The sequence below is a fragment of the Lentzea alba genome (assembly GCF_047445655.1).
GTDB lineage: Bacteria > Actinomycetota > Actinomycetes > Mycobacteriales > Pseudonocardiaceae > Lentzea > Lentzea alba_A.
The window spans coordinates 56068-225862 of record NZ_JAJAEG010000017.1 but is presented as its reverse complement, the minus strand read 5'-3'; the positions used below and the strand labels follow the sequence as shown (position 1 = coordinate 225862).

Below are 169795 nucleotides of genomic sequence, written 5' to 3'. Positions count from 1 at the left end.
GCTCACCTACGGCCCAGGCCGCTTGACACGGTCATTGAAACTCCTCGGGTTGCGAGTTCGGGCGGCGGGTTGGGCAGCGGTCACAACGCGACTTCCAGACGGCCGGTGTGGCAACGGGTCGGACAGCAGTCGCGGCGGTGGGTTCGGCGGCGGTCACGGCACGACCTCCGAGTGGCCGGGCGGAGCGGCGGGACGGACAGCAATCACGACACAGCTCCGGCATCGGGAACATCAGCGGCGACAACGGATCGCATGGCGGTCATGGCACGACCGCCGAGCGGCCGGACGGACAGCCCTCTTCAAGCAGTTGATCGAAGTGACGGGTGGGGGTGGCGGCCGCAGCGCACCCCATGGACGACAGGAATGCCAGCTGCGGCAACGGTTGGCTGAAGATCACGACGCGACCGCCGAGCGGCTGGTGGGGCGGGCGGCGGTCATCTCGCGACCGCAAGACACCCGGAATGCCAGTCGCGGCAACGGGTTTGGCGGCACGCCACAACCTCCACACGGCCGGGTGGGGCCTCTGGGCTGGGCGGCCGTCACGGGCGCAGCCTCCAGGCGGAGGGTGGAGCCTGCGGGTCGGCAGGTCGCCAGGGGCGCAACCTCGTGCCAACCGGCCCGCCAGCGGATGTGCCAGCTGCGGCAACGGGTCGGGCAGCAGCAGGCCCGTCGCGGCCTCCAGGTCCCGCCCGAGGCGGCGGGTCGCGACCGTCACGACGCAGCCTCCGGACGCCGGACATGCCCGCCGCGGCAACAGGTCTGGCGGCGGCCGTCATGTTGCGGTATCTGGGCGGCGGGCGTGGCGGCCGTAGGTGATGTCGCGGCCCATGAGGCGGAGCCAGGACTCGTAGCACCAGGCGAAGAAGCGGCTCATTTCGGCGGCTCCCGGAAGATGTAGCGGGGCGGGATGGGACGGCCGTAGCGCAGCAGGTTGAGCAACACCCGCCACACGATTCGGAGAAGCGTCACGGGTGCCGCCCCTCGATCACGAAGTGCTCTGGCACAACGGCGCGGCTGCGACTAGGCACGCGCAACGGAAACCCGTTGCGCGCCACAGACACCCCTAGGGAGGCGTGGCCTGACGAGCGACAGTTCTGGGGGTCGGTCGCGCTGGGCTGTCCTGGCGTTGAGCAGCAGCTGCGGCAGGGTGCTGGATCTGGGACGTGCGCGGCTCGGGCCACGCCTTCGCGGAGCTTGGGGTTGGCGTGCATGACCTGACGCAGGATCACCGACAGGCGAAGGCAATCGAGACAGGTCACGGGCGTAGCTCCTTCAGGATGCGGCGGGCGACGGTGGCCAGCGGGCCCTTGGCGTCGCGGGGGAAGTGGCCCCGCTCCAGCGTTTCGGCCAGGCCCGGTTCCGGGCGCATTTGAGTCAGCAGGGGGATGCCGATCACCTCGGCCATGTCGGCTGCGGCGAGGTTGCCCGGGGACGGACCGCGGACCACCAGGCGGAGGTTGCGGCCTTGGGTCAGCAGGCGGGAGGCGACTCGGGTGGCTGCTGCGGTGGCTCGGACTTCGGCTGGCACGACCAGGACTGTCAGGTCGGTGCGGTCCAGGGCTGCGGAGGCGGCGGCTGTTGGGTGGCGGGGCAGGTCGCAGACGACGGTGTTGCCCGCTCGGCGGCCCGCGTCCAGGACTGCGGCCACTGCTGCCGGTTCTGGGTCTGGGCCGGCGCGGTCGCAGGCCAGGATGCTCAGGCTGCCTGAGGTTGGCAGGGCTGCTCGTAGGGCGGACATCGGGACTCGGCCGCCTGAGCAGTGGACGCCTGGCCAGCGGGCGCCTTCCTCGGACTCGGTGCCCAGGGCCAGGTCTATGCCGCCGCCCAGCGGGTCGCAGTCCACGAGCATCGCCTCGCCTCCTGCTGCCACGGCTTCGCGGCCGCAGGCGATGGCGAGGACTGAGGCGCCGGCGCCTCCGCGGCCGCCCACGAACGAGACCACTCGGCCTCGGTCGGAGGGTGGGCCCTCGCCCACGTCGGTGAGAGCGCTCACCAGGGCGCGGCCGTCCAGCGGGAGTTCCAGGACCCCGTCGGCTCCTAGTGCGACCGCCGGGGCCCAGGGCGGGTCGCCGCCGTGGACCACCAGTACGCCGGAGCGGCGTGGGAGGTCGGCGTCCACGCAGGCGGAGACGGCGGTCGGGTCCAGGAGCACCAGCGGGGCGGAATGCCATTGCGAGCGCAAGGAAGTGAGGTCCGGCGCGCAGGAGAGCGGGCAGTCCGCGGCGGCGGCCAGGCGGAGGACCTCGTCCAGGAGGTCCTGGTCCGTCAGCAGGGCGGTGGGGTGGGTCATGGGGTCCACCGTGCTGGGTCGTGATGAACGACACAACGGGTGAAGATCCAGATGTGGACAAATCGGGGGGTGTGGACAAGTCGCGATCTTGAGACCGCTCGACTACCGGGAGTGTCCGGGGTGTGTGCGACGCTGGAGGGCTGGGCTCAGCACACGCCTAAAACGGCGTCAAGAGCGGCATAGGTCCAGTCGCGGCCACGAGGAAACGGGGTCCGGATATGGGACGACCCCCGCCAGGGGGGAGGGACGGGGGTCGTCAATGGTTCAGTCCCGGGGGGTCGGACTGAACCCGTCCGTCGAACCGGACTCTCCTACTGTATCCCCATGCGCCAGTGCTGCGCGCAACTTCGGCAACAGCTGCGGGCCAAGTTTCGGTAACCGTGTCCCACAACGATTTCGTACACGAACGAAATGCCGCCCGAACGGCCTACTGACGAGTACACCTAAGCTGAGCTACATGAGTCGGATCGCCGCCTTCTTCGACCTCGACAAGACCGTGATCGCGAAGTCGAGCACGCTGGCGTTCAGCCGTCCCTTCTTCCAGGAGGGGCTGATCAACCGCCGCGCGGTTCTGAAGAGCGCTTATGCCCAGTTCGTGTTCATGCTCGCCGGCGCGGACGCGGACCAGATGGACCGCATGCGCGCGCACATCACCGCATTGGCCGCGGGCTGGGACGTCGAGCAGATCCGCAGCATCGTGAACGAGACGCTGCACGACATCGTCGATCCGCTGGTTTACAAAGAAGCGACACAGTTGATCGCCGACCACAAGGCGGAGGGTCACGACGTAGTCATCGTGAGTGCGTCGGGTGAGGAACTGGTCGCGCCGATTGCCCACATGATCGGTGCGGACTACAGCGTCGGAACGAAGATGGTCGTCCTGGAAGGCCGCTACACCGGCGACGTCGACTTCTACTGCGCCGCGGACAACAAGGCCGTCGCGATCAAGCAGCTCGCCGCCGAGCACGGCTACGACCTCTCCAAGAGCTACGCCTACTCGGACAGCGTCACGGACCTGCCGATGCTCGACGTCGTCGGCCACCCGACGGTCGTCAACCCGGACCGGGGCCTGCGCCGCACCGCCGCGCAGAAGGGCTGGCCGGTGCTGCAGTTCTCGGACCCGGTGAGCCTGCGCTCCCGCATCCCCACCCCGTCCGGCAAGGCGGTGGCGGTCACGGCCATCAGCCTCGGCGCGGTCGCCGCGGCCGGCGCCGCCTGGTACGGCCTCCGCCGCAAGCGCAACCGCGACTGAAGTCAAGTCCAAGAAGGACATCCGCACCGATGGAGACCCGTACCGGCCAGTAGTGGCAACACGGTGCACACGTGGTGTCCGCGTGAGTGCACGTGCCCGCCCTGTCAGCGGTACCCGAACACGAACAAACGCTCACAAATCCTGAAACGGCAGTACTTTCACTACTGAACGTGGCTTGAACGGTGCACCCGTCCGAGCCCTTGCTGTGACCGGCGGCACGCACTTAAATGGGTGGTGCGGAACTCGGGTCGGCCAGGGACCTGGCGAAGAGAAGCCAGACTCCACCCCGGCAGGGCTCCGTGCGCGGACTTCGAGTACCCACGCGCAGCACGCCGCGGGAGGCTTGTCGTCTAGGGCCTGCGTACCGGGACGCCGGACGCCGAGGCCAGGGTTGTACGACTAGAGTTGCACGCTTGGTAACTCGCAAGCCCGCGCTGAAGACGGGGCACCCTTTCGAGGGTGCCCCGTCTGCTTGTTCGGTCAAAAAGTGACTCCGAACGGCAGAATGGCCACCCGTTGACCCGCCCCACAGCCGTGAGTAACTTGCGAAATACGCCAGTTACCTGTGGGAACATCACCGGGAGGCACGGTCAAGTGCGGAAAATCGCCGCGTTCACGCTGGTCACAGCCATGGTCGCCCTCACGCCGGTGGCGAGAGCGGACGCCACGGTGACCACGCTGCGCGGGATGTCGCTGGAAGAGAAGGTCGGCCAACTCTTCGTCACGTACGTCAACGGCCAGGCCGCCGACGTCCCGCACCCCAAGAACCAGACCGACTTCGGCGTCGCCACCGCCGCGGAGATGGTGCGCAAGTACAAGCCCGGCGGCGTCATCTACTTCAACAACTCCACGCGCGACAACATCGACACCCCGAAGCAGATCGCGCAGCTCTCCAACGGCCTGCAGAGGGCCAGCCGCATCCCGTTGCTCATCTCGACCGACCAGGAGATGGGCCTCGTCACGCGCATCGGCCCGCCGGCCACGCAACTGCCGGGCAACATGGCCCTCGGCGCCGGCCGCTCCACGAAAGACGCCGAAGAGGCCGCGCGCATCACCGCGCAGGAGCTCCGCGCGATGGGCATCAACCAGAACTTCGCGCCGGACGCGGACGTCAACTCCAACCCGGCGAACCCGATCATCGGCGTGCGCAGCTTCAGCAGCGACCCGACGCTCGCGGCCGACATGCTGAAGGCCCAGGTCACGGGCTACGAGGGCCGCCGCTGGTTCGACCCGGACTCGGTCACCGCGACCGCCAAGCACTTCCCCGGCCACGGCGACACGTCCGAGGACAGCCACACCAGCCTGCCGGTCTCGAACCGCACCCTCGACCAGTGGCGCCAGATCGACGCGCCGCCGTTCAAGGCCGCCATCGCCGCCAAGATCGACTCGATCATGACCGCGCACATCCAGGTGCCGAAGATCGACCCGTCCGGCGAACCGGCCACGCTCAGCCCGAAGATCATCACCGGTCTGCTGCGCGAGGAGCTGAAGTACGACGGCGTGATCGTCACCGACTCGCTGGAGATGGCCGGCGTCCGCAAGCTGCACCCCAACGACGCGGAGATCCCGATCCTCGCCATCAAGGCGGGCGTGGACCAGCTGCTGATGCCGCCGAACCTCGGCCTGGCGATCGACAGCGTCGTCAAGGCCGTCCGCAGCGGTGAGATCTCCGAGCAGCGCATCGACCAGAGCGTCCTGCGCATCCTCAAGATGAAGCTCATGCGCGGCGTCATGCTCACCGCCGAGGTCGACGAGAACAAGGTCGACCAGATCGTCGGCTCCAACACGCAAAAAGCGCAGGCCATCGCCGACCGCACCGTCACCGCGATCCGCAACGACGCGCAGGCGATCCCGCTCAACGCCACCACTCCCCTGGTCGTCGGCACCAGCGACGCCCCGGCCACGGCACTGGCCACCAGGATCAAGGGCACCAAGGTCGTCACCGCGACGAGCCCCACGCCCGCACAGATCCAACAGGCCCTCGCAGCGGCGGCCAACGCCGACAAGATCGTCGTGCTGACCAACAACCTGAGCACCCGGCCCGCCCAGCTCGACCTGCTCAACCAGCTGATCGCGACGGGCAAACCGGTCATCGCGGCCGCCACCAGCAACCCGTACGACGTGGCGTACAGCGCCGCGAAGACGTGGCTCGCCACCTACTCGACCACCACCGTCTCGATGGAGGCACTGGCCAGGATCCTGCTCGGCGAGACCAAGCCGCAGGGCAAGCTCCCGGTCGACGTGCCCGGCCCGCTCTCCTACAAGTTCGGACACGGGGTGACCTGGTGAGAAGGCGGCAGTTCCTCGCAGCGAGCGCACTGTCCGTCCCACTCGTCACCGCCGGCACCGCCAACGCGGCCCCGAGACTCGCCACCGGCGCTGAGCAGCTCGCGCACGACGGTTGGCGAAAGCTCAAGGGCCGCAAGGTAGGCGTGCTCACGAACCCGACGGGCGTGCTCAAGGACCAGACCCACGTCGTCGACTCGATGGTCGCCAACGACGCCAAGCCACATGCGGTCTTCGGCCCGGAACACGGCTTCCGCGGCACAGCGCAAGCGGGTGGTTCTGAGGGCGACTATCAAGATCCACGCACCGGTATCCCGGTGTACGACGCGTACGGCGCCAACGCCACGAAGCTCGCAGCGATGTTCACGAAGGCCGGCATCGACACGGTCGTGTTCGACATCGCGGACGTAGGAGCGCGCTTCTACACCTACATCTGGTCGATGTACACGGCGATGCAGGCCGCCCCGAACCTCGACTTCATCGTCCTCGACCGCCCGAATCCCATTGGTGGCACGGCGAACGGCCCACAGCTCGACCCCGCCTACGCCACCGGCGTCGGCCTGAAACCGATCGTCCAGCAACACGGCATGACCGTCGGCGAGCTGGCCCGTTTCTACGTCGGCGAGTTCGACGTCAAGACCAACCTCGAAGTCGTCAACGTCAAGGGCTGGCGCAGGAACCAGCTCGACACCGGCCTGCCGTGGGTCCCGCCGAGCCCCAACATGCCCACCCAGGACACCGCGCTGGTCTACCCCGGCACGTGCCTGTTCGAGGGCACCGTGCTGTCAGAAGGCCGCGGCACCACCCGCCCGTTCGAAACCGTTGGCGCGCCTGGCATCGACTGGCGCTGGGCCGAATCTCTCAACGCTTTGAACCTCAAGGGCGCGAGGTTCCGCGAAACCTACTTCGCGCCGACGTTCAACAAGTTCCAGGGCAAGACCTGCGGCGGCGTCACCCTGCACGTCACCGACCCGCACGAGTTCGACGCGATCAAGGCGGCCGTCGCCATGCTCAAGACCGCGAAGTCCTTGTACCCCACCGTGTTCGCCTGGCGTCCGGACAACTGGATCGACAAGCTCAGCGGCTCCGACCGGCTGCGCAAGATGATCGACGCGAACGCAGGACTCGACGAGATCGTCGGCGCCTGGCAACAGGAGCTGCAGAAGTTCCGCCGCACCCGCCTGCCCTACCTGCGCTACCGGTGAGGACGCCATGCTCATCCCTGCACTGGCCGTCGCACTCGTGACGGCCGCGATCCCCGGCCACTTCGACCAGCCCCAGGACGGTTTCGCGCCGCAGTGGACCACGCTGCGCCCGTCCAACCCCTACTGGGCGCACCTCGACCCCGAGCCGATCAACGCCGCCCTGCGCCAGCTCCGCGAGTTCCAGAAACCCCAGGCCAACGGCAAACCGCTGTTCGCCGGCGCCGTCACGATGTACGTGCACGACGGCAAGATCGTCACGCACGACCGCACCGGTTACGCCGTTCTCTACAAAGACCAGCAGACCAAGTTGCCAGAAGAAGAACGCGTCCCCATGCAGAAGGACACGATCTTCGACTTCGCCTCGATCTCGAAGCTCTTCACGTCCATCGCCGTGATCCAGCAGGTCGAACAGGGCCGCATCGACATCGATGAACGCGTCGCCACCTACCTGCCCGAGTTCGGCGTCAACGGCAAAGAGAACATCACCGTCAAGCAGCTCCTCACACACACGAGCGGCCTCGAACCGTTCATCCCGTTGTGGAAGCTGTACCCGGACATCCCGAGCCGCATCAAAGCCGTGATGGACGTGAAGCCGAAGTCCACGCCCGGCACCACGTACGTCTACTCCGACCTGAACCTGATCACGCTCGGCGAGCTCGTCCACGAGGTCAGCGGCAAACGCCTCGACGAAGCCGTCAAAGATGGCATCACCAAGCCGCTCGGCATGAATGACACCGGCTACAACCCGAAGGCCAAGAGCCGAACGGCCGCAACGGAGTTCCAGGCCGCACCGCCACGCGGGATCGTCCGCGGCGAGGTGCACGACGAGAACGCGTGGTCGCTCGGCGGAGTAGCCGGTCACGCGGGCGTCTTCGGCACGGCCAAGGACCTCGCCGTCCTCGGCCAGACGATCCTCAACGGCGGCACGTACAACGGCCGCCGGATCCTGAACGAGCACTCCGTCGAGCTGATGCTGACGAACTTCAACCAGCAGTTCCCGGACAACTCCCACGGCCTGGGCTTCGAGCTCGACCAGCGCTGGTACATGGGCGCGTTGAGCGCTCCAGGAACCGCGGGCCACACCGGCTACACCGGCACGTCGTTCGTGATCGACAAGGCCTCCCGGTCGATCGCGATCCTGCTGAGCAACCGCGTGCACCCCAGCCGTGACTGGGGCAGTGTGAACCCCGCCCGCCGGGTCGTCGCCGACGGACTGGCCAACGCACTCGCGGTCAAGTCGCATGGAAAGCAGTGGCGTGCAACGACTTCCGGCGGCACCCTCACCGCGGAGCGCCCGGTCGAGGTCTTCGTCGACGTCGACAAGGGCGACAAGCTGACCGTCCAGCACTGGGACGGCACTCAGTGGCAGGACGTCCGCACGATCACCACCACACAGCGCCGTTGGGTTGCCACAGAACAGCAGAAGACCCGCTTCGTCTACACCAAGGCGGGCCAGTACAACGGACGTGGCGTCTACGTCCACGCCCGTGGTGACGTCACGGCGGAGGGCTGGTCAGCAGCACGCCGCTAGCACCTCGGCAAAGCTGGAAAGCGCCCGTGGAAACGCGGGCGCTCCAAAGCTGACCACGATCCCGCTGCGGTCGTCGTCGCTCTTCTCATGCCTGAACCACGAGAGAGGACTGATCTCGATCCCACGTTCGCGCGCGGTCTGCACGATGGCTGCTTCATGCGGTGTGTCGAGCACGGCGTGCATGCCGGCCGCGATACCGGACACCGACACGTACGGCGAGACGGCCTCCACGAGCCGGTCACGCCGCCGTTGGTACTTCAACCGCATCCGCCGCACATGGCTGTCATAGGCGCCCGACGACAAGAAATCCGCCAGCGTCAGCTGATCGAGCATGCTGATGTACTGCTCGCGATCGGTCTTCAACGCCAGGATCGGATCCACGTACCGGTCCGGCAGCACCATCCACCCGATCCGCAACGCCGGCGACAACGCCTTGCTGGACGTGCCCAGGTAGACCACGTGCTCCGGATCGAGCCCCTGCACCGCACCGACGGGCTGACGGTCGTAGCGGAACTCACCGTCGTAGTCGTCCTCAAGCACAAGACCGCCCACGCGCCGTGCCCACGCCACGGCTGACGCACGTCGTATGGGGTGCAGCGGCCCACCCAACGGGAACTGGTGCGCCGGCGTCAGCACGACAGCACACCGGTCGTCCGGCAGCTGCTCGGTGTTCGCGCCGTGGTCGTCGACCGCCAACGGCACCGTCGACCGCCACAACGTCCGGTGCGGCTCCAGCCCGTACTCCTCGACCACGACCGGTGGCTTCAGCAGCCGGTTGAACATCCGGATGCCGTCCGCGAACCCCGAACACACCACGATCCGTTCGGGATCGGCCCGCACGCCGCGGGTCCGCGCGAGGTACTCGGCCAGCGCCGTCCGCAGCTCGATCCGCCCCTGCGGGTCCCCCGGCCCGAACGCCTCCGAGGGCGCCGCCGTCAACGCCCGCCGCGTCGAGCGGATCCACTCCGTGCGCGGGAACTCGGTGATGTCCGGCGTGGAGACCGTGAGGTCGAACCGCACGTCCGGCTCTGCAACCCTGCGTGTGACCGGCGGAGGCGGCGAAACCCGTTGCGCAACCACGGTTCCAGAACCCTGACGCGCGGTCAGCCACCCCTCCGCCACGAGCTCCGCGTACGCCTCGGCGACCGTGTTCCGTGCGATCCCGAGGTCAGCGGCCAGCGATCGTGAGGCGGGCAGCCTGGTCCCCGGCGGCAGACGCGCCGAACGGACCGCGTCCCGCAGCGACGCCGTCAACCGGTGCCGCAGTCCGCCCGAACCGGACAGGTCCAGGTGGAAGTCAAGATTGGCCCACGATTCCACGCTTGAATTGCACCATGCCAAGGGCCAATCGGCGGCCTAACTTCGATGACATGACGAACCGCATCGACTTCCCGAAGAAGGCCGCCAAGGTCTACCGCGCCATGATCGCCCTCGACGCCGCCGCGCGCGAGGGCCTCGACGAGACCCTCGCCGAGCTGGTCCGCATCCGTGCGTCGCAGCTGAACCACTGCGCGTACTGCATCAACATGCACACCACCGACGCCCGCAAGCAGGGCGAGTCCGAGGCCCGCATCTACCTCCTCAACGCGTGGCAGGAGGCGGGCGACATCTACACCGAGAAGGAACAGGCCGCGCTGCTGCTGACCGAGGCCATCACGGTGATGAGCAGCCACGAGTACGTCAGCGACGAGGTCTACGAGCAGGCCGCGAAGCACTTCGAGGAGGAAGAACTGGCGCAGCTCATCGCGCTGATCTTCACCATCAACTCGTGGAACCGGATCGCGGTTTCCACCCGGATGGCCCCTGACGTCCACTGAGCCTCCGCCTGGAGAGTGACTTTCGGACACACTCCGTTGACCCTTCGGGTGGCGGTTAGTAAGTTTCCCACGTGTCCACTGAGAGCAGTGCCGAGTCCAGTCCGCTGGTGAAGATCCGGTCGTTGCTGCCGGGTCTCGCGCGCGCCGAGCAGCGCGTCGCGAAGGTGGTCCTGGAGAACCCGGCGACGGTCGCGCACCGCAGCATCACCGAGGTCGCCGAGCAGGCGGGCACGAGTGAGACGACGGTGACGCGGTTCTGCAAGGCCATCGGCGTGGGCGGGTACCCGGAGCTGCGCATCGCGCTCGCGGCCGACACCGCTCGCAGCCAGGCCAGGGCCAACCACGACATGGGCGGCGACATCGGGCCGGGAGACGACCTCAAGCAGGTCGTCGGCAAGGTCGCGTTCGCTGACGCCCGCGCCGTCGAGGAGACCGCCGAGCAGCTCGACATCGAGTCGCTCGACAAGGTCGTCCAGGCGGTCGCGGGCGCCCGTCGCGTGGACGTCTACGGCTTCGGCGCCAGCGCTTTCGTGGCATTCGACCTGCAGCAGAAGCTGCACCGCATCGGGCTGACCTGCTTCGCGTGGAACGACACGCACATCGCGCTGACGTCGGCCGCCGTGCTGACCGGCGCGGACGTCGCCGTCGGCATCTCGCACACCGGCTCGACCGTCGAGACCGTCGAAGCCCTGCGCGTGGCTCGCGAGACCGGCGCCACCACCGTCGCGCTGACGAACTTCCCGCGCTCGCCCATCACCGAGGTCGCCGACCACGTGCTGACCACGGCCGCGCGCGAGACGACGTTCCGCTCCGGTGCCATGGCGAGCCGCATCGCACAGCTCACCGTCATCGACTGCCTGTTCATCGGCGTCGCCCAGCACCACGTCGACACGGCGAAGACCGCCCTGGAGGCGACCTACGAAGCGGTGTCCGGCCACCGGCTAGGCGCGAGACCAGATGGCCGTCGACGGCCACGGGAGACGACTAAATGATCTCCCCCCGGAACGGTGTGGTGGTGCGCGTGGAATCTCCGACGGAGCAACGGAACCCCCGCACGGCCGACATCGACCGGGTCCCCACGATCGAAGTGCTGAGGATGATCAACGACGAGGACCGCACGGTCCCGTCCGCCGTCGCCGCGGCACTGCCGGAGCTGGCCCGCGCGGTCGACCTCGGCGTCACCGCGATCATGTCCGGCGGCCGCGTGCACTACGTCGGCGCCGGCACCTCCGGCCGCCTGGCGACGCTGGACGCCGCCGAGCTCGTGCCCACGTTCAACGTCCCGCCCGACTGGTTCGTGGCCCACCACGCCGGCGGCTCCGAGGCCCTCGTCCGCGCGGTCGAGGAGGTCGAGGACCACTCCGGCGCCGCCCAGATCCGCCGGCACGCCACGCAGAAAGACCTGGTCGTGGGCGTGACGGCGTCCGGGCGCACGCCGTTCGTGATCGGCGCGCTGGAGGAGGCGCAAGCGCTTGGCGCCCACACGGTGCTGGTGTCGAACAACGCCTCGGTGCCGATCACCCCGGACGTGCTCGTGGCCCTGGACACCGGTCCGGAGGCCATCGCCGGCTCGACCAGGATGAAGGCGGGATCGGCCCAGAAGCTGGTGCTGACGTCGTTCTCGACCGCGGTGATGATCAAGCTCGGCCGCACCTACTCGAACCTGATGGTCAGCATGCGGGCGACGAACGCGAAGCTGCGCGGCCGGACGATCCGGATCCTGCACGAGGCCACCGGGCTGCCCGAGACCGACTGCGCGCAAGCGTTGGCGGACGCGGCGGGTGACCTCAAGGTAGCGCTGGTGCACCTGCTGTCGGGCGAACCGACCGAACGTGCGGCCGCCGCCCTGGAGGACACGAAGGGCCACGTCCGCAACGCCCTGGACCGGCTAGCCGGGTAGCACTGGACGCCACGGGATGGGCGTCGAGAGCACCATCGCGCTCGACGTCTCCCCGTGCGCCGCCAGCCGGACCAGCAGCCGTTCCAACTCGACGATCGACGTCGTGACGACCTTCACCACCGAGCAGATCTCCCCCGTCAGCCGCACGACCTCGACGACCTCCGGGACGTCGTCGAGCAGCTCCGGGTGGACCGTGATGCACCGCGGGCCGTAGCACTTCATGCGCACCAACGCGACGACAGGTCGTCCGACGACGGTGGGGTCGACCACGGCGCGATAGCCGGTGATCGCGCCGATGTTCTCCAGCCGGCGCACGCGTTGGGCGACCGTTGGCGGTGAGACGTGCACGCGGCGTGCGAGCTCGTTGTACGAGAGGCGTGCGTCCTCTTGGAGGGCCTCCAACAGGGCCTTGTCGACCTCATCCAACATGAACGCAAAGCTACCCGCCGATCTGTTTTGCGTTCGGAAGAAGTTCGGGCCGAACGCCTTTCGTCGCCCATTCAGGTGATGGGGCCCAGCCAGGAGGATTGAGGCATGAGCTGCCCCGTGTCCCCCAAGCTGGATTTCGGCGGCACCACGCCGTACGAGGACTACGTGCACGCGTCGGTGTTGCACACCCTTCAACAGCAGTGGTCCAAAGACCCGCGCGAGATGTCGTTCCTGGTCATCACGCAGGTGATGGAGCTGTACTTCGGCCTGCTCTGCTTCGAGTGGCGGCAGGCCCAGGCCGAACTACGCGCAGACGACCTCAAGGCTGCTGTCCGCACGCTCAGGCGTTCTGACCTGCACCTGCAGGCACTCTCGGCGGCGTGGCGACCGATCGCGCGCATGACGCCGACCGAGTTCAACTCGTTCCGCGACGCGCTCGGCGAGGGCTCCGGCTTCCAGTCGGGCATGTACCGCGAGATGGAGTTCCTGCTCGGCGAGAAGTCCGCGTCGATGCTCGTACCGCACCGGGCGGTGCCGTCGATGTACGCGCAGCTGGAGGAGTCGCTGAGCAAGCCGTCGCTCTACGACGACGTGCTGGCGGCTCTCAAGCGCAGGGGTTTCGACATCCCGCAGAGCATCCTCGACCGCGACCTCACCAAGGCGTACGAGGCCTCGCCCGAGGTCGAGCAGGTGTGGGCGGAGATCTACCGCGGCGACGACCGCGACCTGCTGGAACTCGGTGAGGCGCTCACGGACATCGCCGAGGAGTTCGCGCGCTGGCGTTACGACCACCTGCTGGCCACTCGACGGTCGATGGGCGCAAAAGTCGGTACCGGCGGCTCGGCTGGTGTTGCATGGCTGGAGAAGCGCACCCAACGCGCGGTGTTCCCCGAGCTGTGGACTGCCAGGAGTTACGTGTGAAGCGCGAGCTGTTCGACATCCCCGAAGGCGTCATCTACCTCGACGGCAACTCGCTCGGCGCACCGCCGGCGCACGTGGCCGAGCGCGTGCACCAGGTCATCACGCACCAGTGGGGCACGCGGCTGATCCGGTCGTGGTCCGAGGGCTGGTGGGAGGCGCCGCAACGGATCGGTGACCGCATCGGCCGGCTGATCGGGGCCGCCGCAGGGCAGGTCGTGGTCGGCGACTCGACGTCGGTCAACGTCTTCAAGGCGTTGATGGGCGCGGTCAAGGGCACCGACCGCACCGAGATCGTGTGCGACGAGTCGACGTTCCCGACCGACGGGTACATCGCGCAGTCGGTGGCCTCGTTGACAGGGCTGAAGATTCGCGCCGCACATCCGTCCTCTTTGGACCTCACCAGTGACACCGCCGTGGTGCTGATCAACCACGTCGACTACCGCACGGGCGCGCTGAACGACATGAAGGCGCTGACCGAGCAGGCGCACGATGTCGGCGCACAAGTGGTCTGGGACCTCTGCCACAGCGCGGGCGTCCTGCCGATCGAGCTGGACGCGCTGAACGTCGACTTCGCGATCGGGTGCACCTACAAGTTCCTCAACGGTGGACCGGGCTCGCCGGCGTTCATCTACGTGCCGAAGCACAGGCAGGCGACGTTCGAGAACCCGTTGTCGGGCTGGAACGGGCACCGCGAGCCGTTCGCGATGGAGCAGAGCTACGAACCGGACCCCGGCATCGTCAGGGCACGGGTCGGCACGCCGGACATCCTGTCGATGCTGGCGCTCGACGCGGCGCTGGACGTGTGGGACGACATCGACCTCGCCGAGCTCCAACGGCGCGGTCTCAAGCTCACCGCGTTGTTCCGCGAGCACGTCGAGAAGCTGACCGGCCTGGAAGTCATCACGCCGGAGGCCCGCGGCAACCAGATCTCGGTCCGCTGCCCCGACGCCAAAGCCGTGATGGACAGGCTCATCGAGAAGGGTGTCATCGGCGACCACCGGCCGCCAGACATCCTCCGGTTCGGGTTCGCGCCGCTCTACGTGACCGACGAGGACGCGATCAGGGCCGCCGAGGTTCTGGCCGAGGTCACCCGCTGAGTGCGGCGTCCGCGATGCTCTTGGCCTCGCGGGCGCCCGCCTCCAACGCGGAGCAGACGAACAGGATCCACTGAGCGAGGCCTTCCAACGAGCCCGACGCGAACGCCACGGACGCGGCCTCGTACTCGGACGAACGACGAAGGCAGGCCACCTCGGGCACGCCGAGACCCTTGGGGTCGAGGCCGGTCGAGATCGACGTCATCCGAGCAGCGGCACGGGCGACCACGCCGTTGGCGACGTCGAACGGTGCGAGCCCGAGCAGTTCGCCGTGCACCACCGCGACCAGAACCGGTGCCGGCACGGACGTTCCGCCGGTGACCAACGACCCGAGCATGTCGAGCCGCTGCGACACGTCCTCGGACACCCGCGGACGACCGACGTCGGAAGTCAGGTCCGCGGCGGCGAGCACGTGCAGCCGCGCGAGAGCCTGCAACGGCGCACGCTGCCAGGTGCTGACGAGGCCGCCCAAGGCCTCGGCGATCCGCAAAGACCCTGCCAGCACGGGATCCGAGACCTCGCCGGACTCCGGAATTTCGGTCGGTCCGCCCTCCAGAGCAGCCGACGCGCGGGCCGCGCGGACGGACGCTTCGGCCGCGGTCGTGGCCCAGCCGCGCAGATTCACCCGATGGCGGTGCACCTGGAAGACGGCGTCCTTGGCCGCGTTGGCGGCGTCAGCCACACCAGGCAAGGAAAGCAGCGGAGCAAGCGGATCGGTCACGGTCGCGCAGAGTACCTGACCAGGTGAAACGCGTGATCCAGCTCACTGGCCGGACCGTTGAGCGCGCAACATCGCCCGTTCAACGCGCCGCACGTGCTTCAACCAGACAAAACGGGTTACACAATGACAGCCGTGTTTCCATCCACCCCAGATTGGTCTGAACCTTTCGGGGGAGGAGCCTGTTGGAAGTGAACTGGCTCGCACTACGGTCAGTACCCGCATCCCCAACCGGTCTGGATTTTCCAGGAGGTCTCGCACCATGACCCAGTCGCCAGGCCAGGGCCAAGCCCTGGACAACCTGCTCACGGAGAGCAGGACGTTCCCGCCTTCCGACGAGTTCGCGGCGCAGGCGAACGCACAGCCCGAGCTGTACGAGGAGGCGAAGGCCGACCGCGAGGCGTTCTGGGCGAAGCAGGCGGAACGGCTGCACTGGGACACCAAGTGGACGCAGGTCCTGGACTGGTCGGACGCACCGTTCGCGAAGTGGTTCGTCGGCGGCAAGCTCAACGTCGCGTACAACTGCGTCGACCGGCACGTCGAGTCCGGCCACGGTGACCAGGTCGCCATCCACTGGGAGGGCGAGCCCGGCGACTCCCGCGCCATCACCTACGGCGAGCTGCAGCGCGAGGTCTCCAAGGCCGCGAACGCGTTGACGTCGCTGGGGATCGGCGCCGAGGACCGCGTCGCGATCTACATGCCGATGATCCCCGAGGCGATCTTCGCGATGCTCGCGTGCGCCCGCGTCGGCGCCATGCACAGCGTCGTGTTCGGCGGCTTCTCCGCCGAGGCGCTGCGCACCCGCATCGAGGACTCCTCGTGCAAGCTCGTGATCACCACCGACGGCCAGTACCGCCGCGGCAACCCGGCGCCGCTCAAGCCCGCCGTGGACGAGGCCGTCGCCGGCGCGCCGTCCGTGGAGAAGGTCATCGTCGTCAAGCGCACCGACACCGAGGTCGCGTGGACCGACAAGGACGTGTGGTGGCACGAGCTGGTGGACTCGCAGTCCGACCAGCACACCCCCGAGGCGTTCGACGCCGAGCACCCGCTCTTCATCCTCTACACCTCGGGCACCACGGGTAAGCCGAAGGGCATCCTGCACACGTCCGGCGGCTACCTCACGCAGGCTTCGTACACGCACCACAACGTGTTCGACCTCAAGCCGGACACCGACGTGTACTGGTGCACCGCGGACATCGGCTGGGTCACCGGCCACAGCTACATCGTCTACGGCCCGCTGTCGAACCGCGTGACGCAGGTCGTCTACGAAGGCACGCCGAACACCCCGAACGAGGGCCGGCACTGGGACATCGTGCAGAAGTACGGCGTCTCGATCTACTACACGGCGCCGACGCTGATCCGCACCTTCATGAAGTGGGGCGCGGACATCCCGGCCAAGTACGACCTGAGCTCCCTGCGCGTGCTGGGTTCGGTCGGCGAGCCGATCAACCCCGAGGCGTGGATCTGGTACCGCGAGAACATCGGCGGCGGCAAGGCTCCGATCGTCGACACGTGGTGGCAGACCGAGACCGGCGCGATCATGATCTCGCCGCTGCCCGGCGTGGTGTCGACCAAGCCCGGTTCGGCGCAGCGCCCGCTGCCCGGCATCGGCGCGAAGGTCGTCAACGACGAGGGCGTCGAGGTTCCGCACGGTGGCGGTGGCTACCTGGTGCTCGACGAGCCGTGGCCGTCGATGCTGCGCGGCATCTGGGGCGACGAGGAGCGCTACCGCGACACCTACTGGTCGCGGTTCGCCGACCAGGGCTTCTACTTCGCCGGTGACGGCGCCAAGTACGACGACGACGGCGACATCTGGCTGCTCGGCCGCGTCGACGACGTGATGAACGTGTCCGGCCACCGGATCTCCACGACCGAGGTCGAGTCCGCGCTGGTCTCGCACCCGACCGTGGCCGAGGCGGCCGTCGTCGGCGCGTCCGACGCGACCACCGGCCAGGGCATCGTGGCGTTCGTGATCCTGCGCGGTGGCGCGGGTTCCGACGCCGGTGGTGCCGACGCGATCAAGGCGCTGCGCGACCACGTGGCGAAGGAGATCGGCCCGATCGCGAAGCCGCGGCAGATCATGGTCGTGCCGGAGCTGCCGAAGACGCGGTCCGGCAAGATCATGCGCCGCCTGCTGCGCGACGTGGCGGAGAACCGCGCCGTCGGTGACGTGACGACGCTGGCCGACTCGTCGGTCATGGACCTGATCTCGGCGGGTCTGCAGTCGGGCAAGTCCGAAGACTGATCTGCGCAAACGTGACGGGCGTCCTCACTTGAGGGCGCCCGTTCGCGTTAAGATCGCATCAGGGTGAGCCGGGAAGTCTGGTCGGCACGAGGATTTGTCGTATCCGCTGACCGCCCTGGGAGCCCCGTGTCGCGCAAGAAGGCCGTAGTCGCCGAGTTCGCCCGCTACCTCCGCACGGAAACCGTGGGTGGCACCGTGCTGCTCGGAGCAACGGCGATTGCGTTGATCTGGGCCAATTCTCCGCTGTCCCCCACCTATTTCGGACTGCGCGACCTGCACCTCGGGCCGCTGTCCGTCGGTGACTGGGCCAAGGACGGATTGCTCGCCATCTTCTTCTTCGTCGCCGGACTGGAGCTCAAGCGCGAACTCGTCGTCGGAGAGCTGTCGCAGCTGAAGGCGGCGATCTTGCCGGTGGTCGCGGCGATCGGCGGCATGATCGTGCCGGCGCTGATCGCGTTGGCGATCGGCTGGGGCCAGCCGGGGATCGAGAAGGCCTGGGCGATTCCGGTCGCGACGGACATCGCGTTCGCGCTCGGGGTGCTGGCGCTGACGGCGTCGGGGCTGCCGTCGAGTCTGCGGGTGTTCCTGCTGTCGTTGGCCGTGGTGGACGACCTGGGCGCGATCGTGGTGATCGCGATCCTGTTCACGGCGAAGTTCAACCTGCTGGCGACCGGGGCGGTCGTCGCTCTGCTGGCGCTGTACTGGTTCCTGCAGCACAAGAGGATCACCACGCCGTTCCTCTACGTGCCGATCGCGCTGGCGACCTGGTGGTTCATGCACGAGTCGGGCATCCACGCGACGATCGCCGGCGTCGCCCTGGCGTTGCTGACGCGGGTGAGGCGCGACCCGTACGAGCAGGAGGCGCCGGCGGTCCGGCTCGAACACCGGCTGCAGCCGTTCTCTGCCGGGGTGGCGGTGCCGGTGTTCGCGCTGTTCGCGGCGGGTGTGCCGGTGGGCGCGGAGGCGTTCGGGAAGCTCTTCGCGGACAAGATCGCCATCGGTGTGATGGTCGGGCTGGTCGTCGGCAAGGTGATCGGGATCGTGGGGGCGTCGGCGCTCGCCGTGTGGTTCAAGGCGGCGGTCTGGCCTGCCGGTGCCGGGCCGCGGGACATCATCGCGGTGGCCGTGCTGGGCGGGGTCGGGTTCACGGTCAGCCTGTTGATCGCCGACCTCTCACTCGATCAACCCGAGACCGCGAAGGCGGCCGTTCTGCTCGCTTCGATGATCGCGTCGCTGCTCGCCGCGGTGTTGCTCATTCGTCGCAGCCGGGCGCATGGCACCATGTCCGAGTGACCACCAGGGAGCACATCGCGTCGATTCCGCTGACCGCAGACGACCCGACGGCCGAGGCGTCGATCGGCGGCCTCGTCCGTGACGCGACCGCGCACATGTCGACTCTGGTCAGAGCGGAGTTCGAGCTCGCCAAGGGCGAGGTCACCGCCGAGGTCAAGAAGGGCCTGCGGGGCGGCGTCTACTTCATCGTGGCGCTGACAGTGCTGTGCTTCAGCCTGTTCTTCCTGTTCATGGCGCTCGGCTACGGGTTCTCCGAGTGGTTCGGCTGGCCCACGTCGGGCGGCTTCTTCCTCGTGTTCGGTGTCATGATCGTGACCACGGTCGTCTGCGTGATCCTCGGCGTGCGCAAGCTGAAGAAGATCAGGGCGCCGCAGAAGTCGATCGCGGCCGCGAAGGACACCGTCGCGGCCCTCACGCGCAGGGGCGACGACAACTGAGCCGCAAACCCGACCCGTCGGTGGTGCGGGTCGCGGGTCCGTGGACGCACCGCGACGTTTCGGCCAACGGCATCCGCCTGCACGTCGCCGAGCTCGGCGAGGGACCGCTCGTGCTGCTCCTGCACGGGTTCCCCGAGTTCTGGTGGTCGTGGCGGCACCAGCTGACCGCGCTCGCCGAGGCCGGGTACCGCGCGGTGGCGGTCGACCTGCGCGGCTACGGCGACTCGGACAAACCACCGCGCGGCTACGACGGCTTCACGCTCGCCGGTGACATCGCCGGACTGGTCAAGGCGCTCGGCGCCCAACGCGCACACCTGGTGGGTCATGCGTGGGGCGGCGCCACGGCGTGGACGGTCGGCGCGATCCACCCTCGCCTGGTCTCGTCGATCTCGGTGCTGGCCGCGCCGCACCCGCTGGCGATGCGCCGGGCGTTCCGCAGGCATCCCAGGGTCAACTCGCACGTGCTGCGCTTCCAGCTCCCGATCTACCCCGAACGCTGGCTGACCGGCGAGAACGCGATGCAGGTCGCCCGGCTGCTGTCGGCCTGGTCCGGCCCGAAGTGGCGGTCGGCGCCCGAGTTCGACGAGGTGATCCGCCGCTGCCGGCAGGCGATGACGATCCCCGGCGTCGCCCACAGCGCGATGGAGTACTACCGCTGGGCGGTGCGCTCGCAGATCCGCAGCGACGGCCGCCGGTTCACCGAGGCCGTGGACAAGCCGATGCAGGTCCCGGTGCTGCAGATCCACGGCGCGCTGGACCCGATCACGCTGGAGTCGTCGGCGCGGGAGTCGCGGCCGTGGCTCGGGCCGGGGTCGGAGTTCCGGTCGCTGCCCGAGGTGGGGCACTTCCCGAACCAGGAGGCGTCCCACACCACGAGCAGGCTGATCACCGAGTTCCTGCAGAAGACTTCCTGAACGCTTCTACGAGCGCTCCAGCCGGATCGTCCGGCAGGTCCGTTGAGCGCCAGGCGATGTAGCCGTCCGGCCGCACCAGCGAAGCGCCCTTTTCGGACAGTCCGAACGCGTCCAGCTGCTCGATCCGCTCGTACCGCACCCCTGCTCGCTGCGCCGCCTCCTCCCACTGCGGGTGGTCGGCGACCAGCACCCAACCGCGTTGGAACAGGTCCAAAGTGGATTTCCCCGGCTCGATCCACACGTGCGGGGCCCGTGTGCCTGGCTGGCCGTTCCACAGCTCGGGCAGCTGTGCGGGCGGCAGTTCCGGGCCCGCTCCGAGCACCGCGTCCGACCGGTAGAGGACGCCGTAGTGCATCGCGTTGTTGTCGATCAGCGGCGCGTCCTCCCGCTCGCCGTCGCGGTTGTGGCCGTCGTTGCGCGCGAAGATCTGCTGGTGGCAGAGGGTCGCGACCGGGCGCCGTTCCGCGTCGTAGGTGTCCAACAGGGACGGTCGTGACTCGCCGTTCAGCACGGCGGCGAGCTTCCAGGCGAGGTTGTGCGCGTCCTCGATGCCGACGTTCGCCCCGAACCCGCCACGGCTCGGCGGCAACGTGTGCGCGGCGTCGCCGGCCAGGAAGATCCGGCGTTCGGAGAACCTGTCCGCGACCGCGGCCGAGATCGTCCAGCGGCCGGTGGTGATGATCTCGACGTCCAGGTCGTCGCGGCCGATCGCCCGGAAGATGCTCTCGAGCAGCTCGGACTCGGTGTACTCGCGGTCTTCCAGCATCAACACCCAGCGGCCGTCGCCGTAGGTGGTCAGGAAGCCGACGCCGTCGACGATGAACTGACCGATCCCGTCCTTCAGGTACTCCTCCAACGGCGCGCGGAACAGCACGCTGCGCGAGGTGTGCATGAAGCCGCGTCCGCTACGGGTGATGCCGAGGCCTTCCCGGATCGGACTGCGGTGCCCGTCGGCCGCGACCAGGTAGTCGGCCCTGATCTCGTACGGCTCGCCGTCGCCCTGCACGACCGCCGTGACGCCCTCGTCGTCCTGGCTGAACTCCAGCATCCGGGTGCTCATGCGGATGTCCGCGCCGAACTCGCGAGCCTTCTCGCGCAGCAGCGGCTCCATCCGGTCCTGGGCCACCGCGACACCCGTGCTCGGCGAGTACTCGATCTGGGACTGCTCGGCCGGCGGCGACCAGAACGTCTCCTCGAACCGCTTCCCGACCAGGCTCTCGACCCGGACCCGCCGAACGCCGAAGCCCTTCGCCACCTTGCTCGGCGGCAGGCCTTCCTCCAGCCCCACCGCGCGCAGCAACTCACCCGTCCGCGCCGTGAAGCCGACCGCTCGCGGGTGCGGTGAGCTGCCCGGATGCTTCTCCACCAACGTCACGTCCACCTCGCGCCACGCCAGGAACAGCGCGGCCGACGTGCCGGCCAGTCCCCCACCCACGACCAACACCGAAGTCTTCATCGCATCCTCCCGATACGCTGTATCACTCGATACACTGTATCGCAGATAGACGGTGTATCGTCCAGCTCGATGTCGAACGAACTCGTGTGGGACCGCCCAGAGCCGCCCAGCAAGCCGTCGCCGACCCCGTTGAGCAGGGATTTGATCGTGACAGCCGCGATCAGGCTCGCCGACGGGGGCGGGCTCGACGAGGTGTCGCTGCGCAAGGTCGCGGCCGCACTGGGCGCCGGCCCGATGCGGCTCTACGGCTACATCGAGACCAAGGACGAACTGCTCGACCTCATGGTCGACGAGGTCTACGGCGAGATCACGCTGCCCGAGCCGGGGATCGAGTGGCGCGCTGCCCTGACGCAGATCGCACACGGCGTCCACGCGGCGGCGAAGCGGCACCCGTGGCTCGTCGACCTGCTCGGCGGCCGCCCGCACCGGGGCCCGAACTCGCTGGCGCACATCGAGGCGTCACTGGCCACCCTCGACGGCAGGCCGGAGTTCCCGACCATCGACCACGTGCTCGGCGCGGTCGGCACCGTGATGGCGTTCGTCCACGGCGCGGTCCGCAACGAGATCGCCGAGGCCCGCCAGGAGCAGACCAGCGGCATGACCGAGGAGCAGTGGCAGGCGGCTTCCGGTCCCTACATGGAGCGGATGCTGGCCACCGGGAAGTTCCCGACGCTCGCCAAGGTCATGTACGAGGCAGAGCACACGAACGCTGCGCCGTTGTTCGACACCGGTCTGAGCTACGTGCTCGACGGCATCGCTACGAGGCACACCCTTGCGTCGAGGCCCGGCGGGTCAGCGTCGGCGCCTTCTGCACCAGCGACTGCACCTGCTGAGCGGTGAGCACGAAGCCGGTCTCCGGGTCGTCGACCGCGGCGCCGAACACCACGCCCATCACCTTGCCGGTCGGGTCGACCAGCGGGCCGCCGGAGTTGCCGGAGCGGACCTCGGCGCGCACGGTGTAGACGTCGCGGGTCACTGTCTGCGCGTCGTAGATGTCGGGGCCGCGCAGCAGCGGGATGCGCTCGCGGACGCGGGCTGGCGACGCCTTGTACGGGCCGTCCAGCGGGTAGCCGAGCACGATGCCGTTCTCGCCCGGCTGCACCTCGTCCGAGCGGAACTGCAGCGGCGTGGCCTCCAGGTCCGGCACGGCGAGCACGGCGAGGTCGGTGCGCGGGTCGTAGGCCACGACCGTCGCGTCGAACTGGCCGCGGCCCACCTCGACGGTGACCTCGTTGGTGCCGGCGACGACGTGCGCGTTGGTCATGACCCGCTCGGGGGCGATCACGAAGCCGGTGCCCTCCAGCGCTCGCGAGCACGACGGCGCGCGGCCGCGGACCTTCAGCACCGAGGACTTCAGCCGTTGCGCCACTGGCGAGTTCGCGAGCGCGCCGTCCGGCGGCTCCACGTCCTTGAGCGGCGTGCGGTTGAACGGGTCCATCGCCTGCGGGAAGCCCGAGACGTCGAAGAGGTTCTGCAGGTCCTCCGACAGCACGCGGGCGGCCTGCGGCATGGTCTCGTTGACCTTGCCGAGGATCACCGACTGCTTGAGCGACGAGGTCAGGTCCGGCAGGCCGGCGACCGAGGTCAGCGGGAGCGCGATCATCCACGCCACGACGAAGACGACCAGGCCCTGCACGACCGCGCCCAGCGCGTTGTCCGCGCCCTTCAACGGCGAGGCGTTCACCCGTGCCTTGATCGTCCGGCCGATGTAGACGCCGATGGTCTCGCCCAGTGCCACGAGCAACACCACGATGCCCACGGCGAACACGACTTTTGTGACGACGTTCTCGAACTGGGACACCAGCAGCGGTGCGATCTGCGTGCCGAGGATGAGGCCGACGAGCACACCGACGAACGCGGGCAGCGCGACGACCATGCCCTGCCTGGCCCCGGACACCGCGGCGATCGCGGCAAGGCCCAGCACGAGCAGGTCAACCCAGTTCAACCGACAACCTCCGCCTCACTGTGTAGCGCGCAACGCTAGTTCAAGGTCACGCACATCGGTCGCATCCCACGGCTGTTCCCAGCCGCCGAGTGCGATCAGGCCGTTGATCAACCCCGCGGTGAAGCCCCACACCAACATGCCCGGCGCGGAGAAGGCCGCTCCGACGTAGCCCGAAGGGTGACGCACCCGGAACCTGTTCGCAGGATCGGCGAGATGCGCGACGGGCACCCGAGCGACGGCGGCGGTCTCCGCCGCGTCGACGGGTGCAACGGGGCTCGGCTGTTCCCAGTAGGCGAGCACGGGCGTGACCACGAACCCGGACACCGGAACGTAAAGCTCCGGCAGCAGCGCCAGTGGTCTCACTCCTGACGCAAGTACACCTGTCTCCTCGTAAGCCTCGCGTAATGCCGTGGCGACGGGCCCGTCGTCGTCCGGGTCGGAAGCCCCGCCGGGGAACGCGACCTGGCCCGGATGCGAGCCCAGCGTGTCCGCGCGGCGCAGCAACAACACGTCCGGCCCCTGGTCGCCCTCGCCGAACAGCATCAGCACCGACGCCTCGCGCACCCCGTCCGACGGCGCTCGCGGGACCCGCATGAACGTTCGTGCGTCGATCGTCTCGGTGGCCTTCGCCAGGCGCTGCATCCAGTCGGGTGGCTCAACTGCCTCCGTCATCGCACCGCCTTCTCCACCTGCTCGGCCGCCGTGAAGTACGGCGGGTCCGTGATCTGCCGGACCGAGCCGTCCGCACCGACGAAGTACGTCGCCGGCAGCCCGATCGGGGCCTTCACGCGCTTGCGCAGCTCGTCCGGCCCGTCGTAGACCGACGGCAACCGCACGCCGAGCCGGGCGAGCAGCTCGAGGCCGTCCGCCTCCCTGCTCTCCACAAGAACTGGGACGACCGGGACGGCACCTGGTTGCTTCGCGTAGTTGTCGAGCACGGGCAGCTCCGCCTGGCACGGCTGGCACCACGTCGCCCAGAAGTTGATCAGCATGGGCCCCTTCAGCGCGAGGGCCGTCCGGGTGCCGTCACCGAGGCACGTCACGTCGACACCGCCCTCGCTGCCGGGAACGCACGGTCGTAGCTGAGCTTGCGCGCGCAACGCGTTGACGTCCTGCGCCGGACGGGACGACGTGGGCTGTGGCTCGGGCGTTCGGTCACGCGGCCACAGCGCCACCACGCCCGCTACGCCCAGGACGAGCACGAGGACGAGCCAGCGGGTGCGGTTGTTCACCCGACCAGTTTCTCACCGGCCCGGACCCGCTCGGCGAGTTCGATCAGGTGTGGTTTCTCGTCGCCCTTCACGAGCTTCGCGGCCTTGACCGGATCCTCGGGGCCCAGGCCGTACGACGGGCAGTCCTTCATCAGCAGACAGGCACCGCACGCAGGCGTTTTGGCATGGCAGACGCGGCGGCCGTGGAAGATGATCCAGTGCGAGGCCATCGTCCAGTCGCGCTTCTCGATGAGCTCACCGATCGCGTGCTCGACCTTGACCGCGTCCTCCAGGTCGGTCCACCCCCAGCGGCGGACGAGCCGCCCGAAGTGGGTGTCGACTGTGATGCCGGGCACATCGAACGCGTTGCCGAGAACCACGTTGGCCGTCTTGCGTCCTACACCTGGGAGCTTCACCAGCTCCTCCAGCGTGCCCGGAACCACCCCGTCGTACTGCTCCACAAGAGCAGCACCGAGACCTAGCAGAGACGTTGCCTTGTTCCGGTAGAAACCGGTCGGGCGGATCATCTCTTCGAGTTCGACCCTGTCGGCGCCGGCGTAGTCGGCGGCCGTCGGGTACTTCGCGAAGAGCGCGGGAGTGACCTCGTTGACCTTCTTGTCGGTGCACTGCGCGGACAGCACCACCGCCACGATCAGCTCGAGCGGCGTGGTGAAGTCCAGCTCGCAGTGCGCGTCGGGGTATCCCTCGGCAAGCACGCGCACCATCCGGCGGGCCCTGCGGGTCAGGCCGAGCTTGGTTTCCGGTTTCTTGGTTGCGGGCACTGATTCAGCGTAGTCAACACGCCGGAACCACCCCCTAGACGCGTACTCGAATCCCACTTGCGCCACACTGCGGAGCATCATGACTGCCTGGTTTGTGATCGTCGTACCGATCGTGATCATGTTCTTCGCGCTCTTCATGGAGCGGGTTGAAGCGAAGCTCCGGCACGTCGCCGTGCAGGAGAACGAGGTCGAGGAGTTCCTGGAGTCCGCCAGGCCTGATGAGGTCAAGGCGCTCTACGGACACGGCATCGGTCGCGCCCTCGAGCTCTTCCGCCTGCGCCGCCGTGGTCGCGGAAGCGTGCGCAAGCGCGTCCGCTAGATGGCGTAAGCTGGCTCGTTGGGCTTCTGGATCGAACCAGCCTGGTTCTTCCTAGTAAGACGGCGAGCCGAGCGGCGATCCACAACACAGCCCTTAGACTGCAACGCAGTGATCGGCGGCACGGCGCTGACTCCACCAAAGATGGTGGTAGGCGTGCCGTCGCGTCGATTAGGAGGGACGAGGTGGACGAGACCCTGGCGCGAGCGGGCATCTTCCAGGGAGTTGACCCGGCAGCCGCAGAGGCGCTGGCGCAGACCCTGGAGACGGTGGAGTTCCCGCGTGGCCACGTGATCTTCGCGGAGGGTGAGCCGGGCGATCGCCTGTACATCATCCAGTCCGGCAAGGTGAAGATCGGCCGCAAGTCGCCGGACGGCCGCGAGAACCTGTTGGGGATCTTCGGACCCTCCGACATGTTCGGCGAACTGTCCATTTTCGATCCCGGCCCCCGCACGTCCACTGCGACGACGGTGACCGAGGTGCGCGCGGTGTCCATGGACCGCCCCGCGCTCCGTCAGTGGATCACGAACCGGCCGGAGATCGCCGAGCAGCTGCTGCGCGCACTTGCCCGCAGGCTGCGCCGGACGAACTCGATGCTGGCCGACCTGATCTTCACGGACGTGCCCGGCCGTGTTGCCAAGGCGTTGCTGCAGCTCGCGCAGCGCTTCGGTTCGCAGGAGGCCGGCCTGCTCCGCGTCACGCACGACCTGACGCAGGAGGAGATCGCCCAGTTCGTCGGCGCGTCCCGCGAGACCGTGAACAAGGCTCTCGCCGACTTCGCGCACCGCGGCTGGCTGCGGCTCGAAGGCAAGAGCGTGCTGATCCTGGACCCCGAGCGGTTGGCTCGCCGGGCTCGCTAAGGCTCAAACACAAAGGACCGGGCGCCACCCCCGACGTGGCGCACCGGTCCTTTGTGTTGCACGGCCCATCCCCCGACGAACCGTGCCTTCCATCCCTCTGGCGCGTAGGCCCCGACCCTCAAGCCAGAGGTTGGTCTCGGTGGATGAGTCAACTTTCGCATGTCTCCACCCCGACCGCTCAAGTCCTTTCACCCTCAAGGACCCCCTGTGTGGCCGATTCGTTGCATGTTTCACCCGGTCATCCCATTCCCGTGACCCAATCGCAACCATGGTGACCCTGCGCACCTGATCTGGTACATCCGTACCAGGTTTGGCATACTGGTACACATGTCCCACTCCGCCCGTCTATCCGACTACCGCGCTGCTCTGACCACCCCCGGCATGCGCGGCCCCGTGGTCGCGTCGCTGCTCGCCCGCCTGCCCATCGCGATGGTCGGGCTCTCGCTGCTGCTCTACGTCGAGCGCGCGACGGGCTCCTTCGCGGTCGCCGGCATGGTCTCGGCGGCGGCGCTGGTCGGTGTGGCGATGGGCTCGGTCGTCCAGGGACGGCTGATGGACCGCTTCGGCCCCACCCGCCCGTTGATGGTCGTGACGGCTTTGTTCGCACTGTTCGTCACCGTCTCGGTGATCGCCGTCGAGGCCGGTGCGACGGTGTTCGTGCTGGTCCCGCTGGCCCTCGGCGTCGGCGCGACCGAACCGATGGTGGGCTCGGCGTCGCGTGCGCTCTGGGAGCGGATGCTGCCTTCCGGCCCGACTCGAATGGCGGCCTACGCCTACGAGTCGATCAGCATGGAGGTCTTCTTCATCCTCGGACCAGGTCTCGCGGGTCTGCTGCTGGCGGCGCCGTGGGCGGGCACCGGTGTGGTCGTCGGCTCCGTGATGATGGTCTTCGGTGCGCTGTGGTTCGCGTTCAACCCCGTCGTGCGCGCCTGGGGTCCGGTCGAGCAGGCTCCGCGTCCGTTGCTCGGGGCGTTCGCCTACCCCGGCATGCGGACCGTGGCGCTGGCCGCGCTCGGCTTCGGTGTGACCATCGGGTTCGTCGAGGTCGCGGTGCCGGCGTTCGCCAAGGCCGCCGGTCACGCCTCGATGGGTGGCCTGATGCTGTCGCTGTGGTCGATCAGCTCCGTGATCTTCGGCGTGCTCTACGGCATGCGCCCGTGGCCGCGCCCGATGCACCTGCGCCTGCCGGTGCTGCTGGGCGGGTTCGGCCTGCTGTCGCTGCTGCTGGCGATCCCCGCCTCACTGGTGGGTCTCGGCATCGCGCTGTTCGTGGTCGGCACGCTGATCACGCCGCAGTCGACCGCGCACTCCGCCGCGATCGAGCAGGTCACGCCCAACGGCATGGCCGCGGAGGCGTTCGGCTGGGTGATCACCTCGGTGACCGTCGGCCTCGCCATCGGGCAGGGCCTGTCCGGGCAGTTGATCGAGCACTTCGGCACGCAGCCGGCGTTCATCGCGTCCGGTGTGGCCGGACTGCTGATCGCTCTGGCGGTCTGGCTGCTGCGCGGCACGGTCAGCCGGGGCGTTCCGGCTTCGGAGCCGCTGCCGGCGCGTTCCGAGATGGAGCTTGCCGCCCGCTAGTGCCGTGACCGCCTGCCTTCGCCTCGTATTTCGACGGTCAGACGGGTGCACCGTGGTGCCGCGAGGCGCCCTGCTGAGTGTCGGAAGACGCGGCGATGGTTGGCGGTCACGGCACTACGCGACTGACCGCAAGGGCACCACCAGGTACGTCAGCTCGACGCCGTCTTCGCCCGGAGTCGAGGTGAGCACTGTGGACCGCAGGCCGTCCTGGATCTTCAACTCGATCCGGCGGCCTGCGAACGCCTTCAGCGCATCCGCCAGGTAGCGGGCCTGGAACGTCTTGGTCACCCGGTCGCCCTCGACCGTGGCCTTCACGAACTCCTCGGACTCGCCCTGCTGCGGGTCGCTGCCCTTGACGCGCAGCTCGGAGTCCTCGACCTGGATGGTCACCGCCTGGTGCGGACCGCCGTAGGGCGTGGCCCTGCGGACGGCGCGAGCGAGAGCGTCCGCGTCCACGAGCACCGTGCTGTCGATGACTGCCTCCAGGAGTCGGCGCGCCCGGTCGTCCGGGAACGGAGCGGCCAAGAGTGTGGTGGAGATCGAGTTGTGGTCCCACGCGAGGCCGATGCGGTCCTCGTTCGCGTGCAGGGCGACCGGCCCTGTGGCCTGCCGGGCTGCTTCGACGATGGGCTTAGTCGGTACCAACAGGTCGAGTTGACCTTCTTGTTCCCACGGCAGCGTCGCGTGGGCCATCTTGTAGCGGTCGGTCGCGATCACGTGCAGCTTGTGCGCGTCCGAGAGGATCCGGACGCCGGTGAAGATCGGCAGCGCGTCGTCCTTCGAGGCCGCGCTCGCCACCGCCGCGATGATCTTCAGCCTGTCCGCGTCGATGTGGCCCTGCAGCGGCGGCAGGTCCGGGATGCCGGGGTGGTTGTTCAGGTCCAGCAACGGGATCGCGAACCTGCTGCTCGGCGTGCGGATCGCCAGCCGTTGACCTTCGACGACCAGCCTCACCTGCGGCTCGTCCAGCGCCTGGAGGGTCGCCGCCAGCGGCTTCGCGGGCACGAGCACCTCGCCTTCGGTGTGGACGGTCGCGTTCACGGTCAGGCGCACGCCGTGCTCCTGGTCGCTGCCCGCGATCTCGACGGCTGTGTCAGCGCGGAGGCGAAGTCCGGCGAGCACGGGGTCGAGCACGCGGGTGGGAAGCAGCCGCGCCACCTCGGCGGCGGCCCCTGCCAGCTCGGAAGTCGTGGCGGTGAGGTCCATGCCTGGGACGCTAGCGAGCACCCCTGACAATTTCGGACGTCGGAACGGAGCGCAAGCATGTCGTCTCAGCGGGTGACGGATGGATGCCTGATCTGCGCCAAGCACCGCGGTGACGGACCGCTGGTCGGCCCAGTGGTGTTCACCGACGACCTGGTCGTGGTCTCACATCGGCCCGCAGGAGCGCTGGGGTATCTGTTCGTGGAGACGCGGCGGCATGTAGCGACTTTGGATGCGCTGACGGTCGCCGAGGCGGAGGCGGTGGGGCGGGCAGCTCGATCAGCCGCCGTGGGGTTGCGGGCCGAGCTGGACCCGCTGTTCGTCTTCTCCGCGATCGCGGGACGCGCCGTGGCCCACTTCCACCAGCACGTGTTCGCGCGGCATCAGGGGACGCCGGACGAGCTCCCGTGGCACGAGGAATGGGCCGACGCACCGACCGGCGACGCGGCCGAGCTGACCGAACGGTTGCGGGCGTACTTCTAGCCCTCGGTGCGCAAGTACTCCAGCTGAGCCCGCACCGACCACTCGGCAGCCGGCCACAACACCCGGTCCACGTCCGCGTAGACGACCTCCACGACCTGCCGCGGGGTGGGCGAACCACCCAGCGCAGAAACCGCCCGACGGACCTGATCCAGCCGCTGGGTCCGATGGGCCAGATAGGCACGCGCAGCCTCACCCGCATCCGCGAGCTCCGGCCCGTGCCCTGGCAGGACAGCAGTGTCGGCAGGCAGCTCGGCCAGCAACCGAAGCGACTCGAAGTAGTCGCCGAGCTTGCCGTCCGGATGGGCGACGATCGTGGTCCCTCGACCCAGCACGGTGTCGCCGGTCAGCACGGCCTCGCCAGGAATCACGAAGCACAGCGAGTCGCTGGTGTGACCGGGCGTGCCGAGCACGCGGAGCTCCAGCCCGGCACTGGTGATCACGTCCCCGTCGACCAGGCCCTCGGAGCCGAACGTGAACGTCGGGTCCAAAGCCCGAACCGGAGCGCCCACCAGCTCGGCGAACGAGCGCGCGCCGTCGGAGTGGTCCGGGTGGCCGTGGGTCAGCAGGATCTCGGAGACCGGGCCAAAGGACGCGATCCGCTTCAGGTGCACGGGATCCAGCGGACCGGGATCCACCACCACGTAGGACGACGCGTCCGGAGCCTTCAGAAGCCACGTGTTGGTGCCGTCCAACGTCATCGGCGAGGGGTTGTCCGCGAGCAGCACGGCGGCGTGCGGGGTGACCTGGCGCAGCTCGCCGTAAAGCGGGTGCTCGGCGCGGGCGCCGATCAGTGGGGAGCCGCTCACTGCAACACCACCCGGATGACGTCGCCGTCGCGGATCAGCTTCGGGATGATCTTCGAGACGCTGCGTTCCTCGGCCATCACCGCCGCGACCGTGCCGAGGGCGCCGATCTCGTCGAGGGTGCGCCAGGTGGGCGGCATGAGCATGCGGCGGCCTTCCTGGGCGTCCTGGACGGCCTCGAAGGGCGTTTGCCAGGACGCGTCGGAGGCTTCCGTGGTCTCGCCGTCGGCACGTTGACCGGAAGGCAGGGCGGCCACGAAGAAGCGGGTGTCGTAGCGGCGGGGTTCTTCGAAAGGCGTCACCCAGTTCGCCCACGGCCGCAGCAGATCGGCCCGCAGGACCAGCCCCTCGACAGCCAGGAACTGGGCCAGCGACAGTTCGCGGTCGACGAGTTGCTGGCGGGCCTTGGCGAACACCGAGGTGTCCTCGACGACCGACGACGAGTCGGGCCCGGCCAGCAGAACGCCGGACTCCTCGAACGTCTCGCGGACCGCGGCGCACACGAAGGCGCGGGCCAGAGCAGGATCGACGCCGAAGACGGAACCCCACCACTCGGGCGGCGGACCGGCCCACGCGACGGACGTGTCGGCGTCTCGTGGATCGACGCCACCACCGGGGAACACGGTCATGCCGCCCGCGAACGCCATGCCCTTGACGCGTCGCAGCAGGAAGGCCTCAAGACCGGCGGAACCATCGCGGATCAGCACCACGGTGACGGCGTCCCGGGCGGAAGCGGGTTGAGCCGGCGCCGTGTTGGGTACCAGGTTTCCCGGCAAGGTCATGTCCTCGGGCATTCTCCGAGCGTACGACCGCGCTTACCCGAGGATGGTGTGATGGCGACGAAGGTCTCCGGTTGTCTGGTGCAGATCCTGCTGTTCCTGCTCGGGGCGGTGCTGGGCACCGGCCTGACCGCGGTGGCGGGGGTCGTGATGTTCGTGCCGGACCGCACGACCGTGATCAGCGTCGATCCGACGTCCACCGCACCCGGCGTGTACGTGAAGAAGGTCGAACGGCTGGTCGGCGGCGTCTACTACGAGATCTGGCTCGGTCCGGCAGAGGACCGCGGGCACATCGTCACCGTTCCCAACGGCTGGGAGCACGACCCGGACCGGGAGACGACGGACGACGGCGTGCGCCTGAAGTTCGACAACGGCGGCGAGATCTTCGTCCCCAAGGCCAGTTACTCCTGAGGCAGGATGTGCGAGTGGACGAACAGCTGCGCGTAGGACTTGTCGGTGCGGGCCCGTGGGCGAACATGATCCACGCCCCCGGCATCGCGAACCACCCCGGAACCCAGCTCGCGGGAGTGTGGGCGCGACGGCCGGAAGCGGCGCAGGAACTCGCCTACGCGCACGGCGCGGAGCCGTTCGAGAGCTACGCGGACCTGCTGTCCACTGTGGACGCGGTGGCGTTCTGCGTGCCACCGGGAGTGCAGGCGCCGATGGCGATCGAGGCGGCCAACGCCGGCAAGCACGTCATCCTGGAGAAGCCGATCGCGGAGTCGGTCGAAGTGGCCGAGCAGCTCGCAACAGCGGTCGAAAGCGCCAACGTGGCGTCGCTGGTCGTGCTGACCCGCCGCTATGCCCCCGAGACCAAGGAACTGCTGGCCCAGCTGCACCGCACCGGCGGCTGGACGGGTGCGGACGGGCGCTGGCTCACCGGTGCCCTGCTGGACGGCCCCTTCTCGGACTCGCCGTGGCGGCACGAGAAGGGCGCGCTGGACGACATCGGCCCGCACGCGTTCGACCTGCTGGACGCGGCACTCGGCGAGATCACCGACGTGATCGCGGCGAACGTGTCGGAAACCGGGCTGTGGCAGTTGATCCTGCAGCACAAGAGCGGCGCCACGAGCACGCTGACGTTGACCCTGTCGTTGCCGCTGCAGCCGCCGTTCGCGGACTTCACCGTGTTCGGCACGAACGGCCACCGCACGCTGAACAGCCGCGACACGCCCGCGTCGGAGTGCTTCACGAACCTGCTCGACGACTTCGTGGCCATGGTGCAGAGCGACACCACGACGCACGAGTGCGACGTGCGCCGCGGTCTGCACCTGCAGCGGATCATCGACCTCGCGCGCAGCAAGGCCGGTGCCTGACTACTGGGGCTGGTGCCCGTTGTTCGTAGCGCCGAACGCCGACTGACGCGCCGAAGAGCGGTCGATCTGCCAACGGCCGGAGTCGGTCGACTTCGCCCCGGTCTGCTCCCGCTGCGCCAGCTCCTCGTGCAGCTGCTGCAGCAGGGCCCGCTCCCGTTCGCTCAGGTTCGCGTCCACGGAGGACGGTTCCGGCGACTCGGCGAGCGCGGCCTGCAGTGCGGCCAGCTCGTCCGGCTTCAGCTCGGTGGTCACCTCGGCCCGGTTGATCGGCATGGGCTCGGGAAGAGCCTCGATCTCCGGCTCCGCGGGCACCATCGGGATGCGCTTGACGGGCTTGGGCGGGAAGGGCTGCGAGCCCTCGAGTGTCGACGACGATGAACGTGCGCGACGTGAGCCGATCTCCTCCACGGGCTCCGGCGCCGGTGTCGGCTCGGCCACCGGCGCCGGAGCGGGAGGTTCTTCGGCGGACTGGTCGAACCAGGCGGCGGCCGGCTCGTGCGCCATGGCCGGTGACTGCGGCGGCGGGGGCGCCATCGGAGCCCCGGAGATCGGCACCGGACGCGACGACGTCACCGCGGAGGCGTGGTAGTCGCTGAGCTGGGTGCCGACGGTCAGCACCTCGACCGCGGCGCGGACGCCGGCCTTGCGCAGCACCGAGTCGACCCGGTAGGCGGTCGCGGGCGCGAAGCCCTGCGGACCGATGTCCACGAGCACCACGCGCTGCGGCAACGGGGCCGGCGTGGAGCCCGCAGGTGAGGAACGCCAGACGCAACGCACCGAGCGCACGTCCGGCAGCACCGACACCGCACGGGTCAGCGCCGTCGCGATGTCCGAGGCCGGGTCGGTCTCGGAGGTGAAGCGGTGACGCACGAACGGCAGCACCTCGACGACCGGCAGGCGGTCGGTCAAGGACGCGTCGGAACGCACCTCGTGCAGCGCCCACGTGATGGCTGCTCTCTCGTCCGGCAGCACCGGGATGCTGCCCGCGAGAAGCGTGCCGACGAGCATCTCGACCGCTCGGTCGAGCTCCCCCACCGCGAGAAACTCTCGTGCCTGCGACAGGGCGTCGTCGTCGACCCGCCCAGCCATCGACAACAGGAGATCGTGGAGACGGACCGGCAGGCCGACACCGTCGTTCGTCACGTCAACTCTCCTTAGCTGAGCACCAGGTGCTCCTCGGACTCGGCGCCGGCACAAACCAGCTCCGATGCCGCCAACGCCGCCCGGTGGTAGGGCGGAAGGTCCAGACCGGACGGCACGACCTCGACGCACGGGTCGTGTTCGCCCAACGCCCGCAGAACGCGCTGCAACTCACCGGTCAGCCGGGCGTGGCCGGTGGTCGCCGCGACCAGCAGGACGCGGTTGACCCCGGAGGGACCGATGCGCCAGCAGGAGCGAACTTCACCGACCCCGTGGCGGCCTCGAAGCGTGGCACCGAGCACGACGGTCGCGGAATCCCCCATCGGCACCCGATCGGGTGATTCCGGGGAAAAGGTGTAGTCGGTGGGTGGCAGTTCGTCCAGCCCTTTGACCGAACTGACAGCACCGGGTTCCGCCCCGTAGGGCACCAGCGCGTCCTGCAAAAGGCGCATCTCATGATCAGTCAGAGGGACGCGTCCGTGCAGCAGGGTGCGCGGCAGCGACCGCGCTAGCACCGCATACGCGTCAGAAGCCGCCCAGTCCCGATACCGCCACAGCAGGTCGTCCGGGAGGCGTCCGGCGAGCCTCAGCAGCAGTTCGTGGCACGTGTCCGACATGTCACACCTCGACGATCAGTTCGATCTCCACAGGAGCGCCGATCGGCAGCTCTGCGACCCCCACGGCCGACCGGGCGTGCTTGCCCGCGTCTCCGAAGATCTCGCCCAGGAGCTCGGAGGCACCGTTGATGACACCCGGCTGCCCCGTGAAGCCCTCGGCGGAGGCCACGAACCCGACAACTTTCACGACGCGCTTGATCGAGTCAATCCCCACGAGCGCGTGGACCGCGGCCAGCGCGTTGAGGATGCAGGTCGCGGCGTACTGCTTGGCCTCCTCCGGGGAGACCTCGGCGCCGACCTTGCCGGTGGCGGGGAGCTTGCCCTCGACGAACGGCAGCTGGCCGGAGGTGAACACCCACGACCCGCTCTGCGTCGCGGGCACGTAGGCGGCGAGCGGGGCGGCGACGCCGGGCAGCTCGACGCCGAGCTCCTTCAGGCGGGTGCTCCAGGTCATCCCTTCACCCGCTTCAAGTACGCGACGTGCTGCTCACCCGTCGGGTTCGTCAGCACGGTGACCAGCTCCCAGCCGTCCTCGCCCCACTGGTCGAGGATCTGCTTCGTGGCGTGGATCAACAGCGGAACGGTCGCGTACTCCCACTTCGTCATGCGCGGAAGCGTAACGCGCCACCCGATCGACGCCTTCGCGGTTCTCGCCGTTCGGGCTACCTTGATCACATGGAGACCTGGCGGATCATCGCCACCAGCCTGTTCGGAGTGGGCGGGCTGGTGATGGTTCTCGTCGCCATGGCGCAGGTGCGTGATCGCAAGCACAGTCAGCACGCGGACGTCGTCAAGGCGGGGCTGATCGGGCTCGTGGTCGTGGCCGTGATCACGGTCAGCATCGCGCTGTGGCTGCCGTCGGTCGTCGCGTGGGCGCTCGTCGCCGCAACCGCGATGGCCGTCTTCTTCCTCACGATGATGGATTGACCGACCAGTCCACCTTCGACCGATTTCACACCTAGTCTGGACGTGTGACGTCGTGGACCGAGGAGCTGACCCGAGCCCGCCTGCACGTGGTCTCCGGCAAGGGCGGCACCGGGAAGACCACGATCGCGGCCGCGCTGGCGCTCGCGCTGGCCACCGGAGGCCGCCGGGTCCTGTTGATCGAGGTCGAGGGACGCCAGGGCATCGCCCAGCTCTTCGACCGCGCCCCGCTGCCCTACGCCGAGGAACGGATCGCGTCCGCGCCGGGCGGCGGTGAGGTGCACGCGCTGGCGATCGACGCCGAGGCGGCGCTGCTCGAGTACCTGGCGATGTTCTACAACCTGGGCTTCGCGGGCCGCACGCTGCGCAAGATGGGCGCCATCGAGTTCGCCACCACGCTGGCGCCGGGCCTGCGGGACGTGCTGCTGACCGGCAAGGTCAAGGAGTGCGTCAACCGCACCGGCAAGGACGGCCGCCACCTCTACGACGCGGTCGTGCTGGACGCGCCGCCGACCGGGCGCGTGGTCAAGTTCCTGGACGTCACCAAGGCCATGGCCGACCTGGCGAAGGTCGGGCCGATCAAGGGGCAGAGCGACGGCGTGGTGCGGCTGCTGCACTCCGGTGACACGGCGGTGCACCTGGTGGCGCTGCTGGAGGAGATGCCGGTGCGGGAGACGCTGGACGCGGTCGCGGAGCTCGACGGCGCCGACCTGCGACCGGGCGCGGTGCTGGTCAACCGGGTGCATCCGGCCCGGCTGCCCGCGCGTTCCGTTCCGGTCGCCGCTGAAGGCAGGGTCGACTCGTCGCGCGTGCTCTCCGGCCTCCGGTCCACCGGGCTGGAGCTCGACGAGCTCACGCTCGAAGGTTTGGTCGACGAGACGGTGGAGCACGCCATCCGCGTGCAGTCACAGCAGGAAGCGATGGAGCTGCTCAGTCATTCGGACCTGCCGACGGTGGAGCTGCCGGAACTGACGGACGGGGTGGACGTGGCCGCGCTGTACGAGCTGGCCGAGGTGCTGGTCGCGGCGGGTGTGCGGTGACCACCAGGCTCGACTTCGACCCGTTGCTCGACGATCCGGCGACCCGCGTGCTCGTCTGCTGCGGCTCGGGCGGCGTCGGCAAGACCACGACCGCGGCCGCGCTGGCGTTGCGGGCGGCGGAACGCGGCCGGCGCGTCGTCGTGCTGACGATCGACCCGGCCAGGCGGCTCGCGCAGTCGCTGGGCCTGCGGGAACTGGACAACCACCCGCGCGAGGTCGTGGTCGAGGGCTTCGAGCCCAAGGGCGAGCTGTTCGCGATGATGCTCGACATGCGTCGCACGTTCGACGACATGGTGCTGACCCACGCGGGCCGCGACCGGGCCGACCAGATCCTGTCGAACCCCTTCTACCAGACCATTTCCTCGTCGTTCTCCGGCACGCAGGAGTACATGGCGATGGAGAAGCTGGGCCAGCTGGTGGCGCAGGACGAGTGGGACCTGATCATCGTCGACACCCCGCCGTCGCGGTCGGCGCTGGACTTCCTGGACGCGCCGCAGCGGCTGTCGACGGTGCTCGACGGCAAGTTCATCCGGATGCTCTCGGCGCCGGCGCGTGCGAGCGGCCGCGGTCTGCTCAAGATCGTCGGAACCGGTTTCAGCCTTTTCACACGTGCGGTGTCGACGATCGTCGGCGGTCAGCTGTTGCAGGACGCGTCGACGTTCGTTCAGGCGTTCGACAGCATGTTCGGCGGATTCCGCGAACGCGCCCAGCGCACGTACGAGCTGCTCCGCTCACCGGGCACCGGATTCGTGGTGGTGGCGGCGGCGGAACCGGACGCATTGCGCGAGGCGAGCTATTTCGTAGAGCGGCTCAGCGCCGAGAACATGCCGTTGTGCGGGCTTGTCGCGAACAGGACTCATCCCGTCATCGCGACGGATCTGCCCGCGGCGAAGGCCCTCGCCGCAGCGGAAGATCTGGACCGCTCCGGTGAGGCGCCGCTCGCCGCGGCAGTGCTCAGGCTGCACGCGGACCGGGTGGCAGTCGCCGATCGGGAACGACGACTGCTGGCCCGGTTCACGCGTGCTCACCCCGGTGTGGCGCTGGTCGGCGTGCCCGCGTTGCCCGCGGACGTGCACGACCTGGACGGCCTCCGAGAGATAGGTCGGCGCCTGGCCGGGGAGTGAGCCCTGGGCCCTACCCCACCCGTGTGTCTTCGAGGTGCTCTTGACGTGCGTTGTCGAGCAGCTCGAACCACGATTCGACGTCCGGACGGCGGCGCAGCAGAGCACGGCGTTCGCGCTCGGTCATGCCTCCCCAGACCCCGAACTCGATCTTGTTGTCCAGCGCTTCGGCCAGGCATTCCATGCGAACTGGGCAACCCAGGCACACGAGCTTCGCCTTGCGCTGCTCCGCACCACGAACGAAGAGCTGATCCGGCTCCTCATCACGGCACGAAGCGTTGATACGCCAATCCCCCTGGTTCATATCCCCCACTCCTCAGTGCTGTCCAAATGTGGAAATCCGCCACACCCCTGCCACGGATGCCGTAGCGTTCGAGCTACGGCTGCATTCCTTGGACGTTGACGGACTGTAGTGCCGTTCGGTTCCACGTCCAACCCTGGGCCACCGAGTTGTTACCTGTCTTGCGTATCTCTACTCATGCTGAGTAACGGCCCTTACTGATCACTGTCACCCGTTCGTGTACGGCGTACGCTGACCCGCGTGCGAGTCAGGAATGGCGTGCTCAAGATGCTCGGCCTGTGCCTGCTGGCTGGGGTTCTCCTCGCCGGCATGCTGTTCCCAGTCGTGGGCGCGACGGGCCTCGTGTCCAACCGCGCCAGCGACACCGTGGACAGCATCTCCGCCGACCTCGTGACCACAGATCCCCCGTTGATCACCACGGTCACCGACAAGGACGGGCTGCCGATCGCCTACATGTACGACCAGTACAGAGTCCTGACACCTCCCGAGAAGATCTCGCCGACCATGAAGGCGGCGCTGATCTCGGTCGAGGACCGCCGGTTCTACGAGCACCAGGGCGTGGACTGGAAGGGCACCATCCGCGCGGGCCTGACGAACCAGGTCAGCGGCGCCGTGACGCAGGGCGCGTCCACGCTGACCCAGCAGTACGTCAAGAACTACCTGGTCCACGTCGTGGCGCGGAACAACAAGCTGGAGCAGGCCAAGGCCCAGGAGCAGACCATCGCGCGCAAGATGCGCGAGGCCCGGATCTCCTTGCAGCTGGAGCGAAAGCTCGGCAAGGAGGAGATCCTCGCCCGGTACCTGAACGTCGTTCCTTTTGGTTCGACCATTTACGGGATCGCGGCGGCGTCGCAGGCTTACTTCAACACGACGCCCGACAAGTTGACGGTTCCTCAAGCCGCGATGCTCGCCGGAATGGTCAACAGTCCGTCAGCGCTCGACCCCGAAGCGTATCCGGACAAAGCGCTGGAGCGGCGCAACAAAGTGATCGACAGGATGGTCGAGAACGACAAGCTGTCGCGCGACGCGGGTGAGGCGGCGAAGAAGGAAGGCCTCGGACTCGCGACTCCGGTGCGCACCCCGCCGAACGGTTGTGTGGGTGCCGGACCGGAAAACGGTTTCTTCTGCTCGTACGTCGTGAACTACTTGCAGCGCGCGGGTTTCAGCGAAGAACAGCTGCGCACCGGCGGTTACACCATTCAGACCACTTTGGACAGAACGGTCACCGCGCAGGCGAAGGCGTCGGCCGAGGCGGGCGTCGGCAAGAACGTCGACGGCATCGCGAACACGATGGCGGTCGTGAAGCCCGGCAAGGAGCGCCACGACGTGCTGGCGCTGGTCGCGAACCGCGACTACGGCCTGAAGGCGGACCAGCGCCAGACGACGTACGACCTGCCCAGCGGCGTGGAGAACAAGTTCGGCGCCGGCTCGGTCTACAAGATCTTCACGGCCGCGGCGGCGTTGGAGAAGGGCCTCGGCATCGAGAACGTCATCCCGACGCCGACGCACCACGTCTCGCGCGTGTTCAAGGGTGGCGCCCAGCGCTGCCCGAGCACCGGCGAGCCGGGCACCCGCTGGTACTGCCTGTCGAACTTCGACGGCAGCTACCCGTCGTCGATGACGCTGCAGCAGGCCCTTGCGACCTCGCCGAACACCGGCTTCGTGATCCTGGAGGAGCAGACCGGCATGGACGCGGTGGTCGACATGGCCTCGCGGCTGGGCATGCGCGAGACGATGGCGACGAACCTGCAGGGCACCCGGCCGGACCCGAAGGCCAAGGACAAGCAGAACCGCATCTCGCAGACCGAGTTCTACAAGCAGAACGGCGGCAACGCGTCGTTCACGCTGTCGCCCGCGCCGGTGTCCACTTTGGAGCTGGCGAACGTCGTCGCGACCATCGTGAGCGGCGGCAAGTGGTGCCCGCCGACCCCGATCAACAAGGTGCTGGACCGCAACGGCAAGCCCGTGCCGATGAACGAGGCGCCGTGCGAGCAGGTCGTCGCCGAAGGCCTCGCGAACGGCCTGGCCGCCGGCATGAGCAAGGACGACCAGGGCAGCGGTACCGCCGCAGGGGCCGCCCGCGCGGCCAAGTGGACCCGCCCGATGATCGGCAAGACGGGCACCACCGAGGAGTACAAGTCGGCGGCGTTCATCGGCGCGACCCCGGACTTCGCGGGCGCCGTGCAGACGTTCAACGACGGCACCTCACCGCGCCCGATCTGCGTGAACGGCCCGCCCCGGCTGTGCGGCAACGGCACCATCTTCGGCGGCACGATCCCGGCTCGGACGTGGTTCGACACGATGACGAAGCTGCACGCTTCGTTGCCGGTCAAGCAGTTGCAGCCGGTCGAGCCGCGCTACCTGAAGGGCGGCCGGGAGATCCAGATCCCGGACGTCGTGGGCAAGCAGATCAACGACGCCACGCGGATCCTGGAGCAGGCCGGCTACAAGGTCTCCCAGCAGACGATCAACTCCGACCAGCCGAAGGGGACGGTCGTCTCGCAGTCGCCGCGCGGCAACGCGTTGCGCGGCACGATCATCACGCTGTCGGTGAGCTCTGGCTACGTGCCGCCGCCGGTGCCGACCGAGCCGACGAACGGCAATCCGAACGACCCCGGCAACTCCGGCAACCCGAACGAACCACCACCGATCACACTGCCCACCGAACCCGTGCCACGGCGTTAGAACAGGTCTTTCAGGCGCTGGACGCTCGCGTCGATGTGGGCGCGGATCTCGGCGACCGCCTTGTCGCGGTCGCCGGAGCGGATGGCGTCGAGGATGACCTGGTGCTCGCGGACCACCTCGTCCGGTGTCTCCTCCTTCGAGAGCACCGTCAGGTAGAAGCGCAGCTCCTTGGTCATCGCGGCGTAGAACTCGTCGAGCCTCGTGCTGTCGAGGAGCTTGACGACGGCCTGGTGGAAGGCCAGGTCGCGGTCGACGATCTTGTTCAGGTCGCCGGTCTCCGCGGCGTGCTTGAGTTGATTGAAGGCTTCAGTGATCGCTTCGAGCTGCTCTGGACGCGGCGTGCGCGCGACCGCTGCCGTTTCGAGGCGTTCGCGGGCGGTGTAGAGCGCCTCGACGATCTCCGGCGTGGGCGCGATGACGACGGCGCCGCGGTTGACCTCGTAGCGGACCAGGCCGGTCAGCTCCAGGATGCGGACGGCTTCGCGGATGGTGTTGCGCGCGACGCCCAGCTCGGCGGCGATCGCGCTTTCCCTGAGCCGGTCACCTGGCCCGAAAGCCCCGGCCAGGATGCGTTCGGACAGACCGTCGGCCAGCTGCTGGGCGGTGGTGGTGCGGCGCACTTCGAGGCCGTCGAGAGCTGACATGTGGCCAGTTTAACCGGTTGCCCTACAGTTGAACTGTACTACAGTTTGACCTCATGGACCTCACCAAGTTCCAGGCACTCAGCTTCGACTGCTACGGCACGCTCATCGACTGGGAGACCGGTATCGCCGCGGTGCTCGCGCCGTGGGCACGTGAGCAGGGGCTCGACCTCACGGATGAGGAGCTGCTGGTCGCCTACGGCTCTCACGAGGGCGCCGTGCAGGCGGAAACGCCTTCCGCGCTCTATCCGGACGTGCTGGCTTCCGCGTTCCGCCGGACCGGTGAGGCGCTGGGTCGCCCGGTGAGTTCGGAGTGGGCTCAGCGACTGGGCGCTTCGGTGCCGGACTGGCCGGCTTTTCCCGATTCCGCGGAAGCCTTGTCCCGGTTGGCTTCCCGGTACAAGTTGATCATTCTGTCCAATGTGCACCGCGCCGGGTTCGCGGGCAGCAACCGACAGCTGCACGGGGACTTCGCGGCGATCATCACGGCGGAGGACGTCGGCGCCTACAAGCCCGCCGCGAACCACTTCCGCGCGTTGGACTCGAAGCTCGTCGAGCTGGGAGTGGACCGTTCCGGCCTGCTGCACGTGGCGCAAAGCCTGTTCCACGACCACGTTCCGGCACGGCGCGAGGGACTGCCGTCCGTGTGGATCAACCGGCGGCACGACCGGCCGGGCTGGGGAGCGACGCCGGAGCCGTCCGGCGAGTTCAGCTACGACCTGGAGTTCGGGTCGATGGGCGAGTTCGCGGACGNGCGAGGGACTGCCGTCCGTGTGGATCAACCGGCGGCACGACCGGCCGGGCTGGGGAGCGACGCCGGAGCCGTCCGGCGAGTTCAGCTACGACCTGGAGTTCGGGTCGATGGGCGAGTTCGCGGACGCGGTCGACAAGGCGTTCTAGACGGGAGTGCCGCAGCGGATCAGCCGCTGCGCCACTTCGTTCACGACGTCAGCTTGGCCTTCACCGCGGCGGCGACGCGACCACCCTCGGCCCGCCCGGCGACCTCGGCGTTGACGGCCTTCATGACCTGGCCCATCTGCTTCTGTCCCGGCGCCTCACCCAGCTGCGCGGCGACGGCGTCGTACGCCTTGTCCACAATGGATGCGAGTTCGGCGTCGTCGAGCTGCTTGGGGAGGTAGATCTCCAGCACGGCGAGCTCCTGGCGCTCCAGCTCGGCCTTCTCCGCCCGGCCGGCACCGTCGAACGCCTCGGCAGCCTCCTTGCGCTTCTTGGCCTCACGCGCGAGGACCTTCACGACCTCGTCGTCACTGAGCTCACGGGCCTGCTTGCCCGAGACCTCCTCGTTGGTGACAGCCGTGAGCGCCATCCGCAGCGCGCCGGCCGTGACCGTCTCCCTGGCCTTCATCGCCACAGTCAGGTCGTTCTGCAACCGCGTCTTCAACTCCGCCATGGCGCAGAACGGTACCGCCCGCAGGATGCCGCGCCGATCGAGTTAACCGCCTTCCGTACCCTTGACACGTGAACACGCTCGGTCGCGCACTCCTCGCCACCGCCGCAGTCGGCACCGCCACCATCGCCTACGCGGCAGGAATCGAACGCAGGCACTGGACCCTGCGCACCGCGACAGTGCCCGTCTTGTCCCCCGGCGCCCGACCGATCCGTGTGCTGCACATCTCAGACCTGCACATGACGCCGAACCAGGTCTCCAAGCAGCGCTGGGTGGCCTCCCTGGCCGACCTGAACCCGGACTTCGTCGTGAACACGGGCGACAACCTCGCGCACAAGGACGCCGTCCCCGGCGTGCTGCGCGCGCTCGGCCCGTTGCTCGACAAGCCGGGCGTGTTCGTGTTCGGCAGCAACGACTACTACGCGCCCAGGTTGAAGAACCCGGTCCGCTACCTGCTGCCGTCGTCCAAGACCAAGCGCATCCACGGCGTGACCCTCCCGTGGCGCGACCTCCGCGCCGGCATGATCGAGCGCGGCTGGGAAGACCTGACCCACGTGCGCAAGACGCTGACGGTGAACGGCCAGGACATCTTCTGCGCGGGCCTCGACGACCCGCACCTGAAGCGCGACCGCTACGCCGACATCGCCGGCACCCCAGACCCCTCCGCAGTGCTGCGCCTCGGCGTCACGCATTCGCCGGAGCCGCGCGTGCTGGACCCGTTCGCCGCCGACGGCTACGACTTCGTGATGGCCGGCCACACCCACGGCGGCCAGCTGCGCGTGCCGTTCTACGGCGCCCTTGTGACGAACTGCGAACTGGACCGTTCGCGCGCCCGCGGCGTTTCCCGCTGGGGCTCGCACATGTGGATGAACGTTTCCGCAGGGATGGGCACTTCGCCGTACGCGCCGGTGCGGTTCTGCTGCCCGCCGGAGGCTTCCCTGCTGACCTTGGTTCCGCGGCCCGTCACGCCTGGTCAGGGGCGGAATGAGGGGGTCCGATTCGGAGCTGGCGCGGACATGATGTAGAGTTCTACTCGTTCCCAGCCGGGGTGTGGCGCAGCTTGGTAGCGCGCTTCGTTCGGGACGAAGAGGTCGCAGGTTCAAATCCTGTCACCCCGATTAAAAATCGGGCCGATTCCATTCTGTTTTGGAATCGGCCCGATTTTTGTTTTCGGCGCCCGATAGCAGCGGATGAATCCCTCTTGGAACCCGCTCAGCTTGCCAGAGACCGCGATCACGCTGCGACACCTTCTGAGTGAATTCGGTAACGCACCGCGACCGAAGTCGATGTGGACGGGTACACCACACAGCCTCGCCTTGAGGGGTCGCCCATGTTCCGTCCCGCCGCCATCCCAGCCTGCGCCTTGGTCGTGCTCGCAGCCTCGTGCACCGGACCAACCGCAGAGACCAGCAGTCCCGCCCCAAGCCCCACGCCGAGCAGTTCCTCCGCACCGCAGACGTCCGCCGCACCGAAGCGCCAGTACACCGCTCAGGGCTTCCTGCCGAAGAAGATCGGCGAACTCTCCGGGTACGACTGCAAGACCGACATCGAGTCATGCTCGATCAAGTTCACCGTGGACAAGATCGACATCAACCCGAAGTGCTACCAGTACGGCACTCCGGCAGCCGGCGGGCGCAAGACCTTGCTACTCCACGTCTCGCTGACCACCGGCACGATGAGTTCCGAAGCGGCGTTCGTCGCCCCAACGATCTTCAACCCGTTCTCTCTCAAGGGTCTTGGAAACGACGGCTTCGTCCACGACGCGAAGCCGGGCCTGTGCACCGAGTCTTCCGCCGGCCTGTCGAACACGATCCTGCCCAACTCGCGCTACACGGGGACCGTCGAAGTCGAGGTACCCGACTCCGCGACTTCGGTGGCCTCTGCCTGGCCACAGCCCGCCTCGGACGGCAGCCGGGGTTGGGTTTGGCCGGTTGGATGAATTCGACCAGGGTCGAATGGCAGTGGCCTGCTCGCGAAAGGTCACTGCCGTTCCCGTTTACCACCCGATCGTGTGACCTAGCTCGACACGAGCGGCGGCAGGGGTCACCGTGGTGTTGGGTACACAGCGCCACCGTTCTGGATCAAACTATACGGAACGTGCACGTAACGTTAACCCTTACGGGTGAAGGTTGACGATTCAACTCACGGTAAGTAACGGGTGTCGAGATCAACGCGAAAGACGGGACGTGCGTTCGGCAGTCGTTTGAACCAGTCGGGAGATGCTCTGATGGACACCGTCACCGCCGCCAAACCTGTCCATAGGTCGTGGGTCGTCGTTGCGGCTAAAGCCATTGTGGTGTTGCAGTCGTTGGCGATCGTTTACATGCTCACGTCGGCCTGGGTCACGGTCGCGGTGGCGGCCGGGTTCGCCGCGGTCGTGGTCGCGGTCAAGGCACTTTCGCGGGCCTCGAAGCAGGTCGATCAGATCTTCGAGGACGAGCTCAACGCATAGCATCGGGCGCATGATCACTCGTGTGTCCGAAGCGCTCGCCAAGCCGGGGCGGGAGCAGGAGTTCGTCGAACGGGTGCGGGACCTCGTCAAGACGTTCCCCGAGACCTACGACGGCCTCATCAGTCACGAAGTGCTCGTCGACCTCCAGGACCCGCTCAAGGTGCAGTACGTGAGCCGGTGGCGGGACGAGCAGGCGCTCGAGAACTACGCGGGCAAGAACTGGCGGACCGACCCGGTGACGTTCCCGGACGAGGACGAGTACCTGCAGCGGCCGCTCGCCCTCAGGCACTTCAGTTGAAGAAGCCCCGCGCGGGCAGGCCCTCCGGGAAGCGTTCCAGTGCCTCGCCGGCTGCCAACGCCAACGACTCCAGCACCGAGGTCTCCTCGACGGTCGCCGTGTGCGGGACTGCCCAATAGCAGCCGATCGCGCCGAGTGGTTCTGGGCGCAGGATCGGGACCATCAGCAGGCTTCGCACGAACGTCGGCCGATACGCTTCTTGAGGAATCCTCGAATCGAAGCGGATGTCCCTGATCGTCACGGTCTGGCGATTCAACATCGCCCAGCCGCTGATGCAGTTCGCCACGGGGAAACGCTGGCCCTTCCACAGCGGGCTCATCGAGTCCTCGTCCGCGTAGTAGCAGAGATCGCCGTCTAGCAGCACCAACGTGGCGCCGTGGGCGCTCAGCGACGAACGGGCCGTGGTGCGGACGATCCGTTGCACTTCCTCCAACGTGGCCGCTTCGGCCAGCAGCTCCGTCGTTTCGGACATGCATCAACGTTAACTCTGAAGAGGCCGGCAACCTAGATATTCCGGTGCCGGGTGAACACTGGCGCGATCAATTGATCGTCGATACCGTGCGAATCACGCCGCAGACATCCGATCTATGCCTTCGCCGCGGGCGTTGCACAGAAGGAGATCTGATGCGCGCACATTGGGCGCTGACCGCAACGATCATTGCCGCGCTGATCACACCGACCCAGGCCCACGCCCAGAACGTGCTGTGGGAGGCGGATCCCGCGAAGGGGCCGGCTGCCGTTTTCGACGGGTTGGAGCGCGATCCGGGCAGCATCACCGTCGCCAACGACCCGAAGTACGGGGCGTCGATCAAGTACGAGACGTGGGACTGGTCCAACGGCAAGGAGCGGTGCGAGAGCCGCGGCATGCGCAAGAACGGCTCGCCGTACCGGATCGGGAGCGCCGACACGGGCAAGGTCTTCTACTTCGGGTGGCGGGCGAAGTGGGACGTCAACCCGAACGGCGGCCACTGGATCTCGGTCTACCAGCTGCACATCTCGGGGGCGAGCGGGTCGCAGCCCAAGTCAGGGCCGTTCGTCCTGCGCACGCTCGGTGAGGGCAAGCTGCACTTCCAGCTCACCGCGCCGACCGGTGGGAGCAAGCACATCTGGACCGTGCCGTTCCCGGCCGGGCAGTGGAACGACTGGGTGATCGGCTTCAAGCTCAGCCGCGGCAACGACGGGTGGGTCGAGCTGTATCGCAACGGCGTGCAGCAGACGTTCAACAACGGGCAGAAGCGGTACAACGGCGCGACGCTGTGGGGCACGCACGTCAACACCAAGTGGGGTGTCTACCGGTCCGGCCCCAACAGCGGGCGCGCCGCAGCTTGGCTTAACAACGCCAAGCTCGGCACGAGCTACGCGGACGTCGCGCCGTAGACCTGCTTCAACGTGAACGCGAAAGCTGAAGGGCCGTGCGCACGCAGGTGAACCAGGCGTTCTTCGGCCTCCGAGACAGACGGGCGGTGACCGACAGGCACCCACCACAGCGCGGTCATCGCCTCGACGGGGTGCTCGAACCACTTGCGCCGGCCGCGCAGGATTGCCCTGTGGGCGTCGCCGTAGACGTAGTCCAGCAACGTCTCCGGTGACTCCCACACGGACATGTTCACGATCAGCCAGTCGTCGTCGAAGACGCGGATCGCGGTCGCGTCGCCCGCCTCGCTCTGCAGCCGCCAGCGGAAGCCGGGGGCGGCGTCCGCGACCGCGTTCACCGGGTCGAGGGCGTCGACGAACTCCTTGAGCAGCGGGCTGTCCAGCGGTGCCAGCAGCCGCGAGATGTTGACCTGGGCGAGTTCGAACGTCATCGGCGCGGCCGCAGTCCCTGACTCAGGGACAGCTGATGCCTGGCCGCTCGCCACTGCTTCACCTGCGGGCCGAACGTGAGGAACAGGTTGAGGACGCACAACACCATGATCGCAGCGACCACGAGCGTCGGAGCGATCTTGACGTCTTCCCGGTCCCATGAGCGGACCAGCGCGCCCGCCAACATGATGAAACAGGCGACGCTGGAGAGCCGCGACGTGATCATCTGGGGGAAGTGCGGGTCGTAGATCCCCCAGATCGCGCCCACGTTGAGCACGGCGAACCCGGCCGGGCTGGCGCCGTAGACGAAGCTCCAGAACAGGGTCTCGCCGTCCATCGAGCGGGCCACGAACAGGAAGGCGCCGAGAACGCACAGCGTGACGGTGAACAACCCGTGCAGCAGGCACGCCATGATCAGCCGCGGCGGCATCTGCGGCAGTCGGTGATACATCGGAGGTGCGGGCGTCGGCGCACCCCACTGTGGTGGTTGTGTCATCTCAAATCCCCCTAGAACAGCTGCTCACTCTAGTGTTGAGACGTGACAACGCACCCTGCTCCGAACGTTCCAGACCAGCTTTTCGACGATCCGGCCGCCGAGACCCGGTGGCGCGAGCGGTTCACCGCTCCCCGGATGAGCCTGCCTGGCTGGGCCGACGACGCACCGGACCGCACGCTGTACGTCTCCAACGCGAGCGGCGTGTGGGAGATCTACGCCTGGGACCGCGCGACGAACGAGCACCGCAAGGTCACGGACCGCCCGAACGGCACGTCGCACGGCACGCTGAACCCGGACGGCACCGAGATCTGGTGGTTCGACGACCACGACGGCGACGAGTTCGGCGTGTGGGTGCGCGAACCGTTCCACGCCGACGGCAGCAAGGCCGAGCCTGCGGTCCCCGGCGTCACGGCGGGCTACCCGGCGGGCCTGGAGATCGGCCGGGACGTGACCGCGGTGGCCGCGTCCACCGACGACGGGACGACGGTGTGGTTGTCCCGCAACGGCTCGACCGAGGTGCTCTACCAGCACGTCAACGACGCCGGCGTGACCGCGATGTCCAAGGACGAGTCGCTGGTCGTGATCGCGCACTCCGAGCACGGCGACAACCGGCACATGGCGTTGCGCGCCTTGAACGCCTCCGACGGCGCGACGGTCGCCGAGAAGTGGGACGGCAAGGGCCTCGGACTGGACGCCGTGTCGTTCAGCCCGGTGCGCGGTGACCAGCGGCTGCTGGTGCTGCACGAGCGCCGCGGCCGCGAGGAGCTGCTGATCTGGGACGTCGCCGCGGACACCGAGCAGGAGATCGTGCTCGACCTGCCGGGCGAGGTCGCCGCCGACTGGTACCCGGACGCCTCCGCGCTGCTGATCGTGCACACCCACCACGCCCGCAACACCGTGCACCGCTACGACCTCGCGACCGGTGCGCTGTCCACTCTGGACACCGCGCCGGGCGTGATCGGCTCCGCGGGCGTGCGGCCGGACGGCACGATCGAGTACTCGTGGTCGTCCGCCGAGAGGTCCACGGTGATCCGCGCACTGGCCACCGACGGCACCGAACGCGTGCTGGTCGAACCTGCCGGCGCCGTCCCCGCGACTTCTGAGGCTCTGCAGGACGTGTTCGTCGGCGAGGTGCACGCGCTGGTCTCGAAGCCGGCGGGCGAGGGCCCGTTCCCGACGGTCTTCCTGATCCACGGCGGCCCGCACTCCTCCGACGAGGACCGCTTCTCGGCCTACCGCGCGGTGTGGCTGGACGCCGGGTTCGCCACCGTGCACGTGAACTACCGCGGCTCGAGCGGCTACGGCTCGAAGTGGCGCGACGCCATCGAGGGCAGGCCGGGCTTGACCGAGCTGGAGGACATCGCCGCCGTCCACGACTGGGCGGTCGAGTCCGGGCTCACCGACCCGTCGCGCTCGGTGCTGAGCGGCGCGTCGTGGGGCGGCTACCTGACGTTGCTCGGCATCGGCGTGCAGCCGGAACGCTGGGCCGTCGGCGTCGCGGGCGTGCCGGTCGCGGACTACTTCGCCGCGTACGAGGACGAGATGGAACCGCTGCGGGCGTTCGACCGGGCGCTGTTCGGGGGCTCGCCGGAGGAGCTGCCGGAGCTCTACAAGGAGTGCTCGCCGTTGACCTACGTCGACAAGGTCACCGCGCCGGTGCTGATCCTCGCCGGGGAGAACGACCCGCGCTGCCCGATCCGGCAGATCGACAACTACCTCGACGCGCTCGCCGCTCGTGGGCACGCCTACGAGATGTACCGCTACGACGCGGGGCACGGCTCGTTGGTGGTCGCCGAGACGATGCGGCAGACGGCGGCCGAGGTGGACTTCGCGCGGAGGCACCTCGCGAAGTAGTCGCCGAAGTATGCTGGTGACGGCGCTGCCGGAGCGCCTCACCTCCTGATCGGTCACCCACGCTGACCGGCGTCGCGGAGGCAAAGGGGATTCCTGTCGTCCCGGCGCCGGTCAGTCGTGTGCGCACAACTCCCGGACGGGCAGAGCAAGGCGTGGGGAACGGCTCCAGCGCGTCCGCGAGAGGCACGTCATGACCGAGCAGAAGTCGTTCAAGCGCCTGGTGAGAGCCCGGATGGAGCGCACCGGCGAGTCGTACACCACCGCGCGCCGGCACGTGCTCGAAAAGGCACGGCCCACTGGGCAGATGCACGATTCGTGGCTGCTGCGGGAGATCCTCGACGACGAGTGGTCCGAGGCGATGCTGGCCGGGCTCGCCGGCGGCATCGGGTTCATGTACTTCGTGTTCGAGTACAAGGGCCACACGCCGACGATGACCATCGTCGCGCGGCACCACCCGGCGCCGTTCATCCCTACCGCGCTCATGCACGCGAAGATCCAGCACGACGTCACGACCACCACGTCCGCGCGCAAGGCCGAGACCCAGCTCCGCAACGCACAGGGTCCGGTGATCTGCCTGCTGGGCAAGGAAAAGCACCCGGTCGGCGTGCTCGGGGTCGACGGCGACACGGTCACGGTCCACAACCACGGCACGAGCACTCAGAAACTCACCGAGTTCATGACCAGCTGGGGCCAGGGCAAGCACGAGATGATCAGCATCGGTGAGCGCACGGGCGAGCCGGACGTCCAAGCAGCCATAGAGATGACCTGCGAGCACCTCACCGGACCGGTGCTGGGCAACAACTTCGACGTGAACTTCGGCTTCTCCGGCATGCGCAAGCTCGCGGAACAGCTGCGCGACAAGGGGAAGAAGGGCTGGGCGCAGCGCTGGCCCGGCGACACCAGGAACGAAGTAATGCAACGGCTGCACGACTGCCTGGAGGTCGAGTACACGGCACCGGGAGCGACCCGGCCGCTCTACGCCGACTTCCTCGACGAAGCCGGACTCCCTGGCGCACAGGAATTCCGCCAGTCAGGCGAGCTCTGGTCGGAGATCGCCAGAGGTGGCGACCACGACGAACTGGCCCGGAAAGTCGACGAGGCCCGTTCCATCGAGGAACGGGCCGTCCGTCGGCTGATGAGCTAGGCCGCCTGGGCCTGCCACATCCAGTGCGCCTGCTCCAGTTCCTGCGTGATGCCGATCAGCAGGTCCTGGGTGACGAGGTCGGGTTTGTCGGTCTCGTCGATGCGGGATCGCATGCGGGAGATCAGCGACGCAAGCGTTTCCGTGATCGAGGAAACGACCTGCTCCTCCTTCAGCCAGCCGGACGCGATCTCGGGCACGCCGGACGACGCGGCGATGGTCTTCGCCGTGCCGTTCGGCGTGATACCGAGAGCGGCCGCGCGTTCGGCGACCTGGTCGGCGGCGTTGCGTGCCAGGACGACCAGTTCGTCGAGCTGAAGGTGGACGCTGCGGAAGTTCTTGCCGATCACGTTCCAATGCGCCTGCTTCCCGATCAGGGACAGGTCGACGAGGTCGACCAGAGTCGCCTGCAGGACAGACCCGACCGCGTCGCGGTCGGAGTCGGACAACGGGCTGGTGATCGGGTTCTTGGCCATGGTCGAACGCGCCTCCTAGACGGTGACGGTGAGCGCCACCTCGATGTTGCCGCGCGTCGCGTTGGAGTACGGGCAGACCTGGTGGGCCTGCTCGACGAGCTTCTCCGCGACCGCCTGGTCGAAACCGGGGATGGTCACCGCGAGCTCGACGGACAGCTGGAAGCCGCCGGCGCCGTTCGGGCCGATCCCCACCTTGGCGGTTACCTCAGAAGAAGCGAGCTGAATCTTGCCGGCGCGCGCGACTGCCGCGAGGGCGGAGTTGAAGCAGGCCGCGTAACCGGCCGCGAACAGCTGCTCGGGGTTGGTCGCGTCGCCGCCGGGGCCGCCCATCTCCTTCGGGACCGACAGCACCTCGTCGATCACACCGTCGGAGGAGCGCACCTCGCCGTTGCGGCCTTCGCCGTATGCAGTCGCCTCGGCCGTGTACAGCGTGCTCATTCCGCTCTCCCTTGAGTCAGTGGTTTTGTTACCCACCGGTTAGAACGGATCGCACACGACTTATCTGCCCGATCGTGAGTCAGTTCACGTCCAGATGAGACGCCTGGCGGAGCGCGAACTCGGCGACCTGGCGGCCGATCACCCTCAGGTTCCGGTCGACGTCGGCATCCGAGCAGGCCCCGTCGCCGTCGAACTTGACCTGCGCGGAGTTGATCGCGGCACCCAGCGGCGTCGGCCAGCCGCGCAGGGCGTGCACGATCGAGCGAACCGCGGACAACGTGTTCACCGCGGCCTGCCAGCCGTACGCGGCGGTGATGGTGCCGACCGCGCGGCCGTCGAGGTACGGGCGCTCGTCGTCACGGAGGTCCTCGATGTAGTCGAGGGCGTTCTTGACCAGACCGGACACGGTGCCGTGGTAGCCGGGCGACACGAGGATCACACCGTCGGCACGGCGCAGGTCCTCGACCATCTTCAACGCGACGTCCGTGCGCTCCGGCACCGACGGGTCGTAGAACGGGAGGACCAGCTCAGGGCCGCTGTATTGGATCGTTTCCGCTCCGAGCTCGCGAGCACCCTCAAGAGCGACCCGCAGCGCCCGTTCGGACTGCGAGTCGGACCTGATCGAGCCACCGATGCCCACCACCGTCACCGTCATGCCAACGATCCTTCCACCTCCAGATACCTGGAGATCCAGCAATACTCGCTAGTAACCTGAAACACATGTCGAACTTCCAGGCCGGCGTACTGGCCGGTGCACTGCGCTTCGCGTTCGGTCTGCCGGGCCCGTTGCGCCGGCTCATCGCCGGTACCCCGATCCGCCTGGACGGCCAGGACCTGCACCCGGAAGCCCAGCTGTTGCTGCGGCTCCAGCAGCTGTCCGGCACTGACTGGCGCACGAAGACAGCATCCGAGAGCCGCCTCGACCTGGAGTTGAGTTCGAAGCTCGTGGCCGGTCCGAAGATCACCGGAGTCGGCACGAGAGAGCTGACGATCGGCGAGTTCGCCGGCCGGCTCTACACGCCGGACGGCCTCGCCACCGGCTCGCCTCTGTTGATCTTCTACCACGGTGGCGGCTGGGTGACCGGCAGCTTGGAGAGCCACGACCAGCTGTGCCGCTTCCTCGCCAGGGAGGCCGGTGTCCGGGTGCTGGCGGCCGACTACCGGCTCGCCCCGGAGTACCCGTTCCCGGCGGCGGCCGACGACGCGGCCGAGGTGCTGCGCTACGCCGTGGCCAAGGCCGAGGACCTGGGGATCGACGCGAAGCGGATCGCGGTCGGCGGTGACAGCGCGGGCGGCAACCTGGCCGCGGTGACCGCGCACAGCGCCGAGATCGACCTGGCGTTCCTGCTGCTCTTCTACCCCGGCGTCGACGCCTCGGTGCGCCGCCGCTCGCGCGAGATCTTCGGCAACGGGTTCTTCCTGACCGACGAGAAGATGGACTGGTTCCTCGACAAGTACACCGAGGGCGGCAAGGACCGGCACGACCCGCGTCTGTCGATCATGCTCGCCGACGATCTCTCGAACCTGCCGCCCACCTACATCGCGACCGCGGGCTACGACCCGTTGCGCGACGAGGGCGAGGCCTTCGCGGAACGCCTGGCCGCCGAGGGCGTTCCGGTCGTGCTGCGCCGGCACGAAGGTCTGTTCCACGGCTTCGCGAACGTGCTCGGCGTCGGCGGGATCTTCCGCGAGGCCGTGTCCGAAGCCGTGGGCGCACTCCGGACCGGCCTCGCGCTGGCCAACTCCGCTCAGGACGTGACCGAGACCGCCTGACGCTGACGCGACAGGACCCACCCAAGACCGGCGATCACCAGTCCGGCCAGACCTGCGACGACGAAGCCGAGCGGGGGTCCGCTGTGGTCAACGGCGACCCCCGTGAGCGGCTGACCTGCCGCTACGCCGAACGTGAACGCCGAGCCCTGCAGGCCGAGCGCGACTCCGCGGGCCGTGGCGGGCGCGAGCTTGCTGATCTGCTCGGTCGAGGCCGCGATCGTCGGCGCGCACACGAGGTTCATCGGGATGAGCGCGATCGCCAGCAGCGCCACGTTGCCGTCACCGATGCCGACCGGGATCGACAGGGCCGCCAGGCACGCCAGCAGCACCACACCGCCCGGCACCCGTTTGAGGCTGCCGTAGACGAGCCCGCCGAGAGCCGACGCGGCGCACATCACCACGAAGATCAGGCCGAGCCAGCCCTGCTTGCCCTCGTGCTCGAGTGACGCGATCGCCGCGATCTCCATGCCGGACAACACCATCGTGGCGCCGAACGGGATGATCAACGCCGCGATCATCGGCCCGCGCAACCACTCCTTGAGCTGCGGCTGCGGTCCGTCGACGACCTCGTCCTCGTGCACCAGCGGTGGGTTCACGACGAAGAGCGCCGCGCTGGCCAGCAGGATCGCGACGCCGATCGCCACGAGGGCCGTGCCGGTCGAGAACCTCGTCGCGATCAGCACGCCCGCCGCGGGTCCGACCATGAACGACAACTCGACCGAGATCGAGTCCAGCGAGAACGCCGGCCGCCGTTGCGGTTCGGGCACGAGCGCGGTGAGCGCCTGCCGCCCGATGGACATCATCGGCACCGCCACCAGGCCGTTCGCGAACGCCAGCACGAGCAGCAGGTAGTAGTCCATCAACGGCGCGGTGACCCAGAAGACGCCTTCGAGCACGCTGAGCGCCAGCGTGATCCGCAACCCCCTGCTGTCGATCAGCTTGCCCATGAGCGGCGACCCGAGACCGAGGCCGACCATGGTCGCGAACCCCACCGTGCCGGCCGCCGCGTACCCCTTGTCCAGCGAGGTCACGACGTGCAGCGTCACCGTGACGCCCGCCGCCGTCGGGGGGATCCTGGCCAGCAGCATGAGCAGCATCAGGGAACGAACCCCGGGCAGCGCGAGGACGTGTTTGAAGGGGGCGAGGTTCACCCCCTCATCGTCACCCGACTGGCAACGGGTTTTGCTCCCGGTCATGCTGCCGGGCGAGCACCCACGCGACGGCCGCCACCAGCAGTCCGACGACCCCGACGACGGCGAACCCCAGCGGTGCGCCGCCGTGGTCGATCGCCACGCCGGCGAGCGGAGCACCGATCGCGTTGCCCATGGTGAAGGCCGAACCCTGCAGGCCGATCACGAGCCCGCGGGCCGTGGGCGGCGCGAGTCTGCTGATGTGCTCTCCGGACGCGGCGATCAATGGCGCACAAGTGAGGTTCATCGGCACGAGGAGCAGACACAGCCAGAGCACGCTGCCGTCGCCCAGCCCCACCGGGATCTCCAACGCCGCCATCACCACGAGCAGCAGCAGAACGCTCGGTGCCTTCTTCACACCGCCGTAGACCAGGCCACCCGCGATCGACGCCGCGCACATCGCGAAGAACACGACGCCGAGCCAGCTCTCCTTGCCGATGCGTTCCAGCGACGCGATCGCCGAGACCTCCATGCCCGCGAGGCACACGGTCGCACCGACGCACACGATCAGCACGCCGACGATCCGCCCGCGCAGCCACTCGAACACCCGCGGCTTCGGCCCGTCCACGACCTCGTCCTCGTGGATCATCGGCGGATTCGCCCAGTACAGCAGCACTCCGGCGACCAGCGTCGAGACGCCGATGAACATCAACGCCGCGTTGGTGGAGAACTTGGTCGCGACGAACACGCCGAGCGCGGGCCCGCCCATGAACGACAGCTCGACCGAGATCGAGTCGACCGACAACGCGACCCGGCGCTGGTGTTCCGGCACGAGTGCGGTGATCACCTGCCTGCCGATCGACATCATCGGCACGCCGAGCAGGCCGACGCCGAACGACGTGATCAGCAACGTCCAGTAGCCCATCAGCGGCGCGGTGAGCCAGAACGCCGCGGAGGCCGTGACGCTGACCGCGAGCATCGCCCGCAGACCGCGTTCGTCGATCAACCTGCCCATCAGCGGAGCCCCGAGCCCCATGCCGATGGTGCCCACCGCCCCCACGAGCCCGGCCGCGCCGTAGCCCTTGTCCAGGGTGACGGCGACGTGCAGCGTCAGGATCACACCGGTCGCGGCAGGAGGCATCCTCGCGAAGAACATCAACAGTGCTAAGGGGCGAACCCCGGGCAGCATGAGGACGTGCTTGAAGGGCGCGAGGTTCACAGCCTCATCCTCACGCGGCCCGCAAAATGTTTAACCCTTCGTTTTCTTGATGTGTTCAAGATCTCAGGGCTAGGGTGATGACCGTGCCAGCACTGGACCACCTCGTGTGTCGCGAATGCGGCCGGGTCGAGGACGTCGACTGCGTCTTCGAACCGGCGGTCGAGCTCGCCGGCTTCCGCGTCGAGCGAGCCGAGATCACGTTCTGGGGGCGTTGCCCTCGCTGTACAGCTCTTCCAGCGCCCGGTACGCCTTCGCCACGAACGGGCGTGCCTTCGCATACCTCGTGACGGCGTCCTCGTCGGGCGTGATCGTCTGCGTCGGCTCCACCAGGTCGACGGTCAGCGAGTCGATCTCGCCCAGCGCCCGCCACGCGAGCAGCGCCGCGCCGACGGCCGAGCCGCCGGTGTCCTCGGTCAGGTGCAGCGGCATGCCCAGTGCGTTCGCCAGGGTCTGGGCCCAGACCGGAGCTCGGAACGCCCCTCCGGTGATCCGCAGCGACTCCACGTGCGGAACCGCGTCCAGCACCAACGCGAGTTGCTGACAGACGCCTTCTACCAGGGCTTTCGTGATCTGCTGCGGGGTGTGTTCGCGGCGCAGGCCCAGCAACGCGGCGTGCGCGGTCGGGTCCCACCACGGCGCTCGTTCGCCCAACAGGTACGGCAGGGCTACCAGGCCGTCGGAATCCGCGTCGGCAGCCTGGGAGAGCAGGTCGCCGACCGGGATGCCGAAAGTCTCGGCGGCCCACTGGGCCACCACGCCGCCGTTGCTGATCGCACCACCGCGGACCCAGAGGCCCTCGGCGATGGCGTAGCTGAACGTGCGGCCCTCGTCGTCGATGCCCGGTCCCTGCTGGGCCACGCGCAGGGCGCCCGACGTACCGAGCGAGACCGCGCCGGCTCCTGGCGTGGCGGCGCCGACACCGAGGTTGCCCAGGGGGCCGTCCCCGCCGCCGACGATGACCGGGATGCCGGGACGCAGGCCGGGGATCGCGACTTTCAACGGCGTCGAGTGGGTCGGTTCGACGAGCGGCGGGAGCTGGTCGGCGGTGACGCCGGCGAACGCCAGGGACGGCTCGTGCCACTGCAGCGTGTGGATGTTCATCAAGCCCGTGCCGGAGCCGGACGAGTGCTCGTTGATCAGCTCGCCGGTCAGGTGCAGGTGCACGAAGTCCTTGATCTCGCACCACTTCGCGGCGCGCACGCCGTTCTCGTGGAACCAGGCGAGCTTCATCAGCGGCGTGAAGGAGTGGATCGGGGCGCCGGTCGCCCGGTGCAGCTCGCGGCCTTCCGCCGTGCCCCGCAGGCGTTCGGTCTGCTCGATCGCACGGTTGTCGGCCCAGCTCAGCGACTCGGTGACCGGGTTCAGCGACGCGTCCAGGCCCATGATCGAGTGCATGGCGCCGGTCAGCGCGATGGCCTGGACGTCGTCGGAGGCCAGCTCTTGGAGGGCGTCCAAGGCTGCGGCGAGCACCTGCTGCGGGTCGTGCGTGGCTTCGACGCCGCTGGTGCGCATCGGGTAACCACGTTCAGTCGACGCGACCACTCGGGCCTGGGCGTCGACCGCGACGACCTTGGTGGCCGTGGTGCCGAGGTCTACCGCCAGAACGATCGCCATGACCCCCACCCTAGGTCGGTGGATACCGGACGAACCACTCCTGGGTCACGGGTGGGAGCGGGTGCGTCTCGGCCGCCCAGTCCGCGGCCATCCGCTCGATCACGTCCCGGAACTGCACGCGTTCGACCCAGTCCGGGCGGATCTTGTCGATGCCGTGCAGCGCGCCGACGAGGTTGCCGCACATGGACGCCGTCGAGTCGCTGTCGCCGCCGTGGTTGACCGAGATCAGCAACGCCTCGTTCGGGTCGTCCGTCACCAACGCCGCGTACAACGCGATCGCCAGCGCTGTGTCGCCGACGCCGCCCCTGCCGAGCTCCTCGACGCGCGCCACGCTCGGGTCGCCCAGCGCGGCGAGTTCGATCGCGTGCTCGATGGCCTGGGCGACCTCCTCGTGGCCTTCGCGGCGGGCGAGCGAGCTCATCGCGGTCTCGACGGCTTCGAGCAAACCCTTGCCACGCAACAGTTGGTGCACCAGCACGGCGAACACGCCCGCGGACAGGTAGCCGCTCGGGTGCCCGTGCGTCAGTGCCGCGTTCGCCGCCGCCAACGCGAACACGCGGCCCGGGTCGTCGCTGACGAACGCGACCGGTGCGACCCGCATGGCCCCGCCGCAGCCCTTGGAGTTGTTGACGGGCTTGGTGATCGTGGCCTGTTCGCCGGTGCGGGCGTACTCCTGCAACGCGCTCGTGCACGTGAGGCCGGGTGCCCGCATCCGGAACAGGTCGCGGTGGCCGACGAGCCAGCCGTCCGGTTCCTCCAAAGTGGACGCAACGCCGCGTGCCTTGTCCCACGGCGTTTTCTGGGTGTGCAGCCAGCGTTGGTACGCGTGCTGCGTGACGCCGGTGAGGTCGAACGTGCCGGTGGTGCGCTCCTGCACGTGCGCGCGGATGACCGCCTCGAACGTGAAGAGCGTCATCTGCGTGTCGTCGGTGATGTGCGCTTCGTCGGGCAGATCGGTGATGCCGTCGGGTCCGTGGCGCTCGTGGACGACCTCCATCGGCAGGTTCTCGGTGTTCGCGCCGAGCGCGTCCCCGATCGCGCCCGCGATGAGACAGCCGCGCAGCCTGCCGTCGTCCGGCGGCCGCTCCACGAAGAACCGGCGTCCTTGCCCGTCGAGCCACGCACAGCCCTCGTGCTGGACGAACGGCCGCTCCCAGCACCCGCAGATCCGCATGTGCTGCGCGGTGGCATCGGCCAGCTCGACCAGGTCGAACTCCGTGTCGAACGGCCGGCCCGGGTTGACGTGCAGCCGCTGCGGCTTGGTGCCGACGAACTTCGACGTGCTGACGAGCTTGCTGATGATGGTGTGCAGCGGCACCCGCATCCACTGGGCGACACCGGCAGGCAGCCGCGACTCGTCGGTGTAGACCTCCAGCACCTCGGGGAAGTCGTGCTGCTCCAACGAAACCTGACCGGGGATCAGGAGGTCGTTGTGGGCGTTCTTGTGCCCGAAGTCGGCCTGCAACGCACCCAGCGCGTGCTCCATCGGCGTCAACGGCGTGGTCACCACGACCTCCGGTACAGCTCTTCCGCGACGAGCCGGATGTCGTGTTCGGGCCCGCCCTGCAGGGCACCCGCGATGGCCCGCGCGACACCGCGCCCCTCACCCTTGAGTGCCTGCGCCAACGCACCCGCCGCGGTCGACGGGTCGGCGTCCGGAGGTTCGAGCTCGCCGGACGTGCAGAGATGATCGGCCAGCAGGATCACGGCATCGGCGGCCGGTGAGTCCGGGCCGTGGGTGAGCGCGACGAGCTCGCGGATCCGTTCGGCGTCCAGCCGCTGCACGGCGGCGGGCAACGCCCAGATCAACGCGCCGGGTCCCTGCGACTTCACGTCGCCGCGGTAGTCGTTCTTCGCCAGCAGACGTGCGCCCTGGCGTGACACCAGATCCGGCTGAACGGCAGGCTGCGCGGCCCACTCGGCCAATGCCTCGCGCGGATCTTCCGCCGAGCACGCGACCAACTGGTCAACGAGTCCTGTTCGGACACCCGCGCCCTGTGCAAACCCCTGATAGACGGCCACGACCTCACTGAGCCGAGGCGGCCTCAACCACTTGATCTCCCCCATCGCCGCCCGACCATACCGGCCGGGCGGCGGGGAGATTGCCACATCAGAGTCGCTTGGCGAGCTCTTCCGCGACCTCGTAGGTGTTCAGGGCGGCACCCTTGCGCAGGTTGTCACCGCACACGAAGAAGTCCAGCGTGTTCGGGAAGTCCAGCGCCTGACGCACGCGGCCCACGTACGTCGGGTCCTCGCCCACCATGTCGGCGGGCGTCGGGAACTTCTTCGCGGCCGGGTCGTCGACGAGCACGATCGTCGGCTGCTCCTCGAAGATCTTGTGCGCCGCCTCGACCGTGACCTCGCGGGCGAACGTCGCGTGGACGGCCAGCGAGTGGGTCGTGACGACCGGGACGCGCACGCACGTCGCCGAGACCTTCAGGTCCGGGATGCCGAGGATCTTGCGGGCCTCGTTGCGGACCTTCAGCTCCTCGGACGTCCAGCCGTCGTCCTTCAGCGAACCGGCCCACGGCACCACGTTCAGCGCCAGCGGTGCGGGGAACGGCGACTCGGACACCGGCAGACCGGCGGCCGACAGCACCTCGCGCACGTCGCCCGCGACCACGCCGACCTCCTTGCCGGCGATCGCGGAGATCTCGGCGTAGAGGCGGTCGATGGCGGCCTGGCCACCGCCGGACGCGGCCTGGTACGAGGCCACGACCAGTTCCTTGAGCTCGAACTCGCGGTGCAGGGCACCGAGCGACGCCATCATCGACAGCGTCGTGCAGTTCGGGTTCGCGATGATGCCGCGCGGGCGGTTGTCGATCTGGTCCGCGTTGACCTCGGGCACGACCAGCGGCACGTCGGCGTCCATCCGGAACGCGCCGGAGTTGTCGATCGCGATCGCACCGCGCTCGGCGGCGATCGGGGCCCACTCGGCCGAGACCTCGTCCGGCACGTCGAACATCGCGATGTCGACGCCGTCGAACGCCTCGGGCGAGAGCGCGATGACCGTCAGGTCCTGGCCGCGGACGTTGATCGTCTTGCCCGCCGAGCGCGGGGACGCGATCAGCCTGATCTCGCCCCACGGCACGGTGGACCGGGTGTTCATGATGTCGATCATCACGGTGCCCACGGCACCGGTAGCGCCAACCAGCGCGAGTACGGGCGCGGTCATCGTCCAGTCCCTGCGTAAACGACGGCCTCTTCGTCGCCACCGAGCTCGAACGCGTCGTGCAGGGCACGGACGGCGTCGTCGAGCTGGGTGTCGCGGCAGATGACCGAGATGCGGATCTCCGAGGTGGAGATGATGTCGATGTTGACGCCGGCCGTGGCCAGCGCCTCGCAGAACGTCGCCGTGACGCCGGGGTGCGAACGCATGCCCGCGCCGATCAGCGACACCTTGCCGACGTGCTCGTCGTAGAGGACCTGGTCGAACCCGATCTCGCCGCGAGCCTTCTCCAGCGCCGCCACCGCGCGCGGGCCGTCGACCTTGGCCAGCGTGAACGTGATGTCGGTGCGGCCGGACGCCGCCTGCGAGACGTTCTGCACGACCATGTCGATGTCGAGCTCGGCCTGCGCCACGACCCGGAAGATCTTGGCCGCGATGCCGGGGTGGTCGGGGACAGCCGTCACGGTGATTTTGGCCTCGGACCGGTCGTGCGCGACGCCGGTGATCATCGCCTGTTCCACGGGAAGGTCCTCCACTGAACCGGACACGATGGTTCCGGTCTTGTTGCTGAACGAAGAACGGACATGCACGGGCACGTTGTAGCGGCGGGCGTACTCCACACAGCGGAGCATCAGCACCTTGGCGCCACACGCGGCCATCTCGAGCATTTCCTCGTAGCTGATCGTGTCGAGCTTCTTCGCGTTCGGCACGATGCGCGGGTCGGCGGTGTAGACGCCGTCCACGTCGGTGTAGATCTCGCACACGTCGGCTTTGGTCGCGGCCGCGAGCGCCACCGCGGTGGTGTCGCTGCCGCCACGGCCGAGCGTGGTGATCTCCTTCGAGTCCTGGGAGACGCCCTGGAAGCCCGCGACGATCGCGATGGCCCCCTCGGACGTCGCGTCCTGGATCCGGCTCGGTGTCACGTCGATGATGCGGGCTTTGCCGTGCACCGACGTCGTGATCACGCCTGCCTGCGAGCCCGTGTAGGACCGCGCCTCGGCACCGAGCGAGTGGATCGCCATCGCGAGCAGCGACATCGAGATCCGCTCACCCGAGGTGAGCAGCATGTCGAGCTCACGTGCGGGCGGCACCGGGGACACCTGGCGGGCGAGGTCGAGCAGCTCGTCGGTCGTGTCACCCATGGCGGACACAACGACCACGACGTCGTTGCCCGCTTTCTTGGTCGCGACGATGCGCTCGGCCACGCGTTTGATCCGCTCGGCACTCTCAACCGATGAACCGCCGTACTTCTGGACGACGAGCGCCACCGACCCAACCTCCTTCGCGAGCTAAAACCCCACGTCGTAGGCAGCCTACCCGGACCACCTGGTGAGACTCTTGAGCCGTGACGCGCGTGACTACTCTGTCCGGGTGTCGTCGAGCACCGATGTCGTGGAGGCCCCAGCAGCCGTGCATGAGAGCAGTGCGCGCTCACGGTTGGCCGAGGCGCTCAGACACCCAGCGGCCCTCTGGACCGCCCCCGCGCTGATCTACCTGGTCGTGCGCCAGATCGGCCTGTTCGTGCTGCAGCTGGTCGTCGACTACCAGAACAAGATCCGCGGCGGCACCAGCACAGCGGCGGGCGAGCTGAAGTCGTGGGACGGCGAGTGGTTCCTCGGCATCGCCGAGCACGGCTACAACGACGTACCCCTCCGCCTGACCGACGCGGCCGGCCGCCGCTCGGCCGAGACACCGCTGGCCTTCTTCCCCGGCTACCCGGCCCTGATCAGGTGGGTCGACGGCCTGCCTGGCGTGGACGTGGCCGGCGCCGCCTTCGCGGTGAGCCTGATCAGCGGACTGTTCTGCACCTACGGTCTCTTCGTCCTGGGCCGCGCGGTCCGGGGCGGCTCGACCCGCAGCGGCCTGATCCTGGTCACGCTCTTCGCCGCCTCCCCCATGGCCGTGGTCCTGTCCATGACCTACGCCGAGGCCACGTTCTGCGCCTTCGCCGTGTGGGCTCTGGTGGGCGTGGTCAAGAAACACTGGATCCTCGCCGGCGTGTGCTGCGCGGCCGCGGGCCTGGTCCGCCCCACGGCAGCCGCCCTGATCGCGGCCGTGGGCCTGGCCGCGATCGTCGCCGTGATCGCCGACAGGCGCGACTGGCGAGCCTGGATCGGAGCCCTGATCGCCCCGCTGGGCATGCTCGGCTACCTGGCCTGGGTGTCCGTCCGCACCGGCGACCTGGATGGTTGGTTCGGCGTCCAGCAACGCGGCTGGGGCTCGAAGTTCGACGGCGGCGCCGCCACCCTTCAATTCACCTTCGACCACCTGGGCAACCCGCGCTCGGTCCTCGAAACCGGCACCGTCTGGCTCCTGGTCCTGGCCATCATCCTGGTGGTCCACGCGTTCCGCCGACGCCTCGAATGGCCGCTGATCGTCTACGGCCTGGGCGTCCTGGTCATGGACATCGGCTCGAACGGCCTGATGAACTCCAAGGCAAGGCTCCTGCTCCCAGCCTTCACCCTGCTGATCCCCCTGGCCTTGATGCTGGCCCGCCGCCGAACGTCAACACTGCTGACCGCACTGGGCCTGGCAACGGTCATGAGCGCCTGGTTCGGCGCCTACTCCCTGGCCGTTTGGCAGTATGCGATCTGATGAACGAGCTGATCTCCAAGCGCTGGAGCCCACGCGCCTTCTCCCCGGACGCAACAGTTTCCGACGACGAACTGCGCGTCCTGCTCGAAGCAGCCCGCTGGGCCCCGTCCCACGGCAACAGCCAACCCGCCCGCTTCATCGTGGGCCACCGCGGCACGCCGACGTTCGACGCGATCTTCGAAACCCTCCGCCCCGGCAACAAGACCTGGGCCTTCCGCGCCTCCGTGCTGCTCATCGGCTGCGTGATCACTGTCGATGCCCGTGGCGACCTGCCCAACATCGAGTTCGGTCTGGGCCTGGCCATGGAGAACATCGCCCTCCAAGCAGTCGACCTGGGCCTGATCGCACACATGATGGGCGGCTTCGACAAACCAGCCGCCCACAAGGCGTTCAACATGCCCGACGACGTCCGCCCGCTGGTGGTGATGGCAATCGGCCACCCCGGCCGCCTGGAAGACCTCCCCGAGGACCTTCAGGCCCGCGAACAGCGCGAACGCCTACGCCACCCGCTGTCCGAAACCGCCTTCACCGGCACCTGGGGCCAGTCACTGTTCGGTTGAGAAGTACTTGGTCGCAACCTCGTTGTGCAGCGGAAACGCCAACGGCTCGCACTCGAAGATGACCTTGCGCTCGGACGCCTCGTCGTTCGGCACGAACGGCGGCATGTCCTCAGCGTTGATCGCAGGCGCCGTGGCGAACAACAACACCGTCCCCCCGTCCGGCGTCGACACGAAGTGCAACGGCCGCAGATCATCCGGGTCGACGGTGACACCTGCTTCTTCATGCAGCTCCCGCGCCGCACTCTGCTCCCACGACTCACCGCGATCGATGAACCCGCTGACGAACGCAAGCTGCCCCACCGGCGGAATCGACCGCCGCACGGTGAGGAGACCCGTGCGCGGGCCGTCCTTCACCGGGACGAGCAGCACAACGACAGGGGACGGGTTCGCCCACACCATGTGCGCGCAGCTCGGACACGTGCGCGGGTAGGAGGCGGTGTCCGCATACGCGGTGCCGCAGTTGTTGCAGAAGTCGTCGCGCGCCATACGCCTGAACCTAGTTCAGACGCCTGACGAGCTTAAGGACGATCGCTCGAACGGCCAGCCAGAACAACGCCGCCAGCCCGAAGTTGACGATGGTGCGCAACTTCGCGTCCGACGGCGAGAACAGATCCCTGAACGCGAGCGCCAACGGCTCGGCCAGGCCTTTGACCGTACTGGTGATGGGGTTGTCGGGGTTGGCCCCGCCGACGGTCAGCACCACGTGAACCACGAGCACGACCGCCAGCGCGAGGCCGACCCAACTGATGATTCCGGCGGCGACAGAGACCACGCGAGTCCGCATGGCCCCGGAATCTACTCCTCAGTAGCGAGACACCGCACGGGCAAGCAGACCCGTCACGACCAGCCAGAACACCGCAGCCAGTCCGTAGTTGAGGAGCACATCGACGTTGTAGTTACCGGTCTGGAACAGGCCGGGGAAGAACAGGGCGAGGGGCTCGGCGAGAGATGCGACGAACCTGAAGAACGCGTTCCCCGTGTTCGCACCGAGGACGATCATCAGGATGTAGAGGACTTCGATGAGTGCGAAGACCGCGCCGATGCCGCTGATCACGCGTGACGCTGTGCCGCGGCCACTGGTGGTACGTAATCTGGACATACATGAGCTTTTCCCGGATTCACGCCTGGCGAAACTTGCACACCTGCAGGTACGCGACGGAAGGCGAGCGGTCCCGGCAGTGGGGTCCCGTCACGAGTCGCATGGATGCTGTTGCCCGCAAGGTGACCACCTGCGGACCAGGCGCCGCCCCCAGATATCCCACGATCCGGTCTACAAGTTCCATCCCAGCCCAATCTGTGACTACTCTGTCCGACGTGTGGCGTTCCCTCCTGCTTCGCTGCCGTGACGGGGTCTGATCAGACCGGCCCCCCGTCGCGGGACTCAGCGTTGCCGCCGGTCGTTCCAAACGACCCGCATCGGAGCTAGAGAACCATGACCACCCAAGACGCCTACACCTCCGGCAACAGCCGAATCCGCCAACCAGCGCGCCCGGCCCCGGCAACCCAACCCACCTGGAACACCCAGCTGGGAAGCAGCATGCCCTTCCACCGCTACCGCCCGTTCCACGAGGTAGTAGAGGTGATCGACGTCCCAGACCGCACTTGGCCCACCAAACGCATCGACCGAGCTCCACAGTGGTGCGCGGTGGACCTGCGAGACGGCAACCAGGCCCTGATCGACCCGATGTCCCCCGCCCGCAAGCGCAAGATGTTCGACCTCCTGGTCCGAATGGGCTTCAAGGAGATCGAGGTCGGCTTCCCGGCGGCATCCCAAACCGACTTCGACTTCGTCCGGGAGATCATCGAAGACGGCGCCATCCCGGACGACGTGACGATCCAGGTCCTCACCCAGTGCCGCGAAGAGCTGATCGCCAGGACCTTCGAGTCCCTGCGCGGAGCCAACAAGGCCATCGTCCACTTCTACAACTCGACGTCGATCCTGCAGCGCCGAGTCGTCTTCCGCTCCGACCGCGACGGCATCAAGAAGATCGCCGTGGACGCCGCCGAGTTCGCGAAGACCCAAGAGCAGCACTACCCCGAGACCGACTTCAGGTACGAGTACAGCCCGGAGTCCTACACCGGCACCGAGCTCAGCTACGCCCTGGAAGTCTGCAACGCCGTAACCGCAGTCATCCAGCCCACGCCCGAAAAGCCGCTGATCATCAACCTGCCGGCCACGGTCGAGATGGCCACCCCGAACGTCTACGCCGACAGCATCGAGTGGATGTCCAGGAACCTGGCCAACCGCGACAGCATCATCCTCAGCCTGCACCCCCACAACGACCGCGGCACCGGCGTGGCGGCAGCAGAGCTGGGCTACCTGGCCGGCGCGGACCGCATCGAGGGCTGCCTGTTCGGCAACGGTGAGCGCACCGGCAACGTCTGCCTGGTCACGCTGGCCATGAACATGTTCAGCCAGGGCATCGACCCGCAGATCGACTTCAGCGACATCGACGAGATCCGCCGCACGGTCGAGTACTGCAACCAGCTGCCGGTGCCCGAGCGCCACCCGTACGGCGGTGACCTGGTCTTCACCGCGTTCTCCGGCTCCCACCAGGACGCGATCAAGAAGGGCTTCGAGTCGCTGGAGGCCGACGCCAAGGACGCGGGCCAGCACGTCGACGACTTCCCGTGGGAGGTCCCCTACCTGCCGATCGACCCGAAGGACGTCGGCCGCAACTACGAGGCCGTCATCCGGGTCAACTCGCAGTCCGGCAAGGGTGGTGTCGCCTACCTGATGAAGCAGGAGCACCACCTCGACCTGCCGCGGCGCCTGCAGATCGAGTTCTCGCGGGTGATCCAGGAGGTCACCGACACGCAGGGCGGCGAGATCAACCCGAAGGAGATGTGGGACGCGTTCGCGGAGGAGTACCTCCACGGCAAGGTTCCTCTGCACCTGCTGCGGCACCGCGCGTCGTCGGACGGCAGCGGCCACGAGGAGATCACCGCGGTGCTGCTGATCGACGGCGAGCAGCAGGAGATCACGGGGTCCGGCAACGGCCCGATCGCCGCGTTCGTCGACGCGCTCGCGTCCGTGGGCTACGACGTCCGCGTGCTGGACTACGCCGAGCACGCGCTGTCCGCCGGTGACGACGCCCGCGCCGCCGCCTACCTCGAATGCGCCGTGGGCGACCGCGTCCTGTGGGGTGTCGGCATCGACAGCAGCACCGTCGCCGCCTCGTTCCGCGCGATCGTCTCGGCCGTCAACCGCGCTAACCGATAACGAGCGACGGGGAGGACGCGTGCGGCACCAGTTGCCGCGGCGCGCCCTCCCCGTTCGCTTGCACGGCCCAGATGCCCTCGCCCGGCAGGCCGTAGGCGATGGTGTCGTTGTCGAGCCACACGACCTGGTCGTCGATCCCACGCGTCTCGGCCAGGGGTGTCTCCACCATCGTGGTCAGGTCCAGCACGTGCTGCCGCCACGGCCGCACGCCGTCGCCCGGCACGCGCTTCTTGAACGCCACGCGCTTGCCGTCCGGTGACAGCGACGGGCATTCGACGTTCTCCCGCAACGGTTTCGCAGAAATATCAGTCGAGTCGCCGTTGATCAGGTAGGTCTTGCCCCCGGTTGACAGCGTCGCGTAGTAGGAGCGGTCGTCCTCGGTGAACGTCACGCCCCAGAAGTTCATGTCCTCCGCCCGCTTCATGCCGGCGATCCGCGTGCCCTCCATGTTGCTCTGGTACAGCAGCGTCTCCCGGTCGTAGATGCCCGTGCGGGTGGAGAACGCACCGGTCTGCGCGTACGAGTCACCGGTGACGAAGGTCGTCCAGGACGCCATCCGCCCGTCCGCCGAGAGCTTCGCGCGGTTCGGCACGCCCGCGACGTCCATGCGGTGCGTCTCGGAAAGCGACTGGTCGACGAAGATCGAGACGGCCCCTGGGAACGGGCCGGACCGGTCCGCGAGACACAGCCCCTGCCGAGCCGCGGTGTAGAACCGCTTGCAGGACAACGAGCTCACCCGACGCGGCCCGCCAGGCGAGGACAACGGCACCGACGCCACCTTGCCGCTCGCGTCGTCCACGAACAGCAAACGGCCGGCGGTCAGCTCCACCGGGCCGGGTTCGACCGCGACGGAAACCTCCTCCGGCGCGCGCAAGGCGTAGGCGGTAGCGCCTACGCCCAACGCGATAACAGCAGCAACGACAACAAGAATCCTCACCAAGCGAACCACGTCCACAGAGCGCCGAACAGGACAGAAGAAGTCGCCCGGGCAAGCACCTGCCCGGTCTGCAGCAGGGCCAGACCGGACGTGCGCAGCTCGTCCGGAACCAGCGGACCAGCGACGGCCATCAGCACGCCGTCCGTGCACGCGTAGAACAGCCCGTGCAGCAGCAGAACGCCCACGAGCAGTGAAATCCCGGACGTGCCCACGAACATCAGGTACGCCCCGAGCAACGCGAGGTGGCCGACGAGGAACATCCGCCACCGCCCGACCTTGTCGGCCAGCGCGCCCATCGGCACGGCGGCGAGCAGGTACACACCCGCCGTGCCGAGGGGCAGCAACGCGATGTAGGCGACGTCGACGTCGAGCTTCTTCTGCAGCAACAGGTAGATGAACCCGTCGCCCAGCGTCAGGAACCCGAGCCCACAAGCGACCAGGCAGACCCGCCGGAACGGCCTGGACCGCAGCAAACCGAAAGCGCTCCGCAACGACACCGCGACACGTGGCAGCACGTCGCGGTGATCACGCACGAAGAGCACCAGAACGAGAACACCGAGCGCGGCGAAGCAGAAGCTCACCACGAACACCACGTCGTAGCGAGCCGGCAGCGTCCACAAGAGACAGAACGCGACCAGTGGGCCGAGGAACGCGCCAACGGTGTCCATGGCACGGTGAACACCGAAGGCGCGTCCCAGCGCCGAGGGCTCGCTGCTCAACGTGATCAGCGCGTCCCTCGGCGCGGTGCGCAAGCCCTTGCCGGTCCGGTCCCCGGCCAGCACCAGCCCCATGGCGGTGGCCGAGGTACCGGCAGCGAGCAGTCCGAGTTTGCCCACCGCGGAGATCCCGTATCCGAGTCCCGCCACGAGCTTGCGCCGTTGCCAGCGGTCAGCCGCATGACCGCCCACAACACGAACCAATGCCGTCACACCGGTGTAGATGCCGTCGAGCACACCGAACTGCAGCGGGGAGAACCCCAGCCCCAGCACCAGGTACAGCGGCAGGATCGCGGTCACCATCTCGGAGGAGACGTCCGTGAGCAGTGAAACCGCGCCCAGGGCGAGCACGTTCCCCGCGATCCTGCCGGTGCCACCCGCGGCGGGAGCTTGTCGAGCGGTTGCGATGTACACGACGGCCTCCGATCAACGGCTGGAACCGGTCACTTGCAGGTGTAGGGACCGGCCTTGTCGCGCACCGTTCCGGCCGTGTCGATGACCTCCCACGAGTAGGAGCGGCCGGAGATGGTGAGCTTCATGACGCCGTGGCTGTCGCTGAAGTACTTCTCCGTGCCCACGCGCGGGATGCGCTCCTTGTAGAGGTAGTCACCGCCGATGCCGACGATCGCCGACCGCACGCCGTTGGTCGGGTCGACCGCACCACTCTTGTTCAACGGGGACAGCCGCTCGTAGTGGTGGTTGTGGCCACCGAGCATCAGGTCCGCCTTGGCGTCCGCGAACGCGTTCCAGTACGGCGCGATCTTCGCGTTGTCGCCGTACTTGCCGGAGCCGAACCGCGGGTGGTGCATGTAGCCGACGACGCAGGGCTTGGTGTTGTTAGCCAGGTCGGTCTTGAGCCAGTTGAGCTGCGTCGAGTCCGAACCGTCGTTGTCCATCGGGTCGGAGTCGATCGAGACGAAGTGGAACTCGCCTGCATCCCAGCTGTAGTACGGCTTGCCGGCGGGGAAGGCCTGAGTACCGAAGTACGCCTTGTACCCGTTGAGGTTGTCGTACCACTCGTGGTTGCCGGTCGCGGGGCGGGTGATGCTCTTGTACTTGCCCCACGACTTGTCGTAGTGGTTGCGGAATTCCGTCAGCGTTCCGCTGTCGTACTGGTTGTCACCGACCGTCAGGATGTGGTTCGGCTTGATCTGGTCGATCAGCCTCGCGGTCTCGTAGTGCTCGCCGTTCGTAAGCGACGCGATGTCGCCGGCGACGACGATCGTGATGCTGTCTCCTGGTCCGGCCGGCAGGGTCGTCACCTGCACCGCGTTGCTCGACGGCCCGAGGTTGCCCGCCGCGTCACGAGCGCGGACGGTGTAGGTGAACGCCGTGCCGCTCGCCAGACCTGTGTCGGTGAACGTCGTGCCGGTGGGCGTGCCGACGACACTGCCGTTGCGCAGCACGTCGTAGCCGGTCACACCGTTCTCGTCGCTCGCGGCCGTCCACTGCAGACTGACCGTGCTCGACGTGGTGCCGGTGCTCGCCAGGTTCGTGGGCGCGGTCGGCGGCGTGATGTCACCACCCGTACGGGTGCCCCATACCTCCATCTCCCAGAGGGAGTAGCCGTAGGGCGTGCCGCGCTTGGTGCCGTAGATCCGCACATACCGGCCGGAGGTCGAGAGGGTGGAATCGTCGATGCCACCGTTCTGACCGGTGAGGGTCTTCTTGGTGCTCCACGTCGAACCGTCGCTCGACGTCTGGATCTTGTACTCCGAGGCGTACGCGACCTCCCAGTTGAGCTTGACCCTCGTGATCGTGGACGTGCCGCCGAGGTCGACGGCGATCCACTGCGGGTCGACGCCCTCGAGGCTCGCCCACCGAGTGGTCGGACTTCCGTCCACGGCGTTGGCGCCGCCGAAGGTCGCGGCCTCCACGGACGAGACGGTGGTGGGTTTGTTGGCCGACAGCAGGGAATCAGCCGCGTGAGCCGTGCCTGACGCTGCGATCTGAGGTATCACCAGCGCAAACAGGGCTAACGCGACACCCGTGCGGGTGTGTTTTCTGATCACTTCGTCCTCCTGGGCAAGGGCGGCGTCGAAGTATTGGTAAAGAAGCTTTCCTATTGGAGCTCGGAGGTTAATGACGGGTGAACAGGCCGGTCAACGGCAGTTCGGGCGCTTGAACGCATGACAACAGGCGGCGCTACCGGCCGTGACGGGCGGTCATCACCTGTCATGTCGTGACTGTTTGAAGCCCCACAGAACGGCGTGCACGGCCAGTCCTGCTGCTGTGCCCTGGATCACTCCAAGCAGCAGGCTGCGCACCCAGTCATAGAGGCTTGTCTGACTGATCGGATCGGACAGCGACCAGGCAGCGCCTACGACGGCGGCGATCACGACGAAGATCCGGAAAAAGTACCGGGAAGTTCCGGTGTGTGACGGCCAGTCATTGCCCCTGGGGGCAACGAGACCGATCCAGGTGAGCACGGCGACGCCACCGAGAGATGACACGTACCCGATCACGTTGTAGAGCCGGTGGGGGCCGACGACCGCGATGTCCATCCAGTCCCACCGTTGGACGAACCATCCGTCGGTCTGCGTGAAGGCGTCCCACAGCAGATGCGTGAGCACTCCCACCACAATGGACATCGCGCGCACAGCCGGCTGACGGAAGTCTCCCGGGCGCGACACCCTCGAACGCACGAACTCCGGCGCCAACGCCATCAGCGAGGGCAGCAGCAGCCGTCCGACCAGCAGCAACACCACCGCAGCAAGGAACCCTCCGAGCACGTCGTGGGTCGGCAGGACCGGGAGGTAGTAGCCGACGTCCGGCGCGACGGCACCCGCGACGAGTCCCGGGAACCAGAGGAGCCGGCGCAGGGGCAACACCGCGGCCGGGTGCGCGAGAGTGAACGGCACACACCAGCGTAGATCGACTTCATTCCTGTGGGCACGCTGAAGAAACACCCAGGTCGGGATTGTTCATCTAGGTCACGTACGTTCACGGATCATGAGCACCACAGCCGCCAGCCTCGTAGTGCTGTTCCTGGTCGCCGTCGTGCCCCTGGCACCCACGGAGGCCGTGCTCATCGGTGCCGGCGTGCTGGCCGCCTCCGGTGAGGTTCCGCTCTACCTGGTGATCGCTGTGGCCGCGGCCGGTTGCCTGGCCAGCGACATGATCAACTTTACTGTGGGCCGGCGGATGGGCATGAGGGCCCTCGACCGGGTCAACAAGAACGCCAAGGCGCGGGCCATGGTCGTGTGGACTGCCGACCAGCTCGGGTCCAAGGGCGAGACGATCCTCATCGCGGCCCGGTTCCTGCCGGCCGGTGGCATCGTGGGCGCGTTGCTGGCAGGTGCGTTGAAGTGGCCGTTGCGCCGGTTCGTGCCCATTGCGGCGATCGGGTCGGCGCTGTGGAGCCTCTACCCCGCCACCGTGGGGTTCATCGGCGGTCAGATCGTCGACGAGGCCTGGCTGGCGATGTTGTTGTCGTTCGGTGTGGCCACGCTCATCTCCATCCCGGTCGGGATGGTCATCCGTGCGCGCAGGGACGAGCGCACTCTCTCGTACGCCGAGGCGTCGTCGTAGAGCACGGCGAAGCGGTCGGCCGCGGTTAGCAGCGCGTCCACTTCGAACGCCATCTGCGCGTCGCCGCACAGGCGCTCCAGCAGTGAGATCCAGCGCAGGTTGAAGAGCATCAACGCGTCGCGCACGCGGCCGGGACGGGCGGCGAACTCCGAGCGCGTGACGACGAAGAAGCAGCCGCCGGGGAACACGCGGCGCTTCGAGTAGTCGAGCCAGCGCGAACACAGGTCCAGGAGCGTTCCTCCGGCGATCACGACCTCGTGCGAGAAGATCTCCGCGGCCGTGTGCACCGTCGCGAGCTGCAGCTCTTCCTTGGCGCCGAAGTGCGAGAACACACCGCTCTTGCTCATGCCGAGCTCGACCGCGAGCCGCCCGATCGTGACTCCTTCGAGCCCGTCGACGGACGCGATCTCGGCAGCCCTCAACAGAATCGAGCCACGACTGTCCATTCACCCAGGACAGCGGCAAGCCCTGGAGAAACGAACGGGGCCACCTCGAAGTGAGGTGGCCCCGTTCGTGCATCAGGGATACATCAGGGATTCAGCGCTTCGGTGACCGAAGCCGGTCCCACGAGCGGGACGTCGGGTGTGAGGCCGTCGCCCTCCTCGATCAGGATCGGCTTCACCTCGTGCGGCTGGATCTCGCCGGACCGGATCTGCTCGGCGTAGTGGCACGCCACCTTGTGCCCCGGCTTGAGCTCCCGCAGCACCGGACGTTCGGTGTCGCAGCGAGAAGCCTGCTTCCACGGGCACCGGGTGTGGAACCGGCAGCCGGTGGGCGGGTTCGCCGGCGACGGGAGGTCGCCCGCGAGCAGGATCCGTTCGCGCCGGTCCTCGACCACGGGGTCGGGCACCGGGATCGCCGACAGCAGCGCCCGCGTGTACGGGTGCAGCGGCTCCTCGTAGAGGTCCTCGGAGGCGGCCTCCTCGACCAGACCGCCGAGGTACATCACGCCGACCCGGTCGGAGATGTGCTTCACGACGGCGAGGTCGTGCGCGATCACCAGGTAGGTCAGGCCGAACTGCTGCTGCAGTTCCTCCATCAGGTTCACGACCTGGGCCTGCACCGACACGTCCAGCGCGGACACCGGCTCGTCGGCGACGATCAGGTCCGGCTCGAGTGCCAGCGCCCGCGCGATGCCGATGCGCTGCCGCTGACCGCCCGAGAACTCGTGCGGGTACTTGCGCAGCGAGGTGTGCGGCAGGCCGACGGCGGAGAGCAACTCGCGCAAGCGCTTGTTGGTCTCCTCCTTGCTCTTGTCCATGCCGTGGGCCCGCAGGCCCTCGATGAGGATCGACTCCACGGACTGGCGCGGGTCCAGCGACGAGAGCGGGTCCTGGAACACCATCTGGATCCGGCGCCGCATCTTGCGCAGGTCTTCACCCTTCAAGGCGGAGAAGTCCTGCCCGTCGAAGACCATCTTGCCCGCGGTCGGCTCGTTCAGCCGCAGCATCGCCCGCCCGAGGGTGGACTTGCCGCAGCCGGACTCACCGACCAGGCCGTAGGTCTCGCCACGCTTGATCTCGAGGTCGACGCCGTCGACCGCGTAGACGTAGCCGACGGTCTTGTCGAAGAAGACGCCGCGCTTGATCGGGAAGTGGACCTTCATGTCCTGCACGGACACCAGAGTCTCGCTCATACCGACACCTCCTCGGCGGCGGGAGTTCCCGGGACCACCGGGTTGTGGCAGCGGAGCAGGCGACCCAGCTGATCTTCTTCGGCCGGCGTTTCCGTGCGGCAGATGTCCAGCGCGTTGGGGCACCGCGGTGCGAACGCGCAGGCGCTCGTCCACGGGATGTTGTCCGCGACGGAACCCTTGATCGGCGTCAGCTTGTCGTGGCGTGCCGCGTCCAGGCGCGGGATCGAGGCCAGCAGGCCGTGCGTGTACGGGTGGCGCGGCTCCGCGAAGAGCGGGTGCCGCATGGCCTTCTCGACCACCTTGCCGCCGTACAGCACGTTCACCTCGTCGCACAGGCCGGCGACGACACCCAGGTCGTGGGTGATCATCACCAGCGCGGTGCCGAGGTCCTGCACCAGTTCCTTCATCAGCGACAGGATCTGGGCCTGGATGGTCACGTCCAGCGCCGTCGTCGGCTCGTCCGCGATCAGCAGCTTCGGCCGGCACGCCAGCGCGATCGCGATGAGCGCGCGCTGCCGCATACCGCCGGAGAGCTGGTGCGGATACTCCTTGAGCCGCCGGTTCGGGTCCGGGATGCCGACCTTGTCGAGCAGGTCCTTCGCCTCGATCATGGCTTCCTTGCGGGCCAGCCCGCGGTGCCGTTCGAGCACCTCGGTGACCTGCAGGCCGATCGGGACGACGGGGTTGAGCGAGGACAGCGGGTCCTGGAAGACCATGCCGAGATCACGACCGCGGCGGTCGCGCATCTCCTTGTCCGACAGCTTCAGCAGATCCGTGCCGTCGTAGGACACGGTGCCGGTGATCTTGGCGCCGCGCTTGGGCAGCAGACCCATGATCGCCAACGATGTCACGGACTTGCCGCAGCCCGACTCGCCGACCAGACCGACGGTCTGACCGGGTTCGACGTCGAAGCTGACGCCGTCGACCGCGCGGAACGGTTCCTCGCCCTTGCGCTGGAACACGACGGTGAGGTCACGAACTTCGAGCAGTGCCACGACGACTCACCGCCTGTTCTTCGGGTCGAGGGCTTCGCGCAGGGTCTCGCCCATGAGCGTGAAGCCGAGCGCGACGATGATGATGCAGACCGCGGGCCACGCGGCGAGGTGCGGATGCGTGTCGAAGACGTTCTGCACGTCACCGAGCATCTGCCCCCACTCCGGCAGCCGGTCGTCCGGGTTGCCGAGGCCGAGGAACGACAGCGCGGCCGCCTCGATGATCGCGGTGGCCAGCACGAGCGTGGACTGCACGATCACCGGGCTGAGCGAGTTCGGCAGCATGTGCCGGAACACGATCGCGCCCTTCTTCACACCGAGCGCCGTCGCCGCCAGCACGTGGTCGCTGTGCCGTTGCGCGAGCATCGAGCCTCTCAGCAACCGCGCGAACACCGGGATCTGCACGATCGCGACCGCGAGGATCACGGTGAACTGGCTGGGCCTGGCGAACATCGCCGCGATCGAGAACGCGAGCAGCAGGCTGGGCAGCGACAGCATGACGTCGACCAGGCGCATGACGGCCGAGTCGACCCAGCCGCCGATCGCACCGGCGAGCGTGCCCAGGATCAGGCCGCCCGTCAGGCCGATCAGCGTCGCACCGACACCGACGATCAGCGTCTGCTGCGAGCCGACGAGCAGGCGCGAGAAGAAGTCGCGGCCCTGCAGGTCGCCACCGAGCGGGTGACCGGGCTGGGCGGGCGGGATCTCGTTGCGCGCCTTGACGACCTGGTCGATCAGCATCGGTTCGGACGGACTGTGCGGCGCGAGCCACGGCGACAGCAGCGAGATCACGATGAAGATGCCGATGATCACCGCGCCGGTGATGAACACCGGGCTGCGCCGCAGCCGCTTCCACGCGCTCGCGGCGAGCGAGACGCCGGCGCTGTCGGCCAGGCCGTCGATCTTTTCCTTCTTGGAGACTCCGAGTGCCACTGCGCTCACCTCGTCCTGATGCGCGGGTCGATGAGCGCGTACGAGAGGTCGACCAACAGGTTGACCACGACGTAGACGATCGTGGCCATGATGATCAACAACAGCAGCACCGGGTAGTCACGCCGTTCGAACCCGATGGCGAGCGCCTGGCCGACACCGGGGATCGAGAACACCTTCTCGGTGAGCACCGCTCCGGAGAGCAGCGCACCGGTCTGCAGACCGATCGTCGTGACGACCGGCAACATCGCGTTGCGCAGCACGTGCCGGCGGCGGATCACCGATGCGGTGAGGCCCTTGGACTCGGCGGTGCGCACGAAGTCCTCGTCGAGCACGTCGAGCACGGCGGCCCTGGTGATCCGGAAGATCACCGCGAACGGGATCGTGGCGAGCGCGATGGACGGCAGGATCAGGTGTTCCAGCGCGTCGAGCGTCGCGTCGAACTCGCCGGTGAGGATGCCGTCGAGGGTGAAGAAGCCCGTGACACGGGTGGCGTTGATGTCGCCCTGCCTGCCCTGCGACGGCAGGCCGAGCCCGACCGATGCCGCGTCCTTGAGCACGTAGGCGAGGAAGAACACCGGCACGGCGACACCGATCAGCGAACCGATGACGCTGAAGTTGTCGAACCAGCCGCCGCGGCGCTTGGCGGCGAGGTAACCGAGCGGGACGCCGACCGCGATCGCGATGATGATCGCGAAGAAGCTGAGCTCGATCGTCGCCGGGAACCGCTGGAGGAAGATGTCGAGCGCCGAGTCACCGGGCTGAACACCGGTGGAGACGCCGAAGTCGCCGGTCGCGGCGCGACCGAGGAACTTGAAGTACTGGATGAAAATCGGCTGATCGAGGCCGAGCTGCTTGGTGAGCTCCGCTGCCTTCTCCGGGGTAGAGCGATCTCCCAGGAGGGCCGAAACCGGCCCTCCTGGGAGGAGTCGCATCCACGAGAAGAGCAGCAGCGAGAGCACCAGCACCACGCCGACCAGCTGAATCAGCCGTCGAATCGTGTAGCGGAGCACTTGAGCTACCCCGTTGTTCTCTTGTGGTGGGAGCTAGTCAGGCTCAGCCCTTGGAGGCCGGGCCGAACTTCTCGTCGGTCAACGGGCTCGGGACGACACCCTTGATGTCCGACTTCAACACCAGAGCGGGCGGGGAGTGCGAGATCGGGATCGCGGGCAGGTACTGGTCCATGATCTTCTTGTTGATCTCTTCGTACAGCGCCGTGCGCTTGGCCTCGTCCGGCTCGGAGTTGGCCTTCGCCAGGTCGTCCTTCAGCGAGTTGCCCCACGCCGACACACCGGTGTTGAAGCGGTTGTCGGTGCGGCCGAAGAACGTGCCGACCCAGTTGTGCGCGGTGCCGTTGTCACCCGTCCAGCCGAGGAGGAACAGGTCCGGGATGCCCTGGTCGACGTCGGTCAGGTAGCCACCGTTCCACGGCTTGGTGACGACGTCGATCTTGATGCCGGCCTTCTGCAGGTCACCGGAGATCGCACCGAAGAGGTCCTTCGGCGACGGCATGTACGGACGCGTGACCTCGGACGGCCAGTAGAACTTCAGCGTCAGGTCGGAGGCACCGGCCTCGGCCAGCAGCGACTTGGCCTTGTCGAGGTCGTACTTCACCTCGGTGATCGACTTGTTGTAGCCGTTCACGGTGTCCGGCATGAACTGCGTCGCGACCTTCGCGCCCTCGGGCAGCTGCGACTTGACCAGCTGCTCGCGGTTGATCGCGTACATCAGGGCCTGACGGACCTTGAGGTCGGCGAGCTTCGGGTTGTTCTTCTGGTTGATGCCCACGTAGAAGACGTTGAACGCCGGGCGGATCGCGACGTTGAAGCCGTCGGACTTCAAGCCGGCCCAGTCGGCCGCGTTCGGCAGGTCGTAACCGTCGATGTCGCCGGCCTTGAGCGCCTGCTTGCGAGCGGTCTCGTCCGGGATGATCTTGAAGACGATCTTGTCCAGCTTGGCCTTCGAGCCGTGGTAGTCGTCGTTGCGGACGAGCTCAACGGTGTTGTTGGCCTTGTCGTACTTGCCGAACTTGAACGGGCCCGTGCCGGTCGGGTGCTCGTTCGCGTAGGCCGGGAAGGTGAACGCGTCACCAGCCGCCTGGACGTTGTCCGCGTCGTACTTCTTCAGCGCCTCGGGGCTGGAGATCGAGAACGACGTGAAGCCGAGGACCGACGGGAACTGCGAGGTGACCTCGTTCAGCTCGATGACCGCGGTCTTGGCGTCCTTGGCCGTGCACGACTTGTACAGCGAGGGCTTGTCCGGCGTGCCCTTGAACCCGCCGAAGTTGTCCAGCCAGTACTGCGACACGGCGTCGCTCTGGCCAGCACCCTTCTGGTTGTACCAACGCTCGAAGTTGAAGCACACGGCCTCGGCGTTGAAAGCGGTGCCGTCGTGGAACTTCACGTTCTCCTTGAGGGTGAAGGTCCACGTCTTGCCGTCGGCGCTGGGCTCGTACTTGTCGGCAAGCGCGGGCTCGACCTCGGCGGTACCGGGCTTGAAGCCGACCAGGCCCTCGTACATCTGGCGAGCGACCCGGAAGGTCTCACCATCCGTCGCGTAGAACGGGTCGAAGAGCTTCGGTGCGCCCGCAGCGCCGAAAGTCAGCGTGCCGCCCTGCTGGCCGCCGCCGCCGGAGTCACGCTGGGATTGTGCGCAACCGGACAGGGCCAGCGCGCTGACGCTGAGGAAGCCGATCGCGGCAACCCAACGGCGGCGAGCCGTTACTGAGTGGACCATCAAACACCCCTTGGACAATCCGCACATCTCACGGTGTGGTCGCCGACCATAACCGTTGTTCATACCCCTCCCGAGGTAACTCAGGTCACGATCCGGCCACTAGACCAGGCATTCTGATACGTCCGGCGCACGCCCGCTGACCCAACGTGAGCACGGCGTATGCGTCGAACGCTCTCCTAGGCTGTAGAAACAACAACGACACGCGGAGGAGGTCGCATGAGCAAGCAGGTCGAGTTCCGCGTGCTCGGCCCTCTGCAGGTCCTTCTCGACTCCGAACCACTGCTGGTGCGCGCCGGCCGCCAGCGGGCGCTTCTGGTGTCGTTGTTGCTGCGTGCGGGCACGTCCGTGTCCGTCGACGAGCTCGCGGGGAACGTGTGGGGCGACGAACCTCCCGCCCGCGCCAGAGCCACTCTGCAGACGTACGTGATGCGTCTCAGACAGCTTCTCGGACCGTCTGTGCCGATCAGGACCGTTCCGGACGGGTACTTGATCGATGTCGACGAGAAGACCATCGACCTGATGCGCTTCGAGCCGTTGATCGACCAGGGCGAACAGGAGCGCGCCGCCGGCAACCTGCAGGCCGCCTCGGCCGCGTTCGCCGCCGCCCTGGGCCTCTGGCGGGGTCCGGCGCTGGTCGACGTGCCGTCGGAGATCCTGCACCGCGACGAGGTGCCCCGCCTCAACGAACGCCGCCTGCACGTGCTGGAACGCCGGGTCGAGGTCGATCTCGAACTGGGCCGCCACGGCGAGCTCGTGGCCGAGTTGTCGCGGCTGACCAGCGAACATCCGTTGCGCGAACGCTTCTGGGCGCAGCTGATGGTGGCGCTGTACCGCTCGGGCCGGCAGAGCGAGGCCCTGGCCGCCTACCAGCGCGTTTCGCGGCTGCTGGGCGATGAGCTGGGCATCGATCCCGGCGACGAGCTGCGGCGCGTGCACAGCCAGGTGCTGTCCGGGTCGATCGACGCGGTTGCTGCTGCCTCGGGTGGCGCACCGGTCGTGGCCGCGAAGCCCGAGCGGGTCGTGCCGTCGCAGCTGCCAGCGGACATCCCGGACTTCGTCGGCCGTGACGAAGCCGTGTCGTTGATCATCGCCCTGCTCCGGACGGCCCAGGGTGTGCCGGTCGTCACGCTGGCCGGGCCGCCGGGCGTGGGCAAGACGGCGCTGGCCGTGCACGCGGCGCACCGGATGCGCGCCGATTTTCCGGACGGCCAGCTGTACGTCAACCTGCGCGGATACGCCCCCGGCCCGCCGTTGAGCGCCGTCGACGTGCTGCCGCGGTTCCTGCGCGCTCTGGGTACCGAGCCTGATCAGGTGCCGCTCGACCAGGACGAGCAGGAGGCGATGTTCCGGTCCACGTTGACCGGTCAGCGCGTGCTGTTGTTGCTGGACAACGCGTCTTCCGCCGAGCAGATCCGGCCTCTTCTGCCGGGGTCGCCGGGGTGCGCGGTGCTGGTGACCTCGCGCGACACGTTGCGCGGTCTGGCCGTGTCCCACGCCGCCTCGAACGTGCGGCTCGACGTGCTGGACTGGAACGAGACCAAGGCGCTGCTGGCCGGGATCTTGGGCGCGGAGGAGGTGGCCTCCCAGGAGGAGGCCGCGCTGGAGCTGGCCTCGCTGTGCGCGCATCTGCCATTGGCTTTGCGTATCGCGGCGGCCAATCTGGTGTCACGTCCGGAACTGTCCATCGCGGACTACGTGGAGGAGCTGCGGGCGGGCAACCGGCTCGCGGCTTTGGCCGTCGAGGGCGACGAACGGGTCGCGGTGCACGCGGCGTTCGATCTGTCCTACACGGCCTTGAAGCCCGAGCTGGCGCAGATGTTCCGGCTGCTCTCCCTGGTTCCCGGCACGGACTTCACACCCGAGATGGCGGCGGCTCTTTCGGGTCTGACCACTCAGGACGCTCGCCGCAGGCTGGACCGCCTGGCCACCGCGAACCTGATCGCGAACCACGCGCCGTCCCGCTACCAGTTCCACGACCTGCTGCGCGACTACGCGGCCGAGCGCCTGGCGTTCGAGGAGGGCCGCGCGGACTCCCGGCTGGCCCTGCGCCGACTGCTGGACTGGGCGGTGCGCTCGGTCGACAACGCCACGTCGGCGATGAAGTCGACCCTGTTCCGCTTCCCGCGCCCCGCCCCGTTGGACGGCGTTGTTCCGCGGACCTTCAGCACCTCAACGGAGGCATTGACGTGGCTGGACGTCGAGCGCGCCAACCTGGTGGCGCTCGTCGCGCACGCCGTGGAACGCGACCCCGAAAACTCGCCGTGGCAGCTGGCCGACGCCCTGCGCGGCTACTTCTACACGCAGGGCCTGACCGCGGAGTGGCGTGAGACGGCCAAGGCCGGGCTTTTGGGGGCTCGCGCGCCACGTGACGAACTCGGCCAGCTCGCGATGCTGTCGTCGCTCGGGACGCTCTACTGGGTGACCGGCCAGCACCGCAACGCGCTGGGCTACTACCAGCAGGCGATCGCCCTGCAGGAGCACATCGACCTGCCAGAGGCCGAAGCCGCGGTGCTGTCCAACGCCGGCAGCGTCTACATCGACCTGGGCGAGCTCGAACACGCCGCTGATCACCTGGAGCGCGCGCTGGTGATCACTCGCCGGGTGCGCGCGATGCAGACCCAGGCCAACGCCCTGTTCAACCTCGGCGGCGTCTACATGCAGCTGGGCCAGCTCGACCGCGCGGCCGCGACGTTCGAGGAGGCCCTGGAGGTCGGCACCCGCATCGACTCGTGGATCACCCAGGCGAACGCGATGCGCGCCCTGGGCGAGGTGCACGCGTGGCGCGGCGAGCCCGACATCGGCGCTTCCTACTTCGCCCGTGCGAGCGAGCTGTACGAACGTGCGGCCGCCCGCAACTTCGGCCACACGATGCACGAGGGCATGGCGATCACGCTGATCATGCGCGGCCGTTACGACGAGGCCGCGGTCGAGGCGTCGGCCGCCATGCAGATCGCTCAGGACCTGGAGAACGTCAAGAGCGTCTGCGACGCGATGAACCTGCTCGGGCGCGCCCTGGAGGGTGCTCTCCGGTTCGAGGAGGCCGTCGAGCAGTTCTCGTCGGCGCTCGGGATCGCGGTCGAGACCGGCTACTCGTGGGGCATCTGCTCGGCTCGTCGCGGCCTGGCGTCCGCGTACCGCGGGGTCGGGCGGTACGAAGACGCGCTGTCGATGGCTTCGGCGGCGTTGGTCGAGGCGGGGCGGTCGCAGTTCCGGTTGGCGGAGATGGAGGTGCTGCTCGTGCTCGGGCGCATCCACCTCGACACCTCGGACGCATCCGGGGCTCTTGAGTGTGCTCAGCGGGCTGCGTCCGTCGGCTCGGACTCCGGGCACCGGTGGGTGTTCGGGCGTGCTTTGCAGTTGGCCGGCGATGCCTCTGCCGCGTTGGGTGATGTTGGTTCGGCGCGGTCGTACTGGTCGTCGTCGTTGGAGGTCTTCAGCGCGATCGGAACGCCTGAAGCCGGGGTGGTTCGAGCTCAGCTCGAAGTGACAACGTAGTCCGCTCTGGCCCTGGTCTCGTCCACCGCGAACCAGCCTCTTTCGTATTGCTGCCAACGGATGAAGTGCTCTCGTTGGTGTTCGCCGTCACGTTTGACGGCACGTTCCAGCCTTAGGTTCTCGTCTCCGTGGTCGACGAAGATGTTCAGGCTGGTTCTGGTGTTTGCTTTCCTGGCTGAGGAAAAGCCCTCCAGGATGATCGTCCCTTGTGGACGGATGGTCGTGCGTTCGCCTTGGCCCGGACGCGGGAAGCCCTGGGACCAATCGGTTTTCCGGTAGGTGGCTTCGTTGCCGGCTGCTAGTTCGTCGAGGACCTCGGCGAGCTGATGCCACCACTTCGTGGTCGGGTCGTCCCACGTTGCGAAGTGGTCTGTGCTGATGAGTTGGACGTGGAGTTCTTGGGCGAGGTTCTGTGCGAACGTCGACTTGCCGGCGCCCGAGGGACCGTCCACCGCGACCAGGCGGGTGTTGCCCAGTCGCGGTGGAGCCTGGGTCACATGCTCCGGCGACCAGATAGCGCACGCCCCAGCGTCAGCTCGTCCGCGAACTCCAGGTCGCCCCCCATCGGCAGACCGCTGGCCAGCCTGGTGACGGTGAGGCCGGGGAAGTCCCTGAGCATCCGGACCAGGTAGGTGGCCGTCGCCTCGCCCTCGGTGTTCGGGTCGGTGGCGATGATGACCTCGGAGATGTCGACGCCGTCGGTTGCCGTGCCGATCCGGTTGAGGAGCTGGCGGATGCGGAGCTGGTCAGGGCCGACACCGCTGAGCGGATCGAGGGCGCCGCCCAGGACGTGGTAGCGGCCCTTGAACTCCCTGGTGCGCTCGATCGCCTGGACGTCCTTCGGTTCCTCGACCACGCAGACCAGGCTGAGGTCGCGCTTGGGGTCGCGGCAGATGCGGCACCTGGTCTCGGCGGAGACGTTGCCGCAGACGTCGCAGAAGACGACGCCTTCCTTCACCTTTTGGAGTGCGTGCTGGAGCCGCTCGATGTCGGCCGACTCCGTTGCCAGGAGGTGGAAGGCGATGCGTTGGGCGCTCTTCGGACCGACGCCTGGGAGTCTGCCCAGCTCGTCGATCAGGTCCTGTACTGGGCCCTCGTACATTGGGGTGCCGTTTCTTTGCCGGTCTTAGCCGAGCAGTCCGCCGAGGCCGCCCTGGGCGAGCGGGCCGAGCTTCTGCTCCACCAGCTGTTGGGCCTTCTGGTTGGCGTCCTTGATGGCCGCGATCACGAGGTCCTGGAGGGTTTCCACGTCTTCCGGGTCGACGATCTTGGGGTCGATGGCCAGGTTGACCAACTCGCCGCCGCCGGTGACCGTGGCGCTTACGAGGTTGTTGCCCGCGTTGCCGGTTACCTCGGTGTTGGCCAGTTCTTCCTGGGCGGACGCCATCTGCTGCTGCATGTTCTGGGCCTGCTGGAGCAGGGCCTGCATGTCGAACTGACCGGGTTGCACCGCTGGTCCTCTCGGCTGGGTGTTTGGTTGCGTCCCAGGGTACGGGCGTGGTGATTCGACGCCTCATTGGTGGGGTGAGGCGCGCGGGTTTCGCGGGTCGTGCCCCGGTTGCGTCGGCGGCCGCCGGTTGAGAGTCCGCAGGTGGTCCCGCTGCGTGCGGATGGTCGCCCTGCGAGACGCGACCGGGCGGGTGGGCGCGTTGCGGGCGACGGGTTCTGTTGCTTTCTGGGGCTCCGCCCCAGGGCGCCGGCAACGTCCCCGCCCGCCCGAAACGCCCGACGAGAGCGCGCCCACGAACCGCGTGTTGTCGATGAAGGGAACCTTCATCGACCTGACGTTGATGACGGGAACCTTCACCCACGTCACAGGCTCATTTCCGGCTCTTGATCGAGTCGCTGGCCCCTGTCCCGACATGACGAGGCCCGGCGGTGTGCACCGTCGGGCCTCGTGATGTCTGCCGGGTGTGGGCCCTGGGTCAGGCCTTCTTGAGCGGTTTGGCGCCTAGTTCGTCGGCCAGGAGTTTGAGCATCACGGCCTCGGGGTCTTGGGCCTCGCTCACACTGCCTGGGTCGACTGGGCGGGCCGCCTCGGCCAGCATTGCCTCTTCGTCGTCCGGTTCCGGCGGCAGAGGGTCGTCGGGCTCTGGCGGTTCCGGGGGCGGTGGGACGTCGTCCGCCGGGGGGCGGGGGGCTGGGCGTTGAGGCTCTTGGCTGGGGGTGTTCTGGCCTGCCTGGCTTGGGCGGGTTGGAGCTGGGCGGGCCGCCTTTACCGGGACGGGGGCTTGGGCCGTGTTGCCTGGGGTGCCGTGGGTGCAGCGGACTTGCCAGGTGCCGCCCAGGACCGCGGACAGGGCGGTGGCGATGGCCTCGGTGTTGCGTTGTTCGGCCAGGCGGCGGGCTAGGGGGGCCGAGGTGTGGGTGATGGTGACGATGTTGCCGTCCACATCGCTGACCGTGGCGTTGGTCAGCATTGCCTCGGTGCTGCGGCTGGTGGCGCGGACTGCTGCCAGCAGTTCGGACCAGACTCGGCGGACTGCCGTTGCGTCCATGCCGCCGGTGGTGGCAGGGGCAGCGGGCTGCGCAGGTGCCGCAGCCGGGACTGCCGGGGCTGGTGTGGCCGGTTCCGGGCGCGCGGCAGCGGCAGGGGCTGGTGCCGGAGCGGCGGGCGCCTGGGCCGCTGGTGCCGGTTCGGCCGGCCTGGTCGGCGGTGGGGCTTGGCTGGCCGGTTCCGGTTGAGTTGCGGGTTCGGTCGGCTGCTGGGACTTGCGAGTGAAGACCGGGGCGCCTGCGGATGCGGTCGGAGCGACTCCTGGGGCGGCAGCGGCCGGAGCGTCAGAGACGGGGGCGGGGCCCACTGCTGTTGAGGCGGGGGCCACTGCTGCCGGGGGGCGGCGTTCTAGTTGTTCCAGGCGTTGGAGCAGGGCGGCTTCCGACTGGCTCACTGAGGGCAGGAGCATGCGGGAGACGAGTAGTTCCAGGAGGAGGCGAGGGGCGGTGGCGCCGCGCATTTCGACCAGGCCCGTGTGGACGATTTCGGCGTAGCGGGTGAGGGCTGCTGGGCCGATTCGTTGGGCTTGGGCCGACATGGTGGCCAGTTCGTCTTCTGGGGCGTTGACCAGGTTGCGGTCGGCTGCGTCCGGGACCGCGCAGAGCAGGACCAGGTCGCGCAGGCGGTCCAGGAGGTCGCTGGCGAAGCGGCGGGGGTCGTGGCCGGCGTCGACCAGGCGGTCGATGGTGCCGAAGACCGCTGCGCCGTCGCCTGCGGAGAGGCCGTCGATCGCGTCGTTGATCAAGGCCGAGTCGGTCACGCCCAGGAGGGTGATGGCGCGGTCGTACTTGACGCCGTCCGGGCCTGCGCCGGAGAGGAGCTGGTCCATCACGGACTGGGTGTCGCGGGCCGAGCCACCGCCTGCTCGGATGACCAGGGGGAAGACGGCGGGTTCCACTGCTACGCCTTCTGCTGCGCAGTTGCGTTCCAGGAGGCTGCGCATCACGCCTGGGGGGATCAGGCGGAACGGGTAGTGGTGCGTGCGGGAGCGGATGGTCGGGAGGACCTTGTCCGGTTCCGTGGTCGCGAAGATGAAGATCAGGTGGTCCGGCGGCTCTTCGACGATCTTCAGCAGGGCGTTGAAGCCCTGCGTGGTGACCATGTGGGCCTCGTCGATGATGAAGACGCGGTACTTCGACTCGGCTGGGGCGTAGAACGCCTTGTCGCGAAGTTCGCGTGCGTCTTCCACGCCACCGTGGGAGGCGGCGTCCAGTTCGACCACGTCCACGCTGCCTGTGCCGTTGGGGGCCAGGCCGATGCACGAGTTGCACTCGCCGCACGGGTCGGGGGTCGGGCCCTTCACGCAGTTCAGCGAGCGGGCCAGGATGCGGGCCGACGAGGTCTTGCCGCAGCCGCGCGGACCGCTGAACAGGTAGGCGTGGTTCACCCGGCCCGCCGCTAGCGCGACGCGCAAGGGATCGGTCACGTGCTCCTGGCCTACGACCTCGGAGAACGTGGCCGGGCGGTACTTGCGATACAGAGCGAGGGCCACGCCCGAGACAGTACCGGTGGGCACCGACACAAAAAGGGGACCCCGTGCACCCACCAGAGCCCGCTTATCCTTGCTGCCTTCCGGCCCTGGGGAGGTTCGCGAGATGTGTGCCGCACGAGGTCCTTGGCAAGTGTAGCGAACGACCTAGATCGAACGTGTGTTCGAGTTGCCCACAGTGTTGTCCCCAGGTGTGGACAACTCGCGGCCCGTGGCCAGCATCAGCAGGTCAGGGGCCGGAAGATCAGGTAGAACGCCGCCGGGAAAACGCTTGCGAGCGCCCCAGAACGGGCTGCGCATCACATGTTCGAGGGCGGCTTGGGCCGGTTCCAGGGGCATGGAACGAACGCGGCCCAGCGGGCGGGCGATGTCCTGGCCGTGGACGAGGAAGTCGACCAACGGGTCGATCGGAGCAGCCATCGGCGCACGCTTGGAAGAGGCGGCCGTCGCGCGGATCTGCGCGATCAACTCCGACCGGGTGAACTCTGCCGCCAGCGCGCGAGCCTTCTGGTCCTCCATGCGGTTCCAGTCGAAGCGGGCACGGACAGCGCCGACCAGCACGTCGCGCCACCCCGTGCGGGTCGACGTGGTGAGGTGGGCGGCCATCTCCTGCATGGTCCAGCCGGTGCAGAGGGTCTCCCGCTGCCACTCGTCGTCGGTCAGGTCTTCGAGGAGGTCGGCGACGCTCAGGCGTTCGACCTCCAGCCACTTCATGATCATGATCGCCCCTCGATGGCGGTGAGCCTGCGGCGCAGGAAGTCCTGTTCGGTTTCGGTGCCCGCGAGCGCGATGGCCTCGCGGTAGGCCTGGGCGGCCTCCTCGGAGCGGCCCAGGCGGTGCAGCAGATCGGCCCTGGCCGCGCGGTACGGGTGGTAGTCGCGGAGCTTGGGTTCGTCGGCCAGGTCGTCGAGCAGGGCCAGGCCCGCTTCGGCGCCGTCGCGCATGGCGATGGCCGCGGCGCGGTTCAGCGCGACCACCGGCGACGGGGTCAGCGTCATCAGCACGTCGTAGAGCGCGACGATCTGCGGCCAGTCAGTGTGGGTGAAGTCGGGTGCCTCGTCGTGCAACGCGTTGATCGCGGCCTGCACGCCGTACGGGCCGTGGCCGCCGGTCAGCGCGATCTCGGCGAGCGCGGTGCCCTCGTCGATCATCGTGCGGTCCCAGCGCGAGCGGTCCTGGTCTTCGAGCAGCTCCGTTCGGGTCGAGCGGCGGGCGTGGATCAGCAGCATCAGCGCGAGCAGGCCGGTGACCTCGCGGTCCGGCAGCAGGCGGCGCAGGATCCGCGCCAGGCGGATGGCCTCCTCGGCGAGGTCTTCCCGTTGTGCCGCATAGCCTTCCGTGAAGACCGAGTACACCACCTGCAGCACGCCCGGCAGGCGTTCCGGCAGCTCGTGGGCGTCGGGCACGCGGAACGGGATCCGCGCCTCCTTGATCTTCTTCTTCGCCCGCACGATCCGTTGCTGCATGGTCGCGACCGGCACCAGGTACGCCCGCGCCACCTCCGGCGTGGTGAAGCCGGCGAGGCACCGCAGGGTCAGCGCGCCGCGGTCCTCGGCGGCCAGCGCCGGGTGCGCGCAGGTGAAGAACAGCTCCAGCCGCTCGTCCGGCAGGCCCTCACCCGCTGGTGGATCGGCCCGCGAGACCTCCACCTGCAGCAACGCCAGCCGCGCCGCGTAGACCTGGTCACGGCGCAGGCGGTCGACGGCCTTGCGGCGCGCGGTCGTGAGCAACCACGCGCCGGGCCGGTCCGGCACCCCGTCCACGGGCCAGTGCCGCAGCGCCGCCTCGATCGCGTCCGAGGTGACCTCCTCTGCCAGGTCCAGGTCGCCGAACCGCTTCACCAGCGTCGCGAGCAGCCTGCCGCGTTCCTCCCGGAAGACCTGCTCGACGTCCATGTCAGAACTCGGCGATCGGCCTCACGACGACGGCACCGCCGTCGCGCGAACCGGGGCACTTCGCCGCCCACTCCAGCGCCGCGTCGAGGTCCGGGACGTCGATGACGTCGTAGCCGCCCAGCACCTCCCGCGTCTCCGCGAACGGCCCGTCCGTGACAGTGCGCTTGCCGTCCTGTCCCACCTGGACAGTGGTCGCTGTGACCAAATCCGCAAGCGCGTGCCCGGACACGAGGACGCCCGCGTCCTTCATCTCCTTCTCGTAGGAGATCCAGTCCTCGACGGTGCAGCTGCTCTGCTGGTCAGAGGCCGCGTAGATCAACAGCATGTACTTCACGATGCCCTCCTCGGTCGGCTCTTACGGGATCACGACGAGCGGGCAGCCGCCAGATCGACACTGGCCTCCAAGATTTTTCCGGCGCCCGGAACGACCACCCGTTTTGGGCCGCGTGACACCCGTCCGGTAAGGTTCTCGACGGAGGATTCGCATAGCGGCCTAGTGCGCACGACTGGAAATCGTGTTGGGTTCACCCCCTCACGGGTTCAAATCCCGTATCCTCCGCTCTCTTCGCAGAAGGGCGCCGAACTTCAACGTTCGGCGCCCTTCTGGCGTTTACGTTGTATGACGCTGTCCGAAGACCTGATGCTGCTTTTCATCAACGAGGCGGACGGCGATCTGTACTGCGCCTCGGTGTACGTCCGCTACGCACTCGCCGGTGCCGTGGTGGTCGAGCTGATCGACACGGGGCAGGCAGCCGACGAGAAGCCGCAGGCGGCGGTCGAGCGGCTGTGCAAGGACGTGCGCGACGACGTCATGACTCGGCTGGAACAGCGTGGCGTGGCGCGGGTCGAGCGGTCGAAGCTGCTCGGGATCTTCCCGAGGAAGCGCTACGTGATCACCGACCCGGTCACGGCCGGCGAGGTGCGGACGGCCGTCACCGACGTTCTGCGAGGCGGTCGGGCGCCGGACGAGCGAACCGGCGCGTTGATCTCGCTGCTGCACGCCGTGAGGGCTGTGCACAAGGTGATCGACGGCAACCCGCGCGAGATGAACCCACGGGCCAAGCAGATCGCTGCGGGCGACTGGGCGAACGGGGCCGTGCGCACGGCGTCGAAGGCGGTGGAGGCCGCTCTGATGCAGCACGTGAGGGCCGCGACGTCGGTGAGTTTCGGCTGAGACGAAAGTCGGATTCCCGAGGTGGGCCGGGCAACTACCGTGACTTCATGCTGCACGAAGACTTGATGCTGCTGTTCATCGACGAGCGGAACGGCAAGCTGCGCACGGACGGCACGTCGGTCGAGAACGCGCTCGCGGGTGCCGTGCTCATCGAGCTGGTGAACTCGGGACGCATCGCGTTCGAACCGAACGGCAAGAAGCTCCAGGTCGTCGATCCGACGCCGCTGAAGGACACGTTGCTGCAGGAGTCGGTGTCGAGGATCGACAGGCCGATGAAGCCGCAGAAGGCCGTGGAGCGACTGCGGAAGAAGGTGCGCGACAACGTGATCGCGCAGCTGGAAGCCCGTGGTGTGGTGCGGGTCGCGCCGCGGAAGGTGCTCGGGATCTTCCCGGCGAAGAGCTACCTGATCGAGAACGAGAAGCGCGCCGGCGAGGTGCGGAAGTCGGTCGGCGAGGTCGTGCTCGGGTACCGGGGAGCGGATGCGCGCACCGGGGCGTTGGTCACGCTGCTGCACGCGGTGAAGGCCGTGCACAAGGTGGTCGAGGGCGACAAGCGCGACATGACCAAGCGGGCCAAGGACATCGCCGCCGGAAACTGGGCGGGTGAGGCCGTGCGCCGGGCTGTGGAGGCGATTCAGGCCGGAGTGGCGGCCGCATCGGCAGCTGCCGCCGCCGCGGCATCCAGTGGTGGATGACGCGACGACGGCAGCAGACGAGCGGTTGGCGGTTACTTCTTCAGGCAGTCGATGATGTCTTCCAAAGCGAACACGATCTTGTCGACGTTCGCGTCACCCGTGGACGGGCGGAGGCGGACGATCTGCGGGTCGTGGTCGCTCGCCTGGTCGGCGAACTCCGCGTTGATGTGCACCACGTCGTAGCCGAAGCGGGTGATGTTCCTGCTCAGCACGAGGTGGTCGAGCGTCTGCGAGTTGCCCTCGAAGACGTAGCTGTACCGCTCGTTCGCGGGCAGCGTCTCGATCAGCGCCTTGAGGTTGCCGTCACCGGTCAGCGTCTTCAGCGCGGGCGAGAACTGGTAGTCGTTCAGGTCGCCCGCGAGCACCACGTTGGCGCCCTTGTCGATCGCGCGGATCTGCTCGGTGAACGTCTTCAGCGCGGCGGCCTGCTTGCCGCGCTGCACCTCCGAGGTGCGGTTCGGCGGCTGGTTGCGGCCGTGGATGGCCTCGTCGCCGCCCTTGGAGTTGAAGTGGTTCGCGACCACGAAGACGGTGCGGCCGCGGAACTTGAACTCACCGGCGAGCGGCTTGCGGCTGTCCTCCCACGCCGGGTTCAGCGGGTCGATGCGGCCCGGTGACACGGAAAGTGCGGCGCGTCCGTTCTTCTTGACGATCTCGACCGGGGTCTTGAAGTCCCCACCCGGACGGTCCACGAAGGACACGCGCTGCGGGTTGAAGAAGAAGCCGACGCGGATGTTGCCGCCCGGCTGGCCGCCGTCCTTCAGGTTCTCCGGGTCGATCTGCCGCCACTGGTAACGCGGGCCACCCTTGGCGAAGATCGCGTCGGAGAACTTCTGCAGCGTCTGGTCAGCGGCCACGACACCGTCGTTGGTCGCGCCGTTGTTGTCCTGGATCTCTTCCAGCACAACGACGTCCGGGCTGCGCAGGTTGGTCGTGACGCCATCCGCGAGGCGGTCGAACTTCTCCTGCGGGTCGGACGGGTCGAGGTTCTCGACGTTGTAGGTCGCGACCGAGAGCTCGGATTCCTTCTGCTGCGCCGTGGTCTCGCGCTGCAGGTTGGACGACGTGTGCGTGCCGAGCGTCAACGCCGCCAGCGTGTAGCCGCCGAAGTTCGTGTACTCGATCGCACCGACGGTCGCGCCGGAGAACACGTCACCGACGTTCGCCGCAGGCAGTCCACCAGCGGTCTTGATCTTCAGGCGGCCGCTGTTGGCCTGGTCGTAGGCGGTGTAGGTGGTGCCACCGCGCTCGTTCTTGTTCTGGTCCGGGTTGACCGTGACCCAGACCTCGCCGAACGCGTTGCTCGGGCCGACGACGCGGGCGTCGTCGACCTGGACGAGCGTGCCCTCGAGGGACTCGAAGTAGTCGAGTCCGTACTTCTCCGGCTCCAGCGGGAGCTGCTCGATGCTGCCGCCGGGCGCGGGGAGGTAGCCGCCGGGGATGTTCTTCACGACGACCGGCGCCGGGACGGGGTTGCCCTTGGAGACCGTGATCGTGGTGGGCTGGGTGATCTCGGTGAGGGTCTGGTTGGAGCCCGTCTCACCGCCCGGCCGGTACTCCGCGATCGTGCCGCTGACCAGCACGTTGTCGCCGACGGCAACGGTCGGCGCGGTGCCGGCGGTGTAGACGAACACGCCCTCGCTGGTGCGCGCGTCGCTGTCGGCGCCCGTCACGTCCTGGATCCAGAAGCCGCGGTCACCCGTGGCGCGCGTGCCGGTGACGACGCCGGGGACGTTGGTGACCTTCTGGCCGAGCAACGGCGAGATGCGCGTGACGCCCTGGATGTCGTGGATGCGCTTGTCGCCGGGCGTGGGGTCCGGGTCGGGGTCCGGGTTGCCGCCACCCGGAGTCTCACCCTTGGAGTTGACCGGGTTGGGGTCGCCGACCTTGAAGTCGGTGAAGTTGTCGTCGGTGTCGCTCAGCTCGATGTTGCGGAACGCCGAGGTGGTGTTGCTCAGGGCGTTCGTGCCGGCGCCCTCACGGACGACCGCCGTGCCGTAGCCGACGAGGTCCTTGATGCGTGCGTCGGCCGCGCAGTCGGCAGCCGTCTTGCAGGTCAGCGCCGTGGTGCCGTTGACCAGCGCGATGGTGCCGCCGGTGGCGCTCATGGCGATGTTGCCGGTGGCGTCCGGGGTCGGCAGGTCGACCGTGCCGCCGGTGCCCTTGGCCTCGGCGACGAGGAACGTCTTGCCGGGCGCGATCGAGCCGGTCAGCGGGGTGACGCCCCACTGCGTGGTCGCGCCGGGACTGGCCGAGATGTACTGGACGCTGAAGCCGTCGAGGGCGATGGGAGTGGTGCCCTTGTTCGCGAGCTCGACGAAGTCCTGCTTGAGCGTGGCGCCGGAGTTGCCGCCGCCTCCGTAGACCTCGGAGATCAGGGCGTCGGTGCTGGGTGCGGCGACTGCGGGTACGGCGGCGAAGACGAGTGCCGCCACCGCTGTCCCGACGCCGGGCAGGGTGGGTCTCAAAACTTCCTCCAGGGGATGCGGCGGACCGACGCATCTTTCCTCGATCGGGTGAGGTTTGGTAGCCGTTGTTACTAACGGTTAACCGGTTGGCCCATCAATGATCACTCGAACAAGTGTTCGATCATGGTGTATGCTCCACATCGGAACGCTGACCGGTGGGCCCCTCCCAGGCGCCGGTCAGCGTCCCTACTTTTAGCTCATGGGGAAGTTGAGCTACGAGCGCCACTGCGCCGAGATCGTCAACCAGGCCGACCTGCTCGTTTCCGCGCTGGACGGCGCTGACCTGGGCGTTCAGGTGCCCTCGTGCCCGGACTGGACCGTGAACCAGCTGCTGCGCCACGTCGGCTACGCGTTCCGCTGGGCCGACGACATGATCCGCGAGAGGTGGCCGGAGGTCGACTTCACCCGCAGCATGTCGCTCGACGTCACGGCCTACACGGACGAGCAAGCCGCTGTGCTCGGTCCCTGGATCTCCGAGAGCGCGCAGTCGCTGGCGTCCGCGCTCCAGGCCGTCGACCCGGACGAGATGATCGCCACGCTGGGCGGTCGCCCCGGCCCGCGGCTGTGGTCACGCCGCATGATGCAGGAGACGGTGATCCACCGCTGGGACGCCGTGAACGCGCTGAGCGTGCCGTTCGAGATCGACTCCGAGGTCGCCGCCGACAACCTCACGGAGTGGTCGCGCTTCGCTCTGCCGTTCGCGTTCCTGCAGCGGCCCGCCGAGACCTCGTCGTTGGTGGGGCCGGGCAACACGATCCACCTGCACGCGACGGACTTCGACTGCGAGCTGGTGATCGATCTGACCGGGCCGATGCCGGTGGTGCGGGAGGAGCACGAGAAGGCGGCGGTGGCGGTGCGCGGGCCGGTGATGGACCTGGTGCTCGCCGTCTACCGGCGGCGGTCGGTGGACGGGCTGGAAGTGTTCGGTGATCGCGATCTGCTCGACCGGTTCCTGGAGCGCGTACGTTTTTGACCATGGGGTTGCTGAGCTACGAACAACGGCTCGCCACGGTCGTCGACGAGACGTCACTACTTGTGTCCGCTTTGGACGGCGCCGATCTGAGCGTCCCGGTGCCCGCGTGCCCCGGCTGGACGCTGAACCAGCTGCTGCGCCACCTCGGCTACGCACACGGCTGGATCGAGCAGCTGGCCAGGGAACGGCGGCCGGACGCGGACAGGTCGATCAGCAGGGCTCACTCCGTCGACGACTTCGCCGGCGAGACGAGCGCGGAGCTGGGGCCGTGGCTGGTCGAAGGCGCGGAGCGGTTCTCGAAGGCGATGCTCGAGGTGGCCGCCATCGACGAGATCGCGATGCTCAGGCCCGGTCAGTCAGGGCCGCGCTTCTGGTCGCGGCGGATGGCGCACGAGACGTGGGTCCACCGCTTCGACGCCTTCGAGGCGCTGGGCCTGCCGTTCACCGTGGACAAGGACGTGGCGTGGGACGGGCTCTGGGAGTGGATGAACTCCACCCTGCAGATCATCCACGAGTTGCGCCCGCCCTTCCGTGACCTGCTCGGCCAGGGCCACAAGCTCCAGGTGCTCGCCACCGACTACACCAACGCGTCCCACCGGTGGATCGTCGACCTGACCGGATCGGCGCCGGTGGTGCGGCGCGATGCCGTGGAGAAGTGCGACGTGACGATGCGGGGACCGCTCATCGACCTAGTGCTGACGCTCTACCGGCGGCGGGGGCCGGACGGGCTCGACGTCTCCGGTGACGCGGCTCTGTTGAAGGAGTTCCTGAGTCGCGCGCGGTTCTGAGGACGGCCCCGGAGAGGTCCGGGGCCATCACTTCAGAAGACGCGACGTTTGATCCGCCACACGACGAAGCCGAGCAGCACCGCCGCCAGTCCGGTGAAGATGGCGGTCTCCACGAACTGGAACGTCCAGAACCGATCGGCGGAGTGGTACTGAACCCACTGCTGAACGCCTCGCGCGTGCAGATAGGCGCCGAACTCCACGCCTTGCCGCTTGGCCTCGGTGTACATGCCCGCGGTCTCCGGGAACGAGAGGGTGCGCCCGGACGAGTCGGAGAAGCCCGACGTGATGACCCAGTCGAGGTGGTTGCCGGTCGACATCCGTGAACCGCCGGGGTCGACGGTGGTGTCGTCGGCCGCCACGAGTTCCACGATCCGGTGCGGTTCCTGGAAGTTCGGCCGCAACCAGCCGCCGACCAGGACCCGAAGCGCGAGGAAGGCACCGAGCGCGACCGCCAGCGCCGGCAGGCTGCGGCGCAGCACCGCACCCGCCGCCGTGGCGACGGCGAACGCGAACAGCGCGTAGCCCGCCGGGACGATGCCTTCCAGGTCGAACGCGTCGGTGGTGAACCGGCCGTCGAGCGCGTCCATGGGCCGCCGGTACCAGGTGATCACGGCGGAGAAGGCGACGGCGAGCACCGTGGTCAGCAGGCAGAGGGCACCCAGCTTGACCGCCAGCCAGCGCATCCTCGGCACCGACTGGGTCCAGGCGAACTGCCAGGTGCCGGACTCCATCTCGCGCGCCACCAGCGGTGCGCCGAAGAACGCGCCGATCAGGAACGGCACCAGGTTGAACAGGGAGAGCATCTTGGACGCGTACCCGTGATCTTCAGCCAGCCGCCTGATCGCGTTCGAGCAGGCTTCGGAGACGGTGACGCCCACGCACTGGCCGGCCCCGCCGGGGAACAGCGAGTGCATCGGCAGGCCGGCCACGAGCAGGAAGGCCCCGATCGCCGCGACCAGCAGGCCGAGCGTGTACATCTCGGCGCGGTGCTGGCGCCAGGTCAGCCAGGTCATGCCGGCACCTCCGTCCTGGCGGGCTCGGCACCGTGGCGCGCCGGTCTGCGCAGGTAGGCCAGCACCAGGTCCTCCAGTCCGACCGGACTCGCCTGCCAGCCGGGCGCCGCCGCCACGCCACCGTCGCGCACCAGCAACGTCGTGTGCCGCTCGCTGTGGGAGGCCTCCACGACCGTGCCCGACCGGTCGAGATCGGTGGTCGTGCGCGGCCCGACGAGCATCCGGTGCTCACCCACCAGGGCGTCGATGTCGCCGACCAGCGTGACCTGGCTGTGGTTCAGCACGACCAGGTGGTCGCAGACGCGTTCCAGCTCGGGCACGACGTGCGAGGAGAACAGCACGGTCATGCCGTTCTCGGCGACCGCGCCCATCAGGGCCTGGAGGAACTCCAGCCGGGCGACAGGGTCGAGGCTCGCCATGGGTTCGTCCAGAACGAGCAGGTCCGGCCGTTTGGCCAGCGCCAACGCCAAGGCGACCTGCGCCTGCTGGCCGCCGGAGAGCGCACCGGCCTTGCGGTCGAGCGGGATCTCCAGCTGCGCCAATCGCCGTTCGGCCAGCCCCTGGTCGAAACGCAGGTTGCAGGAACGGCCGAGGCGAAGCAGTTCCGCGACCGTGAAGTGCTGGTAGAGCGGGTGGTCCTGGGCGAGGAACCCGATGCGGGACAACACCTCTGGCGTGTTGGTGGCAGAAGACCGGCCGAGCACCTCGACGCTGCCGGTGGTGGGCGCGAGCAACCCGACCACCAAGCGCAGGAACGTGCTCTTGCCCGCGCCGTTCGGGCCCACGAGCGCCGTGACCCGGCCGGTGGGGATGGACAGGCTGCAGTCACGCAGCGCCCACGTCCTGCGGTAGCGCTTCCCCAAGCCGTCGGTCCGCAGCGCGTACTCGGTTGCTGTCATGCGATGTTCTCATTCTTCGCTTGGTTGACGGCGGTGGTGAACAGCGCGTTGATCGCCTGCTCGTCGAGGCCGGCGGCGCGCGCCCGGCTCAGCCACGTCTCCAGGCCGCGCTGCAACGAGGTGTAGGTCGCGGGCGAGATCGTGGCGGCCGGTGTCTCGTTGACGAAGGTGCCCTGACCGGGACGCCCGGTGACGAGCCCTTCCTGTTCCAGCTGCCGGTACGCCTTGGCCACGGTGTTCGGGTTGATCGCCACGGTCTCGGCCACCTCGCGGATCAACGGCAGCCGATCGCCGTGCCGCAGGAAGCCCAGCAGCACGGCCTGCCGCACCTGCTGTACGAGCTGCAGGTAGGGCGGCACGCCCGAACGACTGTCGATCCGGAAGACGAACATCGAACCTCCTTTACTGCTTTACTAGGCAGCTAGTAAAGCAGTAAAGATCAGCTCACGACAAGATCAGGGGTGCGAAGGGTTTTCGGGCATGCAAAAAGGGCCCCGGAGAGATCCGGGGCCCTTCTGAGCGGTGGCGGTGGGATTTGAACCCACGGAGGCTTTCACCTCACACGCTTTCGAGGTCTGCGAACGTCTGTCCGGCCAGACCCACCGAGGTGCGTCCGTGCAGGTCAAAGCCATACTCAGACGTTCCCCGAACGCCCGCGAACGGTGGCGAACAGTGCCGTACGAACGACGATTGAGACGGAAACTGAGACGGATCCATCCACTGTGGACACTGCCTGAGCGCGCTTCTGCGCCCTCTCGGCACCCAACACAGCGGGCCTCTCAAACTGTCCCGCCTGCGTCGCCCTCAGAGCCCGCCTCAGAGCGCCCCGCCGACAACCGCCGCGTCTGACAGTCACTCTCCCGCCTGGTTCCACACGTGCCTCCTGCTCGCACTGAGCAGTCGGACAGGAGCTATCGAGGGAAGACACGAGATGTCCCACAGTGGGACACTGACGGGCATGAGCGAACAGCGGACGCTGACCGCAGCGGTACACCAGGAAGAGGATTGGTACATCGCTCAGTGTCTTGAGATCGACGTGGCCAGTCAGGGTCAGTCGATCGAGGAAGCGCTGAGCAACCTCCGTGAAGCAGTCGAGCTGTACCTGTCCGAGGTGCCTGAACCTCCGGTCACCTCGACGCCGTTGGTGACCTCGTTCCAGGTGCCGGGCACGGCCGCGTGAGTCCTGCACTGTCGGACGTTGCCGTCCGCAAGGTCACCCGCGTCTTGGAATCGCTCGGATTCGAGCACGCCCGCACCAAAGGCAGCCACGCCGTCTACCGGCATGACGACGGCCGCACGGTCATTGTGCCCATGCACGGCACCGTGAAGCGCGGAACGCTCGCCTCGATCATCCGGCAGGCAGGGCTGACACCAGCCGAGTTCCTGGCGCTGTTGTAGGGCTTCCCCCATGAGCAATGACCAGACTCCTGTCTCAACCGATAAACCGGCGACGACAGCAGATAACCCGCAGAGCGACATCGAACCATCGTGGTTCCACAAAAACTCCACCCTGCTGATTACCATCACTGGCACTCTTCTTGTCGCAATCCTAAGCGGCATCTTTGCGCTAGTAGGCAGCAGGATAGGTGCCGATGGCGCATTTCGAGCGGGCATAGCACAACAACAGGCAGCGCTAGATTCAACCAGGACCGAGGAAGCGCGCAAGAAGCGCGGTGAAGTCTACGCGGCGTTGCTTGAATCAGCGGACGCCCTAGAGGCGGAAATCGACAGAGTTGTGCGCGCCCAAGAGCGCAATAATTCGAATACATACGAAGACCTAGCTCGGCTAATCGCAGCGTCCACGCTCCAAAAGGGCAACATGGACATGAGAAGCAAAATGAATCAGGTCTACGTCTACGGTAGCGACGAGGGACTTGCAGCCGCACTTGAGTTGGAATCCACCGTAATGTTGGACCTACAACCAACGGTCGACACAGTAAAGATAGAAAAAGTCAAGACGGATGAATACCTAAAGAACTATGGTGCTTTGCAGCGCGTGATGTGCCGCGAGGCATCCGCACAACCACGCCGTGGGTGCACCTAGCCTGTACAGGCCGATGCACCCTGGCCCCCTGAGGTCGGTAACTACGGTAACTGCGGTAACCGTGCAGGTCAGACGGTTACCGATAGAGGTACGGTTACCGATCGGAACGGTAACCAGCAACGTCGCTCTCACGGCACACAGCGACACAAACGCTGAAGCCGGAGGGGTGAACCAATGGGGATGTTCGGCGACCGCATCCGGGTAGCCCGCAAACTCTTCACCAGCCAAGATGCTTGTGCCGGCCACCGGATTACGGTTCCCCGCGGTAAGTACCAATGCCTTACTGAGGCGCCTCACACTGCACACCGTCAACGCACTCGGGTTACTGCAGCGATCGGTAACCGCCCCCTCTGCGGTAACCGTCTGACCTGCACGGTTACCGCAGTTACCGCAGTTACCGACTCTCCGGAACCCCCTCCCGGCTACAGCGGTCCAGCCTACACCACTACTTTCTGACATCCGTTTCAGAGTCAGCAGTTCCTGAAACCCTACGCCGGTCAATTGTTGATCGCTACCTAAGATATCAGGTTCACGAAGACGCCAAGCGCAATAGTAAGAAAAATACCGAGGATGAAAGCCAAACGTCGACTCCCCGTCGACGATCCCCCTTCGCCGTGAACATCCAAAGGAGGAAAAATGTAGCTCCACAAAGGTGAATATATGGCTATCACTGGCCATAGCCCCAGCCCGATAGCGGAGACGAACGTAGTCCAGGCTTGCGCCGAAGGCCCCAAGAGCCTGTAATGCATAAATCCAATCGACACAGATACGACCAGAAACATCCCTAGCGCAACCGCCCGACGCGGACCATCTGAGCGCATTGAAGCCCACTTGGGGACGCCTTTCGCAATCTCATCTGATAGATGAGAAAACGCCTGCCTGGCCCACGCCTGATCAGTCGAGCTAATAGTTAGCTCAATGCCGGGCTTGGGCCCAAACTTCCTCAGAGAGATAGAGAGATCCTCCTCGTAGGATCTACCAAGGTCGGCTTCATAGAACACCGAGTTAAAGCTTCTATGGTCGAACTCCTGGATTATCTCGCTCAGACTCCCTTCCGCGATGCCAGCAGAGTCGACAAGTTTTGCTTTTAAGGCGATTCGGTCTTCTAGATCTTTTCGCTTCGACGCCCTAGACTCTCGCGCCCAGTCCAATTCGAACTCTTGTGCACTACCCGTCTTTGCCTTTTCTATTTCTTCAAGTTCAGACTGGGACTCTGTATCAAACGCCCGCAAGAGCGCTTCTTTCTTGGCTTGAACATGCTTCTCCGTCTCATCTCCAAGCCTGCGCAGATCCGCAACAGATCCTGCCCACGATTTCCAGGAGCGAGACAATGTGACCGTTCTCTTTACCGTCACCACTTAACTCTTTCTACTCACCAAAGTAGATACAGATTACCTACCATTCAACAGACACTAACTGGTGGCGCGCGTTCATACCCCAGCCTCAGTCAGCAATGCACCCATACTGTCGATCACCACTTCGGCGCCTGCATCCACAAGTTCAGCGCGCCGACCGGCTCTTTCGGAGTAGCCGATAGGATGCACGTCGGCGAGTAGGCATGCCTCGACGTCTGTAACTGTGTCACCGATAAGGACGGCAGATTCAGGTCTGACCCCAAGCGCATTTACAGCGCGAATCAGCGCATCCGGATTGGGTTTCATGCGCGCGGGTTCCCCATAAGGGCGCCCCGCCACGAAGTCAACAAAAGAGGTCAATCCATGAGAGCGGAGATACTTCTCGATAGCCGGACCAGAATTGTTGCTCACAACGGCTGTAGCTTGACCACGGCGTTGCGCGTCCTCGATCGCCGCGTGCGCGAACCGCGCTGGCGCAGCACTCTCGACCGCGACACTTTCCGCTGCGCATAGAACGTCATCTACGAGCGACACCAGACGTGGATGAGTCAGATCAGTCCAGCGGAGCACCTCCATCGGATCTGTCTCACGTGCAATCACCTCAGGCAGCTCACCCACCTCAGCGCCAAGCACCTTGAGCATTTCCACAGCCACGTCTGGAGCCGGATAGCCAGCAAACACACTACAAATCGGGCCGTCGAAATCGAAGAACGCTGCCTCCGCAGCACGAAGCAACCCAGCGAGATCAGTCACGTGCATACTCCCGAGAGATGGTGTTCCAGAGAGAGTCAAACCAGGTCCGCGCTTGGATTACGTACTCAGCCGCAGTAGAGGTGTCGTCCCCTTTGCTGATCGAGTACTGAAATAGGGTCGCATCCTTCCCCATCGGGTCAAAGATGGGAACAGGTTCGCTATCGATCGTCACATCGTGCTGCACGACCGGGTAGAAGCCGAAGAACGCCTCTTCATTGTTCAGGATGTACAGCTTGAACAGCGGAGCGACTCCGTGGACGCGCACCTGAGCAGTAGCGGACTTCACCAATCCCATGTCCGCGAGTTCCTCGACGTCATCCACGATACTTTCAATCGCGCGCCGCGTGATTCTCCCTTGACGCTTTCGGACGGCAGGGTCGTCAGCCGCCGTGTCTGCTCGGCACGGCAACGCCATTGGCACGCTCATATCGGAAACCATGATCCGAACAGCAATCGACTCGGGAGTGAGCCGCCCTGCCCTGACTTTGTCGAGTACTTCAGACAGGGTGTTTCGCAACGTTTCAGCGCCGAATCCCGCGAAATCGATCGCGACGTGCGCGCTCTCGAACGCCGCTTCGACATGCGGCCGAAGCCCAACCGGACGCTCCGTTTGAGCGCGGACAAACGTCCCGCTCCCCTGCCTGCTGATGATCAAGCGTTCATTCGCCAGCACACGGAGCGCCGCCTTTACCGTCTCCCGCGCTACTCCGTACCGGCTCGCAAGCTCCGGCTGGGAGGGGAGCTTGTCCCCAGGCTGGAGCTTTCGCGTCAAGATCGCAGCGCGCAGCTTGTTCGCAATCTGCTGCGACTCTGTGCGCGGATCGTCCGGGTCGAGGTCCGTCAGATGCTGCAACGCGTCGGTCATGGGGCACAGCGTACATGCCCTGACTAGCCAAGACAGTCTTTCTCCGGCCAACCGGTTGACATGACTAGCCAGGTAGGTCAAGCTCATCCCCAGCACCCCACCTGACTAGCCAGGTGAGCCAAGCTGGAGGAGACACCAGATGCTCAAGCCCCACGACCTCAGGGAGTTCAGCCCGGACGGGCTGAACGAAGCGTCGATTGACCTGCTGATCGCTGCCGTCGAGGACGAGTTGGCGGAGCTGCCGTTCGTCGCAACGTCCGCGTTGCTGGACGGAACGGCCCGCACGCAGAGGTCCCGCCGCATCGAGCGCCGCACCTTGGGCGGCACGGTGCGCGTTCTGCGCGTCGAGGCCATCACGTCCACGCCGTTCGGGACGGAGGCGGCCTGATGACGAACTTTCTTCAGCTGCACAGCCATTTCGTTCAGCAGATGCCGGGCGGTATCAGCGTCAACAACCTGCGCAGCACGCTGACGTTGGGCGACGGTTCCACGGTCCAGTTCGCGTTGCCGTGTCTGCCGATCGGTGGCGGCCTGGTCCTCGTTCCGGCCGTCTACACCGAGGGCCCGAGCGGCGTCCGCATGGACTTCGGGCGTTGGTCGCCTGGCTACTGCGCCAACGGGTTCGGCGTGATCCTGCCGTTCTCGACTACCGATCAGGCGTTGGCGGTGCGGGTCTGCCAGTCCTTTCACGCCGCGCCGGACACCGCGTGGACCGACTCCGTCGACACGGTCATGGCCTGGTTGCGGGCCAGCGGATTCGGTGCCAGTTCGTGAAGCCCCAGGCCTGTGGACGGTTCTTGGCGGGACGCAGCCACAGGCCTGGGGTGCCCATCTCCGATCATCAGACCGAAGGGCGACACCAGTGTCTACGACGACACCTTACGACGACACGGCCGAGCAGCCGCCGTCCCTGATCGAGGTCTTGGCCGACTGGACGAGGCGGACGCCGGACGCGGACGCCTCTACCGAGGTCATCGCTACCTGGTTCGAGCTCAAGGCCGACCTGCTCGCGCCGATCACCTCCGACCCCACTCACCCGGACCACGTCGCGGCACAGAGCTTCGCTGCCCGCGCCGTCCACTCCGCGAACACGTTGCGCAGTAAGGAGAACGAGCGATGACCACCATCGTGGACCGGGTCGAGCCGTGGATGCTCGTGGCGCTCGCGCTGGGCGTGTTCGCTCTGATCGCCGTGATGCGCGCTACCGCCAAGACCGTGCGCAAGACGCGCCAGGTGTCGCGGATGGGCGGCAACGCGGTGCGGACGCTGCTGGGCATGGCCGCGATCGGTGGCATGCAGTGGCTGATCATCGCGAACGCCTCCGACTGGCGAGTGGTCGCCGTCGCTCTGGCACCGCCCGCACTCGTCACCGCCGCACTGATCGTGCGGACCCTCACTGTCACCACCACCGAGCACGCTCACGTCAAGGGGGCCAAGCGATGACCAGCGCGTACCCGATCACCGTGGACGACCTCACCGAGCGTGTGAAGGCCTTCGCGGTCGAGCAGGGCGAGATCCCCTCCCGCAACCGGATCAAGACCGAGTTCAAGGTGGGTGCGCCCAAGGCAACCGCCGTCCTGGAAGCGCTGAGCGCGGCCGGGTTCGACCCCACCCGACCAGACGCGGAGGAGATCGAGAGCCCGCGTCGACTGCACGCGGTACCGGTCGCCGAGGTCGAGGACACCGAGCCCGCTGCGATGGTGGAGCCGGTTCCGACGCCGGTGGTCGAGGTTGAGCCGACGACGGCCGCGACCGAGGTCACCGTGGTTGTGGACCCAGTCCCCGCCGTGGTCGAGCCGACCGAGGTTGTCGACGAGGTGCCCGTGTCGGCACCGTCCAAGCGGGTTCGGTCGTGGCCGCTGCTGTTGCTCGCAGCGGGTGCGTTCGTCGCCATCTGGGGTGGCTGGGTGGGTCTGGGTGAGCTGACCGGGTTCGGCCCGATCCGGCTGTTGCCCGGTATCGCTGACTCGTTCGTCATCAACTCCGCGATCACTCTGCCCATCGGTGTCGAGGCCTACGCCGCGTACGCCCTGCGGGTCTGGCTGTCCGGTCACACCCGGTCCGCCAAGGCACGCCGGTTCGCCCGCTGGTCCGCCATCGGCTCACTGGTCCTCGGCGCGGCCGGGCAGGTCGCCTACCACCTCATGGTCGCCGCTGGCGTCACCACGGCCCCGTGGTGGATCACCACGTTCGTGTCCTGCCTTCCCGTGGTCGTGCTCGGCTGCGGCGCGGCGCTGACCCACCTCCTGAACGACGACGACACGGAGGCGCAGCGATGAGCCGCCCCACCCAAACCCCCGACGACCTCAACGACAACACGGAGGTGAGCAACGTGGTTGCCTTCCCCATCACCGCAGAGCCGACCACCGACGCTGACGAGGTCGAGGACTCGGGCGCGCTGGTCGAGATCGACCAGGCCGACGAGGTTGAGGTTCTCGACGGCGAGATCGTCGACGAGGACGAGGGACCGCGTGCGGGAACTTTGCCGGCCGAATTGGCGGGACCCGCGCGGCGTGAGTTGCTGCCGATCATTCCGGCGTGGCTTGCTGACCGCGACCAGTTCGAGGCGACGGTGCGGTGGGCCTGGACGTACTGCCACCACACCGCTCGCTACCACGCTGTTCGCGTCCCGCTGTACACGCTCAAGCTCACCGCAGCGTCTCCCCGCGGAATTGGCCGCGCGGTGATGACGTGGCAGCGCTGGGCGTTCGACACCGAGTCCCGCGCGCTCCGTCAGTCCACGATCGACGCTGCCGACCCGTCCGCATACCTGGCGCTGTCGAGGCAGCGTGACAACCACGTCCGGCTGCGCCTGCGGGTCAGCGCGGTCACCGCGTTCCTGTCCGCCCTCGGACTCGGTGTCGTGTGGCTGATGTACCCCGACGCCATGCAGACGGTCCTGATGTGGACGGTCGTGGTCTCCATCATCGCGTTCGGTCTGCTCGGACGCCGTGAGGACAAGCCGATCGTCAAGGCCGCTGTATTGGGTCAGCAGGCCTCGAAGCTCACGCCGGACGTGGTGGTGCGGGCGTTCGTCGGTGCCGGGCTGTGCAAGGAGGACACGCCCGTCACGTTCGCGCAGCCGATCCAGCGCGAGGGACGCGGCTGGCTTGCCGTGGTCGATCTCCCGTATGGCAGGCACGCCGCGCAGGCTGTCGGCAAGCGCGACTCGCTCGCGTCGGGCCTGAACGTCAACCCCATCACGGTGTTCATCGATCCTGATCAGGTCTCCGCGCGCCGTGTCCGCCTGTGGGTGTCCGATGTGGACGTGTTCGCGCAGAAGCCCGTGACGTCTCCGTTGGCGGCCATGGAAGAGTTCGACTTCTGGCAGCCGATCCCGTTCGGTCTGGACGCCCGCGACCGCAAGGTGATGTTGCCGCTGATCTGGTCGTCGCTGCTAGTCGGTGCGATCCCGCGCATGGGTAAGACGTTCAGTGCGCGCATCCCGACCGCCGCTGCCGCGCTGGACCCCTATGTCGAGCTGTTTGTGTTCAACGGCAAGGGAGACGGCGCGTGGCGGGCGTTCGAGAAGGTCGCCGTGGCCTACGGCGCGGGCGTTCGTGACCAGGTCATGGAGCTGCTCGTCACGACGCTGCGCAGGATGGTCGCGGACATGAACGACCGGTTCGAGCGCATGGCCAAACTGCCCGTGGACGTGTGCCCCGAGGCCAAGCTCACCCCGGCGATGGCGCGCAACAAGCGCCTCAACATGCCGCTCACGGTGCTCTCGATCGACGAGGTTCAGCGGTACCTGGAGCACCCCGAGTACGGCGCGGAAGTCCTTGCGCTGCTTACGGATCTGGCCAAGGTCGGCCCGGCTGCAGGGTACATGCTGATCCTCGCGACGCAGAAGCCGGACGGGAAGGTCATCCCGGACAGCCTGCGTGGACAGCTCGGCTCCCGGTTCGCGATGAAGGTCATGACGTGGCAGGCCTCCGACACCATCCTCGGTGCCGGTAGCTACCAGGCTGGCATGGACGCCTCGAAGCTCTCGCGCTCTCACAAGGGCGTCGGCATCCTGCTCGGCTCGGACGACTCGGAGCTTGCCGAGCAGGGTGGCCAGATCACCCGTACGCATCTGCTGTCCTCCGCCGACGTGGAGGTCATGTGCGACAGGGGACGGGCGTTGCGCTCCGCGCTCGGGTTGCTCAAGGGCATGGCGGCCGGAGAGACGCCGACCGTGGAGACGACGGGGAGCGTCCTGGACGACGTGGCGAACGCGCTCACCGCCGTGGCGGGCAACGCGGCCGGAGCGCACACCGAGGTCGTGCTCGCGCGGCTCGCGGAGATGCGGCCGGAGTTCTACGACGGCTGGACGGGCAGCACCCTCGCGGGCGCGCTCAAGGCCTACGGCGTGGAGCCGACGCAGGTGTGGGGCACCACGCCCGAGGGCGAGAAGAAGAACCGTCAGGGCTACAAGCGTGACGCCGTCGTGGCTGCGCAGTCGGCCCGCATCGATCACGCACGGTGAGCATGCCGGGGGCTAGGGATCGGCTGACGTCTAGCCGTCACCGACCCTAGCCCTAGGGGCAGCCACTAGGGCCGCGCACGCCGGTTGGCCTGCGCACTAGCGCTCTAGTCCGCGGAACGCCCTACCAGCGAAAACACCCGCAAAGCCACGGCCTGGACTCGTTCGCGGGTCCTAGGCCTTCCCTCCGCATACCCATGTGCGACTACGCACAGTCACCTCGGGAGATGTGATGAGCAGCGCTTCACGAGACCGCGACAGGCTCATGCACCACGCACTCACCGCAGCACAGATGGACTACTACGTCTTTCCCCTGCGCCCCGACACCAAGCGCCCCGCACTGCACAGCGCGGAGCGGTGTCCTCGGACCGGAGCGTGCCGCAACGGCCACCTCGGATGGGAACAGCGCGCCACCACCGACCCGGACGTGATCGAGCGGTGCTGGTCCGCAGGACCGTTCAACATCGGCATCGCCACCGGACCGAGCGGCCTGGTCGTGATCGACCTCGACACCCGCAAGTCACCTGACGACGTTCCCCCGCCACGCTGGAGCCGGGAGGGGATTCGCGACGGCCACGACGTGTTCGCCGCCCTCTGCGCGGAGGCAGGCGAAGACATCCCGTGGGAGACCCGCACTGTCCGTACCGCCCGTAGCGGGACGCATCTGTACTTCCGTGAGCCGTCCACTGTGGAACTGCGCAACACCGAGGGCGAACACGGCAACGGACTCGGCTGGAAGGTCGACACCCGCGCACACGGCGGCTACGTCGTCGCTCCCGGCTCGATCACTCCGGACGGCGAGTACTGCCTCACCGAGGACGCTTCTCCTCTGCCCCTCCCGGTGTGGTTGGTTCACTGCCTCACTCCTAGGCCGCGTACGGTCGTCTCAGCGCCCATTGTGGTGCCCTCACAGCGTTTGCCCCGCTACGTCACCGCCGCAGTCGACGGGGAGTGCCGCAAGCTCTCTGCGGCCACCTCAGGCAGCCACGACAGGGCCGCGTTCGTCGCGGGCATCGCCCTCGGACAGCTCGTCGGCGCCGGAGTTCTCCCTCCGGCTACAGCAGAAGCCCATCTCATGGCAGCCGCCGCATCCCTGATCAACGGGGAGTGCGACTGCACCGAGGCCAAGGTGCGCCGCAGCATCCGCAACGGCATCACCGCAGGTACGGAACGTCCGCGAACTATGCCGGCCGAATCCGTCGACATGACCACGCCCCTGTTCACCGAGCGAGGTGCCGCATGACCACGACCACCCTCAACGGCGCTCAGATCCTCGACGACGTCCAGGCGTTCCTGTCGCGGTACAACGCCTTCCCTGATGAGCACTGCGCGCCCATGCTCGCGCTCTGGTACGCCCACACCTGGGGAGCTGAACACTTCTACATCACCCCGCGCGTCGTGCTGTCCAGCGCGGAGCCCGGTTCGGGCAAGACCCGCGTTCTGGAAGTCGCCCGTCACCTGGTCCGCACGCCGGAGATGACGTTCTCGGCTACGCCCGCCGCGTTGTTCCGCATGGTCGGTGCCGGACCGATCACCATCCTGTTTGACGAGGTCGACGCCATTTTCGACAACAAGGGTGGCGGGAACGAAGACCTCCGCGCGCTGGTCAACGCCGGTTACAAGCGCTCCGCGACCGTGGCGCGTTGCAAGGGCGATGCGGGGAACATGGTGATCGAGCGGTTCCCGGTCTACGCGCCTGCGGCTTTGGCAGGCATCGCCGGGAACATGCCAGACACCATCACCACCCGCGCCATCACCATCCACATGCGTCGCCGCCGTCCCGACGAACGAGTCGAGGCGTTCCGCGAACGGAAGGTGGAGGAACAGTCCGCACCGATCCGTGAGGCTCTGGCCACGTGGATGGAGGTGGTCGGCGAACGCGTCGGCGCGGCCTACCCCGACATGCCCGAGGGGGTCACCGACCGTGCGGCCGAGATCTGGGAACCGCTGCTCGCTATCGCTGACTTCGCGGGTGGGCATTGGCCGGAGACCGCCCGTGCCGCGTGCCTGCACTTCGTGACGGCCGCACAGACCAACCCGACGTCCGACCGAATCCGGCTGCTGTCCGATCTCCGCACCGTATTCGCTGACCGTGGCGTAACCCGCATGAGCACCGTGGAAATCCTCGCCGTGCTGCACAGCATGGAAGAAGCACCGTGGGGGGACTTCTACGGCAGGCCGATCAACGCCCGCCAATTGGCGATGGAACTCAGCGCGTACGGCGTGAAGGTCACCGCGTTCAAGAACGGCGCCAAGACCTTCAAGGGCTACGTCATCGACGGCGCTCACGGACTGGGCGATGCATGGGCGCGCTACCTGCCCGAGCCAAAGGCAGACGAGAACTCGGAAGGTGAGCACTGATGAACGAGAACACCGAGTACATCGTTCTGACGGTCGAGCAGGCGGCAAAGCGACTCAACATCGGCCGGACCCTCATGTACGAACTGGTCTCCACTGGCGTTGTGGAGTCGGTTCACATCGGCCGACTGCGCCGCATTCCTTTGCAGGCACTCACGAACTACGTCGCGAAGCTCATGACCAGCACGTCCAATCCGGAAGCCGCTTAGGAGAACAACGTGGGACGCAAGTCGAACGGCGAATCGACAATCTACGAAGGTTCTGACGGCTACTGGCACGGGCGCGTGACTGTCGGCACTAAGGACGATGGCAGCCCCGATCGACGCCACGTGCAGGCCAAGACGCGGCCCGAAGTTGCGAGGAAGGTCGCGAAACTCGAACAGGAGCGCGACGCGGGCAAGGTGCGCAAGACCGGTAAGGCGTGGACGGTTGAGAAGTGGCTGAGTCACTGGCTGGAGAACATCGTTGCTCCGCCTGCAATCACTGAGAACGCGTTCAGCGCTTACGAGGTCGCCACACGCGTACACCTCGTTCCCGGTATCGGAAAGCATCGGCTTGACAAACTCGAACCGGAACACCTGGAGAAGCTTTATCGAAAGATGATCCGGGACGGCGCGAAGTCATCACGTGCACATCAGGTTCACCGCACGATTCGAGCAGCGTTGAACATCGCCGTGCGACGCAAGTACATCACCGAGAACCCAGCCTTGATCGCTCGCGCTCCGAAGGTCGAAGACTTCGAGGTTGAGCCGTACTCGGTGGACGAGGTCAAGAGGCTGATGGAAACCGCACTGAAGCGGCGGAACAGCGTCCGGTGGGCAATCGCACTCGCGCTTGGCTTGCGGCAGGGTGAAGCGTTGGGCCTGCGATGGGCTGACGTGGATCTCGAACTCGGCACGCTGACCGTTCGTCGTAGCCGCTTGCGTCCTCGGTGGAAGCACGGATGTGAGGAGCCCTGCGGGCGAAAGCTCGGTGGGCATTGCCCTCAGAGGGTGGCATTGCGGCAGGAAACGGCCGGTACGAAGTCGAAAGCGGGCACGCGAGGTATTGGCCTGCCTGACGAGTTGGTAGCGCTGCTGAAGAAGCACAAGGCCACTCAGGACAAGGAACGTCGGCAGGCAGCGCAACTCTGGACGGATAGCGGCTACGTCTTCACCACGCCGACCGGTGGCCCGCTGAATCCGCGCACGGACTACACCGAGTGGAAGAACCTGTTGAAGGCCGCCAAGGTGCCGGACGGGCGGCTTCACGACGCCCGCCACACGGCGGCAACGGTGATGCTGCTGCTCGGTGTGGCCGAGCGGACCGTGATGGGGATCATGGGCTGGTCCAACACGGCGATGGCTGCCAAGTACCAGCACATCACCGCCTCAATCCGGCGTGACGTCGCTCAGCGCGTCGGTGGGCTGCTCTGGGAGCCTGCCGAAACGGTGGACGAGACCGACGACGAGGACGGCGCGGCAGGGGTGCCGATTCCGGCCTAGCGGCCACAACTGAGACGACAACTGAGACGAAACGTCAGAGCCCCGATCACCGGTACTGGTGATCGGGGCTCTGACCTGCGGTGGCGGTGGGATTTGAACCCACGGAGGCTTTCACCTCACACGCTTTCGAGGCGTGCTCCTTCGGCCGCTCGGACACGCCACCGCTAAGAACAATACAAGACGGGATCCACCGGGGTTAACGCTGGGTCCGGAAGAAGCGTTCGAGCAGGTCAGCGCACTCCTGTTCCAGCACTCCGCCCTGCACCTCCGGCCGGTGGTTGAGCCGGCGGTCCCGCACGACGTCCCAAAGCGACCCCACAGCCCCGGTTTTGGGCTCCCAGGCGCCGAAAACGAGACGAGAAACACGCGCGAGCACCAACGCGCCGGCGCACATCGTGCAGGGTTCCAGCGTCACCGCGAGCGTGCAGCCGTCGAGCCGCCAGCCGTCACCGAACTTCGAGGCCGCCTGACGCAGAGCCAAGATCTCGGCGTGCGCGGTCGGGTCGCCGAGGGCCTCGCGGGCGTTGCAGGCCGCAGCGAGCACCTCACCCGAAGGAGAGAACACCACGGCGCCGATCGGGACGTCCGCGCCCGAGTCCGCGGCCGCGACGAGTGCGGCCCGGATCATGGCTTCTGGGGAGATCACGCCTGGATCGTGTCGAGCAGCTTCGTGAACTCGTCGATGAAGCCGATGCGCTGGGCGATCATCTGGAGCTGCTCGTCCGGGTAGAGGTCGACCTCGTCGACGATGATCTGGAGCTCGTGCGAGGGCATGCCGAGGTCGGCCAGGATCCCGAGATCACCCTCGGGCCAGAGCTCGGTGTCTTCCTCGTCCGGCGGTTCGACGCGCAACAGGTCGAGGACGTCCGCCGCGATGTCGTAGTCGAGGGCGGCGGCCGCGTCGGACAACAGCAGCGCGACGCCGCCCGGCACGGGGCGCAGGACGATGAAGAACTCGTCGTCGACCGCTAGCAGGCCGAAAACGGCACCGGTCGACCTCAGTTGGCGCAGCTGTGTGATCGCCGCGTCCAGCTCCGACAGCGCGGAGCTGTCCATCCTGCTGCACCGCCAGCGGCCGTCCTCTCGGACGACCGCGACCGCGAAGCCGTTGACCGGCTCCTGCTGTGTCATGTGCACACCGTAGGGCCCAGACGACCTTCCCGGTAGCCGAGGTGGTGGCACCATCGGTAGATGAGCACAACTACGCCTGACCCCCGTCTCGCTGGACTGCTCGAGGGGGCGCGTTCGCTGCAGCCCCGCACGGTGGCGCTGCGACGCCAGATCCACAAGCACCCTGAGCAGGGCCTCCAGCTGCCCAAGACACAGGCCGCGATCCTCCACGCGTTGGAGGGGCTGCCTGTCAAGGTCACGAAGGGCGAGTCGACGACCTCGGTCGTTGCGGTGCTCGAAGGCGAACGGCCCGGGCCCACGGTGCTGTTGCGCGGCGACATGGACGGCCTGCCGCTCCAGGAGGACACGGGCCTGCCCTACGCGTCCGAAGTGGACGGCTCGATGCACGCCTGCGGGCACGACACGCACGTGGCGATGCTGGCCTCGTCCGCCCGGCTGCTCGCGGACCGCAGGGACGCTCTCCGGGGCCGCGTCGTGTTCATGTTCCAGCCGGGCGAGGAGGGCTTCCACGGCGCCCGCTACATGATCGAGGAGGGCCTGCTGGACGACGGCGTCGAGAAGGCCTTCGCGCTCCACATCACCTCGACGCTGCGCTCCGGCGTCGTCACGTGCCGGCCGGGCCCGATCATGGCGTCCGGCGACACGTTCCACATCCACGTGAAGGGCCGCGGCGGGCACGGCGCGATGCCGCACGACGCCCTGGACCCGGTGCCGGCCGCGGCCGCGATGGTCGGGGCGATCCAGACGATGCTCGGGCGGCGGATCAGCGTCCACCAGCCCGCCGTCGTCACGGTCGCGCAGATCAAGGCGGGCACGACGACGAACATCATCCCGGAGACCGCCACGCTCGACGGGACGATCCGGACGTTGTCGGAGGCCACGCGGACCCTGGTCCACAAGGAGCTCAAGCAGGTCGTCAAGCACACGGCCGCGGCGTACGGGTGCCATGCCGAGGTCAGCATCGTGCCGGGGTATCCGGTGACGGTGAACGACGAGGTCGTGGGCGCGCACGTCGTGGACCTCGCGGCGCAGGCGATGGGGCCGAAGTGGAGCGAGCCGATGCAGGACCCGTTGATGGGCGCGGAGGACTTCTCCTACGTGCTGCAACGGGTGCCGGGCGCGTTGGCGTTCCTCGGCGCGTGCCCGCGTGGCATCGATCTGGCGGAGGCGGCACCCAACCACTCGAACCGGGTGCTGTTCGACGAGGCGGCGATGGAGCACGGGGTGGCGACGTACGCGGCCTTCGCTCTGGACGCCCTGCGGTAGGTCCAGGCACGTGTCGCACGGAATGATGGGCGCGTGCGAGACGTGTGCGTGATCGGACTGGGACTGATCGGCGGCTCCGTGCTGCGGGCCGCCAAGGCTGCCGGGCGCACGGTGTGGGGTGCGACCGCGAGCAAGGAAGACGCGGACAAGGCGCGCGCTGAGGGCTTCGACGTCACCACGGTCGACGAGGCCCTCAGCCGCAGCGCGGAGGCCCTCGTCGTGCTCGCTGTGCCCCTGCCCGCGCTCCCGGATCTGCTCCGCAAGATCCCCAAGGGCACCCGGCTCACCGACGTGACCAGCGTCAAGGGGCCCGTTCACGACGCCGTGCACCGGTACGCGCCCGAAGTGCGGTTCGTCGGCGGGCACCCCATGGCCGGCACGAGCAGGAGCGGCTGGGACGCGAGCAGCGAGAGCCTCTTCCAGAACGCCGCCTGGGTCGTCACGCCGGAAGAGGCCGACGACCACCTCAACGACGTCATGCAGCTCGCGCTGGACCTGGGTGCGCACGTCGTGCCGACCACGCCCGAGGAGCACGACGAGGCGGTTGCGCGGATCAGCCACCTCCCCCACGTCATGGCGGCGATCCTGGCGGCGGTCGGTGCCGATGGCGGACCGCTGGCGATGGCGCTCGCGGCGGGCAGCTTCGGCGACGGCACGAGGGTCGCGGGCAGCCGGCCGGAACTCGTCAGGGCCATGTGCGAGGGCAATCGGGACGCGCTCCTGATGGCAGTCGACGACGCACTGGGACGGCTCGGCGCGGCAAGAGGATCCCTGGCGTCCACAGGTGGGCTCGCCAAGACGATCGAGGCGGGTCACGACGGCAGGAACGCGCTGGTCAACCAGCCGCAGAGGACCGAGATCACCATCGATCTGACCAAGCCCGGGGCGCTGGCGGCGCTCCGAAATCTTGGGTCGCGCGGTGGACGCGTGGTTGGGCTGAACGGCAGCACCGCCGCAGCGGAAACATCGTAGGGTCGCCGGGTGGATCGACGGACGCTCGCCGGTGGGCTCGGTGGCCTGGCGCTCGTCGTCGCTGCCGTCGTGGCGCTCCGGGTCAGCGACGCGCCGGACACGTTGAAGCGCGAGATCGACGAAGACGTTGAGGTCGTGCAGCAGCAGGAGCCGGCGAAACCGGCCAACGCACGGGCGCAGGCGCTCGACGTGGACGCGCTGCAGCTCGCGTGGAACGGGTCCGCGCCCGCGTACGAGGTGCGGTGGAACGGCAACGAGCAGCTCGTGCCGGGACCCGAGGTCGAACTGCCCGGCCTGAGCCCGGAAGCCCAGGTCGAGGTCGAGATCCGCGCGGTCAACGCGGTCGGCAAGCGGTCCGAGGCCCTCAAGATCGCCGCGACCCCGAAGGACCTCTACAACGACAAGTGGGACGACCAGCTCGTCGGGCAGACGGACCGGTTCGACGGCCCCGAGGCGCTCGACCCTCGCAAGTGGCGCGTCGAGGCGGAGAAGGACTGCCTGGGGCTCAGGCCGTTCGGGCCGAGCAAGCGCATCGACGTCGACTGCCCGATGGCCGCGTTCCAGTCGAACACCCCGATCAGGTTCGGAGTTCCGGCGAACGACGGCGCGATCGGCCGGGCGATCATCAGCGTCGCGGGCGCGGCCGAGTCGAGCCACGTGCGGCTCACGCTGCTGACGGACCCGTGGCAGTACCTCAAGGAATCCGACGTCGAACCCCGCGGCGCGGTCAGCCTGGACATCACGACCCAGGGCACGCGGATCATCGCGGACCCGGACCTGCCCCGCACCGCCAAGGAGGTCCCGCTCGGCGACTCACCGCTGACCGGGCTCGTGGCCGGGGTGCGGCACCGGTGGGAGATGCGGGTGCTGCCCGACGCGGTGGTCGCCCTCCGGGACGGCGTGGTGGTCGCCGCCGAGCCGGTGGTGCTCAAGACACCGGTGCTGCACCCGAGGATCCGGATCGACGGCGGCGGCTTCCTGGACTCGTTCGGCGTCGGTGGCGTGCCGGAACGGGTGCTGCCCACCGAGGTCATCCCGCTGACCCCGAACACCGAGGTGCCGCAGGACGCAGTGGCGGCGAAGCTCGTCACGCTCGAACCCGGCAACCAGGTGAAGATCATCGACGTGCCCGTGACCAGCAGGAAGATCTCCTCGGTGCATCCGGGACAGCTCGTGGTCATCCGCAAGCCCGAAAGCCGTCCCGGCGCCCTCCCGAGGCTCGTGGACCGCCCAGGCGGCATCAAGACCGGCGCCCCGCGGCTGCACGTCATGCACGAGGACGGCACCAAGCCCCCGCAACAGCTGCCGCCCACCGGTCGCATCCTCGTGACGGCCGAGGTCAACGCCATCGGGCACCGCGGGATCGAGCTCGAGCTCGACGGCAAGCGGATCGTCGCGCTGCCGACCAACGAGCAGGGCGCCGCGGTCCCCGGCAGGCACGAATTCTGGCTCGACGCGAAGAAGCTCTCCCCCGGGTCGTCCGCGAGGCTCAAGCTGAGCGTCCTTCCGGCGGACCAGGGTGAACCTGTTACCACCGAAACCGTGTTCGAGCTGGGTAAAACGCCTTAGCGTGACCCGCATGAAGCGGGTCGCCTTCGCTGTCGCAGGCCTCGCGTTGGTGGTGGGCGTGATCGTCCTGCGCGACACCGACGGGAGCGAGACGACCCTGCCTCCGGCTCCCCCGCCACCGACGAAGCTCAAGCCGTACGAGGCGGAGCAGGTGCTGCTGCCCAGCCCGACCGGCCGACCCACCACACCGTCGAACGTCATCGCCCGCGCCGGCCACCACAGGATCCAGCTGAACTGGACCGGCGACGCCCCCGCCTACGAGGTGCGCTGGGGCGAGCGGTCCAAGCTCGTCACCAGGCCCGGCACGCAGCTCAACGGCCTCGCCAACGACCGCGAGCAGCAGGTCGAGATCCGCGCGGTCGACTCGTTCGGGCAACGCTCCCAGCCCGCCACCACGAAGGCGACTCCGCGCGCGGACAGCGCGCCCTACACGTTCGTCGACCGCTTCGACGCCGCCGACGAGCCCGACCTGCAACGCTGGCGGCTCGCCAAGCGCACCGACTGCGCCCGTGCCACCTCCGGCGACGAGGACGACCACGACCGGCTCGTGATCAGCAGCAGCTGCGGCACCCGCGCGGTGACGTTGAGGTCCCGCACGCCGTTCGTCCGCAGCGACGACGAGAGCAGGCTCGTGGTCGACACGGACGCCCCGGGCACCGGCGGCAAACTGCTGCTCGACCTCGTACCCGGCCCGGTCAGCGTGCAGAGCGACCCGGCACTGCCCAACACCGTCCGCGCGACCGTCTCGACCGACGCGTCCGGCAACTCGATCGTCGAGCTCGTCCCGGACGGCACCGCGGTGAAGCCCATCCCAGCCGCCTTACCGGGGGTGACGGTCCGCTGGGAGGTCGTGCTGACGAAGAACGGCATCCAGGTCGAACGCGACGGAGACATCGTCGCGACCTCGCCGTTCGTGCCGGAGTGGCGCGAGGCGACGGCTCTGATCGGCGTCGCGGCGCTGGCCGGCGACCGGATCCGCGCCGGTTTCGACCTCGTCGGTTACCGGACCGCCAAGGCCGACGCACCGCCCGCCGTGCCGACCCCGCAGGTCCGCGTGGACGGCCCGTCGAGCAGCACACTCCCCATCCCGGACGTCACCGCAGGTCAGCTCCGCATCGCGCTGGTCCCGTCGCGAGAGAGCGAGCCCGTCACGGCCGTGCGGATCAACGGCGTCGAGGTGCCGCTGAGTCCCGCCGTCCCCGGAACGCCCTGGAAGCCCGGCGTCGAGTACCCGGCCGTCGCCGAGCTGCCCAAAGAGGCCTTCACCGACAACCTGAACGTCCAGCTCGCCACTGAAGAACGCGTCCAGGTCACCCACACCGACGTCGAGCTGACCGGCCCCAAGAGCACCCCGCAACGCCAGTCCGGCACGCCGCTCGTCGACGCCCACCCGGTGCTCGCCGACCCCGTGCCCGAGGTACTGGACGCCGGTGGCCAGCCCGTCGAGAACGGCGCCGCGCTCAACCGCGGACGCGTCGTGCTGGAAATCCGCATCAACGCCCTGGACGCCTCCGTCGCGGGCCTCGCCGGGTTCGAGGTGCGGCTCGACGGCACCCACGTCGCCACGGTCCCGACGACCACCGACGGACCGGGCGCCGCAGGCCGGTGGCGGATTTCACTCAATGCGGGCTCCCTCGCGGCAGGTGCGCACGCCATCGAGGTCAGGGCCTTCAGCACCGATCCAGACGTACGCCCCGAAACGGGTTACGTTCCCTTCTTGCTGAAGCCTTAGTGCTTCAAGATGGAGTAATGGCCCGCGCACTGATCCTCGACGCCGCCCGCACGCCGTTCGGCAAGTACCGCGGAGGTCTGTCCAGCATCCGGGTGGACGACCTCGCGGCGCTGCCCATCGTCGACCTGCTGCGCCGCTATCCGTCCTTGGACCTGGCGCGCATCGACGACGTGTTGCTGGGCGACGCGAACGGCGCGGGCGAGGACAACCGCAACGTGGCCCGCATGGCGGCGTTGCTGGCAGGCCTGCCGGTGACGGTGCCGGGCGTGACGCTGAACCGCCTCTGCGCGTCCGGCGGCGAGTCGATCATCCAGGGCGCACGGGCACTGGCCGCGGGTGACGCGGACCTGATCATCGCGGGCGGGGTCGAGGGGATGTCGCGCGCGCCGTTCGTGACGGCACGGCCCGACAAAGCCTTCCCGGACCGCATGGAGACCGTGTCGACGGCGCTGGGATGGCGGCTGGTGAACCCGCGGATGCCCAAGCACTACACCGTGCCTCTGGGGCTGGCCGCCGAGAACGTGGCCGCGGAACTCGGGATCACGCGTGAGCAGATGGACACCTTCGCGTTGCGCTCACACCGGCGTGCGGCGGCGGCCTGGGACGCGGGCGTGCACGAGGGCTTCGCGTTCTCGGTGCAGCTGCCGGACGGAACGGCGGTGCGCCGCGACGAGAACGTCCGCGCGGACACGAGCGTCGAGAAGCTCGGCAAGCTGAAGCCGGCGTTCTCCGAGCACGGGTCGGTCACCGCAGGCAACGCGTCGCCGTTGAACGACGGCGCTTTGGCCGCGTTGCTGGGCACGGAAGCGCTGGCCTCAGAGTTGGGCGTCGAGCCGCTCGCCGAGGTGCTGGGCAGCGCGACGACCGGTGAGGAACCGCACCGGTTCACCATCGCGCCGGTGTCGGCGATCCGGAAGTTGTTGAAGCGCCTGCATCTTGAGGCTGCTCAGGTCGACCTCTGGGAGATCAACGAGGCGTTCGCCGCCATGGCGTTGTCGGTGCTGCACCACCTGCCGGAGATCGACCGCGAAAAGGTCAACGTCCACGGCGGCGCCATCGCGTACGGGCATCCTCTCGGTGCGTCGATGCCGCGCGTGATCATCGACGTGGCCCGGCACCTGCGCGCACGTGGTGGTGGCGTCGGCATCGCGGCTGCTTGTGTTGGCGTCGGCCAGGGTGTGGCCGTGGCGGTCCGCGTCTAGGGCTTGGCCGACAGGATGTCGCGGGCCTGTTCCGCGGCACGGATGATGCTCTCGCTGACGAAGTCCATGAAGCGGGCGATGTTCTCCAGGCGGACGGCCGCCGGGGTGCCTTCGCCGAGCACGCTGACGCCCCTCCTCGCGGTTTCGGCGAACTGCGCGTTGGACCGCGCGCCGGCGATCATCGACTGGTACCAGACGTCGTCGTCGACGATGTAGCGCTCACGGCGGCGCTCGTCGCGTTCCCTCCGGATCAGGCCGAGGCCTTCGAGGGTCGCCATCGCCTTGGACACGGTCGCCGGGCTGACCTGGAGCCTCGCGACGAGCTCCGCGGCCGTCGCGCTGCCCGTGTCGGCGGTGTAGAGGACGGTCAGCATCCTGGACGTCATCTTCGGCAGCCCTGACTGCTCCAGGATCGCGACGAACGCCTCCTCGTACTCGCGCATGGCCTCGGGGTCGCGTCCGTCCGTGCGCGCGACCTGTTGTGCGCGGGGTGTCGCCTTGCGCCGCTGGGCCCGGTGTTCCGTCGCGAGGTGGGCTAGGTCGGCCTTGTAGCCGGCGGGGCCGCCATTGCGCATGACCTCGCGCGTGATGGTCGAGGTGGGCCGATCGAGGGCCCTGGCGATCTCCGCGTAGGCGAGGCCGTCGGCCAGGCCTACCGCGATCTGCCTTCGTTCCTGCTGGGTGAGTCGACCTCCTGGCATAGCGTTCAGCGTATCTCATTGCAACGCTCTCGTCATGATCGTTGCATTAGATTTCAAGCCCATTGCAACACTTTCTGGCTGTTTACCTGCAGATACACAACTCTGATGCAACGAAGTTCGTTGCTGCACCCGTGAACGCAACGTAGCTTTTCGCTCATCAGAAACAACGAGCCACAGGAGCCGGAGATGCAGAACTTCGCCACCACCGCCCCGATCGCCGCCATCCTCGACATCCCCGCGGGCCTGGTTCAGTTCATCGCCGCCGACCGCGCCGACACCGCGGTCGAGGTCCGCCCCGTGGACGCCTCGAAGAGCCGCGACGTGAAGGCCGCCCAGGAGACCTCGGTCGAGTACGCCGACGGCGTCCTGCGCATCACCGCCAAGGCGGGCCACCAGATCCTCGGCTCCTCCGGGTCCGTCGAGATCACCGTCCAGCTGCCCGCCGGTTCCCGCGTCGAGGCGAAGGCGGCCAGCGCCGAGTTCCGCGGCGTCGGACGCCTCGGCGACATCGCCTTCGAAGCCGCGCAGAGCGACATCAAGATCGACGAAGCCGCCGCCGTCCGGCTGACGACCCAGGCCGGTGACGTGTTCGTCGGCCGCCTCAACGGATCCGCCGAGATCAGCACGCAGAAGGGCGACATCGAGATCGGCGTCGCCGCCGGGCTCTCCGCGTCGCTGGACGCCGGCACCTCCTACGGCCGGATCCACAACTCGCTCAAGAACGACGGCACCCCCGACGTCGCGATCCGCGCCACCACCGCGTACGGCGACATCACCGCCCGCAGCCTCTGATCCTTTTAGAACTGGGGAGAAATCCATGAGCACCACCGCGAACTACCAAGCCGCAGAAAAGCTCCTCCGCCGCTCGGCCGCCCCCGGCGAGCTCGTGGTCGGCGACAAGGTCCGTCCACAGTGGATCGACGGTGGTGCCCGCTTCTGGTACCAGGTCCGCGATGGCGCCGACCGGAAGTTCTACGTCGTCGATCCTTTGGCGGGCACCCGTGAGGCGGACTTCGACCCCACGCCGTTCCTCCCGGCTCCGGGCAACCCGCTGGAGGTGTCGTCCCCCGACGGCAAGTTCGCGGTCTCGCGCCGCGGCCAGGACCTGTGGGCACGCTCCGGCGACAACTCGTGGGCCCTGACCACCGACGGTGTCGAGGACCACGGGTACGGCTACGGCCCGGACTCCGGGAGCTACGGCACGTTGATGCGCAAGTTCGGCCTGCCGCACATGCCGCCCGCACTCGCCTGGGCCCCCGACGCCACGAAGGTGCTGGCCCACCGCACCGACCAGCGCAACACCCGGAAGACCCACCTCGTGGAGTCGAGGCCGACCGACGGCGGCGCCCCGGTGCTGCACACCCAGCGCTACGCCTACCCCGGCGACGCGGACATGCCGTTGGCCGAACTGGTCGTGTTCGACGTGGCCGAGGGCAAGATGGTCCGCGCCCAGTGCGAACCGCTGCTCATGCCCGAGTTCTCACCGATCATGCTCGGCTGGGCGTGGTGGGCCGAGGACAGCTCGGCGGTGTACTTCCTGCGCAGGTCCCGCGACCAGCACACCCTTTCGTTGAACCGGATGGATGCTTCCACCGGCGAGGTCACGGTCGTGCTGACCGAGACCGGCACGAACCGGGTCGGCCCCAACCAGTTCATGTACGGCATGCCGGTCGTGCGGGTGCTGGCCGACGAGGTGCTGTGGTTCTCGCAGCGCGACGGCTGGGGCCACCTCTACCGCTACGACCTGGGTAGTGGCGCGTTGCTCGGCCAGGTCACGTCCGGGCAGTGGCTGGTGCGCGAGATCCTGCACGTCGACGAGGGTGTCGTCTACTTCACCGCTTCCGGGTTGGTGGCGGAGGACCCGTACCGCCGCACGGTCTGCTCAGTCGGCTTGGACGGCACCGGTTTCACGATCGTCACCGACGACCTGCTGGACCACATCGTCACCGTGGCACCTTCCGGGAAGTGCTTCGTCGACTCGGCGTCCACTGTGGACACCCCGCCGGTGACGACCGTGCGCGACTGGTCCGGCCGCGTGCTTGTCTCGTTGGAACGCGCGGACATCTCCCGGTTGCTCGACACCGGTTGGACCGCGCCGGAACGCTTCTGCGTCAAGGCGGCTGACGGTTCCACCGACATCTACGGCGTGCTCTACAAGCCGCGCGGCTTCGACCCGGCTGCCCGCTATCCGGTGGTGGACAGCGTCTACCCCGGCCCGCAGGTCACCAGGGTCGACCCGTGCTTCGACCCCGGCGGCATGGGCCTGGACGCAGAACCGCTGGCAGCACTCGGTTTCGTGGTAGTGGCTCTGGACGGACGCGGCACTCCGGGCCGCAGCAAGGCTTTCCTCGACGTCTCGTACGGCAGGTTGGCCGACGCGGGCAGCTTGGAAGACCACGCGGCAGCGTTGGAGCAGCTGGCGGCAACCCGGCCGTGGATGGACCTCTCGCGGGTGGGCGTCATGGGCCACTCCGGCGGTGGGTTCGCGGCGGGGCGGGCGATGCTGGCCTTCCCCGAGACGTACCACGCAGGCGTCGCGCTGTCGGGCTCGCACGACGCCCGGTGCATCGGGCTGGGCTGGGCGGAGTCGTGCGACGGCGCGGACAACCCTGCCGCGTGGGAGCGTGCTTCCAACGTCGAGATCGCGGACCGGTTGGAGGGCAAGCTGCTGCTGGTGCACGGAGAGCTGGACGACACCGCGCACCCGCACCACACGCTGCGGCTGGCCGACGCGTTGGTCGCCGCCGGCAAGGACTTCGAGATGTTGATCGTGCCGGGGGCCGAGCACTTGTTCATCGACAAGCTGGCCTACGTGCGAACGCGCTGCTGGGACTTCCTGGTGCGCTCGCTGATGGGCGTGGAACCGCCGGCTTACCGGCCCGCGCCGATCGTCATCGACCCGGAGGTGCTGGGCGAGATGATGTAAGTCAGGAACGCCGACCACGCCTTGTCCGAGAGGGGCAGGTGCGTGGTCGGCTTCTTGCTGTCCCGGATGCCGATGCCACGACCGACCTCGACGCAGTCGCTCGCAGTGCCGCTGTAGCTGCTCTTGCGCCAGGCCGTCATGCGCACGTCCCCTCACTTCAACAAGCTGGTGATCAGCTCCTTCGATTGTTCCTCATCCAAAGCCTGAGCATCGAGCGCCTTCAGCACCTCGTCGTAGGCGGCGATCGAGCCCTTGTCTTCCAAGAACAGGTTCAAGTTGTGGGTTTCAACGAAGACCACCGGCTCGAACTTCTCGAAGCCCAACTTGGTGAACGACCCTGCAAGTCCGGCGTGCACGCCTATCGAGAGAGGCACGACGCGCACGCTGATATACGGACGGACGATCATGCGAAGCAGGTCTTCCAGCTGCGCGATCATCAGTGCGGCGCTTCCGACCTGGAGACGCAGCGCCTGCTCGTGAACGTAGAAGGTGAACTCCCGGCTCCGATGAAAGACCGACCGCCGCGCCTCTCGGGCGGCAACGATCTCCCCGACCTGCTCCGATGTGATCGTTGGAACGGCCTGCACCACTTCGAAGGAGTACTGCGGTATCTGAAGGAGGCCGGGGACGAGGTTCATGGCCCACACGAAGACCTTGGTGGCGAGCTGCTCCTGGGCGATCAAGGTGCGCAGCTGGTTCGGTACGCCGTCTTCATCGTTGAACTGGAGGAAACCCTTCTCACGCGTCTCTCTGAAGAGCGTGAGCAGACGACGAATCTCTCCAGCTTCAGTCCGGCACAGGCCCAGCAGCGTCGCCACTTCGACCTCTGTGGCCCCGCCCTTGCCCCGCACCAGGTCGGAGACCTTGGCCTCTTCCCAGTCGAGCAGCTCGGCGATCCTGCGCTGGGTCATACCGGTGGACTGGATGGCGTCACGGACACCATCACCGAACGAGCGCCCCACCACGCTCGAAGTTCGTTTCGGCATGCGAGGACGCTAGAAGGGCGAAGCCCCATCCCTCCATCGTTTGGATGCGACTCGCCACGAAGGAAGTACTTCTTGGAAGGCTTCTAAATCCGCTTCGAGATCAACGGGTACTCGACGACAAGGCCGTTCTGGTCGACCTTGATGTTCTGCTCGAACCCGCCGCTCTTGAACCGCACCACCGAGACGTCGTCCCCCACGGACACCGTCTTGTAGGTCTGCGTAACGGCCTTCACCGACAGATCCGGCAAGTTCACCCGCACGACAGGAAGGTTGTGCTCGCCCTCCTCGCGGTGCAGTCCCAGCCGCCGGATCGGGATGGCGTTGAACAGCACGGAGAACTGGACGTCGACGTCGAGAGCGCCGTTGAACGTCTCACGCTTGCTGCCCTGCCCGTGGTCGACGAGCCAGGCGCCGTCCTCGGTCCGCGACAGGGAGCACTGCCGCTCTTCGAGCACAGTCGCGGTGCGCAGCAGCAGGCGGTTCACCTGACCGCTCTCGCCGACCGACACCTCGAAGGAGGCGTTGAACTGTTCCTCGGGGCCGGCGGCGACCAGCCGGCCGGTGGCGCGCAGGCGCTGGTCACTGGAGAGCAGCAGGCGAACCTGCTCCAGACGCGGCTCGTGGAGGCCCTGCCAGGTGATCATCTCTGGCCTGCGGGCAGAAGGAGAGCGGGTCTCCCCAGTCGAGGTGACCCGCCCTGCGTCAGTGGCGTTGAAGGAGTTCACTGCCCACCCGGAAGGATGTCCTTGATCTTCTCGGCGACCGAGTCGACCTGCTCGTCGTGACCGAACTTGCCGCTGACGAAATCAGCCGCGGCGTCCACGCCCTTGTCGACCTGCTCGTGGTGCTGCTCGGCCAGGTCCATGGCCTTGTTCTTGATCTCGTCGAAGTTCATGTGATGCTCCTCCGCTCCTGACGCAGGGTACCCGAGTGGGCCCCGCGTGTTGATAGCCGCGATCACGCTAACTCCGCCTGGACAAGTCGGCTCGGCGACAACGATGATGGCCCCGCCGCCGCCTGGTCGGCCGCCGTCGCGGCCAGAACCAGGAGGACACGCCACATGACACGGCTCCTGCGTGGAGTTATGTCCGCAGTACTGCTGATGCCGCTCGTCGCTACCCCGTCGGCCAACGCCACAGCCGACATTCAGGGCAGTGACCTGGGCAAAGCGAAGTTCACGGTGACGGCCACGGCCACGAACGTCGCTGCCCGCAGTGACCGGCGCCCGGTCGCTGGTGGGGTCTACGACCGCAAGGTCGGCAAGACCTTCATCTCGTGGGCCGGTCAGTACGAGGACAGCTACGTCCAGTCGTACGACCACCGCAAGGCCACCTGGACGGCACCCAACCGGGTTGCGGACGGTGACTCCGACGCGCACAACTACCCGACCATGGTCCAGGCGAAGGACGGGCACCTGCTCATCTTCCGCGGCATGCACAACGTCGAGCTGCGCATGTCACGTTCGCCCAAGCCGCACTCCGTCGACGGCGTCTGGGAAGAGACGCTGATCTCGAAGAACGCGGCCACGTACCCGATGCCGTTCGTCACGCGCGACGGCACGATCTACGTCTTCTACCGCGAGACGTCCCGCGACCTCGACCCGACGGTCCCCACCGACACCCGGCCGATGCTCTACGTGGTGTCGAAGGACAACGGCAAGACGTGGAAGAACTCCACGGAGCTGACGGGCGACAGGTTCGCGATCGGTTCGACCGCGCGCACCGACAACATGAACGAGATCTACATCGGTCAGCTGCGGCAGGAGGACAACGGCCGCGTGCGGATCGTCTACACGCTCGCGGGTGGTGGCACTGAAGGACATCTGCACGACCGGTACCACCGCAACATCTACTACGCGTGGTTCGACCCGCGGAACCGGCACTTCTACTCGGCGGCCGGCAAGGATCTGGGCACCCAGATCGACGACGCCGACCAGGAGACGCACCTGAAGGTCGCGGAGACCCCGCTGACCGTGCCGAACGGCGTGAAGTCCCCCGACTACATCCAGCTCGTCGGCACGACGCTGGGCAAGCCGTTCCTGATGTGGTTCATGGGCGACCCGGACAAGGGCCCGCTGCGCAACTACATGTCCACTTGGAACGGTCGCAGCTGGGAGACCAAGGAGGTCGCGCGCGGCCTGCGCACGCGTGAGATGGAACCGGTCGACCCGTTCACGTGGCGCGTGTACGCCACCGAGGACGGCAAGCCGAACGTGAACACGTTCCTCGTGCGGTTCGGTCGCACGTGGACGCCGGAGGCCGTCATCCCGACGGCCAAGCCGGTGCAGCGCGTCGAGATCGTGGAGAACTTCCGCGACCCGGCTCGAGCGATCTTCTCCGGTGCGTCTTCGCAACGAGACGTCGCCATCGCTGACGGCGACATCAGCGTGGCGGGCATCAGCCGCCGCTAACAGCGCACGAAACGGCAAACGCCCCCAGGACCGGCGCGGACCCTGGGGGCGTTCGTCTAAGGGGTGCTGGCTAGTCAGGCGGTTGCCTTCTTGCGACGCACCACGAACAGGGCGCCGACACCGGCGCCGACGAGCACCAGACCACCGACGAGCGGCCACAGGATGGACGCGCCGGTCTCGGCGAGGTCGTCGTCACCGCCGCCACCCGGAGCCGGGGTCGGCGTGGCCGACGACGAGGTCGGGGCCGGAGAAGACGGCGTGGAGGAAGGCGTCTCGGACGGCTTGGTCGGCTCGGACGGCTTGACCTCGAGCTTCCAGTCGACCTTGGCCTCCTTCTCGACCTTGGCCTTCTGCGGCTGCGCAACGACGAGCGACTGCGCCTCGGGGTTGCGCGGGTCCTTGTTGCGCTGGACGAACAGGCGGCCGATCGCGATCTCGGCCTCGGCCGAGAGGTTGAACGTCGCGCTGCCGGTCGGCTGCTTCTCCGGGACGTTCACGAAGAACTCGGTGACCTTGTTGCCGGTGTCCTTGACGGCCAGCTCCTGGGCCTTCTTGTCCTTCTTCTCGACCGCGATCGGGTCGCCGTTGGCCTTGGTGACGGTGACGCCGTCCGGCAGGTCGGCGGTCAGCTTGACCTCGGACGCGGTCGTCGTGATGGTGAACGGGCCGATCTTCTCGCCGGACTTGCCGGACTTCGACGCGGGGTCGATCTCCAGCGTCGGCTTCGGCTGGTCCTTGATCTCGTTCTCCGCGCCGTCCTTGATCAGCCGTTCGTACAGCTTCATGACGTCGTCGGAGTTCTTGTTCGGGTCGAGCTTCGCCTCGTCCGAGAAGTGCCAGATCGCGGCCTGCGTGGCGGCGATCGTCTCCTTCTTGTCGAACTGGTCGCCGTACTTCTCGTGGATGAAGTCCATCGACTTGCCGGGGTAGGAGTTCTGGAGGACCCAGAGGACCTTGCCGGCGTTCACGGGGAACTTGGACTTGGGGTTCGGGTGCGTGCCCCAGGTCGCTTCCTTGAGGGAGTCCGCGTCCTCAAGGGGAGTCGGCAGCTCGACGCAGTAGGTGAAGACGTTCGAGCGCTTCTCGTCGTCCTCGATGCGGAGCTTGATGACCGCCGTGCCCTGCTCGAGCTCGTTCGGGTCCTTGATGTTGCCCACCGGCAGGAGGGTCACCGTGTGACCCGACTCCTGACCACCGCGGTCAGGCGTGATGGTGACGTCGGCATGAGCCGGAAGTGCCGTGAAAGCCAGGGCGGCAGTGGCGCCGAGCAGCGCGGTGCCAGTCCTCAACCGGGAAGCCATTGGTCTCCTTGCTCGCTGAAGTTAGCCCGAACGCGGTGGGAAGTCAGTCGCCCGTCGGGACGGTCGGCACGTCGACATCGACACTGAACCGACAGGAAGCGACGGCACAGTATCCGATCGAGTTACACCCAATGGAGTGAGGTATGACGATCACGACAAACCCACTGTGACCAGCAAGAACATACTCAGGGTGTCCACAGTGGATCGATCCCTGATGCATTCGATTTGTCAGGTGACGATAAATTCGTTGCCGAACAGTTATCAATTGAGACGTCCGCTACGGATGACCTGCGGCGATGGTTCAGACGGTCACGCCACCAATTCGGTAACTTCGACCGGACGAATGTCGCCGGGACGCAGCGAAGTGCCACGCAGGCACATCTCCTTCGGCTCCGGGCGGCGGCCGGTGAGAATCCAGCGGGTCAGTCCGGCCAACTGGTGCGCGATGAGCGGCGGAACGGCGTCGCCGACGTGCCGGTAGGCGTTCCCGAGAATCGAGACGTCGAACTTGAACTGGCGCGGGAAGCCCTGGAGCAGCGCCATCTCCCGCACGGTGCAGAGCCTGTGCTGCTCCGGGTGGGCATAACGGCCGTTGCCGACGTGGCCGCATTCCCGCTTGATCGTCCTGGCCGGTTCGTTCCACCACATCCGGCCGTAGACGTCCGGGTGCGAACCCCAGTTCTGCTGTTCGACGATCTTGCGTTGTGCCGGATTCAACAACTCCGCGGTCTCCGGTGAACGCAGCAGATCCGCCCACGAACCACCGTTCGCGGGAATTGCACGCATTCTTTCCAGACTGCGGTCCTGGGAAAACGTCGGCGACACGTGAATGGGGTCTTCGGGGTGCGCCTCGCCGGCCGCGATCACCGGCAGCTTGCCGATCGCCCGCCTGACCGTGATCGCGGACGGGCGGATCTCCCTGCCCGCCCAGAGGTCGTCCATCGTGAGCAGCGGCAGGCCCTCGTCGACGGCGACCATCAACGTCCGCTCACGCAGCTGCGGCAGGCCGAACTTGGACAGCATGTGCGTGCCGCCCGCGACCGCGTAGCCGATCCGGGTGAGCTCCTCGGCCAGGCTGTCGAAGTGGTGGCGCTGCTTGCCTTTGACGAGCTCGCGAGCGTTCTCGACGAGCACGACCTTCGGGCGCAGTTCCGCGGCGTACACCGCGATCCGGCCGACGAGCGAGTTGCGCGGGTCGTCGCGCAGGTGGTTCTGCGAGGTGATGCGGCTGAAGCCCGAACACGGCGGGCACGCCAGCAACACGTCGAGCTCGCCTCTCTTGAGGCCCCACACCTCGCGCAACGCCGCCGGCGACACCTTCGAGAGGTCGACCTCCAACGGGTCGACGCCGATGTTCGCACGGTACGTGTCGTTGCAGCGCAACGAACCCAACCGCGAACTGGGCTTGCCGATCTGCGCGTCAGCGGCACCGACGACCCGGAAGTCGCGGTGGGCGTGGAAGCCGTAGCTCATGCCGCCCGCACCCGAGAAGATGTCGGCCACCGAGAAGGACACCACGAGATCGTACGGGCGAGGCTCCGAGGAGCCTTCCGTGACATCCCGTACCTTTCCGGCCTATGGAGCTGCCGCGTGCGTGGCAACGGCCTGATCCGTTGCGGGGCCTCGACAGGATTTCCTGGGTGGAGGTCTACGACGGCCGCGGTGGCGCCGGTCGCGTGCCACGCCTGCTGCGCTCCCTGATGGACCCCGCTCGCGACGTTCGGCTGGACGCGCTCTCTTCGTTGGCAGAGCGGCTGCTGACCGACGACACGGTGTCCGAGGCGTCGTTCTGCGCCGTGCCGTACCTGGTGGAGCTGGGCGCGTCGTACAAGGTCGCCGCGGACGTGCGCGACCGGGTGATCTTCCTGCTGGCCGCCATGGCATTGGCGGGCAAGGGGTTCACCGAGGACGGCCGGCGCACGCACCGCCGGTGGAACGCTCTCGGCCGCGAACTCCCCCGCACGGCGCCGGACTGGCTGACGCAGACCCGGCACGCCGTCTCCCAGGGCGCGCCGAAGATCTTCGAGGCGCTGGCCTCCGAACGGGTGGCGTGCCTCGTGGCGCTGGCGTGCGCGGTGCCGGAGAAGCTGCCCTCGTTCGTCAGCGGGCTGATGACCGACATGATCGACCTGCCGGGCGAGGAGATGCTCGCGGACGCCGCCGAGATCGCCGTGGCGCTGCTGAAGCGGTCACCCGAGTTAGTCGGCGTGGACCGGCCGAAGGTCCTGGGCGAAGGGCTGGTGCGGCCCGCGCACCAGCCACGTGAGGTCGCCGCGGCGTTGATGGGCTACCGGTTCGCCCTCATCTCCGCGTACGGCGATGAGGGCGCCTGGTGAGTCCACTCAGTCCTGCTCAGGCGGTGACGGCCTCTTCGATGAAGTCCTGCTCGACCTGGGTCTCGTCCTCGACCGCGATCGCGGGCTCCAGGGCGCCGAGGCCCGTCCCCCACTCCTGATCCGCCAACGCGAACGCCGCGACCGTCAACGCGGCCACGGGCGCGCCGACGGGCATGTTCTCGCGGTGCAGGTCGAGGTCCAGGCGTCCACCGATCGGCGACGGGCTGAGCCGCAACGTCGCGTGCGCGGGTTCTTCCGGGTGCGCCAACCGGCACGCCCATCCCGTGAAGATCACGCGGCGTTCGTCCACCTGGGTCGGTTGCACGGCACGGACGTTGGCGCCCACCGCACCCGAGCGGATGTTGTCCGCGGCCTGCAGCACGAGCTCCTCGAACTCCATCGAGGAGATGCCGAGGTCCCAGCCCGCGACCAGGGCGACCTGCACGAGCGCGAGCGGCAACGACGGCACCGCGTCCTCGAAGCACACCATCGCGCCGCCGTAGCGGGTGTTGATCTCGGTCGGCAGGAAGCCGTCCTCGGTCGCGATGCCGTCCAGCGTGAACGTGCCGCGGTAGCCGACGGTCTCGCGCAGGTGCTCGCCGACGCGGCGGGCCAGGTTGCGCATCTCGTCGCGGATCCACACGGGCGGGTCGTAGTACGACGCGCAGCCCGCGTAGAGGAACTTGGCCTGGCCCTGGCGGCGCGGCACGACCATCTCGATCGGGCGCAGCACCGCGGTGCCGTCCGGGAACACGATGCCGTGCACGCTCACCGGAATGCCTTCCAGGAACGGCATCACGCGCACCTGCTCGCACTTGGGGGCGAGCACCTCGAAGGCGTCCTTCGCCTCCTCGTACGACCGCACGCGGCGCACGAAGTTCGCGCCACCGTTGATCGCCGGGCCGTCACCCGACCAGACGACGCCCGCACCGCGGTCCAGGATCTCCGAGGCGCCCCAGAGACGTTCGAAGTCGAGGTCGAACACCATCGCGGGCGCACGGCGAGCGCTGAGCTCGTCCCAGAGCGCGTCGATCGTGGTCTTGTTCTCCAGCTCGACCCACTTGCGCTCGCGCGCGTTGAGGACCGGACGGCCCTGGAACGTCGCGATCTCGTTGTAGGGCGTGCTGATCACGAGCGCTTCGGCGTCGCGGTCGAAGTCGCTGAGGATCTCGCGGACCTCGGCGCTCGGCTTGGTCAGCAGCTTGCCGAGACGGCGCTGCTCGACCGCGACGAAGCCGCCCTTGATGCCCAGCGACACCCAGCGCGCTATCTCCGAATCATGCAGCGGGGCATGGTCGTCGGTATCGAGCACGAGCGTATGGCGAGCACCGAGCGCATGAAGCTCATGCGCCCGTTTCGCCAAACGCGTGCCACCGGCCAGCACGACCAACCGGTCACCGAACAACCCGCCCAGGCGCTCGTTGAGCGCTGCGAAGACATGATCCATCGCCGAGAACCCGCTTTGAGAGAAGCAGAAGGATGCGACCGGCGATCGCCGGGTGACGCGTAGCGTAGAGCCACCCGGTATGTGTGTCGAAGCACGGTCCGGCAACGGCCGGATGAATGTTGCGGCGGGCTTGTTGCGGCCAGCCCGCCGGCAAGTGGATCAGCGTCTGATCTGTGTGCGCGCTAGGCGCGCGCCGCGTCCCGGAGGACCTGGTCAACGCGGTTGAGGAAGCTGCGCCTCGGGTTGATCGCCGACAGCGGAGCGGTGAGCTCAGCGGGACCGGGCGCGGGTGCGGCTCCCACGATCTCGGCCACGTTGCGCAGGAACTCCTGCCGCTTGAACTCGTGCACGGCCACGTCGTGCAGGAGTCCGGCGATGCTTGTGTGCACAGCGCGATGGGGGTAACTCACTCGTGTGTTATCGGCGCAACCCCGGTCGACCTTTAGGGTCAACTTGTGCGAGTTCTAGTGACCGGTGCCACTGGGTACGTCGGCCGTGCTGTAGTGCGTGAGCTGCGGGTTCACGGGCATGAACCTGTTTCGTCCCGTCAACGGCTGTCCGAGCCGTTCCTTCCGGTGGACGCGGACGCCGTCATCCACCTGGCGGGTGTCGCGCGCGTGCGGGAGTCGTTCGAAGATCCACTTTCGTACTACGAGACGAACGTGGGCGGCACGCTGAACTTGCTGAAGGCGTTGGAGGGGCAGCGATTCCTGTTCGCGTCGACTGGTGGGGTCTACCGGCCGTCCGACGTTCCGCTGAACGAGGAATCTTTTCGGGAACCTTCTTCTCCATATGCGGCCACGAAGGCGGCCGCCGAGGATCTTGTCGCGTGGGCGGCCCGGTCCGGGCGGATCGGAGCGACCACGCTGCGTCTGTTCAACGTCGCTGGAGGTGGTGACACGGACACCACTCGGGTGATCACCCGTGCGGTGGCCTGCGCGGCCGGAACCGTGCCCGGGATGGAGGTGTTCGGCGACGGGTCGGCCGTGCGCGACTTCGTGCACGTGTCGGACGTTGCCCGAGCCTTCGTCGTGGCGTTGGAGGCTTGTTCCGTCGGGACCTCGTCGGTCTACAACGTCGGGGCCACGGCCGCGTCCGTGCGGGATGTTCTCGACACCGTCTCGGCCGTCACCGGGCGCGCTGTGGACGTGACGTGGCGGCCGGCGCATCCCGGAGAGGTGCGGTTCCAGCAGGCCGACGTGTCACGGCTGCGCGCGCTCGGGTGGGAGCCTTCTCATTCCTCTTTGGAGCAGATCGTCAAGGACCAGTGGCACGCTTCGGCACCGGAACCCGGTCCAGGTCCTTCGCGATGACGATCTCGCCGTCGAACTCCGCCGCTGCTTCCGCGTGGAACTCGGCGGGGTCTTCGTAGCGCTGGGAGAAGTGGGTGAGGACGAGCTTGCGGACGCCGGTCTCCCTGGCGACCCGCGCGGCCTGCTGAGCCGTCAGGTGGCCGTGGTCGCCGGCCAGTTTCGTGTCCCGCGCCAGGTAGGTCGACTCGATCACCAGCAGATCCGCCTGGTCGGCGAGCTCGTAGATGTTGTCGCACATCCGGGTGTCCATGACGAAGGCGAACCGCTGGCCTTTGCGGGGTTCGCTGACGTCTTCGAGCTTGACGCCGTTGAACACGCCGTCCTGCTGGAGGATGCGGACGTTCGGACCCTGGATGCCGTGTTCCCTGAGCTTTTCCGGGAGCATGCGGTGGCCGTCGGGTTCGATCAGGCGGTAGCCGAAGCTGTCGATGCCGTGGTCGAGCCGGTAGGCCTCAAGGGTGCCGAACTTGCCGTTGGCGAATTCGCCGTCTGCGTCGACGGGCTCTTCCTTGATGTCCGCAGCGTCGTAGAAGGCGCTGGCGTAGCGGAGGCGTTCGAAGAAGTGCGAGCCGCTGCGCGGGAAGTGGGCGTGGACGGTGTGCGGGACGCGGTCGAGGCTGAGCCTTTGCACGATGCCCGGCACGCCCAGGCAGTGGTCGCCGTGGAAGTGCGTGATGCAGATCCGGGTGATGTCGCTCGCAGCGGCACCTGACCTCAGGAGCTGTCTCTGGCTGCCGTCGCCGGGGTCGAAGAGGAAGCCCTCGCCGTCCCACCTCAGCAGATAGCCGTTGTGGTTGCGCTGGCGCGTGGGCACCTGGCTGGCCGTCCCCAGGACGATCAGTTCCCGCACTGTCACCCCCTGACGTTAACGTCTGTCCCATGCAGAGCGTGGAAGCGGCGGCGTCGTGGCCCGCCTCGAACGTCGCGGTGGCCGTTGTGTCGGGTGGGGCCGTCGTGGGGTCGTTGGGCGATCAGCAGCGCGTGTTCCCGCTCGCCTCGGTGACGAAGCTCCTGACCTCCTACGCGGTGCTGGTGGCCGTGGAGGAGGGTGCGGTCGAGTGGGACCAGCCGGCCGGGCCTCCTGGGGCGACCGTGCGGCACCTGATCGCGCACACGGCCGGGTATGCGTTCGACAAGGCCGAGGTGCAGGCCGCGCCCGGTACGCGGCGGATCTACTCCAACGCCGGGTTCGACGTGCTGGCTTCGTTTGTCGCGTCGGCCTGTGAGATTCCGTTTGCTTCTTATCTTCGTGAGGCCGTGTTCGAGCCTCTGGGGATGAACTCTTCGGCTTTGGTCGGGTCGGCTGGCGCCGGTGCCGAGTCCTGTGCCGCCGACTTGGCGCTTTTTGCTTCGGAGCTGCTGTCGCCGAAGTTGGTGTCTGCGTCGTTGGTTGCCGAGGCGACTTCGGTCGTGTTCCCCGGACTGAACGGTGTTCTGCCTGGTTATGGCATGCAGAAGCCGAACGACTGGGGCCTCGGGTTCGAGATCCGGGACGGCAAGTCGCCGCACTGGACCGGACTTTCGCACTCGCCGCGGACGTTCGGGCACTTCGGCCAGTCGGGCACGTTCCTGTGGGTCGATCCGGAGATTTCCGCCGCGTGCGTCGCCCTGACGGATCTGCGCTTCGGGCCGTGGGCGGTCGAGGCCTGGACGCCGTTCTCCGACGGTGTGCGGGCGGAGCTCAGTCAGCGAGCCTGAGCGCCAGCTGCCGCAGGACTTCCTTCACGTCGGCGTCCTCGCAGTCGTTCTCGTACGCCTGCGCGACGCCGTGGAACGCGTACAGCAACCCCGCGGTGAACCAGCCGAACTGCCCGAGCACCTGGTCCATGGCCTGCTTGAGGGCCTGGGTGGCGGCCTCGTCCAGCTGGCCGTCGACCTTCACCTCGTAACTGAACACGCCTTCCTGCAACGACTTCAGGGCCGTGCGCAGGTAGTCGTTCGACTCGCCCGCGTCGTAGGTGAGCGTCAGGACGCCCAACGCCCGCTGCATGATCTCGCGCTGCTCCACGCGCGTCACTCTGCACGGTCGCGTTGCTCTCGTCCAGCGGGTTCATAAGGCAACAAATAAGACGCATGCGCATTCCGCTATTCACACTTTCGGGTGATCGGTTTGGTTCAGGAATGCCCTTGCGCGCGATTACCGCACGTTTGTCACGTCTCAATATATGTCGCTGAGCGTATGTCTCAAATGGCTTTCAGCCACGCGGTTCAGCGATCGACTTGTGGCGCGCTTTTGGTCGAGGATTTTCGGCGTACCTTTCCTTTCCTCTCTGGAGTCAGTCGTGCGTGAAACTGTTGCCCGCATCGCCAAGCCCGCCGTGATCGCCCTCGCCGGCGCGGCCGCGATGTTCTCCGCGGCGTCCCCGGCCTCGGCCATGCCCGTCGTGGAGAAGGACCTGCCGGTCGGCGACCTGCCGGTCAGGGTCGCGTCCGTCCCGCTGGCCGTGGCCTCAGTGCCCCTGGCCGCCGCAGGCACCGCGGCCGAGGTCGCGTCCGGCGCCCCTGTCGTCGGCGAGGCCATCGACCGCACCCCGCCCGTCGCCGACCTGGCGTCGTCGCACGAGCCGATCACGGACGCCGTGGCCCGCGTGCCGCAGCGCGTGATCGAGGTCCCGCTCGGCCAGTAGACAGCTACCGGGGACCCCACCTGACCCAGGCGGGGTCCTCCTGCACGAGCTGCCGTTCGAAGGCCTCCGCGATGCCGTCGACGTCCCACTCGTTCTGCTCGATGACGGGTTCCTTCGGCGCGGTCTGCCCAATGACGTGCAGCCGCCCGTTGGCAAACCGGATCAACTGCCCGGTGATCTTCGCCGCCCGATCGCTGAGGAGATACGTGACCAGCGGCGCAATGGTCTCCGGCGGCCCGCTCGGCTGAGCCTTGGTGTCCGCCGCAGCCATTCGCGTCCACGCGATCGGGCACACGGCGTTGACCCGGATGCCTTTTTCCTGCAGCTCCGCCGCCGCGCCCGCCGTGATGCTGGCAACGGCACCTTTGGACGCGCTGTAGGTGAGCGCGGTGGGCTGGCCGACCATCGCGACCGAGCCGAGGTTGACGATCGAGCCGCGCCGCATGCTCTTGACCGCCGCGTTGGTGCAGTAGAGCGTGCCGAGGACGTTGATCTCGATGAGCTCACGCATGTTTCTTGGATCGTCCTGGCCGATCGCGGCCTGGTACCGGATGCCGGCGTTGTTGACGAGGCCGTCGATCCTGCCGAACGCCGCGGTGCAGGTGTCGATCATGGCCTCGGCCTGCTCGGGGTCCGTGACGCTGCCACCGCTCACGACCGCCTTGCCACCCCGGAGCGTGATCAGTTCGGCGACCTGCCCGGCGAGCGGTTCGTCGACGTCGTTGATGACGACCGCGGCCCCGTTCGCGGCGGCGTGCATGGCGAACGCCCGCCCCAAACCCTGCCCGGCACCGGTGATGACCACGGCCTTGCCCGCCAGAATCGCCATGCACCCGAGTGTGGCCAGTCGGACTCACTGAGCGGTCAGTCACGTCGTCGAGTGACCTCTGTCGGCGCCGAACGGCGTACGTGAAACGACGACCGGTCGGCCCGGTGGTTGTCGCGGTTTCCGCAGATCAACCACTGTGGAATCGACTGCGTCTGCACCCCGTCACCAGTAGAAGCTGAGGGCTAGTCGAAGTCGTACACGGTGGTGGCGACACCTTGCAGGGTCTCCTCGATGATCGGCTCGATCCGCTCCCACCGCCCACCGGCCAGCCCACACCCGATGCGCGGCATGTGCACGCTCGCTCCGAGCCTCTTGGCGTGCTCGGCCAAGGCGTTGAGGCACCGCTCGATCGCCTCGTACCGGACGGGCGGCCCGTTGCTACCCGTGCGAGTGCCGCGCTGCCCCACCATGTTCGCGACCCAGATGTCCGGCTTCACCTGGACCAGCTGCACGGCGCCGAGCCCGAAGTCGTTGTGCGCGCGATTGCGATGCCACTCGCGGTACGCCTTTTCGGGCTCCGGCCACCGCTTCGACACCGCCAGCACGAACCCCTTGCCCCACCCGCCGAGATCGTTGCAGACGTGCGCGACGATCTTCGGCCCCTTGGCCTGCGGGCTCGTCGCATCCCCTTTGATCACCCGCAACATCTCAGCGCCGGTAGCTGTAGTGGATGAAGCCCGGGAAGTACTTGCCGATCTTGTCGTACAGCTCGCGGGCCTCGGCGTCTTCCAGCGTGTTCCAGTAGAGGCTGCGGAAACCGTGCTCCTCGGCATCGCGCGCGACCCAGTGGATCACCGCCGTGGCGACGCCCTGGCGCCTGACTTCGGGGTCCACGAACAGGTCCGCCAGGTAGCACCGGCCTTCGACGCCCCACACGCTCGCGTGGAACACGTAGTGCGCGATCCCGACCATCTTGCCGTCGAGCCACGCGCCGATTCCGCGCGTCTCGCTGGTCAGGAGGCGGCGCCAGGTTCGTTCGTAGTCCTCGTCTGTGCGCTCGGTCTCGAAGAAGGCGTCCTTGCCGCGGATCAGCACGTCCCAGTCGGCGCGATCAGATTCGCTCAGGAAGTTGATCTCCACCATGCGGCCATCCTGCCGCACGCGAAAGGCCCCTGACAGCTATTTCGCTGTCAGGGGCCTTTCGGTCTGGCGCGCTCGACAGGATTCGAACCTGTAACCTTCTGATCCGTAGTCAGATGCTCTATCCGTTGAGCTACGAGCGCAGGTCTTCAATTTTAACCGATCCTCAAGAGGCTCGGCCTTGCGGAGGCTCCGGGATTTGAACCCGGGATGGGGGGTTACCCCAAACCGCATTAGCAGTGCGGCGCCATAGACCAGACTAGGCGAAGCCTCCCGGGACCATCCTTGGCCACGACGCATAGGTTACACAGGTCCCCAACCGAGTTGCAAAACGCCCCCCTCGAACCTGGAAACGCGCTGGTCAGACCACGCGCAACGAGCTCAAGAGGGGCGTTAAACGCCTGTTCACCGGAGCGGGAGTGACCTAGATCATCCCGAGGCCAGTTCCAGGAACGGTTGGAGGGACTCGGGATTGCGCAGGGCGCCGCGGCTCACGGCCTTGTCCGGGTCGGCTCCCGCGAGGATCTTCTTCACCGGGACCTCGCACTTTTTGCCGTTGAGGGTCCTGGGGATCTCGGCAACGGCGACGAAGCGGTTCGGGACGTGGCGTGGGGACAGCGAAGAGCGCAATTCCTGGCGCAGCAACGGTTCCACGTCGGACAACGTGACGCCGTCGAGCACCACGAAGCAGAGCAGCTCACCTTCGACGGCACCCGACGTGTCGATCACCAGTGAGTCGACCACGCCCGGGATCGACTCGACCACGCGGTAGAACTCCGAGGTGCCCATGCGGACGCCGCCGCGGTTCAGGGTCGAGTCGGAGCGGCCGTAGATCACGGCTGAGCCCCGTGGGGTGATGCGGATCCAGTCGCCGTGGCGCCAGATTCCTGGATATGTGTCGAAGTACGCGTCGCGCAGGCGGGAACCGTCGGAGTCGCCCCAGAAGTAGACCGGCATCGACGGCATCGGGCGGGTGATCACCAACTCGCCCACGGCGTCGTCCAACACAACGCCGGCCTCGTCGTAGGCGTAGACAGCGGCGCCTAGGGCGCGGCAAGAGAGTTCGCCCAACCAGACTGGGCGGTCCGGGGAGGCTGCCACGAAGGCGGTGCAGAGGTCGGTGCCGCCCGAGACCGAGGCGATTTGGACGTCCTTGCCGACCGCGGAGGCGATCCAGCGGAAGCCTTCCGGGGTCAGGGGTGCGCCGGTTGAGCCGACGACGCGCAGGCCCGTCAGGTCGTAGCGGGTGGAGGGTTCCAGGCCCTCTTTCAGGCAGGACTGGACGTAGGGGGCGGAGGTGCCGAAGTAGGTGACGCGGTGTTGTTCGGCCAAGTGCCACAACGTGTTCAGGTTGGGAAAGGCCGGGCTGCCGTCGTAGAGAACGATCGTGGTGCCGACCAGGAGGCCGCCCACCAGGTAGTTCCACATCATCCAGCCGGTGGTGGTGAACCAGAAGAAGCGGTCGCCCGGGCCGAGGTCGCTGTGCAGGGCGAGCATCTTCAGGTGCTCGACCACGATGCCGCCGTGGCCCTGGACGATGCCCTTGGGCAGGCCGGTGGTGCCGGACGAGTAGAGCACCCACAGCGGGTGGTCGAAGGGCACCGGGGTGAACTCCAACGAGGCGCCGGCGTTGGCGGAGACCAGCTCCGAGAACGACAGCGCGTCGGGCAAAGAAGACCCGTTGTCCAGGTAGTCGATCAGGACCGTGGCGCGCAGCGACGGGATCTGGGAGCGGATCTCCTCGACGACCGGGCGGCAGTCGAAGGACCGTCCGTTGTAGACGTAGCCGGAGACGGCGACGAACACGACTGGAGAGATCTGGGTGAAGCGGTCGGCCACGGCTCGGGCGCCGAAGTCCGGGGAGCAGGACGACCACGTGGCGCCCAGGGAGGCGGCCGCCAGGAAGGCGATCAGGGCCTCGGGGGCGTTCGGGACCAGTGCGACCACCCGGTCGCCCGCGGAGACGCCCAGAGAGGCCAATGCGGCCCGGAAAGCGGCCACGCGTGAGCGCAGGGCGCCGAACGTCAAAGAGGAAGTGAGGCCGTCCTCGCGGTGGAAGATCACGGCGAGGTCGTCGTCGGCTCCACGGCGCAGGGCGTGCTCGGCGTAGTTCAGCGTCGAGCCGGGGAACCACTCGGCCCCGGGCATCGAGGAAGACCCCAGAACGCGATCAGGAGCCGTGTGGAACTTGACGTCGAAGTACGAAGCTATGGCGCCCCAGAACCCCTCGAGGTCGGAGACTGACCACTCCCACAGCGACTCGTAGTCGGGGAAGTCGTGGCCACGCTCAGCGAGCCACGTCCGGAAGGCGGTCATCCCGTTGTCCCTCGTGGGGTCCGGGCGCCACAGCAGTTCGACGTCGGTGTCGGTCATGCCCCATGTCTAGTTGAGGCGCAACCGCACGTCCATGTGTGATTGGCGGACTTGCAGTAGCCCACCAGTGTGGAACCTACGCAGCCAGCAGCTCGTCCACCGCGGAGGTCAGCCGCGCCGCGTCGGCCGGAGCCAGCACGAGCCAGCCGTCCTGCTTGCGCAGCAGGTAGCGGCCCTCTCGCGTGTCCAGCCAGGACACCGAACGGCCGGTCGGGCGGGGTACGCCGTCGCGGTTGCGGGCGGTGAGGCCCAGCTCGCCGCCGCCGATGCGGGACGTCACGATGCGTAACAGCGCGTGCGCCTCGGGCTCGCGGATGCCGGCGTCGCGCAGCACGTCCAGGAACGCCTGCTTGCCGTCCTCCTCGCCCGCCTTGCCCGCGCGCATGTAGTCGTCCCACCGCACGTTCACGGAGCGGCCGCTGCCCGGCGCGAGGCCTGGCAACGATGACACCGTGGCCGAAGCCAGGGCGTTGGGGCGGAACGCGTACAGGTGCACGTCGTCGTTCACGCGGGCCGCGAACGCTCCGCTCCAGCCCGCACAGGCGATGCCGCGGGCCAGTTCGGTGCCCTTGAAGTACGCGATCTCCAGGGCTCGGTCGAACTCGCCCAGGCCGCTGACCAGCGCACGCAGGTCGGGGTCCGGGCGGTGCACGGTGCCGAGCCCGCGGGCGTAGAGCGTTTGCGAGCTCTGTTCGACGAGGCGTTGCCGCGCCGCTCGGGTGGCCCCGACGTGGGGCGTCCCGAGCGGCACGACGCGGTCCTCGCCGTGCACGGCTTGCCACAGCAGGAAGAACTCCTGCGAGCTGACCGTGTACTGGCGTTCGCTCACTGACCGATCACCGGCGGGGCCGCCTTGCGGTCCAGGCCGAAGACGTTGTCGTCCTCTTCCNGGGGCCGCCCCCCCCCCCACGACGCGGTCCTCGCCGTGCACGGCTTGCCACAGCAGGAAGAACTCCTGCGAGCTGACCGTGTACTGGCGTTCGCTCACTGACCGATCACCGGCGGGGCCGCCTTGCGGTCCAGGCCGAAGACGTTGTCGTCCTCTTCCAGGTAGCTCGCGCTCTTGTGCTCGCGCTCGTCGTCACGGCCCTGCGCCGCCGCGGGAGCACCGGCCGCCATCGGCGCGCCACCCATCGCGAGCGGGTTCTGGAACGCCCTGGTCTGGCCACCGGTCGCCGAAGAGGCAGCCGCTGCGGCAGCTCCGGCGCCACCCCTCTCACCGACACCTGTGGAGAGACCGCCGCCACCACTGCCGCCGGCACCGCCACCACCGCCCTGGCCGCCGGTGTTCGAAGGCAGGCGTCCGCCACCGAAACCACCGAAGCCACCAGCGCCACCGCCACGACCGCCGCCGAAGCCGCCGGCGCCACCGCGCGACGACGTGTTCGTGGTGCCGCGGTTCTGGCCGGGCGTGGTTCCTGGGACAGGCGCACCGGCGCCACCGCCAGCGCCACCACCCTCCGGGTACGGAGTCGGCGTGCGGCCACCGAGTTCGGGGCCGGTCGGCGTCGGGTTCAGCGGGTTCACCGGCGGCGTGAACTGCGCCGGCACGGTCTGGTCGACCGCGGCCGAGTTGCGCTGGAACGCCGCCATCACGTCCGCCGCGAGGCGGTGCTGGGCGTCGTTGGCCGCGAGCTGCTCCACCGGGCTGGTGCCGAGCGAGTCGAAACCGCCGAACTCGTTGCTGATCAGCCGGGGTTCGCTCTGGATGCCGACGAACTCGCCCGCACGATCCCTGAGGGTCGGGTTGCGCAGCTGCGTGATCGGCGTCGGCGGCACCGGCGGCACGGGTTCCTTGGGAGGCGGCGGCATCGCGGCGCGCGCGGCCTCCACGTTGTTCGTCTCCGTGGTGATCGCGGCCGAGACCTTCTGCGCGTAGGCCGCCGTGTCGTCGACCCAGTTGGTGACCCCGGTCAGGCCTTCACGGGCGAGCCGCGCCGACTCGCTGTCCCAGCCGACCGTGGAGTCCTCGACGGCCTTCAGGAGGTTCACCCGAACGCCGGCGATGTCCTCGCCGATCTTCGCCCAGTTCGTCGCGGCGGCCTGCGCACCGGCGAGGTTCACGCCCGTGTGCACCATGTTGTAGAGCGCCTCGTGCGTGTAGGCCATCCAGTCACGCGGCTCGTGGATGTCCTCGTGGCCGTAGTCGTCGTCGTGGTGCGACTTGTCGTCCTTCTGGCCCTTGTCGTCCTTCGATCCCTGACTCACCAGGACCCCCCGTGCTTGTTCATCGACTGCTGCACGTCCTCGTCGGCCTGACGGGTGGTGTCGCGGTTCTTGCTCAGCGCGTTGCTGATGTCGTCGAGGACCTTGAAGAGGTCCAGCAACGCTTTCGCCGCACCGGAGTCCTCACCCACGGCTAGTTCGGAGAACCGCGCGCTGATCGCCTTGGCGACCGGGTTCTCGCCGAACTGCAACGGCGTCGCCAGCTGGTCGGTCGCCCGCTTCCACAGGTCCATCACCTGGTCCCGGGCGGCATCGACCGCCTTGATCAACGCGTCCGCGGCGTCCTCGTCGAGCGTCAGCTTGCCGCTGTCCGCCTTCTCGCCGAGCTTGGTCGCCGCATCGCTCGCCGCCGCCTTGTCCACCAGCATCTGCTGCTGGAGAACGGGTTTGACCGCCGCCAGCTGTTCAGCGGTGATCGGCGTAGTGGTCGCCGTCGAGACCGCGGGCGTCACCACCGGCGTCTCAGAGCCTGTCCCAGTGCCTTCAGCCATCCCTCATAACCCCCTGCACTGCTTACTCGTCACCGCAGCACTGAGTGTTACTCACAGCTACACCCAGTCAGCCGTCCGAAGCATCCCTTAGATGTACCTGGAGTACGGTTCGGTTCCAATCCGCCGTAAAGACTCTTACCTCATGTGTGCGTCGAACCAGTTCAACGCACGAGCCCACGCTTCGTCACTGGAAACGTCGAAACGGACCAGATCGGACGCGGTTTCCGAGCTGATCACAGCATCACGAAGCTTGCTCACTTCTTCCGAGTCGTCGTCGCGGTAGATGCCGAGCCACGGACACGAAAGGTCACCGGCCACGTCCACCAGCGCGGGCAGGCCGTCCGAGAGCGGCTCGAGGATGCCGGGTCCCTGCACGGTCACGGCGGCACCGATCGTGCGGCTCGCGGCGACCACCATCGCGACCGTGCCACCGGTGTCGAAACCGACGACTCCCATGCGGTCCGCGCTCACGCCCTGCTGCCCCAGCCACACGAACGCGACATCGGTGTCCTCCAGCAGGCGGTCACCCGACAGCTTGCTGACCTGGTCCCTGATGTCCTCGCCGTGCACGCGGTCCGCGTCGTAGAGGTGCGGCGCGATGGCGAGCCAGCCCTCCGCGGCCAGGCTGCTGACGAGCGACCGGACCCCCTCGGTGATGCCGCGGGCCTCGTGCAGCACCACGAGCCCGCCCCGCACAGCGGAGTCGGGTTCGGCGATCGTCACCCGCAGCTCACGGCCGTCGGTGAGGGAAAGCGTCTCGATGCGGGTAGTGGTCATGTTTCTTACCCTTCCACGCCGGGGTGAACTCCAGTCAACGTGACCAATCGGACGGAGCAATGCGAGGATCGGGTGCATGAGCGTGCGAACCCGTGCTGACCTGGCGTCCCTGCCGTCCTACGTCCCCGGCAGGACCATCCCCGGCGCCATCAAGCTCGCGAGCAACGAGGTCTCCGCCGGACCGCTCCCGAGCGTCGTCAAGGCGATCGCCGAAGCAGCCACCGCAGTCAACAGGTACCCCGACAACGGCTGCACTGAACTCACCGGCCGGATCGCGGACAAGCTCGGCGTCCCGGTCGACCACGTGGCGCTCGGCTGCGGCTCGGTGACCCTGTGCCAGCAGCTCGTCCAGGCGACCTGCACCGAGAACGACGAGGTGCTCTTCGCGTGGCGGTCGTTCGAGGCCTACCCGATCGTCACGCACGTCTCCGGTGCCAAGCAGATCCGGGTGCCGCTGACCGACGAGCACGTGCACGACCTGGACGCGATGGCCGCGGCGATCACGCCGAACACGCGGATGGTCTTCGTCTGCAACCCGAACAACCCGACCGGCACCGCGCTGCGCACCGAGGAGATCGAGGCGTTCATCGCGAAGGTGCCGCGCGACGTGCTCGTGGTGCTCGACGAGGCGTACAAGGAGTTCGTCGACGACGCGCACGTCCCGGACGGCGTCGAGCTGGCGAAGCAGCAGTGGGCCGCCGGTCACGACAACGTGGCGGTGCTGCGGACGTTCTCGAAGGCGTACGGGCTCGCGGGCCTGCGGGTGGGTTACGCGGTCGCGCAGCCGGCCGTCGCCGACGCGCTGCGCAAGGTCTACGTGCCGTTCTCCGTGAACGCCATCGCGCAGGTCGCCGCCATGGCCTCGCTGGACGCCGAGGACGAGCTGATGGCCCGCTGCCGTGCGATCGTCGCGGAACGCACGCGCGTGCGCGGCGAGCTGCTGGCGATGGGCTTCGACGTGCCGGAGACCCAGGCGAACTTCGTGTGGCTGCCGCTGGGCGAGCGCACGGCGGCGTTCAACGAGCACTGCCTGGCGCACAAGGTGATCGTGCGCGCGTTCGTGGGCGAGGGCGCCCGCGTGACGATCGGCGAGCCGGAGGAGAACGAAGCTTTCCTGGCAGCCGCGCGCTCCTTCACTTCATGAGCAGCTGAACGATCGCCGCGACTCCCACCACCACGATGACGCCGCGCAACACGGCGGGTGGGAGTTTGCGGCCGATCTTGGCCCCGATCTGGCCGCCGACCACCGAGCCGACCGCCAGCAGCAGCACGGCGAGCCACGCCACGTCGGCGATGAAGATGAACATGACGCCGGCGACCAGGTTCACGAACGCGGTCAGCACGTTCTTCAGCGCGTTCATCCGCTGCAGGTGCTCGTTGACGAGCACGCCCATGATCCCCATGACCAGCACGCCCTGCGCGGCCCCGAAGTAGCCGCCGTAGATGCCCGCGGCGAACACCCCGAGCCACAGCAGCACGCCACCGTCGTCGTGGCCCTGCTTGTGCGCGAGCTTGCGGTTGAGCCACGGCTGGATGACCACGAGCACCAGCGCGATGACGATCAGCACCGGCACGATCGCGGTGAACGCCTTGTCCGGCAACGTCACCAGCAGGATCGCGCCGACGATGCCACCGAGGATCGACGCCGGGAGCAGCCGGGCGACGCGGGACTTCTGCCCCTTCAGCTCATCGCGGTAACCCCACGCGCCGGACAGCGAGCCGGGCACGAGACCGAGGCTGTTGGAGACGTTCGCGACGACGGGCGGGTAGCCGACGGCGAGGAGCACGGGGAACGTCACGAGCGTGCCGCTGCCGACGACGGTGTTGATCCCGCCGGCGAACACGCCCGCGATGACCACCGCGATGGCTTCCCAGACCGTCATGTTCACCCCCGTACCCAATGGTTAGCGACGCTAACACTCCGATCGGAGCAGCGAAGTGTGGCGCTTATGACAACAGGGCCGGCACTCAGCGTGAGTGCCGGCCCGACTAGGAAGGGGCAAGTCGACACGCTTTTCGTCGACTTGCCCCTTCCTAGTCCCAGATTTTGGGTTCTAGAGAGCTAGGTAGATGTTCAGTTATGCCAGTCGGCGTCGCCCGATGAGGCTGGCACCGAAGCCGAACGCCACGAGCAGCGCGCCCAGCAGGCCCAGACCCAGAACGCTGGCACCGGTCTTGGCCAGCGCGTCACCGCTGCCACCGCCGCCAAGAGCGGGCGGGACGTTGGTGCCGGGGGTCTCGTCCTCGGGCAACGGATAGCCCGGATCCTCGACCTCGGGACCCGGCACGAGGTGCACGAGCTGCTCCCTGTCGTCCTCGCCGACCCGGACGTGGAAGTACGGGTTCATCCGGTGGTACTCGACCTTCCACGGACCGGGAACGACCAGGTCGTACCGGGCGACCGGCAGGTTGAAGACCTGGAACCGGCCCTGGTCGTCGGTGATCGTGCGGGTGACGACCTTCTGGGACATGTGGTCGACCAGCACGACGGTCATCCTGGGCGCCGGAGGGTCGTCCCCGCTGTTCGGGTCGTCGATGACCAGCCTGCCGAGCGCGCCGGCACGCTGGCCGGGCACCCGGAAGTCATCCCTGGCGTGCGGTGCGCCGTTGACGTACGGGTCTGGGCCGAACATGCAGCCGATGTACGCGTAACCGATCCGCGGCGCCTCCTCAGGCTGCGCGCCCCAGACCCGCCACGTGCGCGTCTCGCCGTCCTTCAGCGGGACGCCGGCACCGACCTCACCCTCCAGCGGTCCCCAGCCGGGGCCCCAGTTGTAGATCTCGCCAGGCTCGCCTGCGCCGCTGCAGAACGCCTTCACCGCAGGCAGGTCCTCACCGGTGCGGTTCGTGAGCGTGACGTCGAGCTCGTAGTTCTCACCCGGCGCGTACGCGTCCTTGACGAAGTTCACCGACGCGGAGAGCTTGTCAGACAACGGACGCCGTCCCTTGAGCTCCAACGTCGTCGTCGCGCCCGCACTGATCGACCCGTAGGTGCTTCCGTCGACGACCCAGCCGTCACGCAGCTCCGAGAACGTGTAGTACGTGCCGATCGGGATGTCGCTGAACAGGGCCTTGCCGGCGGCGTCGGTGCGCTTGTCCTGGTAGAACGCGGTGCCGACACCACCCAACGTGACCTGCACGTCCGCGAGCTCCTCGCCGGCGTCGTGCTTGCCGTTGATGTTCTTGTCGGCGTAGGCCAGCACCTCGGCGTTGCCCGTCACGGCCTGCACGTCGGCGGAAACCGCGACCTTGTTGTTCGACAGGTCGGTGTCGCCGTAGACCTCGAACCGCGCCTGGAAGGACACCGTCTTCGCGGTGTTCCACAGGACGGTGCCCGTGATCGTCAGCACGCGGCTCTCACCCGGCTGCAGCACGACCTGCTTGAGGTAGTCGTTGAAGGCACCCCACTGACGCCGGTCGTAGCGCAGCGAGTCCTGCGGGGTCGGCGTGTCCTCGACGAACCGGACGTAGCCAGCGGCGGTGCCCTTGTTCTCGACCTTCACCGTCACCTGGACCAGGTCGGCGACGTCGTAGGTGGTCTTGTCGAACGACGCGGTGACCGCGACGTCCGGGGAAACCTTCGACGGGTCCGGCACCTCGGGACCCGGCACGACCTCGAACACCGGCACGGTGATCGTCTCGTCGGCCTTGATGTCCGCGGTGAACTCCTTGCCGTCCTTCGGCTTCCACGGGCCGGGCACCACGAACACGACCGGGCCGGTCCGAACGCTGCTCCAGAGCTCCCAGTTGCCGCTCGGGAAGAGCTCCGCGCTGCCGAGCGGCTTGCGCGTCACCGGGTCGAGCACGGCAATGCGGTTCTGCCCGGTGATCGGCTGACCGGTCTCCGCGTTCGCGACCGAACCGCGTGCCCGGCCGATGATCCCGGTGACGTTCGCATAGTCGGAACCACCGACGTAGCCGAACGTGGCGCGGCCGTCGTTGCCGAAGTTGCAGGCGATGCTGACGCCACCGGTGGTGTCCGCGGGCACGGCGTCGGTGATCGAGAGCACCGTCGTCGCACCGGCGGGCACCGTGACACCGGAGCCGTCCGGGTTGAGCGCTTCCCAGTCCCCGCCGACGCCGTCGATCGAGCCGGGCGAGTCGCCGTACGGGTTGCAGACGGCGACGATGCCGGGGAGCGGCGCGTTGGTCTTGTTGGTGAGTTTGACGGTGATGCCGACCGGGTCGGACTTCGCGTAGGAGTCGCGGTCGAACGCGAGCTCGACCCCGAGCAGGTCCGCAGCAGGCTTCACGGCGGAGATGTTGAGCGGGGTGTCGCTGCCCGGCTGGACGACGAACCGGCTGGTACCCGGCTTGACCGCGTAGCGGTTCGGGTTGCCGACGAGCTGCACGATCCGGTAGTCACCGGTCGGCAGGTCGGTGATGGAGAACCGGCCCTGACCGTCGACGGTCGCTGACCGGTGCGCCCTCGGCTGGCCGCCCTCGACGATGACGCTCTGGCCGGTGAGGCCTTCGCCCGCGTCCGGTGCGCCGTTGCCGTTCGCGTCGACGTAAACAACGCCAGACACGGTGCCGCGGTCCTGGCGGATCTTCGTGTCGGCCGACGACGAGTTGTCACCCGGCGTCGGGTCTGCGACGCCGTCGACCGTGGCCCTGACGGTGATCCAGGCGCTGCTCGCCTGTTCGTGGCCCGCCGCCGCGATGAGCGTGATGACACGCTCCGCTCCGGCCGCGATGACCGGTCGTGCGAGCAGGTCCTCGTAACCGGACTTGATCCACAGGTCCCCGCGGTCCAGGGAGAAGCGCACGCCGTCCGCAGCCGCGTCACCGACGTTGCGGACCTTGATCGTGACGACCAGGTCCTCGCCGGGCAGGTACGACGGCTTGCTGAAGGAAGTGCTCACCGCGAGGTCCGGACGCGGGCCCACCGTGCGCACCTCGGCCTTCGCCTCGGCCTTCTGCTCCGGCTTCGCGTCGGGCTGCGCCGGCGGAACGGGAACGGTGGGCGTGCTCGACGGCGTCGGTTCGACGGACGGCGCCGGTGCCTCGCTCGACGGCGGCGACGACGGTGGCGCTGGCTCCGACGAAGGCGTCGGTTCCGGCGTCGACGACGGCGTGCTCGTCTCGCTCGTCGGTGTCGGTTCCGCGCTGGACGTCGGCGTCTCCGGTTCCTGCGCGAGTGCGCCGGTGGTGACGCCGCCGAACGCGAGGGCGACAACGGTGGTGAAGGCGCCGAGTCTCAACAGAGCCCGGCTGACCGATCTCTCTGACATGTGGATCCCCAGTTCGTTGTTGTGACGCAGGGACTTCGTGACCGGCGGCTCCCACGTCGCCGGCCTACGCGTTATGCCGTCCGGCGACGGCCGATCACGCTGGCGCCGAAGCCGAACGCCACGAGCAGTGCGCCGAGCAGGCCGAGGCCCACGACGCTGCCACCGGTCTTGGCCAGCACCGCACCGCCGCCACCACCGGCCGCCGGAGCAGGCGGGGTGTCGCCAGCACGTGGCTGCTGCGGGGCGGGCACGACGAAGAACGAGTAGCCGCCCTCGACGCCGCCGAAGATCCGCACGTGGCCGCTGTTCTCCCCGTCGAACTTCCACGGCCCGTCGACCCACGCGACGTAGTAGTCGCCGGCAGGCACGTGCTCGAAGTGCAGCTGGCCCTTGTCGTCGGAGAACGCTTCGGCGACGTCGACACCCAGCTCGCGGTCGCGCAGGACGACGCGGGTGTTGCCGATGAACTCGTCCGCCTCGGCCTGGCGGTTGCCGTTGCGGTCGTAGGCGAGCTCGCCCTTCAGCGACCCGAACCCGCCGGGAACGCGCGCCGTGTCGGAGGCGTACGCGCCGTCACTGTTGTTGTGGGCGAACGGCGCGAAGTAGCAGGAGGCGACCACAGTGCCGAAGTTGAGCGCGGCCTGCGGCACCTGCTCGGTCGCGACGAACGTCCTCGTCTCGCCGGCACCGACCGTGACGCCCTTGCCGGGCTTGCGCAGCTCTCCCCAGTCCTTCGGGTTGTCGGGCCAGTAGCCGAGCTGGTTCTCGTCGCCGATCCCGTTGCAGAGCGCGGTGATCCCGCTGATCGCCCGGTCTCCGGAGTTGGTCAGCGTGATCGAGATCTTGGCGGTCTCGCCGACCTGGTAGACGTCCTTGTCCAGCACCAGCTTCGCGCTGAGCGTCTCGTTCCACGGCCGCTCGCCGCGAGCGACGAGCTCGACCGGCTTGCCCGGCTGCACGCGGATCACCGTGTCGTCGCGGTCGTTGTGCACCACCCAGCCGCCGGGGAGCGCGTAGCGGATGAAGTAGTCGCCCGACGGCAGGTTCTTGAACTCGAAGCGGCCGTCGGCGTTCGCGGTCTGCTTGTGAACCGTGTACGGCGAGCTGTGCTCGATCTCGACAGCGGCGCCCGCAGCCGCCTCGCCGGCGTCCTGCTGCTCGTTGCCGTTGTGGTCGATGTAGACGACACCCGAGACGTCGCCGTACGTCTGCACCGCGTCGACCTCACCGGAGAACGTGCTGTTGTTCTGGTTCGGGAGGTTGGCGTGATCGATGACGCCGCTGACCTTCAGCTTGCCGTTCTGGATCTCCCGGATCTTGCCGGTGACCTCGAACGTGCGGGACTCACCGGCCGGGATCGACAGGCCGCGGCCGTTCCACCCGAAGTCGCCCCACAGCCTGTTGTCGATCTCCAGTCCGGACGGCTGGAACATCAGCCGGACGCGCTCGGCGGTCTGGCCGCCGGTGTTCGTGACGGTCAGCCACAGGCGCACCTGCTCGTGCGACTCGTAGCGCGACTGCTCGAACCGCACGACGCCGCGCATGCTCGCGGCAGCCGTGCCCGGCACCACGGTGAAGCCGTAGCGGCTGCCGTACCCGGTCACCTGCATGTCGTGCGCCGCAACGCCGTCCGAGTACTTCCAGTCGCCGGCGAGCGCGGCCCAGTACGTGCCGACCGGAATCCCGGTCAGTTCGAGGCGACCAGCCGGATCGGTCACGCCCTCGGCGACGACGGCTCCGTTGTGCTGGTCCTTCAGCGAGACCTTGAGCCCGGCGACCTCCTCGCCGGGATCGACCACGTTGTCGCCGTCCTTGTCGTGCTGGAACGACATCTCGGTGCTGCCGAAGCCACCGGTCACCGTGGCCGAGTCGCTGATCGACGGACCGTCGGAGTTCCAGCCGACGTTCGGGGCGAAGTCGCAACCCAGCCACACCGTGCCGCGGTCGCGCGACGCCACCGGGATGTCCTCGACGATCTCGAACGACACGGCCTCACCCGGTTCGAGCGTGATGCCCGGCCGGTCGTGGCGCAGGTCGCCCCAGCCATCGCCGTTGCCGAGGCCGCCGCCCTCGCCGCTGCGGTCGCACGCCGCCTGGATGCCGCTGATGGTGTACCTGCTGGTGTTGCGCAGCGTCAGCGAGATCTTGGCCTTCGCGGGGTACGCGTACGTCTCCCGGTCCAGCGACCCGGAGGCGGTCAGCATCTCCGAGAACGGCCGCCGGGCGTGCCCGACCAGTTCCGCCGTCTGGTTCGGGGCGACGGTGAACTGGTTGGCCTCGCCGCCGTGCACGAGCCAGCCGCCGGGCAGTTCGTAGTTCGCGTAGTAGAAGCCGCTCGGGATGTTCGTGAAGCTGAACCGGCCGTTGGCGTCCGTCGTCGTGCGGTGCTCCGCGCTGGGGCTGCCGCCGTAGATGTTGACCTTGGCGCCTTCGACCTGCTCGCCCGCGTCGAGCACGCCGTTGCGGTTGGCGTCCGCGAAGACCACGCCGGTGGCGTTGCCGACGGTCTGCGTGACCGTCGCGCTGACGCGGTAGTGGTTGTCGTTCTGGTTGGCGTCGCCGGCCTGCGCGAGCACGTAGCCGCTGAGGTCGAGCTTGTCACCGTTGAGCGAGGTGATCGCGCCGGAGACCGTGATCGTGCGGGTCTCCCCTGCCGCGAGGGTCACGCCGGGCCACGCGAAGTCGCCCCACTCGTCCTGGTGCACCTGGATGCCCCAGGCGGTCGCGGTGACCTTCTCGGCGGCGAACGCGCTCTGGTTGGTGATCGTGAGCGTGAGCTGGACGCGCTCGTGCGACGCGTAGTGCGTCTTGTCGATCGCCGCGGTGACCTTGATGTTCGGCAGCTCAGCCTGCTGCTTCTGCGGCTTGGGCTGCTCGGGCGCGGCGGGCGGAGGCGTGTTCTCCGACGTCGGCGCGGGCGGCGCGGGCGGCGTGCTGGACGACGTCTCGCTCGGCGGCGACGGCGGCGTGCTGGGCTCGCTCGGCGGTGTGGACTCAGGCGTCGAAGTCGGCGTGGAAGTCGGTGTCGGCTCCACGGTTGACGTGGGCGTTTCCGGCTCCTGCGCGAGCGCGCCGGTGGTGGCGCCTCCGAACGCGAGCAGGACAGCAGTGGTCAGAGCGCCGATTCCGAGCAGGGCACGGCTGACCGATCTCTCGGACAATGGATCCCCCAAAGACCCCAGGATGGAATGTCTGCGCACGTCAAGCCCCCGCACGCGTGCAGCAGACCAGCGCAAGCTACCCGACGGCGATCACCGATGGGAAGACTTCTTCAACATCAACACTCCACTTCGGACGGTTCGAAGGCCCCTTTCGGATCTTCAACGCGAGGGGTGGCGGATGTGTTGAGCGCCTTCACCAGGTCACCTGCAGTTCGCGCGGGGTGTAGACGATGCGGTTCGGCAGCCACTCGAGCTGCTCTTCCGCGAGCCTCAGTTCCGGGAAACGCGTGATCAGCGTGCGGAGGGCGGTGGCGATCTCAAGGCGTGCCAGGGCCGCACCCAGGCAGAAGTGCGGTCCGTGCCCGAACGCGAGGTGCGTCGGTTCCCTCGTGATGTCGAACCTCGCGGCGTCCTCGAACACCTCGTCGTCGTGGTTCGCCGACCGTTCGACGGTGAGCACCGCGTCGCCGGCCGGAATCGTGACGCCGCCGACCTCGACGTCCACAGCGGCCACTCGTGTCGGGCTCGCGGTGATGGTCGGGAGGTAGCGCAGAAGCTCTTCCACGGCACGGGGAGTCAGGTCGGGATCGGCTTTGAGGAGCGCCAGCTGGTCCGGGTGGCGCAGCAGGGTGACGACTCCGTTCGCGATCATGTTCGAGGTCGGTTCCTGGCCCGCGAAGACGAGGTTCTGCACGTTGTGGAGCACTTCGTCGTCGGAGAGTTGCTCGGTCTGCAGCAACGCGGTGAGCGCGTCGTCGCCGGGGTTCGCCTTCTTCATCGCCATGAGCTGGGCGAGGTAGCCGTAGACGCCGCCGAACGCCGCACCGATCGCTTCCGGCGGTTGGGTCGCGTCCAGGATGACGTTCATCCAGGCGGCGAACTGGTGCTGGTCCGTCGCGGGCATGCCGAGCACCTCGGCGATCACCAGCAGCGGCAACGGGTAGGCGAAGTCCGCGAACAGGTCGGCCGGCGGCGTCAGCTCGTCGGCGAGCCGGTCGGCGATGACCTGGACCTGCGGCTCCAGCTTCTCGATGCGCCGCGGACTGAACGCCGCGGCCACCAGTTTGCGAACCCGGCTGTGATCGGGTTCGTCGAGGTAGAGCAGCCCCTGCGAGATCTGGAAGTCGGGCCAGACCGACGGCGTCCCGGGCTTCGTGGCCGCCTTCCGGCTGAACCGCGGATCGGCCTGCACCTGGCGCACGTCGGCGTACCGCGTGACCAGCCACGCCTCACCACCGGTGCGCAGCGACACCTTGGTCACCGGACTGGTGCGGCGCAGTGTGCCGAGCTCTTCGTCCGCATCGATTCCGTTGGTGGCAAAGGGGAATGTCATCGTTCGACGCTAGTGCGGCTCCGCTCGCCGTGGTGAGCCGCCAATCCGGTGGCATGCTGTGGGCGTGACGCCGGAAGACCTAGCGCACCTGCGCCGGGCGCGAGACCTGATGGACCGCGAGTACGCGAAGCCGCTGGACGTGCCCGCGATGGCACGCGCCGCCCTGATGTCACCGTCGCACTTCGCCCGCCAGTTCCGCGCGGCGTACGGCGAGACCCCGTACGGCTACCTGATGACCAGGCGGATCGAGCGCGCCAAGGCGTTGCTGCGCCTGGGCAAGCTCTCGGTGACCGAGGTCTGCATGGAGGTCGGCTGCACGTCGCTCGGCTCGTTCTCCGCCCGCTTCACCGAACTGGTCGGCGAGACCCCGTCGGCCTACCGCGCCCGTTCGCACGAGGCGCTGGCCGCGGTGCCCGGCTGCCACCTGAAGGGCCTGACGCGGCCGAGCAGGTTTCGAGAAGCGCCTCGCGGGCGGCCTACCTAGGGTTCTGTGCCATGAAGCTCTCGCACACGTTCCTCTTCGTCCACGACCAGGACGCCGCCCTGAAGTTCTACCGCGACGTCGTCGGCCTGGAAGTCCGCACCGACGAGTCCGTGGAGGACTACCGCTGGCTGACCGTGGGCCCCGCGGACCAGCCGGACATCGAGATCGGCCTGCAGCGCATCGGCCCGCCCCTCCCGCCGACCGACTTCGAGGCGCTGAACGCGTTGCTGGCCAAGGGATCGCTGAACGCCCTCATCTTCGAACTCGACGACATCGACGCGAAGTTCGAGCAGCTGCGCGCAGCCGGCGCCGAGGTGATGCAGGAGCCGATCGACCAGTTCTACGGCGTCCGAGACTGCGCGTTCCGCGACCCCTCAGGCAACATGATCCGCTTCTCCACGCCGCGTTCGGTTCAGCAGTAAATCCGCTTCCGCTTCCTCTAGCGGCGTGCTTCAGTTTGTTCTGCAGGCTGGCGGACTCACTCACGAGACAGGTCGATGCCATGAGCACCCCGGAACCCACCGGGCGCTCACTGCTGCCCGGTGACACCTCGCTCATCTTCCGTGCGAATCACCAGGAGCACCCACGTTGACGTGGTACACCGATTTCTTCACCGACCTCGCGAACTCCTTCTGGCGCGGCGCAGTCCAGCCCGCCCAGACCACCGCCGAGATCGACTTCGTGACGTCCTTCATCCCAGCCGGCGCACGCGTCCTGGACGCACCGTGCGGTAGCGGCCGGCACACCATCGAGCTGGCCAGGCGCGGCTACTCGGTCACCGGTATCGACATCTCATCGGAGGCGATCGCGCACGCCCGTGCGCTGGAACCTTCGTTGGACTGGCGGTTGGGCGACGTCTCGTCGTTGGCCTCGTTCGGCGTTGTCGCCGACATGGCCCTGTGCATGGGCAACAGCTTCGGCTACCTCACGCATTCCGGGTCTGAGCGGTTCTTGTCCGACCTGGCCGCGGCCGCACCCGTGGCCGTCATCGACTACGGCTGCGCGGCGGAGTCGTTGCTGCCCGCGTTGCCGGGGACTTTGGAGATGTCCGCGGGCGGCGTGGACGTGGTCGCGGTCAACTCCTACGACGTGGCCTCGGGCCGGCTGCTGATCGACTTCACCTTCACCGCTGGTGAGCGGACCCAGCAGTCGACCTGCGTGCAGCACGTCTACACGGCGGGCGAGCTGACCCGGATGCTTCGAGCTGCCGGGTTCTCGTCGGTGTCGCTGTACGGCGGCACCTCAGGAGAGGCGTTCGAGGTCGGCAGCCACCGGTTGCTGGCCGTCGCCCGTCGTTAGATTCGAGAGCCGGGGCTCGTACGCCCCGGCTCCACCTTTTGGCCAGCTATTTGGCGATCCTTCACAGGTTCCGTTGAACGGGCGGACTTTCAGGTCTCCGTTGACCGCTCACATGCACAGATGGCTAGATTTTGATGTATTCAACCCCCGGAACCGGGAGATCCGTTGAGCTCACCAAATTCGACTCGTCGTGCGTTCCTGACCAATTCAATTCGACTGACCGCCGGCGTCGCGGGCTTGGCTGTGGCCGGCAGCGCGCTGTCCGCCCAGGCCGACGTCCACGCGCAGGCGAACCAGAGCAACTGGCGGTTCTGCACGCGCTGCTACGGCCTGTTCTTCTACGGCTTCACCGGCAACGGCGTCTGCCCGGCCGGCGGCGCCCACAACATGGCCGGCTTCAACTTCAACCTGCCCCACGACATTCCAGAAACGCCGACCTCCCAGGCCAACTGGCGATTCTGTGCCAAGTGCTACGGAATGTTCTGGCGCGGCGGCTCCACCGACGGCGCGTGCCCGAAGGGCGGCGGCCACGACGCGGCCGGATTCAACTTCGTACTGCCGCACAGCGTGCCCGAAACGCCCACCGCCCAGCGCAACTGGCGATTCTGCGACAAATGCAACGGAATGTTCTTCTGGGGTTTCACGGACAACGGCCGCTGTCCGACCGGCGCCCAGCACCGGGCAGCCGGACTCAACTTCGTGCTCCCGCACTTCTGATCGAACGAACAAGGGGCGGTGCACCTGGTGCACCGCCCCTGCTCCGGCTGCGGAAGCGGAGGGATTTGAACCCCCGGACGGTTGCCCGTCTCCCGCTTTCAAGGCGGGTGCATTCGGCCGCTCTGCCACGCTTCCACGACGCCGTGGGCGTCAGCGGAGAAGCCTAGCTGTTCGACTCCCGCAGGTGTGTCATGACCCGGTCGAACACCTTGGCCAGCACCTCGCCCTCCTCGGGTGTGAGCAGGTCGACGATGTGGGCGCGGACGCCTCGCAGGTGGGTTGGGGCGGCCTCGACCAGCTGGGCCATGCCCTTCTGGGTCAGTTCGGCCAGGACGCCGCGGCCGTCCTCCGTGCACTCGCGGCGTAGGACCAGGCCTGCCTTTTCCATGCGGGCGACCTGGTGGGAGACGCGGGACTTCGAGGAGGCCACGTCTTCGGCCAGCTGGGTCATGCGCATGCGGTGGTTCGGCTGCTCGGAGAGGCGGACCAGGATCTCGTAGTCCGCCAGTGACACTCCGTGGGTGTCCTGCAGCTCTCGGTGCAGGCGGTCCATGAGCATCGCGCTGCCGTTCACGTAGGTGCGCCACGCACGCATCTCGCCTTCGTCGAGCCAGCGCGGCTCCTGTTCACTAGGTGTCACGGGAACAAGGCTAAACCTGTGGATGACGATCGAGTCATTCCTCTGGTAAACGCCGCGGTCGGAAGGCAGACTCCTCCGCCGTACACGCGCGTTAACCACGCCTTGGAGAGGGCTTCTATCCCATGAGTTCGTTCAGACGGCTTTCCGTTCTGGCGATCACCGCCGCCGCGGCCACGCTCATCAGCACCACTGGTCCCGCGCAGGCCGATGTCCAGTCCCTGCGGGGGCGGGGCACGGTTGACGTGCGGTTGATCGGTATCAACGACCTGCACGGCAACATCGAGCCGCCGACCGGGTCGTCAGGGCGCGTCATCCTGCCGGACGGCACGACCGTCGACGCTGGTGGTGCCGCGTTCAACGCGACGCACATCAAGAACCTCCAGAACGAGGTCCGCAACTCGGTGATCGTCGGCCAGGGCGACCTGATCGGCGCGAGCCCGATCGTGTCGGCGCTCTTCCACGACGAGCCGACGATCGAGGTGCTCAACAAGGTCGGCATGGACACGACCGCGGCGGGCAACCACGAGTTCGACGAGGGCTACAAGGAGCTCCTGCGCATGCAGCGCGGTGGCTGCCACCCGACGGACGGCTGCCAGTTCCGCGACACCTACCCCGGCGCCAGCTTCCCGATCCTCGGTGCGAACGTCACGCACGCCAAGACCGGGTTGCCTGCGCTGCCGCCGTTCTGGGTCGAGTTCCGCGACGGGATCCCGATCGGGTTCATCGGCATGCCGCTCAAGGACGTGCCGATCCTGGTCGACCCGAGCGGCGTCAAGGACCTCAAGTTCGGCGACGAGGTCAAGGCCGCCAACAAGTACGCCAACTTCCTCGACGCGATCGGCGTGAAGTCGATCGTCCTGCTGGTGCACCAGGGCGACCAGGTGACCTCGACGGGCGGCGGGCCCAACGCGTGCAACGTGGCTGCGGAGAACCCCGGCAGCTACATCGCGACGAACGTGAGCCCGAAGATCGACGCGGTCTTCTCCGGCCACAGCCACCAGCACTACAACTGCGTGGTCAAGGACCCGGCCGGCAACCCGCGGCCGTTCATCGAGGGTCTGGCGTTCGGGCGTGAGCTCAGCGTCGTCGACCTCAAGATCGACCGCCGGACGCGCGACGTCATCCGCGGCGAGACCAAGGCTGAAAACAAGATCGTCACCCGCACGGTCACGCCGGACCCGGCCATCCAGGCCGTGATCGATCTCGCGAAGCAGAAGTCCGGCCCGATCGCGAACAAGCAGATCGGCACGATCAGCACGGACATCGTCCGCGGCCCGGCCGGCACCGTCGAGATGCCGCTCGGCTACCTGATCGCCGACTCGCAGCTCGAAGCCACCAAGACGACCAACGGTGCGGTCGCCGCGCTGATGAACCCCGGTGGCGTGCGCGCCGACCTCACCTTCGCCAGCTCTCCGGCGGGCGAGGGCAACGGCGTGGTGACCTACGGCGAGGCGTTCACCGTCCAGCCGTTCGGCAACATCCTGCAGACCCTCACCTACACCGGTGCCCAGCTCAAGGCGGTTCTCGAGCAGCAGTGGGGCCCCGGCCGACAGGTCATCCTGCAGCCGTCGTCGACGCTGACGTACAGCTTCTCCGCCGGTGCCGCGCCGGGTTCGAAGGTCTCGAACCTCGCGATCAACGGCACGCCGGTCGACCCGGCGGCGAGCTACAAGATCACCGTCAACAACTTCCTCGCCGCAGGCGGTGACGGCTTCTCCGAGCTCACCAAGGGTCAGAACATCGTCGGTGCCGGCATCGACCTGGACGCGTTCTCCGCGTACCTGGCGGCGCACCCCGGTCAGGGCGCTCCCGCGCTCGGCCGGATCACGGCACTGCCGTAGAACGCACGTGAAGGCCATCTCGGCGACGGAAGTCGTCGAGATGGCCTTTTCACGTGTGGGATTGCTCCATTTGATCTAGGGTGAGGGCCGATGTCCTGGTTGCGTCGGCTCCTGCTGCTCGCCGGTCTGATGACCGGCGCCTGGCTGCTGGGCAGCGCAGGTGAGGCGAACGCCGACGTCAAGGTCGAGATCGACCAGCTCAAGGTCGAGGTCGAGCTCCCCGTGGTCGACGTCGGCCTGAAGGTCGAGACCGGGCTCGCTCCGCCTCAGCGCGAAGCGCCTGTCCCACCGGTGTCGCACCCGCGCACCGAGGCTCCCCCGCCTCCCGTGACGTCGCAGCCGTCGCCTCAACCGGTCGTCGAAGCGCCCGCGCACGCCGAGGTGCCGCAGCAGCGCACTCCACCGGCGTTGACGACACGGCCCACGAACCCCGTTCCGGTGCCCCAGCAACAGCCGCAGCCGCAGGCAGAGCAGCCGATCAACGGCACGCTCCCGCAGAGCGGCGCAGGGCAGTCCGGCGGCAACCAGATCCCGGCGGGCACGCTGACGTTCGCGATGCGGCCGCCCGCCACCACGACGTCTCTCGTCAGCACCGAACAGCAAGACGTGCCGCGCATCGTGCGCGCGGAGGAACCGACGTTCTCACCTGATTGATCCCGTGCCGTGCTCCACAGCCACGCACAGGGGTCAGACATTCCACTCCAGGGAGAACAGTCATGCGCAAGAACCTCAACCGCACCATGTCCGCCGCGCTGATGGCCGGCGGCATCATGCTCGGCACCGCCGGGTTCGCCCAGGCCGTCCCGGTGCCGCTCAACGTCGACGAAGAGGTCCGCGTCGGCAACCTGGTGAGCGTTCCGGTCAAGGTCTGCGGCAACGCGATCAACGTCCTCGGCAACAGCGACGCGACGTGCGAAACCGAGCCGGAGGCCGCCTCCGAGCGCGTGCAGGCCGACAAAACCCTCGTCTCCGCGCCCGTCACGGTGTGCGGCAACTCGGTGGGCGTCGCCGGCGGCGGTGACGGCAGCTGCGGTTCCACCAAGCCGGAAGAGCCCAACGGCACCATCGAGGCCCCGGTGACCGTCTGCGGCACCAGCGCGGCCGTGCTCGGCACCGCGTCGGGCGACTGCGGCAAGACCGAGGTCCCCGAGGAGCCGGAGCAGCCCGAAGAGCCGGAGCAGCCGGAGCAGCCGGAGCAGCCCGAGAACCCGGAGCAGCCGGGCGAGAACCCGGGCAACGGCAACCCCGGCGGCGGCAACAACGGTGGCGACAACAACGGCGGCGGCAACACCGGCGACGACACGGGCGCCGGCAACTCGCAGACCGGCAACAAGGCTTCGCAGCAGGCGTCCCCGATCCCGAACCTGTCGAAGACCGGCGCCGACCCGCTGGAGTTCCTGCTGGTGGGCATGGGCCTGATGACCGCGGGCGTGATGGCCCGCCGCGGCGCGCGCCGTGTGAAGGCCTGATCTTCGTTTTTCACAAAGCGCCCGGCGAGTGCTCACTCGCCGGGCGCTTTGCTGTCCGAGCACTGTCTGAGCACTGTCCGCACAGTCGATCTCCGCAGGTCACCCGTCTGACTTCACCAATTCAGGTTGCGGGTGAGGTGTTGAGAAATATGGCGATCAAGCGCATGCTCGATAACGAGCTGGCAACCGGAAGGTGAATGAACTAGACCACCGGAGGCCACGCCCAGAAGGGGTAGGTGGTGCTGTGCAGGTATCTCCTCGCTGTGGCGAAACGCGGTCTGTTGCATCCCCGCGAGTGGATCGGACGTGAACGGTCCGGTCGCGACTGTGTAGCAACGGACACGAGGTTTCGGGTGCCCAGGCGCCATCGGCGTCGCTCGGCGCACTTCGACGCTGTTGAGCTCGGCTTCGGTGTCGTCTCATGGCGTCACCGGCTGAGCGCCACGCCAACCTTCGTGGGCCGTAGTCGTCACTTCCAAATGGGAAAGCCCAGGTGCGGTACCCCGACGTCGGGTCCCGCACCTGGGCGTCTTTCGTGCTTTATCGTTTGCCGCACTTAGTGCTCCTTGGCAGGAGGATTGCGGTGCAGTTCAACGAAGGCGCAGAGCTCGACCTCTCGCAGGTGTCGGACCAACGTGGCGTGGGCGGCCGGGTAGCGGGTGTCGGCGGCGGCCTCGGCGTGGTCGGCCTCATCGTCTACTTCCTGATCCAGCAGTTCACCGGCATCCAGCTGCCCACCGGCGGCCTGGAGAGCGGCGGCGTGAACCCTGGCCAGCAGGTCGAGTCCAGCCAGCTGGCCGAGAAGTGCAAGACCGGCGCGGACGCGAACCGCGACAGCGACTGCCGAGTCGTGGCGACGATCAACTCGATCCAGGCGTTCTGGACCGACCAGTTCGCCCGCTCCGGCAACAGCTACCAGGTCACCAAGACCAACTTCTTCCGCAACAGCGTCAACACCCGCTGCGGCAACGCCACCTCGGCAGTCGGCCCGTTCTACTGCCCCGCGGACTCCCAGGTGTACATCGACCTGGACTTCTTCAACGAGCTGCGCACCAAGTTCGGCGCGACCGGCGGCCCGTTCGTAGAGGCCTACGTGCTGGCCCACGAGTACGGCCACCACGTCCAGAACCTCCTGGGCACCTCCGACCGCGTCACCAGCCGCACCGGCCCCACCTCCGACTCGGTCCGCCTGGAACTGCAGGCCGACTGCTACGCGGGCGCCTGGGCCAAGGCTGCGACGACCGTCCCGTCGGCCAACGGTCAACCCCTGATCACGAACATCACCCAGGAGGACGTCAACGCCGCCCTGGACGCGGCGTCGCGCATCGGTGACGACTTCATCCAGCGCGAACTGGGCGGCGGGCGGGTCGACACGACCAAGTTCAGCCACGGCAGCTCAGCCCAGCGGCAGAAGTGGTTCACGACGGGCCTGCAGACCGGCGACCCGGCCCGCTGCAACACGTTCGACACGAACAACCTGGGCTAACGCATCCTGGCCCGCTCCACGCGGGACGGGACGCCGTTGACCCCCTCGGTCGACTGCGCGTAGGAGGCGATGACGAAGGCCGCAGCGGAAACGTTGCGGCCGAGCGCCTCCCGGTTGATGTTGCCGAGGTGGTCGCAGGCCCGGTGGTAACACGGATCCATCTGCACGTTGGCCGTGCCGCCCCACTTGGCGGCCTGCGCTTCCGTCTTGACCTCGCCACCGCCGGAGATGATGCCGCCGGCCGGAATGCCCAGCGCGGTGAACGAGCCGTAGTCGCTGGCACCGCGCACGTTCAGGCCCTCCGGGCCGAGGTTCTTCTTGTTGTAGAAGTCCGCGAACGCCTGCTCGATGTGCTTCGACCCGTACGGCAGACCGGGGTCGTTGTAGACGAAGTAGCCGGGGTTGGGCGACCCGACCATGTCGAAGTTCAGGTACAGCGCGATGCCCAGCTGCTGCTCGAACGTCAGACCCGCCGCGTAGGCCTTTGAACCGATCAGTCCGGCTTCCTCTGCACCCCACCAGGTGAAGCGGACGGCGTTTCCGAGCTTGGGCTTCGCGCCCATCTTCAGTGCGACTTCGAGCAGGGCCGCCGAGCCGGAGCCGTTGTCGTTCATGCCGGGCCCGTCGTGGACGCTGTCGAGGTGGGCACCAGCTACGACGACGTTGTCCTTGCGACCGGTCTTGGTCTGCGCGATGACGTTGCGGTCGTGGTGGATCACGTTGTGGTGCCGCAGTTCCAGGGTGACCTGCTGTCCACTTTTCGCAGCCAGGGCGGTGCCTGCAGCCTTGCTCGCGGTGGCGCCGGGGATGGTTCCCGGGATGCGCAGATCCAGCTCGCCGTCGACGTTGTTCGAGATGATCACGGCCTTGGCGCCCGCCTTGACCGCGTTCTCGTACTTGGCGACGAACGTGCAGGTGCCACGACGGATCAGCGCGATGGCGTTCTTGAAGTCCTGGCCTTCGAAGTCCGTCGCCTCGCAGCCCGGGGTGCCGTCTTCCGCCACCGCCCTCAGGGGCGCGGTGAAGCCGCCGTCCGGGGTGTTCGGGGTGTCGCCGAACGGGATCAGGTCGTAGGTCGCGTCCGGGGTGGTGGCGCGGCCCGCGTCGTTGACCTTCTCCTTGACCTCGAACTCCGGGGTCGTCACGTCGAAGCCCGCGTTTCGCAACTGGCCGGCCACGTAGTCGACGCTGGCGTTGTACCCGGTGGTGGTCGCCGCTCGGTTGCCGCCGTGGGTGTCCGCGATGCGCTGGAACGCGATGAGGTGGCGGTTCGTGCTTTCCGCAGAGACCCGGTTGGAGAGATCCTGGGCCGGGTCTGGCGCGGCGGATGCTGTTGAGGCGAGCAGGAGCGTTGCGCTGGCGAGGGCTACCGCTGCGGAGGCTTTGCGAACAGACATGGGTTCGACCTTGGCAACGAGAAGCACGCAGCGCTACGTCTGATCAACTAACAGTCCGGAATTGTCAGGCCAGTCTGCGAAAATAAAAGCAGGGGTCCCCTTGCGAGGGGACCCCTGCGTCAGCGAGCAGAACTGCTAAGCGACGGCCGCGTGCGAGTGGTCGTCAGCGTGAGCAGCCTTCATCAGAGCAGCCGACGAACGAGCCTCAGCGCGCTTGGCCCGCGGCGGCACCCCGTTGACGTCCTCGGTCGAGACACCATACGAGGCAGTCACGAACGCCAGAGCCCCAGCGTTGCGGCCAAGAGCCTTGCGGTCGATGTTCCCGAGGTTGTCGCACTTCGAGTGGTAGCAAGGGTCGTAAGCGATCCCAGCAGTCCCACCCCACTTGGCGGCCTGCGCAGCAGTCTTGATGCCCTCGGCACCGGTGAACAGACCACCGGCCGGGATACCCACCGCGATGAACTCGCCGTAGTCGGAACGACCGGAGAAGTCAGTGCCCTCGGTCTGGACGCCCGTCGCCGTGAAGTAGTCCACGAACGCCTTCTCGATCTGAGCCGAACCGAACGGCCCAGGCCCAGCGCCAACCCCGTCCGAGTTGTCACCGTCGTACACGAAGTACGCGGCGTTCGGAGAACCGATCATGTCGAAGTTCAGGTACAGCGCGATGTCGAGCTGCTGCTCGAACGTCAGCGAGCGGACCCACTCCTCCGAGCCGATCAGGCCACGCTCTTCCGCGCCCCACCAAGCGAAGCGGATCGCGTTGTCGACCTTCGGACGCGAGCCGAGCTGCAGCGCGGTCTCCAGCAGACCAGCGGAGCCCGAGCCGTTGTCGTTGATGCCGGCACCGAGCTCGACGGAGTCGAGGTGCGCGCCGGCCATGACGACGTTGTTCTTGCGACCGGTGCGAGTCTCCGCGATGACGTTGCGGTCAGTGCGGGTCTCGTTGTGGAAGCGCATGTCCACAGTGGTCGTGGCGCCGGCCTTCGAAGCCAGCGTCGTGCCGTCGGCCTGCGAGATGCCGCCGGTCGGGATCTTGCCGGGGTTGGTCAGCGTCACGCCGCTCAGCGGGCCCGCGACGTTGTTCGAGACCAGCACGGCGATGGCGCCCTTGGCGAACGCGTTGAGGTGCTTCTGCTCGAACGTGCAGCCGCCGCGGCGGATCAGCGCGATGGAGCCGGTGAAGTCCTGGCCGGCGAAGTCGGTCTCCTCGCAGCCCGTGGTGGCGTCTTCGGGGACGACGCGCAGCGGGCCGGTGACGCCGCCGACCGGGGTCTGCGGTGAGGCGGTCATGACGATCGCCTGGTAGTTCACGCCGTCCACGCGGGCCAGTTCGGCGTCGCTGACGGGGACCTCGAAGCTGAAGGTCGGCGTCGAGACGATGAAGCCCTCTTCGCGGAGCTTGCCCGCGACGTAGTCGACGCTCGCGTTGTAGCCGGGGCTCAGCGCGGCGCGGTTGCCGCCGTTGCGGTCGGCGAGGCGCTGGAACGCGATCAGGTGCCGGTTGACGCCCTCGGTCGTCACCTTCTTGGCGAGCTTCTTGGCGAGTGCGGGGCCCGCTGGTTCTGCGGCGGCGGACGCCGTAGCGGTTGGGGCCGCGACGAGTGCTGAGATGGCCAGCACCGCCGCCAGCTTGGTTCTGCCTGACATGAACGTTCCCCTTCGTTCGGACTCGCTGAACCCTCACAAGAAGAGACCTGAGACACAATCCTTCGGTCGGCGGGAGTTCAGCTCGTGATCAGCTGAACACACTCCGCGAGGCCTTCGACCGAAATGTTCCATTCGGGGCGCACGAAATCGGGAGCGTCCAGGCGCAGTCGCACGTGCTCAAGCCGCTCACCACGTGGTGCGACGCCGACCGAGCCGTCGTAGCGGTAGCCGAGCTTCTCGCTGACGCGGTTGGACGCGTGGTTGCCCTCCCACGCCGCCGAACGTGCGATACGAGCGCCCAGGTGGTCGAACGCGAACTGCAGCACGGCGATCCGCATCTCGGTGCCGATACCGCTGCCCTGGTACTTCCGGCCCAGCCACGAACCTGTGTTCACCTCGCGCAGCGCACCGAAGTCACGCGCGCCGAGCTCCTGCAGGCCGATCACCCGGCCCTCGTGGCGCACCAGGAAGTGGATGTTCCAGTCGGCAACGGCCAGCTTCGCCCGGACTCCCCAGAAGTACTGGACCATGCTCAGCCCGCCATCCGACGGCAGACGGTCGGTCCACGGCTCGTAGAACGGCATCTCGTCCGGGTCGTGGACACCCTCCAGTGCCACGTCCACGAGCTCGAACAGACCCGCGTCGTCGTCCGGGCGCAGCTCCAGGCGCGGCGTGCGCAGAACGAGGTTTCGCAACGGCCAGGCGTCCATGATCCGATGGTGCCGTACCCGTCCAACGGGATTACGGTCGACTGTATGCGTGCCATCACTGTTCGCGAACCCGGCGGCCCGGACGTGCTCGAGTGGACCGAGGTCGCCGACCCGGTGCCCGGCAAGGGCGAGGTGCTGATCGACGTCGCCGCGAGTGCGGTCAACCGCGCGGATCTCCTGCAGCGCCAAGGTTTCTACCCGCCGCCGCCCGGTGTGTCGGACGTCATCGGCCTGGAGTGCTCCGGCACGATCGCCGCAGTCGGCGAGGGCGTGACCGGCTGGAACGTCGGCGACGAGGTGTGTGCGCTACTGGCCGGCGGCGGCTACGCGGAGAAGGTCGTCGTACCGGCACCGCAGGTCCTCCCGCTGCCGAAGGGCATCGACGTCGTGACGGCGGCGGCACTGCCAGAGGTGGCCTGCACGGTGTGGTCGAACGTCGTGATGGACGGCCGGCTCAAGCTCGGTGAGACGTTGCTCGTGCACGGCGGCGCGGGCGGCATCGGCACGCACGCGATCCAGGTCGCCAAGGCGCTCGGCGCGACCGTCGCGGTCACCGCGGGCTCCGACGAACGCCTGCAGAAGTGCGCCGAGCTGGGCGCGGACATCCTGGTCAACTACAAGACCCAGGACTTCGTGGCGGAGGTCAAGAAGGCCGACGTCGTCCTCGACAACATGGGCGCCTCCTACCTGTCCCGCAACATCGACGTCCTCGCGCCGGACGGCCGGTTGATGATCATCGGCATGCAGGGCGGGGTGAAGGGCGAGCTGCCGATCGGCAAGCTCCTCACCAAACGGGCGTCGGTGATGGCGACCGGGCTGCGCGGCCGCAGCGTCGAGAGCAAGGGCGCGATCGTGGCGCAGGTCCGCGAGCACCTGTGGCCGTTGATCGAGAGCGGTGCGGTGAAGCCGATCGTCGGGCAGACCGTGCCGATGTCGAACGCCGCCGAGGCGCACCGGTTGCTGGAGGCCAGCGACGTCTTCGGGAAGGTCCTGCTCAAGCGAGAGCGGTAGCCCCGGCCAGCGAGGTCCGGGGAGCCGTGCGGAACTCCAGCCCGAACTCCTCGGACCACCGCTTCAGCACAGCCTGTTCGTCAGGTCGATCCACGTCGTCCGCCAGCACGGTCGCCCCCGGTGCCAACACGGCACGCAACACGGGCAACGCCGGATAGCGCGAGTCGCCGAACCCAGGTCCGTCCACGAGCAGCAGGTCCACGAGACCGAACCGGTCGACGTACGCGAGCACTTCGTCGTGCACCTGCTGCGGTGCGTACCACTGGCCGTGCCGCGACAACGCCGCCGGATGCCGGGACAACGGGGCGTGCACGACGCGCGCGACCGACCCCAAGCCTTCGCGACGCAGCTGCGAGGCGACGAAAGCAGCCGTGCGTTCGTCGTGCTCGATCGACAGCAGATGCCCGAATCCGCGCTGTTGCAGCAAACGAGCGAGCAGCACCGAGGAAGAGCCGCAGCCCAGTTCCACCAGGACGGTCCGGGCGCCGAGCACGATCTCGTCCATCACCGCGACGAGAGCCGCCGGTCGCAGATCGCCGGACGTCCACGGCAGGTACTCGGTGTTCAACGAGCCGATGCGCTGCAGGGCCGAGAGATCGGCGAGCTCGCGAGCAAGCGAGTCGTCCAAAAATGATCTCCCAAACACCTCAGCCCAGCTCGGACACCGCCCTCACCAGGTCATCGACCTCGACCGCGTTCGTGTAGTGCGCGAGCCCGACGCGGATGGCGCCGCCGACCTCGCCGACGCCCAGCACCGAGAACACCCCGTGCTGACCGGGGTCGGCGAACGCGCAGACGCCTCGTGACGCGAGGTGTTCCACGCCGTCCTCCGCCTTGACCCCGGCGATCGTGAACGCCAGCGCGGGCACCCGCCGCATGGCGTCGCCGATCACCATCACGTGTCGCAGCGAACGCAGTTCGTTGATGAGATTAGCGAGCAGCCCGGCCTGGTAGGCCTTCACGGACCCCAGAGATGTGACCAGTCGCTCACGCCGCGTGCCCGAAGCCGCGTCGTCGAGGTCCGCGAGGTACTCCACGGACGCGACGAGGCCGGCGAGCATCGGGTAGGCGTGCGGACCGAGTTCCAGCCGCTCAGGGCCGCGGGCGGTGGGGTCGACCGAGACCGACGGCAGCCGCTCCAGCATCGCCGGGTCGCGGAACACCAGCGCGCCGACCGGCGGACCACCCCACTGACCAGCGGAAATAGCCACGACGTCGGCACCCATGTCGACGATGTCCAACGGCACGAAAGGCGCGGCGGACGACGCGTCCACGACCATCAACGACCCGTGTGCGCGGGCCACCGACGAGATCTTGGCGAGGTCCGGGCGGGTGCCGACGACACCCGAGGCCGCGGTGATCGCGATGAGCTTGGTGCGGTCGGTGACCAGCTCGTCGTACTGCCAGCTCGGCAGCTCGCAGGTCTCGATGTCGACTTCTGCCCATTTGACCGCACTGCCGGTGCGCTGGGTGGCGCGCAGCCACGGCGCGATGTTCGCCGGGTGGTCCAACCGGGACACGAGCACCTCGTCGCCCATGAACCAGTCGTCGGTCATCGCGTCCGCGAGACGTTGCAGCAGCACCGCGGACGACGGACCCAGCACGACACCCGCAGGATCACCACCGACGAGGTCCGCGACGGAGCGACGTGCCGCGTCGACGATGGCCTCGGCCCGTTGCGAGGCGGGGAAGATGCCACCAGGTCCGGAGACCGGGGCGCGCAGCGCGGTGGAGACGGCGGTGGCGACCTGTTCGGGCACCTGCATGCCGGCGGGTGCGTCGAGGTGGACCCAGCCGTCGCCGAGCGCGGGGAAGAGCCCTCGTACCCGTGCGACGTCGAACGCCATGCCACACACCGTACGTATGACGGCAAACACCGTGTCGGTCAGCCCCCACCCGGCTAACCCAGTCGGACACCAAGAGGCCAGGATGGAGCCCATGAACCAGGAGCAGCCCGTTGTGATCGTCGGTGGCCAGGACGGCGACATCGCCGACATGGTCGAGCAGCCGGCGAAGGTCATGCGGATCGGCACGATGATCAAGCAGCTCCTCGAGGAGGTGCGGGCGGCACCTCTGGACGAGGCGAGCCGCAACCGGCTCAAGGAGATCCACAAGCGCTCCATCGAGGAGCTGGAGGACGGCCTGGCCCCGGAGCTGCGCGAGGAGCTGGAGCGCCTCTCGCTGCCGTTCACCGAGGAGGGCACCCCGAGCGACGCCGAGCTGCGGATCGCCCAGGCCCAGCTCGTCGGCTGGCTGGAAGGCCTGTTCCACGGCATCCAGACGGCGCTGTTCGCCCAGCAGATGGCCGCGCGCCAGCAGCTCGAGCAGATGCGCGGACGCGCCCTTCCGGCAGGCAGCGGCGACGCCCACGAAACCGGTACTGGCGGTAAGGGGACTGGGCAGTACCTCTAACCAGCTCGTGGGCCTAACATGCGGCCCACTGCACAGTGGTGTGAGGAGTCGAAAGTGCTCGACCGAGTTCGCCGGAGCCTCGAGCCCGGTTACTTCCGCAAGGCCCTCCGCGAGAAGTTGATGCGGGCGGTCGACGAGGTGGTTCGCCCGTACCACGAGGTCCAGCAGGGCCGCATCGACGACCTCCAGCACCAGCTCAACGAGGCGCTGCGGTACCAGGGCGACCGGATCGCCGAGCTCACCGCGAACTACGAGCACCGCGAGCGGCGCGACCTGCTGTTCGCCGCCGAACGGGACGCCGCCGCGGACAGCGCCGCGTTCGCGCTCGAGCACATGCGGACCGCGCAGATCTTCGCCGACCCGCACGCCACGCTGCACCACTCGCTGTCGCTCATGGACGTCGACGGCATGGTGCTGGAGTTCGGCGTCTACACCGGCACCACCCTGAAGATCATCTCGGCGGCCTCCGAGGGCCGCGAGGTCTACGGCTTCGACTCCTTCACCGGGCTGCCCGAGGACTGGCGCACCGGGTTCGCGGCCGGCGCGTTCGGCGTCGACCAGCTGCCGGACGTGCCCGGCGCCGAGCTCATCGCCGGCTGGTTCGACGACACCGTGCCCGGATTCGTGGCCGAGCACCCCGGACCTGTCGCGTTCCTGCACGTCGACTGCGACCTCTACTCGTCCACCAAGACCGTGCTGGAGCACGTCGGGCCGCGGCTGCGGGCCGGTTCGGTCGTGCTGTTCGACGAGTACTTCAACTACCAGGGCTGGCGCGACCACGAGCACAAGGCGTGGCTGGAGTACGTCGCCGAGACCGGGATCAAGTTCAGTTACGAGGGGTACACGACCGATCACGAGCAGGTGATCGTGAAGATCACGGAGGTCCCGGCCGAATTCGGCCGTTGACCTCCCCGTGACCGACCGGGGGCGAGGCCCTCGTGAACTCGCCGGTACGCTCAGTCCTCGTGCAAGCCACCAGTACGCTCGACCATCCCGAGGCACCCCCTGCCGCGAACTCCAAGACGTTTGCCCGCGCCTTCGGTGACATCAAGACGGCCTGGCAGCACCGGGAGCTCTGGGGCCATCTGGGCTGGCAGGACATCAAGCAGCGCTACCGCCGGTCGGTCATCGGGCCGCTGTGGATCACCATTTCGATGGGCACCACAGCGCTCGCCCTGGGCCTGCTGTACTCGCAGCTGTTCAACGAGAACGTGTCGACGTTCCTGCCGTACGTCACGGCCGGTTTCGTCATCTGGGGCTTCATCGTCGGCTGTGTGACCGAGGGCACCGACGTCTTCATCGCCAACGAGGGCCTCATCAAGCACCTCCCGGCCCCGATCACGGTGCACGTGCTGCGGCTGGTGTGGCGCCAGACCCTGTTCTTCGCGCACAACCTCATCGTCTACCTGGTCGTGCTGGCGATCTTCTTCTCGACGCTCAGCAACCCGTACATGATGAACAACGACCCCGAGCTCAAGCCGGGCGTGAGCTGGGAGATCCTCCTGGCGATCCCGGGCTTCGCGCTGCTCGCGCTCAACGGCGTGTGGATCGCACTGCTCTTCGGCATCATCAGCACCCGGTTCCGCGACATCCCGCCGGTCGTGCACAGCTTCATCAACCTGGTGTTCTTCATGACGCCGATCGTGTGGCACGCGGGTGTGCTCAACAAGGTGAGCGACGGCCAGGGCGGCTGGCGCATCCTGATCGCGGAGCTGAACCCCGTCTACCACTTCGTCGAGATCGTGCGGGCGCCGCTGCTGGGCCACGACCTCGACTGGCACCACTGGGTCGTCGTCGGTGGTCTCACGATCGTCGGCTGGACGCTCGCGCTCGTGGCACTTCGCAACTGGCGCGCTCGCGTCTCTTACTGGGTCTGATAGGAGGTCGGCAAAACCATGGTCAGCATCGACGTCTGGAACGCATCAGTCGACTTCCCGATCTTCGACGCGAAGTCGAGGTCGCTGAAGAAGCTCGCGCTCGGCAAGGTCGGCGGCAAGATCGGCTCGGAAGGCCGCGTCCCGATCATCGAAGCGCTGCACGACATCACGCTCCACCTCAAGCACGGTGACCGCGTCGGCCTGGTGGGCCACAACGGTGCCGGCAAGTCCACCCTGCTGCGCCTGCTCGCGGGCATCTACGAGCCGACCCGCGGCAGCCAGCGCATCACCGGCAAGGTCGCGCCCGTCTTCGACCTCGGCGTCGGCATGGACCCGGAGATCTCCGGGTACGAGAACATCATGATCCGCGGCCTCTTCCTGGGCATGACCCGCAAGGAGATGGAGAAGCGGGTCGACGACATCGCGGAGTTCACCGAGCTCGGCGACTACCTGCAGATGCCGCTGCGCACGTACTCGACTGGTATGCGCGTGCGGCTCGCGCTGGGCGTGGTCACCTCCATCGACCCGGAGATCCTGCTGCTCGACGAGGGCATCGGCGCGGTCGACGCGGCGTTCATGGCGAAGGCCCGCGAGCGCCTGAAGGACCTCGTGGCGCGATCCGGCCTGCTCGTGTTCGCGAACCACTCCGACGAGACGCTGCTGGACTTCTGCGACAGCGCGATCTGGATGGACGAGGGTCGCGTCAAGCAGCACGGCGGCCTCCGCGAGGTGCTCACCGCGTACAAGGGCCACGACCCCTTCGAGCGCATGAGCGCCGACCAGCTGGCCAGGCTCGGCTACTCCTCTCCCGTCCTCAGTGGAAATGGCGGCGAATAGACCGTGAATCTCGAGGCACTGCCCAAGGGCTCCGTCGTGGCGGTGGTGGTCACCCGCCACCGCAGGGAGCTGCTGGCCGAGTCACTGAAGGCACTGGCGACCCAGACACGCGTCCCCGACCACCTCGTGGTCGTCGACAACGGCCCGGACCAGCCGGTGGACGACCTGGTGGCGCAGTGCCCGCTCCCCACGACCTACCTGCCGTCGCACCGCAACCTCGGTGGCGCGGGTGGCTTCGCGCTGGGCATCCTGCACGCGCTCTCGCTGGGCGCGGACTGGGTGTGGCTGGCCGACGACGACGGCCGCCCGGCGGATGAGAACGTGCTGGCCGTGCTGCTGGAGGAGGCCGACCGCCGCAAGCTGGCGGAGATCTCCCCGGTCGTCACGAACATCGACAGCCCGGACAAGCTGGCGTTCCCGCTGCGGCGCGGCCTGACGTGGAAGCGTTCGGCCGCCGAGCTCGGGACGACGTTCCTGCCGGGTATCGCGTCGCTGTTCAACGGCGCGCTGTTCCGTGCGGAGACGCTCGACGTCGTCGGTGTGCCGGACTACCGGCTGTTCTTCCGCGGCGACGAGGTGGAGATCCACCGCCGCCTCGTCCGCTCCGGCCTGCCGTTCGGCACGTCGCTGCGGGTCGCGTACGTGCACCCGGACGGCTCTGACGAGTTCAAGCCGATGCTGGGCGGCAAGTTCCACGCCCAGGACCCGGAGAACCCGGTCAAGCGCTACTACACGTACCGCAACCGCGGCTACCTGCTGTCGCAGCCGGGCATGCGCAAGCTCGGTGCGCTGGAGGTCTTCCGGTTCGGGCTGTACTTCCTCGCCGTGAAGCGGGACCCGAAGGCGTTCTACGAGTGGCTCAAGCTCGTGCGCCTCGGTCAGCGGGAGCGCTTCTTCCGCAAGTGACTCGATCTGCTGAGGGCGGATTCGCTGCTGGCGGATCCGCCCTTTTGCGCTCTCCGGACGCGGTTTGCTGAACGCATGAGCAAACTCGTGCTGTTCCTCGCCGCGAATCCGAACCCGATCACCCTCACGGTCACCGACGAGGTGCGAGAAGACCTCTCGCCCCGGTTGACCCAGATCGTCCGCAACGGGCACACCCAGCCGATCTCCGGGCCCGACGGGCGCGAGTACGTCGTGAACTTCTCCAACGTCGTCGTCGCGCACTT

The 169795-nt window shown here is 67.8% G+C and carries 172 protein-coding genes, 7 tRNA genes, 1 other RNA gene and 3 pseudogenes (1 of these 183 cut by a window edge); 86 read left to right on the top strand and 97 right to left on the bottom strand.

The window, feature by feature from the left end; genetic code table 11:
* Positions 1-259: 259 nt before the first annotated feature.
* Together LFM09_RS28145 and ssd are read right to left on the bottom strand one after the other, a co-directional pair.
* Entirely contained in the window at positions 260-715 is a 456-nt protein-coding gene (locus tag LFM09_RS28145; protein WP_414099561.1) for a hypothetical protein, read from the bottom strand.
* Positions 716-1255: 540 nt separating this feature from the next.
* Positions 1256-2290, bottom strand: coding sequence for a septum site-determining protein Ssd (ssd, locus tag LFM09_RS28140; protein WP_414099560.1), 1035 nt, complete (start codon positions 2288-2290; stop codon positions 1256-1258).
* Positions 2291-2747: 457 nt separating this feature from the next.
* On the opposite strand from ssd, the gene LFM09_RS28135 reads away from it, so the two are divergent.
* The 4 genes from LFM09_RS28135 to LFM09_RS28120 all read left to right on the top strand — a co-directional run bounded on the left by LFM09_RS28135 (position 2748) and on the right by LFM09_RS28120 (position 8564).
* A complete protein-coding gene (locus LFM09_RS28135) occupies positions 2748-3542 on the top strand; it encodes an HAD-IB family hydrolase (protein ID WP_414099559.1) in 795 nt (264 codons plus the stop codon).
* Between the two features lie 630 nt (positions 3543-4172).
* Positions 4173-5831, top strand: coding sequence for a glycoside hydrolase family 3 N-terminal domain-containing protein (locus tag LFM09_RS28130; protein ID WP_414099573.1), 1659 nt, complete (start codon positions 4173-4175; stop codon positions 5829-5831).
* Positions 5828-7033: an exo-beta-N-acetylmuramidase NamZ domain-containing protein gene (locus tag LFM09_RS28125; protein ID WP_414099558.1), complete on the top strand. Its 1206-nt coding sequence runs from the start codon at positions 5828-5830 to the stop codon at positions 7031-7033. The genes LFM09_RS28130 and LFM09_RS28125 overlap by 4 nt, the downstream gene beginning before the upstream one ends.
* A gap of 7 nt (positions 7034-7040) precedes the next feature.
* On the top strand, positions 7041-8564 hold the full coding sequence (locus tag LFM09_RS28120) for a serine hydrolase domain-containing protein (RefSeq protein WP_414099557.1): 1524 nt from the start codon (positions 7041-7043) through the stop codon (positions 8562-8564).
* Here the strand turns inward: LFM09_RS28120 and LFM09_RS28115 are convergent.
* Positions 8547-9884 (bottom strand): PLP-dependent aminotransferase family protein, encoded by a 1338-nt coding sequence (locus LFM09_RS28115; protein ID WP_414099556.1) that lies wholly within the window; start codon positions 9882-9884, stop codon positions 8547-8549. The genes LFM09_RS28120 and LFM09_RS28115 overlap by 18 nt on opposite strands.
* A gap of 50 nt (positions 9885-9934) precedes the next feature.
* Between LFM09_RS28115 and LFM09_RS28110 the strand changes: the two genes are divergently transcribed.
* From LFM09_RS28110 to LFM09_RS28100, 3 genes are all read left to right on the top strand, one after another.
* Positions 9935-10381 carry a carboxymuconolactone decarboxylase family protein gene (locus LFM09_RS28110; protein WP_414099555.1) on the top strand — a complete coding sequence of 149 codons (447 nt, stop codon included), beginning with the start codon at positions 9935-9937 and terminating at the stop codon, positions 10379-10381.
* Positions 10382-10452: 71 nt separating this feature from the next.
* Positions 10453-11373 carry a MurR/RpiR family transcriptional regulator gene (locus tag LFM09_RS28105; protein WP_414099554.1) on the top strand — a complete coding sequence of 307 codons (921 nt, stop codon included), beginning with the start codon at positions 10453-10455 and terminating at the stop codon, positions 11371-11373.
* A complete protein-coding gene (locus LFM09_RS28100) occupies positions 11370-12281 on the top strand; it encodes an N-acetylmuramic acid 6-phosphate etherase (protein ID WP_414099553.1) in 912 nt (303 codons plus the stop codon). Before LFM09_RS28105 ends, LFM09_RS28100 begins: the two co-directional genes overlap by 4 nt.
* On the opposite strand, the gene LFM09_RS28095 is transcribed toward LFM09_RS28100, so the two are convergent.
* Positions 12270-12710 carry an Lrp/AsnC family transcriptional regulator gene (locus tag LFM09_RS28095; RefSeq protein WP_414099552.1) on the bottom strand — a complete coding sequence of 147 codons (441 nt, stop codon included), beginning with the start codon at positions 12708-12710 and terminating at the stop codon, positions 12270-12272. The two genes, LFM09_RS28100 and LFM09_RS28095, sit on opposite strands and share 12 nt — an antisense overlap.
* Positions 12711-12815: 105 nt before the next feature.
* On the opposite strand from LFM09_RS28095, the gene LFM09_RS28090 reads away from it, so the two are divergent.
* Positions 12816-13631 (top strand): tryptophan 2,3-dioxygenase, encoded by an 816-nt coding sequence (locus LFM09_RS28090; RefSeq protein ID WP_414099551.1) that lies wholly within the window; start codon positions 12816-12818, stop codon positions 13629-13631.
* Positions 13628-14728, top strand: a complete 1101-nt coding sequence (locus LFM09_RS28085; RefSeq protein ID WP_414099550.1) for a kynureninase — start codon at positions 13628-13630, stop codon at positions 14726-14728. The genes LFM09_RS28090 and LFM09_RS28085 overlap by 4 nt, the downstream gene beginning before the upstream one ends.
* Here the strand turns inward: LFM09_RS28085 and LFM09_RS28080 are convergent.
* Positions 14718-15446, bottom strand: coding sequence for an oxidoreductase (locus LFM09_RS28080; RefSeq protein ID WP_414099549.1), 729 nt, complete (start codon positions 15444-15446; stop codon positions 14718-14720). The genes LFM09_RS28085 and LFM09_RS28080 overlap by 11 nt on opposite strands.
* A 259-nt stretch (positions 15447-15705) precedes the next feature.
* On the opposite strand from LFM09_RS28080, the gene acs reads away from it, so the two are divergent.
* From acs to LFM09_RS28060, 4 genes are all read left to right on the top strand, one after another.
* Positions 15706-17688, top strand: a complete 1983-nt coding sequence (gene acs / locus LFM09_RS28075; RefSeq protein ID WP_414099548.1) for an acetate--CoA ligase — start codon at positions 15706-15708, stop codon at positions 17686-17688.
* A gap of 126 nt (positions 17689-17814) precedes the next feature.
* Positions 17815-18981: a Na+/H+ antiporter NhaA gene (nhaA, locus tag LFM09_RS28070; RefSeq protein ID WP_414099547.1), complete on the top strand. Its 1167-nt coding sequence runs from the start codon at positions 17815-17817 to the stop codon at positions 18979-18981.
* A complete protein-coding gene (locus LFM09_RS28065) occupies positions 18978-19418 on the top strand; it encodes a phage holin family protein (RefSeq protein ID WP_414099546.1) in 441 nt (146 codons plus the stop codon). The genes nhaA and LFM09_RS28065 overlap by 4 nt, the downstream gene beginning before the upstream one ends.
* The gene (locus LFM09_RS28060) at positions 19415-20332 is read left to right on the top strand and encodes an alpha/beta fold hydrolase (RefSeq protein ID WP_414099572.1); all 918 of its coding nucleotides are present in this window, start codon (positions 19415-19417) and stop codon (positions 20330-20332) included. Before LFM09_RS28065 ends, LFM09_RS28060 begins: the two co-directional genes overlap by 4 nt.
* On the opposite strand, the gene LFM09_RS28055 is transcribed toward LFM09_RS28060, so the two are convergent.
* Positions 20304-21788, bottom strand: coding sequence for an FAD-dependent monooxygenase (locus LFM09_RS28055; protein WP_414099545.1), 1485 nt, complete (start codon positions 21786-21788; stop codon positions 20304-20306). The genes LFM09_RS28060 and LFM09_RS28055 overlap by 29 nt on opposite strands.
* A gap of 69 nt (positions 21789-21857) precedes the next feature.
* On the opposite strand from LFM09_RS28055, the gene LFM09_RS28050 reads away from it, so the two are divergent.
* Positions 21858-22628, top strand: a complete 771-nt coding sequence (locus LFM09_RS28050) for a TetR/AcrR family transcriptional regulator C-terminal domain-containing protein (RefSeq protein WP_414099544.1) — start codon at positions 21858-21860, stop codon at positions 22626-22628.
* On the opposite strand, the gene LFM09_RS28045 is transcribed toward LFM09_RS28050, so the two are convergent.
* The 4 genes from LFM09_RS28045 to nth are packed head-to-tail and all read right to left on the bottom strand — an operon-like array spanning position 22546 to position 25669.
* Entirely contained in the window at positions 22546-23733 is a 1188-nt protein-coding gene (locus LFM09_RS28045) for a MarP family serine protease (RefSeq protein WP_414099543.1), read from the bottom strand. The two genes, LFM09_RS28050 and LFM09_RS28045, sit on opposite strands and share 83 nt — an antisense overlap.
* 15 nt (positions 23734-23748) lie before the next feature.
* Complete coding sequence (locus LFM09_RS28040; protein ID WP_414099542.1) at positions 23749-24405, bottom strand: NUDIX hydrolase; 657 nt, start codon at positions 24403-24405, stop codon at positions 23749-23751.
* Positions 24402-24965: a TlpA family protein disulfide reductase gene (locus LFM09_RS28035; RefSeq protein ID WP_414099541.1), complete on the bottom strand. Its 564-nt coding sequence runs from the start codon at positions 24963-24965 to the stop codon at positions 24402-24404. Before LFM09_RS28035 ends, LFM09_RS28040 begins: the two co-directional genes overlap by 4 nt.
* Positions 24962-25669 carry an endonuclease III gene (nth, locus tag LFM09_RS28030; protein WP_414099571.1) on the bottom strand — a complete coding sequence of 236 codons (708 nt, stop codon included), beginning with the start codon at positions 25667-25669 and terminating at the stop codon, positions 24962-24964. The genes LFM09_RS28035 and nth overlap by 4 nt, the downstream gene beginning before the upstream one ends.
* A gap of 136 nt (positions 25670-25805) precedes the next feature.
* Here nth and LFM09_RS28025 point away from each other — a divergent pair, with 136 nt between their 5' ends.
* The 3 genes from LFM09_RS28025 (at position 25806) to LFM09_RS28015 (ending at position 28483) form a co-directional block, all read left to right on the top strand.
* Positions 25806-26045: a hypothetical protein gene (locus LFM09_RS28025; protein WP_109630982.1), complete on the top strand. Its 240-nt coding sequence runs from the start codon at positions 25806-25808 to the stop codon at positions 26043-26045.
* A 182-nt stretch (positions 26046-26227) separates the two neighbouring features.
* Complete coding sequence (locus LFM09_RS28020) at positions 26228-26902, top strand: Crp/Fnr family transcriptional regulator (protein ID WP_030469453.1); 675 nt, start codon at positions 26228-26230, stop codon at positions 26900-26902.
* A gap of 327 nt (positions 26903-27229) precedes the next feature.
* Positions 27230-28483 carry an MFS transporter gene (locus LFM09_RS28015; RefSeq protein WP_414099540.1) on the top strand — a complete coding sequence of 418 codons (1254 nt, stop codon included), beginning with the start codon at positions 27230-27232 and terminating at the stop codon, positions 28481-28483.
* 114 nt (positions 28484-28597) lie between these two features.
* Here LFM09_RS28015 and dnaN read toward each other — a convergent pair whose 3' ends face one another.
* A complete protein-coding gene (gene dnaN, locus LFM09_RS28010) occupies positions 28598-29689 on the bottom strand; it encodes a DNA polymerase III subunit beta (RefSeq protein WP_414099539.1) in 1092 nt (363 codons plus the stop codon).
* A 57-nt stretch (positions 29690-29746) separates the two neighbouring features.
* Here dnaN and LFM09_RS28005 point away from each other — a divergent pair, with 57 nt between their 5' ends.
* Positions 29747-30169: an HIT family protein gene (locus LFM09_RS28005; protein ID WP_414099538.1), complete on the top strand. Its 423-nt coding sequence runs from the start codon at positions 29747-29749 to the stop codon at positions 30167-30169.
* Here the strand turns inward: LFM09_RS28005 and LFM09_RS28000 are convergent.
* Both LFM09_RS28000 and LFM09_RS27995 read right to left on the bottom strand, forming a co-directional pair.
* Positions 30166-30975, bottom strand: a complete 810-nt coding sequence (locus LFM09_RS28000) for an MBL fold metallo-hydrolase (protein WP_414099537.1) — start codon at positions 30973-30975, stop codon at positions 30166-30168. The genes LFM09_RS28005 and LFM09_RS28000 overlap by 4 nt on opposite strands.
* Entirely contained in the window at positions 30972-31766 is a 795-nt protein-coding gene (locus LFM09_RS27995) for an NUDIX hydrolase (protein ID WP_414099536.1), read from the bottom strand. Before LFM09_RS27995 ends, LFM09_RS28000 begins: the two co-directional genes overlap by 4 nt.
* Before the next feature lie 39 nt (positions 31767-31805).
* On the opposite strand from LFM09_RS27995, the gene LFM09_RS27990 reads away from it, so the two are divergent.
* On the top strand, positions 31806-32162 hold the full coding sequence (locus LFM09_RS27990) for a hypothetical protein (RefSeq protein ID WP_414099535.1): 357 nt from the start codon (positions 31806-31808) through the stop codon (positions 32160-32162).
* A 14-nt stretch (positions 32163-32176) separates the two neighbouring features.
* Positions 32177-33067 (top strand): Gfo/Idh/MocA family protein, encoded by an 891-nt coding sequence (locus LFM09_RS27985; protein ID WP_414099534.1) that lies wholly within the window; start codon positions 32177-32179, stop codon positions 33065-33067.
* Here LFM09_RS27985 and LFM09_RS27980 read toward each other — a convergent pair whose 3' ends face one another.
* From LFM09_RS27980 to LFM09_RS27965, 4 genes are read right to left on the bottom strand one after another with little or no spacing between them, the layout of a single operon-like run.
* Positions 33068-34210, bottom strand: a complete 1143-nt coding sequence (locus tag LFM09_RS27980) for a hypothetical protein (protein WP_414099533.1) — start codon at positions 34208-34210, stop codon at positions 33068-33070.
* Between the two features lie 11 nt (positions 34211-34221).
* The gene (locus tag LFM09_RS27975; protein WP_414099532.1) at positions 34222-34824 is read right to left on the bottom strand and encodes a hypothetical protein; all 603 of its coding nucleotides are present in this window, start codon (positions 34822-34824) and stop codon (positions 34222-34224) included.
* 1 nt (position 34825) lies between these two features.
* Entirely contained in the window at positions 34826-35278 is a 453-nt protein-coding gene (locus tag LFM09_RS27970) for a RidA family protein (RefSeq protein ID WP_414099531.1), read from the bottom strand.
* Positions 35275-35430: a DUF4177 domain-containing protein gene (locus LFM09_RS27965; RefSeq protein WP_112262548.1), complete on the bottom strand. Its 156-nt coding sequence runs from the start codon at positions 35428-35430 to the stop codon at positions 35275-35277. Before LFM09_RS27965 ends, LFM09_RS27970 begins: the two co-directional genes overlap by 4 nt.
* 69 nt (positions 35431-35499) lie before the next feature.
* On the opposite strand from LFM09_RS27965, the gene LFM09_RS27960 reads away from it, so the two are divergent.
* The 3 genes from LFM09_RS27960 to LFM09_RS27950 are packed head-to-tail and all read left to right on the top strand — an operon-like array spanning position 35500 to position 37912.
* Complete coding sequence (locus LFM09_RS27960) at positions 35500-35751, top strand: hypothetical protein (RefSeq protein WP_414099530.1); 252 nt, start codon at positions 35500-35502, stop codon at positions 35749-35751.
* Between the two features lie 44 nt (positions 35752-35795).
* On the top strand, positions 35796-36788 hold the full coding sequence (locus LFM09_RS27955) for an ArsA-related P-loop ATPase (RefSeq protein ID WP_414099529.1): 993 nt from the start codon (positions 35796-35798) through the stop codon (positions 36786-36788).
* Positions 36785-37912 (top strand): ArsA family ATPase, encoded by a 1128-nt coding sequence (locus LFM09_RS27950; protein ID WP_414099528.1) that lies wholly within the window; start codon positions 36785-36787, stop codon positions 37910-37912. The genes LFM09_RS27955 and LFM09_RS27950 overlap by 4 nt, the downstream gene beginning before the upstream one ends.
* 10 nt (positions 37913-37922) lie before the next feature.
* On the opposite strand, the gene LFM09_RS27945 is transcribed toward LFM09_RS27950, so the two are convergent.
* A complete protein-coding gene (locus tag LFM09_RS27945) occupies positions 37923-38213 on the bottom strand; it encodes a WhiB family transcriptional regulator (protein WP_414099527.1) in 291 nt (96 codons plus the stop codon).
* A 237-nt stretch (positions 38214-38450) separates the two neighbouring features.
* Here LFM09_RS27945 and LFM09_RS27940 point away from each other — a divergent pair, with 237 nt between their 5' ends.
* Complete coding sequence (locus LFM09_RS27940; protein ID WP_414099525.1) at positions 38451-40895, top strand: penicillin-binding protein; 2445 nt, start codon at positions 38451-38453, stop codon at positions 40893-40895.
* Here the strand turns inward: LFM09_RS27940 and LFM09_RS27935 are convergent.
* Positions 40892-41539 carry a GntR family transcriptional regulator gene (locus tag LFM09_RS27935; protein ID WP_414099524.1) on the bottom strand — a complete coding sequence of 216 codons (648 nt, stop codon included), beginning with the start codon at positions 41537-41539 and terminating at the stop codon, positions 40892-40894. The genes LFM09_RS27940 and LFM09_RS27935 overlap by 4 nt on opposite strands.
* A 53-nt stretch (positions 41540-41592) precedes the next feature.
* Between LFM09_RS27935 and LFM09_RS27930 the strand changes: the two are divergent.
* Positions 41593-42138, top strand: a pseudogene (locus LFM09_RS27930) (HAD-IA family hydrolase); the annotation flags it as partial.
* Positions 42139-42307: 169 nt separating this feature from the next.
* Complete coding sequence (locus tag LFM09_RS27925) at positions 42308-42436, top strand: hypothetical protein (protein ID WP_414099574.1); 129 nt, start codon at positions 42308-42310, stop codon at positions 42434-42436.
* A gap of 40 nt (positions 42437-42476) precedes the next feature.
* Here LFM09_RS27925 and LFM09_RS27920 read toward each other — a convergent pair whose 3' ends face one another.
* Positions 42477-42947 carry a GatB/YqeY domain-containing protein gene (locus LFM09_RS27920; protein WP_414099523.1) on the bottom strand — a complete coding sequence of 157 codons (471 nt, stop codon included), beginning with the start codon at positions 42945-42947 and terminating at the stop codon, positions 42477-42479.
* A gap of 68 nt (positions 42948-43015) precedes the next feature.
* Here LFM09_RS27920 and LFM09_RS27915 point away from each other — a divergent pair, with 68 nt between their 5' ends.
* From LFM09_RS27915 to LFM09_RS27895, 5 genes are all read left to right on the top strand, one after another.
* Positions 43016-43969 (top strand): metallophosphoesterase, encoded by a 954-nt coding sequence (locus tag LFM09_RS27915; RefSeq protein ID WP_414099522.1) that lies wholly within the window; start codon positions 43016-43018, stop codon positions 43967-43969.
* 19 nt (positions 43970-43988) lie between these two features.
* Positions 43989-44062 (top strand) — tRNA-Pro (locus LFM09_RS27910).
* 212 nt (positions 44063-44274) lie between these two features.
* Complete coding sequence (locus tag LFM09_RS27905; RefSeq protein WP_414099521.1) at positions 44275-44883, top strand: hypothetical protein; 609 nt, start codon at positions 44275-44277, stop codon at positions 44881-44883.
* 288 nt (positions 44884-45171) lie between these two features.
* The gene (locus LFM09_RS27900; RefSeq protein ID WP_414099520.1) at positions 45172-45396 is read left to right on the top strand and encodes a hypothetical protein; all 225 of its coding nucleotides are present in this window, start codon (positions 45172-45174) and stop codon (positions 45394-45396) included.
* Between the two features lie 10 nt (positions 45397-45406).
* A complete protein-coding gene (locus LFM09_RS27895) occupies positions 45407-45694 on the top strand; it encodes an antibiotic biosynthesis monooxygenase family protein (protein WP_414099519.1) in 288 nt (95 codons plus the stop codon).
* On the opposite strand, the gene LFM09_RS27890 is transcribed toward LFM09_RS27895, so the two are convergent.
* On the bottom strand, positions 45687-46166 hold the full coding sequence (locus tag LFM09_RS27890; protein ID WP_414099518.1) for a GAF domain-containing protein: 480 nt from the start codon (positions 46164-46166) through the stop codon (positions 45687-45689). The two genes, LFM09_RS27895 and LFM09_RS27890, sit on opposite strands and share 8 nt — an antisense overlap.
* 152 nt (positions 46167-46318) lie before the next feature.
* On the opposite strand from LFM09_RS27890, the gene LFM09_RS27885 reads away from it, so the two are divergent.
* Positions 46319-47071 carry a heparin lyase I family protein gene (locus LFM09_RS27885; protein WP_414099517.1) on the top strand — a complete coding sequence of 251 codons (753 nt, stop codon included), beginning with the start codon at positions 46319-46321 and terminating at the stop codon, positions 47069-47071.
* Here LFM09_RS27885 and LFM09_RS27880 read toward each other — a convergent pair.
* Both LFM09_RS27880 and LFM09_RS27875 read right to left on the bottom strand, forming a co-directional pair.
* Positions 47050-47499, bottom strand: coding sequence for a DUF3291 domain-containing protein (locus tag LFM09_RS27880; RefSeq protein ID WP_414099516.1), 450 nt, complete (start codon positions 47497-47499; stop codon positions 47050-47052). The genes LFM09_RS27885 and LFM09_RS27880 overlap by 22 nt on opposite strands.
* Positions 47496-47993 (bottom strand): hypothetical protein, encoded by a 498-nt coding sequence (locus tag LFM09_RS27875; protein ID WP_414099515.1) that lies wholly within the window; start codon positions 47991-47993, stop codon positions 47496-47498. The genes LFM09_RS27880 and LFM09_RS27875 overlap by 4 nt, the downstream gene beginning before the upstream one ends.
* A gap of 42 nt (positions 47994-48035) precedes the next feature.
* Between LFM09_RS27875 and LFM09_RS27870 the strand changes: the two genes are divergently transcribed.
* Entirely contained in the window at positions 48036-49847 is a 1812-nt protein-coding gene (locus LFM09_RS27870; RefSeq protein ID WP_414099514.1) for a S9 family peptidase, read from the top strand.
* A gap of 190 nt (positions 49848-50037) precedes the next feature.
* Positions 50038-50991 (top strand): DUF4872 domain-containing protein, encoded by a 954-nt coding sequence (locus LFM09_RS27865; protein WP_414099513.1) that lies wholly within the window; start codon positions 50038-50040, stop codon positions 50989-50991.
* Here LFM09_RS27865 and LFM09_RS27860 read toward each other — a convergent pair.
* From LFM09_RS27860 to LFM09_RS27850, 3 genes are all read right to left on the bottom strand, one after another.
* A complete protein-coding gene (locus LFM09_RS27860) occupies positions 50988-51464 on the bottom strand; it encodes a Dps family protein (RefSeq protein ID WP_414099512.1) in 477 nt (158 codons plus the stop codon). The two genes, LFM09_RS27865 and LFM09_RS27860, sit on opposite strands and share 4 nt — an antisense overlap.
* 15 nt (positions 51465-51479) lie before the next feature.
* Positions 51480-51902, bottom strand: a complete 423-nt coding sequence (locus LFM09_RS27855; RefSeq protein WP_414099511.1) for an organic hydroperoxide resistance protein — start codon at positions 51900-51902, stop codon at positions 51480-51482.
* 79 nt (positions 51903-51981) lie between these two features.
* Positions 51982-52557, bottom strand: coding sequence for an NADPH-dependent FMN reductase (locus LFM09_RS27850; RefSeq protein ID WP_414099510.1), 576 nt, complete (start codon positions 52555-52557; stop codon positions 51982-51984).
* Positions 52558-52622: 65 nt separating this feature from the next.
* Between LFM09_RS27850 and LFM09_RS27845 the strand changes: the two genes are divergently transcribed.
* Complete coding sequence (locus LFM09_RS27845; protein WP_414099509.1) at positions 52623-53675, top strand: alpha/beta hydrolase; 1053 nt, start codon at positions 52623-52625, stop codon at positions 53673-53675.
* On the opposite strand, the gene LFM09_RS27840 is transcribed toward LFM09_RS27845, so the two are convergent.
* The 7 genes from LFM09_RS27840 to LFM09_RS27810 form a co-directional block, all read right to left on the bottom strand.
* A complete protein-coding gene (locus LFM09_RS27840) occupies positions 53651-54826 on the bottom strand; it encodes an MFS transporter (protein ID WP_414099508.1) in 1176 nt (391 codons plus the stop codon). The two genes, LFM09_RS27845 and LFM09_RS27840, sit on opposite strands and share 25 nt — an antisense overlap.
* 10 nt (positions 54827-54836) lie before the next feature.
* A complete protein-coding gene (locus LFM09_RS27835) occupies positions 54837-56024 on the bottom strand; it encodes an MFS transporter (protein ID WP_414099507.1) in 1188 nt (395 codons plus the stop codon).
* 195 nt (positions 56025-56219) lie between these two features.
* On the bottom strand, positions 56220-57638 hold the full coding sequence (locus LFM09_RS27830) for a gluconokinase (RefSeq protein ID WP_414099506.1): 1419 nt from the start codon (positions 57636-57638) through the stop codon (positions 56220-56222).
* A gap of 10 nt (positions 57639-57648) precedes the next feature.
* Positions 57649-59145, bottom strand: coding sequence for an ADP-ribosylglycohydrolase family protein (locus LFM09_RS27825; RefSeq protein ID WP_414099505.1), 1497 nt, complete (start codon positions 59143-59145; stop codon positions 57649-57651).
* Positions 59142-59705: a hypothetical protein gene (locus tag LFM09_RS27820; protein ID WP_414099504.1), complete on the bottom strand. Its 564-nt coding sequence runs from the start codon at positions 59703-59705 to the stop codon at positions 59142-59144. The genes LFM09_RS27825 and LFM09_RS27820 overlap by 4 nt, the downstream gene beginning before the upstream one ends.
* 43 nt (positions 59706-59748) lie before the next feature.
* Positions 59749-60813 (bottom strand): aspartate-semialdehyde dehydrogenase, encoded by a 1065-nt coding sequence (locus tag LFM09_RS27815; protein ID WP_414099503.1) that lies wholly within the window; start codon positions 60811-60813, stop codon positions 59749-59751.
* A complete protein-coding gene (locus LFM09_RS27810; protein WP_414099502.1) occupies positions 60810-62075 on the bottom strand; it encodes an aspartate kinase in 1266 nt (421 codons plus the stop codon). Before LFM09_RS27810 ends, LFM09_RS27815 begins: the two co-directional genes overlap by 4 nt.
* 103 nt (positions 62076-62178) lie before the next feature.
* Between LFM09_RS27810 and LFM09_RS27805 the strand changes: the two genes are divergently transcribed.
* Together LFM09_RS27805 and LFM09_RS27800 are read left to right on the top strand one after the other, a co-directional pair.
* Positions 62179-63402 carry a hypothetical protein gene (locus LFM09_RS27805; protein WP_414099501.1) on the top strand — a complete coding sequence of 408 codons (1224 nt, stop codon included), beginning with the start codon at positions 62179-62181 and terminating at the stop codon, positions 63400-63402.
* Positions 63402-63962 carry a nitroreductase family protein gene (locus LFM09_RS27800; protein WP_414099500.1) on the top strand — a complete coding sequence of 187 codons (561 nt, stop codon included), beginning with the start codon at positions 63402-63404 and terminating at the stop codon, positions 63960-63962. Before LFM09_RS27805 ends, LFM09_RS27800 begins: the two co-directional genes overlap by 1 nt.
* On the opposite strand, the gene LFM09_RS27795 is transcribed toward LFM09_RS27800, so the two are convergent.
* From LFM09_RS27795 to LFM09_RS27785, 3 genes are read right to left on the bottom strand one after another with little or no spacing between them, the layout of a single operon-like run.
* A complete protein-coding gene (locus LFM09_RS27795; protein ID WP_414099499.1) occupies positions 63948-64448 on the bottom strand; it encodes an NUDIX domain-containing protein in 501 nt (166 codons plus the stop codon). The genes LFM09_RS27800 and LFM09_RS27795 overlap by 15 nt on opposite strands.
* A gap of 10 nt (positions 64449-64458) precedes the next feature.
* Positions 64459-64746: a hypothetical protein gene (locus LFM09_RS27790; RefSeq protein WP_414099498.1), complete on the bottom strand. Its 288-nt coding sequence runs from the start codon at positions 64744-64746 to the stop codon at positions 64459-64461.
* Positions 64747-64764: 18 nt separating this feature from the next.
* Positions 64765-65061, bottom strand: coding sequence for a hypothetical protein (locus LFM09_RS27785; RefSeq protein ID WP_414099497.1), 297 nt, complete (start codon positions 65059-65061; stop codon positions 64765-64767).
* 333 nt (positions 65062-65394) lie between these two features.
* Here LFM09_RS27785 and leuA point away from each other — a divergent pair, with 333 nt between their 5' ends.
* Complete coding sequence (leuA, locus tag LFM09_RS27780; RefSeq protein WP_414099496.1) at positions 65395-67185, top strand: 2-isopropylmalate synthase; 1791 nt, start codon at positions 65395-65397, stop codon at positions 67183-67185.
* Here the strand turns inward: leuA and LFM09_RS27775 are convergent.
* The 4 genes and pseudogenes from LFM09_RS27775 to LFM09_RS27760 form a co-directional block, all read right to left on the bottom strand.
* A complete protein-coding gene (locus LFM09_RS27775; RefSeq protein WP_414099570.1) occupies positions 67175-68086 on the bottom strand; it encodes a hypothetical protein in 912 nt (303 codons plus the stop codon). The two genes, leuA and LFM09_RS27775, sit on opposite strands and share 11 nt — an antisense overlap.
* Positions 68066-69252, bottom strand: a pseudogene (locus LFM09_RS27770) (MFS transporter); the annotation flags it as partial. The gene LFM09_RS27775 and the pseudogene LFM09_RS27770, both read right to left, overlap by 21 nt.
* A 29-nt stretch (positions 69253-69281) precedes the next feature.
* Positions 69282-70715, bottom strand: coding sequence for a discoidin domain-containing protein (locus LFM09_RS27765; protein WP_414099495.1), 1434 nt, complete (start codon positions 70713-70715; stop codon positions 69282-69284).
* A 291-nt stretch (positions 70716-71006) separates the two neighbouring features.
* A complete protein-coding gene (locus LFM09_RS27760) occupies positions 71007-71699 on the bottom strand; it encodes a DUF4184 family protein (RefSeq protein ID WP_414099494.1) in 693 nt (230 codons plus the stop codon).
* A gap of 91 nt (positions 71700-71790) precedes the next feature.
* On the opposite strand from LFM09_RS27760, the pseudogene LFM09_RS27755 reads away from it, so the two are divergent.
* Positions 71791-72210 (top strand): annotated as a pseudogene (locus LFM09_RS27755) (DedA family protein); the annotation flags it as partial.
* A 23-nt stretch (positions 72211-72233) separates the two neighbouring features.
* On the opposite strand, the gene LFM09_RS27750 reads toward LFM09_RS27755, so the two are convergent.
* The 6 genes from LFM09_RS27750 to LFM09_RS27725 all read right to left on the bottom strand — a co-directional run bounded on the left by LFM09_RS27750 (position 72234) and on the right by LFM09_RS27725 (position 78663).
* Positions 72234-72815, bottom strand: coding sequence for a TetR/AcrR family transcriptional regulator (locus tag LFM09_RS27750; RefSeq protein ID WP_414099493.1), 582 nt, complete (start codon positions 72813-72815; stop codon positions 72234-72236).
* 83 nt (positions 72816-72898) lie between these two features.
* Positions 72899-74005: an ABC transporter ATP-binding protein gene (locus LFM09_RS27745; protein ID WP_414099492.1), complete on the bottom strand. Its 1107-nt coding sequence runs from the start codon at positions 74003-74005 to the stop codon at positions 72899-72901.
* Positions 74002-75000, bottom strand: a complete 999-nt coding sequence (locus tag LFM09_RS27740) for an ABC transporter ATP-binding protein (protein WP_414099491.1) — start codon at positions 74998-75000, stop codon at positions 74002-74004. Before LFM09_RS27740 ends, LFM09_RS27745 begins: the two co-directional genes overlap by 4 nt.
* Positions 75001-75006: 6 nt before the next feature.
* On the bottom strand, positions 75007-75930 hold the full coding sequence (locus LFM09_RS27735; RefSeq protein WP_414099490.1) for an ABC transporter permease: 924 nt from the start codon (positions 75928-75930) through the stop codon (positions 75007-75009).
* Positions 75931-75935: 5 nt separating this feature from the next.
* Positions 75936-76940, bottom strand: a complete 1005-nt coding sequence (locus LFM09_RS27730) for an ABC transporter permease (protein WP_414099489.1) — start codon at positions 76938-76940, stop codon at positions 75936-75938.
* Positions 76941-76983: 43 nt separating this feature from the next.
* Positions 76984-78663 (bottom strand): ABC transporter substrate-binding protein, encoded by a 1680-nt coding sequence (locus LFM09_RS27725; protein WP_414099488.1) that lies wholly within the window; start codon positions 78661-78663, stop codon positions 76984-76986.
* A 216-nt stretch (positions 78664-78879) separates the two neighbouring features.
* On the opposite strand from LFM09_RS27725, the gene LFM09_RS27720 reads away from it, so the two are divergent.
* A complete protein-coding gene (locus tag LFM09_RS27720; RefSeq protein WP_414099487.1) occupies positions 78880-82158 on the top strand; it encodes an AfsR/SARP family transcriptional regulator in 3279 nt (1092 codons plus the stop codon).
* Here the strand turns inward: LFM09_RS27720 and LFM09_RS27715 are convergent.
* The 8 genes from LFM09_RS27715 to LFM09_RS27680 all read right to left on the bottom strand — a co-directional run bounded on the left by LFM09_RS27715 (position 82137) and on the right by LFM09_RS27680 (position 88373).
* Complete coding sequence (locus LFM09_RS27715; protein ID WP_414099486.1) at positions 82137-82655, bottom strand: uridine kinase family protein; 519 nt, start codon at positions 82653-82655, stop codon at positions 82137-82139. The two genes, LFM09_RS27720 and LFM09_RS27715, sit on opposite strands and share 22 nt — an antisense overlap.
* The gene (gene recR / locus LFM09_RS27710) at positions 82652-83260 is read right to left on the bottom strand and encodes a recombination mediator RecR (protein ID WP_414099485.1); all 609 of its coding nucleotides are present in this window, start codon (positions 83258-83260) and stop codon (positions 82652-82654) included. The genes LFM09_RS27715 and recR overlap by 4 nt, the downstream gene beginning before the upstream one ends.
* Positions 83261-83284: 24 nt before the next feature.
* Positions 83285-83587, bottom strand: a complete 303-nt coding sequence (locus tag LFM09_RS27705; RefSeq protein ID WP_414099569.1) for a YbaB/EbfC family nucleoid-associated protein — start codon at positions 83585-83587, stop codon at positions 83285-83287.
* A gap of 496 nt (positions 83588-84083) precedes the next feature.
* The gene (locus LFM09_RS27700) at positions 84084-86147 is read right to left on the bottom strand and encodes a DNA polymerase III subunit gamma and tau (protein ID WP_414099484.1); all 2064 of its coding nucleotides are present in this window, start codon (positions 86145-86147) and stop codon (positions 84084-84086) included.
* A gap of 30 nt (positions 86148-86177) precedes the next feature.
* An RNA gene (ffs, locus tag LFM09_RS27695) (signal recognition particle sRNA small type) lies at positions 86178-86274 on the bottom strand.
* Between the two features lie 17 nt (positions 86275-86291).
* Positions 86292-86864 carry a maleylpyruvate isomerase family mycothiol-dependent enzyme gene (locus LFM09_RS27690; RefSeq protein WP_414099483.1) on the bottom strand — a complete coding sequence of 191 codons (573 nt, stop codon included), beginning with the start codon at positions 86862-86864 and terminating at the stop codon, positions 86292-86294.
* The gene (locus LFM09_RS27685; protein ID WP_414099482.1) at positions 86861-88039 is read right to left on the bottom strand and encodes an RNA polymerase sigma factor; all 1179 of its coding nucleotides are present in this window, start codon (positions 88037-88039) and stop codon (positions 86861-86863) included. Before LFM09_RS27685 ends, LFM09_RS27690 begins: the two co-directional genes overlap by 4 nt.
* A gap of 1 nt (position 88040) precedes the next feature.
* Entirely contained in the window at positions 88041-88373 is a 333-nt protein-coding gene (locus LFM09_RS27680) for a YciI family protein (RefSeq protein ID WP_414099481.1), read from the bottom strand.
* Positions 88374-88513: 140 nt separating this feature from the next.
* On the opposite strand from LFM09_RS27680, the gene LFM09_RS27675 reads away from it, so the two are divergent.
* The 3 genes from LFM09_RS27675 (at position 88514) to LFM09_RS27665 (ending at position 89908) form a co-directional block, all read left to right on the top strand.
* Positions 88514-88598, top strand: a tRNA-Ser gene (locus LFM09_RS27675).
* An 81-nt stretch (positions 88599-88679) separates the two neighbouring features.
* Entirely contained in the window at positions 88680-89213 is a 534-nt protein-coding gene (locus LFM09_RS27670; RefSeq protein ID WP_414099480.1) for a GOLPH3/VPS74 family protein, read from the top strand.
* Positions 89214-89260: 47 nt separating this feature from the next.
* Entirely contained in the window at positions 89261-89908 is a 648-nt protein-coding gene (locus LFM09_RS27665) for a GOLPH3/VPS74 family protein (RefSeq protein ID WP_414099479.1), read from the top strand.
* A 32-nt stretch (positions 89909-89940) separates the two neighbouring features.
* Here the strand turns inward: LFM09_RS27665 and LFM09_RS27660 are convergent, their stop codons facing one another.
* Positions 89941-92376, bottom strand: coding sequence for an endonuclease/exonuclease/phosphatase family protein (locus LFM09_RS27660; RefSeq protein WP_414099478.1), 2436 nt, complete (start codon positions 92374-92376; stop codon positions 89941-89943).
* Positions 92377-92575: 199 nt separating this feature from the next.
* On the opposite strand from LFM09_RS27660, the gene LFM09_RS27655 reads away from it, so the two are divergent.
* Positions 92576-93349 (top strand): maleylpyruvate isomerase family mycothiol-dependent enzyme, encoded by a 774-nt coding sequence (locus LFM09_RS27655; RefSeq protein WP_414099477.1) that lies wholly within the window; start codon positions 92576-92578, stop codon positions 93347-93349.
* Positions 93350-93351: 2 nt separating this feature from the next.
* Positions 93352-94137: a maleylpyruvate isomerase family mycothiol-dependent enzyme gene (locus tag LFM09_RS27650; RefSeq protein ID WP_414099476.1), complete on the top strand. Its 786-nt coding sequence runs from the start codon at positions 93352-93354 to the stop codon at positions 94135-94137.
* 32 nt (positions 94138-94169) lie between these two features.
* Here the strand turns inward: LFM09_RS27650 and LFM09_RS27645 are convergent, their stop codons facing one another.
* The 4 genes from LFM09_RS27645 to LFM09_RS27630 all read right to left on the bottom strand — a co-directional run bounded on the left by LFM09_RS27645 (position 94170) and on the right by LFM09_RS27630 (position 96653).
* Entirely contained in the window at positions 94170-95150 is a 981-nt protein-coding gene (locus LFM09_RS27645) for an ABC transporter permease subunit (protein WP_414099475.1), read from the bottom strand.
* On the bottom strand, positions 95147-96049 hold the full coding sequence (locus LFM09_RS27640) for an ABC transporter ATP-binding protein (RefSeq protein ID WP_414099474.1): 903 nt from the start codon (positions 96047-96049) through the stop codon (positions 95147-95149). Before LFM09_RS27640 ends, LFM09_RS27645 begins: the two co-directional genes overlap by 4 nt.
* Positions 96046-96441 (bottom strand): GntR family transcriptional regulator, encoded by a 396-nt coding sequence (locus LFM09_RS27635; RefSeq protein ID WP_414099473.1) that lies wholly within the window; start codon positions 96439-96441, stop codon positions 96046-96048. Before LFM09_RS27635 ends, LFM09_RS27640 begins: the two co-directional genes overlap by 4 nt.
* 128 nt (positions 96442-96569) lie before the next feature.
* Positions 96570-96653, bottom strand: a tRNA-OTHER gene (locus LFM09_RS27630).
* A 354-nt stretch (positions 96654-97007) separates the two neighbouring features.
* Here LFM09_RS27630 and LFM09_RS27625 point away from each other — a divergent pair.
* Genes LFM09_RS27625 through LFM09_RS27615 form a run of 3 tightly spaced genes read left to right on the top strand, consistent with a single transcriptional unit; the run spans position 97008 to position 98093 of the window.
* Positions 97008-97229 (top strand): type II toxin-antitoxin system HicB family antitoxin, encoded by a 222-nt coding sequence (locus LFM09_RS27625; protein WP_363836974.1) that lies wholly within the window; start codon positions 97008-97010, stop codon positions 97227-97229.
* A complete protein-coding gene (locus LFM09_RS27620) occupies positions 97226-97447 on the top strand; it encodes a type II toxin-antitoxin system HicA family toxin (protein ID WP_414099472.1) in 222 nt (73 codons plus the stop codon). Before LFM09_RS27625 ends, LFM09_RS27620 begins: the two co-directional genes overlap by 4 nt.
* A 10-nt stretch (positions 97448-97457) precedes the next feature.
* Positions 97458-98093: a hypothetical protein gene (locus LFM09_RS27615; protein ID WP_414099471.1), complete on the top strand. Its 636-nt coding sequence runs from the start codon at positions 97458-97460 to the stop codon at positions 98091-98093.
* 515 nt (positions 98094-98608) lie between these two features.
* Here LFM09_RS27615 and LFM09_RS27610 read toward each other — a convergent pair.
* The 3 genes from LFM09_RS27610 to LFM09_RS27600 all read right to left on the bottom strand — a co-directional run bounded on the left by LFM09_RS27610 (position 98609) and on the right by LFM09_RS27600 (position 101066).
* Complete coding sequence (locus LFM09_RS27610; RefSeq protein ID WP_414099470.1) at positions 98609-99448, bottom strand: hypothetical protein; 840 nt, start codon at positions 99446-99448, stop codon at positions 98609-98611.
* Positions 99449-99523: 75 nt separating this feature from the next.
* A complete protein-coding gene (locus tag LFM09_RS27605; protein ID WP_414099469.1) occupies positions 99524-100201 on the bottom strand; it encodes an HAD family hydrolase in 678 nt (225 codons plus the stop codon).
* Complete coding sequence (locus LFM09_RS27600) at positions 100194-101066, bottom strand: GntR family transcriptional regulator (protein WP_414099468.1); 873 nt, start codon at positions 101064-101066, stop codon at positions 100194-100196. The genes LFM09_RS27605 and LFM09_RS27600 overlap by 8 nt, the downstream gene beginning before the upstream one ends.
* A 139-nt stretch (positions 101067-101205) precedes the next feature.
* Here LFM09_RS27600 and LFM09_RS27595 point away from each other — a divergent pair, with 139 nt between their 5' ends.
* The 10 genes from LFM09_RS27595 to LFM09_RS27550 all read left to right on the top strand — a co-directional run bounded on the left by LFM09_RS27595 (position 101206) and on the right by LFM09_RS27550 (position 109376).
* Positions 101206-101454 (top strand): hypothetical protein, encoded by a 249-nt coding sequence (locus LFM09_RS27595; protein ID WP_414099467.1) that lies wholly within the window; start codon positions 101206-101208, stop codon positions 101452-101454.
* Positions 101454-101840, top strand: coding sequence for a hypothetical protein (locus tag LFM09_RS27590; RefSeq protein WP_414099466.1), 387 nt, complete (start codon positions 101454-101456; stop codon positions 101838-101840). Before LFM09_RS27595 ends, LFM09_RS27590 begins: the two co-directional genes overlap by 1 nt.
* A gap of 88 nt (positions 101841-101928) precedes the next feature.
* Positions 101929-102186 carry a hypothetical protein gene (locus LFM09_RS27585; RefSeq protein WP_414099465.1) on the top strand — a complete coding sequence of 86 codons (258 nt, stop codon included), beginning with the start codon at positions 101929-101931 and terminating at the stop codon, positions 102184-102186.
* A complete protein-coding gene (locus tag LFM09_RS27580; protein WP_414099464.1) occupies positions 102183-102509 on the top strand; it encodes a hypothetical protein in 327 nt (108 codons plus the stop codon). Before LFM09_RS27585 ends, LFM09_RS27580 begins: the two co-directional genes overlap by 4 nt.
* Positions 102506-103345 (top strand): ABC transporter permease, encoded by an 840-nt coding sequence (locus tag LFM09_RS27575; RefSeq protein ID WP_414099463.1) that lies wholly within the window; start codon positions 102506-102508, stop codon positions 103343-103345. The genes LFM09_RS27580 and LFM09_RS27575 overlap by 4 nt, the downstream gene beginning before the upstream one ends.
* Positions 103342-105537 carry a hypothetical protein gene (locus LFM09_RS27570; RefSeq protein WP_414099462.1) on the top strand — a complete coding sequence of 732 codons (2196 nt, stop codon included), beginning with the start codon at positions 103342-103344 and terminating at the stop codon, positions 105535-105537. The genes LFM09_RS27575 and LFM09_RS27570 overlap by 4 nt, the downstream gene beginning before the upstream one ends.
* A gap of 229 nt (positions 105538-105766) precedes the next feature.
* The gene (locus LFM09_RS27565; protein ID WP_414099461.1) at positions 105767-106777 is read left to right on the top strand and encodes a bifunctional DNA primase/polymerase; all 1011 of its coding nucleotides are present in this window, start codon (positions 105767-105769) and stop codon (positions 106775-106777) included.
* Positions 106774-107895 (top strand): DUF3631 domain-containing protein, encoded by a 1122-nt coding sequence (locus LFM09_RS27560; RefSeq protein ID WP_414099460.1) that lies wholly within the window; start codon positions 106774-106776, stop codon positions 107893-107895. The genes LFM09_RS27565 and LFM09_RS27560 overlap by 4 nt, the downstream gene beginning before the upstream one ends.
* Positions 107895-108101 carry an excisionase family DNA-binding protein gene (locus LFM09_RS27555; RefSeq protein WP_414099459.1) on the top strand — a complete coding sequence of 69 codons (207 nt, stop codon included), beginning with the start codon at positions 107895-107897 and terminating at the stop codon, positions 108099-108101. The genes LFM09_RS27560 and LFM09_RS27555 overlap by 1 nt, the downstream gene beginning before the upstream one ends.
* Before the next feature lie 9 nt (positions 108102-108110).
* Positions 108111-109376 (top strand): tyrosine-type recombinase/integrase, encoded by a 1266-nt coding sequence (locus LFM09_RS27550; protein ID WP_414099458.1) that lies wholly within the window; start codon positions 108111-108113, stop codon positions 109374-109376.
* 78 nt (positions 109377-109454) lie between these two features.
* On the opposite strand, the gene LFM09_RS27545 is transcribed toward LFM09_RS27550, so the two are convergent.
* The 3 genes from LFM09_RS27545 to LFM09_RS27535 all read right to left on the bottom strand — a co-directional run bounded on the left by LFM09_RS27545 (position 109455) and on the right by LFM09_RS27535 (position 110507).
* Positions 109455-109539: transfer RNA gene (locus tag LFM09_RS27545), tRNA-Ser, on the bottom strand.
* 33 nt (positions 109540-109572) lie between these two features.
* The gene (locus LFM09_RS27540) at positions 109573-110004 is read right to left on the bottom strand and encodes a nucleoside deaminase (RefSeq protein ID WP_414099568.1); all 432 of its coding nucleotides are present in this window, start codon (positions 110002-110004) and stop codon (positions 109573-109575) included.
* 14 nt (positions 110005-110018) lie between these two features.
* On the bottom strand, positions 110019-110507 hold the full coding sequence (locus LFM09_RS27535) for a tRNA adenosine deaminase-associated protein (RefSeq protein ID WP_414099457.1): 489 nt from the start codon (positions 110505-110507) through the stop codon (positions 110019-110021).
* Positions 110508-110567: 60 nt separating this feature from the next.
* On the opposite strand from LFM09_RS27535, the gene LFM09_RS27530 reads away from it, so the two are divergent.
* The 5 genes from LFM09_RS27530 to LFM09_RS27510 are packed head-to-tail and all read left to right on the top strand — an operon-like array spanning position 110568 to position 117248.
* Positions 110568-111773 (top strand): M20 metallopeptidase family protein, encoded by a 1206-nt coding sequence (locus LFM09_RS27530; protein WP_414099456.1) that lies wholly within the window; start codon positions 110568-110570, stop codon positions 111771-111773.
* Positions 111774-111806: 33 nt separating this feature from the next.
* Positions 111807-112745, top strand: a complete 939-nt coding sequence (locus LFM09_RS27525) for a prephenate dehydrogenase (RefSeq protein WP_414099455.1) — start codon at positions 111807-111809, stop codon at positions 112743-112745.
* A 9-nt stretch (positions 112746-112754) separates the two neighbouring features.
* A complete protein-coding gene (locus LFM09_RS27520) occupies positions 112755-114314 on the top strand; it encodes a hypothetical protein (RefSeq protein ID WP_414099454.1) in 1560 nt (519 codons plus the stop codon).
* A 10-nt stretch (positions 114315-114324) separates the two neighbouring features.
* Positions 114325-116046 carry a hypothetical protein gene (locus LFM09_RS27515; RefSeq protein WP_414099453.1) on the top strand — a complete coding sequence of 574 codons (1722 nt, stop codon included), beginning with the start codon at positions 114325-114327 and terminating at the stop codon, positions 116044-116046.
* A 17-nt stretch (positions 116047-116063) separates the two neighbouring features.
* On the top strand, positions 116064-117248 hold the full coding sequence (locus LFM09_RS27510; protein ID WP_414099452.1) for a thiolase family protein: 1185 nt from the start codon (positions 116064-116066) through the stop codon (positions 117246-117248).
* Here LFM09_RS27510 and LFM09_RS27505 read toward each other — a convergent pair.
* A complete protein-coding gene (locus LFM09_RS27505) occupies positions 117245-117949 on the bottom strand; it encodes a helix-turn-helix domain-containing protein (protein WP_414099451.1) in 705 nt (234 codons plus the stop codon). The two genes, LFM09_RS27510 and LFM09_RS27505, sit on opposite strands and share 4 nt — an antisense overlap.
* 186 nt (positions 117950-118135) lie before the next feature.
* Between LFM09_RS27505 and LFM09_RS27500 the strand changes: the two genes are divergently transcribed.
* Both LFM09_RS27500 and LFM09_RS27495 read left to right on the top strand, forming a co-directional pair.
* Positions 118136-118741, top strand: coding sequence for a DUF4097 family beta strand repeat-containing protein (locus tag LFM09_RS27500; RefSeq protein WP_414099450.1), 606 nt, complete (start codon positions 118136-118138; stop codon positions 118739-118741).
* A 25-nt stretch (positions 118742-118766) separates the two neighbouring features.
* Complete coding sequence (locus LFM09_RS27495) at positions 118767-120875, top strand: DPP IV N-terminal domain-containing protein (protein WP_414099449.1); 2109 nt, start codon at positions 118767-118769, stop codon at positions 120873-120875.
* On the opposite strand, the gene LFM09_RS27490 is transcribed toward LFM09_RS27495, so the two are convergent.
* The 4 genes from LFM09_RS27490 to LFM09_RS27475 form a co-directional block, all read right to left on the bottom strand.
* Entirely contained in the window at positions 120821-121015 is a 195-nt protein-coding gene (locus tag LFM09_RS27490) for a DUF397 domain-containing protein (protein WP_414099448.1), read from the bottom strand. The genes LFM09_RS27495 and LFM09_RS27490 overlap by 55 nt on opposite strands.
* A 12-nt stretch (positions 121016-121027) precedes the next feature.
* Positions 121028-121861 carry a Scr1 family TA system antitoxin-like transcriptional regulator gene (locus tag LFM09_RS27485; RefSeq protein ID WP_414099447.1) on the bottom strand — a complete coding sequence of 278 codons (834 nt, stop codon included), beginning with the start codon at positions 121859-121861 and terminating at the stop codon, positions 121028-121030.
* A gap of 83 nt (positions 121862-121944) precedes the next feature.
* On the bottom strand, positions 121945-122505 hold the full coding sequence (locus LFM09_RS27480; RefSeq protein WP_414099446.1) for a putative glycolipid-binding domain-containing protein: 561 nt from the start codon (positions 122503-122505) through the stop codon (positions 121945-121947).
* 77 nt (positions 122506-122582) lie between these two features.
* Positions 122583-122756 carry an antitoxin gene (locus LFM09_RS27475; protein WP_414099444.1) on the bottom strand — a complete coding sequence of 58 codons (174 nt, stop codon included), beginning with the start codon at positions 122754-122756 and terminating at the stop codon, positions 122583-122585.
* Positions 122757-122921: 165 nt separating this feature from the next.
* Between LFM09_RS27475 and LFM09_RS27470 the strand changes: the two genes are divergently transcribed.
* Positions 122922-124271, top strand: coding sequence for a BNR-4 repeat-containing protein (locus LFM09_RS27470; RefSeq protein ID WP_414099443.1), 1350 nt, complete (start codon positions 122922-122924; stop codon positions 124269-124271).
* Between the two features lie 74 nt (positions 124272-124345).
* On the opposite strand, the gene LFM09_RS27465 is transcribed toward LFM09_RS27470, so the two are convergent.
* Together LFM09_RS27465 and LFM09_RS27460 are read right to left on the bottom strand one after the other, a co-directional pair.
* Positions 124346-125572, bottom strand: coding sequence for a Cys-Gln thioester bond-forming surface protein (locus LFM09_RS27465; RefSeq protein WP_414099442.1), 1227 nt, complete (start codon positions 125570-125572; stop codon positions 124346-124348).
* Between the two features lie 309 nt (positions 125573-125881).
* On the bottom strand, positions 125882-127087 hold the full coding sequence (locus tag LFM09_RS27460) for a DNA cytosine methyltransferase (RefSeq protein ID WP_414099441.1): 1206 nt from the start codon (positions 127085-127087) through the stop codon (positions 125882-125884).
* 62 nt (positions 127088-127149) lie between these two features.
* Between LFM09_RS27460 and LFM09_RS27455 the strand changes: the two genes are divergently transcribed.
* Entirely contained in the window at positions 127150-127908 is a 759-nt protein-coding gene (locus tag LFM09_RS27455) for a hypothetical protein (RefSeq protein WP_414099440.1), read from the top strand.
* Between the two features lie 16 nt (positions 127909-127924).
* Here LFM09_RS27455 and LFM09_RS27450 read toward each other — a convergent pair whose 3' ends face one another.
* Positions 127925-129355, bottom strand: a complete 1431-nt coding sequence (locus LFM09_RS27450; RefSeq protein ID WP_414099439.1) for a hypothetical protein — start codon at positions 129353-129355, stop codon at positions 127925-127927.
* Between the two features lie 182 nt (positions 129356-129537).
* Positions 129538-129744: a hypothetical protein gene (locus tag LFM09_RS27445; RefSeq protein ID WP_414099438.1), complete on the bottom strand. Its 207-nt coding sequence runs from the start codon at positions 129742-129744 to the stop codon at positions 129538-129540.
* A 66-nt stretch (positions 129745-129810) separates the two neighbouring features.
* On the opposite strand from LFM09_RS27445, the gene LFM09_RS27440 reads away from it, so the two are divergent.
* Positions 129811-130668 carry an NAD-dependent epimerase/dehydratase family protein gene (locus LFM09_RS27440; RefSeq protein ID WP_414099437.1) on the top strand — a complete coding sequence of 286 codons (858 nt, stop codon included), beginning with the start codon at positions 129811-129813 and terminating at the stop codon, positions 130666-130668.
* Here the strand turns inward: LFM09_RS27440 and LFM09_RS27435 are convergent.
* On the bottom strand, positions 130613-131524 hold the full coding sequence (locus LFM09_RS27435) for a ribonuclease Z (RefSeq protein ID WP_414099436.1): 912 nt from the start codon (positions 131522-131524) through the stop codon (positions 130613-130615). The two genes, LFM09_RS27440 and LFM09_RS27435, sit on opposite strands and share 56 nt — an antisense overlap.
* 23 nt (positions 131525-131547) lie before the next feature.
* Between LFM09_RS27435 and LFM09_RS27430 the strand changes: the two genes are divergently transcribed.
* The gene (locus tag LFM09_RS27430) at positions 131548-132366 is read left to right on the top strand and encodes a serine hydrolase domain-containing protein (protein WP_414099435.1); all 819 of its coding nucleotides are present in this window, start codon (positions 131548-131550) and stop codon (positions 132364-132366) included.
* Here LFM09_RS27430 and LFM09_RS27425 read toward each other — a convergent pair.
* Complete coding sequence (locus tag LFM09_RS27425; RefSeq protein WP_414099434.1) at positions 132350-132676, bottom strand: hypothetical protein; 327 nt, start codon at positions 132674-132676, stop codon at positions 132350-132352. The two genes, LFM09_RS27430 and LFM09_RS27425, sit on opposite strands and share 17 nt — an antisense overlap.
* A 274-nt stretch (positions 132677-132950) precedes the next feature.
* Between LFM09_RS27425 and LFM09_RS27420 the strand changes: the two genes are divergently transcribed.
* Positions 132951-133295, top strand: a complete 345-nt coding sequence (locus LFM09_RS27420; RefSeq protein WP_414099433.1) for a hypothetical protein — start codon at positions 132951-132953, stop codon at positions 133293-133295.
* Positions 133296-133299: 4 nt separating this feature from the next.
* Here the strand turns inward: LFM09_RS27420 and LFM09_RS27415 are convergent, their stop codons facing one another.
* The 10 genes from LFM09_RS27415 to LFM09_RS27370 all read right to left on the bottom strand — a co-directional run bounded on the left by LFM09_RS27415 (position 133300) and on the right by LFM09_RS27370 (position 141071).
* Positions 133300-134124, bottom strand: a complete 825-nt coding sequence (locus tag LFM09_RS27415) for an SDR family NAD(P)-dependent oxidoreductase (RefSeq protein ID WP_414099432.1) — start codon at positions 134122-134124, stop codon at positions 133300-133302.
* A gap of 182 nt (positions 134125-134306) precedes the next feature.
* Positions 134307-134762: a macro domain-containing protein gene (locus LFM09_RS27410; RefSeq protein WP_414099431.1), complete on the bottom strand. Its 456-nt coding sequence runs from the start codon at positions 134760-134762 to the stop codon at positions 134307-134309.
* 10 nt (positions 134763-134772) lie between these two features.
* Entirely contained in the window at positions 134773-135207 is a 435-nt protein-coding gene (locus LFM09_RS27405; protein ID WP_414099430.1) for an N-acetyltransferase family protein, read from the bottom strand.
* A gap of 64 nt (positions 135208-135271) precedes the next feature.
* A tRNA-Arg gene (locus LFM09_RS27400) sits at positions 135272-135347 on the bottom strand.
* 41 nt (positions 135348-135388) lie between these two features.
* Positions 135389-135478: transfer RNA gene (locus LFM09_RS27395), tRNA-Ser, on the bottom strand.
* Positions 135479-135633: 155 nt separating this feature from the next.
* On the bottom strand, positions 135634-137577 hold the full coding sequence (locus LFM09_RS27390) for an acetoacetate--CoA ligase (protein WP_414099429.1): 1944 nt from the start codon (positions 137575-137577) through the stop codon (positions 135634-135636).
* A 76-nt stretch (positions 137578-137653) separates the two neighbouring features.
* On the bottom strand, positions 137654-138406 hold the full coding sequence (locus LFM09_RS27385) for an ESX secretion-associated protein EspG (RefSeq protein WP_414099428.1): 753 nt from the start codon (positions 138404-138406) through the stop codon (positions 137654-137656).
* 155 nt (positions 138407-138561) lie between these two features.
* Positions 138562-139785: a hypothetical protein gene (locus LFM09_RS27380; protein ID WP_414099427.1), complete on the bottom strand. Its 1224-nt coding sequence runs from the start codon at positions 139783-139785 to the stop codon at positions 138562-138564.
* Entirely contained in the window at positions 139782-140294 is a 513-nt protein-coding gene (locus tag LFM09_RS27375; protein ID WP_414099426.1) for a hypothetical protein, read from the bottom strand. Before LFM09_RS27375 ends, LFM09_RS27380 begins: the two co-directional genes overlap by 4 nt.
* Positions 140295-140429: 135 nt before the next feature.
* Entirely contained in the window at positions 140430-141071 is a 642-nt protein-coding gene (locus LFM09_RS27370) for a dienelactone hydrolase family protein (RefSeq protein ID WP_414099425.1), read from the bottom strand.
* A 76-nt stretch (positions 141072-141147) separates the two neighbouring features.
* On the opposite strand from LFM09_RS27370, the gene hisC reads away from it, so the two are divergent.
* Complete coding sequence (gene hisC / locus LFM09_RS27365) at positions 141148-142215, top strand: histidinol-phosphate transaminase (protein WP_414099424.1); 1068 nt, start codon at positions 141148-141150, stop codon at positions 142213-142215.
* Here the strand turns inward: hisC and LFM09_RS27360 are convergent.
* The 4 genes from LFM09_RS27360 to LFM09_RS27345 all read right to left on the bottom strand — a co-directional run bounded on the left by LFM09_RS27360 (position 142205) and on the right by LFM09_RS27345 (position 150799).
* Positions 142205-142954: a sulfite exporter TauE/SafE family protein gene (locus LFM09_RS27360; protein WP_414099423.1), complete on the bottom strand. Its 750-nt coding sequence runs from the start codon at positions 142952-142954 to the stop codon at positions 142205-142207. The two genes, hisC and LFM09_RS27360, sit on opposite strands and share 11 nt — an antisense overlap.
* A gap of 195 nt (positions 142955-143149) precedes the next feature.
* A complete protein-coding gene (locus tag LFM09_RS27355; RefSeq protein ID WP_414099422.1) occupies positions 143150-146305 on the bottom strand; it encodes a hypothetical protein in 3156 nt (1051 codons plus the stop codon).
* 71 nt (positions 146306-146376) lie between these two features.
* On the bottom strand, positions 146377-149466 hold the full coding sequence (locus LFM09_RS27350; protein ID WP_414099421.1) for an SdrD B-like domain-containing protein: 3090 nt from the start codon (positions 149464-149466) through the stop codon (positions 146377-146379).
* Positions 149467-149659: 193 nt separating this feature from the next.
* Positions 149660-150799, bottom strand: coding sequence for a cytochrome P450 (locus LFM09_RS27345; protein WP_414099420.1), 1140 nt, complete (start codon positions 150797-150799; stop codon positions 149660-149662).
* A gap of 64 nt (positions 150800-150863) precedes the next feature.
* Here LFM09_RS27345 and LFM09_RS27340 point away from each other — a divergent pair, with 64 nt between their 5' ends.
* From LFM09_RS27340 to LFM09_RS27325, 4 genes are all read left to right on the top strand, one after another.
* On the top strand, positions 150864-151283 hold the full coding sequence (locus LFM09_RS27340; RefSeq protein WP_414099419.1) for a helix-turn-helix transcriptional regulator: 420 nt from the start codon (positions 150864-150866) through the stop codon (positions 151281-151283).
* 11 nt (positions 151284-151294) lie between these two features.
* Positions 151295-151705, top strand: a complete 411-nt coding sequence (locus tag LFM09_RS27335; protein WP_414099418.1) for a VOC family protein — start codon at positions 151295-151297, stop codon at positions 151703-151705.
* A 166-nt stretch (positions 151706-151871) separates the two neighbouring features.
* Positions 151872-152582 carry a class I SAM-dependent methyltransferase gene (locus tag LFM09_RS27330; RefSeq protein WP_414099417.1) on the top strand — a complete coding sequence of 237 codons (711 nt, stop codon included), beginning with the start codon at positions 151872-151874 and terminating at the stop codon, positions 152580-152582.
* Positions 152583-152819: 237 nt separating this feature from the next.
* Complete coding sequence (locus LFM09_RS27325) at positions 152820-153299, top strand: hypothetical protein (RefSeq protein WP_414099416.1); 480 nt, start codon at positions 152820-152822, stop codon at positions 153297-153299.
* 50 nt (positions 153300-153349) lie between these two features.
* Here LFM09_RS27325 and LFM09_RS27320 read toward each other — a convergent pair.
* Positions 153350-153434, bottom strand: a tRNA-Ser gene (locus tag LFM09_RS27320).
* A 28-nt stretch (positions 153435-153462) separates the two neighbouring features.
* Positions 153463-153894, bottom strand: a complete 432-nt coding sequence (locus LFM09_RS27315; protein WP_414099567.1) for a MarR family winged helix-turn-helix transcriptional regulator — start codon at positions 153892-153894, stop codon at positions 153463-153465.
* A 167-nt stretch (positions 153895-154061) separates the two neighbouring features.
* Between LFM09_RS27315 and LFM09_RS27310 the strand changes: the two genes are divergently transcribed.
* The 4 genes from LFM09_RS27310 (at position 154062) to LFM09_RS27295 (ending at position 158735) form a co-directional block, all read left to right on the top strand.
* A complete protein-coding gene (locus LFM09_RS27310) occupies positions 154062-155780 on the top strand; it encodes a bifunctional metallophosphatase/5'-nucleotidase (RefSeq protein ID WP_414099415.1) in 1719 nt (572 codons plus the stop codon).
* A gap of 90 nt (positions 155781-155870) precedes the next feature.
* Positions 155871-156434, top strand: a complete 564-nt coding sequence (locus tag LFM09_RS27305; RefSeq protein ID WP_414099414.1) for a hypothetical protein — start codon at positions 155871-155873, stop codon at positions 156432-156434.
* A gap of 62 nt (positions 156435-156496) precedes the next feature.
* Positions 156497-157249 carry a hypothetical protein gene (locus LFM09_RS27300; protein ID WP_414099413.1) on the top strand — a complete coding sequence of 251 codons (753 nt, stop codon included), beginning with the start codon at positions 156497-156499 and terminating at the stop codon, positions 157247-157249.
* A 583-nt stretch (positions 157250-157832) separates the two neighbouring features.
* Positions 157833-158735 (top strand): neutral zinc metallopeptidase, encoded by a 903-nt coding sequence (locus tag LFM09_RS27295; protein ID WP_414099412.1) that lies wholly within the window; start codon positions 157833-157835, stop codon positions 158733-158735.
* On the opposite strand, the gene LFM09_RS27290 is transcribed toward LFM09_RS27295, so the two are convergent.
* The 3 genes from LFM09_RS27290 to LFM09_RS27280 form a co-directional block, all read right to left on the bottom strand.
* The gene (locus LFM09_RS27290) at positions 158732-160132 is read right to left on the bottom strand and encodes a M28 family peptidase (RefSeq protein WP_414099411.1); all 1401 of its coding nucleotides are present in this window, start codon (positions 160130-160132) and stop codon (positions 158732-158734) included. The genes LFM09_RS27295 and LFM09_RS27290 overlap by 4 nt on opposite strands.
* A 135-nt stretch (positions 160133-160267) precedes the next feature.
* Positions 160268-161779, bottom strand: a complete 1512-nt coding sequence (locus tag LFM09_RS27285; RefSeq protein WP_414099410.1) for a M28 family metallopeptidase — start codon at positions 161777-161779, stop codon at positions 160268-160270.
* Between the two features lie 77 nt (positions 161780-161856).
* The gene (locus LFM09_RS27280; RefSeq protein WP_414099409.1) at positions 161857-162489 is read right to left on the bottom strand and encodes a GNAT family N-acetyltransferase; all 633 of its coding nucleotides are present in this window, start codon (positions 162487-162489) and stop codon (positions 161857-161859) included.
* A gap of 45 nt (positions 162490-162534) precedes the next feature.
* Here LFM09_RS27280 and LFM09_RS27275 point away from each other — a divergent pair, with 45 nt between their 5' ends.
* Positions 162535-163500, top strand: coding sequence for an NAD(P)H-quinone oxidoreductase (locus LFM09_RS27275; RefSeq protein ID WP_414099408.1), 966 nt, complete (start codon positions 162535-162537; stop codon positions 163498-163500).
* Here the strand turns inward: LFM09_RS27275 and LFM09_RS27270 are convergent.
* On the bottom strand, positions 163484-164128 hold the full coding sequence (locus tag LFM09_RS27270; protein ID WP_414099407.1) for a class I SAM-dependent methyltransferase: 645 nt from the start codon (positions 164126-164128) through the stop codon (positions 163484-163486). The two genes, LFM09_RS27275 and LFM09_RS27270, sit on opposite strands and share 17 nt — an antisense overlap.
* Before the next feature lie 19 nt (positions 164129-164147).
* A complete protein-coding gene (locus LFM09_RS27265; protein WP_414099406.1) occupies positions 164148-165347 on the bottom strand; it encodes a cysteine desulfurase-like protein in 1200 nt (399 codons plus the stop codon).
* Between the two features lie 82 nt (positions 165348-165429).
* On the opposite strand from LFM09_RS27265, the gene LFM09_RS27260 reads away from it, so the two are divergent.
* The 6 genes from LFM09_RS27260 to LFM09_RS27235 all read left to right on the top strand — a co-directional run.
* Complete coding sequence (locus LFM09_RS27260) at positions 165430-165912, top strand: bacterial proteasome activator family protein (protein ID WP_414099405.1); 483 nt, start codon at positions 165430-165432, stop codon at positions 165910-165912.
* A 54-nt stretch (positions 165913-165966) separates the two neighbouring features.
* The gene (locus LFM09_RS27255) at positions 165967-166818 is read left to right on the top strand and encodes a class I SAM-dependent methyltransferase (protein WP_414099404.1); all 852 of its coding nucleotides are present in this window, start codon (positions 165967-165969) and stop codon (positions 166816-166818) included.
* A 59-nt stretch (positions 166819-166877) separates the two neighbouring features.
* On the top strand, positions 166878-167789 hold the full coding sequence (locus LFM09_RS27250) for an ABC transporter permease (protein WP_414099403.1): 912 nt from the start codon (positions 166878-166880) through the stop codon (positions 167787-167789).
* An 18-nt stretch (positions 167790-167807) separates the two neighbouring features.
* A complete protein-coding gene (locus LFM09_RS27245) occupies positions 167808-168626 on the top strand; it encodes an ABC transporter ATP-binding protein (RefSeq protein WP_414099402.1) in 819 nt (272 codons plus the stop codon).
* A 3-nt stretch (positions 168627-168629) separates the two neighbouring features.
* Positions 168630-169532: a glycosyltransferase gene (locus tag LFM09_RS27240; RefSeq protein ID WP_414099401.1), complete on the top strand. Its 903-nt coding sequence runs from the start codon at positions 168630-168632 to the stop codon at positions 169530-169532.
* 75 nt (positions 169533-169607) lie between these two features.
* Positions 169608-169795: the 5' portion of a hypothetical protein gene (locus LFM09_RS27235; protein WP_414099400.1), read on the top strand. 7 nt of this gene lie beyond the right edge of the window; only the first 188 of its 195 coding nucleotides appear in the window; the start codon lies at positions 169608-169610; the stop codon falls past the right edge of the window.

Coding starts and splice junctions, on each gene's coding strand:
- ssd (WP_414099560.1), bottom strand. CDS start 2,290: ATGACCCACCCCACCGCCCTGCTGACGGACCAGGACCTCCTGGACGAG.
- LFM09_RS28135 (WP_414099559.1), top strand. CDS start 2,748: ATGAGTCGGATCGCCGCCTTCTTCGACCTCGACAAGACCGTGATCGCG.
- LFM09_RS28130 (WP_414099573.1), top strand. CDS start 4,173: ATGGTCGCCCTCACGCCGGTGGCGAGAGCGGACGCCACGGTGACCACG.
- LFM09_RS28120 (WP_414099557.1), top strand. CDS start 7,041: ATGCTCATCCCTGCACTGGCCGTCGCACTCGTGACGGCCGCGATCCCC.
- LFM09_RS28110 (WP_414099555.1), top strand. CDS start 9,935: ATGACGAACCGCATCGACTTCCCGAAGAAGGCCGCCAAGGTCTACCGC.
- LFM09_RS28100 (WP_414099553.1), top strand. CDS start 11,370: ATGATCTCCCCCCGGAACGGTGTGGTGGTGCGCGTGGAATCTCCGACG.
- LFM09_RS28095 (WP_414099552.1), bottom strand. CDS start 12,710: ATGTTGGATGAGGTCGACAAGGCCCTGTTGGAGGCCCTCCAAGAGGAC.
- LFM09_RS28090 (WP_414099551.1), top strand. CDS start 12,816: ATGAGCTGCCCCGTGTCCCCCAAGCTGGATTTCGGCGGCACCACGCCG.
- acs (WP_414099548.1), top strand. CDS start 15,706: ATGACCCAGTCGCCAGGCCAGGGCCAAGCCCTGGACAACCTGCTCACG.
- LFM09_RS28055 (WP_414099545.1), bottom strand. CDS start 21,788: ATGAAGACTTCGGTGTTGGTCGTGGGTGGGGGACTGGCCGGCACGTCG.
- LFM09_RS28050 (WP_414099544.1), top strand. CDS start 21,858: ATGTCGAACGAACTCGTGTGGGACCGCCCAGAGCCGCCCAGCAAGCCG.
- LFM09_RS28040 (WP_414099542.1), bottom strand. CDS start 24,405: ATGACGGAGGCAGTTGAGCCACCCGACTGGATGCAGCGCCTGGCGAAG.
- nth (WP_414099571.1), bottom strand. CDS start 25,669: ATGGTGCGCGTGCTTGCCGAGGGATACCCCGACGCGCACTGCGAGCTG.
- LFM09_RS28025 (WP_109630982.1), top strand. CDS start 25,806: ATGACTGCCTGGTTTGTGATCGTCGTACCGATCGTGATCATGTTCTTC.
- LFM09_RS28015 (WP_414099540.1), top strand. CDS start 27,230: ATGTCCCACTCCGCCCGTCTATCCGACTACCGCGCTGCTCTGACCACC.
- dnaN (WP_414099539.1), bottom strand. CDS start 29,689: ATGGACCTCACCGCCACGACTTCCGAGCTGGCAGGGGCCGCCGCCGAG.
- LFM09_RS28005 (WP_414099538.1), top strand. CDS start 29,747: ATGTCGTCTCAGCGGGTGACGGATGGATGCCTGATCTGCGCCAAGCAC.
- LFM09_RS27995 (WP_414099536.1), bottom strand. CDS start 31,766: ATGCCCGAGGACATGACCTTGCCGGGAAACCTGGTACCCAACACGGCG.
- LFM09_RS27990 (WP_414099535.1), top strand. CDS start 31,806: ATGGCGACGAAGGTCTCCGGTTGTCTGGTGCAGATCCTGCTGTTCCTG.
- LFM09_RS27975 (WP_414099532.1), bottom strand. CDS start 34,824: ATGTCGGACACGTGCCACGAACTGCTGCTGAGGCTCGCCGGACGCCTC.
- LFM09_RS27970 (WP_414099531.1), bottom strand. CDS start 35,278: ATGACCTGGAGCACCCGCCTGAAGGAGCTCGGCGTCGAGCTGCCCGGC.
- LFM09_RS27965 (WP_112262548.1), bottom strand. CDS start 35,430: ATGACGAAGTGGGAGTACGCGACCGTTCCGCTGTTGATCCACGCCACG.
- LFM09_RS27960 (WP_414099530.1), top strand. CDS start 35,500: ATGGAGACCTGGCGGATCATCGCCACCAGCCTGTTCGGAGTGGGCGGG.
- LFM09_RS27945 (WP_414099527.1), bottom strand. CDS start 38,213: ATGAACCAGGGGGATTGGCGTATCAACGCTTCGTGCCGTGATGAGGAG.
- LFM09_RS27935 (WP_414099524.1), bottom strand. CDS start 41,539: ATGTCAGCTCTCGACGGCCTCGAAGTGCGCCGCACCACCACCGCCCAG.
- LFM09_RS27920 (WP_414099523.1), bottom strand. CDS start 42,947: ATGGCGGAGTTGAAGACGCGGTTGCAGAACGACCTGACTGTGGCGATG.
- LFM09_RS27905 (WP_414099521.1), top strand. CDS start 44,275: ATGTTCCGTCCCGCCGCCATCCCAGCCTGCGCCTTGGTCGTGCTCGCA.
- LFM09_RS27900 (WP_414099520.1), top strand. CDS start 45,172: ATGGACACCGTCACCGCCGCCAAACCTGTCCATAGGTCGTGGGTCGTC.
- LFM09_RS27895 (WP_414099519.1), top strand. CDS start 45,407: ATGATCACTCGTGTGTCCGAAGCGCTCGCCAAGCCGGGGCGGGAGCAG.
- LFM09_RS27890 (WP_414099518.1), bottom strand. CDS start 46,166: ATGTCCGAAACGACGGAGCTGCTGGCCGAAGCGGCCACGTTGGAGGAA.
- LFM09_RS27885 (WP_414099517.1), top strand. CDS start 46,319: ATGCGCGCACATTGGGCGCTGACCGCAACGATCATTGCCGCGCTGATC.
- LFM09_RS27880 (WP_414099516.1), bottom strand. CDS start 47,499: ATGACGTTCGAACTCGCCCAGGTCAACATCTCGCGGCTGCTGGCACCG.
- LFM09_RS27875 (WP_414099515.1), bottom strand. CDS start 47,993: ATGACACAACCACCACAGTGGGGTGCGCCGACGCCCGCACCTCCGATG.
- LFM09_RS27865 (WP_414099513.1), top strand. CDS start 50,038: ATGACCGAGCAGAAGTCGTTCAAGCGCCTGGTGAGAGCCCGGATGGAG.
- LFM09_RS27860 (WP_414099512.1), bottom strand. CDS start 51,464: ATGGCCAAGAACCCGATCACCAGCCCGTTGTCCGACTCCGACCGCGAC.
- LFM09_RS27855 (WP_414099511.1), bottom strand. CDS start 51,902: ATGAGCACGCTGTACACGGCCGAGGCGACTGCATACGGCGAAGGCCGC.
- LFM09_RS27850 (WP_414099510.1), bottom strand. CDS start 52,557: ATGACGGTGACGGTGGTGGGCATCGGTGGCTCGATCAGGTCCGACTCG.
- LFM09_RS27845 (WP_414099509.1), top strand. CDS start 52,623: ATGTCGAACTTCCAGGCCGGCGTACTGGCCGGTGCACTGCGCTTCGCG.
- LFM09_RS27830 (WP_414099506.1), bottom strand. CDS start 57,638: ATGGCGATCGTTCTGGCGGTAGACCTCGGCACCACGGCCACCAAGGTC.
- LFM09_RS27820 (WP_414099504.1), bottom strand. CDS start 59,705: ATGGGGGAGATCAAGTGGTTGAGGCCGCCTCGGCTCAGTGAGGTCGTG.
- LFM09_RS27815 (WP_414099503.1), bottom strand. CDS start 60,813: ATGACCGCGCCCGTACTCGCGCTGGTTGGCGCTACCGGTGCCGTGGGC.
- LFM09_RS27800 (WP_414099500.1), top strand. CDS start 63,402: ATGAACGAGCTGATCTCCAAGCGCTGGAGCCCACGCGCCTTCTCCCCG.
- LFM09_RS27795 (WP_414099499.1), bottom strand. CDS start 64,448: ATGGCGCGCGACGACTTCTGCAACAACTGCGGCACCGCGTATGCGGAC.
- LFM09_RS27790 (WP_414099498.1), bottom strand. CDS start 64,746: ATGCGGACTCGCGTGGTCTCTGTCGCCGCCGGAATCATCAGTTGGGTC.
- LFM09_RS27785 (WP_414099497.1), bottom strand. CDS start 65,061: ATGTCCAGATTACGTACCACCAGTGGCCGCGGCACAGCGTCACGCGTG.
- leuA (WP_414099496.1), top strand. CDS start 65,395: ATGACCACCCAAGACGCCTACACCTCCGGCAACAGCCGAATCCGCCAA.
- LFM09_RS27750 (WP_414099493.1), bottom strand. CDS start 72,815: ATGGACAGTCGTGGCTCGATTCTGTTGAGGGCTGCCGAGATCGCGTCC.
- LFM09_RS27745 (WP_414099492.1), bottom strand. CDS start 74,005: ATGAGCGAGACTCTGGTGTCCGTGCAGGACATGAAGGTCCACTTCCCG.
- LFM09_RS27725 (WP_414099488.1), bottom strand. CDS start 78,663: ATGGTCCACTCAGTAACGGCTCGCCGCCGTTGGGTTGCCGCGATCGGC.
- LFM09_RS27720 (WP_414099487.1), top strand. CDS start 78,880: ATGAGCAAGCAGGTCGAGTTCCGCGTGCTCGGCCCTCTGCAGGTCCTT.
- recR (WP_414099485.1), bottom strand. CDS start 83,260: ATGTACGAGGGCCCAGTACAGGACCTGATCGACGAGCTGGGCAGACTC.
- LFM09_RS27705 (WP_414099569.1), bottom strand. CDS start 83,587: ATGCAGGCCCTGCTCCAGCAGGCCCAGAACATGCAGCAGCAGATGGCG.
- LFM09_RS27690 (WP_414099483.1), bottom strand. CDS start 86,864: ATGATCATGAAGTGGCTGGAGGTCGAACGCCTGAGCGTCGCCGACCTC.
- LFM09_RS27685 (WP_414099482.1), bottom strand. CDS start 88,039: ATGGACGTCGAGCAGGTCTTCCGGGAGGAACGCGGCAGGCTGCTCGCG.
- LFM09_RS27670 (WP_414099480.1), top strand. CDS start 88,680: ATGCTGCTTTTCATCAACGAGGCGGACGGCGATCTGTACTGCGCCTCG.
- LFM09_RS27665 (WP_414099479.1), top strand. CDS start 89,261: ATGCTGCACGAAGACTTGATGCTGCTGTTCATCGACGAGCGGAACGGC.
- LFM09_RS27655 (WP_414099477.1), top strand. CDS start 92,576: ATGGGGAAGTTGAGCTACGAGCGCCACTGCGCCGAGATCGTCAACCAG.
- LFM09_RS27650 (WP_414099476.1), top strand. CDS start 93,352: ATGGGGTTGCTGAGCTACGAACAACGGCTCGCCACGGTCGTCGACGAG.
- LFM09_RS27645 (WP_414099475.1), bottom strand. CDS start 95,150: ATGACCTGGCTGACCTGGCGCCAGCACCGCGCCGAGATGTACACGCTC.
- LFM09_RS27640 (WP_414099474.1), bottom strand. CDS start 96,049: ATGACAGCAACCGAGTACGCGCTGCGGACCGACGGCTTGGGGAAGCGC.
- LFM09_RS27635 (WP_414099473.1), bottom strand. CDS start 96,441: ATGTTCGTCTTCCGGATCGACAGTCGTTCGGGCGTGCCGCCCTACCTG.
- LFM09_RS27625 (WP_363836974.1), top strand. CDS start 97,008: ATGAGCGAACAGCGGACGCTGACCGCAGCGGTACACCAGGAAGAGGAT.
- LFM09_RS27615 (WP_414099471.1), top strand. CDS start 97,458: ATGAGCAATGACCAGACTCCTGTCTCAACCGATAAACCGGCGACGACA.
- LFM09_RS27600 (WP_414099468.1), bottom strand. CDS start 101,066: ATGACCGACGCGTTGCAGCATCTGACGGACCTCGACCCGGACGATCCG.
- LFM09_RS27595 (WP_414099467.1), top strand. CDS start 101,206: ATGCTCAAGCCCCACGACCTCAGGGAGTTCAGCCCGGACGGGCTGAAC.
- LFM09_RS27590 (WP_414099466.1), top strand. CDS start 101,454: ATGACGAACTTTCTTCAGCTGCACAGCCATTTCGTTCAGCAGATGCCG.
- LFM09_RS27580 (WP_414099464.1), top strand. CDS start 102,183: ATGACCACCATCGTGGACCGGGTCGAGCCGTGGATGCTCGTGGCGCTC.
- LFM09_RS27575 (WP_414099463.1), top strand. CDS start 102,506: ATGACCAGCGCGTACCCGATCACCGTGGACGACCTCACCGAGCGTGTG.
- LFM09_RS27570 (WP_414099462.1), top strand. CDS start 103,342: ATGAGCCGCCCCACCCAAACCCCCGACGACCTCAACGACAACACGGAG.
- LFM09_RS27565 (WP_414099461.1), top strand. CDS start 105,767: ATGAGCAGCGCTTCACGAGACCGCGACAGGCTCATGCACCACGCACTC.
- LFM09_RS27560 (WP_414099460.1), top strand. CDS start 106,774: ATGACCACGACCACCCTCAACGGCGCTCAGATCCTCGACGACGTCCAG.
- LFM09_RS27555 (WP_414099459.1), top strand. CDS start 107,895: ATGAACGAGAACACCGAGTACATCGTTCTGACGGTCGAGCAGGCGGCA.
- LFM09_RS27540 (WP_414099568.1), bottom strand. CDS start 110,004: ATGATCCGGGCCGCACTCGTCGCGGCCGCGGACTCGGGCGCGGACGTC.
- LFM09_RS27535 (WP_414099457.1), bottom strand. CDS start 110,507: ATGACACAGCAGGAGCCGGTCAACGGCTTCGCGGTCGCGGTCGTCCGA.
- LFM09_RS27530 (WP_414099456.1), top strand. CDS start 110,568: ATGAGCACAACTACGCCTGACCCCCGTCTCGCTGGACTGCTCGAGGGG.
- LFM09_RS27515 (WP_414099453.1), top strand. CDS start 114,325: ATGAAGCGGGTCGCCTTCGCTGTCGCAGGCCTCGCGTTGGTGGTGGGC.
- LFM09_RS27510 (WP_414099452.1), top strand. CDS start 116,064: ATGGCCCGCGCACTGATCCTCGACGCCGCCCGCACGCCGTTCGGCAAG.
- LFM09_RS27505 (WP_414099451.1), bottom strand. CDS start 117,949: ATGCCAGGAGGTCGACTCACCCAGCAGGAACGAAGGCAGATCGCGGTA.
- LFM09_RS27500 (WP_414099450.1), top strand. CDS start 118,136: ATGCAGAACTTCGCCACCACCGCCCCGATCGCCGCCATCCTCGACATC.
- LFM09_RS27495 (WP_414099449.1), top strand. CDS start 118,767: ATGAGCACCACCGCGAACTACCAAGCCGCAGAAAAGCTCCTCCGCCGC.
- LFM09_RS27490 (WP_414099448.1), bottom strand. CDS start 121,015: ATGACGGCCTGGCGCAAGAGCAGCTACAGCGGCACTGCGAGCGACTGC.
- LFM09_RS27485 (WP_414099447.1), bottom strand. CDS start 121,861: ATGCCGAAACGAACTTCGAGCGTGGTGGGGCGCTCGTTCGGTGATGGT.
- LFM09_RS27480 (WP_414099446.1), bottom strand. CDS start 122,505: ATGATCACCTGGCAGGGCCTCCACGAGCCGCGTCTGGAGCAGGTTCGC.
- LFM09_RS27475 (WP_414099444.1), bottom strand. CDS start 122,756: ATGAACTTCGACGAGATCAAGAACAAGGCCATGGACCTGGCCGAGCAG.
- LFM09_RS27470 (WP_414099443.1), top strand. CDS start 122,922: ATGACACGGCTCCTGCGTGGAGTTATGTCCGCAGTACTGCTGATGCCG.
- LFM09_RS27465 (WP_414099442.1), bottom strand. CDS start 125,572: ATGGCTTCCCGGTTGAGGACTGGCACCGCGCTGCTCGGCGCCACTGCC.
- LFM09_RS27455 (WP_414099440.1), top strand. CDS start 127,150: ATGGAGCTGCCGCGTGCGTGGCAACGGCCTGATCCGTTGCGGGGCCTC.
- LFM09_RS27450 (WP_414099439.1), bottom strand. CDS start 129,355: ATGGATCATGTCTTCGCAGCGCTCAACGAGCGCCTGGGCGGGTTGTTC.
- LFM09_RS27430 (WP_414099435.1), top strand. CDS start 131,548: ATGCAGAGCGTGGAAGCGGCGGCGTCGTGGCCCGCCTCGAACGTCGCG.
- LFM09_RS27415 (WP_414099432.1), bottom strand. CDS start 134,124: ATGGCGATTCTGGCGGGCAAGGCCGTGGTCATCACCGGTGCCGGGCAG.
- LFM09_RS27405 (WP_414099430.1), bottom strand. CDS start 135,207: ATGGTGGAGATCAACTTCCTGAGCGAATCTGATCGCGCCGACTGGGAC.
- LFM09_RS27390 (WP_414099429.1), bottom strand. CDS start 137,577: ATGACCGACACCGACGTCGAACTGCTGTGGCGCCCGGACCCCACGAGG.
- LFM09_RS27375 (WP_414099426.1), bottom strand. CDS start 140,294: ATGGCTGAAGGCACTGGGACAGGCTCTGAGACGCCGGTGGTGACGCCC.
- LFM09_RS27370 (WP_414099425.1), bottom strand. CDS start 141,071: ATGACCACTACCCGCATCGAGACGCTTTCCCTCACCGACGGCCGTGAG.
- hisC (WP_414099424.1), top strand. CDS start 141,148: ATGAGCGTGCGAACCCGTGCTGACCTGGCGTCCCTGCCGTCCTACGTC.
- LFM09_RS27360 (WP_414099423.1), bottom strand. CDS start 142,954: ATGACGGTCTGGGAAGCCATCGCGGTGGTCATCGCGGGCGTGTTCGCC.
- LFM09_RS27355 (WP_414099422.1), bottom strand. CDS start 146,305: ATGTCAGAGAGATCGGTCAGCCGGGCTCTGTTGAGACTCGGCGCCTTC.
- LFM09_RS27345 (WP_414099420.1), bottom strand. CDS start 150,799: ATGACATTCCCCTTTGCCACCAACGGAATCGATGCGGACGAAGAGCTC.
- LFM09_RS27335 (WP_414099418.1), top strand. CDS start 151,295: ATGAAGCTCTCGCACACGTTCCTCTTCGTCCACGACCAGGACGCCGCC.
- LFM09_RS27315 (WP_414099567.1), bottom strand. CDS start 153,894: ATGCGTGCGTGGCGCACCTACGTGAACGGCAGCGCGATGCTCATGGAC.
- LFM09_RS27310 (WP_414099415.1), top strand. CDS start 154,062: ATGAGTTCGTTCAGACGGCTTTCCGTTCTGGCGATCACCGCCGCCGCG.
- LFM09_RS27305 (WP_414099414.1), top strand. CDS start 155,871: ATGTCCTGGTTGCGTCGGCTCCTGCTGCTCGCCGGTCTGATGACCGGC.
- LFM09_RS27300 (WP_414099413.1), top strand. CDS start 156,497: ATGCGCAAGAACCTCAACCGCACCATGTCCGCCGCGCTGATGGCCGGC.
- LFM09_RS27290 (WP_414099411.1), bottom strand. CDS start 160,132: ATGTCTGTTCGCAAAGCCTCCGCAGCGGTAGCCCTCGCCAGCGCAACG.
- LFM09_RS27285 (WP_414099410.1), bottom strand. CDS start 161,779: ATGTCAGGCAGAACCAAGCTGGCGGCGGTGCTGGCCATCTCAGCACTC.
- LFM09_RS27280 (WP_414099409.1), bottom strand. CDS start 162,489: ATGGACGCCTGGCCGTTGCGAAACCTCGTTCTGCGCACGCCGCGCCTG.
- LFM09_RS27275 (WP_414099408.1), top strand. CDS start 162,535: ATGCGTGCCATCACTGTTCGCGAACCCGGCGGCCCGGACGTGCTCGAG.
- LFM09_RS27265 (WP_414099406.1), bottom strand. CDS start 165,347: ATGGCGTTCGACGTCGCACGGGTACGAGGGCTCTTCCCCGCGCTCGGC.
- LFM09_RS27260 (WP_414099405.1), top strand. CDS start 165,430: ATGGAGCCCATGAACCAGGAGCAGCCCGTTGTGATCGTCGGTGGCCAG.
- LFM09_RS27245 (WP_414099402.1), top strand. CDS start 167,808: ATGGTCAGCATCGACGTCTGGAACGCATCAGTCGACTTCCCGATCTTC.